Origin of the sequence: Aquamicrobium terrae (genome assembly GCF_040545735.1) — a bacterium.
Lineage (GTDB): Bacteria > Pseudomonadota > Alphaproteobacteria > Rhizobiales > Rhizobiaceae > Mesorhizobium > Mesorhizobium terrae_A.
Genome location: NZ_JBEPML010000008.1, coordinates 1 through 227,996, shown reverse-complemented (window position 1 = coordinate 227,996; position 227,996 = coordinate 1). Strand labels below are relative to the sequence as shown.

Sequence of the window (227,996 nt, the reverse complement as noted above, 5' to 3'; positions counted from 1 at the left end):
GCCGCGCACGGCATCGAACCGTGTGAACCTCATAGCGCCAGAATCTTCGGAAGCCAGCGGTGTGACCATCCCGGACGCCAGCGCCTTGCGCCGCCAGGCAAAAAGCTGCGACGGCGCAAGATCATGCGACCGCGCGATCGCCAACACGTTCGCCCCCGGCGCAAACGTCTCCTCGATGATCCGCGCCTTCAGATCCGGCGACCAGGCACGATGTGTTCGAGGCGGGCTGCGCTCCAGGCGCTCGACATCCGCCCCTATCAAATGAAAGCTACTGGTAGCGGATATAGCTTCGCTCATGGAATTCTCCTGAAAGAAATCATCCAGGAGAACCTGATACTTCAGACCCAACCGCGCTACGTGGGGACGCCTACGCGCTTACCCACGATCGCAACCGCCCGCCTCAATGATGTCGACCCACAGGCTTGGCTCGCTGACGTGCTCGCCCGCATCGCCAACACGCCGCAAAGCCGTTTGGCCGATCTCCTGCCGTGGAACTGGCGACGACCCACCGTCACTGTGAAGGCAGCCTGACTGCGGCCCTCACCGTCTTTCAATTACCCACATCTCCTGCATGCGACTTGCGCCCGTTGAATCGTCTGTGATTCTGTCTTTGACGCCGAATCGCGGGGGCGTCGCAGATGAGCAGGGACACGGAAACCACCGGAGCAGGCTGGCTTGACGATGAAGTCGTTTCGGCGAGGCTTCCGGATAAACGCTTGGCGCGCCGATTGCATCGCCTGCTTGAACAGATGTCGGCGGCGCCCGGCCAGCCGGTTCCGGTAGCGTGTGGCGACTGGGCGGCGACGAAGGCGGCCTATCGGTTCTTTGACAACCCGCGCGTCACCGAGCATGGAGTGCTGGCCGGTCATTTCGCGGCAACCTCTGTGCGCTGCGCGGCGAGTGAGGGACCGATCCTCATTCTGCAGGACACCACCGAATTCATCTACAGCCGGGCGCAGCCGGGCAAGATCGGGTTTACGAAGACCATCAACGCCGGGCGTTACAAGGCGGGGCAGCCCAATGTAGTGACCCTGTGCGGGGTGCTGATGCATTCGAGCCTGGCGGTAACCTTGAAGGGTACGCCGCTCGGACTGACGGCGGCGAAGTTCTGGACGCGCACGAAGTTCAAAGGAACCTGGACGCTCAAGCGGCATGTGAACCCGTGCCGATCGAGACGAAGGAAAGCTATCGCTGGCTGGAGAACCTGCGCCAGTCGATCGCGCTCGTCGGCGCGCCGGAACGCTGCGTGCATGTGGCTGATCGCGAGAGCGACATCTATGAACTGTTCTGCCTTGCGCAGGATCTCGGTACACGCTTTCTGGTGCGGGTGCAGACCAACCGGCTGGCTGCCGCGCCTGCCGACGCTGAGCCGGAACACGGCGCACATCGGGTCTTCGCCCAGCTCTCGGCCGCGCCTTGGGAGGGACGCCATCGCGTCAAGGTCGGCCAGGACGAGACGGCGTTCCTCGCCCTCATTGCGGTGGTCAGTTGGCGAATCTTCTTCCTCATCATGTCCGCTCGAGCTAAGCCCGATGCTGAGCCAGGGACAGTTCTCACCCCAGCCGAAATCGCGGCGCTTGACAACATCGACGCGGCGCGCACCAAGCCGCGCATCTTATGCAAAGCCCTCGCCACCTATCTGCTTCAGATCGCCATGCTTGGCGGCTACCTCGCCCGCAACCACGATCCGCCGCCCGGAAACATTGTTGTCTGGCGAGGGCTGACGCGCCTCATTGACATTGCATTCGGCATCTCAATCGGAACTCGCCGACGATGTGGGTAATTGAAAGCCTCACCGGAGGCTTACGGGAAGTCTGTCAATCTGGAAGTTGCAAGCCGTCCGGCTGCCATGAGTTCATCGAGAGGATACCCAGGTGGGGTCTGTTGGCGCACTTCGCTGTTTCATTGACTTTCGTGCTGCCAGGGTACGAGAATCACCCTTCAACGATGTCATCTATCGACTTGTGATGTACTCGCGCCAAGCTCTCCAGAAAGTGGCGGATCATCGCGATATTGCTATCCTTAGCCCGGAAAACAGCCGCGACCTCGTCTTCGACCAGGGTCGTTTCCGGCATCACCAGGCGGAGGTCGCCCGTCTCTATATGTGGCTGTGCAACATGGTCCGGAATGACGCCGATGTTGCGCCCTGAGAGCACAAGCACAAGGTGGGATTGAGCGCCTAGTCCGATGTCGCCCGTGCGACTGAGCCCCTCAACGCCAAATCCATCGGGCTCGAAATGACCACGGTTCGCATAGGAGAAGTGGGCAATTTCCTCATCGGTGGTCGTTTCGTCGCTTTGGTAGAATATCGGATGCGACTTCGCGCAATACAGATGACGCCGCTCAAGGAACAACGGGAGCCGCAGAAGCCGTGGGACGCGCACTCGTGAAACAGTAATTGCAATATGTGCCTTTCCTTCCGCAACGTGGGTAATGGCTTGGTAGCCGGCCATTAGCTCCACTCGGAAGCGAACTTGCTTGCGACCTGGCATCTCATTGAAATCCCTCATTGCTTCAGCAAGCTCACAGGCCGGGTTGGTAAGAATGTCATCTTCGAGGGCAATGACCAGTTCGCCAGCCATACCGCCCGCGATATGCGACAAGTCGCCCTTGAAATCCTCTATTGCGCCGAAGAGCCGCTTGGCCGCCCTATAAACCTCCCTGCCTTCAGGAAGGACCTTGAAGCCGCCAGGACCTCGCTCACAAAGCTTGACGCCCATCCGAATCTCGAGGGACTTAATATTCTCGCTCAACACGGACTGCGAGATGTTGAGTTGCGCCTGCGCGCCGGCAAAGCTTCCTTGGTCAACGACCTGGACGAACACTCGCAGGAGCCGCAGGTCAAGATCGCTCACCTGTTTCAATTTTGACAATGCCATCCTCCCTTGACTGCTTGTCACCTCGTAGGAGAGCCAGGACACCTAAAAATTCCAAAAATGGTACGAATGTCCGCCGAGGATGACGCTTACCAACTATACCCATTTTGTGTTGGTTTTGCACAATGGGCACGTGATGCCCGACACTTCGCGCATTATAGGGTCGTCATCCTTTCAGCAATATTATTATTGTTATGCGTATTTGCACACATCATACGCATACATACCATAATTTAAAAAATATTATATATCCATCTAAAGCTTATCTGCAATTTCGTAGTCCAAGATACGTTTTAGATTGATTTTCTATGTGGTGTACTTCGTTCCTGTCGATGCATCCATACTTGACAAAAATCTGTTTTCCTTCATTGCCTCCGGCCAGTGTAATAGTACCAGCAATAACAACTGCAGAAATTAGCAAACTTATAGAAATAATAATCCATGGCTGCTTATGATACCAGAGATTTGTCACTATTCGCAATTGGAGCGACCTCATCCCCATTCCACATCCATCTCTATCCAATGACAATCAACCGGTAACTATTCCTGCGGAGATCGCGAGTCGACCAGCTCCTTGATATATTGTGTCAACAAATTTTTCGTGATGGGGCCGGGAAGCCCGTCACCGATCGTGCAGCCGTCAATCTCGACAACTGGCATCACCAGCGTTGTTGCCGATGTCGAAAACGCTTCGTCCGCCGATTTTGCCTCGGCCAGCGAGAAAGCGCGTTCAGCGATCTCGATATTGAAACCAGTCGCGCATTTAAGTACGGCCGCACGCGTTATTCCCCCCAAAATGGACTTGGACAGGGAGCGCGTCACCAAGGTCTTATTCTTGACAATGTACACGTTCTGCGCGGTCCCTTCCGTGACGTAGTCGCCGTCGCAAAGCCAAGCATCGTCTGCGCCGCGTTGCCTTGCTAACATCTTAGCCATTGAGGGGTAAAGCAGCTGTACGGTCTTGATGTCGCGTCGCCCCCAGCGTAGATCTTCGACGGCGATAACACTTAATCCCTTCGCCGAGAGGGATGCGTTCAGGATCGATTTCTGCTGAGTGAATAGAACGAGAGTTGGTCGCGTCTGTGTGGGCGGATATGCAAAATCCCGGTCTGCTTCGCCTCGTGATATTTGCAGATAGATCAGTCCTTCTTGAACGTCGTTAAGGATGATCAATCTTTCATGGATTTGCCGCAGGTATTCAATTCTCCAGAAGTTTGGTATCTGGATTTCTCGTAGGCTACGCTCCAGCCTCTGCATATGGGCGTCAAAATCGATCAGCTTGCCCCCAATCACAGCGGTGACTTCATAAACCGCGTCCGCAAACAAAAAGCCTCGATCGAATATCGATATTCTCGCATCTTTCGCCGACACATATTCATCGTTGACGTAAGCTACTCGGTCATTGAGGCCTGCTGACAATTGATCCATCTTTTTATGATACCAGTTTGCTAACTTGTCCTAGGGGATGAAAACGACCGATCCGGTAAGCTGGCGTTGTTCGACCGCGCGGTGCACCTTCACGACGTCCGACAGAGGAAATTTCGTGATTGTTGGCCATGGGAATGAGGAACGTCGTATTGTTTCGAACAATTCGGCGGCGTTCGCGCGCAGTAACCCGGTGGTCGCGTTGTGTGTGAACACGGAAGGCCTCGTCATAAAAAGGCATCCTTTTACGTTCAATAACTCAGGGTCGATCGCAGGCGAAGGCCCCGAAGCCATACCAAAAACTACCAGCAGACCAAATGGTTTAAGGCAGTCCAGCGACTTCAATACGGTGTTCTTTCCAACAGAGTCATAAACGACTTCTGCCTTCCGACCGCCGGTCTTTTCAAGAATCTCGTCGACCCAGTTCTCATTTGTGTAGTTGACGGCCGCGACACAACCGGCGGCGAGCGCTGCCCCACGCTTGCCGTCCGAGCCGACGGTTCCTATGACGGTGGCGCCCAATGATCGTGCCCAACCCGACACGATTGAACCGACTCCCCCGGCCGCCGCATGGACAACAACAAGATCACCTGCCGCAACCTTGAAAGTTCGCCTGACAAGATATTGGGCGGTGAGGCCCTTGAACAAGAAGGCAGCGACTTGGTCGGTTTCTAACTCGTCTGGCACCCTAATCAATCTGTCCGCTTTGACGATACGTCGGGTTGCGTAAGCTCCTATGCCTGCATTGATGTAGGCTACCCTTTCCCCCACAGAGAAGTCGCGCACTCCCTCGCCGAGGGCGTCGACGATCGCCACTCCTTCATGCCCAAGACCGGAGGGCAAGGTTAAATGCGCGCGACCGTCTCGTTGGGAGATATCGATAAAGTTGAAGCCGACAGCGAGATTCCGAACCAGCACTTCTCCCTTGCCTGGACCATCGACTGATATCGGAACGACGTTCATGACATCTGGGCTGCCCTGACTGCCGATACGGATCGCATAATTAGTTTCGTGCTGCATCGTGCTGGCGCCTTTGGACGTTAATGTCATTTGTCCTTGCTTTCTAGTGCCGCCGAGATCGCCATCGTCAGCACACGCCCGGCCAGCAGAGCGGCATTGGAATCGGAGTCGCGAGCTGGGACAAACTCGACCATTGCGAAGCTCACCAGTTTCGCCTTCCTTGCCACTCCTCGAATGAGCTTAATCAAATGCCAATACAGCAATCCGCCCGGTGCGGGGACAAAGACGGCTGGCATGATGGAGGGATCCAGACCATCCAGGTCCAGGTTGATATGAACGTTCGCGCCGGCCGGGATTCGCTCGAGGATATGGTCAACGCCCCGATCAAATACATCCTCGGCCCCGAAGAACTCGACGCCCCACTTCTTCGCGTCGGCCAACTCATCTGGGCCGGCCGAACCGAGACCGCGTTGCCCGACCTGGACCATTCGATTGACGAAGGGGAGTTCTGAGACTCGGCGCATGACGTTCGACAGGCCGTTACGCTCGCCGTCCACTTCATCGCGCCAGTCAATGTGCGCATCGATCTGCAGGATAGTTAGCGGGCCAATCTCCTCCAGACCAGCAATCAACGGCACAGGGATTGAATCGTCGCCGCCAATCGCAATCGGTACTGCACCAGCTTTGACGATATCCATCACCGTCTGCTTTATCAGGGCACGGTTGGCCTCCGGCCGGTCGGGTTTGACCGGCAAGTCGCCCATATCCCTTACGCGATCCTTTGAAAACAGCGGGACACCCCGATCGAAATCGATGCGGTCGCCCGACCCGGCCCACATTGCGATACCTTCACGAATGCTCTGCGGAGCATTGAGGTTTGCTTCCAGATACTCCGTTGCCGACCTGTAGGGTGTGGCACAAGGAATTCCCAGCACCACAACGTCGCATTCAATCTTCTCCTTGAGACCGATCGGCTTCACGCCCATGAAAGTGGACGCATCGGCAGATCCTAGCATTGGCATGACCAAAGGCTTCTTATCGTGCATTTTCGATCTCCAGATTTCGCGAAATATGTTTGGCGTTTAGCTTGAGGTATGTTGAACGGAGAGGAGTCCCGTTCCAGCGTGTCAATGAATGCGATGATACGGTCCGGGTGATTGGCCCGCTAAACATGTGCCTTATGAGGGCTGGGCTTGGTGCAGCGCATCTCTCGCTGATGTGCCCGGCTTATGTCCTTGTCTCATGGAACTGCTCCAGTTCGCTGGTACGGTTGCGCATCGCAGCCGCGCGGCTGTTCGATCCTGCACATGAAGTTAATCACTACGCTCTGACGTGCGACAGCGCTTGGGCGGCGATATCAAGCCCGATCTCGGCACTCCATGCATCAAGGAGCGAGAGTGTGATCTGTCCGGGCGCGCCGCTCCCGATCTTCTGGCCGTTTATGCGCGTGACGGGCTGCATACAAAAGCTTGTGCCAGTGGTGAAAGCCTCGTCCGCAGCCAGGACATCAAACAGTGGAAGCTTGCAGCGCCTTACGGGTATCTGGAGCTTCTGGGCCAGATCGAAAACTGTAGCACGCGATATTCCATTGAGAACATCACGATCGGGGGCCGTCATGAGCTCGCCATGGCGCACACAAAAGAAGTTCGCACCGGTTGTCTCAGTGGCATTGCCGTCGAGATCGAGCATCAACGGCGCCGCTGATGTGTCCAGCTTCTTGACCTCGGCCTCCGCCAGTCCGTACTGAAGCCTGCTGATAGCCTTTATTCGGGAATCGATGCACTGCGCTGGAATGGCCCGCACTGCAGGCGTCAGTAGCGATGCGCCGGTACGGTAGTTTTCTGCATAGCGGGAAAAGTTAAGGCGCTCGGCGGCAACGACGAGGGTTGCCGGACCATTTGAAAAGGGCGCATCACGGTTAAGCGGACCGCGTGTGACAATTGGGGTGATCCAGATTTCGTCGTTTTCTGCCAAGATATGGCTGTTTGCTTCCGCGACCTGCTGGCAAATGGTGTCGAGTTCGTCCAGGGTTTCGGCAATCTCGATATGCGTCGCTGTTGCCGAATGCATCAGCCGGATCAAATGCTCGCGCGATTTGTATACTCGATGACGAACCGTGCGCGCGCTATCGAACACCGCGTCACCGAATCTAAAACCTCTGTCCAGCACATGGATCTTTGCAGCACTCATCGGCTTCAGCTCGCCGTCGCAGTACCCAATCAAGTCGCTCACACTACACCTCCCCTCCAATATCTCTCGTCCAGTCAAGCTATCGCGAATCTGAGGTATTCGTTATCGTCAGTTGCCTATTCTTGAATCGGCGCCGCAGGAACAAAGCGGCTATGGTGGCGACTGCAACTGTGTCTGGGAGTCGGAGAGCGATTCGGCCCGCACATCAGCAGGCAGTCGCCTCGCGGTTACTTCTATCTTCACGTGAAGACTAGGCAGCAGTGAATGGATCACAGATGCAAACAGCTGCAGTTCGCCCAGCAGTCCGGTCGCAGCGGATCCGAGCAGGCGATCGCGAAAGCCTGTCCCTTGGTTTTGTTCGGGCTATAGTACGGCTACTGTTTCGGCTTGATCTCCGCCCCGGCCAACTACTCAGATCGGCACACACTCCCGAATTCACACAACCGCGAATTTGTTGATGTTGATATAGTGTCTTTCCCGGGAACCCGTTGACATTGTGCGGGGTCTGCCTCACTCGGCAATGCCGGCCGAAAGGAAGATCTACACCACGTATGCATAAGCGCAAAATTTGAAGATCTGTTATCGACCGAAGGCGAACCAAAGATCGTCCCTTTCTGATAGGCGAACAGACGGGGGGTCCATAGACTTTGGGTAATTTTCCAAAGGTGGGCTGAATGGCGCAAAAGATAACATCTGCAAAACCTGTCGACTCGCTGCTGGTGGCGCGTTTCTCTGGCATTTCAACCTTTATGCGGCTCCCGTATGTTCCCGACGGAACGGGTGTCGACATCGGCATCGTCGGCGTCCCGTTTGACTTTCCTACCAACCGAGGCGGGGCGCGTCATGGCCCCTCACAGGTTCGAGACATGTCCAGGTTGATCCGCAGATTCCCCTCGAGCGGAGGCGAATCGCCATTCGACCAATGTGCCATCGCTGACATTGGCGACGCACCTTTCAATCCCCTCGATCCGCAGAGTGCTGTCGAACATACGTCTGCCTTCTTCTCCGAGTTGGAAAGTCGCGGAATTACCCCTGTCGCCTGCGGCGGCGACCATGCGGCCACCTACCTTGTTCTGCGAGGTATCGTACGGGATGAGCCGATTGGCTTCGTGCAATTCGATTCTCATCCAGACACGAGTGAGGAGCTCTACGGAGACCGGTACAATCATGGAACCCTCCTTACGCGCGGCGTGGAGGAGGGTCTAATTGACCCGAAGCGAACAATTTCCGTTGGTCTCCGAGGCACGCGATTCAGCCGGCATGATCGCGACTTTAACATTGCACACGGCATGCGTGTCATTGACTTTGACGAGTTTGAAAAGCTGGGACGCGCCGGCGTCATTGCCGAGATCAGGCGCGTCGTTGGCGATCGCCCCTGCTATGTCACATTCGACATCGATGCACTCGACAGCGCATTTGTCCCCGGGACCGGCGCCCCCGAACCAGGCGGGCTGACGATGCGAGACGCGCAGGTTGTCCTACGGGGCCTCGAAGGGCTGGACATCGTTGGGGCCGACATGTGCGAGGTTTCACCGCCGCTCGATCCACAGGGAATTACGGCATTGAACGGCGCTAACCTTCTGTTTGAACTTCTTTGCATAACCGCGCCTGCAGTCCGTCGTCGTAAAGCAAAGGGAAATGAGGGCAGGTAAAATGGCCGATCAAATAAGTGCCCGTCCAGAGATAGGCGGACCTCAAGACTTGTTCTATTCGGCAAGCAATACCAAAGGTTTACCAACAATCGTTCGTGGCGAAAACATCTATGTCTATGACGATGCCGGCCGACAATATATCGACGTGATCTCGGGTGCCATGACCGCCTCACTCGGACAAGGAAACACCCGTGTACTTCAGGCAATGTACGACCAAGGTGTCAAGCACAGTTTTTCCTATGTCAGGGTCACACGGCATCTTCCCAATCTGGCACTGACCGAGAAGATCGCTTCCCTGACCGGACCTGGTTTTGAGCGCGTCCACTTGTCTTCTGGTGGTTCGGAGGCGGTCGAGCAAGGCATCAAATTCTTGCGGCAGTATTCCTATGCCAAGGGACGCAAGCAGAAGACCAAGGTCATCACCCTAATGCCATCCTATCATGGGGGGACCTTAGCCACGATTGGCTGGACAGGCGATGAGGATGCAGCCGCGGTCTGGGGGCCGATGGCCGTATTCGGCGACAAGATCCCAGCGCCGTTGAGTTACCGTCCGCCGTTCGGAACAACGTCCGAGGAAGGCGCGCGCGGATCGGCGGTGGCGCTCGAGTCGAAGATCCTGGAACTGGGCGCGGAAAATGTGCTGGCCTTTATGATGGAGCCCGTGGGAGGACAGTCGACAGGGGCGAACGTGCCTCATAGGGCATTCTTCACCGAGGTTCGCAAGATTTGCGACAGGTATGGCGTCTTCCTCGTCTTCGACGAGATCGTCAGCGCCTGCCGTACGGGGACGTTTTTGGCTGCACACCATTATCCGGATTGCAAACCGGACCTCGTGATCACGGCTAAAGGTCTCGGGGCGGCATATACGCCCATCGGCGCGGTACTCGCCCCGGCAGCGCTGGTCGACGAGTTGGCCGGGCTCACCGGCTTCAATCTATCCCATACCTACAATGCCAATCCTATCACCTGCGCTGGCGCTCTCGCCGTTCTTTCCGAGATGACCGAGCGGAACCTGATCGCCAATGCAGGTCCCCTGGGCGATCTGCTGAGAACGCGCCTCACGGAGATCATGGACGAGTCGCCGATCGTTGGTGACGTGCGCGGCCATGGTCTGATGATGGCAATAGAGTATGTGCGCGACAAGAAGACGAAGGAGGTCTTCTCCGGCGCTTTATTTACGAGTGACAGAATCCGTCAGATCGGCGTTGACAACGGGTTGATGCTTTACTCCCGTCGCCAGAATGGCGGGCGCTACGGCGAGTGGTCTGTAATCTGCCCACCACTGATCATTACAGCGGAGCAGATAGACGACCTTGCAGGTCGGCTGAAGAAAACGATCACCACGTATGTGGATGAACTCACACGTTCGGGAGAACTCTGATGCGGTATGAGGACTACGAATTCCTTCGCTTTGAGCGCCGCGATAACGGCGTTCTCGCCGTTACCATTAATCGGCCTGAAAAGCTCAATGCGGCAAACAATACTCTGCACAGGGAATTTGCGCAGATCTGGCTTACCGTAAAGAATGACCCCACTGTTCGTGTGGTCGTCATTACCGGCGCTGGCCGAGCCTTTAGCGCAGGCGGCGACCTTAACGAGGAAATTGACAAGCTCGGCAAGATCGAGCCGATTATTTCCATGGGCGAAGGCGCGCTCGATATCGTTTACAACATGATCAACCTTGATAAGCCGGTCATTTCGGCAATCAACGGGCCAGCAGCCGGCGCCGGCCTTGCCGTTGCTCTGACTGCCGACATATCGATCATCGCCGAGGAGGCCCGTATTACGGATGCTCATGTCAACATCGGCGTAACATCCGGTGATCATGCAGTAATGATGTGGCCGCTCTATTGCGGCATACCGAAGTCAAAATTGTATCTCTTGACGGCAGACCTGCTCGACGGACGTGAGGCCGAACGGATTGGCCTTGTATCAATGTGCAAACCCCTTAGTGAGTTGCTGCCTACCGCATTCGAGCTTGCAGACAGAATTGGCAAGAAGCCCCAGCGGGCGGTGCAATGGACGAAACGGTGCCTCAATCACTGGCTCCGTCAGGCCGCTCCGATCTTTGATCTATCGGTGGCATATGAAGGTCTGAATTTTATGGAGCCGGACGCTCGCGAGGGCATGGAGGCCTTCCTGCAGAAACGCCCCGCCCAGTTTCCTTCGAACCGGTAACCGCCATGCACGTCGCTCATTTCGTCCACCGTTCAGCCCAGCGCTATCCTAACCGGCCGTTGTGGCTCAGCCTGGACCAATCAATAAGCTATCGGGAGGGTGCCCTTCGCCTCAACCAGCTCGCGAACGCACTTCTAGGTATCGGTAAACAGGGCGATCGTGTGGCCATACTGTCAGCAAACCGCTTTGAAGCCTACGAGGTATATCTTGCGGCGATGAACGCCGGAATGGCTGCTGTACCGCTCAATCCAAAGAGCCATCCATCCGACCATCTTTTTGCGCTAAATGATTCAGGCGCCCACTTTATTTTCTTCAGCCCGGAATATGCGCAAACCCTTGCTACGATTCGGCCGGAGGTACACGGCGTCGAACATTGGATTGCAATCGGCGGCGAACCGGAGACTGAAAACTCCTATGAAGCATTCCTCTCGGGGGGCTCGACAGAGCTTCCACCGATTACGATTGAACCGGATTCCCTCGCATGGCTCTTCTACACCTCGGGCACCACCGGAAAATCAAAAGGCGCGATGGAAACCCATCGCAATCTGCTGACGATGGTTCAACAATTTCGTCAGACGCTGCTTGCGGATACCAATGAGTTTGATGTCATGCTCCACCTTGCGCCGATCGCACATGGTACAGCCAGTGTCGGTTTGGCGCATTTGGCTGCGGGAGCAGCGCAGACCTTTCCCCTGACCAGCAGCTTCGACGCAGAGAAGGTCTTCGAACTGATCCAGAAACTGAAGGTCAGCGCCAGCTTTCTGGCGCCGACCATGGTGCAGATGCTCCTGCAATCGAAAGCCGCGCACCAGTACGATCTGTCGAGCCTGAAAAACATAATCTACGGCGGTGGACCCATGTATGTTGAGGTCCTGAAGCAGGCGATCGAAACATTCGGCCCGGTATTCAGTCAGATCTACGGTCAAGGCGAAGCTCCCATGACGTGCACCGGGCTTCATAAATCCGAGCATAATCTCAACGATCCGATCGCTTTCTCCCGCCTCGGCTCGGCTGGGCGCGAAATGCCCGGTGTCATGGTACGTGTTGTCGATGAGGACGGAAAGCCGGCACCTGTCGGGACACCGGGTGAAATCATCGTTCGCTCGGATCTTGTCATGCCGGGGTATTGGAACCGACCGGACGCTACGTCCGAGACGCTCAAGAACGGCTGGTTGCATACCGGTGATGTCGGCTACCTTGACGAGGCCGGCTATCTTTTCATTACCGATCGTATCAAGGATATGATCATCTCCGGTGGTGCAAACATCTATCCTCGCGAGATCGAGGAAGTGCTGCTCCAGCATCCTGCGGTCGCAGAGGTCTGTGTATTCGGTGTTCCGGATGAGCAATGGGGCGAATCCGTGAAGGCGGTGGTGGTGCTGGAGGCTGGCAGGACAGCTTCGGCAGATGAACTCATCCTCTTCGCACGCGATCGAATGGCATCTTACAAAAAACCAAAGTCAGTCGAATTCGCCTCATCGCTTCCCAAAAGCGCGTTCGGCAAAGTTCTCAAGCGAGAGTTGCGGCAGCCATATTGGGCTAAGGTGACGCGTGCAGTGTGAAAAAAGAACCCAGAATACCAGCATCACGGGGAAATTCGATGACTGACGCTCCTGCTCTGCCCGAAACGATGAATGCCGTCGTTCTGACGGGTCATGGAGGCATCGACAAGCTGGTTTATACGATGGTTCCGGTTCCGAAGGTCGGTGATGACGAGGTGTTGATCAAGGTTACGGCCTGCGGGGTCAACAATACCGATATTAATACCCGTACGGGCTGGTATTCGCCTGAAGTCAAGTCGGCCCTCACTGCTGAGATTGGCGCCAAGGGCTTCACGAGCGGCGGTCAGGAACTCCGGACATGGAACCGCGAGACGCTGACGTTTCCCCGGATCCAGGGCGCCGATGCAGTTGGTGTTATTGTCGCGGTAGGCAAGAACGTCAATCAAAGCCGGATCGGCGAGCGGATCATGGTGGACCCTTGTATCCGCGATGCATCGCTTCCAAAGTATTCGCAAGGCGTAATATATTTCGGCAGTGAGTCCGACGGGGGATACGCCGAATATACGAAGATAGTTTCTGAGAACGCCTGGGTCGTTAGAACGAACCTCAGTGACATCGAGCTTGCCAGTTTCGCTTGCTCCTATTCGACTGGCGAGGAAATGCTTGTCAGGATCAATCTGGAGGCCGGCGAAACCGTTCTCGTCACCGGTGCGTCTGGCGGTGTCGGGTCCGCGAACGTTCAACTCGCGAAGCGGCGGGGGGCACGGGTCATCGCAGTGGCAGGTCGAAATAAGGAGACTGCCGTTCGAGCTCTTGGCGCTGACGAATTCATCCCACGTGAATGTGAAGATCTAGGCAAGGAGATCGAACATTTGGTCGGCTGGCGCGGTCTCGACGCAGTTGCTGATGTCACAGGAGGCGCGCCGGTGCTTCACATGCTCAGATCGCTTCGTCGAGCCGGTCGCTACGTCTCGGCCGGCGCCATCGCCGGGCCGAACCCTGAAATTGATCTGCGAGATCTGATCTATAAGGACCTTCAGATGTGGGGTGTCGGGAACCCGCAACGCTCAACCTTCGAGTCGCTCGTCGGGTATATAGAACGCGGCGAAATCAAGCCTGTCGTGGCCAAGACGTTTCCTTTGCCAGCTCTCCCGGATGCCCATGCTGAGTTCGTCTCGAAATCACATGTGGGCAAGATTGTAATCACGATATAGCAGCAGAGCACTCGAATGACGGCCTTGAGGATCAATGGCGCACGCCTGCTGGAAAGACACAAGCTCATGGCGGGCTTTGGGGAGACCGGCAATGGCGGTGTCATTCGACCAGCCCTCAGCGATGAAGAAACATCTGCGCGCCTCGCCCTGCTGAACCTTGCACGCGAAAGGGGATTCGCCTGCAGTGTCGATCCAATCGGTAACTTGTTCATCCGGCGGAAAGGTGCCGACGAAGGCCGGGCGCCGCTTCGCATGGGTTCTCATCTCGACAGCCAGATACCAGGCGGCAACTTCGACGGTGTATATGGCGTAATCGCCGGCTTCGAAGTTCTCGAGACGCTGGAGGATCATAAGGTGGCTTCCGACGCCCCGATCGAGGTAGTCGTTTGGAACAATGAGGAGGGTGCTCGTTTCTCACCCACGACCATGGGGTCTGCCGTTCATGCTGGACAATTATCCCTCGATAAGGCGCTAGGTTCCTTCGACCAGGATGGGAACCGGCTCGGTGACGAACTGGCGCGAAGCTTGACACAGCTCGGCCCACTTAAAAGCATCGAGCTCGGTAGCGAAAGTCTTGCCTATGTTGAGGCGCATATTGAACAGGGACCAATTCTAGAACAGAACGAAATCCCAATCGGAGTCGTAACCGGCATTCAAGGGATCGTCCAGTTCGAGGTGCGCATAACGGGAGAGGAAGCTCATGCCGGGACGACGCCCCGATCACGACGCAAGGACGCATTTTGGGCTGCGCTCGACCTTACTGCACAATTGCGTTCGGTCACAGCGGATAAAGACGATGCAATCCGCTTCACCGTTGGTCGCTTGACGGTGTTGCCAGGGTCACCAAATACCGTGCCTGCGAAGGTCGCCTTCACGATCGATTTGCGCCATCCAGACGAGGCACTGCTGGCTTCCGTTCACACGCAAATCTACCAAGCCGCCGAGACGCTGCAGACACCATGTGAGATTTCCGTCATCACTACCCTCAATTCGCCGCCGGTTTGTTTCGCTGCTAAGGTTATATCCTCGATTGAAAGGCAAGCGGCTGAGGTGGGCCTCGATACCGCGAGGATCGCCTCGGGGGCGACACATGATGCGAAGTTCATGGCCCCGCTTTGTCCCACCGGCATGATATTCATTCCCTGCCGCGACGGTATCAGCCACAACGAAAATGAGTGGGCTGATCCCGAGCATATGATTGCTGGCGCTAATACCCTTTTGGGTGTGATTACTGAGCTGACGCGAGCAAAGCCCACATAGTCGACAGCCCGACGGCCGGAGAGACTCCCCCAAGTAGCCGACTTTGTTCCATCGTTCATGCGACCTTCTACACCTCATCGCCGAAGCGACGACGTGGGAGGTGCGCTCCTCCTAGGAGACCTGTGCGCGGGTCGTTGTGGACGGCGCCGGAAGTTCGTGATTCCATCGCTCCGATCAACGGATTGAGGTTTGCGATGTCTCGTCGTCGGATTGGCCAGGAGAGCTTCAAGTTTGGTGATCGCCGCGGCACGCGCGGTTCATCCCTGGACGATTTGGCCACCATCATTGACTGGGCTCCGGTCGAGCACGCTTTGTCGAATATCTCAAACGCAGCCAAGGGGGAGCCGGCATGGCCGCCGCTGGCGCTGTTCAAGGCGATGCTGCTTTCGGTCTGGTACGATCTGTCGGACGTCAAGCTCGCGGAAGCGCTGGATGATCGCGCCTCGTTTCGGCGCTTCTGCGGCTTCTCGGCATCGGAGCCGACGCCGGAGCGCACGGCCTTCGTCCGCTTTCGCAAGGCGCTGGTTGAGCGGGCGCTGGACAAGGTGCTGTTCGACGCGATCACCACCCAGCTCAAGACCAAGGCTATCACGGTCAAGACCGGCACGCTGGTCGATGCGACCATCATCGCCTCGGCCAGTGAGGGCGACGGCGATGCGCGCTGGGTCAAGCACAAGGGCAAGGCGGCCGTGCACGGCTTCAAGGCTCATGTCGGCGCCGATGCCGAGACGGCACTGGTGGAAGAGGTTGCCATCACGCCCGCCAACGTCAATGATGGCAAAGCCGGTCCGGATGCACTGCCGGACAACCCGGGTGAAGTCTTCGCCGACAGCGCTTACCAAGGCAACCATTTCGGCGATGCGGTTCGAGCCAAAGGTGGCACGCCACGCATCGTCGTCACAGGCATGTGGGGACGCGACGAAGCCGAGACGCTCAGACGGCTCGATGCCTGGAACCAGCCGATCCATCGTGTCCGCGGGCGCATCGAGAAGATCTTCGGCACCTGGAAACGCAGCTACGGCCTGCGCCGAATGCGATGGCGAGGCCTTGCCAAAGCCGGCGTGCAGGTTCGTCTCACCGCAATCGCCTACAACTTCAAACGCACCATCAGCATCGTCGCAGCAGCGACATAAAACCTTCAATGCCGTGCCAGAAGCCAATGGCTGACTGAGCAGGAGATAGCTGTGCAGCACTTGCTTAAAATGGCGCTCATCGCCGTCCACAACGACCCGCGCACAGGTCTCCTAAGGCAGCGACAAGCGCTATCTCGCGCGCCTGAAGTATCGTGAGTGGATGGGAGTAGAGCCTCACCGAGATCATGGAACTGATGGTGTGGGCCAATGCGAAGAGCAGCATCAAGCCCACGTCACCAGAGACACGCGCGCACTGGGTTGCGCTCGACCGCACAGTCGCCAGGCTATTCTTCTGGTCCAGCTTGATGGAGGCGGTGCAAGAACCGATGATTTCCTTGCAGTCACATTTGGAAACCTGAGCGTAAGCGACGGAACTGCATCGGCGGCCCTCCATTCGACGATGACATCTGTCGCTATCTGCCATGACTGAATGTCAAATATTGACATTGGTCACTCGATCCGTGAGAATTCGAGGCAATTGATCCAATCAGGAGGGTGTGGACATGACCAGCAGCCTGCATGTGAGTTTGCCCGATGAAATGCGCGCCTTCGTCGATATGCGCGCGAACGGGAAGAACCAGTACACGACGCCGAGCGAATATGTGCGCGCGCTGATCCGCGAGGACATGGCGCGCGAAGAGGACCGGCTTTATGCGGTTCGCTCCCTGCTGCGGGCCGAGCAGGAATTCCGGCGCGGGGAGATGCTTCCCCTTTCCGTTCTGGATGCCGTCGATGCGGAACTGGATGAAGAGCGGCGATAGTGGCGCCTCGCATCCTTATCCTGCCGACAGCAATTGAGAATTACCGTCTAACGGTCCGGGAAACGGCGCGGAAATGGTCGCCGCAACAGGCAAAAGTCTATGGCCGCCGACTTCGGAAAGGCTTCGAGGAGATTCCAGAGGCCTATGCCCGCGTCCGCGCCAAGAAAGACGAGCGGGTCGGCACTTCCTTGTTCCGGCTTCATAAGATCGAGCACCATTACGCCGCCTATATCGTCGTGGACGAAACAACCTTCGTCGTCGCCGCTGTCCTGCACGAGCGGATGGACATTCCCGCGCAGTTGCAGACGGTCGAGCGATTGACCGACCGGGAATATGAAGCACTTATGGGCCACCCTCGCCCGAGACGTCGACCAACACCAGGCTGACCAAGCGCACCGGCTGGTCACCGAAGGGCGAACGCTATCAAGGGTTGACGCCCATCCAAATATTCGCATACTATGCGCATAATTTGGATGGGGTGCAATGTCACTGAAACTGAAAAGGCTGAGGCTTGAGGCCAACCTGACCCAAGCCCGACTGGCCAAAACGGCAGGCGTCACCCAGCCCACATACCAGCGCTGGGAAACGGGCCGAAGCGCAATTCCCACCGAAAAGCTGCAACTCCTGGCAGTTGCGCTGGACACGACAGAAGCAACAATTCTCGGCCAGCACGCTCCGGTTGAGGCGGCGTTTCACGATCCCGACGCTCCGGAGCATTTGCAATATTATGGTGAAGTGGCGATACACTTTGTGGGTGGGGGCGAGCCGATACTTCTCTCCATTTCCGAGAAAAGCCATAGCGATCTTTACAGGGATCTCCAGGGGAATGCCAGGTTCGTCGTCGTAGAATCGCTTTCCAACCAGACAGTCATAGTGCGCGTGGATGCGATTTCCGATCTCTACTTCTCAAGCGAAGCCTATGATTATTTTGGTCCCAAAGGAGAAAAGTATGATTTTTATTCACCTCTCCATCTGCCCGATCCCCGGGACTGGGAAATTATCGAAGCTATAGCCTGCGATGGAGTCGGCCTGGAAGACTTCGACGAGGCCAACATCCAGCATATCGAGGAAATCCTGCGGCTGACCACAGATGAAGAGTTCTCGCAACTGGCTGACAGCAATTCAATTGACAGGGATCAGATACCCGTACTGAAAGAGCAGGAGGAGAAGAAAGCAGAGTTCATCGCCTCTCTGGCAACGAATGTTACATATCAGCTTTCCGACGGAAAAAGGCGGAATGTTTTTGCGGACAGTGATGCGGTCTACGAAGCATTCTGGATGCTGATTGAAAGCAGCGACCTTTATGAGGATGAGATCATACGCTTACCTGTGGAAGGCTATCATCGTACCATCTTCATCAACCCGAACTCCATCGACTACACCTCCATACCGACACACAAGTGGGAAGCAGGATCCGTAAAGGCCGCAATCGAGCCAGCCCCGTCTTCAAACAAACGGCCGCAACGAAAGCTTCGCCACAGAGGAACCTAGCCGGACGCCGATCCTGTGACGAGACAATCTGGCCCGTGGGCGCCCTCTCCTGCTCCGTAATCCATAGCTACACGGGGCGTTTCCAGGAGAAACTCAAATCCACATCCGATGGATGTCCATCCAATGTGGATGTCCGTTGCACCGTTCCCTGAGACTGCGGCTGTGAGCCGCCTCCCCAACCCAACACAGCCATCGATATTTGACGACCGCATGCCTGAACCCTACAGCCACCCTCTCTTCACGCGCAAAATCTCCGACTTCTGCCGCCTTCGTGTTGACCCAGTGCTTCCACCGCGGGAAAGCGCGCGGATCAGGGCTTTTCTGCTCGACCTGATCGCCCGGTCGGCAATACCACCACGAAAGCCCCGTGGCTATGACTGGAAAGAAATCGGCCATCGATGCGGCCTCGATAAAGAGTGCTTGCGGATTGCGAAAGCCACGATTGAACCCGTCCTGGATGCAATCGTACGCAACATGAAAAATCCTGCAACTTCACCCGCCCAGCGAGTTGCTCCGCATGCGGAACCGGAGTTTTGGCCTCGGCGAGGTCGTCCCCCGAAGCTAGCATCGACAAAGGCACCTGCAGGGAGCGGACGCAGCACGCCTGGTCAGTCGGAGCACGTCGCTGTCAAGGAGCGACCGAAGCCAGGCGCCAAGCCACGCGCAGTCGAGGAGTTTCCCGCACCTCTGTTCCAGGAATGGACTGACCCTCCAACTTTTCCAGCGGCGTTGGAACTTCACATGCGCCGACACGGTGACAGCTATTGGCATCTGCATCGCGCCGTTGTTCGCGATGACGAGAACTTCAACCATTCGACAATCCGTCATTGGCTGCAGGAATCAAAGGCGCCACGCAGCGTTGCAAGCCTGGAGGTGCTCGCTCGCATCGAGCGCCGCTATCGTCTTCCGACAGGGTATTTCAAGGGAAAGCTGCCACATCAGACGCGCTCGGCCTCCGGGCACATCCTTGACGATATCGGCTCCGCAGAGCGACGGCGACTTGCATGGCATCTGCCAGACGATTTCAACACGCGCCCGCGCGACGAGCAGGAGGAGATTCTGGAATGGGTTCGACGCGTCATCATCAGCGGCTCAACCGATTACAGGCGATTCCAGGCTGCTGCGATGAAGCAGCGCTACGCCATACGTTTCCCTGGCATCACCTATGGTCAGTCCGAAGTCGCGAATGACAGTTCTCGAGACCGGCGTGGTGGGTATGAAGATGACGGTGCATCTTTCACCGATCCCGACCTGATGTCCGGCGTTATCGATGCTCCGCCTGTCCTGGCGATGGAAATGGCGGAACTAATCCGCTTTAAGACTGCGACGCTCACCGCATTCGGTCTGCAACGCAACGGAGTTTGGGGTGAAGAGACGGCATCGCAGAAGGTCGAGCATCTGGGATTGATGTTCGGTGCACTGGCAGCACATCCGCGTGGGCCGGTACGTGGCTACGGCGTGCCGCCCCAGCATCTGACTTTCGGTCTGCTCATCTTTCCGTCGATCTGGGACTGGTATGTGCAATGGCGTGAAAGACGGCGCGGGTTCTACACCGCATGGGAAGTGGACATGCTGCGCATTTCCCTCGCCCTCACCCGCAAGGAGACGGGCTGGCTGCGGCAGCATCCTCATCTGGCAACCCGCGTGCATCCAATCGAGGGGTTGGTTTCGCAAAGAGACATCGATCGCACCTGTGTCGACTGGGACGATGCCTGCGACATCTATTTCAAGCACGCCGCGTCCCGCGTGAAGGAGATCCAGCGAGTTGCGCGCATCCATCGCGACCCGTTTGAGCCGATCATGCCGGTGCTGGAAGCCGACAGCCCGGTTGGCGAATATCGGAAGATCACCGAGGAGATCCTGCGTCTGATGCCGGATGAGCGCCGTTATCCTCGCTACGCGGCGGAAGCCACGCGATCGTTTCTGATGCTGCGTTTCGGGTTGCATCTCGGATTGCGGCAAAAGAACCTGCGCCAGCTGATGGTTTGTGAACGCGGAAGGCTGCCTCGGTCCGAACGTCAGCTCGCCGACATGAAACGCGGAGAGCTTCGCTGGAGTGAGCGCGACAATGGCTGGGAGGTATTGATCCCTTCCGTCGCGTTCAAGAATGCCAATTCTTCCTATTTCGGAAGCAAGCCGTTTCGGCTGATCCTGCCCAACCTCGGTGGTCTCTATGACTATATCGAGGCCTATATCGACCGGCATCGGCGCGTACTGCTCGGGGGAGCCACCGATCCCGGCACATTCTTCATCAAGACGGTCAAGACGAACAGCAAGGATGCGTCATATGACCAGACCACCTTTTACGAGGCCTGGCGTCTCACCATCCAGCGGTATGGCATCTACAATCCTTATACCGGCCGTGGCGCCATTCCCGGTCTCCTACCACATGGTCCCCACAACGTCCGCGATGTGCTGGCGACGCATATTCTGAAACAGACCGGCTCTTACGAGCAGGCAAGCTATGCAATTCAGGACACGCCAGACATGGTCGCACAGCACTACGGCCGCTTCCTGCCACAGGACAAGGCTGCGCTAGCCGCGAGGATTTTGAACCAGGTGTGGGAGGCGGCGTAGTTACATGGCAACTTAGTGTCCGCTCGGGCGCTCAATGCTTGAAGCAAGGCTCCCTGTGCCAGGCCAGGAAATGCGGATGCGGTTGTGCGAGCTTGCCGCGCAAGGTATGCCTACGGTGAAAATTCACTCGCTCGACTAGGCAAGATTTGACGTGTTCAACGACGTAGTCGGGGCCGAGAGGAGACGGTCCGGTTCTGAGATCAGTTGGCAGATAGCCGACGTTGGGCAAGCGACCTCAAGTAACAGCGTAGGATAGGCAACGAATGATCGGCCTTGACGTTGCGATGAGGTAGGAATTTTCCTGTTAACGGTTTGCGTTTGTCCAAAGCAATTCGCGTAACGATTTTAGCTTTGCTAGGAGTTCGTCAAATGTGATGACGCTCACGCCGAAGAGCGCATTCCTGTAAAGCTCATAGGAGCGCCTATGTGCGTCGCTGGCCGGAATCGTGCCAGCTAGCAGCACACCTCGGATGCCATATGATTCGATGCGCACCGACCGGTTTGCGTGCCGAATGGCGGCGATAGCTGTTTGCAGGTGGTTTATCTGGTCTAAGATCTGGGCAACTCCTCCGGTGAGCTCGGATGACGGACGGAAGACCCCTCCGCGGTACTCGCGTGGATTGAGCAGTGGCGTTGCCGGCGTCTTGATCTCTAACACGGCAACATTGTCGGTAATTTGATTGGCGAACAAGAAGTCGGTGATAGTCTCGCCGGCACCGCTGAGACGTTTGCCGCCGACATGGGCCTGCCCTTGCAGCAGCACCACCGGTACGTTGAACACCAGGTCGAGTATCAAAGGGTTTGCCTCGAACAGCTTTTGCCATTGTGCCTCGGACGCATGGGCCGCCAGCTTCACTTGCATATGGTCGATCAGTTCATCGAGGGCCGCCAGCTCGATCTCATCGTGGAGCTTGATCAATCGCGCACGCTGCGTCGGGAGCGAGGTGCGCACTGTCGCTGCCGCGAGCGAAACCACGGCTTCGCGGTCACGTGTCGACAACTTTGCGTCGACGATCGTCGGGCCGATCGCCTCCGCGATATCGCCTTGGTCTCGATCGAACAATTTAAGCGGAAACCGCTCAGGGTCATGGCGGGTCAGTAGGTTGGTGTAGGCTGATTGCTTCTTGCGCTTGCGTGACGCCACCCGGGCCTTTTCGTCGGACCGATTGGCCTCCAGCCGCAGGTTGTCGAAAAGCGCATAGCCCATCTCGAACGTCTTACCGTCCGCGGTGACCGAGACCTCCAGCTGCTTCTTATCGGTCAGCCTAAGCTGCTCGACACCCTCGATCTGTGCAATGGCCCAGGGGATGAACGATAGAGTGCGGTCGATGCCCAAGCCGAAATTTGGATCCTTGATAAATCCGGACGGCATGCATTCATTGAGGTAAAGCTGCACGTCCTCAAGGGTCTTTGGAATGACGTACTCCACATAGTCGTCAAAGTCGTCAACGATGATGGGCATGCTGCTTTCCAGAGCGAGCTCGATCGAGAGGATCGGATCGTGCTTGGGCTCGAGGAACCGGCTCGAGGTGGGCATGGTGTTGACCGGATAGAGCGTAGTAACTCCCCTGTTGGCGTCGAACCGGAGCAAACGTACCCGGGCGGTCACGTCTTTTTCCCGGCTCACGGCGCGCAGGCGCGCATCCGAAGGTCTGAAATAGACTTCAGTGACACCGGGCTCCTTAGGTTCGATCGCCATAGTACCCTGGTCATCGTCGCCGAACTGCGGGCCGAAGGTCGCCATAGTCGCTTTCACACATCTCGATGTAAGGGATGAACCGAATAGGAGCGAATCAACTGGCCAACACTTGATCGACAGCCTGTTGTGCCTCGTTGTTGTTTAATAGGTCCGCGAAGACTATCCAAGGAGATATTTAACGCGATTCCTGTGGGGCGGGCGATGAGGGTACAGAAAGTTAGGGTGCAGGGATTCCGTCTCCTCCAGGACGTGGAGATCACGCTGGAGCCGAATTCGACGGTCATCGTCGGGCGCAACAACAGCGGCAAGACCTCACTGGCCGATGTCTTCGAACGCTTCGCAGGCGAAAACGGCCCGCGGTTCCGCCTCGAGGATTTCTCCGCAGGCACGCGCGGTAAATTCTCCGAGGCAAGGCAGCTGAGGGAGGCCGGCGCGGATCCGGGTGCCGTGCTTGGGGCGCTCCCGACGATCACGATCAGCCTGACATTCACCTACGATAAAGCGGCGCCGTCGCTTGGACCACTTTCACCCTTTATCATCGATCTGGATGAGGATGCGACGACGGCCGTCGCGAAGATCGAATACGCGCCCACGCTGTCATCGCTACAGGCTCTGCTTGAGGTTGCTGCGCCGCCGGAAGGGCTCGATGCGCTTACTCATTTCATGCGTCACCTGCGCGAAGCGATCCCTACTGCCTACAGCGTGCAGGTCTCGGCGGTCGATCCGACCGATCCGACGAACACCCGCCAGTTCGAAGGCACGGCCGCGCTGTCCTCGCTCCTGCAATGCAATCTCGTCCGGGCGCAGCGGACCTTGGATCACGCCAAACAGGACGAGACCGACGCGATCGGAAGATTGCTGGGTGTCTTGTTCAAGACGGCGTCCACCGCGACGGCCGCCGAGTCCGACCAGCAGCTCAGCCTGCAGCTGAAGGCCTCGGTTGAAAGCATTGAACGCAACGTCCAGTCAGAATTCGACGAGATGTTGAAAGGCCTGCTTCCGGCGATGAGCGTCCTGGGCTTTCCAAGCCTCAATGACACCGAGATACGGCCTGAAACGTCGCTCAACGTCGAGACCTTGCTCAAGGGCCATACCAAGGTCGTCTACACCGGCACCGACGGCGTGCATCTGCCGGAAGGGTACAATGGCCTTGGCACACGCAACCTCATCTACATGCTGCTCCAGCTCGAGAGCTACCATAAATCGTATCGGGCACGCCCGACGCGGCCGGCGACGCACCTGATCTTCATCGAGGAGCCGGAGGCGCATCTGCATCCGCAGATGCAAGAGGTCTTCATCAGCCAGCTCAACGCCGCGGTGGGGAAGCTCTCCGCGAAGTACCCAGAAGAAGAGCCCTGGCAGGTGCAGTTCGTCATCTCCACACACTCCTCGCATGTGGCGAACGCCGCGTCCTTCGAAGCGGTGCGCTACTTCCTGAACGATCAGGCTGCAGCGGGGTCGCAGCGGCGCACCAAGGTCAAGGATTTCAAGAAAGGGATGGCGTCCATCCCCGCGCCCGATCAGGAGTTCTTGCATCAATATATGACGCTGACGAAGTGCGACCTCTATTTCGCCGACAAGGCGATCTTGGTCGAAGGAACAACCGAGCGCATCCTCATGCCGCGCCTGTGTGAAATCGTCGATCGCACGCTGGATGAGGAACACAAGCTTGCGAAACAGTATGTCACCACCGCCGAAGTCGGCGGGGCCTATGCCCACCTGTTCTATCCGCTTCTGGATTTCCTCGAACTGAAGACGCTGGTGATCACCGATATCGATGCGGTGCTGCAGAAAAAGAAGATGAACAAGAAAGGCGCAGAGGTCACGGTCTGGGAGAAATGCCCTGTCGCATCGGGCGAGCGGACATCGAATACCGCGATCAGGGAATGGTTCCGGCCTGCCGAAGCCAAGGTGGCGGAAGGGTGGCAGGATACCCCGGCGCCGCATATCGACCCGAAGGTGCTCCTCGCCAAGACCGATGCCGACAAACTGTCAGGCTATCGGCGTATCGCCTACCAGATTCCGGAAGTTGCCGGCACTGACCTATGTGCGCGCAGTTACGAGGATGCGCTGGTGCTGGCGAACCCTGAACGTTTCGGTCTCACCGACGATGGAGACAAAGCAGAGGAGGCCTGGGACGTCGCGCAGGACCTCTCGAAGTCCGACACGGCGCTGCGTTTCGCGATCCAGGAGAAGGACTGGAACGTTCCCCGCTACATCAGCGAAGGGTTGAAATGGTTGTCCGAGCCGCCGCCACCACCCGCGGCAGATCCGCCGATTGTTCCTGCTCCGCCGCCGAACGAGCCAGCCCAATGACCGTCGGCACCGACAATCCCGCCCTTGTCGCCGCGAAGAAAGCGCAGGAAGAGGTCGATCGCTGCCTGAGCGAGTCCAAGAGCTTTCGTCTCGAGGCCGGAGCGGGAGCGGGTAAGACCTATTCCCTGATCGCGGCGCTCAAGCGGATGATCGCCGAAAGGGAACCCGAGCTGATGCAGCGCGGTCAGAAGATCGCCTGCATCACCTTCACGGAGGTCGCTCGCGATGAGATCGCGCGCGAGATCGGGCGACACCCGGCGATCCTGGTCGAGACCATCCATGCCTTCTCTTGGGCGTTCCTGCGCCAGTTCCAAAAAGCGCTGCGCGAGCTTGTGCTCGAGGCCGAAAACCATAAGGAAAAAGTCGACGAAGCCGGCGGCGTCGGCGCCAAGACCGTCGAATACGAGCTCGGCTTTTTCGGCATCGACGACGCGCGCATCACGCTCGCGCATGACGACGTGCCCCTTTACATGGCGAAGCTCCTCGCCCGGCCGAAATTCCAGCAGCTGCTAACCCAGCAGTTCCCGATCATCTTCATCGATGAATACCAGGATACCGATCGCAACTTCATGGAAGCGATCACGGCGCATTTTTTCGAGCCGAAGAAAGGCCCGCTCATCGGCCTTTTTGGCGATCACTGGCAGACGATCTATAATAGCGAGTATGAGCTCGCCGCCTATCCGATCGAGGGCATCGACAAGGGCTCGAACTTCCGCTCCGTCCCCGCCATCGTCGACGTGCTGAACCGTTTGCGGCCCGAGCTGACGCAGGCGGTCGCGGACCCGGCAGCTTTGGGCGAAGCGCGCTTCTTCCACACCAACAGCTTCACCGGCGCGCGCACGAACACCGCACACTCCAAAGCGGACCTGTTTCCGGAACTCGCCCGCACGGTGCGCCACGGGCTTCTGCAGCGGCTGGAGGGAGAAGGCTGGGATCTCACGAAGACGAAGGTTCTGATGCTGACGCATAACGTGCTCGCCGAGGAACAGGGATATCCGTCGATCGCAGCCATATTCCGACGCCGCAATGACCTGTTCGCACGTAAGGAAGACCCTGCCATCAAGTTCTTTGCCGAGATCCTGGAGCCCCTGTGCGAAGCGTACCAGTCGTCACGCTACGGGGAAGTATTTCGCCTGTTCGGCGCCAAGCCCGGCATTGATGCCCATGCCGACAAGCTCGCATGGCGAAAGGATATGGATGCACTGATCGCCCTGCGCAATGACGGTACGGTCGGAGCGGTCCTCGATCACCTGCTCGCAACGCAGCGGCCTGCTCTGCCGGATCGTGTGCGAAAGCGCGAGGAGGATCTGCAGGCGCTTGGCGAGGCGGCAGTCCCTGAAGAAGCGTCAGGACTACAGCGGCACAAGGAGATGCGGGATGTCGCCTACAGCGAGATCATCGCTCTGGTTCGCTTCGTAGAAAAGCAGACCCCGTTCGCTACGCAGCACAGTGTCAAAGGGGCGGAGTTCGAGAACGTGCTTGTCGTGCTCGGGGGCGGCTGGAACCACTACAACTGGCCGCAGCTGCTCGAGTTGATCGCGACCAAAGCCATCACGCAGGCAAATTCCAAAGGATACTACCGTGCACGCAACCTGTTCTACGTGTCGATCTCGCGGCCGATGAAGCGTTTGGCGGTGCTTGCGACGCAGACGCTGCCGACTAACGCGCTAAGCTCCGCCGTGTCATTGTTTGGCGAGCAGAATGTTGAGGCCTTAGATATCCCGCAGTAGCGCCCGCATGTCAGCTAGCGAGTACCCGATCGAGCAGTTCGAGGATCGCGCGTTCGGGCGTGGAATACGTGAACGGCATGATGCCGATCGAGTCAGCGGAGGAGAGCGAAGTGGGTCTTGGCCGGGCCAGGGAGACGCTGGGGTTGGTCGCTCGGAAATTCTATTGGGAGGAAAAGCTGGCCGAATTGGCGGAGCATGGCTTATCGCCGGAAAACGCCGCTGCCTTCCTGAAGGGACGTGATGACGATCTAAACCGAATGAGCCCCCTGCAGTTCGTGCGCGATGAGCGGAGCTTTCGTAGCGCCTGCACGAAGCTCGCGCAGTGGCAGACTCAGTTCGGCCCTCGGTAACCGTTGCTTGCAGAACGGCGAGAACGCGTGTGCACGCTCAACTCACGGTATGAACATCAGCAGGACAATCGACATGAGGGAAGCTTATGACGCGCGGTTTCCTGATCTAGAGAACATAAAACCGCACACCCCGTCCCGTACCTCTCATGTCCGATAATGTTGCCTTATCGGTCGTTGGCACCGCCCGGGGCCGAAATTGGCGCTGTCGCGGCGCAAAGGGCCGAAATCCCTGCCCGGCACCGGGCTGCACGCCCTCACGGACCACCCGAATGCCCGCCGGTCTGGCCCGCGTCGGCGATCGGCCCTGCGTCCGCCCACCCCCGAGGCCCCTCCCCTTCCAGCCGTTACGGTTCATGCTGCAAGGCAAATCAGCGCCGAGATGGCCAACAAATAACAGCTTCTCAGGGGATTCAGTTCGCGTCAATCTTACCCAAGCGTTCAGCCAACAGCTGCCGAAAGGCTTATCCAGCGGCGTTTCAGCCGCTTGGCGCAATCCGTGTTGATGACGGAAAACACGTCCGGCAGCGCCCGAAATGACGCGGCCGCAGCGGCAGTTGGGCCACCGCCGCATGCACCCTATTTCACGAAGCACTTCGCCATATCGTGCAAATCACGCCTGTGTGCTATCCAGGAAAAGCGATTGAGTTTCAAGCGGATCGGAACCGGACGACGAAACACCATGAATACAGATCCTGAAACGCGGAACGACGATCCATCCGCAGACCTGCCCGACATCGTCGAGGTGGTCATGGAGATGGTTCCGACCAGCCGGGGCGACGATGCGACACGCAAAGATCAAGCGAGCGGGCGCGACGAGGGCAGGCCTCACACGCAGGATCGCACGGACGACGCCAAGGGCCCTGCCCCGCTGGTCGCTCCGGATACGGCAACGGCTCTGCCGGGTCATCTGCAGGGCCTGGCAAGGCGCGCGCGGATCTATGTCGAGGCGGCCAGTGCGCCCAATACGCGCCGCGCCTACAGCGCCGACTGGGCCCATTTTACCGCCTGGTGCGGCCGCCAGGGTCTTACTCCCCTGCCCCCTGATCCGCAGGTTGTTGGCCTCTATATCACCGCGCTTGCCGCCGGAACGACCGAGGCGAGCTCCGATCGCTCCGCCTATCGCGGCGCCCGCGGCAAGAAAACCGGCGCGAAACCCCATGCCGTTTCCACCATCGAACGGCGACTTTCGGCGCTTGTCTGGAACTACGCCCAGCGCGGGCTCGCTCTCGACCGCAAGGATCGTGCCATCGCCACTGTCATGGCTGGTATCCGCAATCGCCATGCGGCCCCGCCGCGCCAAAAGGAAGCGCTGGGCCCTGACGAACTCATCGCCATGCTGGAAACCCTCGAAAGAGGGAGTTTACGCGGCCTGCGCGACCGCGCCATGCTCCTTATCGGCTTTGCCGGGGGGCTGCGCCGCTCCGAGATTACAGGCCTCGACTGCGGTCGTGACCAGACCGAGGACGGTCGCGGTTGGGTTGAAGTCCTTCCAGGCGGTCTGCTCGTCATGTTGCGCGGCAAAACCGGCTGGCGCGAGGTCGAGATCGGGCGCGGCTCTTCCGATGCGACCTGCCCGGTGGTGGCGCTCGAAACCTGGCTGAAATTCGCCCGGATCGCCCATGGACCGCTGTTTCGACGTGTCACGGGCCAAGGGAAGAAGGTCGGGCCCGAACGCCTTGCAGACCGTGAAATCGCGCGTCTGGTCAAGCGGACCGCACTCGCCGCCGGGGTGCGCGCTGACCTGCCCGAAGCCGATCGCGCCGCCCTGTTTTCCGGCCATTCCTTGCGTGCAGGCCTCGCATCTTCGGCCGAGGTCGAGGAACGCCACGTGCAAAAGCAGCTCGGCCATGCTTCTGGCGAGATGACCCGCAAATACCAGCGCCGTCGTGATCGCTTCCGCATCAATCTCACAAAGGCTGCGGGACTTTAGGATCAGGCATATCCCCTCCCCCGTTTCGGCCGCCTGCAGAAGTTTTTTTCAGGGCCGTTACGTTCGCATCTCAGATTACGGTCAAGTCGCTTTCTGCTGGCCAGACAGGCCTTTTTTGGGCTTATCCGGCCATTTTCAACGGTGTGGGGTTGGTTTTCAGCGCCGCCATCAGCATGGGGCCGACGGAGAACGTACCATCCCGTGCTTTTTCAGTCAGGGCGCGCAGATAGCCGCCAGCGGAGTTGATGTGCTGAACACGCTGGAGAATGCAGGCGATGACAATAGCGGTATTCTCTTGGCCCAGCGTTTCGAGGGCTTCGGCATAGGCTGAGGGCGAAATGCCAAGATATCCGCGTATTTGAGCCGCTGTGACCGTGAATTCGCGCCAATCGTCGATGCCGTGAACGGCGTAATCGATGATATCGGGGCAGGCTCTCAACACGAAGGCCAGAGGATAGGCTGTCGGCTGGTTTGGCGGGACAGGTTTTGGTTCAACTGTCGGCCAGTGGTTTTCCTGTGCAGGATCAGATTCAAAATAGAAGTTGGTATGTGTACTAGAGTGGTGCCGATCAATTCGAGAGTCATTGCCGTTCATTGATTGAACATTCATGTGCGTTTCCAACAACTTGTCGATATCCTCCCTGATCGTCATCAACGCCGCTACGATCTGCTCCAATTCAGCTGCCGATGCCCGTCGCGGAATGGTTTCCACAACGATACGGAAGCGCGTCCACAAGCCGTTCCAATCCCCGGGGATGTTTTCTTCGAGCGCGGCCTGGATGAGTTTGTCGATATCCCGACGATGCAGGGTGGCTTGCTCTCGCATCCGCTTCAGTGCACGGCTTTCAGCCCGTACGGTTTCGGCCGCCCTGGCAAACTCGTCGGCGCGGGCCAGCAGTGGGGCGAGCGAAAAGCCGAACGCCTCCTCCAGATGTCCGTGCCTGCCCTTGCGCGCATAGCGCTTGCCGTTGGGGCTGTCGCGGCGAATGATGATGCCGCCTTCGACAAGCGCGGCCAGATGGCGCCTTAAGGTGACTTCCGACATGCCATGGGCCCGGAATGCAAGCTGCCGGTTCGAGGGAAACACGACCAGGCCGTTTTCCGCCGACAGTTGGTCGCTGGGGTAGAACGACAGCAAGGCCGCCAGGATGGCCAGTGCGCGATCCCTGACACCGACGACGGATTTGCCTTCACAAAGGTCCCTGTAGACCTGCCATTTGTCGACGGTCTTGCCTTCCGGAAGCCCGGTTGTTTCTCTTTGCGTTGCCAGCAGGACAAGCGACATCGGCCGCCGCCCGAAAGGCGTCGCTGCAATATGCGTCTGCATTTCCTTCCACCTTCAATCAGGCAAAAGAAATCTGCTCGCCGAATCGGCGCCGTAAACTCTTGACAGTGATTCGCGGAAATGCGACTCTCGGATTGTCCAGATACGAGAAGGGCTTCCGCAACGGTGACGTTCGGGGGCCTTTTTCTTTTGCTGTTTCAGTCTCCTATTCGGTTTTCTCCGATGCCCTGAACGCCTCGTAGAGATCGTTCAGATTGCTCGAAATCCAATGGGCAAAACGTGGTCCATCGGCCGCTCCAAGAGCGAGCGTGGCCGTCCTGCCCGATTGTTTGAGGTTGGCGGTGACCGACTTGTCCCTTGCGGCCCATGACAGCGCCGGTTCCGCGATCGTCTTGCGCACCGTCTTGCCCTTGACGGTCAGTGCCGCCAGCAGCTTCTCGAAGCGCGAATTGCTGTCGAGTTCGCTGAAATCCGCCTCTGCAACGGTTTCGGTGACCAGTTCCGGACGCCGTGGCACCACCAGCGACAATTCCACCCATCTTTCACGGCCGATGGAAGGCGCCGGACCGATTGCCTGCACGATCGCCTCGGGAATCCGGTTGACCACCGAGATCATCTTCGACACCGCCGCTTCGTTCGACGCCAGGGCCGAGCAGATGACATCGCGGCCATAGCCGAGGTTCTCGAGGCGCCCGGCAAAGGCGGCCTTTTCGATGAAGCTCAGATTTGCGCGGGCGGAATTTTCCTGTCCCTGGGCGATGACATGCGCTTTGTCATCGATAGCCTTGACGACCGCCCTCACCTTCCTACCGAGCTCGCGGGCAACCCGTACCCGGCGATGGCCGAATACGATCATGTAGCGGCCGTCCCGCTCGGGATGCGGGCGCACCAGTATGGGCGAATTCTGGCCGTTTTCCCGGACGGCCTCCAGCAGCTCCCGGTAGTGCTCCTGATCATCATCGGCGAGACGGTCGGCCACGAAAGAACCGTCGATAAGACCCGGATCGAGATCCACGACCTGCTCGCCTTCCAGATAGGCATCCGCCTGCCTGGCCAGTTCACCGACCGAACGAATCATGGATTTGGAGGCACCCCGCACGGGGTAGGCTGCATTGCTGGGAACGGCCTGCTCCATATCCCCGGCCTCGACAAGACCGGACAACAGGTTCTTGCGTGCCATCTAATCACTCCTGCTCTCGGCTAATTTGTTGAAAGAACATGCCAAACTTCCGATTTTGTCAGCTGACAAGATCATCGTCCCCAAGCTCCGTGGATAAGGCCGGCGATCTCCCCGTTGACAGCGTCCAGCGCCTCCATCGCCCGTTCATAGGTCGAGCGCGTCATGGTGTTCTTTTCCACCTCGTAGAGCGTCTGCTTGGTGATGCCGGCATCCGACACGGCGGTGGACTTGAGCATCTGGTTCTTGAGGATGAATTCGCCGAACAGCGTCTGGAGAAACGCGACCATCTGGGCCTGGGGCTGATCCGTCGGCTCGTATCGGGTGATCAGGTAACGATACCATTCGAGATTGACGGCAGCGCCGGCGCTGCGGATCGGCTCCAGTATGTTGCCGAGCATGAGCAGGAACTGGCCCATGGACATCACATCCAGCATCTGCGGGTGAATGGTGATGAGCACGGAGGTTGCCGCCGTCAGCGCTGCGATGGTCAGGTAGCCGAGCTGCGGGGGGCAATCGATGATGACGATATCGTAGCGGCTTTCCACCTCGTCGAGCGCTGTGGCGATACGGGTGAAAAAGGCCTTGCCGGCATTGGAACTGCGGTCCGCCATGGCCAGCGGCGTGTCATACTCGAATTCCTGCAGCTCCAGATTGGCCGGTACGATGTCGAGACCGGGAAAATTGGTCGTATGGATGATATCCGACAGCGGCACCTTCTCGTCGTCATAGCGGATGGCATCGTAGAGAGACTTGATCCGGTCCAGCTCAGGCTGGAACCCGTGAAGGGAAGACATCGAGGCCTGCGGGTCGAGGTCGACCGCAAGCACCCGGTGCCCGGTCAGCGCCAGATATTGCGCCAGGTGGGCAGCCGTGGTCGTCTTGCCGGAGCCGCCCTTGAAATTGACTACGGCCAGGACCTGCAGCTTTTCGCCGGGCCGGCGATGCGGCACATACATGCGCGCTTCCGACCGCCCGTATTGGTCGAGATACTGGCGCAGTTCCAGCATCTGTTGCGCCGTATAGGAGCGCCGCCCTGATGAAGAGGTCTCCGGCACCGGGCCTTTGCCTTCAAGGTGCAGCTTCTTCAGGTGGCTTTGCGAGACGCCGAGATAGGTCGCGACCTCGGCCAGGCTGAAAGAGCGCAGGTCCTTCTTGGCAAACGGCGGAAAGCGCTGCAAACTAAGAAGATGCAGCTTCTGCGAGATCTGGTCGCCTTGCTCGAGAATATGCTTCTCGAAATGCAACGGCTCTCTGACGGGTCGAGGCGAACTCACGTTCATTCGGGCTGCATCCCCTAATAACGATTTTTGAAGATGTTTTTCCAATCAACCGTGATTATGCCCGATTCGGACCTTCCAGCAAGATGTTTTAAGTTAACGAAGAACTAACCGCTGCAAGGCGTCGAAAAGGATAAAAACTGCAATAATTTGCCATAACAAATTGAAAAATATGGAGAAAGTACGGATTTTGTCGGCTGACAAGATCTTCCGCTCCCTCTCCTGCCGACTGAGCATTTCAGGATTGAACGGTGGCGCTCTTCGGTGATTCTCGGCGCTAGAATAGTATAAACGCCGACGATTTCGACGTTTCAAATATTCACATACCGAATCGATTTGCGTCGGTAAGCTAAGGCTGCGGGCCTTCTGGCGAAGGCGCCCCGCAGTTGCAGCTTAATTTCTTTGACCACATTCGTGCGGCGTCAGACAATACCGTTTGTTCGCAGCCTGCCGGCTGCTCAGCAGTCCGCGGCGGCCTGCTTGTCGGTGCCGTCGGTGGGCGTGGCATCAGGTTTTGCAGGCCCTTGTGGGCCGGTGGCGGCGGTTTCGCCGCTGATCGGATCGAGCCCTGACGCCACGGCTGGGTGATCCTGCTGTGGCGAGCTGTCCAGTTCCTCGGTCTGGCTGGTGCCGATGTCGGAGCCGCCGGTTCCGCCCGTCCAGCCGCTGGAGCCGGCGCCGCCCGGCTTGGTTCCTGAATCCGCACCCGCGGCGGGCTCGGTCTCGGAGCCAGATTGCGTGGCGCCGTCCTGGCCGGATGCGGCGGTCTTGCCGTCTTGGGTCAATGCCGCATCCATCTCTTCGGTCGAACCTGTGCGTGGTGGCCCATCCGACAGATCGACGCAGTCGCCGCGCGGCGTGCCCGCCTTGCCGGCTTCGGTATCCGATGCCGCCGGTTGGGCGATGGCCAGCGAGGCGGTGAGCAAAACGGCGCCGGCCAATGAAGTGCCTTGAAGAAAGCGGTTCATATGGTCCTCCACATCTGGAATGGAGGACAACACATCAACGGCGATTTCGTTGCTACACCTCGACGACGATCCGGGCGGGGCCTTGTTCCACCGTCCCGATAACGGCCGTGCGCGGATAGCCGGCCATCCTTATCTGCTCGGCGAGCCGCTGGGCTGAGGATGCGTCGACCGCGATGAGGAGTCCGCCCGAGGTCTGGGGATCGGTCAGCAGGTGCCGGCGCCAGTCGGGAAAGATGTCGGGCAGGATCACCTCATGCCCATAGCTCTTCCAGTTCCGGTGCGAGGCGCCGGTAACGAAGCCTTGGCCGGCCAGTCGCTCGGCCTGCGACAGGAAGGGGAGGGCGCCGTGGTCGAGCCTGACGGTGTGGCCGGAGCCGCGTGCCATTTCGAGGCCATGACCCAGTATGCCGAAGCCGGTCACGTCGGTCATCGCGTGCACGGCATCGTCCTTGCCTAGTTCCGCACCGATCCGGTTGAGCAGGGTCGTGGAAGCGACCATCTCCGCATAGGCATCCTGTGGCAGCGCCTGCTTCTTGATGGCGGCGGAATAGATGCCGATGCCGATGCCCTTGGTCAGGATCACGCGGTCGCCGGGACGGGCGGCGGAGTTGCGCCGCACCTGCGCAGTCGGGCAGGTGCCGATCACGGCAAGTCCATAGACCGGTTCCGGGCAGTCGATGGAATGGCCGCCGGCCACCGGAATGCCTGCCTCGGCACAGATCGCGGCGCCGCCGGCCAGAATCTGGCGGATGTCGGCCGGGTCCATCTTGTCGATCGGCATGCCGACGATGGCCAGCGCAAAGATCGGCGTGCCGCCCATGGCATAGATATCGGAGATGGCGTTGGTGGCCGCGATCCGCCCGAACGTGGCGGGGTCATCGACCATGGGCATGAAGAAATCCGTGGTGGCGATCACCGAGGTCTTGCCGTCGAGGTCCCACACTGCCGCATCATCGGCCGTGTCGGTGCCGACCAGCAACGGGGCGTAGGGGCCGGCCTGCGGCATCTCGCTCAGCAGGTCTTGCAGGACCGAGGGAGCGAGCTTGCAACCGCAGCCGCCGCCATGGGCCAGACTGGTTAGCCGCAGTTTTTCGACTGGCAAATCCATGTAAGCCTCCCTTGCCGGATGAATGAACTGCAATAATCATCTAGGGGCCATCTTAGATGAAGACAGTCCTCGAATATATATGACTATAAAACTCCACTTTATGTACTTTGACAGACTGCCGTACCAAGGGTAGCATCCTTTCAGACGGTTGGTCAGGATCGATCGTATCGCCATACAGGAGGTCTCCCATGAACATGGAAATCTCACGGCGCAATTTCCTGAAAGGGGCCGGGGCAGGCGTTGCATTGACGACGCTTGGCGCGTTCGGCTTCGGGGAAGCTGAGGCCGCATTCGTCGAGGGGCTGAGGCCCTACAAGCTCGCCGGTACGACGGAAACCCGCAACACCTGTCCTTACTGCTCCGTCGCCTGCGGCATCATCATCTATTCCAAGGGCGACCTGGCCCAGGGCACCGCCAAGGCCATGCATCTGGAGGGCGATGTCGATCACCCGACCAATCGCGGCACCTTGTGCCCCAAAGGCGCGGCGCTGCTCGATTTCATCAAGGCCGACACGCGGCTGATGACGCCGAAGGTGCGCAGGGCCGGCTCCGACCGGTTCGAGGAAATCTCTTGGGAAGAGGCGCTGGACGGCATCGCGCGGCATATGAAGAAGGACCGCGACGCCAACTTCATCGAGCGCAACAAGGATGGCGTGCCGGTCAATCGCTGGACGACCACGGGCTTCCTCGCGGCCTCGGCGACGACCAACGAGACGGCGTTCCTGACCTACAAGGCGGTGCGCTCGACGGGTATCGTCGCCTTCGACAATCAGGCGAGGGTCTGACACGGCCCCACGGTGTCCAGTCTGGGCCCAACTTTCGGTCGTGGTGCAATGACGAATTCGTGGACGGATATCCGTAACACGGATTTGGTGGTGATCATGGGCGGCAATGCCGCCGAAGCGCATCCTTGCGGCTTCAAATGGGTGACGGAGGCGAAGGCCAACCGCGGCGCCAAGCTGATCGTGGTCGATCCGCGCTACACGCGCTCGGCCTCGGTGTCGGACTTCTACGCACCGATCCGACAGGGCACCGACATCGCCTTCCTGCTCGGCGTCATCAACTACTGCATCCAGAACGACAAGGTGCAGTGGGATTATGTGCGCGCCTTCACCAACGCCTCCTATATCGTGAAGGACGGCTTCGCCTATCAGGACGGGCTGTTCACCGGCTACGACCCAGAAAAGCGCGAATACGACCGCCAGACCTGGGATTATGTGATCGGCGACGACGGCTATGCCGTCACCGACGAGACATTGCAGAACCCGCGCTGCGTGTGGAACCTGTTGAAGGCCCATGTCTCGACCTACACGCCCGAGATGGTGGAGCGCATCTGCGGCACGCCGAAGGAGAAATTCCTCAAGGTCGCCGAGATGATCGCGGAATGCTCATCGCCCACCAAAACGATGACGTCGATGTATGCGCTGGGCTGGACGCAGCATTCCAAGGGTTCGCAGAACATCCGCTCCATGGCGATGCTGCAGCTCATCCTCGGTAATATCGGCGTGCGCGGCGGCGGCATGAATGCGCTGCGCGGGCATTCCAACATCCAGGGGCTCACCGACATCGGCCTGATGTCGAACCTGATCCCCGGCTATCTCAACATTCCCACCGAACGGGAGGTCGACTACCCCACCTATATCAGTTCGAGGGGCTTCAAGCCGCTTCGTCCGAACCAGATCAGCTACTGGCAGAATTATCCGAAGTTCTTCGTCTCCTTCATGAAATCGATGTGGGGGAGGGCGGCCACGCCGGAAAACGACTTCGCCTATGACTATCTGCCGAAGCTCGACCTGCCGGCCTATGACGTGCTGCGCGCCTTCGAGATGATGGATCAGGGGCAGATGTTTGGCTATTTCTGCCAGGGCTTCAACCCGCTGCTCGCCTTTCCGGATCGCGGCAAGATCACGCGGGCCCTGTCCAAGCTCACCTATCTGGTGATCATGGACCCGCTGGAGACCGAGACGGCCCGCTTCTGGGAAAACCACGGCGCTTTCAACGACGTCGACCCTGCTTCGATCCAGACCGAGGTTTATCAGCTCCCGTCGAGCTGCTTCGCCGAGGACGAGGGCGCGCTGGTCAATTCCGGCCGCTGGTTGCAATGGCACTGGCCGGCGCAGAACCTGCCGGGCGAGGCCAAACACGACACCTGGATCATGGCGCAGCTCTGGCTGCGGGTGAAGAAACTCTATGAGGAGGAGGGGGGTCCGTTCCCGGACCCGATCCTGAACCTTCACTGGCCTTATGAGGACCCCGGCAATCCGCATCCGGCCGAACTGGCCAAGGAGATGAACGGCTATGCCATCACCGATCTGGTCGATCCGAACGACCCGACCAAGCTGACGCTGGAAGCCGGCAAGCAGGTGCCGGGCTTCGCCGCCCTGCGCGACGATGGCTCCACGGCCTGCGGCTGCTGGATCTATTCCGGCTGCTTCACCGAGGCCGGCAACATGATGGCGCGGCGGGACAACACCGATCCCGACGAGACCGGCGCCTATTCCAACTGGGCCTTCTCGTGGCCGGCCAACCGGCGCATCCTCTACAACCGCGCCTCGGCCGACCTTGACGGCAAGGCGTGGGACCCCACCCGCAAGCTGATCGAGTGGGACGGGGAGAAGTGGGCCGGATACGACGTGCCGGACATTCCACCGGCCTCCAACCCGCGCGATGTCGGGCCGTTCATCATGAACCCGGAAGGCCAGTCGCGGCTGTTCGCTCGGGGCCTGCTGCGCGACGGGCCGTTCCCGGCGCATTACGAGCCCTTCGAATCGCCGGTGGTCAACGTGGTGGCGCCCGCCGTGCGCGGCAATCCGGTTGCCCGGGTTTTCGCCAGCGACACCGAGACCTTTGGCGATGCGGAGGAGTTTCCCTATGCGGCGACCTCCTACCGGCTCACCGAGCATTTCCACTACTGGACCAAGCATGTGTGGGTGAATGCCGTCCTGCAGCCGGAATTCTTCGTCGAGATCTCGGAGGAGCTTGCGGCGGAGAAGGGCATCACCAAGGGCGGCTGGTGCCGGGTGTGGAACAAGCGCGGCTCCGTTCACGCCAAGGCGGTGGTGACCAAGCGCATCCAGCCGCTGATCTGCGACGGCAAGCCGGTGCACATCGTCGGCATCCCGCTGCATTGGGGCTTCACCGGCAAGGCGCGCAACGGCTTCGGCCCGAATTCGCTGACCCCTTTCGTGGGCGACGCGAATATCGAAACGCCGGAGTTCAAGGCGTTCCTCGTCAACATCGAGCCGTCCGACGGACCGGCCACGGCATAGGGAGGATGATGCAATGACAATCAACGTCAATCCGCCCGTCGCGCCGGATGTCGAGATGCAGATGGGGCCGCAGGACTACATAAGGCGCTCCGCTTCGAGCGTGCCCGAGCCGACGCGCCAGCTCGAGCCGGTCGCCAAGCTCATCGACGTGTCGAAATGCATTGGCTGCAAGGCCTGCCAGTCGGCCTGCCTCGAATGGAACGACCTGCATGAGGAGGTCGGGTTCAACACCGGCGTCTACGACAATCCGCACGACCTGACGCCGGACACCTTCACGCTGATGCGCTTCACCGAATGGGTGAACCCGGAGACCGAGAATCTCGAATGGCTGATCCGCAAGGACGGCTGCATGCATTGCGCAGATCCCGGCTGCCTGAAAGCCTGTCCGGCGCCCGGCGCCATCGTGCAATATTCCAACGGCGTCGTCGATTTCATCCACGAGAACTGCATCGGCTGCGGCTATTGCGTGAAGGGTTGCCCCTTCGACATTCCGCGCATCTCCAAAGTCGACAACCGCGCCTACAAATGCACGCTGTGCTCCGACCGCATCGCGGTGGGGCAGGGGCCGGCCTGTGCCAAGGCTTGCCCCACCAAGGCCATCGTCTTCGGCACCAAGGAGGAGATGAAGGCGCATGCGGCCGAGCGCATCGAGGACCTGAAATCGCGCGGTTACGACAAAGCCGGCCTCTACGATCCGGAAGGCGTCGGCGGCACCCATGTCATGTATGTGCTCCATCATGCCGACAAGCCGTCGATCTATGCCAACCTGCCGGACAATCCGCGCATTTCGCCGGTCGTCGAGGCGTGGAAGGGCGTCACCAGATATGCCGGTTTCGCCGTCATGGGCCTCGCGGCCGTTGCCGGCATGCTGCACATGGCCGTCTCGGGCCGCAACCGGGTGACTGTCGAGGATGACGAGCAGGCTCGCCGGCTGGCGGAAAATGCACCGGGTGCGGAACCGCTCGACCCCGGCAAGGAGCCGCTCTCATGACCGACAGCACCCTGCGTGGCCACAATGCCCCTGCGGTAAGCAAGGATGAGATCGACAGCGGCGACCGCCTCTATGTGGGGCGGGAGGTCGTGGTCGACCGCTATACCAGATGGGCGCGCCTCAACCACTGGGTCACGGCGATCTGCCTGATCCTGCTGGCCCTGTCGGGGTTGGCGCTGTTCCATCCGTCGCTGTTCTGGCTCACCGCCCTGTTCGGTGGCGGACAATGGACCCGCGCCATCCATCCGTGGATCGGCGTCGTCCTGTTCTTCTCCTTCACCGGCCTGTTCATTCGCTTCTTCCGGCTGAACCTGCCGCGGCGCGATGACGCGCAGTGGGCGGCGCATATTGGCGACGTCCTGAAAGGCGACGAGGAGAAGCTGCCCGAGGTCGGCAAATACAATGCCGGCCAGAAATTCGTGTTCTGGGCGATGTCGGTGCTGATCGTCATCCTCATCGCCACCGGGCTGATGATCTGGCAGCGCTATTTCGCGCAATATCTGACGATCCCGCAGGCGCGGGTGGCGGTGCTGGTGCATTCCATGGCCGCCATTGCCATCATCTGCGTGTGGATCATCCATGTCTATGCCGCGTTCTGGGTCGCGGACACCTTGCGGGCCATGACACGCGGCAATGTCAGTGGCGGCTGGGCCTGGCGCCATCACCGCAAATGGCTGCGCGCGCTTGCCGCCTACGGCAAACGCGACGACGAGACGCCTGCCGCAAAAAGACCTGCCGGCAAAAGGCAGGTATGAGCAGCCGCGCCGCCGCCGCAAGGCGGCGGCACTTTAAATGGGGCGATCATTTGCCCTGCAATGATTAGAATGCCGCGTGGCCGGTGCGGTTCGTGGAGGAATGCATGCCTCGCAGAATTCCCGTTTCAGGAGACATGACGGCGATCGGCGAGGTCAAGACGCCGCCCTTTGCCCGCGTGCCGGACCCAGTCCGCCTCTTCGAACGCCGCGCCCGCCGCTTCCATCAGCTTTCCGGCCCTGACGGCATCGGTCCCTATCTCGGCTTCCTGGCCGGCATCGCGGAAGCCCAGCAGGCGCTGGGCGGGCAACTGCCGCCAGCGCTGCCGCTGGACGAGGCAAAGCTGGAATGCGCGCTCGAGCACGCCATGCCGCCGCTCGACCGCAACGCCTTCCGGCCGGATGCCGGCTTCCGCTTGCTGGCCGACAGGCTCTTCGGAGCGCTGGAGGTGGTGGAAAAGCCCGTTGCGGCCGCAAAGGCGCTGGCGGACGTCCGCGCTTCGGACGAGACAGGGCTGGACGCTATGGTCTCTGACCTGATGGCCGATTCCGTGCCGGTCGACTCCATGGCCGGACATGCCTATGTGGCGGCCGCGCTCCAGCTCCATTTCTCCCGCGCCGCCGCCCTTCTGCCGGAACGCCGGCTGCAATCGGTCGGCGACGGGGCGTGTCCCGCCTGCGGCGGGCCGCCGGTCTCTTCGATCATCGTCGGCTGGCCGCAGGCCGGCGGCGCCCGCTTCTGCTCCTGCGCGCTGTGCGGCACGCTGTGGCACCATGTGCGCATCAAATGCGCCATCTGCTCCTCGACCAAGGGTATCCGCTATCAGGAGATCGAGGACGGACCCGGCACCATCAAGGCCGAGACCTGCGACGAATGCGGCTGCTACGTGAAGATTTTCAACCAGCAGAAGGACGTGTCGCTCGACTCCTTCGCCGACGATGTGGGCAGCCTCGGCCTCGACCTCCTGCTGCGTGAAACCAAATATCGGCGCGGCGCGTTCAACCCGTTCCTGCTTGGATATTAGGCACCCCATGAACGAGAGCTTCCGCGCCATTCCCTCCGTCGATGCCGTGCTGCGCTCTCCGGCGGGACAGGCGGCGGTGGAGCGCTTCGGCCATGAGCAGACCACAGCCGGCATCCGCCAGTTGCTGGGCAACGAACGCACGGCTGCCCGGCAGGGCAGTCCGTTGCGCGATGCCGAGGCAATAGCCACGCTCGCGTTTGCCGAACTCGAGGCCGCTTCGGCCAGTTCCCTGCGGCCGGTCTTCAACCTCACCGGTACTGTGCTGCACACCAATCTCGGTCGCGCGCTGCTTGCCGAGACAGTGATCGAAGCCGCGGTCGCAGCCATGCGCGCGCCGGTGGCGCTGGAATACGATCTCGAGGCCGGCAAGCGCGGCGAGCGCGACGACCATCTGCGCGCCCTGATCTGCGAGCTGACGGGCGCCGAGGGCGCCACCGTCGTCAACAACAATGCGGCTGCGGTTCTGCTCACCCTCAACACGCTGGCCGGTCACGGCGGCGGCGCGATCGTGTCGCGCGGCGAACTGGTCGAGATCGGCGGCGCCTTCCGCATGCCCGACATCATGGCGCAGGCAGGCGCGCGCCTGATCGAGGTCGGCACCACCAACCGCACGCACGAGAAGGACTATCGCACCGCGCTGGAAGGGGAGGGGGTGTCCCTCGTGCTGAAGGTTCACACTTCCAACTACCGCATCCAGGGCTTTACCAGCGCGGTCCCGGCAACGGTTCTGGCAAAGCTCGCCGGCGCGGCAGGCGTGCCGCTGGTCAACGACCTCGGCTCCGGCACGCTGGTCGATCTGGCGCGCTGGGACATCAGGCGCGAGCCGACCGTGCGCGAGGCGGTGGCGGAAGGCGCCGATCTGGTCACTTTCTCGGGCGACAAATTGCTGGGCGGTCCGCAGGCCGGCTTCATCGTCGGCCGCAGACACCTGATCGCCGCCATCAACCGCAATCCGATGAAGCGGGCGCTGCGCGTCGACAAGCTGCGCATGGCGGCGCTCGAAGCGACGCTCAAGCTCTACCGCGACCCCGACCGGCTGGCGGAACGATTGCCGACCTTGCGCCTGCTGACCCGCAGCCGCGACGAGATCGCCGCGCTTGCCCGGCGCCTGCAACCGGCCATGGTAGCGGCTCTTGCCCCGGCCTATCGCGTTTCGGCGGCCGACTGCGCCAGCCAGATCGGCTCCGGCACCCTGCCGCTCGACACGCTGATCTCGGCCGGCCTAGCAATCAGCGCCACGAATGGCAGCGGCGCGGCGCTGGAGCGATTGGCCGCGGCCCTGCGTCGCCTGCCGGTTCCCGTCATCGGCCGCATCGCCGACGGCACACTTGTTCTCGACCTGCGCTGCCTTGAGGATGAGGCAGGCTTCATCACCAATCTCGGCAGCCTTGCCGATGAATTGGGCAGGAGGCAGGACGATGGGCTGGTTTGACCGGTTCCGCCGCCAACCATCCGGCCATGACGCCATGGCCACGGCGCTCGCCGCTGCCCGCAGCGGCGACTATGCCACGGCGCTGGCGATCTGGGAGCCGATGGCGCGAGCGGGCAATGCGCGGGCGCAAAACAATATCGCGGCCTGCTTCATGGGCGGCGATGGCGTGGAGGAAAGTGCCGAACTCGCCGCGCGTTGGCTGAAGCTGTCGGCCGCAGCCGGCGACGCGGTCGGCCAACGCAATCTCGCGACGCTGTATTTCCGGGGCGAAGGAGTAGGGCAGGACGACGAGGAGGCGATGCGGCTCTACCGGCTGGCGGCCGGGCAGGGCGATGCACAGGCGCAGGACATGCTGTCCTGGATGCTGGCCGAGCAGGGCGATTATCCGCAGGCGCGCCTGCTTGCCGAACAGGCCGCGGCGCAGGGCGTGGCCGCCTCGATGACGCGGCTCGGCAATCTCCATCACGAGGCGCTCGGTGTTGAGCGCGACAGCACCCGGGCTCTCTTGTGGTGGCGCAAGGCCGCCGCCGCCGGAGATGCGGACGGGCAGGCGATGCTGGGCGCGGCCCTGCTGACCGGCAGCCAGCCAGATGCCGTGGCGGCGCTCGCCTGGCTATTGCGCGCCCGCGCGGGCGGCTCGCATCTGGCTCAGAAATTCATTCCCGCCGCCAGCCGGCAATTGTCGCCCGACCAGCGCCGGCAAGCCGAACGCCGCGCATCCGGACCGCTGGAGCAGGAGCGATGATCGTCGGCACGGCCGGCCATATCGATCACGGCAAGAGTGCGCTGGTGCGGGCATTGACCGGCGTCGACACCGACCGGTTGAAGGAGGAGAAGGCGCGCGGCATTTCCATCGATCTCGGCTTTGCCTATCGCACCTTCCCCAATGGCGCGCGCATCGGTTTCATCGACGTTCCGGGCCACGAGCGCTTTATCCACACCATGCTCGCCGGGGCAGGAGGCATCGATTTCGCGCTGCTGGTGGTCGCTGCCGACGACGGTGTCATGCCACAGACGCGAGAGCATCTGGCAATCCTCCAATTGCTCGGCGTTCGCCGCGGGCTGGTCGCCATCACCAAGGCCGACCTTGCCGATGACGAGCGTCTGCTGGCGGTCGAGATCGAGATCGAAGCCCTGCTTGCCGGCACGGCGCTGGAAGGCGCCGAAGTGCTGCCCGTCTCAAGCCTGACGGGGCAGGGCGTCGATGTGCTGGAGCAAAGGCTGGCGCAGGTTTCGCGGGAGATCGGACGGCGCAGCGCATCCGGCCGGTTCCGGATGACCGTCGACCGATCCTTCATCATTTCCGGCGCCGGCACGGTGGTCACCGGCACGGTTCTGTCGGGTGCGGTCGGCATCGGCGACATGGTGACCGTCAGCCCCGGCGGGCTCCCGGCGCGTGTACGCTCCATCCATGCCCAGAATGAGAAGGCGGAGCGCGGACAGGCCGGCGATCGCTGCGCGCTCAATCTTGTCGGCGAGGGCATCGAGCGCGACGCGATCTCGCGCGGCGACATGGTCCTTGATCCGGCCCTTCATGCGCCGACTGCGCGCATCGATGCCGAACTGGGCGTGCTTGCCACCGAAACGCAGCCCATCGGCCAGTGGTTTCCGGTGCATCTGCACCATGCCGCCAGCGAGGTGCCGGCACGGATCGTTCTGTTGAGCGACGAACCGCTCCAGCCGGGGCAGGGAGGCGTGGTGCAGCTTGTGCTGGAACGACCCATCGCCGCCGTGGGCGGCGACCGCTTCGTCGTGCGCGATACCTCGGCCCAGCGCACCATCGGCGGGGGCCGCTTTCTCGATCTGAGGGCGCCGGCCCGTCGCCGCCGCTCGCCCGAGCGCCGGGCGCAACTGGCGGCACTGGCCGCGCCCGAACCGGCGGCTGCCCTGTCAGCCCTTCTCGAGGCCCCGCCCTTTCTGGTCGATCTCGACCGGTTTGCCCGCGACCATGCGCTTGGGGAAGCCGAAACGGACAAACTTTCGGAAAGCGTCATCCGCATCCCGCCCGGAACGGGAGCCATCGCCATGGCGCCGGTGCGCTGGCTACGGCTGCGACAGCATATTCTTGCCGACCTGCATTCCTATCATGCGGAAAATCCCGACCATCCCGGCATCGGGTTGGAGCGGCTGCGCATGATGGGCGAAATCCGTCCACCGGCCCCGGTCTTTCGCCTCATCCTGCAAGGCTTGCAGCGGCAAGGCGAGATTTCGCTCGACGGCGCCTGGGTGCGGCTGCCGGGCCATGTCGTGCGGTTCGCTGCAACGGATGAGAAAATATGGAATGAGATCCGGCCGCATCTCACCGGCACGGAGCGGTTTCGGCCGCCGCGCACCCGCGACTTCGCCGCCATGACCGGCCTTGGCGAGCAGGACACGCGCGAACTTCTGAAAAAGGCGAGCCGCATGGGGCTGGTGCACGAGGTCGCCCATGACAGCTTCTTCGCCCGATCCGTGCTGGCCGAGATCGTTGAAACCCTGCGCGACATCGCCTCGCACACGCCGAAGGGCGAGTTCACCGCCGCGGACCTGCGCGATCGCCTGGAAAACGGCCGCAAGGTTTCCATTGAAATACTGGAGTTCCTGGACCGTCATGGAGTCACGATCCGGCGCGGCGACCTGCGCCGGCTCAATCCGCACAGGCTCGACTTGTTCGGCACCCGCGCCAGCGAGGACCAGAAACGGGAGCCATCTCCGGCGGAGCGTCCGGACTTCAAACTCGAACGGCAGCATAGCTAGCGCTTACGTTCCCCTGCATATCTGGTCCGGGCGGCTTTTCGTGCGTGGCACGACATGTGCTAGATAGTTTCGAATCTTCTGGACCCTGCTCATGACCCCTGTTTCTTTCCGCCGGGCTGAATTGGCCGACTTGCCTGACATCGTGACCCTGCTGGCGGATGATGAACTGGGCAGAAGCCGGGAGGACGCCGGCAGCCCGTTGAACCCTCGCTATATCGATGCCTTTCGCGCGATCGATCAGGACCCGAACCAGTTTCAGGCCGTGGCGGTATCGGGTGGCAAGATCGTCGGGACGCTCCAGATCACTTTCATCCCGGGTCTTTCCCGAATTGGCTCGTGGCGCGGACAGATAGAGGGCGTGCGGATCGCCGCCGGTCATCGCGGATCGGGGCTCGGACGGCAGATGTTCGAATGGGCAATCAAACATTGCGTGGGGCGTGGCTGCGACCTCGTGCAACTCACCACCGACAAGGCCCGGCCGGATGCCCACAGGTTCTATGAGCGGCTAGGCTTTGTCGGCAGTCACTACGGCTACAAGCTTTCGCTCCCAACGCGGCCGACATGAAGGTGAATCAGATTCGCCCAGTCTAACGGCCGTTGCGGCGGAACAATGCGGCCACGCTATCCGTTCAGCAATTCGCGGGGCGGCCCAGCAGGGAGGAAGCCATGCGACGCGTCACGATCCCTATTCTTTTCCTGATTTTGACGGCGGTAGCCGGCTGCAACACGACGAGTGGAAGCGCACCCCAGACACCGGCACCGACCAGCGATAGTGGCACAGGCGGTGGCATGGGAGGCGGCGGCGGTGGCGGCTACTAGACTTCTATGCGCCTGTCCAGTTCCCCGGCCCCGGCCGGGGTTCTTTTGCCTATTTCTGATCCCACGCCTTCCACGCAGATCCCAGAGCAATCCCAAGCGCCAGGCCGATACCTACGCCCATGCCGACATTGTCCATGGCCACTCCCATCCCCGCGCCGATCGCAATTCCAACTGCAATTCCCATGGCGACTTTCTCGTTGCGCATTCGATATCCCTCGGCGGCTCTTCTTGATTGGTAACCGCTCAAATGAGGTGGGGTTCCGCCGAAGATAGCTAGTCTCTCTTGCCGGGATGCGCGGCGCAGCGACTTTTCATTTAAATTTATGGGGTGACCTTCCAGTCATCGCATACCAGACCGAGCCGGCGCCCCAAGCTGCCGCAATGATCATCTTGCCAATCGTCCAAAGCCCTTGCCGAGTTTCCTTGAGAAGACGACACGTGCCCGCTCCAGTTCGGCCCTAACCCCTGTGCCAATGGTGTCACACTTCTGGTTCTTTTGCGGCAAATTTGTGCCGGTCTGTTGTCCTGATTGCCTGATCATGGCTTTAATCGCGGCGGGGAGAAAGGGGCGCATCGGCTTGTTAGGCAAGCAGCGTTTCTGGAGTAGGCAGTGCAACGTCACACCGAAACTCTTTCCCGCCCAAAGCTTCTTTTGTCTGAAACAGCCCTTGTTTCCGGGGTCCTCCTTTTTTCCTGCAACCTGGCGATGGCCGACTGTTCCTTCGGCTCTCCGGCAGGCGACACATCCTATGTCTGCGACAGCGGAACCTCGGCCGGAGGGCTGAACGATTCGGATGGCGACAATACGCTCACATTGCCAGCGGGCGGCACCGGCGTCATCGACGGGGACGTCTCCTTCGGCGCCGGCATCGACCGGATCGAGATGCATTCCGGGGCGGTCACCGGAACCGTCAATCAGGGCGATGGCGCGGACAGCTTCATCATCTCGGATGGCAATGTCGGCGGGAATGTCCAGCAAGGCAGCGGCATAGACGATTTCCAGATGAGCGGCGGCCAGATCCAGTCGCTCAGCCAAGGCGACAATCTCGACACCTTCTTCATGTCGGGCGGTCGCATTGTCGATCGTTTCGACGACGGCGACCATGCGGTGATGACCGGCGGCCGCATCGGGCGCGTCAACATGAAGCTCGACGACAATACATTCGACATGTCCGGCGGCATCATAGACAGGAATCTGGTCGCCGGTTTCGGCAATGACACCATCATCCTTTCCGGCGGAACGATCGGCGGTAATATCAGCGTCAGCGGAGGAACAGACAGTGTGACGGTGACGGGAGGTTCGGTCGGTGGCGATATCCGGATGAGCTTCGGGACGGACACCTTCATCTGGGATGGCGGCGGCATCATCTATGGCATCGTCAATCTTGGCGAGGATGACGACACGGCTTCACTCACCAATCTGACCAACGCCAATATCGGGGCGACCCCGCAAATCACGGGCGGGCTGGGCGTCGATGCCCTGACCTTCGACAATGTGAAGGCGGGGGAGGTTGCGCGCTTCGACAGTTGGGAAACGATCGAACTGACCAACGACACGCAACTCATCTTCGATGGAACGCTGACGCTCGGCGATTCGGCAACGAACACCGGTTCCTTCACCATCGATTCCACCAGCACCATCTACGGGGGAGAAGCGAACGGGGGCATCGCCGCTTTCACGGCGGGACAATTTGTCGAAGTCGTCAATTCCGGACGCATCGACCTGACCAATGGCGGCGACGGCGCAACCGATAGCTTCACGGTTGGCGGCAACTATACCGGTGACGGCGGCCAGATTTTCCTGAACACGGCCCTTGGCGACGATTCCTCGCAATCCGACAAGTTGCTGGTGGCGGGTGATGCGTCCGGCTCCACCGGCTTGAACATCGTCAATGCCGGAGGTGTTGGCGGCCGCACGGTTGAGGACGGCATCATGGTGGTTGAGGTCGGCGGCGCGAGCGATACCGGCGCCTTTGCCCTTAATGGCCGCGTCGCTGCCGGGGCCTACGAATATTTCCTCTTCAAGGGGGGTGTCTCGGCCAACACCGAAGACAATTGGTATCTCCGTTCCACGCTGGTCACACCTCCCGTCGTTCTCCCGCCGGAGCCGGCTCCGGCTCCCGATCCGGTGGAGCCGCCCGTCGCGGAACCTGTGCCGGAAGAGCCTGAAGTCGCGCCGCCGCCACCGCCATCCGAACTGCCGGACACGCCGCTGCCGTCGGAGGGCGATCCGACGACGGAACCTGTCGACCCCACCCCGCCCGTGGACGTGAGCGATCCCGAACCGGAAGTACCGCCCCCGCCCCCGCCGGCGGAACCGGCCGATCCCCCGCCTCCACCGCCGCCTCCCCCGACGGAGGCCGCGCCCGTGCCCGTACCGGGCAGGACGGTCTTGCCGCCGACACCCGGCGCGACGCCTGTCGAGGCCGAGGTTGTGCCGCTTTACCGCATCGAGGTCCCGACCTATGCGGTTGTCCCGCCGGTTGCGCACCACCTTGCGCTGTCGACGCTTGGCACCTTCCATGAGCGCCGGGGCGAGCAGAGCCTTCTGCGAGGGGGCGGATGGCTGCCGACGAGTTGGGCCCGGGTCTTCGGTCAGAGTGCCGAAATGGGATGGAGCGGCACGGTTACCCCTAGCTTCGACGGCAACCTGATCGGGTTCCAGGCCGGGCAGGATGTGTTCGGCCGGGAAACGGAAACCGGCCATCAGGACCTTTTCGGCCTGTTCATTGCACATGCCGGCACGGATGGCGACGTCAAGGGACAAGCACTTGGCTGGAACGGTCTTTCGGTCGGCGACATCGATATGGGCGCTACGAGTTTCGGCGGCTACTGGACCCATATCGGACCGCAGGGCTGGTATGTCGACGGTATTGTCATGGGCACTTGGTTCAGCGGCGATGCCACGTCGAGGGGCAATGTCGGGATCGACATCGACGGGACGTCAGTCACCGCTTCCCTGGAAGGCGGCTATCCCTTCGCATTGTCACAAAACTGGACACTGGAACCCCAGGCGCAACTCATCTGGAACCACCTGTCGCTTGATACGCAGGCGGACCGCTTCTCATCGGTGTCGTTCGACACGGACGACGTCATCACCGGCCGCCTTGGCCTGCGGTTGCAGGGAAATTTCGAAACCGGAACGGGCGTGCTTCAGCCCTATCTGAAGGCCAATCTCTGGCACAACTTCTCTGCCGAGCAAACGATCGGGTTCGCCGGCGATCCGATCGCAACCGATATCGATGGAACCTCGCTTGAACTCGGTGGCGGTCTGGTGGCCAGGCTCAATCAGAAGCTAAGTGTCTTCGCCACTGCGGATTACACGACCGACCTCGATGGTGGGAAGAAGGAAATCTTCGAAGGCAATATTGGGTTCAACATCAAGTGGTGACGATGAAGCTCAGGGAAACATGAGATTTTGAGAGCCGCAGGTATCGTCACGCTCCCACAATCGCCGCCCAATGCTTTTTGCCAAGAGCCACAGTAAGCCTACCGATCGAGGCAGCCACAAAACTGATTGACATGCCAGCGCCGACACCGCGTTCCCGTCAGCGTGAGAACTCGGCAACCGGCTCTTCGCCCTTATCGAGCCGCTTGTCGATGCTCTCGATCGTCCAATCCGTACCCTCCTTCGATCTAGTCTTGTCGGCCTTCTCCTGATCGGCAACGATCGGGTCGAGCTTGCCTTCGATACATCCGCTGGCTCGATCCTGGCCGGCATCATTCATTGCCTGCACTACACTTCCCTCGCCGCATTTCTTTTTAGATGATTGCCAGATGCCAAATGCGGGCTAGGATGCTCAGGCTGTTCTTCGAGGGGGACGGCACGGGCCGGCGCGCAATCCGGCAGGATCGAGACGGCGCGCCGGCCTACCTTGTCCAACCTACGAAAACAGCTGTTGTGCCGGCGCGGTCATGCCCATGAGTGGCTCACCAAGCTTGGCTCTTGCGCGGGAATATAGGGGTCCACTCCTCTTTTTTGCGTGCGAAAAAGCGGAATGTCGACTGGGCCTTTGCGGCCTGTCAGAACAGTCTGGGGGACTTTCGCAATGCTTCCGCCCAGACAGCATAGCGACCGTGGCCATGTGGATGAGGTCCGGCAGGAAGTAATGCGACGTGGGACGCCCGTTTTCTCCTATTAGGCCTGCTCCTGCCCCGATCCATGTCGTATCGGTTCGCGCGTTGCACCAGCCGGCGCGCAGCCGTTGTACCTATCGACTTCGTCGGCAAAGGGCCACCGCGCCGGGCTGTGCTTGACCGACATTGCAAAGACGTGAACTTCCGGCAGCCACTTGGCGATCTCTTCGCGCAGGGCAAGGAAGTGGGTGAAGGTGCTTGCGGCGGTCAGCCCGTCATTGGCAATGTCGTTTTCGCCGAAATAGAGCACGATCTTCACTGGGTTCAGCGGCAGCAGCAGCCGGTCCATGTGGTACACGGCGGAGAGGAGGGTGCTTCCGCCGAAACCCAGGTTGACCACATCTAGTGAACCGAGGTCCTCGGCCATCGCGCGCCAGAGGCAGAACGAAGACGAGCCGTAGAAGGCGATCGGTCTTTGCGGAATGCCATTGCACTCCAGCCGGGTTAGGGCGGCGTGGATGTCGTTCTCGTGGCGGTTCGTGCCGAGAGGCGGGGGAAAATCATAGATGGTGACCCGGCATATGCCGAGCGGGCGTCGCGACGCTGGCCGAAAGCTGTGCCCCCAATCACGCGGCGGCAGCTTGCAGCACGGCCAGCGCACCCCTTATCGCTTCGTTGCCCGGTCCCTCCGGCGCCTTCAGTTCAAACACGGACGCGGCCACGCCGTAAAGCGCGTTGAGCCCGTCATTGCCGACGATGGCGATGTCGTCGCCGGGCATGAACCAGCCTTCCTCGCGCGCCTGCCGGAATTCTTGCCCGATGATGAGGCCGGAGACATAGGAGCGGACCTCATCCGCCGATAGCTGCTTCGCCAGTACGCCGGTGCGCGCGGAGAACAGCAGCGAGAGCATGGCGCTGGTTCCTTCCGCCTCGCCCAGACCGCGCCGGAATGCGGCCGCGTCCTCCACGGGCGGCTGTGTGGCGCCGCGGGCGATGAAGGAGTGGTTCATCAGGAGGGCGAAGACCTCGCCGGTGACGAAGGTCTGGAACCGGTCGATGCGGCCGTTCCTGACGCGCGCCCATTTGCTGTGGGTGCCGGGCAGAACCACCGTCATGTCGCGGTCGAGCCCATATCCCACGACCTGGGTTTCCTCGCCGCGCATTACATCGGGAAAGGGTCTTCCTGCCGGATCGGTCAGCCCCGGCAGGAAGACGAGTTTCGAGCCGTTCGGCAGAACCCGGCTGACCGTTCCCGCCCCGAGTTCCGCGGGGCCAGCGGGGCAGGGTACATAGTCGACCTCGATCCAGCCGTTGCGGCTGGTGATCATGCCGAGCGCCACCACCGGAAGCGCGCCATGGGTAGCGAACCATGGCCGAAGCGCCCGCACCAGAACATCCTCGTGCTCGCCCTGCTTCAGGGTCGAGATGCCCTGCTGCGTCTCGATCCGGTCCAGCACATCGCCGGCATCGGTGACCAGCGCCGCCCTGAGCGATGTGGTGCCCCAGTCAACGACAATCGAGGATGCGTCCGATGCCATGCTCATGATCCCTCTCAGGGTGATGTGGAAAACCGGGGCTTGTCATAGGAGCTGAATCTTCGTAGTGTCAATTAGTGATTTTTAAGTATCACAATATGATACCTTTTTGGAGAGTGGAATGACTTCTGGTCTGAGGGGCATCCTGCCCGTTTTGCCCACGCCCTTCGCGGCAGGTGGCGGCATTGACGGAGCGGGCATGGCTCGCCTGGTCCGATTTGCGGTGGAGAAGGGCGTTGACGGCGTGGTGTTCCCGGGCTTCGCCAGCGAGGTGGAGACGCTGAAGGGCGAGGAGCGTGCCGCCCTCCTGAAGATCGTGGTGGCCGAGGCGGACGGCAGGGTGCCGGTTGTGGCGGGCGCCAGCGCGGCCGACTGGCGCGAAGTCGTGGAGCATGGCCGTGCCGCCGCCGCTCTTGGCATTCGCCATCTGATGGTGCAGCCCCCCAAATCGGTGGGTGTGGATGCGCCCGCGCTGATCGAGTTTCTCGGCCATGTGCTGGACGCCTTGCCCGGGGTGGAGATCATTCTCCAGAATGCGCCCGCTCCACGCGGCTCCGACCTGTCGCCGGAAGCGATCATCGAGGTCGTGAAGGCTTTGCCGCGCGTTGCCTATGTGAAGGAAGAGACGCTGCCGGCCGGCCCGGCCATCAGCCACATCATCGCCAATGCGCCTTCGACGCTGAAGGGCGTCATCGGCGGCGGCGGCGCCCGTTACATTCTCGATGAGTATGCGCGAGGTGCCACGGCGGCCATGCCCGCACTTGAGATCATCGAGGAGCATGTCGCCATGGACCGCGCCTGGAGCGCCGGACGCCGCGAGGAGGCGCGCGCGATCTATGTGCGCACGCTTCCGTTGCTCGTCCTGCAGGCGGTCTATCGCATGCGCCTTACCAAGCATGTGCTGAAGCGGCGGGGCGTGATCGAGCATACCGGCGTGCGCGCGCCCACGCCTGCTCTGGATACGCCCGCGATCGCCGACATCGACAACAATCTGGCCGAGCTCGGCCTGCTGGTCGCGGAGGCTGCATGAGCAGTCCCGTCGCGTCGGTCGAGGTCTTCACCCTCACCCAGCCCCGCAAGGTGCCCTATCTCGGTGCCCTGCGTGAAGGCGAGGTGGTGAACCCCAACGGCTACATCGTCCGCAAGGGCAACCGCACCGTTTATCCGACCTTCGACCGGAGCGTTCTGGTAAGGATGGTGACCGAGGCCGGCGTGGTCGGCTGGGGTGAGACCTACGGCATCGTCGCTCCCGGCGCGGTGGCGGCCATCATCAACGACCTGCTTGCCGGTTTCGTCATCGGCCGCGAAGCGTCCGACCCGTCCTGCGTCTATGACGATCTCTACGACATGATGCGCGTGCGCGGCTATACGGGCGGCTTCTATGTCGATGCGCTGGCCGCCCTCGACATAGCTCTTTGGGACATAGCGGGGCAGGAGGCAGGCAAGTCCGTGCGCGAAATGCTGGGCGGTGGGCGGGAAGATTTTCCTGCCTATGTGTCCGGCCTGCCGGAAAAGACCCTCAAGGCCCGCGGCGAGCTTGCGAGGCAGTGGCACGATCGCGGGTTCGACGCCTTCAAGTTCGCCACTCCGGTGGCCGATGACGGACCGGCCCGCGAAATGGAAAACCTGCGCGAGGTACTGGGGCCGAGGGCAAAGATCGCAGCCGACATGCACTGGAACCAGACGCCCGAACGCGCTCTGCAACTGATTGGCGAAATGGCGCCCTTCGATCCGTGGTTCGCGGAAGCGCCGGTCTGGACCGAGGACATCGCCGGTCTGGAGACGGTCTCGAAGGGCACCGACATTCCCATCGCGGTCGGAGAGGAATGGCGCACGCACTGGGACATGCTGGCCCGCATCGGGCGCTGCCGTATCGCCATCGTCCAGCCAGAGATGGGGCACAAGGGCATCACCAACTTCATCCGCATCGGAGCGCTGGCAGCCCAAAACGGGATCGATGTGATCCCGCACGCCACGATAGGTGCGGGAATATTCCTGGCCGCCAGCCTTCAGGCTGCGTCGACCCTGCCCACGCTGAAGGGGCACGAGTTCCAGCACTCGATCTTCGAGCCCAACCGCCGGCTTCTTAGCGGTGACATGGATTGCCGCGAGGGTCGCTATCACCTGCCCACGGGGCCGGGACTGGGCGTGAGGTTGTCGGAGGCGGCTCTCTCTCTGCTTGAACGGATATAATCACTGGTTTTGGAGGAGGAAAAGATGAGTAAATTCCTGCGCAGGCTCGCAACGGGCGCGGCCGCCTATGCTCTCGTGGCGTCGGCCGGCCTGGCCCCGGCCATGGCCGATACCGTGCTGAAGTTCATTTCCTGGCAGACGGACGACGGCGGCACCGGCGATTGGTGGCACGCGGTCATTGCCGAGTTCGAGAAGCAGCACCCCGGCGTCAAGGTGGAGTTCACCAAGGCCGAGCGTGGCTCGTATGCCGATACGATGACAACCCTTTTCGCGGCTGGCCAGCCGCCGCACATCGTGCATCTCGCTTCCTTCGAGTTCCAGATGTTCGCGGACAATGGCTGGCTGGAGCCGCTGGACGCATGGATCGAGCAGGAGGGGATCGATCTGACCGGTTGGGCCGGTCAGCAGAAGTGCCAGTGGAACGGGGAAACCGTCTGCATCATGATGAACTATTTCGGGTACGTCATGGCCTACAACAAGAAGCTTCTCGATGAGGCAGGCCTTGCCGTCCCGACCAGTTATGAGGAATTTCTGGAGGCTGCGAAGGCGACGACCAAGGACCTGAACGGCGACGGCATTGTCGACCAGTTCGGCACCGGCCATGAGACGAAGGGCGGTGCAGGGCAGTATCTCACCGAGATGCTGAACTACGTCATCGATGCTGGGGCCTACTGGACCGACGGCGAAGGCAACATCACCATCGACACGCCCGAGATGATCGAGGGCCTGAAGCGGTGGAAGGAGATTAACAAGGCCGGTGTCGGACCTGCCGACATGACCGCGGGCGATATCCGCAAGCTCTTCGCCGACGGCAAGATCGCCCTGCGCCTCGACGGGCCATGGCTCTTCGGCACCACCGAGCAGGGACTGGCCAAGGACGACATCGTCTACGTCGCTCCTGCGTTGCACCCGCCGGTCGGGGGTTCGTCGAACGTGCTGGCGGTACCCGCCGATATTTCCGACGAGGAGAAAGCGCTCGTCCGTGAGTTCATCAAGCTCACCATGAGCCCGGAATATCAGCGTCTCTACGCGACCATGGGGGGCAACACCCCGCCCAGCCCCAAGGCGGATGTGGCCGGTGTCGAGGAGACGATCCCGCATTTCCCCATGCTGATCGAGACGATGAAGGAAGCATCCGAGGCCGGGATCGACCGCATACCGACCGGCCTGGAGTTGAACTACAACGAGTTCAGCAAGATGATCATGGAAGAGACCCAGAGGATGCTGATCGAGGATCTGGATCCGGCGGAAGTGGTCAAGACCATGCAGGCGAAGGCCGAAGACTTCAAAAGCTGACAGCCATCCGGAACATGGCCCGCATCGCGGCGGGCATGTTCCAGCATTTCCGGCCGGAGGACCAGTTGTGACCGATACTCCCGTTGTGGGGCATCGCAAGTTCCTTGATCTTGCGCGTCCCAGCCGCCAGCATCTTCTGGGCTACATCCTTATCGCTCCCGCGGTTCTGATGGTGGCCGCCATCATCGTCTGGCCGTTGTTCGTGGCGCTCGACCTGTCGTTCCAGCAGGTCAAGATTCCGCGTCTGGGCGCTGCCGGCAAACCATTCTCGCTGGCGAACTACAGGTGGCTGTTCAACTCCCGGGAGTTCTGGCTCGCCTGCTGGGTGACGTTGAAGCTGGTTGTGGTGGTGACCGCCGGCAGCGTCCTCGTCGGTCTCGGCACGGCGCTGCTCGTCAACAACAGGTTTCGCGGCCGCACGGTCGCCCGGCTGGGCATGGCACTGCCATGGGCCGTGCCGGAGATCATCGCGGTGGTGATCTTCGCTTGGATGTTCGACAGCTCCTTTGGACTTTTCGGATGGCTGGCCGTGCAGCTTGGGTTAGCCGGGCAGATGATACCGTGGGTCTCGAACGCAGGGGCCGCGTTCTGGGCTGTGGCGATCACCATGATCTGGAAGGGTTTTCCCTTCGTGTCGATCATGTGCCTTGCCGGGCTGCAATCCATCCCGGCCGACTACTATGCGGCTGCGAAGGTGGATGGAGCGGGTGTCTGGCAGCGCTTTCGGTGGATCACCATGCCGCTTCTCATGCCGGTGCTCGGCGTCACCGTCGTCCTGACGCTGCTGTGGGTGTTTCGGGATTTCTCGATCATCAAGGTGCTGACCGGCGGCGGCCCGCTGCGCTCGACCCAGACACTGTCGATCATGACCTACGACCAAGCCTTCCAGTACCACAATTTCGGCCGCGCCGCGGCGGTCGGCGTGCTCACGCTGGTCATCTGCGTGCTTGCCAGCCTGCTCATGCTCGGCAGGCGCTCCCGGTCGATCTATTGAGGAGAGCTGCGCCATGAAACGCACCCTCGCACAAAGCCTTGCCCTTTACGGGGTGGTGACCCTGACCGTCGCCATGATCCTCTTTCCGGTCTACTGGCTGGTGGTCACTGCCGTTACCACGACCGATGAGCTTTACCGCCTGCCGCCGACCTTCTGGCCCGACAACCCGCAATGGGATGTTTTCGTTCGCGTCTGGGAAGCCAGGCCGATTCTGAAATGGCTGGCGAATTCCACGCTTGCGGCACTGGGTTCGGTGGCGCTTTCCATGCTGGTCTCGGTCAGCGCCGGCTATGCCTTGTCCCGCTACTCCATGAAGGGTGGCGCGACCATGGGCCTGTTCGTGCTGACTGCCAAGATGCTGCCGGCGACGCTGCTCGTCATCCCGCTGTTTTCAATCTTCTCCAGAATGGGGCTGGTTGGCAGCTTGTGGACCCTGGTCCTGGCGCACTCGACCATGATCATCCCCTTCGCGACATGGATGCTGAAGGGCTATTTCGACACCATCCCCCGCGAATTGGAGCAGGCTGCCATGGTGGACGGATGCTCGCCGGTCGGCGCGATGCTGCGCGTGGTGCTGCCGATCGCCACGCCCGGCCTGGCGGCGACGGCGCTGTATGCCTTCGTGCTGAGCTGGGCGGATTACGCTTATGCGCGGACCTTCCTGGTCAACTCGCCCGACAACTGGACCGCCAATCTGGGCATCACGACGATGCAGGGCGAATACGTCACCTACTGGAACGAGATAGCCGCGGCATCGGTGTTCGTCGCCTTGCCGATCATCGCGATCTACCTGTTCCTCGAGCGTTACCTGGTCGGCGGCCTGACCGCTGGCGCGGAGAAATAAAGCATGGCCAATATTTCCATTCGCAACGTCAGCAAATCCTACGGTTCGCTGAAAGTCCTGGAACCCTTCTCGCTCGAGATCGAGAACGGCGAGTTCGTCGTTCTCGTCGGTCCATCGGGCTGCGGCAAGTCGACGATGCTCAAGATTCTCGCAGGCCTGGAACCTGCGACGGAGGGGCGGATAATCATCGGCGGGCGCGAGGTGACCGACCTCGCACCGGGCGACCGCGACATTGCCATGGTCTTCCAGAACTATGCGCTTTATCCGCACCTCACGGTACGCCAGAACATCGGCTTCGGCCTGAAGATGCGCGGAACGGCCAGGGCGGAGATCGACCGCCGCGTCGAGGACGCGGCCCGCATCCTCGAAGTCACTCCCTATCTCGACCGTAAGCCCAAAGACCTTTCCGGCGGGCAGCGCCAGCGCGTGGCGCTTGGCCGGGCCATCGTGCGCCAGCCGCAGGCATTCCTCATGGACGAGCCGCTTTCCAATCTGGATGCCAAGCTGCGTGTCCACATGCGCGCGGAGATCGGCGCGCTGCACAAGCGGATCGGCGTCACCACCGTTTATGTGACCCACGATCAGGTCGAGGCCATGACCATGGCCGACCGGGTCGTCATCATGCAGGATGGCATCATCCAGCAGATCGCGACGCCGGACGAGCTGTTCAACTCTCCCGCCAACCTGTTTGTCGCGAGCTTCATCGGCTCGCCGGGGATGAACTTTCTCAACGCGGAGCTGAAGGGCGGCCGGCTTACGCTGTTCGGCCGCGAGGTGACCATGCTCGGAGCGACGGCGCATGAAGGGCGGGTCGTGGTGGGCCTGAGGCCCGAGCATCTGCTGCTCGGCGAGGCTCCCGTCACCTTCCCCGTGCGGCCCACTTTGGTGGAAAGCCTCGGCTCGGAAAAATACGTCTATTTCGATGCCGAGGGTGCGCGGCTGAACGAAGGAGACGAAGGCAGGTCCAAGGGCCTGATCGCGAGGGTTTCGCATTCGGGTTCTCTCTCGAAGGACGAGGACCTGGTCCTCGGCTTCGACCCGGAGCGCCTGTATCTGTTCAATGCTGAGACGGAGCAAAGACTGTGATTCTTGTTACTGGATCTGCCGGGCGGGTTGGCCGTGCGGTTGCGGCTGCGCTGAAAGCACAAGGTCGGGCGATACGCGGTTTCGATTTGCGCGGTTCAGGGCTGGAGGACGAGATCATCGGTTCTCTGGACGATGCCGGAGCCGCCGCGGGAGCGATGGCGGGCATCACCGACGTGCTGCATCTCGGCGCCTTCATGTCATGGGCGCCTGGTGATCGCGAACGCATGTTCGCCGCCAATGTCGACGGCACCCGATTGCTGCTCGACGCGGCTTCGGAAGCCGGCGTGCGCCGCTTCGTGTTTGCCTCCTCGGGCGAGGTTTATCCCGAGAACAACCCGCAGTTCCTGCCGGTCACCGAGGAGCATCCACTGCTTCCCACGACGCCCTACGGGCTGACCAAGCTGCTTGGCGAGGAACTGGTGCGGTTTCACCAGCGCGCGGGCCGGATGGAAACGGTGATCCTGCGGTTTGCCCATACGCAGGATGCGGCGGAACTCCTCGACGAGGACAGTTTCTTCTCTGGTCCGCGCTTCTTTCTGCGCCCGCGCATAAAGCAGCAGGAAAGCTTCGGAAACACGGTCGTGGCCGACATCCTGCGCGCCGCCGACATTGGTGAGCCGGCCCATGTGCTGGCGCGCAATCAGGACGGCAGGCCCTTTCGCATGCATATTACCGACACGCGCGACATGGTGGCGGGCGTGCTTCTGGCGCTCGACCATCCGGCGGCGGCTGGCGGCATCTTCAACGTCGGCTCGGACGCTCCGGTCGATTTCGCCGAGGTCGTACCGCAGATGGCCGAACTGACGGGCATGCCCGTCGTGACGGTCGATCTTCCCGGCCCGGGCGTCTATTACCATACCTCCAACGAGCGTATCAGAAGCACCCTGGGGTTCAGACCGGAATGGACGATGAAGCGAATGCTGGACGAGGCCGCCGCCGCAAGACGCCGGCGTCTCCAAGGGGAGAGCCGGGGATGAAACCCGAGACCCCGGGGGGAACGGCCGCACTCTCCAAGGGGCTGACCCTTCTGGACATGGTGGCCGATGCGCCCGAGCCATTGCGCTTCGCGGAACTTGTGAAGGCCTCGGGCCTGCCCAAGCCGACCTTCGCGCGGATTTTGAGGACCCTGATCGCCTACGGGCTGGTGCGACAGGACGAGGCTTCCGGCACCTATGTTCTGGGCCAGCGCTTTCTCGAGATGTCGCACAGGGTCTGGGACAGTTTCGACCTCGTATCGGCCGCCCTGCCCGAACTTCAGAGGCTGGCGGCCGAGCTTGGCGAGACGGCCGCACTGTGCAGGCTCGACGGCACCATGGTGCAATATCTGGCCGAACGGTCGGATGACGGCCTTGCCGTGCGTGTGGAGGTAGGTCGCCGCGTCCCGATACATTGCACCGCCGGCGGCAAGGCATTGCTGGCCTTTCAGGACCCGGCTATGGGCCGGGCGCTCATGGAGCGGCTGACGCTCGACGGCTTCACGCGCCAGACGCTGACCACACCGGAAACGCTTCAGGCGGATCTGACCCTGACGCGTGCGCGTGGTTATTCGGTGTCCTACGAGGAGCATCTGACCGGCGTGAATTCGGTCGCGGCACCCGTGATGGGGCGCGACAACACGCCCATCGGGGCGCTCGTCGTGCTTGGACCCTCGTCGCGGCTCGACGCTTCCAACATTCATCCTGCTGGCCGCGAGCTTATCGGCGCGGCGCGGCGCATCACCGGCGCGGCGGGCGCCGTGGCGATCACCTCGCGGCCGCGGCCCCGCACCAGGACAGGCATACAGATGGCCGAACTCACCTGCGTCCTGCCATGGGGCGCGCAGCTCGGGGAGAGCCCGGTCTGGCACCCGCAGGAGCGCCTGCTCTACTGGGTCGATATCCTCCATCCGGCCGTCTACCGTTTCGATCCCCGCACCGGCCGGAACGAAAGCTGCGAGACCGGCAAGCTCGTCAGCGCGATCATCCCGGTCGAGGGCGGGCGCCTGCTCGTCGCCTCGCAGGACGGGGTCGAGTGGCTCGATTTTTCCAGTGGCGCGCTGGCTCCTTTCTCCAGTCCCGAGTCCGGCATTCCCGACAACCGGCTCAACGATGCCAAGCGCGGGCCCGACGGCGCTATATGGATCGGCTCCATGCGCATCGACGCATCGAAGCCCACGGGCGCCCTCTATCGTATTGATGCGCAGGGCGCTTTCGAGCGCAAGGAAGGCGGCATCATCGTCTCCAACGGCCTCGGCTGGAGTCCCGACGGGCGCACCCTCTACTTCGTAGACACGGTTCCGGGACTGATCCACGCCTATGACTTCGACCCCGATAGGGGCGCACTGGGCGCGCGGCGTGAGTTTGCCCGTGTCGCTGTGGCCGACGGACGGCCCGATGGCCTTTCCGTCGATGCCGAGGGCGGGGTCTGGTGCGCGATCTGGGATGGCTGGTGCGTGCGCCGCTATCTTCCCGACGGCAATTTGGACCAGGTCATCGAACTGCCGGTTCCCCGTCCGACCAGCGTTTCCTTCGGTGGCGACGATCTGGGGACGCTGTTCATCACCAGCGCGCGCACGCGCCTGCCGGCGTCGACGCTTGCGGATGCCCCGCTTTCAGGCGGGCTATTCGCATGCCGGCCGGGCGTCGCCGGCGCGCCGACAGAGCTTTTTCAGGGATGAGACATGAACCTTGAAACTGTGTTCGGCCTCCATGGTCGCACCGCGCTGGTCACGGGTTCGAGCCGGGGCATCGGTGCGGCAATCGCAGAGGGCCTGGCCGGCGCCGGGGCGCGGGTGATACTGCACGGCACGACCGATGCGGGCACAAAGGCCGTACACGCGCGCATCGAGGTCGCGGGCGGCGTCGCAGACGAGCTGGTGTGTGATCTGGCTGCGCCCGAGGCAGGGCGCAAGCTCATCCTGCAGGCGGAAGCACTGGCCCCGGTGGACATACTGGTGATCAATGCGAGTGCGCAGATTAACGCCGGCCTTGCCGATCTGACGGCTGCCGATCTCTCCTTCCAGCTCGCCGTGAATCTCGGCTCCACGGTGGACATGCTGCAAACCGTACTGCCGCTGATGGCAGCCCGCGGCTGGGGGCGGGTGGTTTCTATCGGATCGGTCAACCAGCTCAGGCCGAAGGGCGTCGTGACCGCCTATGCCGCCACCAAGGCCGCGCAGCACAACCTGATCCAGAGCCAGGCGCGTGACTATGCGCGAAGCAATGTCCTTCTCAACACGCTGGCGCCGGGCCTGATCGATACGGACCGGAACGCGCATCGCCGCGATAACGACCCCGAAGGATGGGCGCAATATACCCGCAGCCTCAACTGGATGGGTCGGGCCGGGCAGCCGGCAGAGATGGTGGGCGCTGCAATCTTCCTTGCTTCCGATGCATGCAGCTTCATGACCGGCGAAGCGATCTTCTTGACGGGTGGATATTGATGGACCTGTTGACCCTGCTTGGCTCGATCCTGCCGCGCGACGGCGTGCTCACCGGCACCGACATGGCCGGGTACGTGCAGGACTGGTGGGGACGGCAGCAGGGCCAGGCGCTCTGCATTGCCCTGCCACGCGACACTGCCGAGGTCTCGGCCATCGTGTCGGCCTGCGCGGCGGCGGGGCATGGCGTAATACCGCAAGGTGGCAACACCGGCCTGACCGGCGCGGCCTCTCCGGCCTCAACGGCGGGAGATCGTCTGCCCGTCATCGTTTCCCTGGCAAGAATGCGGCGCATCCGCGATATTGACGTGGCCAATTTCACGATCAGTGTGGATGCGGGCTGCATTCTGGCCGATGTGCACGCGGCCGCCGAAGCTCACCAGCGCCTCTTTCCGGTCAGCCTCGGTGCCGAGGGATCGTGCCAGATCGGGGGCATCGTCAGCACCAATGCCGGCGGCACCAATGTGCTGCGCTATGGCTCCACGCGCGAGAATGTGCTCGGCCTCGAAGTGGTCCTGCCCGACGGTACGGTCTGGAACGGCATGAAGGGCCTGCGCAAGGACAATACCGGCTACGACCTGCGCCAGCTCTTCATAGGGGCGGAAGGAACGCTCGGCATCGTCACGGGCGCGGTGCTGAAACTGCATCCGCTTTCCAGGGTTCACGCAACCGCATGGCTGGCGCTCGACAGCCCGGCCTCGGCGCTGGCGGTTCTGAACCGGCTTCGGGCGACCTGTGGAGAGCGGCTTACCACATTCGAGCTGCTCAATGCCGCCCAGCTTGCCGCAGTCGTCGCCTGCCAGCCGAAGCTGCGCGTGCCGGTCGAGGCGCCCTGGCATCTCCTGGTCGAACTGGCCGACATGACGGAGGCCGGCTCGCTCGAGGCCTTGCTGTTCGACACGGTGGGCGAGGCCCTTTCCGGGGGCGAGCTTCTGGACGCCATCCCGGCCACGAGCGATAGCCAGCGGGCCGCATACTGGGCGTTGCGCCACGGCACGGCCGAGGCGAACCGCAGCAGCGGCGTGGTGCTTTCGGCGGATATTTCTGTCCCGGTGGCCAGCGTGCCGGCTTTTCTGGAAAATGCTTCGAATGCCGTCCGCAACGTGTTTGCGCGGGCTACGACGATGGTGGTCAGCCATATGGGGGATGGCAACATCCATTTCGGCACGCATTTCGACACTGCCGACTGGCAGGCCATGCGCGATCCGGCGGCGACGACACTTGCTGTGCGGCGCATTGTCAATGATTGCGCAGATGCGCTGGGCGGTAGCTTCAGCGCCGAGCATGGCATTGGCCGCAAGCTTACCGAAGAGCTGGCGAAGCGGGCCGATCCGGCGGAACTCCTGCTCATGCGGCGCATCAAGGCCGCAATCGATCCGGCGGGGATCATGAATCCCGGCTGTCTGCTTTCCTGAAAGGAACCGAAGAATGACGGCAGTGGAATGGCCGCGCATGCAGCGTGATCTGGTGGCTATCCTTCGTGGTGTGCGGCCTGACGAGGTGGAGGCGATCGCGGCGGCGCTGATCGTGGAAGGCCTCGAGGCGATCGAGGTGCCGCTGAACTCGCCTGATCCGCTTGCCTCGATACGCAACCTTGCGCGGGCCTTCGGCGACGAGATACTCGTCGGCGGTGGCACCATGCTCACCGTCCGTGACGTGGAGGAGGTTCATGCCGCTGGCGGCCGCCTGTTCGTCAGCCCGAACATGCGCCCCCGGGTGATCGCGCGCGCCGTGGAACTTGGAATGGTTGCCATGCCGGGCGTGCTGACACCGACCGAGGCGCTGGATGCGCTCGACGCGGGCGCTTCCGGCCTGAAGTTCTTTCCGGCCGACATCCTCGGCCCTTCGGGCATTGCGGGCATCCGGGTCGTTCTGCCGAAGGACACGCTGGTCGCCGCTGTGGGGGGAGTCAGCGCGGCCAACCTAGAGGACTATATGAAGGCAGGCGTGCGTGCTTTCGGAATAGGAAGCACCTTTTACCGCCCCGGCGACGATGCTGCGGCCGTGCGCCTCAAGGCGCGTGCCGTCATCGCCGCCTACGACGCGTCCTGCGAGAAACTGGCGAAGGGCTGACCGCGATGCACGTTCTCGAAAACGGGTTCCTGCGGGTGGAAGTCGCGGAAAAGGGAGCCGAATTGCAATCGGTCAGAACGCGTGCTGATAGCCAGGAATGGCTCTGGAACGGCGACCCCGCATGGTGGGCGGGCAGATCGCCTTTGCTCTTTCCGGTGGTCGGCCAGAATCCGCATGGCGAGGTGACGATCGGGGGCATCTCTTATCCCATGCCTGCGCATGGGTTCGCCCGAAACAGCACGTTTCGCGTGGTCGATGCCGGCACCTCGCTGATCCGGCTTGAGCTTCTGCCGGATGAAACGACGCTGGCATCCTTTCCCTTCCGGTTTAGGCTGGGCGTTACCTATCGTATCGATGCTGACCGTCTGTCCTGCCGGGTGAGCGTCGAAAACAGCGGAACAAGCGATATGCCGTTCCAGTTCGGCTTTCATCCGGGCTTCAGATGGCCGCTGCCAGGTGCCGGGGGTGAGGCGCATCATGTCAGGCTTGCCAATGGTGGTTCGCCACAGATGCTGCGTCACGACGTTGCCGGCCTAATCGATGAGAAGCTGCTTGCATCTCCCTTCGAGGAGGGGATGCTCGCCGTGACCCCGGCTCATTTCGAGGCAGGGGCCATGGTGTTTCCCGAGGGCGCGGGTACGGAAATCACATTTGTGGGTGGGATGTCGCGTGTTGAAATGTCGACGTCGAACCTGCCGGCATTCGCACTTTGGCAGAAGCCGGGAGCCCCGTTCCTCTGCGTTGAGCCATGGTGCGGCATGGCGCCGTTCCTTTCGCAAGGTGCGGCACTGGAGAATCGCAGTGGCAGCGTGATGCTTGCGCCGAATGCGCGGACGATATTCGGAATGAACTTGCGTTTCGTTGCCAGCGCTTAAGGACAAATCAGACTTTTCCAAACTTGACCTATCGATGTGGGGTGCTGCCGCTGACCGCGTAAAAAAGGAAGATAGACGGTCAGCTTGTGAGACCGCTTCGACATCGGGTAAGCGGCTAATTCGACGGCGCGAAGCTAACGGTCTCAGGCGAACCACACCATATTGCCGCCGCAACAATTTCCTCGCAAGAATCCTGCAGGTCAGTCGGTGACCTCACCGATCGAATCTTGCACCCAAGGTGGGACAGTATCTAGTTCTTCACATCTGAAAAATTGAAGACTTTCGGCATTCCATTTTTCTAACCCCTTGACGAATAAGAAAAACAGCCTTGATGGGAGTGCCGACCGATGCCCCCGCGCAAATTGATGATATGATTGGCAGCCGGTTGGAAAGATCGAAGGAAAAGGGTAGCAATTGAAGGGGAGGGGATCTGCGGCACCGTTGAAAGTCAAATAATATCAGTATCGGGGAGGGGAAGCATGCCTGGTGGCATGTCCGGACTTCAAATCCGGGTGGGGCTGCGAGCCGGTCTCAGGTGGGTTCGACTCCCACTCTCCTCCGCCACTTTCATGCAAGGAGGCGTGAGAGGCATTTGGCTCTGCACGCAATCCAGGGGCCGGTGATGTTCAGTTTCCGGCCGGCAGATCGGCAAGGAAGGCGTGCAGCAGCGCTGCCAGCGCCTCGGGCCGTTCGATACAGGGGATATGCCCGGCATCGGCAATGACCTCGAAGCGCGAGCCTGCGATGAGATCGGCCAGGCTGCGGACCAGATCGGGAGGCGTCGAACCGTCCTGATCGCCGGCGACGCATAGCGTGGGCGCGGCAATGGAAGCCGCCACACCCGTATAATCGGCCTCACGCAGGGCGACACAGGTCGCGATGTAGCCATCCACGTTCTGCCGCACCAGCATGTTGCGGCAGCCGGCCAGTTCATTGGTGCGTTGCGCGTGAAAGCCCGGTGTGAACCAGGCCTTCATCACTGCGTCGGCGATGGCCTCGATGCCGTCCTTCTTCACCGTGGCGATGCGGGCATTCCAGCTTTCTTGCGTGCCGATCTTGTGCGCGGTGTCGCACAGCACCAGCCCGCTCACCAGTTCCGGGCGGCGCGCATACAGCCCTTGGGCAACGAGGCCGCCGACCGACAGGCCGCACAGCGCCACATCCTCGATGCCGAGGCGGTCGATCAGCCCGGCAAGGTCGTCGACATGATCCTCGATCGAATAGGGCGTGGTGCCGAGATCGGAGAGGCCGTGCCCGCGCTTGTCATAGACGAGCGTCGAAACATCGTCGCCCAGCACCTCGGTCACGGCATTCCAGATGCGGAAATCCGTGCCCAGCGCATTGATGAAGACCAGATGACGGCGGCCCGCCACGGGCCGATGCGCAAAGTGCAGCGTCACGCCGTCAATATCGGTGAACTGCACTGCCAATCTCCCATAGGCCGGCCGGTACGACATTAACCTCATGCGCGGTCGTATCTGGCCACGGTCTGCTCGATGGCGCCGAAGATCGAGTGGCCGGCCTGATCCTGCATCTCGATGCGCACGCTGTTGCCGAATTTCAGGAACGGCGTTGCGGCCACTCCCTTTGCGATGGTTTCCACCATGCGCATTTCGGCAATGCAGGAATAGCCGGCGCCGCCTTCGGCCACCGGCTTGCCGGGGCCGCCGTCCAGCTTGTTCGACACCGTGCCCGAGCCGATTATGGACCCCGCGACCAGAGGCCGGGTTTTCGCCGCGTGGGCAACGAGCTGGCCGAAATCGAAGGTCATGTCGATGCCGGCATTGGCGCGGCCGAAGGGTTGCCCGTTGAGTGAAACTAGCAGCGGCAGGTGAAGCCGGCCGCCGTCCCAGGCATCGCCCAGCTCGTCGGGCGTGACGGCAACGGGCGAAAACGCCGTGGAGGGCTTGGACTGGAAGAAGCCGAACCCCTTGGCAAGCTCGTCCGGGATGAGGCCGCGCAGCGACACGTCGTTGGCCAGCATGACGAGGCGGATGGCTTCCCGCGCCTCTGCCGCCGAGGCGCCCATCGGCACGTCGTCGACGATTACCGCCACCTCGCCCTCGAAATCGATGCCCCAGGCCTCGTCGGCCATCAGGATCGGATCGCGGGGGGCAAGAAAGCTGTCCGAACCGCCCTGATAGATGAGGGGATCGGTCCAGAAGCTGGCCGGCATTTCCACGCCGCGCGCCTTTCGCACCAGCTCGACATGGTTCACATAGGCCGAGCCATCCGCCCACTGGAAGGCACGTGGCAAAGGCGAGGTCGCCTCATGCTCATGGAAGCGCATGGCGGGCTGCGCCCCGGTTTCGAGGCCTTCGGCAACACCGGCAAGGCGTGGCCCGACATGCCTCCAGTCGTCGAGCGCGACCTGCAATGTGCGGGCGATGTGACCCACCTCCGAACAGCGGGTGAGATCCTTCGAAACGACGACCAGGCGGCCGTCGCGAGTGGAGTCCTTCAGTGTCGCCAGCTTCATGCCTGCCCTTTCGCCTTCATTTGATGCCTGGGGTGCCGTCGAACTTGCGCTCCAGCCCGTCCCAGCATTCGATGTAATTGTCCTGCAGCGTCTCCAGTTCGGCGGCGAAGCGGGTCAATTGCTGGGGAAACCGGGTCTCGAACATGAAGGCCATGGTATGGTCGAGCTTGACCGGCTTCAACTCCACATTTGAAGCCTTTTCAAAACCCATGGCGTCGGGCCCGTGCGGCAGCATCATGTTGTGCAGGCTCATGCCGCCGGGCACGAAGCCTTCTTCCTTGGCGTCGTACTGGCCGTGGATCAGGCCCATGAACTCGCTCATGATGTTGCGGTGATACCAGGGCGGGCGGAAACTGTGCTCCGCCACCAGCCAGCGCGGCGGGAAGATGACGAAATCGACATTGGCCGTGCCTTCCTCGCCCGAAGGCGCCGTCAACACCGTGAAGATCGACGGATCGGGATGGTCGAAGAGAATGGCGCCGACCGGCGAATAGGTGCTGAGGTCGTATTTGAACGGCGCATAATTGCCGTGCCAGGCCACCACATCCAGCGGCGAATGCCCGATTTCGGTGACGTAGAACTTGCCGCACCATTTGACGTGTACGCGACAGGGCGTTTCCTTGTCTTCGAAGGCGGCCACCGGCGTCTTGAAGTCGCGTGGGTTGGCAAGGCAATTGGCGCCGATCGGCCCGCGATCCGGCAGCGTGAACTTGGCGCCGTAGTTCTCGCAGACATAGCCGCGGCAGAAGGCGTCGTCGCCCAGCCGCGACACCTTGAACATCATGCCGCGCGGCACGAGGCAGATTTCCAGCGGCGCGACATCGATGACGCCCATTTCAGTGAAGACGCGGATTGCGCCGACCTGCGGCACGATCAGCAACTCCCCATCGGCATTGAAGAAATAGTCGTCCACCATGTCGTCGTTGAAGAGATAGGCGTGCGCTGCCATGCCGGTCTGGGTCAGCACGTCGCCCGCCGTCGTCATGGTGCGGATGCCGTGCAGGAAATTCAGCTTCTCCTTCGGTTCCGGCAGCGGGTTCCAGCGCAACTGGCCAAGCGGCAGCGAATGGTCGTCCAGGCAGGGCGCGGTCTTCCAGTGCGGATAGGCGGCATTGGAAAAGCGCCGTGTATGGCGAACGCTCGGCCGGATGCGATAGAGCCAGGAGCGCTCGTTGGTGCCGCGCGGCGCGGTGAAGGGCGAGCCCGACAATTGCTCGGCATAGAGGCCGTAATTGCATTTTTGCGGGCTGTTCTGGCCCTGCGGCAAGGCGCCCGGCAGCGCCTCGGTCTCGAAGTCATTGCCGAAGCCCGGCATGTAGCCGGTCGCGTTGGCGAGCGTCGCCTGTTTCGTGGTTTTGTCCAGCATCGGCCTGTACCTCCCTGATGCCGTGAATTCATGATATGGTTGCAAATGTAACCATCTATTTTGTAACTATCAAAGGAAAGCGATGGCCGAGCCGTTCGATCTGGAGAGCTTTCTTCCCTATCGGCTGAACCGGGTGACCGAGGCGGTCAGCCAAAGTTTCGCGCGCGAATACAGGCAGCGGTTCCAGATGACACGACCCGAATGGCGGGCGCTGGCCGCGCTCGGCAGTGTCGGCTGCATGGCGGCGACCGAGATCGGCGCGCATTCCAGCATGCACAAGACCAAGGTCAGCCGCGCGGTGCGGGCGCTGGAGGTAAGGCGCTGGCTGAAGCGACGGCCCAACGAAGCCGATCGCCGGGTCGAGCATCTCGAACTGACACCGCAGGGCTACAAGGCCTATCGCGAGGTCGCGGACCTCGCGCGCGCCTATCAGGCCAATCTCGACCGCCTGCTGGGCGCCGGCGCCATCGAGCGTATCGAGGCTGGACTTTCAGAGGTGGAACGGGCACTGGTGAACAGACAGCAGGCGTAGGACCCTCACGAGACTTACCGGCCGGGAGGGCGGCCACGCTCCGCCATCCTAAAGCGCATCGCGATCTTTCGGATTCGCTCCTTGCGCTGTAAGTTATTGTTTTTACGCATGTCGTTATCCCGAAACCGGTCCCCACTTTCGGGCGACATGCTTTAGCCGATCGGTAAAGGTCCGGCCTGCTTCAGCGTGGTGAGGACGATGGCGGATTTCACATGCTGCACGGCATCATGTGGCAGCAGTACCTCGTTGACAAAGCGCGACAGGTCCGAAAGCCCCCGCACCACCACCTTGAGGTGATAATCCATCTCGCCGGTCAGCGAGTAGGCTTCCAGCACCTCGGGCAGGTCGTTGACCAGACGGGCGAAGCGCTGGGCGTTGTCGCGGTTGTGATTGGCGAGCGTCACCGAAATCACCACCAGCAGGTCCAGCCCCAGCCGCTCTCGGTCGAGCATGGCCTGATAGCCCTTAATGAAGCCTTCCGCTTCCAGCCGCGCCCGACGGCGCGAGCATTGCGAGGCCGACAGGGCGATCCGTTCCGACAACTCGTTGTTGGTCAGCCGACCGTCGCGCTGCAATTCGCGCAGAATCTTGAGATCGAACTGGTCCAGCATGTCGTTCACTGCATGATATTCCTTATCCGTGCATGGTTTACGCATAATTCGGCTGAAATGGGCCCTGATTGCAAGAACATTGCATCGAAACAGGCGCAATATGTGCGCGATTTCAATTCCCTGGGAGGATAGACCATGGGCCCGTTTCCGCACGATGCGCCTCCGGCCAAGATCAGCGCCGATAATCCGGCCGGCACCGACGGTTTCGAGTTCGTCGAATTCGCGCATCCCGAGCCGGAAAAGCTCTCCGAACTGTTCACGCGCATGGGCTACGTGCCCGTAGCCCGCCACAAGGCGAAGAACATCACGGTCTGGCGCCAGGGCGACATCAATTATGTGGTCAATGCCGAACCGGGCTCCCAGGCCATGCGCTTCGTCGAGGAGCACGGCCCTTGCGCGCCGTCGATGGCGTGGCGGGTGGTCGATGCGAAGCATGCCTTCGACCATGCCGTTGCCAGGGGCGCGACGCCTTATGAAGGCGACGACAAGACGCTCGACGTGCCGGCCGTCGTGGGCATCGGTGGCTCGCTACTCTATTTCATCGAGGCATATGGCGCCAAGGGCTCGGCCTATGATGCCGAGTTTGAATGGCTGGGCGAGCGCGATCCGAAGCCCGAAGGCGTCGGTTTCTATTATCTCGACCACCTCACCCATAACGTTTATCGCGGCAATATGGACAAGTGGTGGGACTTCTACCGGGAGCTGTTCGGCTTCCGGCAGATCCATTTCTTCGATATCGACGGGCGCATCACCGGACTCGTCTCGCGGGCGATCACCTCGCCCTGCGGCAAGATCCGCATTCCGCTGAACGAGTCCAAGGACGATACCAGCCAGATCGCCGAGTACCTGAAGAAGTACAAGGGCGAAGGCATCCAGCACATCGCCGTCGGCACGGAAAACATCTATGACGCCACCGACCGTCTGGCAGGCAACGGGCTGAAATTCATGCCGGGCCCGCCCGACACCTATTACGAGATGTCGCACGACCGCGTGAACGGCCATGATGAGCCGATTGAGCGCATGAAGACGCACGGCATCCTCATCGATGGCGAGGGCGTGGTGAACGGCGGCATGACGAAAATCCTGCTGCAGATCTTCTCCAGGACCGTCATCGGGCCGATCTTCTTCGAGTTCATCCAGCGCAAGGGCGACGAGGGGTTTGGCGAGGGCAACTTCCGCGCCCTGTTCGAATCCATCGAGGAAGACCAGATCAGGCGGGGCGTGATCCAGCTATCCGCCTAGTCCGGCCGATGTGGCGTGGCGGCCGGATCCCGATCCAGCCGTCCACTCCCTGAAATCACATCGACTTCGAAGCAGTGCCTCAGTTCACTCTTCTGGCGCCGATGCCTGGTCCGAAAGCCGGTAAGGCTCCGCGGAACGAAGCGCGCGGCCGGCTTTTGTCCAAGCATCGATGCCGGCCGGGAACCAGTGGACCGCCCGATAGCCCAGCCGCAGCGCCCGGTGGACGGCGTTCCAGCTCATCCAGCAATCCGTCTCGCAAAACAGGACGATGGCACGCTCCCGGTCCTGACGGGTGAGTTCGGCCAGCGCGGTTTCGAAATAGGAAAGGAACGCCGGGTCGGGGCGCCCGCGCCCCACCTCCGGCAGCCAGACGGCGTCCGGAATGATCGCGCGGGTCTCGGCTGCCGGCCACAATTCGTGCAGGGGCTCCAGCGGCAGCTTGGCCGGATGCACGTCGATCAGCACCGCGCCCTGCGCGGCCAGCTTCTCGACATCCTCCAGATCGACCGTCTTAGCGCCTTCTATGGCGGCGGGAAGCGGGGCGCGATAATGGTCGATGCGCAGCCCTGTCTCGGCATCGAACAACACCGGCTCATCGGCAAGGCAGGTAATGTGCCCGGCAAGCAGCAGGGCAAGGGCGCCGAGCAGCGCTCTTGCCCAGGGCAGGGTTGTGAATGCGGCCGTCACCTGTCGAATGGGCATTGCCCCTGCACCTCCTCCATGTAGGCTTTCTCCGTGCCACAAGGCGCTGCGAATGTCAGGCCGTTTTCCCGATCATCCATTTTTCACGAATGACGGCTGGAGGGCCAGGGTGCCGGGAAGGCATAGGGGTGCTGCGCAGCCTGGCTTAGCGGCGCTTCAGCGCGGTGACTTCAAGCTCGACCTTCATCGCTTCTTCGGCAAAGCCGCAAACGATGGTGGTATTGGTGGGACGAGGGTCCGAGAACGTCTGGCCCAGCACGCGCGAGACATCCATCACATCGGCGCGATCGGCCACGAAAACCCGCACCCGCACGATGTCGGCCAGTGTCGCGCCGGCCTTTTCCAGCGCCTGCGCGATGGTGCGCAGCGATTGCCGAGTCTGCTCGGCGGCGTCGTCGGAAATGCTGCCATCCTCGAAATTATAGCCGGCCGTACCCGATACGAAGACCCATTCGCCGTCGACCACCGCGCGCGAATAGCCGGCCATTTCCTCGAATTTCGAGCCTGAATTCACGGTCCAGCGTTTTGGCGACGACATAAACTTTAACCTCAAAGCAATATTGACTTGATCATATGATCACACCTATCCTCCATGGTCAATAAACAAGGGGAACGCAGAATGGGCGCAAGTCCGCTGCCGGACCGGAGCGTGTGCGCAGGCACGGCCGGGCGACTGGAAGTCAAGCGTGTGGAGAAGCTCTTCGGCGCCAACCGGGCCGTCGACGGGGTGAGCTTCACGGCGGAACCGGGCCGCATCACCGGCCTGATCGGCCCCAACGGTGCCGGCAAGACGACGCTCTTCAACGCCATTGCCGGTGACATTCCCATCGATGCGGGCGAGGTGCTGCTCGACGGCACCCGCATCGATAGCTTTCCCTCCTACAAGGTCTTCGAGAAGGGCCTGGCGCGCACCTTTCAGATTCCGCGGCCGTTTGCCCGCATGACCGTGCTCGAGAATGTCATGCTTGCGCCTTCCGGTCAGCATGGGGAGCGCTTCTGGAACACGTGGCTGAGGCCCGGTCTCGTCGCGCGCCAGGAGAAGGAAATCTTCGAGCGGGCGCGGGCGATCATCGAATTCTGCGGCCTGTCGCCGGTCGAACGGCAGCTTGCGGGCGCCATATCGGGCGGCCAGCAAAAACTTGTCGAGCTGGCCCGCGTACTGATGGCCGATCCCAGGATCATTCTGCTGGACGAGCCCGGCGCCGGCGTCAATCCAGCCTTGCTGGATACGATCGTGGACCGGATCGTCGAGCTCAACCGGCGGGGCCTGACCTTCCTCATCATCGAGCACAACATGGATTTCGTCATGTCGCTTTGCGACGCGGTCGTCGTCATGGCGACCGGCAAGGTGATTGCGCGCGGCACGCCCGACAGCGTCACCGCCGCCCCGCAGGTGATCGAAGCCTATCTCGGGGGCGCGGTCGAATGAGTGTGCCCTTGCTCCAGGTCGATCGCGTGGTCGCCGGCTATCGTCCGGACCTGCCCATCATCCATGGCATCTCGCTCGATGTGGGCGAAGCCGAGATGGTGACCATCATCGGCCCGAACGGCGCCGGCAAATCGACCCTCATCAAGGCGATAGCGGGCATCGTGCCGGTGTCTTCCGGCCACGTTTCACTGGCCGGCCGCGACATCACGCGGTTTCCCACCCACGCGCTTGCCGGCGCCTCGATCGCCTATGTGCCGCAGACCAGCAATGTGTTCACCACGCTGACGATCAACGAGAACCTGGCGGTCGGCGCATCCTCCCTGCCCAAGGCGCACGCGTTGCGCCGGGTGGAACGCGCCTATGAGAGCTTTCCGGTGCTGAAGGACTATCGTCACAAGAAGGCGCGCGTTCTGTCGGGCGGCCAGCGCCAGATGCTGGCCGTGGCGCGCGCGCTGCTCACCGAGCCGCGGCTGGTCATGCTGGACGAGCCGAGCGCGGGGCTCTCGCCGCTGATGGTGTCGGAAGTGTTCCAGCGCCTGAAACTGCTGGTGGAGACCGGCGTGGCGATTCTCATGGTCGAGCAGAACGCCAAGGCAGCGCTCGCCATTTCGCACCGTACCTATGTCTTTGCCGAAGGTCGCAACCGGATCGACGGGCCTTCGCGGGAGATCGTCGAAAATCCGGAAGTCGCATCCATCTATCTTGGCGCGGGGGGGCGCAAACGCTGATGCTGCAAGCTCTTGCCGACGGAATCCTCAGCGGCTCGATCATCGCGCTCGGTGCGGTGGGCCTGACCCTCACCATGGGAATCCTGCGTTTCGCCAATTTTGCCCATGCCGAACTGGTCACCTGGGGAGCCTATATGGCGCTGGCCGTGCTGGGGCTGACCGGCGCGTTCCTGGGGCCGATCGGGCCGTTCTCGTTCGGCATACCGCTTATACTGGCGACCCTGGTTGCCGCCGGGCTCACCTCGCTGCTGGCGCTGGCCATCGACTGGCTGGTCTACCGCCCCTTGCGCAACCAGACCAACCATCTCACACTCGTCTTCGGTTCCTTCGGCGTATCGCTTCTGGTGCGCATGGTGATCCTCCTGCTGTTCGGCGGTGCCGCGCAATATTACTCGCGCACCTTGCAGATCGCGGTGCCGGTGATGCCTGGCATGCGCATCCTGCCGGACCAGATGTTTACCCTGGTCACTACCGCGGCCATCGTCATCGGCCTTCACCTGTTCCTGCAAAAGACGCGCCTTGGCCTTGCCATGCGCGCCCTGGCCGAGAATCCCGAACTGGCCCGGGTCAATGGCCTGGATACGCGCATGGTGGTGCGCTGGACGTGGGTGATCGGCGCCTCGCTCGCCGCCGTGGCCGGGGTGCTTTATGGGCTCACTGTCCAGCTTCGTCCCGAGATCGGCTTCCATCTCATCCTGCCGCTGTTCGCGGCGGTCATCCTCGGCGGCGTGGGCAATGTCTTCGGGGCGGTGGTCGGCGGGCTCATTGTCGGCCTTGCCGAATCCTTCGCCGTGCTCATCGTGCCCACCGGCTACAAGATGGCCGTGCCTTTCATCATCCTGCTTCTGGTGCTCTACGTGCGCCCCACAGGCATCTTCCCGGGAACCGTAGGAGGCCTGAAATGAGCGGGTTCGCGGCCTACATCGTCTTCTTCCTGATCATCGTGCTCACCTATTCGATCGTCACGATGGGCCTCAACCTGCAATGGGGATATACGGGCCTGTTCAATGCTGGGGTAGTGGGCTTCTTCGCCATCGGCGCCTATGGCACGGCGATCCTGATCGGTCCCGACCGGGCCCAGCTCATCGGCGGCTTCGGCCTGCCGTTCCCGGTCGCCGTGCTGGGCGGCATGGCGTTCGCCGCCCTTGCCGCCCTCATTGTCGGACTGGCGACCTTGCGGCTGCGCGAGGAATATCTTGCCATTGCCACCTTCGGCATCGCCATAAGCATCCAGCTCGTGGCGCTCAACTTCGAGGCATTGACGGGCGGGGCCCAGGGACTGGTCGGCCTTCCAAGGCCCCTGTTCGAAACCTTCGGGTCGCCCGGCAGCTACAACCTCTTCTATCTCTGCGTCGTCGCCGTCATCGCTGCCTCGATTTACTTCGCGCTGGAAGTCGCTGTCCGTTCTCCGTGGGGACGTATGCTCAAGGCCGTGCGCGAGGACGAGGTGGCGGCCCGCTCGCTCGGCAAGAACCCGGCCGCGATCCGTTTGCAGGTCTTTATCCTCGGCTGCACGTTGATGGGGCTAGCCGGCGGGCTCTATGTCGGTTTTATCGGCTACATAAGCCCGCTCGACTTCCTGCCGATCCTCACCTTCCAGATCTGGGCCATGCTGATCGTCGGCGGCAGCGGCAACAATCTGGGCGCGATCGTGGGCGCGGCCGGCGTTTGGGGCCTGTGGACGATGAGCGGGCTGGCCATCAGCCGCCTCCTGCCGGTCGCCTATCAATCGCAGGGCGGCGCCATCCAGGTCATCCTGATCGGACTGCTGATCGTGTTGACCCTGATCTTCCGCCCGCGCGGCCTGATCGGCGAGACGCAGGCCGTCTCGCGGCACACGAGATAGCGATGGAAGCGCGGCCTCCAGACACCTTATGGCGTCGCACCGCGGGAAGCAGGCCCGTCCTTGGCCGGCTCGACCGCAATGCCGAGGCGGAGGTGGTTGTCATTGGCGGCGGCTTTACGGGACTTAGCGCGGCGCTTCATCTGGCCCGGCGCGGCGTCGAGGTCATGCTCGTCGAGGCTCACGAGATCGGCTGGGGTGCCAGCGGCCGCAATGCCGGCTTCGTGGTTCCGAATTTTTCCAAGGCGGATCCTGCCTCGGTCATGGCGCGGCTCGGACCAGACAAGGGCCGGGGGCTGCTCGAACTCGTCGGACGCGGCGGGGAGCGCGTGTTCTCGCTGGCCGAGGAAGCAGGGCTCGGCCGCCAGGCGGAGCAGAACGGCTGGTTGCAGCCCGCACATTCGGCCGCCACGGCAACTGCCCTCCGCCAGAGGGTTCGCGACTGGCAGGCGCTCAGGGATACCGTGCACTGGCTGGATGCCGGGGAAACGGCCGCCCGCACGGGCATGGGCATCTATCATGGCGCGCTGGCGGATTCTTCCGGTGGCATGATCAATCCGCTCGCCTATGCCTGGGGTCTGGCCCGATTGGCGCAGGCAGCCGGCGCGCAGCTCGTCGAGGGAACCCTCGTCACCGAGGTGACGGAGGCCGGCGGAGGCTGGCGCGTCGAAACCGCAAGCGGCCTAATCCGCGCCCGCAAGGTGGTGCTGTGCACCAATGCCGATGACAAGGGCGTGGCGCACCGGCTGGCACGCCAGGTGATCCCGCTCCAGGTCTACCAGATCGCGACGGAGCCGCTTTCCCGCGCTGTCACCGATCGCTTCTCGCCAAACCGGGAGCCGGTGTCGGACACGCGCTCAAACATCTTCACCTTCCGGCTGGACGCCGACAACCGGTTGATTTCCGGCGGCATGGCCATCGTGCCCTGGGGCGCGGAGACGCGCATGGGGCAGCGCATCGCCCGCCGGCTGGCGCGCGAGCTTCATCTCGCATCTGTGCCACGGGTGGAGAATGTGTGGCGCGGCACGGCGGCGGTGACCACGGATTTCCTGCCGCACATATACCGGCTGGGGCCGGGATTTCTCGGCGCCACCGGCTGCAACGGCAGGGGCGTGGCGATGACCACGATGTTCGGCGAGGTCCTCGCCGATGCACTTACCGGAACCGCGCCCGACGATCTGCCGGTGCCGGTCTCGGAACCGGTTCCCGTGCCGATGCGCGCCCTGGCGCGGGCCGCGCCGTCGGCCTTCCTGGTTCAGGGCCTTTGGAACGACTGGCGAACGACAAGAAAGAAGGCCGCAAAGTGCTGAACACTCCAATGTCGAAAGGGGAAATAGCATGAAACATTTCATCGCATCCGCCGCCATAGGCGCGGGCCTGCTCATGGGCTCGGCAGCCGTGGCGAACGCACAGTCCTGCGAGGTCGTCGTAGGATCGGTCCTGTCCATCACCGGCTCCATGGCCTCCATCGGGTCGGCCATCGGCGACGCCGGAAAACTGGCGGTGGACCAGTTCAACGAGGCCGGAGGCGTCAATGGCTGCACCGTCAAATATGTGCTGCGCGACGATCAGGGCTCGCCCAATGTGGGTGTCGACGCGGCCAAGACGCTGGTCGAGATCGAGCGCGTGCCGGTGCTGCTCGGCGCCATTCAATCGGGCGTCTCGCTGCCCATTCTCACGTCGGTGACCGTACCGGCCAACGTCACCCAGATCTCGTGCTGCTCCAGCGCGCCGTCCTTCACCGCCCTGGCCAGGGAAGGCGGCACCAAGGGCTTCTGGTTCCGGACCCTGCCCACCGATCGTCCGCAGGCAGCCGTGCTCGCCAAGATCGCGGCCGATCGCGGTTACAAGAAGCTCGCCATCATCCATGTGAACTCCGACTACGGCGTCAGCCTCGCCGGCAGCTTCAGGAAGGATGCGGAAACGCTGGGCATGACGGTGACCAACATGGTCGCCTACAATCAGGAGCAGGCTTCTTATCGCGCCGAAGTGAACGCTGCCCTCCAGGGCGAGCCGGAAGCGCTGGTTCTGATCGCGTTTCCCGCCGACGGGGCGACGGTGACCCGCGAATGGATTTCCTTCGGCGGCCCGCAGAAATTCGTTTTCAGCAATGCGCTGCGGGCGGATGAATTCGTGGAAGCGGTGGGCGCGGATTACCTGACCGAAGCCTATGGCATCGACAACGCCCAGGTCGAAGGCGAGTCGGTCACCACCTTCAACAGCGACTGGCAGGAAAAATTCGGCAGCGAACCCAACGGCCCCGGCCTGCACACCATGTATGATGCTGCCGCCGTGGCGTTGCTGGCCATGGAACAGGCCGGCGAAGCGACCGGCACGGCGATCCGCGACAACGTCCGCAAGGTGACGAGCGGCGACGGCGAGCAGATCTTCCCCGGCGTGGAAGGCTTCAAGAAGGCCAAGCAGCTTATCTCGGAAGGCAAGGCGATCCGCTATGTCGGCGCCACCGGCCCGCTCGAGTTCGACGAGAACGGCGATGTCGTCGGCCCCTACCTGATCTGGGGCGTGAAGGACGGCAAGCTGGTCACTCTCGACAAGTGGGACAATGAAAGGGTGACGGCAACGATCGGTGAGATCGGCCAGTAAGAAAAGCCGGGGCATCGGCCGTTTGCCGCCGGTGCCCCGAAACGGTCAAAGCATGTCGCCCGAAAGTGGGAACCGATTTCGGGACAACGATATGCGTAAGAACAACAACTCAAAGCGTAAGGAGCGAATCTGAAAGATCGCGACACGCTTTAGAGGCCCATCTGGGTGCGCACGGCGCGGTTCAATTGATGGCCGGGCTCGGCCAGCGCATCGAGGACAATGGTGATATGATTAGTTTGAGGCACAGGCATATGCGAGACGGTCGCGCCGCAGCTTGTCGCATGCTGCGCGAAGGCGGCCGACTGCTTCAGGAATTCCACCGTTTCCTCGCCGCCGACCGTGACGATCAACGGGCCGGCAATATCGAGCTTCCTGTAAAGCGGGCTGAAGGCGCGGATTTCTTCGTCGGTCAGGAGAAGCGCGTCGTTCTGGAAGGAGCGCAGGACCGGGTCCAGATCGAAGATGCCGCTGATCGCGGTTGTACCCTTGATGACGTTGCGCGGCAGTCCGTAGCCGTCGAGCCACGTGCGGTCGGCAAGCTCGGCCACCAGATGGCCGCCGGCCGAATTGCCGGAAATGAAGATGCGGTCGGGATCGCCGCCGAACTGGGCACAGTTCCTGTAAGTCCAGCCGACCGCCATGCGGCAGGCGTCCACCACGTCCGCCATGCGGCATGCGGGCATGAGCGGATAGTCGACAACCACCAGCATCGCGCCGAACGGCACGAAGCCCGGCACGAGGAAGCTGAAGAGATCGGCATCCAGCGAGCGCCAGAAGCCGCCATGGATGAAGATTTGAACCGGTGCCGGATGCCCCTTGCCTGCGTGCGGGAAGATGTTCAGCTTGCGGCCCGGCGCGTCTTCATAGGGGATGCCCTTTTCGGCGTCGAAGGCAGACAGTGCCGCTTCCGCGGCCGCCGAGCGCCGTGCAAAGAGAGCGTCCAGGTTTTCCACGTCGTCCAACGAGAACTGGCGGTCCATCTCTCTGTTCGACATGCCGCCTGCATCTCCTGCGTATCATCTCTGCCCGCGGCAACCCTAGAACCCGGACTATCTGCGGACAAGATGGGTCAGCTCGCCCACAACTTCAAGCATGGTTTCCAACCGATTCCGGCAAGCTCTTAACAGACTGGATCAGCAATGCCCAAATTCGCCCGACGCGTCACGCAGACTTCCAAGAAGAGCTATGGCATGTTCGCCAAGGCCGCCGGTATGGCCAAGGAAGGTCGCGATCTCATTCATCTGGAATTGGGACAGCCGGTGCATGACACGCCCGACCACATCAAGCAGGCCACGATCCGCGCGCTGCAGGCGGGAGAGGTGCACTACAGCGATCTCCAGGGCATTCCGCAATTGCGCGAGGTGCTCGCCGCCAAGGTGCGCGACTACAATCGCATCGACGTCAGCGCTTCTGAAATCCTCGTGACCAATGGCCTGACGCAGGCCTCCTTCGCGGCCTTCATGGCGCTGCTCGACGACGGGGAGGAGGCCATCCTGCTGGAGCCCTACTATCCGCAGCATCTCGGTAAGATCGAAATGGCGGGCGCGAAGCCGGTGATGGCGCCGCTCGACAAGAAGGCCGGATTCCGCATCCGCAAGGACCTGATCACCCCACTGATCACGCCGCGCACGCGCATGATCGTGCTCGTCAACCCGTCCAACCCCACCGGGCGAGTCTATTCCCGCGAGGAGCTTCAGATCGTTGCCGATCTTGCCATTGAGCACGATCTCTGGGTCATTTCGGACGAGGTCTACGAGCAGATCGTGTTCGACGGCGCGGAGCATGTCAGTATCGCATCGCTGCCCGGCATGAAGGAGCGCACGGTCAGCATGTTCGCCTTCACCAAGGCCTATGCGATGGATGGCTGGCGGCTCGGCTATCTCGCCGCGGACAAGTCGATGATCCCGGCGCTGATGAAGATCACCGCCACCGAGGTCACCCACGTCAACACCTTCATCCAGCATGGCGCGATTGCCGCGATAACCGGTCCTGCCGAGGTGCTTCAGGACATGGTGGACGACGACAGACGCAAGCGCGACCTCGTGGTGAGCCGTCTCAACCAGATGCCCGGCGTGATCTGCCCCAGTCCAGAAGGCACGATCTATGCGTTTCCCGATATCAGCGGAACCGGGCTGAAGGCCCAGGAAGCCGCCGATGCCATCCTCGAGAAGACCGATGTCGTCGTCGAGGCGGGCAGCTTCTACGGGCCGCTGGGAGAACATCACCTGCGCATCTGTTTCGGCTCGCAGGACCACGACCGTCTCGAGGAAGCGATGAACCGGCTGAGCGGTTTCTTCAATTCCCTGTAGCCGTGGAAGGGAACCTTGGTGACAAAAGGGGACCATTGATCTTAAACGGACACCGTTGCGGCGATTGGGAGAATGCGAGAGGCCATGCTTGACAATTCACTTGGACCGGTTTCGTCGCGCATCACGATCGGTGACCGGGTCTATCTTCAGTTGCGGGATGCGCTGATCACCGGCCGTTTCGATCCCGGCCAGGCGCTGACCATCGCGGCACTGGCAAAATCCTTCCAGACCAGTCCCATGCCCGTTCGCGAGGCGCTGCGTCGCCTCGGCGCGGAGAACGCGGTGGAAATGGCCTCCAACGGCTCGGCCTGCGTGCCGACGGTTTCGGTCGAGCGCCTTGACGACATCTGCCGGGCGCGGGTGGCCATCGAAGGGTTGGCAACGCAACTCGCCGCCGAAACGGTCCAGCCGCATGAGATGGAAGCCATCGAACAGAGCATGGCCGAGCATGAGGCGGCAAGCACCAAGGCCGATGTCTACGACATGCTGCTGCGGAACCGGGATTTCCACTTCCGGATTTACAGCGCCTCACGCTCGCAGGTGCTGGCCCAGCTCATCGATTCGTTGTGGCTGCGCTACGGGCCCTATATGCGCATGCTTTCATCCTACATAGCGCCGCGCATGGGAACCGGGCTGCACAAGCCCTTCGCCAACCATCACCACGCCATCGTCGCGGCATTGCGCCAGCGCGACGGCGCCGCCGCCCGCGAGCACATGATCGCCGATATCACCGGCACCCAGGCGCTGTTGCAGGATCTGTGCCGCGCAGAGACTGGTCTTTCGCCCGATATCAGCGGGAAATAAGCGTGGAGAGCCGTCCGAGCAGGCGCTCGACACCTTCGGGGGTCGTGACCGGGCCCGGCGACAGGCGCAGGATCCGGCCCCGGCAATCCGTGTAGAGCCCGGCCTCGCGCAGCCCGTTGACGACGGCGGCGGCGTCCGCATCAGCCGGCAACTGGAGCATCACGCTGCCGCCGCGTTGCCGCTCGTCGGGCGGGCTGGCCAGCGTGAGGCCTGTGTCCGAGGTTCCTTCGATAAGCGCCGCACCCAGCCTACGATTGTGGGCCAGCATTTCGGCATGATCCTGTGTCGCATGCCATTCCAGCGCGGGCACCGACCCGACACAAGCGAGCACCGAGGGCGTACCGTGATCGAAGCGGCGGGCATCGGATGCATAGGCGAAGGCATCGAGATCCCAGGAGAAGATGTTCTCCTGGCTGAACCAGCCGCGCAACTCTGGCCGGCATTCCTTGAGCAGCGGCGCCGCGACATGGAGGATGCCGGCGCCGGGCGTGCCGGACAGCCATTTCAGCGTGGTCGAGACGGTGAAGTCGACGTCAGGCTTGTCGACCTTGAAGGGCAGCAGGCCGACGCCTTGCGTGATGTCGACCCCGACCAGGCTGCCCATGCGGCGGCCATGATCGACGAGCCGGTCGAGGTCGCAGCGGTGGGATGCCGTCGAGGTGACGAATGTGAGCAGCGCCAGCCCCACCTCCTCCGTCCAGGCCGCGACCATGTCCTCGTCGCGCACCCAATATTCGCCGGGGCGCACCGGCACCGTTTGCACGGTGAAGCCGAGTCGCGGCGCCAGCCCGGCCAGAAGGAAGTGCAGGCTGGGGAAACAGTCGGCCGCGACCAGTATCTTGCGGCCGGAAAGGTGCCGTTGCGGCAACGCGCCGATCAGGCTGTAGAGCGCGGTGGTAACGTTTTCCGCGCTGGTCAGCGTCCCGCACGGGGCACCGATCACCGCAGACCACAGGTCGATGAACTTCTGACGTCCGCCAAGGGCGCGCATCCACTGGCCGTCGTCGAAGGCGCCCCAGCTTGACGCGAATTCCGAGAAGGCGGCGCCCATGGCCTCCGCCTTGCCCGGATACATGCCGATCGAGTGATAGAGGAAATAGCCGGAGCCGTTATCGGCTGGATTGCGCGTGTTCATTGCCATATCTTCCGAGCTTATGTCTCATCGTGCCGTGAGCTGCCTCTTGCCGCGTTCTTCCAGATGGCTGACGAGACGCACCAGCGGCAGCAGAAAGGCGAGGTAGATGAGCGCGGCGCCGATGAGGGGTGTGGGATTGGCCATGAGCGCCTGCGCATCGGTCGCCTGTTTCAGCAGGTCCGGCATGGCGACGACGGAAGCCAGCGCGGTATCCTTGAAGATCGAGGCGCAATTGCTGGTCAGCGGCGGCACGACGACGCGCAGCGCCTGCGGCAGGATGACCTTGTGCATCGCTCGCCAGAAACCGAGGCCGAGCGCCGAGGCCGCCTCGAACTGCCCCTTGGGAATGCTTTCGATGCCGGCGCGGCAGACTTCGGCGGTGAACGCCGACAGCACCAGCGACAGGGCCAGCGTGGCCGAGGTGAAGGACGAGAACCTGATGCCCACGAATGGCAGGGCATAGTAGATCAGGATCAGCAGCACGAGGATCGGCATGGCGCGCAGCACATCGATATAGGCGATGGCGAGCAGGCGCACCGGCTTCGATCCGTACAATCTCATCAGACAGACCAGAAGACCGGCCGCACCGCCGATGACGATGCTGGCACAGCCCAGCAGGAGGGTGTTGCCGACGCCGCGCAGCAGCATCGGAAAGGACCTGACGAGGATCTCCCAGTTGAAGAAAGTTTCGATCAGTTGCATGGCGGGGTCCGGTCGGGATGCACCTTCCACTCACGGGGGACGGTGCATCGTTTCGTGACAGCAAAGCGCCGGATCGCCTGTCTCTTCGGGAGCGTCAGGCGACCCCTGGGTTTGCGCATCGGATTTGCCGAAGGCGGCGAGCCTCGATCCGATGCGCTTCTTCATGCCTCACTCGGGCTGCGGCACCGGCATGGGCGTCGTGGCGCTCGTGCCCGCTTCGGGATCGACGCCGAACCACTTGTTGTGGATCGCGGCCAGGGTGCCATCGGTCTTCATCGCCGAGATCGCCTCGTTGGCCTCCGCCAGCAGGGGATGCTCCTTGCGCGCCATCATGGCAAAACGCTCTCCGGTCGGGATGCGCACCAGTATCTTGAGGCCCGGCGTCTTGGTCATGGCATACTGGAAGCCGGCGAGTTCGCCGGCGCCGCCTTCGATACGGCCGTTCTGCACGTCGAGCAACAGATCCTGCTGCGCGTTATAGCTGGTGATGTCGGCAATGCCGAGCTTGTCCTTGTTTTCATTGGCCCAGGCTTCGCCGGTGGTTCCGGCCACGACGCCGATCACCTTGCCTTTGAGGTCCTCGAGGGAAGCGACGGTCGAGGCTTCACGTCCGACGACCGAGCCGGCGCTGTCATAGTAAGGCTGCGTGAACGACTGGTTCTGGAGGCGCTCGTTGGTCACCGAGATAGAGGAGACGGCAAAGTCGATCCGTCCGGAACTCGTGGCCGCAAACAGAGCCTGGAACCCCATGTCCTGGAATTCCACTTGCCTGTTCAGCCGCTTGGCGACTTCCGTCGCGACATCGACCTCATAACCCTCGAAGGCGCCGGCCTCGGTCTTGAACTCCCACGGGGGGTTGGCCGGATAGGCGCCGACGACGATCTTTTCCTGGCCGCTCGCCTGTGTGGCCACGGCCAGGGTCATGGCCAGACCTGCCAATAGACTCGAAAACTTCATCTCATGCTCCTCCTGTCCTCACATGGTGCGCCGCCGATCTGCTGCGCAGTCGGCCTTATCGGCACCGTTCTCCTCGGTTCACCCGTGTCACCGGGCTCTTGCAGCTATATTCGTATGCATTTGCAAATTAATTATCGTGCTGGTTGCGCGGTAGGGAGGTGAAAACTCGCCTCGTCCGGCACTAGGGACTTCCTCCGCATCCTCGGCCGCCTCTTCTGCGGCCTTCTATACAAAAGCCAATAGCGGCGCCGCTGGATGCCTCCATGCCATCTGTTTCGGCTTGCCTTGCAGGTCAACCAGCTTCGACGATCTTTGCTTATTCTCCCGCAATGATATTTGCATATGCAATTAAATCCGTCTAGTCTTCAATTGTGGAAGAGGAGGCTGCATGGTCCGCGCGGGAGCGGAACCGTGCCATCGCGCATCGGCGCGTAGCGAAGGGAGGATTTGCAATGACTGCTGTCGCAGCCACGTTGGAGAAACTTGCGGAATTGCTTGTGGGGGGAGGGGTCGAGGTCGTGGACCTGACCGCGACGCTCGGGCCGGACACGCCGCTGTTGAAACTGCCGCCGGAACTGGCGGTGGATACGCCGAGGATCGAGATCCACACGATTTCCGAATATGACAAGAACGGCCCGTTCTGGGCGTGGAACTGGCTGAAGGTGGGCGAACATTCGGGCACCCATTTCGATGCGCCGCACCACTGGATCACCGGCAAGGACTTTGCCGACGGCTACACCGACACGATTGCGGCCGGGAACTTCGTCGCCCCGGTCAACGTGATCGACTGCTCGCAAGAGACGGCCGCCAACCCGGATTTCCTGCTCACGGCCGAAGGGGTAAAGGCCTGGGAGGCGAAGCATGGCGATATCCGGCCGGGCGAATGGGTGGTGATGCGCACCGACTGGGATCAGCGCAACCATTCGGAAGAGCTGTTCCTCAATGCGGATGCCGGCGGGCCGCATTCGCCGGGCCCGTCGGTCGACTGCATCGAATATATTCTCGAACGTGGCGCGATCGGCTGGGGGACCCAGTGCATTGGCACCGATGCCGGTGCAGCGGGGGGCTTCGAGCCGCCGTTCCCGGCGCACAACCTGCTGCACAAGGCCAACAGATACGGCCTCGCCAGTCTCGTGAACCTTGACAGGTTGCCGCCCAAGGGCGCGATCCTCATCGCAGCTCCGCTGAAGATCGCCAGGGGCACCGGCAGCCCGGTACGGGCGCTGGCGCTGGCGCCGAAAGGTTGACGCGTTTCGGCAGGACAGGTTCGGCATTCCCGCGCTGCGAAAGCGGGAATGCCTTGATGCCGGGCCGGAACAGGCGGCCCGGCAAATGGAAGCGACGAATGACGAGGGTGATCAGATGAACGAGCGTGTGCCCGACGATATCGAGATTGACGGCCCACGCCTCGGGGAGATCGGCTTGCAGCAGTTCGCTCCCTATCTGATGAACCGGATCATGGGGCGCTACAACGCCTCGCTGCGCCAAGACCTGGCCAAGCTCGGGCTCACCACGCCGCAGATGCGCAGCCTGGCGGTGCTGTCGGTCATCGACGGCATCGTTATCAGCAGGCTGGCGGTCTATGCGGTCATCGAGCACTCGACGCTGAGCCGCGCGCTCGACGCGCTGGAGACCAACGGGCTGGTCCGGCGCACGCCCGACCCCGACGACAGCCGGGCCACGCGCATCTGGATCACCGACTCCGGCCGCGCCGCCTTCGAGACGATGTGGCCCACCATGCGCGACAGCTATGAGCGCATGTTCGCCGGTATCGAACCCGGGGAACACGCAGCCTTCGTCGCCACCCTGCAGAAGGTACTGGCCAACATCCGCAAGCATGATTTCTGAGGAGATACCCGATGGCTGAGCGGTCTTTCGCGAAGGAGGTCCAGAAACTCAAGCTGGGCGAGGGACAGGAGTTTACCGGAGAGGGCATCCTCGCCATCACCAAGGCCCTGCTCCAGTGCGGGGTCGGCTATGTCGGCGGCTATCAGGGCGCGCCGATCAGCCATCTGATGGATGTTCTGGCCGACGCGCAAGACATCCTCGGAGAACTCGGGGTGCATTTCGAGGCGAGCGCCTCCGAGGCGACCGCCACCGCCATGCTGGCGGCCTCGGTCCATTATCCGATCCGCGGGGCTGCGACCTTCAAGTCGACAGTCGGTACCAACGTCGCCTCGGATGCGCTCGCCAATCTCGCTTCGGGCGGGGTGACGGGCGGCGCGCTGATCATCGTCGGCGAGGATTATGGCGAAGGCTCCTCGATCATGCAGGAGCGCAGCCATGCCTTTGCCATGAAGAGCCAGGTCTGGCTGCTCGATCCGCGGCCTAACCTGCCGTCCATCGTGGCGGCGGTGGAACATGGTTTCGAACTGTCTGAAGCGTCCAACACCCCGGTCATGCTGCAGGTGCGCATCCGCTGCTGCCATGTCCATGGCTCCTTCATTGCCAGGGACAATAAGCGGCCCGCCATGACCGTCGCCGACGCGCTGGAAAACCCGCGCCGCGACACCCAGCGCATCGTGCTGCCGCCTGCCTCCTTCCTGCACGAGAAGGAGAAGATATCGAAGCGCATGCCGGCAGCCATCGACTACATCAGGCGACATGGCCTGAACGAGACCTTCGGCGGTGAGGGCAAGGTTGGCATCATCTGCCAAGGTGGCATGTACAATGGCGTCGTTCGCGCCTTGCAGCGGCTGGGCCTTGCCGACCTCTACGGCGAAACCCGGGTGCCGCTCCATGTTCTCAACGTCACCTATCCGCTGATCGAGGATGAACTGGTCCGGTTCTGCGAGGGCAAGGACGCCGTGCTTGTGGTCGAGGAGGGCCAGCCCGACTATATCGAGCAGGCGCTGGGCACCATGCTCTACAAAGCCGGCGGCTCCGTGAAGCTGGAAGGCAAGGGCATGCTGCCCATGGCCGGCGAATATTCCGGCGACGTGATGCTGGCCGGCATCGGCGGTTTCCTGCGCCAGCATGCGGGCGACCTGCTGGCGCCGGAAATCCGGGCTCCCAACGTACCCGCTCCGCCGATCTGGGACGACCTTGCGAAAGCAGTGCCTGCGCGGCCGCCGGGCTTTTGCGTCGGTTGCCCGGAACGGCCGATCTTCGCCGCAACCAAGCTTGCCGAGGAGGAACTGGGCAAGCACCACATCGCCTCCGACATCGGCTGTCATCTGTTCTCGATCATGCCTCCGTTCGAGCTTGGCGCGACGACGATGGGCTACGGGCTGGGGCCAGCCTCGGCCTCGGCCTTCAATGCGCCGGATGCCGGCCGTCGTTCCATCTCCTTCGTCGGGGATGGCGGTTTCTGGCACAACGGCCTGACCTCCTCGATCGGCAATGCGGTGTTCAACCAGAACGACGGCGTCATCGTGGTGGTCGACAACTACTATTCGGCCGCCACCGGCGGACAGGACATCCTGTCCTCGCGCGCTTCCAATCGCACCAAGTCGACCAATCATCCGATTACCAATGCCATCAGGGGCATGGGCGTGAAATGGGTGCGCCATGTCGAGCGCACTTACGATGTCGGGCTGATGCGCGACACGCTGAAAGAAGCGCTGACAACGCCCGAGAAGGGGCCGAAGGTCATCGTGGCATCCTCGGAATGCATGCTCAACCGCCAGCGGCGCGAGGCGCCGCTGAAGAAGAAGGCGATTGCGGAAGGCAAGCGTGCTGTGCGAACCAAATTCGGCGTCGACGAGGACGTGTGTACCGGCGATCACGCCTGCATGCGCCTTTCCGGCTGCCCGTCGCTGACCGTCAAGCATCTCGACGATCCGCTGCGCGACGATCCGGTGGCCGCGATCGACGAGAACTGCGTCGGCTGCGGCAATTGCGGTGAGGTGGCGGATGCGGCGGTGCTGTGCCCGTCCTTCTATCAGGCCGATGTTGTCAGCAACCCCACCGGATGGGAGCGGTTCTGGTCAACTCTGCGCGGACGCGTGATCGCGAGTTTGCAAACCAGCCGGGAGCGTCGCCGTCTTTCCTTCGAAGTGGCGCAGCCATGAAATACGGTTTGCCGGAAGGCGACGATGCCACAAGGGGCATCGTCAAGATCGCAATACTGGCCGTGGGCGGCCAGGGTGGCGGCGTCCTGTCCGGCTGGGTGACCGATGTCGCCCAGCGCACGGGCTGGCATGTCCAGTCCACGTCCGTCGCCGGCGTCGCCCAGCGCACGGGCGCCACGATCTACTATGTCGAGATGATGCCGCGCGATCCGGCCCGCGGCGATGCCCGGCCGGTGCTGTCGCTCAGTCCTGCGCCGGGCGACGTCGATATATTGATCGCCGCCGAGCTGGTGGAAGCCGGCCGGGCGGTATTGCGCGGCTTCGTCACGCCCGAGCGAACCACGCTGATCGCATCCAGCCATCGCATGCTGGCCGTTTCGGAAAAAATCGTGCCGGGTGACGGCAAGGCCTCGCCGGATACGGTGCTGCGGCGGGCAGGGGAGGCCTCGCGCCGTTTCATTCATTTCGACATGGAGACCATGGCGAAGAAGGCGGGCAGCGTCGTCTCGGCAAGCCTGTTCGGTGCCCTGGCCGGATCGGGCGAACTGCCGTTCCCGCGCGATGCCTTCGAGGAAACCATCAAGGCCGGCGGAAAGGGCGTGGACGCCAGCTTGCGGGCCTTTGCCCTTGCCTATGAGCGCGCGGCCAGTGGTGATGGTGAGCACGAACCGGCTGCCCCGGCCGTGAAGCCGAAGCCTGCAAATACGCCGGCCCGGCTCCGGGATGCGTGGAACGGTCTTCTGGGTCGCGTCGAACGTCTGCCGCCGCCGGTGCGCGAACTGGCCGGGCCCGGTCTGGTCAAGGTCGTGGATTTCCTCGATCCGGCCTATGGCGCCGAATATCTCGGCCGGCTGGAGCGGATCGTCGCCGCCGATGAAGAGGCAAGAAGCTGGGCCTTTTCACGCGAGGCGGCGAAATATGTCGCCAACGCCATGGTCTATGACGACATAATCCGCGTGGCCGATCTCAAGACCAGGCCGGCGCGCGCGGCCCGGGTCCGCACCGAGGTCCGTCTGCGTGAAGGCCAGACACTGCGGACCACCGAATATTTCCATCCACGCATGGAAGAGATCTGCGGCCTGCTGCCGGCGAGGCTGGGAGCGGCGATAGAGCGGCGGCCGGGGCTGATGAAGTCGTTCAACCGGCTTGTCGACAGGGGGCGCCGGATCCGTACGGACGGCATGCTCGGCTTTGGCACTCTCTGGTCGCTTGCCGGTCTGCGCCGCTGGCGCCGCGGCCTGCTGCGCCATCAGGTCGAGAGCCGTCATCTCGAGGAGTGGCTGGCTGTTGCCGAGCGGGAACGCGCATCCGACTATGCCCTCGGCGTCGAAGTGCTGAAGTGCCGCCGGCTGATCAAGGGCTATTCGGATACCCACAAGCGCGGCCAGTCCAAGTTCGACAGGGTGCTGTCCTGCCTGGACCTGCTGCGCGGCCGGCCCGACGCCGCCGACTGGATCAGGCGATTGCGCGAGGCGGCCCTTGCCGATGCCGATGGCGTCGCGCTCGACGGCGCGATCCGCACCGTGCGGTCCTTTGCCGAGCCGTCGAGCGGATAGGCTTATCCGCTCACGAGCGGCCGTCCGCCTGCGCATCATGAACCGCGTCCGGCACGACCACCAGTTTGCCGATAAATGCCTTGGCCATGAAATCCGATTGGGCGCGGTGGAAATCCGACAGCCGATAGACGCCGCCCACCAATGGCCGGATCTTGCCATCCTCGATGTAATGCACCAGACGCCGGAAATCCTTGCGCGTCCCTTGAGAGGACCCGTGAAGCTGGAGCTGCTTCAGATACATGGTGCGCAGGTCGAGCTGCACGACCGGCCCGGCGATGGCGCCGGCGGTGGTGTAGCGTCCTTCGGGACGCAGGATGCGCAACAGGTCGTTGAACATCGGCCCGCCGACCAGATCGGCCACCACGTCGATCGGCCGGCCTCCGGTGGCTTTGGCAACCGCTTCCGGCAGGTCGGCAACGCCCCGCGTGACGACCTTTTCCGCGCCGATATCGAGGATGGCCTGTTCTTTGCCCTTACCGACCACGGCATAGGGAATGGCGCCACGGGCGCGGGCAAGCTGCACGATGCCCGAGCCGACACCGCCGGAGGCGCCGGTGACCAGCACGCGCTCGCCTTCCTTCAGCCCGGCACGCTCCAGCATGTGCTCGCCGGTAAGGTAGGCGCAGCAGAAGGTGGCCAGTTCGACGTCGGTCAGATCGGTATCGACGGCATGGGCGTTTTCGGCCGGCAACGCCTGGTATTCGGCATAGCCGCCGTCGCGGCCATGGCCCATATAGTCGATGTCGGCCAGCGAATCGTCGTCGCGGTTGTAGATGGAGAAGTCCACCATTACCCGCTCGCCGATGCGCCCCGTGGGAACGCCTTCGCCGGTGGCGACGATGGTTCCCACGGTGTCGGCGCCCTGTATGCGCGGGAAGGTCAGCGTGTTGCCCTGTCGGCGCCAGGTGGAGACTGCGGCCGCATCCTCCTCCGTGCCGTAGGCGCCTTCACGCACCCACACGTCGGTGTTGTTCATGCCGCAGGCTGTGACTTTCACCAGCACCTCGCCGGGCGCAGGTTTCGGCACGGCAACATCGGTGCGGTAGACGAGCTTGTCGAGCCCGCCGTGGCCGGTCAGCAGGACGGCCGCCATGGTATCGGGGAGGAGGGGAGGTGTTGTCATTTCAGCCCAGTACGCTCTTCACCGCATCCGCCGTCTTCGCGACGACGGTATCAGCTTCTTTTTTCGTCAGGCAGAGCGGCGGGGCGAAGCCAAGAATGTCGCCCTGCGGCATGGCCCGGCCGAGGACGCCGCGCTCGGCCAGTGCGGCCGCCACCTGCGGGCCGATCTTGTCGGCGGCGTCGAAGAAGGTGCGATCGTCGCGATCCTTGACGAATTCGACCGCCGCCAGCAGGCCTTCGCCGCGCACCTCGCCGACATTCCCGTGGCCGCCGACCGCCTCTTGCAGCGCGTCCCTGAAATAGGGACCGACTTCGCCGGCATTGGTCACCAGATCGAGTTCGTCGATCAATTCCAGATTGGCGACGCCGGCCGCGGCACAGATCGGATGGGCGGAATAGGTCCAGCCATGGCCGATCGGGCCGAGCGCGTCGGAACCCTTGACCAGCCCTTCCCACATCCTTTCGCCGACGATGACGCCGGAGAGCGGTGCATAGGCCGAGGTCAGCCCCTTGGCGATGGTGATGAGGTCCGGCCTCATGCCGTAATGGTCGGAGCCGAACATCGAGCCCAGCCGTCCGAAGCCGGTCACCACCTCGTCCGCGACGAGCAGGATGTCGTATTTGTCGAGAACGGCCTGAATCTTCGGCCAGTAGCCGGCCGGAGGCGGCACGATGCCGCCGGTGCCCAGAACCGGCTCGCCGATGAAGGCGGCGATGGTGTCCGGTCCTTCGGCGAGGATCATCTCTTCCAGTCTGTCGGCGCAATATTGCGAGAACTGTTCTTCCGACAGCGAGCGATCCTCGCGGCGGAAGTAATACGGCGCTTCGGTGTGCAGGATCGGGACGCGCGGCAGGTCGAAGGCGTTGTGGAAGGCGGCGAGACCAGTCAGCGAGCCGGTCATGACGCCCGAGCCGTGATAGCCGCGCCAGCGCGAGATGATCTTCTTCTTCTCGGGCCGGCCGAGCACATTGTTGTAGTACCAGATCAGCTTGATGTTGGTTTCGTTGGCATCCGAGCCCGACAGGCCGAAATAGACGCGGCTCATGCCTTGCGGCGCACGGTCGATGATCATCTTGGCCAGCCGTATCGAGGCGTCGGTGCCGTGGCCGACATAGGCATGATAATAGGCAAGCTCCTTGGCCTGTTCGGCAATGGCGTCGGCGATTTTCTGGCGGCCATAGCCGACATTGACGCAATAGAGTCCAGCAAAGGCATCGATGCTCTTCCTGCCGTCGGTGTCCCAGATCGTCACGCCTTCGCCGCCGGCCATGATGCGGTTCGGCGTCTCGCCGCGCGCATGCATGCCCATATGGGTGGAGGGGTGGAAGAAGTGGTCGCGATCCCAGGCGGCGAGTTCGTTGGACTTGTCGAGCATAGTTGTCTCCTTTGCAGATTCGCCGGCTGGCTCACGCCAGGTCGAGGCAGATATATTTGAGGTCCGTGAAGGCCTCGATCCCGTGGCGGGAGCCTTCGCGGCCGAGCCCGGATTGCTTGACGCCGCCGAAGGGGATCGGCGCGCCGGTGATCTTGACGCGGTTGATGGCGACCATGCCATAGTCCAGCGCATTGGCCATGCGCCGCTGCCGCGCACCGTTCTGCGTCACCACATAGGCGACGAGGCCATATTCGGTGTCATTGGCGCGGGCGACAACCTCGTCCTCGCTGTCGAAGGCGGTGACGGCGGCGACCGGCCCGAAGGTTTCCTCGCGCATGATCAGCGCATCGTCGGGCACGCCGGCCAGCAGCGTCGGCTGGAAGAACAGCGGCCCGGCTTCATGGCGTGCCCCGCCGCAGACAAGCTGTGCCCCGCGCGTCAGTGCGTCGGCGACCTGCTCCTCGACCTTGGCGACGGCCCGCTCATGCATCAGCGGGCCGATGTCGGCGCCAGGGGCAAGCCCCTCCGCCACCTTCAGCGCCTCGATGCGGCGAGCAAAAGCCGTACAGAAGGCATCGTAGAGCGGCCGCTCGACATAGATGCGGTTGGCGGCAAGGCAGTCCTGCCCGGACGTGGCGAATTTGGCGTCGAGCGCGATCTGCGCGGCACGTTCCGGATCGGCGTCGGCGAAGACGATCAGCGGCGCATGGCCGCCCAGTTCCATCACCAACCGCTTCATGGTTGGTGCGCACTGGCTGGCGATCCGCCTTCCGATCTCGGTCGAGCCGGTGAAGCTCAGCGCCCGCACGCGGCTGTTCGCGCACAGCGTATCGACAATCGGTGCTGCCGCGCCGGTGACGATGTTGAACACGCCCGCGGGGAGGCCGGCACGTTCGCCAAGCTCGGCCAGCGCCAGCGCCGACAGCGGCGTTTGCGAGGAGGGATGCGCCACGATGGTGCAGCCGGCGGCCAACGCAGCAGCGGCCTTGCGCGTCAGCATGGCGGACGGGAAGTTCCACGGCGTCACGATGCCGACGACGCCGAGCGGCTCGCGCCGCACCGCCATTTCCGCGCCGGGCAGATGGCTGGTTACGCCCTCTACGTTGAGCCGTTTGGCCTCTTCCGCATACCATTCGACGAAGGAGGTGGCATAGTCGATCTCGCCCCGCGCTTCCTTGAGCGGCTTGCCCTGTTCCAGCGTCATCAGCAGGGCGAGGTCTTCCCTGGCGGCGACGATCAGCTCGTACCAGTTGCGCAGCAGGCGCGAGCGCTCCTGCGGCAGCAGCGCGCGCCAAGCGGGAAACGCTCTCGACGCGGCTGCGATGGCTTCCGTGGTCTGTCCTTCGTCCAGCGCGGCGACGAAGGCGAGGCTCGCGCCGCTGGCCGGGTCGGTGACCTCGAAGCTGCGGGCCGCCGCGCTGGCCGTCCAGTGGCCGTCGACATAGGCGAGTTCGCGGTAAAGCCGCCGGTCGACGAGACGGTCGAGCGCTTCATGGCGCTGCTGGCGGGAAAAATGCGCGGACATGGCGTGGCCTCCCTGTGACGGGACCAGTCTAGGCAGGGATAGGGGAGAGAGGGTCCGTTCCGGCCGGGCGGCATGGAGAAAGTCTCTATTTCGTGCCTGGATGACGCGCGATGTCTCTGCCTGTGCTTAGAGCGGCGGACGCCCGGATAAATCCGGGCTGCCGCTCCATCTGTTTGTCTTGGCCGCATTTATGCGACGTCAGACAATTCCGTCTGACTGCAAAATGCTCTAGCCGGCCGGGCCGGCCAGTTCAGCCACCGGCAGCACGGTGTCGTCCTTCACGGTCTTGGTGACGATGTAGGTGAAATAGCGGTCGATGCCGATTTCGCGTTCGAGCAGCGAATCGATCAGGCGCTGATAGGCGTCGATGTCGCGGGTCATCACCTTGAGCAGATAGTCGACGCCGCCGCCCACCGACCAGCAGGCGACGATCTCGGGCGTGTCGCGCACAACCCGCTCGAACCGCCCGAAGTCCGCCTGCCGGTGGTTGGCGAGCGTGACCTCCACCAGCACGCTGGTGACCGGCGCAATCGCCCGCACCGAGACGCGGGCATGGTAGCCGGTGACGATGCCGGCCTTTTCCAGCCGCGCCAGCCGCATCCAGCACGGTGTTGGCGACAGCCCAACCTGCTCGGCGAGCTTCAGCTTGGTGATGCGCCCGTCGCGCTGGATCGCGTCGAGGATCTTGAGGTCTGTCGCGTCGAGCTTCGTGGCGGCCATGGCGTTCCGGTTTCGTGCTGCGACCGCACCATGAAGGTGAATGATTTCGATTGTCAATTGAACTGATTTCGATCTCTAATGAAGTCATGACACAATGGCGACCCGACCCCGCCCTGATCCGCCGCCCTGCCTATCTGTCGCTGGCCGACCAGTTCGCCCGCGCCATCCATGACGGCCGGCTCGAAAACGGCGAGCGCCTGCCCACCCACAGGGCGCTGGCGGACGAGCTGGCGCTTTCGGTGCAGACGGTAAGCCGCGCCTATGAGGAGTTGATCAGGCGCGACCTCGTCGTCGGGGAGATCGGCCGCGGCAGCTTCGTGCAGACCCAGCGCCGCGAGCCCGACCCGCCCTATTTGCCCGAGCGCCCCGGCGAGGTCATCGACCTGTCGATCCTCAAGCCGGTGTGCGAGCTGATGCATTTGGAGCGGCTGAAGCAGGGCCTGGCCTGGCTGGCGGGGGAGCTGCCGGCCAGTTCGGCGCTGTCGTTCCGCCCCAACATGGTGTTTCCCCGCCACCGCGCTGTGGCCGTGGAATGGCTGCGGGCCTGCGGATTGGAGGTCTCGCCGCAGAACGTCACGCTGACCAACGGCGCCACCGGAGGCATGACGGTGGCCTTGATGAGCGTTGCCCCGCCCGGTTCCACCGTGGCCACCGAAGCCATCGGACACCATACGCTGGTGCCGCTGGCGCGCTATCTCGGCTTCAATCTGGAGGGGCTGCCGATCGACGACGAGGGCATCGTGCCCGAGGCATTCGATGCGGCCTGCCGCCAGAGCGACATCCGCGCCGTGTTTGTGCAGCCCTCGGTCATCAATCCCACGGCCTCGCTGATGGGTTCGGTGCGCCGTTCGCAACTGGCCGAAGTGGCGCGCCGGCACGACATCGCCATCATCGAGAACGATGTGCTCGGCCCGCTGGTCGAGGATTGCGCCCCGCCTGTCGCCCATTTCGCGCCGGAACGCACCCTTTATGTCACCTCGTTCAGCAAGATCACCGTGCCGGGCCTGCGCATCGGCTATCTGGCCGTGCCGGACCGCTACGTCACGGCCGTTGCCAACCGGCATCTGGTGACGAACTGGATGGCGACGCCGATGGTGGCGGAGATCGCCACCAAATGGGTGAGCGACGGCACCGCCATGGAGCTGGTGCGCTGGCAGCGCGAAGCCGTGCGCCGCCGACTCGCCATCGCCGCGGAGGCGCTGGAGGGGATTGCCTTCCGCGCCCATCGCGACGGCCTGCATATCTGGCTGCCGCTGCCGGATGGCCGCGCCGAGGAAGGGTTCGTCGCGCAGGCGCGCCTGCAAAGCGTGGCCATCGCGCCCGGCGCTTCCTTCCGCATTGCGGAGGGGCCATGGCAACCGGCGGTGCGCATTTCGCTCGGCTCGACCACCGAGAGCGAGTTGCGCACCGGGCTGGGCGTCGTCACCCGGCTGCTGCTGGCCGATCCGGAACACCTGCTGCTGGCCATCTAGAGGCGCCTGTTTTTCGCTCGAAATTCGACGACCTCGCAAATATTGTCATGATATTATTTTGGCAATTGACATGATTTGAAGTCGTCCTCATCGTAAAGACCGGAACATCCTCTTGAGCGGGGAAGACATTGGCCGAACCCATTGTCAGGATCGATTCGATCACCAAGAGCTTCGGTGCCTTCAAGGTGCTGGACGGCTTGTCGATGCAGGTCATGCCCGGCGAGAAGCTGGCGCTGATCGGCCCCTCGGGTTCCGGCAAGACCACGATCCTGCGCATCCTCATGACGCTGGAACGCATCGACGGCGGCCATATCGAGGTCGAGGGCGAGCAGCTTTACCATATGGAGCGCGGGGGCAAGCTTGTGCCCGCCGACGAGCGGCATCTGGCCAGGATGCGCCAGAAGATCGGCATGGTGTTCCAGCTCTTCAACCTGTTTCCGCACAAATGCGTGCTCGACAATGTGACCCTGGCACCGATGCTGACCAAGGGCGTGCCGAAGGCGCAGGCACAGAAGCGCGCCATGGAACTGCTCGACATGGTGGGCATGGCCGACAAGGCCAAGGCCATGCCCGCACAGCTTTCCGGCGGCCAGAAGCAGCGCGTGGCGATTGCGCGGGCGCTGGCGCTGTCGCCCAAGATCATGCTGTTCGACGAGGTCACCTCGGCGCTCGATCCGGAACTGGTCGAGGAGGTGCTGAACGTCATGCGCCGGCTGGCCGACGAGACCGACATGACCATGCTTCTGGTCACCCACGAGATGGGTTTCGCCCATGACTTCGCCGACCGCGTGCTGTTCTTCGACCGCGGCCGCATCGTGGAAGAGGGCAGGCCGGAGGAGATCTTCCGCAATCCAAAGCAGGAGCGCACGCAAAGCTTCCTGAAGAAGATCATCGCGGCCGGACATCGGGTCTGACCGCACGGAGCGGCTTGCCGCGCCGAATGCCGCAGAAACCGCAAGACAGAAAACAGAAGAGGAACCGGGAACAATGAGAAAAATGGGAATTCTTGCAGGCGCCGCCGGACTGGCCTTCGCTGCCGTTCTGGCCGTCTCCGCCACCGCAAAAGCCGATGACGCCAAGCTGGAACAGTTGAAGGCGCAGGGCTTTGCCCGCCTCGCCATCGCCAACGAGCCGCCCTATACGGCGGTGGCCGCCGACGGCAAGGTCTCCGGCGCCGCTCCCGATGTGGCGCGCGAGGTGTTCAAGCGTCTCGGGGTGGAAGACGTTGTCGCTTCGATCTCCGAATATGGAGCCATGATCCCCGGCCTTCAGGCGGGCCGCTTCGATGTCGTCACCGCCGGCCTGTTCATGAAGCCGGAGCGCTGCGCGGCGGTCGCCTATTCGGAGCCGGTGCTGTGCGATGCCGAGGCGATGCTGGTGAAGAAAGGCAATCCCAAGGGCTTCAAGAGCTATGAGGACGTCGCCAAGGATCCGTCCGCCAGGATCGGTGCGCCGGGCGGCGGCACCGAGGAGAAACTGGCGCTCAACGCTGGCGTGCCGCGCGACCGCGTGATCGTGGTGCCGGACGGCCAGAGCGGCCTCAAGATGGTGCAGGATGGCCGCATCGACGCCTATTCGCTGCCGGTGCTGTCGATCAACGATCTGGTCCAGAAGGCCAACGATCCGAACCTTGAGGTCATCGCGCCGGTCGAGGGCGCGCCGGTCTATTGCGATGGCGCGGCCTTCAACAAGAAGGATACCGCGCTGCGCGATGCCTTCGACGTCGAACTGGCGAAGATGAAGGAGTCCGGCGAGTTCGCCAAGATCATCGAGCCCTACGGCTTCTCGGCCGCTGCGGCGATCTCGACGACCCGCGAGAAGCAGTGCGCTGCCCAGTAAATCCTGATTCCTCACCCGCCCTCTGTCCGAGCAGGGCGAAGGGCGGGTGAGAGAGAATTCGGAAATCGAACTCGACAGGGCTCCATGATCGACTGGTCCGGATATGTCGGCCTGATGCTGCAGGGCGCGCTCGTCACCATCGAGCTGACGCTGATGGGATCGGTGCTGGCGCTCTTCATGGCTTTTGTGGCGGGGCTCGGCCGGCTGTCGCGCTTCTTCGCCGTCAGGGCACTGGCCACCGCCTATATCGAGTTCTTCCGCGGCACCTCGATCTTCGTGCAGCTGTTCTGGGCCTATTTCGTGCTGCCGTTCCTCGGCATCGAACTGACGCCCTTGCAGGCGGGTGTGCTGGCGCTCGGCCTCAATGTCGGCGCCTATGGGGCGGAGGTGGTGCGTGGTGCGGTGCAATCCATCGGCAAGGAGCAATATGAGGCCTGCGTGGCGCTCAATCTCGGCCGCTGGCAGGGCATGCGCCATGTCATCCTGCCGCAGGCCTTCCTTCTCATGCTGCCGACCTTCGGCAACAACGCCATCGAGCTGTTGAAGGCGACCTCGATCGTGTCGCTGATCTCGCTGGCCGACCTGACCTTCCAGGCACAGGTGGTGCGTGCCCAGACCGGCAACACGCTGGTGCCGTTCAGCGCCATCCTGATCGGCTATTTCGCGCTGGCGCTGGTCATCTCCTGGGGCGTGCGCAGCCTCGAGCGGCGGCTTGCGCGCGGCATCGACGGGGTGCGTGTGTGATGGAGTGGGCCCGCTAATGGAATGGGATTGGAACTTCGTCCGTGAGATCATGCCCACCCTCATCGAGGGGGTGAAGATCACCGTTCTCGCCACCATCCTCGGCTCGGCGCTGGCGGCGGTGGTCGGCCTTGTCATCGCCCTGCTGCGCCGCTCCTCCAACCGGCTGGTGTCGCGGCCGGTCGGCTTCTTCGCCGAGTTCATCCGTGGCACGCCGCTTCTGGTGCAGCTCTACTTCATCTTCTATATCCTGCCCGATTTCGGCATCCTTTTGCCGCCGCTGCTGGCCGGCGTCATCGGGCTCGGCCTGCACTATGGCACCTATACGGCCGAGGTTTACCGGGCCGGTATCGACAATGTGCCGCGCGGGCAGTGGGAGGCGGCCAAGGCCTGCAACCTCGATGCGCGCCAGACATGGATGCATATCATCCTGCCGCAGGCCATCCCGCCGATGATCCCGGCGCTGGCCAACTATTTCATCGCCATGTTCAAGGAAACGCCGCTGCTGTCGGCCATCACCGTGCTGGAACTGATGAACCAGGCCAAGAGCGTCGCCAACACCTACTACCGCTATATCGAACCGATGACGCTGGTGGGCGCCTTCTTCCTCGTTATCAGCCTGTTTTCGGTGGTGTTGCTGCGCTGGCTGGAACGGCGTTTCGGGCGAGTGGAGAGCTAGGCCATGGATGCTCCCGTCGATATCCGCCTTCACGGCAACCGCCCGCCGCTCGATCCGCGTCCGCTGGAAAGGCGCGTCGGCCTCGTCATCCTGGCCACGGACCACACCACGGAGCCGGATTTCCGCCGCATGGTGGCGAGCGACCGCATCGGCGTCTATGTGGCGCGCATTGCCTATGCCAATCCGACCACGCCGGAGAACCTGCGCCGCATGCAGCCGGCGCTGACCGAAGGCGCCTCCCTCATCCTGCCCGGCGAGCCGCTCGATGCCATCTGCTATTCCTGCACCTCGGCCTCGGTGGTGATCGGCGATGGCGAGATCGAGGTGGCGATCCGCGCGGCCAAGCCCGGCGTGCCGGTGGTGACGCCCACCATGGCCGCCATGCGCGGCCTCAAGGCGCTCGGCGCCCGGCGCATCAGCGTGCTTACCCCCTATGTGACGGAGACCGGCCGGCCGATGTCCGACTATTTCCGCCGGCACGGGTTCGATCTGGCAAGCTTCACCTGCCTCGGCCTGGATGACGACCGGGAGATGGCGCGCATAAAGCCCTCCGCGCTGGTCGATCTGGCGCGCGAAGCCATGGCCGATGATGCGGAGGCGCTCTTCATCTCCTGCACGGCGCTGCGTTCGGCCGGCGTCGCCGCCGAAATCGAGGCCGCGATCGGCCGGCCGGTGGTGACCTCCAATCAGGCGACGGCATGGAACTGCCTGCGCCTGTGCGGCGATGCCGAACCACGCCTGCAATGGGGGCGGCTGATGACCCTGCCGCTTGCCCTTGATTGATCGCCATGCAGACAGTCCCTCTCCATGACATCGAAGCCGCGCGCCGACGCATCGCCGATCGCATCGTGGCGACGCCGACGGTTTCCTCCACATCGCTGAGCGAACGGTTCGGCGTGCCGGTGCATCTCAAGCTGGAACAGCGCCAGATCACCGGCAGCTTCAAGCTGCGCGGCGCGTCCAATGCGATCGCCTCATTGAGCCCGCAGGAAAAGGCGCGGGGCGTGGTGGCCGCTTCCACCGGCAATCACGGTCGGGCGCTGGCCCATGCGGCGCGGCTGGAAGGCGTGCGCGCCGTAATCTGCATGTCCAAGCTGGTGCCGGCCAACAAGGTCGATGAAATCCGCCGGCTCGGTGCCGAAATCCGCATCGTCGGCAACAGCCAGGACGACGCCCAGGTCGAAGTCGAGCGTCTGGTGGCGGATGAGGGACTGGCGATGGTGCCGCCCTTCGACGATCCGGCCATTATCGCGGGGCAGGGCACGCTCGGGCTGGAAATCGCGGAAGCCGTGCCGAATGTGGCCACGGTGCTGGTGCCGCTGTCCGGCGGGGGGCTGGCGGCGGGCGTGGCAGCGGCGGTCAAGGGCCTGAAGCCATCGGCAAAAGTCATCGGCATTTCCATGGAGCGCGGGCCGGCGATGAAGGCCAGCCTCGATGCCGGCCGGCCGGTGCAGGTGAAGGAACTGCCGACGCTGGCGGATTCGCTCGGCGGCGGCGTCGGGCTCGACAACCGGCTGACCTTCGCCATGTGCCGCGACCTTCTCGACGATGTGGTGCTGCTTTCCGAGGATGAGATCGCCGCCGGCATCGTCCATGCCTATGAGCAGGAACGCGAGATCGTGGAGGGGGCCGGGGCGGTCGGCATTGCAGCACTGCTGGCCGGAAAGGTGAAGCCGTCCGGGCCGACCGTCCTCATCCTGTCCGGCCGCAACATCGACATGGGCCTGCATCGAAGCATCGTATGTGGGACGGTGGAAGCGGAGCGCGCGGCATGAGGTCGATGACCATCCTCACCGAAGCCGAACTGCGGCAGATCGTGAAGCTCGACCTTGACGCCGTGGCCTGCGTTGAGAACGCATTCCGGGCGCTCGCCACGCAGAAGGTGGCTATGCCGCCGATCCTGCGGCTCGACATTCCCGAACATCGCGGCGAGGTCGACGTCAAGACGGCCTATGTGCCGGGAATCGACGGCTTCGCCATCAAGATCAGCCCCGGCTTCTTCGACAATCCGAAGCTCGGCCTGCCGAGCACCAACGGGCTGATGGTTTTGCTTTCGGCCACGACCGGGCTGACCGAAGCGCTGCTGCTCGACAATGGCTACCTCACCGATGTCCGCACCGCTGCTGCGGGGGCAGTAGCGGCCAAACATCTGGCGCGCGAGGATGCCGCCGTCGCCGCCATTTTCGGCGCCGGTATGCAGGCGAAGCTGCAACTGGAGGCGCTGAAGCTGGTGCGGCCGATAAAGCAGGCGCGCATGTGGGCCCGCGACCCGGCCAGGGCCGAACGCACCGCCGGCGAACTGCGCGAACTTCTGGGCATCGAAGTGCGTGCCGAGCCGGATGCGGCAAAGGCTGCCGCCGATGCCGACGTGATCGTGACCACGACGCCGGCGACCGAGCCGCTCATCCATGCCGGCTTCGTCTCCGCCGGCCAGCATATCACCGCCATGGGTTCGGATGCGGAACACAAGAACGAGATCGCGCTGGCGATCATCCGCATGGCCGATCTTTATGTCGCCGACAGCGCCGCGCAGACGCGCCGGCTGGGCGAGTTGCACCATGCCATCGATGCCGGGCTGGTTACCGCCGATGCCGGAGTCACGGAACTCGGCCAGATCGTCGCCGGTCTCAAGCCCGGCCGCCGTTCCGCCTCCGACATCACGCTGGCCGATCTCACCGGCACCGGCGTGCAGGATACTGCCATCGCCACGCTGGCGCGCGACCGCGCCCGGGCAGTCGGGGCGGGGACCATTCTGGAAAGCTGATGCCGGCCGCAAGGCCCTAACGAGGAACGTCGAGAATGCAGCCCAACCTGAAATTCAGCCGGGAGGAATATGGCGAGCGTCTGGAAAAGACGCGCCGGGCCATGGATGCGGAAGGCATCGATCTCCTGATCTGCTCCGATCCCTCCAACATGGCCTGGCTGACCGGCTATGACGGGTGGTCGTTCTATGTGCATCAGGCCGTGGTCGTGCCGCCGGAGGGCGAACCGATCTGGTTCGGACGCGGACAGGACGCCAACGGGGCAAGGCGCACGGCCTATCTCAGCCCGGAAAACATCATCGGCTATCCCGATCACTATGTGCAGTCCACCGAGCGTCATCCGATGGATTATCTGGCCGGCATCCTCGCCGACAAGGGGTGGGGCGCGAAGCGCATCGGCGTCGAGATGGACAATTACTGGTTCTCGGCCAAGGCTTTTGCCTCGCTGCAACAGCATTTGCCCAATGCGCGCTTCGAGGATGCGACGGCGCTGGTGAACTGGCAGCGCGCCATCAAGAGCCCGACCGAAATCGGCTATATGAGGAAGGCCGCTCGCATCGTGGAGGCCATGCACCAGCGCATCCTCGACAAGGTCGAGGTGGGCATGCGCAAATGCGATCTGGTGGCCGAGATCTATGACGCCGGCACGCGCGGCGTGGACGGGCCCGATGGCCGGTTCGGCGGCGACTATCCGGCCATCGTGCCGCTGCTGCCGTCCGGGGCCGATGCTTCCGCACCGCATCTCACCTGGGACGACAGGCCGATGAAGGCAGGCGAGGGCACCTTCTTCGAGATCGCCGGCTGCTATCACCGCTACCACTGCCCGCTTTCGCGAACGGTGTTCCTCGGCAAGCCGACGCAAGCGTTCCTCGACGCCGAGAAGGCGACGCTGGAGGGCATGGAGGCCGGGCTGGCGGCGGCAAAGCCCGGCAATGCCTGCGAGGACATCGCCAACGCCTTCTTCGCGATGCTGAAGAAGTACGGCATCGTCAAGGACAACCGCACCGGCTATTCGATCGGGCTTTCCTATCCGCCGGACTGGGGCGAGCGCACCATGAGCCTGCGCCCCGGTGACCGCACCGAGCTGAAACCCGGCATGACCTTCCATTTCATGACCGGCCTGTGGCTGGAAGACATGGGGCTGGAGATTACCGAATCCATCCTTATCACCGAGACCGGCGTCGAATGCCTCGCCAATGTGCCGCGCAAGCTGGTGGTGAAGGACTAGGACATGCCGAAGCCTTCCCCCATTTCCCCGACCGTCGATTTCGACCGCGATGGGGTGCAGCACGGTTTCCTGCGCCTCCCCTACAGCCGCGACGATTCTGCCTGGGGCTCGGTGATGATCCCGATGTGCGTGGTCAGGAACGGTGAAGGTCCGACGGCGCTGCTGACCGGGGCCAATCATGGCGACGAATATGAGGGGCCGCTGGCCCTCTACGAACTGGCGCGCACGCTGGATCCGGGCCAGGTTTCCGGCACGGTCATCATCGTGCCGGCCATGAACTATCCGGCCTTCCGTGCGGGCACGCGCACCTCGCCCATCGACAAGGGCAACATGAACCGTTCGTTCCCCGGCAGGCCGGACGGCACGGCGACGGAAAAGATCGCCGACTATTTCCAGCGCGAGCTGCTGCCGCGTGCCGATATCGTCTTCGATTTCCATTCGGGCGGCCGTACGCTCGATTTCCTGCCCTATTGCGCGGCGCATATCCTCCCGGACAAGGCGCAGGAGGCGAAGGCCTTCGCGGCGGTGGAGGCCTTCTCGGCACCGTTCTCGATGAAGATGCGCGAAATCGATGCCGTGGGCATGTACGACACGGCGGCGGAGGAAATGGGCAAGGTCTTCGTCACCACCGAGCTTGGCGGCGGCGGCACGGCCCGTGCCGAAACGGTGCGCATCGCACGGCGCGGCATCGCCAATGTGCTGCGCCATGCCGGCATTCTGGATGGGGCGGTCGAGAAGGCCCAAACCCGCTGGCTGGACATGCCGTCCGACGATTGCTTCGCTTTCGCAGAGGACGACGGCATGTTCGAGACCATGGTGGACCTTGGCGAGGACGTGCGCGAGGGCATGGTCATTGCCCGCATCCACTCCCTCGGCCGCACCGGTATCGCGCCGCAGAAGGTCAGGGCAAAAATGCCCGGCCTTCTCGTCGCCCGGCATTTCCCCGGCCTCGTCAAGGCCGGCGACTGCATGTGTGTCGTGGCGCAATAATTCCAACCGCACCGCCGAACGCTTGCCCGCCGATGCGTCACGCCACCACTTCGGCGGCCTGCCGGAGGCTGGTGGCGAGCAGCCGGGCCCAGTCCTCGACGGCCTTTCTGCCTGTCGTCAGGTCGTTGCGGATCTCGAACTCAACGCAAGGATAGCCGCGTTTCTCGCCATGGACGGGAATGGCATAGTCGGTGTCGTCGCCCACCGCATAGGGCTCGTTCACCCCTACCGCGTAGTCGGTGTTGGCCTGAAGATAATGCACGACCCGCGGTGCGAGCACCGTGTCGCGGTTGAACAGCACGCCGATCTGCCAGGGACGGGCGACGCCCTTGAAGACCGGCGTGAAGGAATGCACCGTGGCCAGGATCGTTCGACGGCCCGCCGTGTCGCGGGCGTCGAGGGCTTCGGTCACCGCGTCGTGGAACGGATGGAAAACCTCCGTGATGCGCGCCTCGATTTCTTCCGATGACAGGTTCGTATTGCCGGGAACAACGGTCGTTTCGCTGATCTCAGGAATGAAGGACGCGACGTCCGGCTGGCGGTTGCAGTCGCAGACCAGACGCGAATAGCGCTGCATGTAGAGCGGCGCGTCCAGCAGCGTGGCAAGTTCCATTGCGATATCGCGGGCGCCGATGTCCCACGCGATATGCCGGGAGCGGTCCACCTCGTCGAGGCCCAAGGTGCCGAGGCTGGCCGGAAGGAGCCGGCCCGCATGCTCGCAGATCAGGAAGAAGTCCGAAGTGCCCTGCGGATTGAACACCTCCAGCGGATGCGGCTCGCCAGCGCCCAGAAGCCGGGACGGCACGACGGCGGAAGGCTGGGGCGACATGATGGTCCTCCGATGTACGAAATTGTACAAAATCGCTATTATCTTTGTACTTGTATCTTTTGGTTGACGCAAACGCCTATTCACGAATACGCTTCATGCAGCAGAAAACGAGGAACGATAGCGAGCGTGTCGGCGCCGGACGTCATCACTGCGGACAGCCTGTCCCGCCGCTTCGGCGGTCTGGTGGCGGTCGAGGGCTATTCGCTGGCATTGCGCCAGGGCGAACTCGTCGGCCTGATCGGCCCCAACGGGGCCGGCAAGACCACGGCGTTCAATCTGTTGACCGGCATTATCCGCCCGACCTCCGGGCGCATCCGTATTGCTGGCGAGGATCTTACGGGGAGGGCGCCCAACGCGCTGGCGCGCCGCGGCGTCGCGCGTACCTTCCAGAACATCCGCCTGTTCAGTGATCTTTCCGTCCTGGAAAACATCATGTGCGGCGCGCATATGCGCCACGGTGCATCCTTTGTCTCCACGCTGCTGCAACTGCCGGCCTTCCGCCGGGCTGAAGGCGTGATCGGGCAGCGGGCGATGGAGATCGCGGAGCTGACCGGTCTGGCCCATATGGCGGCGCGGCGCGCCGGAGACCTTTCCTATGGGGATCAGCGCCGGGTCGAGATCGCGCGCGCTCTCGCCAGCGAGCCGGCCGCCCTTTTGCTCGACGAGCCCGCAGCCGGTCTCAACCCGTCGGAGACCGAAGCGCTCGTTGCCCTCATACGCGGCGTCAACCGGCAACTCGGCATCGCCGTGATGGTGGTCGAGCACGACATGCGCCTGGTCATGGGGCTCTGCCAGCGCATTCAGGTGCTCAATCGCGGGAGGCTGGTGGCGGACGGCACCCCGACGGAGGTGCAGAACGATCCCGGCGTCATCGAAGCCTATCTCGGCACAAGGCGAAGTGGCGGCGCAAATGCTTGAGGTGCGAGACCTGCATGTGTTTCGCGGCGCCACCCATGTGCTCAAGGGCATATCGCTCGATGTGCGCGAGGGCGAGACGGCAGCGCTGATCGGCGCCAACGGAGCCGGCAAGTCGACCACCTTGCAGACGCTTTCCGGGCTGCTGCGGCCCGGTTCGGGAGCCGCCGTCTTCAAGGGAACCTCGGGACCTGTCGATCTCACCCGCGCGACGCCCGAGCGGATCGTCGGCGAGGGGCTGGTCCAGTCGCCGGAGGGGCGGCAGATTTTCCACTCGCTCAGCGTGGCGGAGAACCTCGCCATGGGCGCCTATCTGCGCGGCGACCGCGACGAAGTGCGCAACACGCTGGAGCGTGTCCACGACCTGTTTCCGATCCTTAAGGAGCGCGCGAATTCGGCCGGCGGCACCCTGTCGGGAGGCGAGCAGATGATGCTGGCCATCGGCCGCGCCCTTCTGGCGCAACCCCGCCTGCTGCTGCTCGACGAGCCTTCGCTGGGCTTGGCCCCGCAGATGATCGAGCGCATCTTCGACGTGATCGCGACGTTGAAGGAGCAGGGAACGACGATCCTGCTGGTCGAGCAGAACGCCGCCATGGCGCTCGACATCGCCGACCGCGCCTATGTGCTGGAAAACGGCGTCATCACCCTGTCGGGAACCGGATCGGAGCTTGCCGGCAACGACCGGGTGCGGCAGGCCTATCTGGGGATGGCGCAATGAGCCAGTATGTCTTCCAGCAGATCATCAACGGGCTGGCGCTGGGCAGCCTCTATGCGCTGGTGGCCATCGGCTTTTCGATGATCTACGGCATCGTGCGGCTGATCAATTTCGCCCATGGCGATCTGGTGATGATCGGCGCTTTCACCACGCTCGGCCTCGTCGCCTACGGCGTGCCATGGCCGCTGATCCTGATGTTCGTGCTGCTGGTCGGCGCACTGGCCGGCATGACCATCGAGGCGACTGTGTTCCGCCCGATGCGCGGCGCGCAGCAGGTCACGGGCTTCATCGCCACGCTGGCCGTCTCGATCGTCATCCAGAACACCGGCCTGATGATCCTGTCGGGTCAGCCGCGTAACTTCCTCTTTCCCGCCTTCATGCGCCAGCGCGTGCAGATCGGCACGGTCAGCGCCTCGCTCACCGATCTCACCATCATCGGCCTGACGGTGGTGCTGATCGCGCTGCTGCTCGTCATCGTCTACCGCACGCGGCTGGGCACCGCCATGCGCGCCACCGCCGACAATTTAGCGGCGGCGCGGCTGATGGGCATCGCCGTCAATCGCACGATCCTCACCGCCTTCGCCATCGGCTCGGCGCTGGCCGCCGCGGCGGGGCTGCTGTGGGGCGGCAAGTTCGGCCAGATCGATCCGCTGCTCGGTTTTGCGCCGGGGCTGAAGGCCTTCATCGCCTGCGTGATCGGCGGCGTGGGCTCGATCGGCGGGGCCATGCTGGGCGGCTATCTGCTGGGTCTGGCCGAGGTGCTGTTCGTCGGCCTGCTGCCGCCGGAATTCGCCGGCTATCGCGATGTGTTCGTGTTCACGATGCTCATCCTCATCCTGCTTCTCAAGCCATCGGGACTGTTCGTGCGTCATGTCGAGGAAAGAGCCTGACATGACGGCGGTCCGCAGCTTCACCGGTCCGGTCGCCGGCATCGCCATTCTGGGCGCCTGCGCCGCCTTGGTCTATGGGGCACAGGCAGTGCTCAGCTCCTATCTGGTGACCCTCCTTGCCATCATGCTGATCAACATGGCGCTCGCCGTGTCGCTCAATATCAGCAACGGGCTGGCCGGCCTGTTCTCTCTCGGTCATCCGGCCTTCATGACCATCGGCGCCTATGTCTCGGCCGTGCTGACCTTTCCGCCCGGGCGCAAGGATTTCATGCTGCCGGACCTGCCGTCGTTCCTGATGACGACCCAGCTTCCGCTGCTGCCGGCGCTGCTGGTGGCCGGCATAACCGGCGCGGTCATCGCCTTCCTCGTCGGCCTGCCGGTGCTGCGCCTGAAAGGGCATTACCTGGCCGTGGCAACGCTCGGCCTGATCGTCATCGTGCAGGGACTGGCCACCAACTGGACCGGCCTGACGAGGGGCGGCTCCGGCCTCAACGGCATTCCGAGGCTCACCGGCATCTGGTGGTGCTTCGGCTTTGCCGCCGTGGTCGTCTATACGGCGCTGCGCCTGAAATTTTCCTCGCTGGGCCGGGCGATGATGGCCACGCGCGAGAACGCGCTGGCGGCCGAAAGCTCCGGCGTCAGCACCTATCGCATCCGCATGCTGGCCTTCGTGCTGGGCGCTTTCTTCGCTGCCGTTGCCGGCGGCCTGATGGTGCACCTGATCACCGTGGTGACGCCCAAATCCTACTCCGTTGTGCTGGCATTCAACCTCGTCGCCATGGTGGTGATCGGCGGCACCGGCAGCATCACCGGCTCCATTGTCGCCGCCGTGGCGCTGACCGGATTGTCGGAAGCCGTGCGCCCGCTGGAGGAAAAGCTCGGCCTTTACGGCCTCAGCCAGGTCAGCGTGGCGCTGGGCCTGATCCTCGTCCTGTTCTTCCGCCCGAACGGGCTGCTGGGGTCCGGCGAGCCGCGTTTCGTGCGCCGCATCTTCGGAGGTTTTCTGCCATGAACGCACCGCGCCCGCGCGACATCTACGCCTCGCGCGCCCAGCCGATCGTGCCCGAGCGCACCGGTCTCCTGATCATCGATGCCCAGAACTGGGTGATGGACGAACCCAACCGCCAGCCCCGGCCGACCTTCTACCGGCAGGCGCGCGAAACCGTCATCCCGAACCTGCAAAGGCTGGCGGCAGCCTGCCGCCGGTGCGGCATCGAGGTGATCTATACGGTGATGGAGAATTTCACGCAGGACGGCCGCGACCGCAGCCTCGACTACAAGCTGTCGAACTTCTTCATCGCCAAGGGTTCGCATGACGCCAGGGTGATTGACGAACTCGCCCCGGTCAGTGACGAGATGGTCATTCCCAAGACCTCGTCCAGCCTCTTCAACTCGACCAATTTCGAATATCTGGCGCGCAATATCGGCCTCGACACCATCATCGTCACCGGCTTCCTCACCGACCAGTGCGTCGACCACACCATCCGCGACGGCGCCGATCGAGGTTTCCACATGATCTGCGTCAGTGACGGCTGCGCCACCGATACGCAGGAGCGCCATGTCGCGGCGCTCAACGCCTTCAAGGGCTATTGCCGGACCGAAATCACCGACAGCCTGCTTAAAAAACTCGGGTCCTGACCAGCTTTCAATAGGCAGCGCGGTAGCGGCTGCACTGGTCCTCGTCGGACAGGTCGCGCATCAGGCTGGCCTCGAAGCGCTTGTGGGCAAGATAGGCCTGCTTGAGTTCCGAACCGATCATTTCGTCCATGTCGGCGTCCGCCTCGAACAGGTCGAGCGCCGCGTCCAGCGATTGCGGCAGGCGGGTGATGCCGAGCCGCTCCAGTTCCTGTTGCGGCAGGTTCTGAGGCGCGCCCTCGCACACTTCGGCGATGGGCAGGTCGCGATCCAGCCCGTGGAGCCCGGCGGCCAGGATGGCGCCCAGCACCAGATAGGGACTTGCCGCCGCGTCGGCGGCGCGGAACTCGAAATGATACTGGTGCGATATGTCGGTGCCGGCGCTGGCGAAGACCGGGCAGATGCGCACGCCCGCCTCCCGGTCGCGATAGCCGAGATTGTTGTAGGCCGCGCTCCAGCGATTGGGCGTGAGCCTCAGATAGGAGATGGTCGCGGCGGCGGTCAGCGCGGTGATCGACGGCATCTTGGCCAATATGCCGGAGATGAACGCCCCGGCAGTCGCCGACAGGCCGTCCTTGTGGCCGGGATCGTGGTTGACGGGCCGGCCGGTCGCCGCCTCGAACAGGCTGAAATGGACATGCACGCCGTTGCCCACCGCATCCGGCCGCAGGATCGGCGTGAAGCTGGCGCGCCTGCCGAGCCGGGTGGCGACCGCGCGGGCGATTTCCCGTGCCGCCACGGCCTGGTCCGCCGCCGTGACGCCGACCGTCGGGCCGACCGTCACCTCATATTGCGTCGGCCCGTATTCCGGCATGAAGGTGTCGAGTTCCACGCCGGCCCGCTGCAACGCGCCGAGATAGGCTTCGGCGAACAGGTCCTGCCGGCGGAAGGCATCGAGCGCGTAGCTGGAATTGGGCCGCTCATCGACGCCGTCATAGATGAATTCATGCTCGAAGGCGGCGCGTACGCGCAGGCCGTGGCGCTCTTCCAGCGCGCCCACGACGCGCTTGAGGAAGGAACGCGGGCAGACCGGCCAAGGCGTGCCGTCGAGCAGGCGGATGTCGCCCATGATGAAGTTCTCGGCGGCGTGGTCCGGCCCGAAATCCACCCGGACATGGGTTGCCGGGTCGGGGATAAGCACCGTATCGCCGAACGGTCCCCATGGGCTCGGTGCGATGGGGCCGTGGGCGGTGATCATGCTGTTGGTTGGCGTCCAGCCGATGCCCTTGCTCATCCGCACGTCGTAGTCGGAAGCGGGAAATCCCTTTCCCCGCACCTGCCCGGCAAGGTCGCAGGTGCACAGCATGACGATCTCTTCGCGCTTCATTCAGTCTGCTCCGGTCGACTCGTCCCGCTTCTGCGGCGAGCGGTTGAATTCCGATTCGCGCGGCGCGAAGGGCGTGCGCAGCGCCTCCAGCATCTCCATGCGCTTGCGGCCTGTATCGCCGCGCCGGATGGCCACCGCCCCGACCAGCGCCTCGGCCAGCGCCAGGCCAATGGTCAGCACATCGAAGATCGATGGCGACGACACGGGAAAGCGCAGCACATGGCGGGCCGAGCGCGCGGCTGGCGACTGCCAGTTGTCGGTCAGCAGCACCACGGTCGCCCCGCGCTGGGCGGCGGCGGCGGCGAATTCGATCACGTCCTGCTGGTAGCGGCGCACGTCGATGGCGACGAGCACGCTCGACTTGCCCATGTCGAGCAGGTTCTGCGGCCAAGTCTGCGTCTGGCCCTCGATGACGGTCACGCGGCCGCGCAAGGCCGTCAGCAGGTCGGCGAAATAGCGCACGAGATTGAACGAGTAGCGCCCGCCGACCAGATGGATATCGCGCCGGTCATTGGCCAGCAGCGCCGCCACCTCGTCGAACTCCGACTGGGCGATGCTCTGGCGCAGCGTTTTCAGGTGCCCCTCCATGGTGAGCACGAAGCGGTCGAGGAAGCTGCCTGACGGGCTTTCCTCCGCCGCCGGCTGCGTTTCGAACCGCAGCAGCGGCGATTGCAGGGTCTGCTCGATATGCTGGTGGAGGGCCGCCTGGAAATCGGCATAGACGCCGAAGCCCAGGCGCTTGACCAGCCGCAGCACGGTTGCCGTCGAAACCCCGCTTTCATGGGCGAACTCCGCCACGGTGCGCAGGCCCGCCATAGGGTAGTTGTTCATCAGGTGCCGCGCCGCGCGCGCCTCGCGGGCCCCCAGAGAGGGCAACTCGTCGCGCAGCCGTTTCACCAGATCCGCAGTCTCGGAATATGTCATGCGTCCTCACCCCTCATTTGTATCAAACCAGACAAATTACCGGATAGGAAGAAAAATGTATGATTCAATTGACTCTTCCCGGCACCTCTGTTGATCTAGATGAAAGACAGGGTCCGCGCGCCATGCCGGATCGTGCGTCCAACAAGAAAACAGCAAAGGGGAAGACGGCAATGAAAAGGTTTCTCATCGCGTCCGTCGCGCTGGCGGCAATGGTGGGCAGCGCACTCGCCCAGGAGACCATCAAGATCGGCGCGCTCTACAATGTGACCGGCGGCATGTCCTCGCTGGACGGACCCTCGCTCTATGGCGCCCAGCTCGCGGTCAAGCAGATCAATGCAGGCGGCGGCCTGATCGGCAAGCAGGTGGAGCTGGTCGCGCCCGACGGCAAGACCGACCAACAGGAGACCGCAAAGGCCGCGCAACGCGTGTTGTCGGAAGGCGTCGTGGCGGGCATCGGCCAATCCGACACCACTTTCGTGATGGCCGGCGCGCCGCTGTTCCAGGAAAAGGGCGTGCCTTTCGTGACTTCAGGCGCCACCCATCCCAAACTGCCCGAATGGGTCGGCGACTACATGTTCATGACGCCGTTCGGCGACGACGACCAGTCCTATGCCATCGCCGACTATGCCTATGACAAGCTGGGCGCGCGCAAGGTGGTGGTGTGGACCGACAACTCCATGGATTTCACCAAGGCGCTGAGCGCCTTCTTCACCGAGCGGTTCACCGAAAAGGGTGGTGAAGTGATCGGCACCGATTCCTTCATGATGGGCGACACCGATTTTTCGGCGCAGATCGCGCGGCTGGCCGCCGTCGATCCCAAGCCCGATGCGGTCTTCGTCTCCGCCATTCCCTCCGAGGCCGGCGTGTCGGTGAAGCAGATCCGCGAGCAGGGCATCACCATGCCGATCGTCTCCGGTGACGGTTTCGACACCGAGTTGGTTACGACGGTGCCGGGGCCGGAACTGGCAACCGACGTCTACTTTTCCACCCACACCTATCGCGCCGACGACCGGCCCGAGGTTGCGAAGTTCATCGAGGACTACAAGGCCGAATATGGCCGCGAACCCGAGAACGCCTTCGCGCCGCTCGGGTACGACGCAATGATGCTGGTGGCCGACGCCATCAAGCGCGCCAATTCCGCCGAGCCCGCCGATATCCAGAAGGCGCTCAAGGAAACGCGCGGCTTCAAGGGCGTCACCGGCGAGATCAGCTACACCCGCGCCTCGATGGTGCCGCCGAAGCCGGTCTCGATCATCAGCGTCAAGCAGGGCAACTACAAGGTCGAGGAAATCTGGACCCCCGAGCAGCAGTAGCCTGCGCTTGACGAAAGCGGGTCAGGTGCCGGCACTGCGCGGCACCTGCATGGCGAAAGCCGGCGGGGCCTGAACGGCCCCGTTTTCTTGCCGGGATTTCCTACTGCTGCGGCGTCCTGTGGCGGCGATTGACGCTCGCGGGACGGCCGGGAAGCGAAAGCTGCGTCTCGCGCTTCTCGCGGGCAGCGACGACCTTGCCGCGCGAGACGACGCACAGCCGCTCGGCGCGCAGGCGCAGCGCCTCGACCGGATTGCCGGCGTCCAGAACGACAAGGCTGGCGGCCTTGCCGACCTCCAGCCCCAGATGATCGAGGCCCATGATCTCGGCGTTGGTTTTCGTCACCATGTCGAAGCACTGGCGCATGTCGGCCGGGCTGGTCATCTGCGCCACATGCAGGCCCATGTAGGCAACGTCGAGCATATCGGCGGTGCCGAGCGGATACCACGGGTCGAGCACGCAATCCTGCCCGAAGCCCACCTTGATGCCGGCCTTCAGCATTTCGGGCACGCGCGTCATGCCCCGGCGCTTCGGATAGGTGTCGTGGCGGCCCTGGATGACGATGTTGATCAGCGGGTTGGGACAGGCCGACACACCGGCCTCGGCGATCAGCGGCAGGAGCTTCGAGACGTAGTAATTGTCCATGGAATGCATGGAGGTCAGGTGCGAGCCGTTCACCCGCCCGTGCAGGCCGAGACGCTGGGTCTCGTAGGCAAGCTGCTCGATATGGCGCGAATTCGGATCATCGGTCTCGTCGCAATGGATGTCGACCATCAGGCCACGTTGCGCGGCGATCTCGCACAGTTCGGTGACCGAGCGGCGGCCGTCGGCCATGGTCCGCTCGAAATGCGGGATGCCGCCGACGATCTCGACCCCCATGTCGAGCGCGCGGATGGTGTTCTCGCGGGCGGTCGTCGAGCGATAGAAACCGTCCTGCGGGAAGGCGACGAGCTGCAGGTCGAGATAGGGCGCGACCTCCTTCTTCACCTCCAGAAGCGCTTCCACAGCGAGCAGCCGGTCGTCGCAGGTGTCGACATGGGTGCGGATGGCGAGCAGGCCCATGGACACCGCCCAGTCGCAATAGTCGAGCGCGCGCTGCTTGACCGCTTCATGGGTCAAGAGCGGCTTCAGTTCGCCCCACAGCGCAATGCCTTCCAAGAGCGTGCCCGAAGCGTTGATGCGCGGCAGGCCGTAGGAAAGCGTCGCATCCATGTGGAAATGCGGATCGACGAAGGGCTGGGAGACGAGATTGCCGCCGGCGTCCACAACCTCGCCGGCCTCGGCTTCCAGCCGCGGCTCGATAGCGGCGATGATGCCGTCGCGGATGCCGATATCGGCGACATCGCCATCGGGCAGGATGCCGCCACGAACGATCAGGTCAAAGCTCATCTCTCGCCTTTCTGGTACGGGATCATCAGGGCCTTCGGATAGGTGGCACGCCGCGCCACGAGGATCAGCGCCAGGATCGACAGCGCATAGGGCATCATCAGAAAGAGCTGGTAGGGCACGACACCGCCCGACAATTGCTGGAGGCGCACCTGATAGGCATCGAAAGCCGCGAACAGGATCGCGCCGATGAGCGCCTTGCCCGGCCGCCACGAACCGAACACGACCAGCGCGATGCAGATCCAGCCGCGTCCGTTGATCATCTCGAAGAAGAAGGAGTTGAAGGCGGACATGGTCAGGAAGGCGCCGCCGACGGCCATCAGCGCGCTGCCGACGACCACCGCGCCGATGCGCATGCCGGTGACGCTGATGCCTTGCGCCTCCACGGCCGCCGGACTCTCGCCGACCGCCCGCAGCGCTAGCCCGACCGGCGTGCGGTAGAGCACCCAGGCGACGATCGCCACGCTGGCGAAGGCCAGATAGGTCAGTGCCGTCTGCGAAAACAATGCCTGGCCGAGAACGGGGATGGAGGACAGGCCGGGGATGGGCAGCGGCTGGAACGGCACGATCTTCGGCGGCGTCGTCACCTCCGGCAATGCCAGCCGGTAGGTGAAATAGGTGAGGCTGGTGGCAAACAGCGTGATGCCGATGCCCACGACATGCTGCGAGAGGCCGAGCGGTACGGTCAATGTCGCGTGCAGCAGCCCGAAGCAGGCGCCCGCGAGCGCCGCGACGAGAACGCCGGTCCACAGGTCGCCGCCCGAATAGACGGTAAACCAGCCGGCGAAGGCGCCCACCGTCATGATGCCTTCGATGCCGAGGTTGAGCACGCCGGCGCGCTCGCAGATCAGTTCGCCCATGGTTGCGAAGATCAGCGGCGAGGCGATGCGGATCGCGGCCACCCAGAAGCTGGTCTGGAAGAGGATGTCGAACGCCTGCTCCATCACTTCCACCTTATCCGGTAGCGCGTCAAAAGCAGCGCGGTGACCATGGTGAGCAGCGCTGTGGCCACCATGACCTGGGCGATGTAGCTCGGCACGCCGGCGCTGCGGCTCATGGCGTCGGAGCCGACGAAGATCGCGGCGACGAAAATGGCGGCCGCGATCACGCCAAGCGGGTTGAGCATCGCCAGCATGGCGACCACGATGCCGGTGTAGCCATAGCCGGGCGACAGGTCGAGGGTGAGGTTGCCCTTCAGGCCCGCGACCTCCGAAAAGCCGGCAAGTGCGGCCAGCCCGCCGGAAAGCAGCGCCGTCTTCATCAGCACGCGATTGACGGGAATGCCGGCAAAGCGCGCGGCGCCGATATTGTGGCCGACGGCGCGCATCTCGTAGCCGAGCACGGTCTTCTTCATGACGACCCAGGTGACGAGGGCGGCAACGACGGCGATGGCGAAGCCGAGATGCAGGCGCTTGCCCTGGATGATGCGCGGCAATTGCGCATCGGCGATCACCCTTTGCGATTGCGGCCAGCCGAGGCCCATCGGGTCCTTCAGCACGCCTTCCAGAAGCATGGAGACGAACAGGATGACGATGAAGTTCAAGAGCAGAGTCGTCACCACCTCGTCGACCCCGAAGCGCGTCTTCAGCACGGCAGGGCCGGCCAGAAGCAGCGCGCCCGCGGCCATGCTGGCAAGCATGATCAGCGGTATCAGCACGATCGCGGGCAAGGGCAGCGCGCCGGTGCCGAGAACGACCGTGACCACGCCGCCGATGTAGAGCTGGGCCTCGGCGCCGATGTTCCACAGGCGGGCGCGGAAGGCCACGGCCACCGCCAGCCCGGTGAAGATCAGCGGCGTGGCGCGCGTCAGGGTTTCGAGGATGGCGAATTGCGAGCCGGCCGCGCCCTTGACGATCAGGGGAAACACGGAAAAGGGCGAAGCGCCGGCGGCGAGCACCAGCAGCGCCGCCACGACCAGCGTGGCGGCAATCGCCATGACCGGAAAAAGCAAGGTGACGCCGAGCGATGGCGCGGGCTTCGGTTCAAGCCGCATCGGCGCTATCTCCCTGTCCGGCCATCAGTTCCCCCAGCTCTCGAATACTGCGCTGGCCCCGTTTCGAGGGCGTGGAAAGCCGCCCCTTCGACATCACGATGATCTGGTCCGACAGTGCCAGGATCTCTTCGAGGTCCTCGGAAATCAGCAGGATGGCCGCGCCCCGGTCGCGTGCTTCCAGCAAGCGGCGGTGAACGAAGGAAACCGCGCCGACATCCAGCCCGCGCGTCGGCTGGTTGGCGAGGATGATGGCCGGATCGGGATCGAGCGCCCGGCCGAGGATGAGCTTTTGCATGTTGCCGCCCGACAGAAGCCGGATGCGGGCCTCGGGCGACGGGCATTTGACGTCGTAGTCGCGGACGATCGCCTCGGCGAAGGCGCGCGCCGCCTTCCAGTCGAGGAACCCGTAACGGCTGAAGCGGGGCGTGCGGTAGCGCTCGGAGATCACGTTTTCCGTCACGCTCATGTCGCCGATGGTGCCGAAGGCGTGACGATCCTCGGGAATGCGGCCGATGCCATGGGCAAGTGCGGCGCGCGGCGACCAGTCGGATATCGCCTGCGCCCCGATCGCCATCTCGCCCGAAGCGGGCGACAAGGTTCCGGCCATCAGGGCAGCCAGGGTCGCCTGGCCGTTGCCGGAGACCCCGGCGAGCCCGGTGATCTCGCCGGCCCGCAGCGCCAGCGACACGCCGTCGAGACGCGCCGCATTGCCCTGGCCCTGCGTCGAGACGCCCTTTAATTCGAACACGACCGGTCCGGGCTTCGGTTCGGCAACGGTCGGACTTGCCACTTCCTGCCCGACCATCAGCGCGGCCAGTTCGGAACGGCTGGAACCGGCCGTTTTGCGTTCGGCCACCAGCCGGCCGGCGCGCAGCACCAGAACGCGGTCGCTGACGGCCATCACCTCATGCAGCTTGTGGGAAATGAAGATGATCGACAGGCCCTGGCCGACGAGCAGCTTGAGGGTGCCGAACAGCGCGTCCGTCTCGCTCGGCGTCAGCACCGCGGTGGGTTCGTCGAGGATGAGGATGCGGGCGTCGCGATAGAGCGCCTTGAGGATTTCCACGCGCTGGCGCTCGCCCACCGAAAGCGACGTGATCGGCGCGTCCGGATCCAGCGCGAGGCCGAAATCGGCGGACAGCCGGGCGATGCGCTGGCGGGCGGCGGAACGGTCGAAGCGCGGCTTCCACGCGCTTTGGGTGCCGAGCGCGATGTTCTCGAGCACGGTCATGCTTTCGGCGAGGGTAAAATGCTGATGCACCATGCCGATGCCGGCATCGAGCGCAGCACGCGGATCGCCGGCGGCAAGCGGCTTGCCCATGACCTCGACGCTGCCCTCGTCGGCCACATAGTGACCGAAGAGGATATTCATCAAGGTCGTCTTGCCGGCGCCGTTCTCGCCAAGCAGGGCGATGACCTCGCCCTTGCGCAGTTCGAAGGAGATCGCATCGTTGGCGACCAGCGGTCCGAACCGCTTGGTGATGCTGCTGAGCCGCAGGACCGGCGTTGCCCCGGCATCAGCTTGTGGGCCGGCATCTGGTTCTGGGAGAGCGTTGGTCAAGGGCAAGCCGGCCGGGTGTTCTCAGGTGCTGCGGAAAGGTTCGATCGGTCCATATCCTCTCCCGATTACGAGGGGAAGACGATGAAGGCGAACGAACCGCCACATGACGTTCATGACGATCCGGCCGCCCGGCAGACGATCGACCCGGTTCCTGTTTGAGCATGATCCGGCCCGAAAACCGGCTCCCACTTTTCGGGACATGCTGCTAGTTCGACTTCGGTTCCGAATCGTTGATCTCGACGGTGAGCGTTCCGTCCTTGATCGCCTTCTCGGCTTCGGCAACCTTTTCCATCACCTCGGCGGGCACCTTGCCTTCGAACGTGCCCAGCGGCGCGAGCGAGCAGCCGCCGTTCTTCATGAAGGAATAGACGCCGTAGTCCTCGGCCTTGAAGGTCCCGGCCTTGACCTCGGCCACGGCCTTTTCGAGCGTCGGCTCGAAATGCCACAGCGCCGATGCCACCACCGTATCGGGATAGTCGGACTGGGTGTCGATGACATTGCCGACGGCAAGGACATTCCGCTCCTTGGCCGCATCGGACACGCCGAAGCGCTCGGCATAGAGAAGGTCGGCGCCGGCGTCGATCTGGGCGAAGGCGGTTTCCTTCGCCTTGGGCGGATCGAACCAGGAGCCGATGAAGGCGATCTGGAATTTGGTGTCGGGCGCGGTCTGCTTCACACCGGCCATGAAGGCGTGCATCAGCCGGTTCACCTCCGGAATCGGATAGCCGCCGACCATGCCAATATTCTTGGTCTTGCTCATCGCACCGGCAATGATTCCGGAGAGATAGGAGGCATCCTGAATGTAGTTGTCGAAGGGCGAGAAGTTGGGAACCGACTCGTCCGGCTTGAAGCTGGAGCCCATGAGGAAGGCGACGTCGGGATAGTCCCTGGCGACCGCGCGGGCGGCATCCTCCACGCCGAACACCTCGCCAAGGATCAGCTTGTGGCCGGCCTCGCAATATTCGCGCATGACGCGCTCATAGTCGTTGTTGGAGGTGTTCTCCGAGAAGGTGTATTCGATATCGCCGCGATCCCTGGCTTCGTTGGCGGCCTTGTGGATGCGGCTCACCCATTGCTGCTCCACCGGCACGGTATAGACGGCGGCCACCTTCAGCGGATCGGCGGCCAGCAAACGGGTCGGCAGACCCGACATGGTGGCGAGTGCGGCACCGGCGCCGGCCGCCTTCAGAACGGTGCGGCGCGACAGGCCGGAAACGCTTCCCGGATTCGTGATTTTTGGCATCGTCAACCAGCTCCCCTGTGCGGGCGCGGACTTCAGGGCCGCCCCATTTTTTACCATTTGGTCATTAGTCGATTTTCGGGAGGGAGGCAATTGACCGGCCGGAGGATTCAGCTTGTGCAGTCATGGAAGGATTAAAATTAACAAATTGAAAAAATGATGAATTTTGGAATTCTTATAATGCAGCAGCGCAAGGCGCGCCTGCAACAAATGTTTGTTCCTTCCCGTAAATCCAGCCGGCAGGACCGATAGGGCCACGGCACGGGGTTCCCGTTGACGCTGGAAAAGGAACAGATAATTCTAGCCGCCCGATGAAACGTGGGATTTCATCACTGTATGGGGCAGCACCCTTGCAGGAGAATGCCACCCGTTCCGGCAGATGCCGGACATTGTTTTTTCCTTCTATTAAAGGCTGGTGGAGCAGAAGATGAATCCGATTTCCCATTCCCGGCGCACGTTGCTCAAGGGCTCGGCGCTTCTGCTGGCCTCCACGGCCCTGCCGCCGTTCGGCTTCGCCCAGAGCGGCAGCCGCCTCGTCGTCGCCGCCGATTCCGAGCCGCGCAACCTCAATCCGGCCATCGTCGCCTCGAACGGCGTCTTCTTCATCGCCTCCAAGGTGATCGAACCGCTGGCCGAAGCCTCGTTCGACGGCAAGGACGGGCTGGCGCCGCGCCTTGCCACAGCATGGGAAGGATCGGACGACGGTCTTGCGGCCACCTTCAGGCTGCGTGAGGACGTGAAGTGGCATGACGGAAAGCCCTTCACCTCGGCCGATGTCGCCTTCTCCGCCCTGCAGGTGTGGAAGCCGCTCCAGAATCTCGGCCGGCTGGTGTTCGCCAATCTCGAAGCGGTCGAAACGCCGGACGAACACACCGCCGTCTTCCGCTTTGCCAAGCCGACGCCGTTCCAGCTCATCCGCAACGCGCTGCCAGTGGTGTCGAGCGTCGTCGCCAAGCACATTTTCGAGGGCGTGGCCGACATTGCCTCCAGCGACGCCAACAACAAGCTCGTCGGCACCGGGCCGTTCCGTTTCGCCGAGCACCGTCCGGGTGAATATTACCGGCTGGAGCGCAACCCCGATTATTGGGGCGAGGGCGAACCGAAGCTGGACGAGATCATCTTCCGGGTGCTGCCGGACCGCGCGGCGGCTGCAGGCGCACTGGAGGCCGGCGAGATCCAGCTTGCCGCCTTCAGCCAGGTGCCGCTCACCGATCTTAACCGCATCTCCAAGGTGCCGGGCATCGAGGTCTATTCGAAGGGCTACGAGGCGCTGACCTACCAGCTCGCGGTCGAGATCAACCACCGCCGCGCGGAAATGGCCAACGTCAAGGTGCGGCAAGCCATCGCCCACGCCATCGACCGCGATTTCGTGGTGCGCACCATCTTCCTCGGCTATGCGGAGACGGCGACCGGCATCGTGCCGAAGAATGCGCCCGAGTTCTACAATGGCGACGTTCCGCTCTATCCCTTCGATGTCGAGAAGGCCAACGCCCTGCTCGACGAGGCCGGCTATCCGAGGAAGGACGGCGGCAACCGCTTCAGTCTGCGCCTGCTGCCCGCGCCCTATTTCACCGAAACGCGCCAGTTTGGCGACTATCTGCGGCAGGCGCTGGCCGCCATCGGCATCGATGCGGCCATCGTCAACAACGATTCGGCCGCCCACCAGAAGGCGGTCTACACCGACCACGATTTCGACCTTGCCGTCGCGCCGACCGTGTTCCGTGGCGATCCGGCCATCTCCACCACCATTCTGGTGCGCTCCGGAACGCCCGCCGGTGTGCCCTTCTCCAATCAGGGCGGTTATGAGAACAAGGAGATCGACGCGCTGATCGACAAGGCCGGCGAGACGGTGGACACCGCAGAGCGCACCGAACTCTATAAGCGCCTTCAGGTGCTGGTGGCCGAGGACCTGCCGATCATCAACGTGGCCGACTGGGGCTTCATCACCGTGGCCAGTTCGAAGGTGAAGAACGTCTCCAACAATCCGCGCTGGGCGGTTTCCAACTGGGCCGATACCGAGCTGGAAGCGTGACAGGCCGAAGCAAGTCCCGGTAGGGTCCCTGGCATGAACCGTGCGCTTCGCCTTCTCCGGCGCAGGCTGGTCAGCAGCATCCCGGTGCTGCTGATCGTCATTGTCGGCGCGTTCTTTCTTCTGGAGCTTGCTCCCGGCGACGCCGCCGACGCCTATCTGCTTTCCATCGGCGGCGGCGATCCGGCGCTGGTGCAAGCGCTGCGCCAGAGCTACGGGCTGGAAGGCTCGGCCGGTGCGCGGCTGTGGCTTTACCTCACCTCGCTTGCCCGGCTCGACCTCGGCTGGTCCGTCATTTTCAACCGCCCGATTTCCGACCTCATCCTCGAGCGCCTGCCCAACACGCTGTGGCTGATGGGCAGCGCCGTGGCGCTTTCCTTCACCGTGGGGTCGCTGCTCGGCATTGTCGCCGGCTCGAAACCGGGAAGCTGGGGCGACCGCCTGCTCTCCACCGGCTCGCTGGCGCTCTATGCGGTGCCGAGCTTCTGGCTGGGCCTCGTGCTGATCGTGCTCTTTTCCGTGCAGTTGCGCTGGTTCCCGACCTCCGGCATCGAGACCATCGCCTCGGGCAAGGAAGGGCTGGCGCGGGCGCGCGACATCGCCTGGCATCTGGCCTTGCCGGTGGCGGCATTGGGCTTCATCTATCTGGCGCTGTTCCTGCGCATGATGCGCACCGGCATGGCCGAGGCCTGGCGGCAGGATTATGCGCTGGCCGCCCGTGCGCGCGGGCTCGGCCATCGCCGCATCGCCGTCTTCCACATTGCCCGCAATGCGCTTTTGCCGCTGGTGACCATGCTCGGCCTGCAGGCCGCCTCCATGCTGGGCGGTAGCGTCGTCATCGAAAGCGTCTTTGCCATTCCGGGCTTCGGGCGGCTGGCGCATGAGGCCGTGGCCGGCCGCGACGCGCCGCTGCTCACCGGCATTATTCTGGTCAGCACCGTGCTGGTCATCCTCGTCAATCTCGCCGTTGACATGGCCTATGCGCTGCTCGATCCGCGCGTCGGCGCCAACGAGGTGGCGGCATGAATGTCTTCAAGCGCCTGCTGCGCTCGCCCGCTGGCGCGGCCGGTCTGGCGCTGCTCGCCCTTTTGGCGCTGGCGGCACTGTGCGCGCCGCTGCTCTTTCCCGGCGATCCACTGGCCATTGCCGGTCCGCCGCTGACGCCGCCCTTCACCGATCCCGCCTTTCCGCTCGGCACCGACCGGCTCGGCCGCAACGTGCTGGCCGGCCTGTTTCATGGCGCACAGGCGTCGCTTGCCGTGGGGCTGGCGGCGGCGGCCGTGTCCATCGTGGCTGGCGCGCTGGTCGGCACCGTGGCCGGGTTTGCAGGCGGGCTGGTGGACGAGGCTTTGATGCGCGTGGTGGATGCCTTCCAGACCGTGCCCGGCTTCCTTCTGGCGCTGGCCTTCGTCAGCGTCGCGGGCGCGTCCTTGGCCGTAGTCATCCTCGCCATCGCGCTCGGTGCATGGACCGGTCCGGCGCGGCTGGCGCGCGCCGAGGTGCTGTCCATCCGCGAGCGCGACTATGTGGCGGCGGCGCGCATCATCGGCATGCATCCGGCCGAGATCGCGTTGCGCGAAGTTCTGCCCAACGCGCTGCCGCCGGTGCTGGCGCTGGCGGCGGTGATCGTCGGCAATGCGGTTCTGATCGAATCCGCGCTCTCCTTTCTCGGCCTCGGCGATCCCAATATCGTCACATGGGGCTCGATGATCTCGGAAGGGCGCAACGTGCTGCGCTCGGCGCCGTTCCTGTCCATCGTGCCCGGCATCGGCCTCGTCGTCACCGTTCTCGGCGTTTATCTGCTGGCGGAGGAGTTGGCGGATGCGCTGGCGACGCGAAAGGCGCGGCCATGAGCGAGTTGCTTGCCAGCCTGCGCGACCTCACCGTCACTTACGCCGCCGAACAAGGCACCCATCTGGCGCTGGACGGGCTCGACCTCGACATCGTCAAGGGCGAGCGGCTGGCCGTCATCGGCGAAAGCGGTTCGGGCAAGTCCACGCTGGCACTGGCGCTGGGCGGGTTGTTGCCTCCGGAAACGCATATCGAGGGCAGCATCGGCTGGCCGGGTTTTGCCGCCCAGCCACAGCCCGGCCTCGACATCGGCTTCGTGTTTCAGGATGCGGGCGCGAGCCTCAACCCGGTGATCGCCGTCGGCAGGCAGATTACCGAAATCGCGCGCCTTCATCTCGGCCTGTCGCGCCGCAAGGCGCGTGAACGGGCCCGCGCCCTGCTGGCGCGGGTGCGCATTCCCGATCCCGACACGGCCCTTGCCGCTTTCCCGCACCAGCTTTCCGGCGGCCAACGCCAGCGCGTGGCGATCGCGGCGGCCATCGCGGCAAAACCTTCGCTGCTGATCGCCGACGAGGCGACCAGCGCGCTCGACACCATCGTGCAGGCCGAAATCGTGGCGTTGCTCGACGAGCTGGTACGCGCCGAAGGCATGACGCTGATCTTCATCACCCATGACATCGCGCTCGCTTCCGGCTTCGCCGACCGCATCGTCGTGCTGCGCGATGCGCGTCTGGTGGAAACCGGCCCCACCGCCGCGTTGCTCGGCGCGCCCAAGCAAGCCTACACGGCGAAGCTGCTCGCCAGCCATATCGGGCTCGACACGCCGCCGCTGGTTGCGGGAGAGCCGGCATGAGCACGCCGCTGCTTGCCGTCCGCGGCCTCAGCAAGACCTACCGTTCGGGAGGCCGTGAGGTGAAGGGGCTGGATGACGTGTCGCTGTCGGTCGCGGCCGGCGAAACGCTCGGCCTCGTCGGGCCTTCGGGCAGCGGCAAGTCCACGCTGGCGCGCGTCGTCATGCGGCTGATCGAGCCGGATGAAGGCACAGTGGATTTCACCGGGCAGAACCTCACCGCGCTGAACGGCAAGGCGCTTCGTGCGATCCGCAAGCGCATCCAGATGGTGTTTCAGGATCCGTCCGCCGCCTTCAACCCCCGCGCCACCGTGGCCGATGCGCTCACCGATCCGCTGCGGATACATGGGCTCGCCTCCCGCACGGAACGCCCGCGCCGGGTCGCGGAACTTCTGGAAAGCGTCGGCCTGCCCGAAAACCTCGCCGCGCGGCCGGTCCACGCCATTTCCGGCGGGCAGCGCCAGCGCGTGGCCATTGCCCGCGCGCTCGCCACAGAGCCGGAACTGATCGTGCTGGACGAGGCGGTGTCGGCGCTCGACGTCACCGTACGCGGCCAAATCCTCGACCTGCTGGTTTCCCTGCAGCGCGAACGTGGCCTTGCCTATCTGTTCGTCTCGCACGATCTGGCGGTGGTGCGCGCCGTCTCGCACCGCATCGCCATCATGGATCATGGCCGCATCGTCGAGGCGGGTCCGGCCGCCACGGTCGTGGCCGATCCGCAATCGGAAACCGGCCGCGCGCTGGTGGCCGCCATTCCCCGCCTTTACAGGGAAGCACCCCAAGATGCCTGATCCCGACCGCCGTTTGCTGCTCAACCTGCCGCCCTATCCGGCGACGGGATATGCAAAACTTGCCGACCGCATCGCGGCCCTCATCGGCACGAAGAATGATGTAGTGTTCGTGCAGGCGGAAGCCGTGGTGGCGCTGGAAGCGGCAGCGACCAGCCTTGGTGCCAAGGGCATGACCGCGCTCAACATCGTCACCAGCCCCTATGGAGAATTGTTCGGCTTCTGGCTGCGGCGCGCGGGGGCGGACGTCATCGACCTCAGGGCCGAACCCGGCCTGCCGGTCACGGTCGCGGCGGTGGCAGAAGCGCTGGCGGGCGCGGACAGGATCGATCTGGTGGCGCTCGTCCATGCGGAATCGGCGTCCGGCATCCTCAACCCGCTGCCTCAGATCGCCAAGCTGGCGCGGGAAAAGGGCGCGCTGTTTCTGGTCGATGCCGTGGCCTCCGCTGGAGGGTACGAACTGGACGTGGATGCGCTCGGCATCGACATCGCCATCATCGGCCCGCAAAAGGCGCTGGGCGGTCCGGCCAGCATTTCCGCCGTCTCGATCAGCGCGCGCGCATGGCAGGCCATCGACCGGCCGGACGCCCCGCGGCGTTCGGTGCTGTCACTTGCCGACATCAGGCACAACTGGCTGGATGCGGGGCGGGGCGTGCTGGCCGGCATGCCCTCCGCGCTGGAATTCCAAGCGCTCGAAGCGGCACTCGACCGCGTCGAGGCTGAAGGCATTGCCGGCACCATCGCCCGCCATCTCCGCGCCCAGCGCGCTGCCCGCGCCGGTCTGGTGGCGGTCGGCGCGCGATTGTGGGTCGAGGAGGAGCGCGACGCCTCGCGTCTCGTCACCACCATCCTGCTACCGGATGGGCTCGACGCGCGAAAGCTGGCCGAGGACGACGCAGCCGTCGCGGCAGGCCTGTCGGCCGGTATCGGTTGCGTTGCGTCAAAGCTTCTGCGCCTCGATCACACCGGTCGGCGAGCCAGCCGCGAAGCTGTTCTGGAAGGCGTGCGCGCTGTCGGCCGTATCCTCGACAAGGCAGGTGTCGGAACCGACGCGGCATCGGCCGATGCCGCCGTCGCCGCAGCCTATGCCGGTGAATTCGGTACAGGCAGCGGCGATACGAATTGACGGTCGGACCGGCGCGTACCTTATCCTCGATGGGCGGCTTCAGCCCTTGTTTTGCTCCTCCCTGTTGGTGACAGTCCAGGTTGCGATGTAGTCGGATAGAGCGCTACCCTCCGAAGGCCAAAGAGCAGTTCCGGAGTCGCGCACAGAACGACAAAAATATCAGTAGTTTCAACTACTTGAAGTATCAGACGCAAGTCTGCCTCTGTAGCAGCGAGCGATTGCAACCAAATTGCTACCATAGAGAATCGTGCTTCTGCGGGATGTGTCGCTTCATCGGCGGCGAGGCAGTCGGCAACAGCGGTTATCCGCTAAGCGAAAGCTTCGGACGTTTGGGCACGAACCGACGGCGCATCCAAAGGCCTATTCGTCGCTTCACAATCGCGGAGTTCTCGCGTAAGAACAGTGAGGAAGCACCCGTAGCTCAGCTGGATAGGGCACCAGACCACGAATCTGGGGGTCAGAGGTTCGAATCCTTTCGGGCGCGCCAACTCCCTATAAGTCTGCCTTGGTTGAGAACGCCGAACACCGCCGATTACCGCACAAATCTGAACTATCAGCCACGAGTTTTGGTGTGTCGGCGAAACAGGTAGTCCCCTCACGCTTCCAGATTGCCACATTTGCATTCCCAATTAGCGGCCCGTTGACTCCCAATTAGCCGAGACCGATAATCCCAATCGGCTGGGATTCGGAGCTGGCATGTTTGGACGGTTTGTGGAGCGACGGGCAGAGGAAGCCCTTTCGGATACGCCGGTGGTCTTGATTGTGGGGCCGCGACGGGCCGGCAAGACCACGCTCGTCCGAAAGATGGGCGCCGCGGGTCGAAGCTATATCACGCTAGATGATCAGACAGTCCTCGCGGCCGCCCACTCCGATCCTGCCGGCTTCATCCGGGGTCTGGACCAAGCCATCATCGACGAGATTCAGCGCGCGCCCGACCTACTCTTGGCGATCAAGAAAACGGTCGACGAAGACTATCGGCCGGGACGGTTCCTGCTGACGGGTTCGGCGAACGTGCTGACCCTGCCTCGAATCGCTGACAGCTTGGCCGGAAGGATGGAGACCATCCAGATGTTGCCGCTGGCAAAGGCCGAGGTCGAAGGCCGGACGCCAACCTTTCTAGAGCGTCTCTTCGAAGGAAAGCTTCATAGCCAGCAGAATGCGATCGTCGGCGATGACCTGGTCCAGCTCGTGCTGCTCGGAGGGTTTCCGGAGGCGATCAGCCGCGACAGCGAGCGCCGACGGCAGGACTGGTTGCGATCCTATCTCACATCGATCCTGACGCGCGATCTGCGCGATATCGCCGATGTGGAGAAACTGACCGAGCTCCCGAGATTCGTGCGGCTGCTGGCCGAGCACTCAGGGCAGTTGGTCAACTACTCGCAATTCGCCGCGGGCATCAACGTCACCCATAAGACGGGACAGCGCTATGTAGGGTTACTCGAACAGGTGTTCTTGGTCGTAACGGTGCAGCCCTGGTTTACCAACGCGCTGAAGCGCATCGTCAAGACACCCAAGCTGCACTTCCTCGACTCCGGTTTGCTGGCGACCGTGCGCGGGCTCACCTTCGACAGAGTGAAGGCCGATCGCGGAACATTCGGTGCGCTCTTGGAGAGTTTTGTATTCTCGGAAGTGCTGAAGTTGATGAGTGCTTCGGACCTGCGATTGACACCGCATCATTTCCGGGATCGGGACATGCGCGAGGTGGATATCGTGCTGGAGCGTGACGACGGCATGATTGTCGGGATCGAGGTCAAGGCCAGCGCCACGGTAAAAGCTGGTGATTTCAGCGGTCTTCGTGCCTTGGCTGAAGCGTGCGGAGATCGCTTTGCCTTCGGTATCGTCCTCTACGACAATGCGGACATTGTGCCGTTCGGCGACAGGCTGGCGGCAGCGCCGCTGTCGAGCCTCTGGGATGGAGAACCGCCAACGAAGAATACAAGCAAGGGAGCGTCGCATGGGTCTGTATGAAACGTGGTGCGACGCCACCAAGAACAAGGACAAGCGAAAGCACTACTGGACCTATGTTGAGAAGGACGGCGCGCGCGATGAAATTCGCGATGCCCTCGCTGAGACCATTCGCTCGCACTATGACCGGCTCGAACGCATCGCCGAAGATGTGGAAAGGCTCGGTTACAAGATCGCCGCGAAAATCCTCAGCGAGGCGATGCCGCAGACGCCCAAGGGTCGCTTCGGCGATCTCGGCGAGATTCTCGCAACCGAATTGGTCGAGGAAGAAATTGGCCTGCGCGTCCCCGTTCGTCGCCTCCGTTATAAGGATGGTCGCAACATGGCTATGCGCGGGGACGATTTCATCGGCGCGGGATACGATGCGGCTGGCGAAAAGCTATGGCTTCTGAAAGGCGAAGCCAAAAGCAATAAGGTGCTCGGAAAGGCCACGGTCACTAGCGCCCGAAAAGTGCTCGACCGCGACAACGGCCGCTGTACGCCCGATTCCCTATTATTCGTCGCCAACCGGCTGTTGGAAAGTAATGACCCGGACGACAACGCATTAGGTCGCAGCCTGCGTGACGAGGTGGGCCTAAAATCCCTTCGCGCCGATCGTATCGACCACATGCTTTTCACCATGTCGGGCAACGGCCCGCATGCTTCGCTGAAAGACGACCTCGACGCCACGGGAACCAACCGGGACCACTACGTCGTGAACATCCACGTTGAGGACCACCAGGACTTCATCGCGGCCATGTATCAGGAGGCGGAAGATCTTGGAGACGATTGATGAACTGACCGCCTTCTTGGCTACTGCGACCGTCGACGGTATCCTTGCTCGCCGCAGACTGGAATGCCCGCAATTGCGCAAGACCCGATGGGCCAGCACCGATGACGGCCAATCTTCGCTTCATTCGAACCTCTTATTCCTGCCGGGAAAGATTTTTTTATTTATACTGATGGAGGGGCAGTGGAGAGGTCAATGATGCCATTGGTCATATGTCGCCAAGGCGCGCGGATGGCCGGCTTCGTCATCGATATGAGGCAAAACGCGCCGCACCGAGGAGCAAACGGTGCGGCGCCGCGATCATCATCGTGACCCGTGGCGGCCAGGGTTGCCGGTCAGACCATCTCGACGATGTGCTTGATCCCGGTGAAGGCCGACAGGCCCCATGGCCCCAGTTCGCGGCCGATGCCGCTGGCCTTGAAGCCGCCCCAGCTCGTCTGGGGGAAGATGACCTGTTGCGAGTTGACCCACACCATGCCGGCTTCAAGGGCCGCCGCGACGCGGTCGGTGCGCACCTTGTCGGGGGAGACCAGCGTCGCCACCAGCCCGTAATCGGTGTCGTTGGCCAGCCGCACCGCCTCGTCCTCGTCGGCGAAGCCGCGTATCGCCAGTACCGGTCCGAAAATCTCGCGCCGCCAGATGGCGTGGTCGTCGGGCACGTCGAGATAGATGGTCGGCCCGATGAAGAAGCCGTCGCCGCCGCGCACCTTGCCGCCGGTGAGCGGCTTCAGCCTGTCGGCTTCGGCCTCCTTCAGAACCTGCTTCACGCGCTCGAACTGCGGCTGCGTGGTCAGCGGCCCCATCTCGGTGCCGTCCTCGAAGGGCGAGCCGACCTTCAGCGTTGAAACCCGCGCGGTCAGCTTGTCGACCAGCGCCGGCAGGATCGCCTTGTCGGCCAGCAGCCGCGAGGTGGCCGAGCACATCTGGCCGGCATTGGTGAACATGCCGCCGACAATGAAGTCCACCGCCGCGTCGAGGTCGGCATCGGCGAAGACAAGGATCGGCGACTTGCCGCCGAGTTCCAGCGAAACCGGCGCGGTGCGCTCCGCCAGCGTGCGCATGACCAGCGCGCCGACCCGGTTCGAGCCGGTGAAGGAAATCTTGCGCAACAGCGGGCTGGCGACCAGCGCCTCGCCCGCCTCGGCCGCGCCGGTGACGATGTTGAGTACGCCGGCCGGCAGGCCGCTCTCGGCGGCAATGTCGGCATAGACGAGTTCGGCGAAGGGGATGAATTCGGAGGTTTTGAGCACCACCGTGCAGCCGGCGGCAAGCGCCGGCGCCAGCTTCCAGGCGCTGGTCACCAGCGGGAAGTTCCACGGCACGATGAGGCCCACCGGTCCCACCGGCTCCTGCCGCAGGCGGGCGCGATAACCGGCATCGGGAACCGGCACGTCCGCGCCCTGTCGCTCGTCCAGCGTGGTTGCCAGCTCGGCATAATATTCGAAGGTGGCGATGGCGTCCGAAACATCCAGTTCTGCCTCGAAGCGCGGCTTGCCGTTGTTGGCCATCTGCAGTTCGACAAGCATGTCATGACGCGCGCGCAGCCCGGCCGCGAAGGCCGTGAGATATTTGGCCCGCTTGCCGGAGGCAAGCCGCGACCAGTTCGGGAAGGCGGCGGCGGCGGCTTGCGCTGCGGCTTCCACATGGGCGGCGCGACCGGGCGCGATCTCGCCCAGGGTGCTGCCGGTCGAGGGGTCGGTCACCGGGAACGGGGCGGTGCCGGCGCGCAGCCAGCGGCCTCCGACGAACAGGCTCTCGGGGCGGTAGAGCAGGGGACTTTCCATCGTTTCAATGTCCTCGAATGAAGCTGCGCCTTCCACATGCCGGGGGACATGGGAAGGCGCGAGTTTTTTGCGTTCGGGCGTTCCTGCCGGCCGCTCCGGGTCGATCAGGCGTCCTTGTACTTCACGCCGGGAAGCACGCAGAGCATCTCGTAGAGCAGGTTGGCCGCCGTGATCGCCGTGGTGCCGGTGGTGTCGAAGGGCGGGCTGACCTCGACAAGGTCGCAACCGACGAGGTTGAGACCGCGGCAGCCGCGGATCAGCTCGATGGCCTGCACGATGGTCAGGCCTCCGATCTCCGGCGTCCCGGTGCCGGGCGCATAGGCCGGATCGAGACTGTCGATATCGAAGGACAGGTAGACCTTGTGGTCGCCGATGCGTGCCTTGATGTCGGCGACCAGCGGCGCCAGCGACTTGTGCCAGCACTCCTCGGCCGGCACGACAGTGAAGCCCTTGTCGCGCGACCAGTCGAAATCCTCTGCCGTATAGCCGGTGCCGCGCAGGCCGATCTGGAAGACCAGATCGGGTTTCAGGCAGCCGGCCTCATAGGCGCGGCGGAAAGGCGTGCCATGGGCGATCTTCTCGCCGAACATGGTATCGTTGATGTCGGCATGGGCGTCGACATGGATCAGCGCCACCGGCCCGTGCTTTTCGGCCATGGCCTGGAGCACCGGATAGGTCAGCGTGTGGTCGCCGCCGATGGTGAGCGGGATGCAATCCTGTTCCAGGATGCGCGCGATGCCATCGCGGATCAGGCCGACGGTGGCGGGCAGGTTGAAGGTGTTGATGGCGATGTCGCCGACATCGGCCACCTGAAGGCTTTCGAAGGGTGCGGCGCGGGTGGCCATGTTGTAGGGGCGGATCATCACCGATTCCGCGCGCACCTGGCGTGGCCCGTAGCGCGTGCCGGAGCGGTTGGAGGCGCCGATATCCATCGGAATACCGACGAAGCAGGCGTCCAGCCCCTCGGCCGAGGCAGCTTGCGGCAAGCGCATCATCGTGCCGGGGCCGCCGAAGCGGGGCATCTCGTTGCCACCCATCGGCTGGTTGAATTGCCTGTTGTGCATGTCGTTCTTCTCCCTTCGCGATGCCATCACCAGGCGACAGGATACCGCGTCGCTTCAATTGAAAAATTGAAAATATTTGCAAGCTTACTTTATGCGAGATCAAAGAATGACTCGTCTCAGGCCGGCTCCTCCTGTTCGGCGCTGGCCGCGCTGTCCATCCCCACCTCTTGCAGGCATTCGCGGAACACCGTCATCACAGGCGTGTCCTGTCGCTCCGAGCGCGAGATGATCGAGAACGCCCGGTCCACCGTCAAGGTTTCGGGGGAAAGGCGATACAGGCGCCCGGCAGCTTCGTGAGGTCCGGCATAGTGGCTGGGCAGGAAGCCGATATGGCGGCCGGCCATGATCAGCATGGCGACCGCCTCGATGCTGGCGGCAATGGCGGTGGAACGCACCACGTCGAACCCGTAATGATCGCCGCGCCCGAGGAAATAGCCACGCTGCACCCAGTCGCTTTCCTCGATCTGGCGTTGCGAGATCGCTTCCCGTGGCAGGCCGAACAGTGGATGGCCGACGCCGCAATAGGCGTGCTGGCGCTCCTGATAGAGCGCGACGGCCCGGATCGCCAGGTTCTGGGTGTCGAAGCAGCCAATGGCAAGGTCGAGCCGGTCTTCCAGAATGGCGTCGCGCAGCCGCTGCTGCGTGTCCTGGGTGATCTCGATCTTGGCGTCCGGGGCACGGTTGAGGAACGCCCGCAGCGTATCGACGATGCGGAAGGTCGGCTCGCTCATGACATTATCCAGTATGCCGAGCCGCAGCGTGCCGACCGCATTGGCCCCCAGGTCGTTGAGCCGGTAGCGGAAGCCGTCGATGGAGGTGCGCAACTCCTTGAAGGCGTCGAGCACGGCATGCCCGCGCTCGGTGAGGCGAAAGCCGCCGCGGCCGCGCTCGCACAGCCGATAGCCCAGCCGGGCCTCCAGCGTCGAAAGCTGCACGGAGATGGTGGATTGGCTGATGTTGAGGATTTCCTGCGCCCCGACGAAGCTGCCGGCCTCCGCGACGCAGGCGAACACGTTCAGGGCCCGCATGTCCGAGGCCGAAAGCTGGTTCAGCATGGTGTCCCCCTTACTTTGTTTGAAAAAGCTCAAAGCAAAGTTCGAATGCCCAAGATAGAATTAAAAGTGAACGCATGACAATCTTCTCCGGAACCCGTCATTTTCTGCTGGCGGTCCCTGGGGAGGATTGATCGATGCTCAAGCGTTTTGCGCAAGTTCTGGCTGTGGGCGGCATTCTGGCCGCGGCGCCGGTCGGTGCGGCCGAGACCCTGCACATCTACAATTTCTCGGATTATTTTGCCGAGGACACGATTTCCAACTTCATCGCCAAGTCCGGCATCGACACGCGGCTCGACCTGTTCGATTCGCTGGAGGTGCTGGAAACCCGGCTTCTGACCGGCGGCAGCGGCTTCGACGTGGTCTATCCGAGCGCCACGGTCGGCGAGCGCATGATCCAGGCAGGCGCGTTGCAGCCGATCGATCCCGCGAGCCTGAGCAACTACGGCAACCTCGACAAGGACCTGCTCAAGCTGCTCGCCGAGCAGGATCCCGGCAACAAATATCTCGTGCCCTATATGTGGCTGACGACCGGCATCGCCTACAATCCGGACCTTGTGTCCAAGCGTCTGCCGGATGCGCCGACCGACAGCCTCGATATCTTCTTCAAGCCGGAAATCGCGCAGAAGTTCCAGGATTGCGGTATCGGCGTGGTCGATGCGCCGAACGAGGTGATTCCGATCGCCCTCAACTATCTCGGCCTGGATCCCTATTCGACCAAAGCGGAAGATTTGGAAAAGGCGGAGAAGCTGCTGCTAGGTCTGCGCCCCTATATCCGCCACATGCAGAGCGGCCAGCTCGTCTCCGACATGGCTTCGGGCCAGCTTTGCCTTGCCTTGATGTGGAGCGGCGATGCCGGCATCGCGGCTTCGCGCGCCGACGAGGCGGATGCGGGCGTGGCGGTGGAGTACCGGATCCCCAAGGAAGGCACGATCATTTCCTTCGACACGATGGCTATCCCGGTCGATGCGCCGCATCCCGAACTGGCGCTGAGCTTCATCAACTACATTCTTGAACCGCAGACCGTGGCCGACATCTCCAATTATGTCTACTACGCCAACGCCAATGCCGCGGCGACGGAACTGGTGGAGGAGTCGATCCGCACCAACCCGAACATCTACCCGTCGCAGGACGTGCGCGAGAAGCTGTTCGTCGACAAGTCCCTGCCGCCGCGCCAGACGCGCGAACGCACCCGCGTGTGGACCACCTTCCGGTCCGGCGGAAACTGACAACCGAGCCCCCTTCCAGAGCCCGGACGGCGACGTTCGGGCGCTTTTTGCGGGGTGAGAGCGTGTGCGGCGCCGGTCGGCCGATCCGCGGGGCATGCGCCATCCACTTCGAGGAATCGATCCGTGTCCAGTCCGTCCTTCATTTCGATCGAGAATGTCGTGAAGACCTTTGGGGCCTTCACGGCGATCGATGGCATCTCGCTGGGGATCGGGCAGGGGGAATTCTTTTCGCTGCTGGGTCCGTCCGGCTGCGGAAAGTCGACCCTGCTGCGCATGCTGGCCGGGTTCGAGACGCCGGACAGCGGCCGCATCCTGCTCGACGGCGCCGACGTCACCGAAATCCCGGCGCATCGCCGCCCCACCAACATGATGTTCCAGTCCTATGCCTTGTTCCCGCATCTGACGGTGCGCAAGAACATCGCCTTCGGACTGGTGCAGGATCGCGTCGACCGCGCCGAGATCGGCAAGCGCATCGCCGAGGTGGCCGAAAAGCTGCATCTGGAGCCGATGCTGGAGCGCAAGCCCGCACAGCTTTCCGGTGGCCAGCGCCAGCGTGTGGCGCTCGCCCGCGCACTGGTCAAGCGGCCCAAGGTGCTCCTGCTCGACGAGCCGCTGGGGGCGCTGGACAAGAACCTCAGGCTCCAGACCCAGCATGAGCTGGTGCGCCTGCAAAAGGAGCTTGGCCTCACCTTCATCATCGTCACCCACGACCAGCACGAGGCGATGACCGTATCGTCGCGCATCGCCATCATGAAGCAGGGCAAGGTGTTGCAGATCGGCACGCCGGAAGCGGTCTACGAGACGCCCGCATCGCGCTACGTGGCCAAGTTCCTTGGTGAAACCAACATCTATGAAGGCGTGGCGGGCGAGCGCGACGGCGAGAGCATCGCCCTGGACAGCGACGAGGCCGGCGGACGCCTGCTCGGACAGTGCATCGATGGCGTGCGTCCCGGCGACCGCGTCTGGCTGTCGGTGCGGCCGGAACGCATCGAGCTTAGGCCGTCCGGCGAAGGGCTGCCGGGCACCATCGAGGATGTCAGCTACATCGGCGCCGAGCGCCGCTACTGGCTGCGGCTGGAAAGCGGGGCGATGCTGGAGGCCCTGCGCATCAATCACGGCCTTGGCGACGACTTCGCCGTCGGCGATCCGGTCGTGGCGCGCTGGGATGCCCGCGCCGCGCATCTGCTGACCGAGTGAGGAGGCGGGCATGAAAACGCCAACCCGTTTCGGCCGCGCCCTCCTGATCCTGCCGCCCTATCTGTGGCTGCTGGTATTCTTCCTAGCGCCCTTCGCGCTGGTCATGGCCATCAGCCTGTCCGAAGTGCGCCTCGGCATGCCGCCCTATACGCCGCTGTTCAGCCGCGATGGACTGGTGCTGTCCTTCAGGCTCAACTTCGAGAACTACGCCTTCCTGCTGCGTGACGACATCTATGTGCGCGCCTATCTCTCCAGCGTGAAGATCGCCGTCATCTCCACTTTCATCACGCTTCTGGTCGCCTATCCGCTGGCCTACGGCATCTCGCGGGCCAGCGATCGCTGGCGTCCCATCCTGGTGTTCCTGGTGATCGTGCCGTTCTGGAGTTCGCTGCTGATCCGCGTCTATTCCTGGATCGGCATCCTGCGCAATGACGGGCTGCTCAACTGGCTGCTCCTGAAGCTCGGCGTGATCTCCTCGCCGCTCGCGATCATGAACACCGAGACGGCCATCTATATCGGTATCGTCTACACCTACCTGCCGTTCATGGTGCTGCCGATCTATTCGGCGCTGAGCGGCGCCGACGAGACGCTGGTCGAGGCCGCGCGCGATCTCGGTTGCTCGCCTTTTGCCGCCTTCTGGCGCGTCACCTTCCCGCTCAGCCTGTCGGGTGTGGCGGCGGGCTGCGCGCTGGTGCTGATCCCGGCCATCGGCGAGTTCGTCATCCCCGACCTGCTGGGCGGCGCCGATACGCAGATGATCGGCCGCACCATCTGGCTCGAGTTCTTCAACAACCGCGACTGGCCTATCGCCTCCGCCATCACCGTGATCCTGCTGGCGATCCTGGTCGTTCCCATCATCGCCGTGCAATCGCGCCTCGCGCGCACCCGCATGTAGGAGAGGCAGGCAATGCGCAGGTTCTCCTGGTTCAACACCGTATCCATCGCCGTCGGAATGGCGTTTCTCTACATTCCGATCGTGGTGCTGGTGATCTATTCCTTCAACGCATCGCGGCTGGTCACCGTCTGGGGCGGCTTCTCCACCAAGTGGTACGGCACGGTGCTGGCCAATCAGTCGATCCTCGAAGGCGCCCGTATCTCCTTCACCGTCGCCGCGATCTCCGCCACCATCGCCACGTTCCTTGGCCTGTTGTCGGCGCTGATCCTCGTGCGGCTCGGCTGGTTCCGGGGCCGCAACCTGTTCAGCGGCATGGTCGCGGCGCCCATGGTGATGCCCGAGGTCGTGATGGGCGTGTCCATGCTTTTGATGTTCGTCACCCTCGGCATCAATCGCGGACCCGTCACCATCACCATCGCCCACACCACCTTCACCATGTGCTTTGCCGCCGTGATCCTGCAATCGCGCCTGATGGAGCTGGACCGGTCGCTGGAGGAAGCCGCGCGCGACCTCGGCTGCCCACCGGCGCTGGCCTTCATCAAGGTGGGGCTGCCCAATGTGCTGCCGGCGCTGGTCTCGGCCTGGCTGCTCTCCTTCACTCTGTCGCTGGACGACCTGGTGATCTCGTCCTTCACCACCGGCCCGGGTGCGACGACCCTGCCGATGAAAATCTATTCGCAGGTGAAGTTCGGCGTCACGCCGGAGATCAACGCCATCTCCACCATCGTGCTCGGCATCGTGGTGACGGGGCTGCTGATCGCCTCGCTGCTGACGCGCGGAAAGAAGGACGGCGCGGCCCTCGCAGCCTGACGAGGGTGCTGCCGGTCAGCCGATATTGGCTGATGGGCGCTTGAGATAGCTTTGCAGCGGGTCCTCATAGAGGCTGCCGGCAGCCGATACCGCTTCGATGAACAGCGCGAACAGCGCCGTTTGCGAATTGATGTCGAGCTTGGCGTAGAGATTGCGCCGATGCAGCTTTACGGTGGCGGGCGAGATGCCCAGCCGTTCCGCCGCCCCCTTCAGCGAATAGCCGCGCAGGATAAGGTTCGCCACCTCGCATTCGCGTTCGGTCAGCACGGAGCTGCCGAACCGCGCCAGCGCCTGTCCCAGCGCGTGGTTCAGGTAGGTCGAGGAGGGCTCCAGCGTCTCCGGCCGAAGCTCGCGCCAGTGACGTATCACGGCCGATTGCAGAAGCGGCGCGACGCTTTCCAGCAAAGCCTCGTCGTCGCGGTTGAAGCTGCCCAGCGCCCGGCCGCGTCCCAGCGAGATCGCCACCTTGCGGTCGCTGTCGAGCGAGAACATGAAGTTGAATTCGTCCTGCAGGCCGGAATAGCGGTAGTAGTCGCGATAGTAGGCGCTGTTGTCGAAACGCTTCGGCGCGATTTCACTCAGCCGGTAGAGCCCGTCGGTCGGGTTGTCGGCGGCAAGCTGATAGAAGGGATCGAGCCGGTAGGGTCCGCCCAGATAACGCTGGATGTCGGACAGGCCACGACGGGTCACCCAATCATTGTACAGGATACGCGGCGCGCTGCCCCTGCGGTAAAGCAGGATCAGTCCCGCATCGATGGCCAGAAACTGGCGCAGAGTACGCGCCATCTCGAACTGGAAATCCGTGCGACCGATGCTCGCGATCAGTGAAACCGCGATCGAGTTGAGGGGCGGGGTGCTGGCGGCCGTCATGTCGGCTTGTATTTCCGGTTTGCTGTTTCTTCGGCCGAGCATGGCTGGCCGCAATGCGCCCGTTGTTCACGGCTCGCTATGATCTTCTTTAGCGCATTTTGCCGCCGGGGGAAATCGCCCTCAGCGGGGACGCTGTACCTAGCCCGATGGAGTATTCCGCCTCTGCTATCCCTTACGTCATCATATGAAATCCCGGCGATGCGGCCCGCCGGAGACAGTTGGTCCGGCCGCATGAGGAGGAGGTTTGATGAAGCTGCCAACAGGCATCCGCGCCATGGGCGCGACATCGGTTCTGGCGATCCTGGCGTTCGCTGCGCAACCGGCATGGGCGGCGGCCGACCTGATCGTCGTCAATGGCGACGTGCGCACGGTCGATTCCGCCAAGCCGAAGGTCCAGGCTTTCGCCGTGGAGGACGGCAAGTTCACCGCCATCGGCACCGATGAGGAGATCAGGGCGCTGGCCGACGGCGACACCAAGGTGATCGACGCCGGCGGCAAGACGATCACGCCTGGCTTCATTGACGGCCATACGCATCTGGACTTCGGCGTGAACATGGTCACCGGCGTCGATCTTTCCTACATCCCGGACAAGAAGACCTGGCTGGAGAAGATCAAGGAAGCCGACACACGCCTGCCCAAGGGCGCCTGGCTGCTGGGCGGCGGCTGGGATTATACGCTTGGCGAAGGCACGCTGCCGACCAAGGAAGACATCGACGCCGTCGTGCCGGATCGCGTGGTGATGCTGCGCGACATCGACTTCCACTCCGTCTGGGTCAACTCCAAGGCGCTCGAAGTGGGTGGCGTCACAGCCGAGTCGGAAGTGCCGGAAGGCGGCCAGGTCGTGCTCAATGACAAGGGCGAGCCGAGCGGCATCCTCCTCGAACGCGCGCGCGACCTGATCGACAAGCATATGCCCGAGGTCTCCGAGACCGAGCGCCGGCAGGGCCTGCTCGAGACCATGAAGTTCGCCAACAGCCTCGGCATCACCGGTGTCCACGACATGGGCGACCTCGCCGGCGTGCACGACTATGCCGCGATCGCCGCCGACAAGAAAATGCCGCTACGCGTCTGGTACGGCTTCTTCGAGGGCGACCCGAAGGTTATCGCCGGCGCGGTGAAGGATCGTGACGCGGTCGACAAGGTGATGGCCGAGTCCGGTGAGGTCGAGAAGAAGGGCCCGCTGCTGGAGCTCGGCTACACCAAATCCGTGATCGACGGCGTGCTTTCCACCCGCACCGCCTATCTGCAAGAGGACTATTCGGATCAGCATGGCTGGAAGGGCAAGCCCTTCACGACCAAGGAAGAGCTTGCGGCGGCCATCCGCGCCTCCAACGAGAACGGCTTCCCCACGGCCGTCCATGCCATCGGCGACGGCGGCGTCACCCTGGTTCTGGATGCTTTCGCCGAAGCTGCCGTGCCGCGTGCCCAGCCGAACCGCATTGAGCATATCGAGGTCGTCGAGACCGACGACGTCAAGCGCTTCAAGGATCTCGAGGTCGTTGCCTCGATGCAGCCGAACCATGCCACCGGCACGATCGGCAAGTACATCACCGAGCGCATCGGCGAGGAGCGTGAGCCGCGCGCCTATGTCTGGCACTCCATGCTCGATGCCGGCGTGCCGCTGGTGTTCGGCTCCGACTGGCCGACCTCGCCGCTCAGCCCGCTCACCCAGATCAACGACGCCGTGTTCCGCGAGAGCCCGTTCGGCCTCGGCGACGGTCCGTGGCATGCCGAGCAGGCGGTCAACTTCGACCAGGCGCTCCACGCCTACACCCAGGCCGGTGCCGACATGACGCCCTGGGGCGCCGAGATCGGCTCGATCAGCGTGGGCAAATGGGCGGACTTCGTGGTCATCGACGGCACGCTGGCCGATCCGCTCGACCGTTCGATCCGCGAGCGCAAGGTCGAGGCGACCTACCTTGCCGGCAACGAGGTCTATCGCAAGCCCTGATGCCGGGCAGGCCCTAAGAACTTCGCGGCCGCGGTTGCGATGTGAATACCGGAAGCGGCCGCGCCCTGCGGCCGCTTCCAAAATACAAACCGAACCCTAAAGAACAGGACGAAGACATGACCTCCATCATCCGCATCGGCCGCGACGGCGCAGGCGCCGCGGGCCTCGAAAAATGCTCCGTGGTGCCGCCGGAAGCGGTGATTTCGGGCGCCGCCAACGAGCAGGGCGAAGTGCATTTCGAGACCGCCGACGGCTCGCTGGTCATCGGCACCTGGGAATCGACGCCCTATGCCGAGATCCTGTCCTATCCCGACAGCACCGAATATTGCACGGTGGTTTCCGGCAAGCTGGCCATCACCGGCCCGGACGGCAAGGTCGAAACCTTCGGCCCCGGGGAATCCTATGTGCTGACCGCCGGTTTCGAGGGCCGTTTCGAGGTGCTCGAGACCATGCGCAAGATCTACGTCCTCCATACGCCAAAGGCCTGAGCGAGCGATCCGCCGCGGCGGGAAATCCCGGCCGAAGCACCTTCAGGAGCAAAGTCATGACCCAACAGGCCCGCAAAGCGCTTTCAGGCGTGACGATGAAGCCGTTCTGGCTCGATCGGCCCGATGCGCCCGATACCAGGTTTCCGCTGGAGACCGCGACCCAATGCGACCTGCTGATCGTCGGCGGCGGCTTCACCGGCCTGTGGGCCGGCATTCAGGCCAAGGAGCAGAACCCCGATCTCGACGTGGTGCTGATCGAGGCGGGCCGAGTTGCCCATGGCGCTTCCGGCCGGCCCGGCGGCGTCGTCTCGACCTCGGTCATGCATGGCCTGTCCAACGCCGCGCGCATCTTCCCGAAGGATATCGACGAACTGGAGCGTCTCGGCCACGAGAACATGCACGGTTTCCTCGACACCATTACCCGGCATGGCATCGACTGCCACGCCGAATGGGGCGGGGAACTGACCGTCGCGGTGGATCCGGACCACGTGCCGGCGCTGTCGGACGAGCACCGGCTGCATCTGGAGCATGGCCATGACTCCACCCTGCTCGACACGGATGGCGTGCGCGCACAGATCAACTCGCCGCGCTATTTCGGCGGCATCTGGTCGAAGAACATCAGCGGCACGGTGCATCCGGCCCTTCTGGCCTGGGGCCTGAAGCGTGCGGCGATCGAACTCGGCGTCCGGCTTTACGAGAACACCCGGCTCAAGCGGGTGGTCGACAATGGAGCCACGCTGATCGTCGAGACCTCGATCGGTGCCAGGATCAAGGCATCGAAGGTGCTTCTGGCCACCAACGCCTTCGCCGAGGGCGACCGCCGCATCAAGCGGCGCGTTGTGGCGGTGCGCGACCGCGTGCTGGCCACCGAGCCGCTTTCCGATGCCCAGATGCAGTCGATCGGCTGGCAGAACCGGCAAGGCGTCTACGACACCCGCACGCAGATGAACTACATGCGCCTCACCAAGGACAACCGCATCATCTTCGGCGGGCGGCTCGCCTATGCCTATGGCGGCGAAATCTCGCCGTCCGTGGACCAAGAACTGGACACTTACGAGCCGCTGGCCGGCGCCTTTTTCTCGACCTTCCCGCAGCTCGACGGCCTGCGCTTTTCCCACGCCTGGAGCGGCCCTATCGACCTGACCACGCGCATGGCGGTGCATTTCCAGCGCTATCATGGCGGCAAGGCGGTCTATGCCGGCGGCTATTCAGGCTTCGGCGTTTCGGCCTCGCGCTTCGGCGCGCGCATCGGGCTGGACATACTGAACGGCTCCAGACAGCCGGAAAGCCACCTCGAATTCGCCACCTCCATGCCGACGGTGGTGCCCCCGGAGCCGTTCCGCTGGCTGGGCGCGGAAATCACCATGTACGCGCTGGACACGGCCGACGAGAAGGGCGGCTGGCGCCGGCCCTGGCTGAATATGGTGACCAAGCTGGGCTTCCCGCTGAGCTGATTGGCCCGGCGGGGCCGCTCAACTGTTCCGTGCGAGGGCGCCGTCAAGCTCCGGCACGGCCGGCCGGCATCGCTGCCGCCGGCGCACCCCACGTGGTCGGCGTTTCGGTTTCGACCCTGTTCTTCGTGACAAACGGCACGGGATTTCCCCTTGATTTCCATTTTGCAATAGTTTCAAGACCTTTCCTTAACCGGGGATATGCTTCAAACCGGGCGTGGCACGCCCGTACGGTTGGCCGACTTGACCCGTTCGCACCGGCAACGGGTCCAGGGAGCTTCAGGAAAGATGACCTCGCAGCCGAATACGGTCACCAGAACAGCGGCGCAGGCCGGAACAGTCGATCGAACGGGTTCCGGCTTCGAAGTCGAGAGGTTCGACAGGCCGTCGGATATCGAACGGGAATGGCGCCGGCTCGAATCGGATGGCGTGACGACCGTTTTCCAGCGCTACGACTGGGTCGATTCCTACGTCACGCATGTCCTGCCGCACCTGAAGGCTCGCCCCGCCATCGTTCTGGGCAGGCTTCACGGCCAGCCGGCTTTCATTCTGCCGCTGGCGATTTCGAAGGTTGGTCCGGCGCGCATGGCGACATGGATCGGCGGCGATCATTCCGGCTACAATTTCGGGCTCTGGAGCATGGAAGCGGTCGCGGCCATGGCCTTGCTGGGGCGCGCCGAAATTGAAAGGATGCTCGGCCGGGCGCTCGGCGATGCCGATTGTGCGGTACTTGCCAGAACGCCGAAATCCCATGACGGCGTGGCCCAGCCGCTTGCCGGCCTGCCGAGCCGCCCTTCGTCGACGGAAGGGTATTCGTTCGATCTCGCCGGCGGTTTCGACGCCGTGCTGAAGAAAACCGATGGCTCCAGGCGCAGGAAAAGCATCCGCAAGCAGGAGCGCAAGATGGGGGAGTTCGGCGTCCTGCGCTACGCGACGCTTCGCGACCCCGCCCGTGCCGGTGCGGCGCTCGATTTCTTTTTCGAGCACAAGGGGCAGAGGCTCGCTGAGCAAGGCAAGGCCGACAGCTTTGCCGAACCGGGGGTGCAGGACTTCTTCCACGAACTCCTCGACCGCTCCATGGCCATGGAAGAGCCTATCCTGGAGATGATGGAACTTTCCGTCGATGGCACGATGCGGGCGGTGAAGGGCTCCGGCATCCATCGCGGCCGCGTCAATGCCTACTTCTCCACCTACGCAAGTGACGAACTGGTCTCTTACGGTCCCGGGCGGGCGCTCCTGTTCCGGCATGTCGAGGAATGTTGCGAACGGGGATTGTCCGCCTTCGATCTCGGCGTCGGGTACGAGGAATACAAGACGCACTGGTGCGATATCATCCATGAACTGGATGACATATATGCCGCCTTCACGCCGCTCGGTTCGGCCACGATCGCGGCGATCCGGTCTGCCGAGGCGGTGAAGCACCTGATGCGCCGCAACAAGGTGCTGTGGCAATATCTGAAAAGGGCGCGGGCCTTTCTGTCCCGGCGCTCTTCTCCATGAGGTCTCGATGACAAGCCTGGTCATGAAGGCTGAAGCCGAAGCTTCCGAACGGGTCCCGGCACAGGGACCGCTGGCCGGCGCGCGCATGCTGTTCGTGGCGCCGGATGATTATCCGGCCTTCCGGGTCGATCTCGTCGAATTGTTTTCCAACCATCTCGTCGGCCGCGGGCTGAAGATCGACTGGAGCCTGCGTCCTTTCCAGGATGGACCGGCGCGCGTGGACGAGCGCGGCGCCGAGCGGTTCCATGTGGCGCGCCGCCAGATGTCGGGGAAATTCGGTGCGTTGCGCTACCGCATGGCAGAGAACTGGCTCCGGCTGAAGCTGGCGTGGCGGGCGGCGCGCGGCGACTACGACCTGATCCAGATCAGGGATCAGCCCCTGTGGGCCATTACCTATGCCCTGGCCGGCAGGATCTCCGGAACGCCGTGCCTGTTCTGGATGAGCTATCCGGTGCTGGAGGGACGGCTGCGCGATGCCCTCAAGAACTTGGTTCCGATGAGCTGGCCATCGCGGTTGGTGCGCATTGTCTATGCGACCGTCGCCGACTTCCTGTTCTACAAGGTGGCGCTGCCGCTCAGCAGCCATGTCATCGTGCAGTCGAAGCGCATGCGTGAGCGCGTCGGCTTCCGTGGCATAGCGATGCAGAAGATGACGCCCATCCCCATGGGTGTCTCGACCGAGCGCTACAACATCGCTTCCATCCGGGCGGCGGATGATCCACGCCTGGCCGGCAAAAAGAGCATGGCCTATCTGTGCGCCAATGTCGTGAGCATCCTGACCAATCTGACGGTGGACGCGTTGGCCGAACTGGTCGCCGAAGGCCATGACGCCGTGCTGGTGCTGATCGGTGCGGTGTCCGATTTCGAGCGGAAGCGGCTCGATGACCGGCTGGAAGAACTCGGCGTGTCCGACCGCGTGATCTTTACCGGACGCCTGCCTCTGGCCGAGGCACTCGGCTGGGTGAAGCGCGCCGATGTGTGCCTTTCGCCGTTCATGATGGATGCCGCGCAGCAGGTCGCCACGCCCACGAAGCTGGTCGAATATCTGGCCATGGGCCGCCCCGTCGTGGGCACCGTGCATTATGACCAGAACGAGGTGATCCACGGCAGCGGCACCGGCTTCGTCACCGCATTTTCAGGCAAGGCCATGGCGGAAGGCGTGGCGCGCCTGTTCGCCGACCCGCAAAAGGCCGAGGCCATGGGCGCCCGGGGCCCGGCATGGGTCAAGGCCAATCGCGACTATACGCATCTGGCCGATGTGGTCGAACAGATCTACATGGATCTTCTGGACAGGCAGCGGGCCTCTATGCGGATGCAGCAGCCGAAGCCCGGGGCGGGAAACGCCGGCTCCTGATCGTATCCCTTGCCGCATTTTTCAGCGCGAGGTAGCGGCGCCAGAGCAGGCCGCTGGTGCGGACCATCGGATTGGCGGACGGCCGGACCGCGATCAGGAATTCCGCCATCGGCCGACGGCCGGGCCACAGGTCGTTCATCAGGCTGCGCCCCGATGCGACACAGGAATCGACGCAGGCAATCCCCGGATCGCTGAGGAATGCGCGGCTGCCTTCCACCTCGAGCTGTACGCCCGGCGACAGGCTGGCGAGATCCTCGCGATAGGCCACCTTGTAGGCCCAGACCCATGTGCCGGAGCGGAAGTTGACGGTTATCGCAACCGGCTTGCCGTCCAGTGTCAGGCTGTGAACGATGATGTTCCCGCTGGCAGCACCGTCCCTCGCCATGGCTTCGAAGAAGGCACGCTCGCTTTCGGAACAGCCGATCGCGGTGCGGGTGCCGGACGGCCCCTTCCAGCCCGAAGCCTCCAGTTCGATGAAGTCGTGGCACCATTGCATGGCGTCATGCCGGCCCTGATAGGTCACGAATTCCACCTCGCCCAGTTCGGACAGGCGTTGCCGGCGCCGGCGCAGATCCTTGCGACGCCTTTTGCCGAGACGGTCGAAAAAGCTGTCCGGACCGCTGCCGTCGGCAATCAGGAGCGAGCGCTCGTAGCTCTTCGTCTCCTCATGCGCCAGCCCCTGGCCCTTCAGGAACTCGAGCAGCGCCGCGGCAAAGGCGGTATCCATCGGCAGGCGCCGCCACCTCAATATGTCGATGCCCTCTTCGGCCAGGGAATCGAACAGCGACTTCACATCGTCGCGGGAAGGGTTCTGCGCCAGCGGTGTCGAATCGAAGCAGTGCTTGTGGCCCCATATGTGGGCAATCGTCGGCAACCAGCCCGGTATACGCCGGTCGACCGCCAGCGGAAGGATGATCCGCCGCTCGTCTCCGGCGAGCATGAACCGCTCATGAGGGGCCAGCAGGTGGCGGCGGGCATTGTCCAGTATCCAGGGTTGGAAGAACGGGTTCGGCTCGTTGGACTGCGCCGGCGCCGGCGGCCCGGTACGGACGTCCTCAGGCTTAAGATTCTTCACAGCTTGCATTCCCCGGCGCCCCTGGTGTGCTTCGGCTGCCAGCGACGACAGCATTACACCATAAGAGGGCTAGCCAATGCGTCATAATATATCGTGAACGACAGCAAGCCATGACCCGGCGGATGCTTTGGGAAAGTCCGGCAGACTGCCTGGAAACCACGCTGCCGCCAGCATTGACTGACTGTTCACCGGACGGCACCTGAAACTGCCGGCGGACTTTCCCTAATTGGAAGCATCAGCAAATCGACCGGACCACCGATCCGGCGGCCACCTTCCGCGCGGACTTGCGCGGCAAACGCAAGGGGAAAGAACGATGCAGTTTGGAATCTTCAGTGTCGGCGACGTGACCGTCGATCCCACCACCGGGCGTGCTCCGAGCGAATCCGAGCGCCTGAAGGCGATGATGAAATATGCCCTCAAGGCCGAGGAAGTGGGGCTCGACGTCTTCGCGACCGGCGAGCATCACAACCCGCCCTTCGTGCCGGCCTCGCCCACCACCATGCTCGGCTGGATTGCGGCTCGCACCGAGAGGCTGCAGCTTTCGACCGCGACCACGCTGATCACCACCAACGATCCGGTGAAGATCGCTGAGGACTTCTCCGTCCTGCAGCATCTGGCCGACGGGCGCGTCGACCTGATGCTGGGGCGTGGCAACACCGGGCCGGTCTATCCGTGGTTCGGCAAGGATATCCGCAAGGGTATTCCGCTGGCCATCGAGAACTACCATCTGCTGCGGCGTTTGTGGCGCGAGAAGGTGGTGGACTGGGAAGGCCAGTTCCGCACGCCGCTGCGCGGCTTCACGCTGGCGCCGGCCCCGCTCGACGAGACCCCGCCCTTCGTCTGGCACGGTTCGATCCGCAGCCCGGAAATTGCCGAGCAGGCCGCCTTCTATGGCGACGGCTTCTTCCACAACCACATCTTCTGGAACAAGGAGCATACCCAGCAGATGGTGGAACTGTACCGGTCGCGTTTCGAGCACTACGGCCACGGCAGCGCCGATCAGGCCATCGTCGGCCTCGGCGGCCAGGTGTTCATGCGCAAGAACAGCCAGGATGCGGTGCGCGAGTTCCGGCCCTATTTCGACAATGCCCCGGTCTATGGCCACGGGCCTTCGCTGGAAGAGTTCACGGAGATGACGCCGCTGACGGTCGGTTCGCCCGAACAGGTCATCGAGCGCACGCTGGGCTTCGCCGACTATGTCGGGGATTACCAGCGCCAGCTTTTCCTGGTCGACCACGCCGGCCTGCCGGAAGAGGTCGTGCTGGAGCAGATCGAGATCCTGGGCACCGAGGTGGTGCCGGTGCTGCGCCGCGAGTTCGAGGCGAGGCGTCCGGCCCATGTGCCGAGCGATCCGCCCAGCCATGCCGCCTTGGTGGCGCAGGGACCGGGTTCGAAATACCGGCAGGTCATTTCTGCCACCAACCTCGAAGCCGAAGCTGCTGCCTGAGCCGGCCGAAAGATAGCTTCGCCCCGCACCGGGGCGGAGCTTCCCTCTTTTCCCAGAAATGGATGATGTCATGTCGCGTCGTATCCTCGTTCTCAGTGCAGGCCTGTCCCAACCGTCCTCCACGCGTCTGCTCGCCGACCGCATTGCCCAGGCCGTCGCGGCACAGATCGGCGGACGCGGCGAAAGCGCGGAGATAGAGGTCGTCGAGCTGAAGGACCTCGCCGTCGACCTTGCCACCGCGATGAGCGCCGGCGGCATTTCCACGCCGAAATTGGCCAGGGTGAAGGAAACGATCAGCGCGGCCGACGGCATCATTGCCGTCACGCCCGTGTTTACCGCAAGCTATAGCGGCCTGTTCAAGATGTTCTTCGACGTGCTCGATACGGAAGCGCTCAACGGCATGCCGGTCATCATTGCGGCAACGGCCGGCACGGCACGGCATTCACTGGTCCTCGACCATGCGCTGCGGCCGCTGTTCACCTATCTGCGCGCCGTGGTGGTGCCGACAGGCGTCTTCGCCGCGACCGAGGATTTCGGCGACGGCGAGGCCGGGGCAAGCCTTGCCGGCAGGATCCGGCGGGCGGCATCGGAATTTGCCGCGCTGGCGGTCGCCGAACAGACCGGCGTCGACGGTTTTGTGCAGACGGAGACGCATGCCAGGAAGCGCACCTCGGGTGTGCACATCGATCAGGCCGTCACCCCGTTCATGACCATGCTGCAAGGCCACACCGGCAACGGCAAAGCGCGTTAGCCGTAGCCAGCCCTGCTGTCCTGATCATGTCCAGCCTGGCGGCGGGGCCCGCTGCGTCGGACCGTGGAAACACGATCCATGGCGATGGACCCGGCCGTCGCGCCATCATAGCCTGCCGCTGGTGCCCCACCGGAGAAAGGATCACGGATGATCAAGGGAATTGCACTTTTGCTGCTGTTTCAGTTGCTCGGCGAAAGCGCCGTGTTCCTCTCCGGTATTCCGCTGCCGGGGCCGGTGGTGGGTCTCGTCCTCCTCTTCGCCGCGATGCAGGCGTGCAAGATGCTCGGCCTTGGCCTCTTTGCCGAGGCTGAAACCGCTGCCGACGGCTTTCTGGCCAATCTCGGCCTGCTGTTCGTGCCGGCCGGCGTCGGCATCGTGGCGCTGTGGGGCGCATTGCAGAGCCAGGCCGTCATCCTGCTGGCAATCCTCGTCGCTTCGGCCGTCTTCACGCTCGCCGCCACGGTGTGGACTTTCATCATCGTCCGGCGGCTGGCGGGCAGGGGGCATAGCTCATGAAACACCCTGCGGAACTGTGGGTCTATCTTTCCACCTCGCCGCTTCTGTGGCTGACGCTGACGCTGTTCATCTGGATCGCCGCCACCAGCATCTCGGTGCGGTGCAACCGTCACCCGCTGGCAAATCCGGTCCTCATTTCCATCGTGCTTCTGTCCTGCACCCTGCAGGTCTTCGACGTGCCCTACGAAAGGTTTTTCGAGGGCGCGCAATTCATCCACTTCCTGCTCGGTCCGGCCACGGTGGCGATCGCCGTGCCGCTCTACCGCCAGTGGCGTCAGGTAAAGGAAGCGCTGCTGCCGATGGCGGCGGCCCTTGTCATAGGCTCCCTTTCCGCCGCGCTGTCGATCATGATCCTCGGTAAATGGGCCGGCCTTTCCCAGGACGTGCTTCTGTCCTTCCTGCCCAAATCGGCGACGGCCGGCGTGGCGATGGCGATCTCGGCGTCGATGGGCGGCAACCCTTCGCTGACGGCCGTCCTGGTCGTGTTGACCGGCATCGTCGGCGCGCTGGTGGTCACGCCCTTCATGAATGCCATGCGGATCAAGGACTATGCGGCGCGCGGCTTCGCGGTCGGGCTGACCTCGCATGGCATCGGGACGGCACGTGCCTTCGATGTCGACAATACCGCCGGGCTTTTCGCCGGCATCGCCATGGCGCTCAACGCGATCGCGACCTCGCTGATCATCCCGCTGCTGGTCAGACTGTTCCTGTAGGGAAGGGACAGCCTTGATCGATCCGGTGCGTTTCGCCTTTGCCCCGCGCTAGCGGACGACGAGCACCGGAAGCTTGGTATGGGCCAGCACTTCCGCGGTCTGGCTGCCGAGCAGCAACCGTGCCGCGCCGCGCCGGCCATGCGATGACATGACGATCAGGTCGCAGTCCTTCAGCCTGGCCGTCCTGACGATGGCCTCGGCGGGAAAGTCGTCGATCTCATGGACAAGGTCGACGACGATGCCATGCTCGGTGGCACGCTGCTCGATCGACTGGAAGCGCTTCTTCATGTCGTCGTCGATCTGCTGGTCGTAGCGGGCGACCGGATCGTCGACGCCACCCATCATGGCCGCGCGGGTCGCGGTCGGCCGCAGCGGTTCCGAAACGCTGAGCACCGTCACCTTCGCCTTCAGCGGGCCGGCAAGGGCCAGACCGTGTTCGACGCCCCTGGCCGCTAATTCCGAACCATCGGTCGCAATAAGGATATGCCTGTACATTTCACCCTCGCTTGACGTGTTTCCGGTGCATTTTCCGCGAAATCGGCGCGTTCCCGGTTCAGGGCTTCTCGACCCTCGCGACCTGATAGGTCCGCATGGTCCCGTCCTGCTTTATGGAGACATATTCGCCGGTTACGAAGCTTTCCTCTCCCAGCCGGAAGCCGATCTCGTCATCCACATCGCCTTCCTCATAGTCGAAATACCATTGGCCGCCCGGTTTGCGCCGCAAGCGGCCGATCCGCGCCTCACCTTTCTCGCCGAAACGCCGGACGCGGCAAAAGGCCTGGTGCGTCTTCCAGGTGGCGGTGTCGAGCCGTCCGCTCTCGTCGAGCGGCAGGAGCAGGTCGTAACCTTCGTCCGGCTCGCCCTGCGGATGAGCCGTGCTGCGCGCAAGAAGAAGCCGCACGTGGCGGAAGTTCGGTGTCAGGTCCTTCATTTCCGGCATTGTCGATCTCCTTATCGCCGTACAATGCAGGGCTGCGCGCGCCATGCTTTGATCGGCATCAAAGAAGCAGCACGGTCGGCAGGCAAACAGTGCCGCAGCACATCGAATCGGCAACCCGCCCTTCTTGACGGCCGAACGGTTCCCACTCCAACATCCGCGAAACCGGCCAAACCGGAGACAGCCAGTGACGATAAGAAACCTCGACCATGCCGTCCGTCCCCGATCGCTCGCGATCTTCGGTGCCTCGCAACGCGAGGGCTCCGTGGGCCACATCGTGCTGAAGAACATTCTCGACGGCGGTTTCGAGGGAGAGGTGTGGCCGGTCAATCCGAAATATGGCGAGGTCCAGGGCCTGCGCTGCTATCGCGACACAGCGCAACTTCCGGGCGCGCCGGACCTGGCAATCATCGCCACGCCGCCGGCGACGGTGCCCGGCATCGTCTCCGAACTCGGCGCCAGGGGCTGCCGGGCCGCCGTGATCATCACCGCAGGGCTGAACGACGGCAACGGTCTGAGGCAGGCGATGCTGGATGCGGCGAAACCGCATCTCCTGCGCATCATCGGCCCCAATACCGTGGGGCTGATGGTTCCGCCCGCCAAGCTCAATGCCGGCTTCGCCCATATGGCGGCCGCCGCCGGCAACATCGCGCTGCTGTCCCAATCGGGGGCCATCGCCACCTCGCTGATCGACTGGGCGGCCGAGAACGGCGTCGGCTTCTCGCATATCGTCTCGCTAGGGGACATGGCCGACGTCGATGTCGGCGACTGGCTGGACCTGCTGGCCGGCGATTCCAGGGCACGCGCCATCGTCGTCTATCTGGAGACCGTCACCAATCCGCGCAAGTTCATGTCGGCGGCGCGCGCGGCGGCCCGCATCAAGCCGGTCATCGCGGTCAAGGCCGGGCGCCACGCGGCGGCGGCCAAGGCAGCGGCTACCCATACGGGCGCGCTTTCCGGGGCCGACCGCGTGGTCGACGCCGCCCTTTCGCGAGCCGGCATATTGCGCGTCAACGGGCTGGGGGAACTGTTCGACGCGGCCGAGATCACCGCGCGCTTTCCACCCCTGCGGCAGGCCCGCATCGGCATCGTCACCAATGGCGGTGGGGCGGGCGTGCTGGCGGTCGACCAGATCGCCGAGGGCGGCGGCACGCTCGCCGAGTTGGCACCGGCCACGATTGCGCGGCTGGATGCGGCGCTGCCGTCGACATGGTCGCACGCCAATCCCGTGGACATCATCGGCGATGCGCCGCCCGAGCGCTACCGCGCCGCCGTCGAGGCCGTGGCAGCGGACGAGGGCGTCGATGTGCTCATGGTGCTCAACTGCCCGACCGGCCTTGCCTCGCCGGTCGATGCCGCCGCCGCCGTGGCGGGACTTGCCGAGCACGGACGCATCGCCGGCAAGCCGGTGCTTGCCTGCTGGCTGGGCGAACATACGGCGCGCGCGGCCCGCCACATCTTGCAGGAGGCCGGCATCGCCAGCTTCGAGACGCCTGCCCAGACGGCGCAGGCGGTGTCCTACCTTGCCGATTGGTCGCGGGCGCAGAAGGCGCTGATGCGCGTGCCGTCGAGCCGCAGCGAGGATGTGGCCGGCGACAGCGCCGCCGTGCACGCCGTGTTCCGCGCGGCTGCGGCGGAAGGCCGGCGCATGCTGACCGAGCCGGAAGCGAAGGCGGTTATCGCCGCCTACGGCATCGGCGTGCCGCAGACCATCGTCGCGCCTTCGCCGGCCGAGGCAGGCCAGGCCGCCGCGCAATTGCTGGAGACGTCGGCGAAATTGGTGGTGAAGCTGCTTTCCAAGGCGATCACCCACAAATCCGACGTCGGTGGCGTGGTCCTCGGCATCGAGACCGCAGGGCAGGCCGAGGAGGCCGCAAGCCGGATCGAAAGCCGCGTGCGCGCAAGCGCGCCGGAGGCGGACATCGAAGGCTATGCCGTGCAGCCCATGGTGGTGCGCAAGCACGCGCATGAACTGATCCTCGGCATGAGCCGCGATCCCATCTTTGGCCCGGTCGTCCTGTTCGGGGCAGGGGGCGTCGCCGTCGAGGTCATGGACGACACGGCGGTGGCGCTGCCGCCGCTCGACGACGTGCTCGCCGGCGACCTGATCGAGCGCACCCGAATCGGGCGGCTTCTGGCCGGCTTCCGCGACCGGCCGGCGGCGGACACCAAGGCCATCGCCGCCGCGCTCAACGGGCTGTCGCAGATGATCGTCGATTTCCCCTGCATCGTCTCGGTGGACATCAACCCGCTGCTGGCCGATGCGGAAGGAGCCGTCGCGCTCGATGCCCGCATCGAGATCGATCCGCAGGCGGTGGAGGAAGAGGGGCCCAACCCCGCCCTTGCCATCCGCCCCTATCCGGCCGGCTGGGAGAAGGAATTCACCGGCGGCGACGCGACCTACCATATAAGACCGATCAAGCCGGCAGACATCGAGCTTTACCCGGCCTTCCTCGCCCGGGTGTCGCCCGACGACATCAGGCTGCGCTTCCTCGCGCCGCGCAAGGATTTTCCCGACGAGATGCTCAAGCGTCTCACCCAGCTCGACTATGACCGGGACATGGCCTTTGTAGCGCTGGAAGCACAAAGCGGCGACCTCGCCGGCATCGGCCGCCTTTCCTGCGATCCCGACCGCACCAGAGGCGAATATGCGTTGCTGGTGCGCACCGACCTGCAGGGCCGCGGCATCGGCTGGCAGCTTCTGCGGCAGATCATCAGCTACGCGCAGGCGGAAGGCATCGCGCGCATCGAAGGCTTCGTGCTGTCGGACAATACGGCCATGCTGCAGATGTGCGCCGAGTTCGGTTTCTCGGTGACGCACCACACCGATCAGCCGGGCCTGATGCTGGTGGCGCTCGACCTTGCCTGAATAAGGGCCCGCTTTAGCGGGCCATCAGCACCGGAATGGGCGGATCCTCGATCATCGAGCTGGTGACGCCGCCGAAAATCCGCTGGCGCAATCTGGAATGGCCGTAGGCGCCCATGACCAGGAGCTCGGCGGCGGTATCTATCGCCTGCTGGCGCAGGACGGCGGCGACCGGCCGGTCCTGGCTCGGCAGCCGGTCCACGGTGACCTTGACGCCATGGCGGGCGAGATAGGTGGCGGCATCGGCCCCCGGTTCCGCGCCATGCTCGTCCTCGCTCTCGACCGGATCGACCAGCACCAGATGCACCTCCTCGGTCTTCACCAGCAGCGGCAGCGACGCGGCCAGGGCCTGGGAAGACTCAAGACGCGAATCCCAGGCGACCATGACCTGCCTGGGCTTCAAGGTGGGGGCAGCCCCCTGGGGAACCAACAGGAGCGACTTTCCCGAATGGAACAGCACACCTTCGATCACGTTGGTCTTCAGTTCTTCCGAGGACAGGCCTTCCGGCCCCAGAACCGTGAGGTCGGCATAGCGTGCCCGGCGGCCGATGGCCTCGTCGGCCCAAGCGATTTCCTGATACTCGCTGGAGACGTCCGACGAAACGGTCATCGAGGCAAGCAGGCCGGAGACGGTGTCGGTGCGCGCCTGCAGCCTTTCCAGATCGAGCTGCCTTTCCTGGAACCAGGCTTCCGAAACGACGGCGGCATAGGCGCCGATCGGCGGCGGAGCGGCCAGTCCGACGACGAACACGGCAAGATGCGCCCCGGCTTCTTCGCAAAGCGTTGCGGCGAGCTTCAGGTCGGCATCGCCGAGCCCGGGGGCTGTGACAGCTAGGATGGTCTTGAAGGTCATCGGGGCGTCCCCATGATGCGTTGAATGCTTCCTTGATAGCAGAAGCGAAGGGCCATTCCTTGCTTTGGGTCAAAATGCCTGCGTCGGCGATGATTGTTCCGCCCATTGAGGCAAATCAAAGCTGGCTGGCTGCATATGCGCGAATATGAGCAATGAACAATGTGTCCGCCTCAGCCCGAGAAAGAGAGTTCCGATGCAACTGCAGGCCTTGCTCCCGCTCGTCACCCATCCCGATCCCAACTCGGATATCGTCGCCGCACATGCCGTCGCGGTAGCGAACCTGATCCGCGCCGAGATCCATGCGCTGGCGATCAATGTCGACATACCGCCCGTTTCCAACGCGCTGTCACGCTTCCTCCTCGACGTGCCGGAGATGATCCGCGGTGCGGAGGCGCAAAGCCGCAAGCGCGGCGAGCACCTCCTGGCGCTCATCGAACAGGCGGCGACGCCCGCCGGCATAACCTCCAGAAAGAGTGCGATATCCGCGCCGCTGGCGTTGCTGGCGGAGACTGCGGCTATACAGGCACGCTATTTTGATCTGGCCCTCGTCGGCCTGGAAGCCGGCAACCAGACATCGCGGGCAACCGCCGAGGCCGTCATCTTCGGCTCCGGGCGACCGTCCGTGCTGCTTCCCGAGCTTTGCGACATCGGGGCGATGGATCATGTGGCCATCGCCTGGGACGGCAGCCGCGTCGCGGCCCGCGCGGTGGGTGACGCATTGCCTTTCCTGCAACGCGCCGATCGCGTCTCGGTCCTGACCGTCGTCGATGAAAAGCCGCTGAAGGAGAGGGATGCCGGCGAACGGCTGGTCGAGGGCCTGCGCAGCCGTGGCCTCGATGCCGAGACGGTCGCCCTCCGTTCGGAGGATTGCCCGATCGCGGCAACGCTCCAGCAGCGCGCCATCGAGCGCGGGGCGGGCCTGCTCGTCATGGGCGGCTACGGGCATTCGCGGGTGCGCGACTTCGTGCTCGGCGGCGCGACCAACGGCGTCCTCAACGATCCGCTGATGCCCATCCTGATCTCGCATTGAGTGTTTCAGCCCGTGGCCGGGAGGTACGTAGACCCTGCCGGCCACGACCTTCGGTCGGCTTCGTGGCTCAGACAGCCTCGGCGATGGCCTGTGCGGCTGCATCGAGCCCGCCCGTTCCGTGCGGGATGCCAAGGGAGCGCATGCCCGCTTCCAGCGCGGCAAGGACACCGAGCGTCATGTGCGCATTGACATAGCCCATGTGGGCGATGCGCAGATAGTCGCCATAGGCCGGGTCGGTGGGGGCAGCCATGCCAAGTCCGATGCCCAGCGTGACACCGGCCTTCTTCTCCAGCCATTCGCGCAGGCGAACCGCGCCGCCATTGCCGATGCGCGCACCGGTTACCGAATGCGAACGCAACGACCTGTCCCCGACGTTGAGCGCAATGTCGCCGTTCCGGGACCAGGCTTCGAAGGTGGCCCAGACGCAGGATGCCAGCGCCGCGTGACGCGCCCACGCCGCCTCCAGCCCTTCCTCGTCGAGCAGCATGGCCAGCGCCTCGCGCAGGCCGTAGAGGTGGTGGGTGGGAGCGGTTCCGCCGAAATAGCGATAGAACTCCGTGCTCTGGCTGCGCAGCTTCCAATCCCAGTAGGGCGTCACCAGACCGGACCCTTCGGAAGCCGCCAGCGCCTTGTCCGAGAACCACAGGAAGCTGAGGCCGGGCGATGTCATCAGCCCTTTCTGGCTGGCGCCGATCAGCACGTCGATGCCCCAGTCGTCGAAATGGAGCGGGTCGCAGCCGAGCGACGCGATGGCGTCCACGACCAACAGGGCAGGATGCCCCGCCGCATCCATCGCCTTGCGCACCGCCGCGATGTCGTTGCGGATGGTGGTCGCCGTGTCGGTGTGGGTGACGAACACGGCCTTGATGCGGTGCGCATCGTCGGCCCGCAGGGCTTCCTCGATGCGGGCCGGCTGGAGCGGCTGTGTGCCGAAGTCGATCACCTCGACATCGACTCCCATGTTCTTCGCGCTCAGCGCCCAGGTGTTCCCGAAATGCCCGGTGACGGCGGACAGGATCCTGTCGCCGCGCGAGAACAGGTTGGCATTGGCCGCTTCCCAGGCGCCGTGGCCATTGGCGATGTAGATGGCGACATTCGCCGCCTCGGTTCGCGCAACGCGTCGCAGGTCGCGCACCAGACCCGGCATCATCTCCACCAGCTCGCCCTGATAGATGTTGGGCGCCGCGCGATGCATCGCGCCCAGCACCCTGTCGGGAATGACCGAAGGGCCAGGGATGGCCAGATAGTGACGACCGGATGCGAGGCTCATGGGAATTCCCGAAGCTGGAACAGAGGTAACGGGCGGCGAGGGGGAACCCGTCGTCGCCCGAAGCATATCATTGCCTAGCGCGATGAAATCCCGCCTGGAATACGCCAGCCGGACATCCGCCTCGGGCCAGGATCAGCCCAGGATCCATTCCTCGAACCGCTCGGCCAGTTCGGCCGGCTCGATCCCGAAGTTCTCGATGTCCTGCGAAACCACGAGATCGGCATAGCGCGTGTTGGTGGGCATGCGCTTGGCCTGCGCGGGCTCGATCAGTTTGAGGGCGGCCGGGTTCAGCGGCCCGTCCTGTTGCGCCGTAACAAATCCGGCAAGCGGCCCGGCCGAGGTCGCAAACTTCACGAATTGCCTGGCCGCATCGCCGTTCGGCGTGTTCCTGGCCACCACCCAATAGGCCTTGTCGAGGATACACTCGTTCCAGGTCATGGCGACGGGGGAGCCGGCATCCTGCGCGGCGAAATAGCGGGAATTCCAGATGCCGATCATGTCGACCTCGCCGTCACGCAGGATTTGCGCCGACTGCTCGCCTGCCGTCCACCACACGACGACGTGCTTCTTGATGCGGTCGAGCGAGGCAAAGGCGCGGTCCACGTCCAGCGGATAGAGATCCTTCTTGTCGACGCCATCCGCGAGGAGGGCGATGGGCAGCACGCGGGCCGGATAGCGTTGCAGCGAACGCGAGCCCGGAAAGCGCTCGACATCCCAGAAATCAGCCCAGCTTTTGGGCTCGTTGCCGTATTTGTCAGAGCGCCAGGCCATCAGGGTGCCGAAAGCGTGCGAGCCGACGCCGTTCTGCAGCAGGCCGCCGGGATACGGCTCCTCCAGATCCTCCAGCAGGCCGCTCTGGTTGGCGCGCAGCAGCTCGGCCGCTCCCAGCGTGGTCACGTCGAATTCATAGACACCGGTCTTCACCTGTGCCGCCAGCTTGGCGAAGGAAACGGGCGAAACCGTCTCGATCCCGATGCCGGTCTCGACGGTGAACGGATCGAAGAGATTGGCGCGGGCGGCATCCAGCCATGAGCCGCCCCAGGAATTGACCGAAATGCTCCTGGTCTCGGCGCGGACCATGGCCGGCATGGCAAGCCCGCCGGCGAGCATTGCCGAGCCGATCAGGAAGTGGCGGCGATCGGTTTTGTGTTTCAGGGATTGTTCCAACATGATGTTCCTCCCGGTTGCGAATTGAAGTGCAGTCGCTTGCGCCAACGCCCGTTGCGCGATGGACTGCGGTCGGTTGGTGAAGCTTCGCTGGCCGTTTCCGCGGGTCTGGGAAACGGGTCCGCACCTGGCTGCGGCGATGCGCGCCTAGGAAACGGCGCAGATCATGATCATCTCCACCTTCAGTGCAGGGCTTGCCAGCGCCCCGCTGAAGCAGGCACGGGCAGGCGGCCTGATGTCGCCGACCCAGCCGTCCCACACCGCGTTCATTTCGGCATAGCCGGCCATGTCCGCGAGGATGATCGCGACGAACAGGATCTGGCCCTTGCCGCTGCCGATTTCGGCAAGGCGGGCCTCGGCCTTGGCCAGGAGCTGGGCGGTCTGCTCTGCCACGCTCAATGACGCATCGTAGGGCGCCTGCGGGGTGACGGCGAAATAGCCGGTTCCGTTGTGTACGGTGGCGAGGCTGGCACGCTGGCCGACACCAAAGCGGGTGACGAGATCGGCGAGTGCGGCACTCTCGTTGGGCAAGGTCATGTCGGTCTCCGTGGGCGTCACTTTGCGATCAGATAGACGGAGTCGCGCAGCCAGCTTATGCAGCACTCCTCGTTTTCCTGGATGATCACCACGTCGGCGCCGAGCACCCGTACGCGCATGGCCTGCTCGCCGACCTTGCCGACCACCAATGCATTGTCGCCGTAGTTGACGATGGTCTCGACCTTCATGCGCACATTGTGCCGGCCTTCGACCGGGTTGCGCGAAAGCTTGATGTGCTCGGGCCGGATCATCAGCGTCGCATCAGCTCCGGTCGCGGCGCGGTCGCTCCCGGCATATTCGATCGCGCCGATGGCCGGGGCGTGGGCCTCGCCCTTCGCGGCGTCGGTGATCTTGACGTCGATCAGGTTGCTTTCGCCGATGAATCCGGCAACGAAGCGCGTCTGCGGTCTGTGGTAGAGTTCCAGCGGCGTCGCGACCTGCTGGATATGACCCTTCTCGAACACCACGATGCGATCCGACATCGACATAGCCTCGGTCTGGTCGTGGGTGACGAAGATGGTGGTGACGCCGAGCGCGCGCTGGATGCGCTTGATCTCGATCTGCATCTGCTCGCGCAGGTTCTTATCGAGGGCGCCAAGCGGCTCGTCGAGCAGCAGAAGCGACGGCTTGAAGACCAGCGCGCGCGCCAGCGCCACGCGCTGCTGCTGGCCGCCGGAAAGCTCCCTGGGGTAGCGATGACCGAAACCCTTGAGGCCGACCAGTTCCAGCATCTCCTCGGCCTGGCGCAGGCCCTCGGCCTTGCTCACGCCGCGCATCTGCAAGGGGAAATAGACGTTCTGCGCCGCCGTCTTGTGCGGAAACAGGCCGTAGTTCTGGAACACGATGCCGATGTTGCGCTGGTGCGGCGCAAGGCCGAACAGCGACCTGTTCTCGATCTCCACCTGTCCCAAGGTGGCCGTCTCGAAGCCGGCGATGATCATCAGCGTCGTCGTCTTGCCCGAGCCGCTGGGGCCGAGGAAGGTGACGAACTCGCCCTTGGCGATGTCGAGGTCGACCCCCTGAAGGGCGTTGAACTCGCCATAGGATTTGGAGATGCCGGTCAGTTTCAGATAGCTCATGGAAACTCCTGTGGCAGCGCGGTCAGGCGCGCCGGATTGGTCAGGCGGCGCCGAGGCGTGCCCGTCTGTTGCGGATGCGTGCGACCACCAGCGGTGCGGTCACGCCGACGATCACGGCCACGAACAGAAGCGTCGAAATCACGGCGATGACCGGGTCGGCTTCCTGCCGGATGCTGTCGAACATCTTGCGCGGCAGCGTCTCGGCATCGCGGCCTGATATGAAGATGGCCACCACCGTCTCGTCGAAGGACTGGATGAAGGCGAACAGCGCGCTGATGATCAGGCCGGGCCGCAGGATCGGCAGCGTGACATGGATGAAGGTGCGCGTCGGGCTGGCGCCGAGGCTGAGCGCGGCGCGCTCCAGCGTCCGGTCGAAGCCCTTGAGGTTGGCCGACAGCACGAGAAAGGCGATCGGAACGGACAGGCAGGTGTGGGCGAGGATGACGCCCAGATGCGTGTGCACGATGCCGAAGCTGCCGAAATAGGAATAGTAGCCCACCGCCATGACGATATGCGGCACCGCCAGCGGCATCAGCATCATCAGGTCGGCGATGCCCTTGCCGCGAAACCGGTGGCGCACCAGCGCGAAGGTCGCCGGCACCACCAGCACCATGGTCAACACTGTCGTGGCGCTGGCGATGAGGATGCTGTTCCAGGTCGGCCGCAGCCAGTTCCAGTCGCTGAAATAGGCCTGGTAGTAGCCCAGCCAGTAACCGGGCGGCGGGAATTGCAGCGAGCGCGCATTCGAAAACGACATCGGAATGACGATCACCAGCGGGGCGGCGATGAAGATCACCACCACGATGCCGAGCCAGCGCAGGAAGCGGTTCATGGTCAACCCCAGAGTTTGTCGAGGCCGAAGCGGCGGTGATAGATGGTGAGGATCACCAGCGTCACGACCAGCAGCACCATGGCCATGGCCGAACCCATGCCGAAGGCAAGGAATTCGTCGATCTGGTTGCCGATCAGCCCGGCCACCATCTGCTCGCGTGGTGAGCCGAGCAGCACCGGCGTGACGTAGAAGCCGAGGCAGATCACGAACACCAGCACCGAGCCGTTGGCGATGCCCGGCGCCGTCAGCGGCAGGTAGACGTGGCGAAACAGCGCGAAGCCCTTCGCGCCGAGGCTCTCGGCCGAGCGGATCAGCACCGGGTCGATCTTGCGCATCACCGAATAGATGTTCATCACCATGTAGGGGGCGAGGATGTGCACCATCGCCAGCGTCGACGAAAAGCGCGTGAACAGGAGCTGCGGCGGCTGTTGCACGCCCAGCGTCTGCAACAGCCAGATCACCGGTCCGTTGTTGCCGAGCAGGACCATCCAGGCATAGGTGCGTACCAGAAAGCTGGTCCAGAAGCTCATGGTCACCAGAAGCAGGATCAGTGTCGCGGTGCGCGGCTTGCTGCTGGCCATCAGATAGGCCAGCGGATAGCCGACCAGCAGGCAGGCGAACGTGACGACCGCCGCCGTGGCGAAGGTATTGAGGAACACACGCAGATAGAGCGAGCCCGTCAGCACCCGCTGGTAGTTGGCCAGCGTCGGCCGCGGCTCGGTCACGCTCATGATCGCCACGTCGGCCAGCGGAACGAGGAAGAACACGGCCATGTAGAGGGCCAGCGGCGCCAAAAGCAGCCAGGGCCACAGGTCCTTTCGTTCCATCAGTTTCGCGATGCCATTTTCCATCGCACACCCCTTAGAGATAGGCCGATGCCATGTGCGGCTCCGGCCACGGTCATCTGGCGCGACACGGCCGCGCCGCGTCGGACAAGGTTTAGCTGGCCACCCATTCCTCGAAGCGTTCGGCGACTTCGGCCGTATCGGCGCCGAAGTTCTTCATGTCCTGCTCGAAGGTCTGGGAATAGTTTTCCGGTGCGGTCGGCATGCGCCTGGCGTCTTCTGCCGGCACGAACTCGATCGCGGCGGGATTGAGCGGACCGTAGTCGGCCTGCGCGGCAAAACCGGCCAGCGGTTTGGGCGAGGTGGCGAACTTGACGAAGGCCTTGGCCGCCTCGGCGTTCGGCGTGCCCTTGGCCACGACCCAATAGGCGCGGTCGATCTCGCCCTGGTTCCATGCCATGGCAACAGGCGCGCCGGCCTTCTGCGCCTCGTAGAAGCGGCCGTGCCAGATGCCGATCAGATCGACCTCGCCGTCGCGCAGGATTTGCGTCGACTGTGCGCCGGCTGTCCACCACACCCGGATATGGTCCTTGATGCGGTCGAGCGAGGCGAAGGCGCGGTCGATGTCGAGCGGATAGAGATCCTTCACCGCCACGCCGTCGGCCAGCAGCGCGATCGGCAGCACGCGCGCGGCATAGCGCTGCATCGAGCGCGCGCCGGGAAAGCGCTCGACATCCCAGAACTCGGCCCAGTTCTGCGGACCTTTCTCGAACTTGTCGGTGCGCCATGCCATCACGGTCGCAAAGGCATGCGAGGCAACGCCGTTCTCGAACAGGCCGCCCGGATAGGGTTCCTTCAGCGTCTCGATGATGCCTGCCTGGTTGGCGCGCACGAGCTCTCCGCCGCCGAGGGTAGTGATATCAAACTCATAGGTTCCGGTGTTCACCTGCTGCGCGAGCTTGGCGAAGGAAACCGGCGAGAGCGTTCGTATCTCGGTGCCGGTCTCCTTGGTGAACGGATCGAAGAGGTTGGCACGGGCGGCATCTTCCCAGGGGCCGCCCCAAGTGTTGATGTAGAGCGGTGCCGCCTGGGCCCGTGCGATGTAGGGCATCGCCAGGGCCGCCGCCATCGCGCCGCCGGCGCCCTTGATGAAGCTGCGGCGGTTGGGCTTCAGAATGCTCGTGAATGTGCCGTCGGTCATGCCGATCTCCTCCTCATGAACCTCTTACTGCTTGCGGAAGGTTGCCTCGTAGAGTCGCAGCCAGTTGCCGTGGGTGATCTTGGCGATTTCCCTGTCCGAGAAGCCGACGGCGCGCAGGCCGCCGGGGACGACGTTCAGGTCCTCGACCTTCTGGAACCAGTCCGGGGGCGGGGCCTTGAGCGGCCGTCCGGCGGCGCTGGCGCCGTAGTCGACGCCGCGCGTCCAGCGGCCCTGGCGCATCCAGGCATAGTCGGGCGCGGTGAAGTTGTGGCTGCGGTCGGTGCCGATGGCGACCGAGTCGATGCCGGCGATCTCGACCGTGCGGGCGACCATGGTGCACCAGGCCTCGATGGACCTGCAGTAGTCGTCGCCGGTGATGTTGCGATAGGCCGCACAGCCGATGACGCCGCCAGTCTGGCCGAGCGCCTTCAGCACGTCATCGGACTTGTTACGCTTGTGGTCGAACAGCGAGCGCGCATTGGCATGGGTGACGGCGATGGGCCTGGACGAGGCCTCGATAGCATCGAGCGTGGAGCGGTCGCCGACATGGCTGCAATCGACCAGGATACCGGCCGCGTTCATCTCGCGCACCACTTCCTTGCCGAAGCGGGCGAGGCCGGAATCCTCGGCCTCATAGCAGCTTCCGGCAAGCTCGTTCTGGTTGTTATAGGTGAGCTGGACGACACGCACCCCAAGCTCCGCGAACAACTCGACGAAACGGATGCGGCCTTCGAACAGATTGGCGTTCTGGTAGCCGAGAATGACGGCAACCTTGCCCGAGCGGCCGATGCGGTCGACGGCATCGGCGGTGGTGGCGATCTCGGCCACGTCCGCATTCTCGCGCACCAGATCGCGCCAGCGGCCCAGCGAGTCTAGCGATTCCACCGCGCCTTCCCAGAAGCCGCAGGTGACGACCACGCCGCCGACGCCGGCCTTCTGAAGCGACTGAAAGGCCTCCCGGTCGAAATGACCGCACTGCAAACCGTCGATGATCATGAATTCGTGCCTTCCGTCCGGGATTCGAGCGAGCGCGGCGTCAACAGGAAGCTGACGTCGGTTTCGTCGTCATTGTCCTTGCGCCCGATGACCGTGCCGTCGGGATTGACGATCATGGGGCCGGCATGGCGGCGCGAAACGACGCTGTCGGGCGCCAGCGCCTGCTTGGCCATGCGGTAGATGCGCCACCACAGCCCGGCTTCGATCTGCAAGCCGTTTTCCAGCACGTCCCACAGCAAGGGATCGTCGTTCCTGACATCGCCCGTGAGCGGCCGCGGCCTGGCTCGCAGCGTGACCTCCGTGCCGTTTTCGAAAGTCACGGCAAGGCCGGTGCGATTGCCGAGCCCTGTCGCGACCGCCAGTTCGTCCGGGTCGATGGTGTTGACGATCGCAATCTCGGCTTCGCCGAAGCGCGCGACGAGTTCGCCGAGCAGGTCGATCAGCGCCGGCAGGATGAACCATGCATGCTGGCCGCCACCGTCGAAGCGCAGGGCGCTGCCCTGTTCGGACAGCACCGAGGCTTTTTCCGGCCGGGCGCCGTGTAGGCTGTCGAAACGCTCTTCCAGCAGCGCGAAGCCGCCAAGGCCGAGCTTTTGCGAATACATCACCATGTCCTGTACGGCGAGGAAGAAGCCCTTGGGCTGCCCGGTCATGGAAAAGATGCGCTCGGACATCAGGCGCATTTCCCGGGGCATGACGCGCAGGAATTGCCGGGGGGAAGATGCGTTCATTGAACAGGCTCCGCGGGATAGAACCATGTGGCGGAATAGCCGGAGCGGATGTCGTTCGGGGTCGGCGCGCCGTGATAGAGCACGCCGCGCAGGTTGCGGTTGAGAAAGTCGCGGGTCTTGTCGATGCCGTGGATGCCGCAATTCATCAGCCGCACGAGGTCGATGGGGATGAAGCGCTCCGCATTGATGTTGGCGTGCGGCGTGTGGTAGGCGCGCCCGCGCAAACCCTGGATGCGCGCAACCAGATAGCGATGCTGCGGGTGTTTCAGCAGGAAGCGCGCCACGGTCGTGCCGGGGGCTTCGGCTCCGATATCGGCCATGAGAGACTGCACGCCGCCGCAGATATCGAGACCGAGATCGAGGGCTTCGGGCACTTCGTCACGCGCCCCGCGGCGTGGCTCCTCCGCGGTCTCCGACTTGTACCAGACATATTTGTAGGCGTCCGGCGAGGCCATGTCGGTGGCCAGGGCCCAGTCATAGTCCTTGCGAACAAGCTCGGCGAGGCTGTCAACCGTTTCGGCGGGCGAGACACTGAATTCGTCGGGCGCATCGATCGCCGCGAACAGGGCATCCGCTTCCTCCGGCAGCAATTCGATCAGCAGCGACAGCAGCGTCTCGACGGATTCGGGCTTCAGCGTCTCCTCGCAGCGACGCACCAGCACGTCGAGAGGATAGGCGTGCTTCTCCCCGTCCAATGTTCCGTGCGCGAGCAGTTCGGAAAGCGCATCGGCAACCTGGTTCAGATCGGCGGCCACCTCGTCGCTGGACGTGAAGGTTTCGTAAACCATGCGGTCCTGCTTGCGGAAGGTGATTGCGGTGCGCACGAGGTCGAGCAGGTGCCGGATGCGTGCATCGCCCGCTTCCACCTCAAGGCCACGGATCCTGGCGATGATGGTCTCGCGCGCCTCCAGCCACTGGTCGACAAGGCGCGGATGGCGATGGATGAAGAAGATCAGGCCAAGCGCCGAGCCGTTGCCGACGCCGAGATAGCGCCGGATTGCCGGATCGAGCGACACGGCCTTGCCCGATTTCAGGCGGGCGAGGTGCTCCACCAGGTCGCAGGAATATTCGCGCATCATGTAGGCGGTCAGCAACTGCGCCTGCAGCACGCCGCCGAGCGGATGGTCGGGGCCGAGCGAGGGAAAGGAGCGGGTGCCGAAGGTGCCGTTGCCGTCGAGGCCGGTGTTGCGCATCAGGTAGCAGGCCCGGGAGAGATCGTCGACCGAAGGCTGCCGGCCAGCGGCCAGCGCCTCCAGCGTCTGGTCGAACACGCGCATCGAGCGGTTGGAGCGGCACCAGATCAGCGTATTGGGCGTGGCCCGGCCGGTGTAGAGCTTGGGCAGTTCTTCCTGTGCCGACCGGATATCGGCCTCGGTCGCCGCGCCTTCGATCAGCGCACCCATCATGTCCCAGGCCTGGCCGATGATGCGGCCGGTGCGTGCCGTGCGGCTCGGCGGGCGCGAGAAGCCGATGAAGCTGAACTCCATCGTCGGCGCCTTGATCGAATAGACCACCACGCCTTCGGAATCGGCGTTCACGTCGAAGCGCTGGATGGAAATGTCCCAGCGTTCGCGCAACATCTTGTTCATGAAGGCGCGGGAGCCGCTGAGGCGCGACGGCTGGATGGCGGCGAGGCTTTCCGGCCGCATTACCTGCGCTCCGGGGCGCAGGCCCGGGACGGGCGGCTGGATATGTTGCGGATCGTGCGGCGCGATTGTCATCTCACCGATGGTCCCCCTTGCTGGATGCTGGTGATTTCGGCTGCCGCATCGAGCAGCGGCTGCCTGAATTTCTCGAGCTCGAACCGCGTCTCCGGCATGACGAGCGACAGCGTTGCAAAGCACTTGCCGTGGATGTCGAAGATCGGCGCGGCAATGGCGACGACGCCGCTGTGCGTATAGCCGCTGGAGATGGCATAGCCCTTGGCGCGGGCTTCGAAGAGAACGTCTTCGGACGCCAGTTTCGCGCCGCTTTCATGCAGGCGGGCCAGCGTGCTCTGGTTGGCGAAGGCGGTGAGGATGCGGCCCGAGGCCGACCCTTCCAGCTCGAAGGTGGTGCCGATCTTCTGCTCGGCGCGCAGCAGGCTTTCCGAATCCACGCGCGCCACGACGAAGGGTACGCCCCGGTCGAGCACCGCGACGGAGGCGGTCTCCTTCACCTTGTGGACCAGCGCTTCCAGTACCGGCTGCACGCGCGCGCCGAGATCTGCCTGTTCGAGCGCTGCGGCGGCGAAACGGCAGGCATGCATGGAAAGGCGGTAGCGCATGTCCTCGTCCTGCTCGACCCAGCCGGCCTCGATGAGGGTAAGCAGCCGTTGATAGGCGGTGGGGCGCGACAGGCTCATGGCGGCCGCCACCTCAGGCAGGCGCATGCCGCGCGGGCTGGATGCGAGCGCGTCGAGCACCGCCAATGTCTTGATGACGGTGGAAAGCGGCCGCACGCCACTTTGCTCTTGTATTCTATTAGAATATTTCGTATCCATGATGAATATATTTCTATTCGTTGTTATGTCTGTCAACAGTCACGGCGGCGGTATGGCCGGTTCGCCTATGCCGTTTCGAGGGCATCCGATTGGAATCCCTTGCGATAATTTTTTGCTGGAAGAGCGGATCACAGGCTTCGGCACCCTGAATTTCGGATGGAATAATATCCAGATTGAATATTTTCGGTCTGAGTATTGAACGATCGGCGATCCGGCGGTGTGCCGTCCAGACAGGAGACGACGTCCCGAAATCCCGTTGAAGGCTTGTCCCAGCCATCCAGTTTGCATGGATCGATTGGTCCTGGACCGGAAAGTATCTTGTCCAGATATTGCTCAAAATATTGAGCGATGATAGCCATGTAAGGGATAGACGTTTTCCCGAGGACCCTCATGACCATCGCAGAAAGCTTGCAGGCCCGCCAGAAAGCCGCCGTCGCCCCCGGCGTCGGCACGCGCGCCATCTTCGCCGATCGTGCCGAAAACGCCGAATTGTGGGATGTGGACGGCAAGCGCTACATCGATTTCGCGTCCGGCATCGCTGTCAACAACACCGGCCATCGCCATCCCAAGGTGATGCAGGCCGTTCAGGAGCAGGCGCTGCGCTTTACGCACACCTGTTTCCATGTCGCGCCCTATGAGGGCTATGTGCGCCTTGCCGAACGGCTGAACGCCATTGCCCCTACCGGTGCCGAAAACCGCACCATGCTGGTCAGCACCGGCGCCGAGGCTGTCGAGAACGCGGTGAAGATCGCGCGCGCCTATACGAAGCGCTCCGGCATCATCGCCTTTTCCGGCGCCTTCCACGGCCGCACCATGCTGGGCATGGCGCTGACCGGCAAGGTTGCCCCTTACAAGAAGAATTTCGGCCCGTTCCCGGCCGAGATCTATCATGCGCCGTTCCCGAATGACTATCTCGGCTTGTCGGTGGATCAGGCCATCGAGGGCCTGGAGCGCCTGTTTACCTCCGATGTCGATCCCGAGCGCATCGCCGCCTTCATCATCGAGCCGGTTCAGGGTGAGGGCGGCTTCAACGTCGCGCCGAAGGAATTCCTGGTGCGGCTGCGCGAGATCGCGGACCGCCACGGCATTCTAATGATCGCCGACGAGGTGCAGGCCGGCATGGCGCGCACCGGCAAGATGTTCGGCTTCGAGCACAGCGGCGTGAAGCCGGACCTGGTCACCATGGCCAAGGGCCTTGCCGGCGGCTTCCCGCTGTCGGCCGTCACCGGCCGCGCCGAAGTGATGAGCGCGGCGCATGCGGGCGGTCTCGGCGGCACCTATGGCGGCAATCCGCTGGCCGTCGCGGCGGCCAACGCCGTGCTCGACGTGATCGAGGAGGAGAAGCTTTGCGAACGCGCCGCCAAGGTCGGCGCACGCATGACCGCGCGTCTCACTGCGCTGGCCGAACGCCAGGGCATGGAGCGCATCGGCGATGTGCGCGGCCTCGGCGCCATGGTGGCCTTCGAACTGGTCGAGGACCGGCAGTCGAAAAAGGCCGCGCCGGAAATCACCAGCCGCATCGTGGCGGAGGCCGAGCAGCGCGGACTTATCCTGCTGTCGTGCGGCACGCGCGCCAATGTCGTCCGGCTTCTGGCACCCCTCACGATCGGCGAGGACACGCTGGAGGAAGGTCTCGACATTCTCGAGGCCTCCATAGAGGCGGCATTCTCGGCCGTGGCCTGAAGCCTCGCGGGCTGGTTTCCGGCCCGCTCCTCAACCTTTCCTTCCGGCGGCGGTCCGCGCCGCCGGTTCTTTATTTCTAGCTGCTTTGAAAAGGTATGACATGAACGGCGCCGATATGCTTTGCGACGTGTTGCTGACCAATGGCGTCGATGTCTGTTTTGCCAATCCCGGCACCTCCGAAATGCATTTCGTCGCGGCGCTCGACCGCAAGCCGCAGATGCGCTGCGTGCTGGGATTGTCGGAAGGCGTGGTGACTGGAGCCGCCGACGGCTATGCGCGCATGGCCGACAAGCCGGCGGCCACGCTTCTGCACACCGGGCCTGGCCTGGCCAACGGGCTTGCCAATCTGCACAATGCCCGTCGTGCCCGCACGCCCATGGTCAATGTGGTGGGCGACCATGCCACCTATCATCTGCAACATGATGCGCCGCTGACCAGCGACATCGAAGGCCTCGCCCGGCCCATGTCGCACTGGGTGGGCCGCATCGCCGGTCCGACCGATGTGCGCGCCAAGACGGAAGAAGCCTATGTCGAGGCGCTGATGCGCCGCGGCGTCTCGACCCTGATCCTGCCGGCCGACGCGGCGTGGGGCGAAGTCCGGCCCGAGACGCATTCGCCGGCAGCGCTGCCGGCACGGCCCGCGATTTCCACCGATGCGCTGGCGGCCGCCGCGGCGGCGCTGCGTGGCAGCAGGCGCGCCGTCATCATCCTCGCCGGACGGGCCCTGCGCGCCGATGCGCTGGAAGCTGCCGGCCGCATTTCCGCCGCCACCGGCGCGGCGCTGTTTTCCCAGACCTCCGACCGCACCGAGCGCGGCGCCGGGCGGGTCGCCGCACAACCCGTGCCCTACAATGTCGACCAGGCTGTACAGGCCCTGCGGGAGTTCGAGGTGGCGATCTGCATCGGGGGCCGGCAGCCGGTGGGCTTCTTCGCCTATCCCGGCAAGCCCAGCACCATGTTGCCGCCGGAATGCGAGGTCATCCAACTGGCCGGCCATGAAAACGACCTTGCCGAGGCCCTGCGTGCGCTGGCCGCGGAAATCGGCGTGCGGCAGGATGCGCCCTTCGTGCCCAATCGTTTCACGCAGCGCGAGATCGCGGCGCCCACGGGCCCCCTCAACGCCGACAGCATTTCCGTTGCCGTGGCGCGCGCCCTGCCGGAAGGCGCGATCATCTGCGAAGAGTCGATCACCTCGGGCGGCCGGCTGACGGCGCTGTCGCCGGGCCTTGTCCCGCACGATCACATCCCGCTCACCGGAGGGGCCATCGGCGAGGGCATCCCCCTGGCGGTGGGCGCGGGCATCGCCTGCCCGGACCGCAAGGTGGTGGCCATGCAGGCGGACGGCAGCGGCATGTACACGGTGCAGGGCCTGTGGACGCAGGCGCGCGAAAACCTCGACGTGGTGACCGTCATCCTCGCCAACCGCGCCTATGCCATCCTGCAAGGCGAGATGCGCAATGTCGGGGTCAACGATTTCGGCCGCAACGCCCGGCGCATGCTCGACCTCGATTCACCGGAGCTGGACTGGTGCTCGCTGGCGCGCGGCCTGGGGGTGGACGCCGCCCGTGCCGACACGATGGAGCAGTTCACCGACCTGTTCGAGGCGGCGGTCTCGCGCAAGGGGCCCTTCCTGATCGAGGCGCGTATCTAGAGGTTTCAGGCTCGGCAGGAGCAGGCGTTTCGACTTCTTGGGACGCGTCGTGGATCAGGCCCGGCGCATGATTGCGGAGGGCTCGGCGTGCCGCAATGCCCTCAGCGGCACCGAGGGCTGTCCTTGGGAGAAACGATTGGATTTGCCACGCGCAGCCAGTCCAAGCTCCGCGCATGAACGAAAGCCTGCTGCACCGTGTGCAACCGCGAAGCGTTGCCCCGCCCCAGAAGAGTTCCAACCAGACCCAGGGGCCCGGCTGGGCCATCGCCTCATTCGGCCGTCGTCGGCAGATCATCCTTGTTGCTGCCATGACGGGTGTCGCCGCACCTGTGCTGATCGCGGTCCTACCGACCCCGATGGCCATCGCCGCGACGCTTGGCGTCTTCTGCATCGGGATGTGGTCGACAGGGGCGGTGCCCGAATATTGGCCTGCGCTCGCGTTCTTCGCGGCAGCCATCATCCTGCGGGCCGCACCGACCGAAACCGTTCTTTCAGGGTTCCACTCGTCGACGTTCTGGCTCCTGTTCGGCGGCATGGTGCTGGGACATTCGATCCGCCACACGGGCCTCGGCCAGCGCGCGGCAGGGCTTCTCGCCGGGCTGCTCGGCCGGCGCTATGCCGGCGTGATAGCCGGAACGGTGTTGTTCAGCCTGGCGCTGGCCTTCATCATGCCCTCGTCAATGGGGCGCATCGTGCTTCTGGTACCCATCGTCGCCTCGCTGGCGGATCGCATGGGCTATGGCGAGCGCTCCAACGGCAGAACCGGCATGCTGGTCGCGGCCGCCTTCGCCACATGCCTGCCGGCCTACGCGATCCTGCCCGCCAACACGCCCAACATGATCCTCGCCGGTGCTGCCGAAGGCCTCTATGGCCATCGCATCAGCTACTGGAATTACCTGTTGCTGCATTTCCCGGTCCTCGGCGCGGCCAAGGCGGCGCTACTCGCCGTGCTTGTCCTGTGGATGTTTCCCGACCGCGATCCGGTCCGCAACGCGGCGGCGGAAGGTCCGTCCCCGCCGATCAGCCGTTCGGAACGCCATTTGATCGTCGTTCTGGGGCTGTGCCTGATTCTCTGGCTGACCGACGGGCTTCACCATGTGTCGCCGGGATGGGTGGCGCTTGCCGCGGCGCTCTATTGCCTGTGGCCGCGCTCCGGCCTCGCTGCGGACAACTGCATCAACCAGGAAATCAATTACGCGACATTGTTGTTCGTCGCCGGCATCCTCGGCCTCGGGGCCGTCACCTCCTCGACCGGACTGGGATCGACGATCGTCGACAGCCTGAGCGAACATGCGCGGCTCGAATCCGACAGGCCGGTTCGGAACGTCGCCGCACTGACCATCATCGCCACTGCGGTCGCGCTCGTCACCAATCTGCCCGGCGTGCCGGCCGTCATGACCCCGGGAGCGGAGAGCCTGGCCGTCGCCACAGGTCTGCCGCTGGCCACGGTGCTGATGACCCAGGTGCTTGCCTTTTCGAACATCCTGCTCCCGTATCAGGCGCCGCCCCTGGTCTCGGCGGTGCAGATCGCCAAACTGCCGGTCGGCGCCGTCACCCGGCTTTGCATGATATTGTTCGCGGCAACCGTGCTGATATTGATGCCGCTGGATCTGCTATGGTGGCATTTCCTCGGCCTGATGTAGACGCAGGAGCACCGTGCTCGACCACAGGGGCGGAAATGGAAATCCATCAGTTGAGAACATTCGTCGCCGTGGCCCGGGAAGGCAGCATCACGCGCGCCTCGGAACGGCTCTATCTCAGCCAGCCGGCGGTCAGCGCGCATATCAAGGCGATCGAGGAAACGCTCGGGCTCACGCTTTTCGAGCGCACGGCGCGCGGCATGATCCTGACCGTGGACGGCCAACGGCTTCTGGCCAAGACGGAGCAGACGCTGGGTGCGCACCGGGAACTCATCGAGGAAGCCACCCGTATCAAGGGGCGCCTGACTGGAAAGCTGCGCATCGGCGGAGGAAGCAATTCCAGTTCCGAGCCGGTGGGCCGCCTTCTCATGGGGCTGTCCGAACGCTGCCCCGAGGTGGAAGTCGTGCTTCAGCACGGGACGTCGCTCGACATCCTCGACGGCATTCGCAACGGCAGTCTGGATGCCGGCTTCTACAATGAACCGGGCGCGCCGGATGCGGACCTCAAAACCATCGACGTGGCCAGCTTCGCCATCTACCTTGCCGCTGCCCGCGGGCTTGTCGACATCGCTCAACCGCCGGATTGGCAGGCGCTGGGCGAGTATCCGTGGATCTATCCAACCTGCGGCCAGTCATGCTGCGGGCAGGCGGCGGAAAACCTGTTTCGTCGCTATCAATTCCGTCCGAGAAAGACCATCGGCATCGATCGCGAATCCGTTACGCGGACGCTGATTGCCGGTGGCGTCGGCATCGGGCTTCTGCATGCGAACACGGCAACCCAGGCGCAGGAAGACAACGAGGTGGACATCCTGTGCCAGGCGCATGAATCCATTCGCGTCCTCTTCGCGTTCCTGGCCTCCCGGGAAAACGACCCGCTGCTCGATACGGCGAGCTCGATCCTCACGGGGGAACAGGCATAGAGGCTACACTTTGCGAAGTGCCCTCCGCTCCGTGTTGTGGTTTCAAGGCACGATGCCGACGCCCTCCAGCCTCAGGGAAAGGCGTCGGCATGGCGCTGAGTTCAGAAACGGTAGTTCAATCCGATCTTGATGGTGTGGAAGTCGAGTGCGTTGGAGGCATTGCGGCCGTTGACGGTGCTTGAGCTTCCGGTGTGGTTCGTCGTTGTCGTTTCATAGATCGGCTGCTCATAAGGCTCGCAGAAGCTCGGATCCATGTCGCACAGCCACGCCATGTTGGGGTCCTGCGACGGATCTACCGTTTCGTAGCCGACAATGGCGCTGGTCGTGGTGGTATAGTCCCTGCCTGTGCCGGCGCGGGCGTTCCTGAACTTGAAGTCCTTCTTGCCGAAGCGGCTGTAGGTATAGTCGGCCTTGATCGACCAGTTGTCGTTCAGCGCATATTCCAGACCGCCGCCGATGGTGAAGCCGGCACGCGTGGCCGCGGCCTTCTCCACGGAGAAGACAGTCGTCTCCGTGCCGTTGGGGCGGCCCTCGTCGGCCAGATTGGAGATGTACTGGTCGCGCCACTGGGTTTCGCGCGCAAGGGCAAGGCCTCCGGTGGCATAGGCCATGAAGCGGTCGCTGAAGGCATAGCCGATCTTCGGGCGCAGACTGGCCATCCAGTCGATGTCGTAGCTCGTATAGGCGTCGACATGGCCCTTCGTCGCCAGAATGGGATCGGTGGACAACACCTTCTTCGAGCCGGTAATGTTGTAGGTCTTGCTCCAGTCGCCCTCGAAGCCGAACACGAGCCCGTTGTCGAGCTGCCAGTTGTAGCCGGCCTGCACGCCGAACATGGCGCCATTGAGCTTGAGGTCGGCCGATTCACGCGCCGCGATGGAGCTGTCGGAACCGTCGAGCGTCGTGGTCGAGCCCCATGTGTGCCCGAAGGCGCCACCGGCATGCACACCGGCGTAGAGCCCGCTCCAGTCGATGGCGACAGGTTCGCCATCGCGCCCGCCGCGCCCGCCGATGAGGCCCCCAAGCGGATTTGTGAGCGGCTGGAAGGTCTGTTCGCCGCCGAACGATCCGGTCAGGCTCGCATAGAAGGTGCGGCCCGGTCCCGGCTGCGTGACGAGGCCGAGCGGATCGACATAGAAGCGATCGAACAGGTTCTCGACCCGTACGGCGGTGGTGAGGTCTTCGGTGATCTTGTATTCGGCGAACAGGTCGACCAGCGTGTAGGGCTTCCAGTTCACCATGGAAATGAACTCGGACGCTCCCTGTGCGGTCACATCGCCATGGCCGATGGCGCGCGGGCCGATATGGGAAATGCGGCCGCCGACCGTCATCCTGTCCTCGAGCAGCTTCTGCGACAGCGTCAGGTCGACGGTGTATTCGGGCTGCACATGGTTGGTGGCATAGTCGCCGTAGAGCGACTTGTTCTCGCAGGTGGTCGCGGTGCGGCAATATTCGACGTTGAGGAAATAGTTGGCCGAGAGGTCGGCCGTGAAGCCGCCGATCTCGTAGCGGCCGGAAAGCTCGATGCCTGAGAATCTCGCCCGGTCGATGTTCTCGATGTTCAGGGTGAGCGGCCCCGACCCGGTGCGGACCGAGCGCGCGATGTAGTCCTTCACATCCCAGTTGAAGTAGCCGAGCTTGAGCATGCCGCGGTCGTCGTCCATGAACAGGCCGTCGCGCGTGAGGTTGGTGCCGACTTCCCAGTTGCTGGAGCGCTCGGGCTTCACATTCGCGTTGGCGACCACGCTGTTGAAGGCCGAGACGGATTCGATGACGCTGGGCGCGCGCAGGGTGTTGGAGTAGTTGACATAGAACTGGGACCCGTCGAAAGGCTCCAGCGTGACGCTGACCGAGGGGCTGAATCCGCCATCGTCCGTCCGGAAGCCGAGAACCCTGCTTTCTATATTGTCGCGCTCATAGGGATCGTAACGGTCCTTTGACCAGAAATGCGAATAGCGAAGCCCGGCGTTCAGCGTGGCCCAGTCGACCGGCTTCCACGCCGTCTTGGCATAGACGGCAGCTTCGTGGCGGACGGCGTCACGAGCGGTGTTCCACGCTTCCAGCGCCGCCGTGTGACGGCTGCCGCGCGTATCCTCGCCGCGATAGGACAGGCCGTAGGTCAGGTCGACATCGCCATAGTCTGTCGAGAATTTCGACAGGTTGCTGAGGTCGGCGCCCCACATGTCGGAGTCGGAACCGACCCGGAAACCGGCAGGCAGGCCGATCTGCTCGGGGGTCACGCCCCGCCCGCCCCGGATGGGATTGCGCAGTTCCAGATGCGTCCAGTAGAGATTTCCCTTCAAATCGAAGAGATCGCTGTCCTCTGGGTTCCAGCGATAGCGCGCCGTGACGGTGTCGAGGCTGGTCCCGGCCGTCTGCGCCTGCTGCTCCGACTGCCCGTGCTTGCCGATCAACCGCGAGGCCAGACGGTCGCCGGCCTCGCTGCGATAGCCGGTATAACCGAGTTGCAGGGTATGGTCCTCCGCGAACCGCGCCGTCAGCTTGGCCAGCCAGGACTCCGTCTCGAGCTGCGTGTTCAGCACCTCCTCGCCGGCGCGATAGTTCACGATACCGTCGTTTTCGTAGTAATTTTCCCAATAGGTTGTGCCGTTGGGATTGCAGACGCCGTTGGGGCACCATTGCTGCCGGCCCTTGTTGACCGGATTGGCGGAAGGCCCATGCTTGCCGGCATGGTAGTTGCCCTGCTTGCGGCGCGCATAACCGGCGAGGAAGTCGAAATCCTCACCCTTGTAGGCGCCGATCACGCTGCCGGCGCCACGGGTGGGAGAAAGCAGGGAAGGCCTGTCCATGCCGGTTTGCGAGGCGACCGGAACCTCGCCCGCGGCATCCCACGGCGCATAGGGCCATTGATAGCCTGCCTTGTCGCCGGCATGCGGCTTCGACGTGTTGGTGCCGATCTCGCCCTTGACCCGGACGCCCCAGGTGTTGCCGGGCTTGACGATGTCGTCGGCGCTCACGGTCCGCATGGCGACCGAGCCGGCATTGCCCCAGGAGGCGGTGTCCGCGCCCTTGGTGATGTCCACGCCGGCGATGAAATCCGGATCGACGAAGGTGCGGTTGGAGACGCCCTGATAGCCCTGATAGACGGTGACCGCGTTCTCTGCGCCGTCGATGGTCGTCGCCACACGACCCATGCCCTGCATGCCGCGGATGTTGACGTCCACGGCGCCAGCGCCGTTTCGCGCCTCGCCGGACATGACGCCCGCCGTGCCGCGAAAAATATCGGCAGGGCTGGAACCGCGGAACCGCTCGATGTCGTCGGCCGTGATATGGCTGGTCGGCGCCGGGGTTTCGTACGGCGTGTAGGCGGTGTTTTCCGTGCTGCCCTGGACGTCGATCGTGGCGAGCACCATCGCGCCGTCGGCCGGAACGTCGAAAGCCTGTGCCACACGGTCGACCAGCGTCGCGGTGGTCGGTCCGGTCAGGCTCACGCTGATGCCGGTTCCCGAAAGCATGGTCTGCAGGGCCCGGGCCGGCGGCATCGTTCCGGAAACCGCCACCGAAGTCTTGCCGCGCACGATTTCCGAGCTGTAGCCGATCTGCCAGCCGGAAGCGCGGCTGAAGGCGTGGAGGGCGCTGGCAAGGGGCTGGGCCGGGATCGAGAAGCTGGTCGCCTGGGCAGTCGCCGCCTCCGGCGATTGCGCAAGGGAGACGCCGTGCCCCCAGACGAGCGACGAGGCGAGGATCGTGCTGCCAAGGAGGAGGAGAACCGGAGCCCGCCTGACAGGCGCGGCCGAATTGCCGGAAGGTGCAATTCGCGTTCCCGGGATATTACCGTGCCCCATAAGGAGGTCTCCTTCGCCTGCTGCCGTGAGCCGCCCTTTTTTTCCGGCAGGGCGGCGCTTCGAACACCTGACGAACGAGCCCGATCGATCTCACAAAAAAACTTGAGTGATTAGCGAAGAATTATGATTCCGCCCGGGAGGCGGGTGACCTTCACGCCGGCAGCCTCGGCCAGCGAGCGGATCGCACCCTCCGGATCGGCCAGCCGGTAGTTGCCGCTGACCCTGACGCGGCCGATAGAGCCGTCGAGGGTAAGGATGCGTCCCTCGTAGTAGCGGCCGAGATCGGCCAGCACGTCGGCAAGGGGTTTTTCCTGGAATGTGACCCATCCCGTGCGCCATGCCAGCGCGCTTTCGGCATCGATCCCGGTGACCGGCGACAGGCCTGCCGCCGAAACCTCGACCTTCTCCCCCGGTGACAGCGTCGCATGACCGGCATCGTCGCCTTGCCGGCTGACTTCGACGCGCCCCCGTTCGAGGATCACGGTATCCTCGGCGCCGGTGCGCACGGAAAAGGCGGTGCCCTTGACCTCGACATCGCCGAACGCGCCGGCAACGCGGAACGGCCGTGCCGGATCGGGAACGACGTCGAAGAAAGCCTCGCCCTGAAGCAGGGTGACTGAGCGGTTCTGCCCCTCGAAATCCAGGGCAACCGCGGAGGCGGTGTTGAGCATCAGGCGCGAACCGTCCGGCAACACGAATTCACCCTGCGCGCCCGTAGCGGTCAGATGGTCCGCGTTCCAGCGCAGCATCAGCGCGGGATAGGACCGGATGCCGATCGCGACCATCATCACCGCCGCCAGGGCGGCCAGCCTCTTGGTCCACTTGCCGGTGCGGCGGACTTGCCTGCGGGCAGGTACGACGCGCGCCTTCGGGGTTTCGTCGAGACGGGCGGCCAGGCGCGCGCTGGCGATATCCAGCTCGGGAAGCGTCCACATGGCTTCAAGTTTCGCGAAGGCGGCCGCATGGCGCGGATCGCTGTCCAGCCATATCTGAAACTGTTCCCGCAATTTCCTGTCCTGCGGGGCTTCCTGCAGGTGCACGAACCAGTCGAGCGCCGCATCCGAGACCGGATCGGGATGCTGGAAACCGTTATCTGGCATCGGGCCGCAGGCCCTGTCATCCACCACTCAGGCCATCCGTCTCTTGCTGGATCGGAAGCTCGTAAAGGTAAGACGAATGACCTGGCCGCATCTCACAAAAAAAATCCCTTGGCCCTCGAATACCCGTATCTGATCCAAGGACCGAATCTGCCCACGCGCCCCGCACTGTTCTCATATTACCCAATTCAGAGGCGATCGAGCCGGTCAAGCGCCTGCTGGCAATGCGCGACGGCAAGCTTGACATCATTGAAGACCGTGTTCGGCGAGACGCCGAGATGAGTGGCGATCTTCGGATAAGACCACTTTTCGATGCGGCTGAGCCGCCACACCTGCTGCGCACGTTCCGGCAGCCGCATCAGTGCCTCCTCAAGCGCCTTGAGGCGCTCACGCTGAATGACCACCGTTTCGGGCGACGGCAGGTCGGCAGCGACATTGGCGAGTTCGACCTCCGTCGCCTCCATATGCTCGACGCCGCCGCGCATGCGGTTACGGCGCTGATGATCCAGGGCGAGATTGCGGGCGGTCTGGTAGAGGAACGCCTCGATATGCTCGATCGGTCCCGCTTCGATGGCATGGCGCGCCCTGATATAGGTTTCCTGGGTCAGATCCTCGGCGATCTGCGGGTCGCGCACGATCCGCATCAGGCTCCACATCAGCGAGCGGCGATTGTGCAGGAAAACCGTGGTCAGCGACGTCGCCACGGCTTCCCGCTCCGCTCACCGCTCGGTGCGATACGCTGTTTCATCTGCGCCATCCGGCTCTTGCCCTGGAAGTCCTGCGGGTCATGCATTCGTGAGACCATGCAGGCTCTCTAGCCAGATCGAAAAACGCCATCAATGCCAATGATTTGGAATGAATCCAAAACCCGGTGCGCGGCGCTTCAGTGAAAATCTCAAAACATGTCTTTAATTGTCAAGTTTTTGGCCAATTCCCACGGATTTGCCGTGACCTTGCAAGACTGCCAACCGGCGGCCTGTTCTGAGTTTCGGCTGACAGAAATGTCAGCTACTGTCACATCAGCGCCACAGCTTCATCTGCTGAAACAGGATGCGATGTGATGGCAGCCCTGGAAGCGATTATCCGTGCACGAATTCCTCGTTGAGCACGTCGGCGGCATCGAGCCCCGCTGCAAGCAGTTCACGGCGTGCGGCGGCGACCATGCCGGGCGGGCCGCACAGATAGGCTTCCGTTCCGCGCGCGAGGGGAACCGTCGCGACCTCGCGCAGCGCGGCGACGGGGTTGGCGGTCACGCCCGGCCAGCCTTCGCCTGCGCGGTCGGCGACCAGCACCACCTCCAGCGGCAGCTTTTGCGCCAGAGCGCGCAACGCTTCCAGCGCATAGGCGTCCTCGGCGTCGGCAAAGCCCGCCACGACGGCAAGCGCAGGAGGGGCGCTCGCCGGATCGATGCTGGACAACATGGAGACGATGGGAGCAAGCCCGGTGCCGCCGGCGACGAACAGCTTGGGCCGGGCGGTGGAGCGCAGGTAGAAGACACCGAATGGACCGCGCACGGTAAAGGCGTCCTCGGGCTTTGCCCTGTCGGTGAGATAGGCGGACATGGCGCCGTCCGGCAGGTCGCGCACATGCAGCACCTGTTCCTTCTGCGATGGCGGATTGGCCATGGAAAAGCGGCGTGCGCCGTCTATGCCGGGAAAATGCGCTTCGACATACTGCCCGGGCAGGAAGGGCAGGGGGAATTGCAGCCTGTAGCGGATTTCCCAGACCGAGCGCGAAACGCGCGAGAAGGCGTTGATCTTCGCCCGCCGTAATGTGGGCGGCGCGACGTCGGTGCGCCGATAGGGCAGGGCGAGCGAGATGCCGGGGGAAGCCGGCGTGACGCACAACAAGACCTCGTCTCCGTTTTCGTCCCGCGCCGCGCAGGTGCGGCACGTGCCTTCGCGGCAATTGCTGGCCAGAAGGTTGCCGGCTTTCTCGGCCGAAACGAGGATGGTTTCGCCGTCGACGGGCGGAAAGTGCATGGCCTCCCCGTCGGAGAAGGTCAGGCGGATATGCTGGCGCTCCATCAGAAATCGTCCGATACGTAGCCGGTCGACAGCCCGTCGATGCTCACCACGTTGTTGGCCAGCCGGTAGGCCTCGATCTCGTCCTCGCTCTGTGCATCGGCCCATTTGACCAGTTCGTCGCGCTCCTGCATCTCGCCCACCACCGGGATGCTCCAGCCGCAGGAGGTGGCGGCGCTGTCGACCTTGAGCCGGAAGATCTGGCGCACGCCGGGTAGGTCCGGGAACAGGGGCCGCAAGGTTTCCCATTCGGGATGGCCGGGCCGGATCAACTCTGCCTTGCCGTAGAGGCGCAATGTCATCGCCTGGCCGGAGAAGGCGCAGAACATCATGGTCATGCGTCCGTTTTCGGTGACATGGGCGGCGGTCTCGTTGCCGGAGCCGGTCAGGTCGAGATAGGCGACCGTGCGCTCGTCCAGTATGCGCAGCGTGTCCAGCCCCTTCGGCGAGAGGTTCACCCGGCCGTCCGAGGGCGCGGTCGCCACGAAGAACAGCTTCTGCGCCTCGATGAAGACGCGCATGTCGTCAGGAATGGTTCGCCAGCCGAGTCCCATGGCTTTGTCCTCACCACATCATGAAGGAAGCGACATCCGCATCGCTGACCTTGCCGGCCGCGACGTCGGCCATCGCCCGGTCGACGATGGCGATACCCTCCGCCACCTCGTCCTCGGTCAGGGTCAGCGGCGGCATGAACTCCAGCACGTTGGCCTTGAGGCCGACATAGGTGAAGGCGGCGCCCAGTTCATAGCCGCGATAGATGATCTTGGCGGTGGTCGTGGCCGGCACCGGCGCGCGCGTGGTGCGGTCCTCGACCAGGTCGACGCCGATGGCGAGGCCACGCCCGCGCACGTCGCCGATGATTTCGTGCCTGTCGCCGAGCGCGCGCAGCCCGTCCGCGAACAGCTTGCCGATGCGCGCCGAGCGCTCCACAAGCCCTTCGGTCTCTATTGTGCGCAATGCCGCATTGCCGGCCGCCGCCGCGACCGGATTCCCGGCGGTGGTGAGCAGGGCGAAGGCGGGCGCATGGTCCATGATTTCGCTCGGGCCGACCACCGCGGACAGCGGCAGGCCGCTGCCCAGCGCCTTGCCGAACACGACGAGATCCGGCGTCAGGCCCTCATGCTGGAAGCAGTGCAGCAGGCCGCTGCGGGCCAGGCCGACCTTCACCTCGTCGACGACGATCCTGATGCCGTGCCGGCGGCAGCGCGCCTCCAGCGCCTTGAGGAAGCCCGGCGGCGGCACGATCAGCCCGCCATCCGACATCAGCGGCTCGATGAACACGGCCGCGACCTGATCGGGCGGGCAGGTCGTCTCGAACTGGTAATCGAGCAGGGACAATACCTCCTCGGCGCTGAAGCGCGGCCGGTAGGGGTCGGGATAGGGCAGCAGCAGCACGCCCGGGCGCGGCAGCGTGTGGGTCATGGCCGTGTGGCCGCTGATGCCCATCGAGCCGGACAGGTTGCCGTGATAGGAGCCGATGAAGGAGATGAAGCGAGACCGCCCGGTGGCGGCGGCCAGCACGCGCAGGGCGCAATCGTTGGCGTCGGAGCCGGAATGGCCGAACCAGACGCGTCGCTCGCCGGTGCCGGGGGTGAGCGCCAGCAGGCGCTCGGCCAGCGAGACGGCAGGTTCGTTGGGGTAGAGCAACAGGCTGGCGCCGGCCATGCTGCGGACGGATTGCTCGACCGCCTCCACGATCGCCGGATGGCTGTAGCCGAGCATGGCGGGCCCGGCGGAGCCGGACAGGTCCAGAACCTCGCGTCCGCCTTCCTCGATCAGCCGGTTGCCCCTGCCGCCGACGAGGCTGAGCGGCGAAAATCGCAGGCGGCCGATCTCGGCGATGCAGGCGGCGTCGCGCTGGCGCAGACTGGGATTGCTCATGTCAGCTCCTCGTTCTGGCGTGCGGGCAACGCCGCCGCCAGCCGTTCGGCCCATTCGGCAATGCCGGTTTCGTCGGAGATGAGGTCCTGCCTGATCTCGATCAGGACGGCGGGGATGCCGCGGTCGTCGCCGTGGATCAGTACCGCATAGTCGCTGTCGCGGCTCACCACATAGGGCTGGTTCGGGGCGACGTTGAGGTCGGGATCGACGCGCAGTCCCTCCAGAATGTCTTCGGCGAGACCGACGGCGTTCTGGAACAGCACGCCGGCATGCCATGGGCGCGTCTTGCCGAGAAAGACCGGCGTGAAGCTGTGGATGGTGACGATGCGCGTCGGCCGCCCGGCGGCGGCACGGCTGTCGAGAAAGGCGGTCACCCGGTCGTGGAAGGGGGTGAACATGCGCCCGGCGCGCCGTGCCTTTTCTGCCGCATCGATATCGGCATTGCCGGGAATGTCGGTGTCCTCGGAGCGCACGGGAATGCTGCCCGATGCCCCAAGCGGCCGGTTGAGGTCGATCAGCAGTCGTGAATAGGTGCTGAGGAAGAGCGGCGCGTCGAGCCTCGCCGAAAGCCGCCGCGCCACCTCGGCCGCGCCGATGTCCCAGGCGATGTGCCGTTCGAGATGCCTTTCGTCCAGCCCGAGCCGTTCATATTCGGGGGGCATATGGTTGGAGGCATGCTCGCACAGGAGCACGATGTCGGAGCGGCCGTCCTCGTTGACGGCCTCGACGGCTGCCGGCCAATCCTTGTCGATACCTGCATCCATCAGTAGAGCGTCCGGTAGAGGTTGCACACGCCTTCCGGATCGAGCCCGTTGCACCGTTCGATCTCGTTGCGCTTGACGCCGACGAAGGTTTCGATGAAGGCCGGGTCGAACCAGCCGGAGACGACCGCGTCAGCCGTCAGCGCGTCGAGGGCTGCGGGCAGGGTTTCCGGCAGGCGGATCAGGCCGAGGTCCGCGCGCTCACCCGCGCTGAGTTTTTCCGGGTCGCCGGAAAACAGCGGCGGCGGCGGCAGGTCGTTCTTCAGGCCCTCAAGTCCGGCACGCACGATCGCGGCGAGCGAAAGATAGGGATTGGCGGTGGCGTCCGCCGCCCGGTACTCGACATTGTACTGCCGGGAGGGATCGCGCCCGCCGATGGTGACGGTCGGGCAGATTCGCAGCGAGGCCTCGCGGTCGCGGTCCGCCAGCCAGGTATAGGACGAACTCCAGCTATGCGGCTTGAGCCGGTAATAGGAGGAGACGCTGGAAGCCGTCAGAGCGGTGATGGCCGGCAGGTGGCGCAGCACGCCGGCGCAGAAGCTCGCCGCCCTGGCCGACAGGCCGCCGGGCTGCGCGGCGTCGTAGGTCACCGGCCTTCCCTCGGCATCGATGAAGCTGAAATGGATGTGGACACCGTTGCCCACCGAGTTCGGCGCCGTCTTGGGCGCAAAGCAGGCGCGCCAGCCTGAATTGCGGGCCAGTTCGCGCGTGATCTCGCGGATGGCCACGGCGCGGTCGGCGGCAGTGAGCGCGTCGGCCGGCGCATGGGTGACCTCGAACTGCTCGGCGCCGAACTCGGCGATGATGACCTCGGGCGCTACACCGGCCTCCTCCAGCGCCGCCATCAGCCGGGCCGCGAAGGGGTCGGCACGCCGCAGCGCCGCCAGCGAGAGCGAATGGGCCGGCGCGAAACCGGCGTCCTCAAGCTGGAACTCCTGCTCGAAGGCGCCGACGACCGACAGGCCGGTTTCGGCCTTCAGCTCCGCCAGCGCGTCGATCAGCATGGTGCGCGTGCAGCCGAGCCATGGTGTGCCGTCCAGCTCGACGATGTTGCCGGCCACCATGTCGAAGGCGGTCTGCGAGCCGGTGAGCGTGGTGCGGTAGCGGGCCTTCATGTCGGGGATCAGCCGCAGGTCGCCCGCCGACCCCCAGGGATTGGGATCGACGATGGAGTTGAACGGCGTCAGCGACAGGTTGGCATGCAGCCAGCCGACGCCGGTGGCGGCGATCTTGTCCAGCCGGCTTTCCACCACCGAGCGGCCGCGGGTGATGGCGGCGAGATCGGTGGTGACGACGGCGACCAGCGGTTCCAGCGTGGCGGTCATGCGGATTTCCCCAGGGCCTCGATACGGGCGATGACGGTGTCGGTGTCGGCAACCCAGCAATAGCCGCCGAACGCGTTGAGGGCGGTGTCGTGGCGTTCTTGGGTGGCGGAGGCGCAGGCATCGGAAACGCAGGTGACCAGATAGCCGCGGTCGGCCGCATCTCGCACCGCCATATCCACGCACTGGTCGGTCATGATGCCGACGACGATCAGGTAGCGGATGCCGAGGTTCTTCAGCACGTAGTCGATATTGGTGGAGTTGAAGACGCCTGACGATGTCTTGGGCAGCATGATCTCGTCGCCGGCCGGCGCCAGCGAGGTCACCGGCAGCCCCTCAGGCTGGCTGGGCGGAATGTGGATCGGCGTCAATTTGTGGTCGAGCGAGCGGTCGCGCCCGTCCTCGGTGAGGCTCTGGATGATGGTGTGCAGGACCTCGACGCCATTGGCGCGCGCGGCCTTCAGCAGGCGCTCCTGGTTGGGGATCGTTTCCGCTGCCGTGTGCCGGTAGAAATAATGATCCGGCCCGCGCTCCGGATGCGACGGGTCCGCGCCCGGCTCCAGCCAGATGCGCTGCATGTCGACGAGCAGCAGGGCCGTCTCGCCGGGCCGGAAGGGTTCGTTGCGCTGTGGAAGGGGTTGGTTCATGATCTGACCTGCTTTGATGATTTTCTGGATTTTCTGGCGCCGGGCTCCCTGCGGGCGCTGCCTACGCCGCTTTCCTGGCTGTCGCTGTCGAGCGTCACCGAATTGGCGTGCCGGACTTCCTCCAGGGTCTCGATGCGGGCGCGGGCGTCGTCGCCCAGCGTGGAAAGGATGCGGGCGACCAGCGCCTCCATCTGGGCCAGCGCCGGCACCAGCGTGTCGTAGGGCGAGGCGACCTCGAGCGGGCTGACGATGGTCACCTCCGCGAGGTCGGCGATCGGCGACAGCCATTGGTCGGTGAACAGGAGAATGCGCACGCCGCGCGCCGCGGCCTGCCTGGCATAGGCGACCACATCGAGCTGGTAGCGGCGATAGTCGAAGACTACGAGCACGTCCTTGCGGCCAAGGTCGGCCAGCGTGTCCAGCGTCTGCGCCGAAACCACGCCGAGATCGCGGACATTGGGCCGGAACTGGACCAGATAGCCGGCGAACATGCCCGCCAGATAGCGGCTGAAGCGCCCGCCCAGCATGACGACGTCGCCCCTGGCCTCCATAAGGAGCCGGGTGGCTCGGTCATAGCTCTGCAACGGCGTGATCGAGGCGGACTTGTCCACCACCTCGCCGACTGAATCGAGATAGGCGAGCACGACATTGTCGTTCGACCGGCCGAACCGCTTCGACTCCATCATCAGCAGTGGCGAGTGCAGGCGCGACTCCACTTCGGCCAGCAGTTTCGACTGAAAATCGGGAAATCCCTCGAAGCCGAGCTTCATCATCAGGCGCACCACGGTGGGATCGCTGACGCCGGTCCGCTTGGCCAGGCTGGTCGCGGTGCCGAGGCCCGACGTCGGATATTCGGCAAGCAGCAGGCGGACGATCTTTTCCTCTGACGGTGTCAGGGAAAGGTCCTGTCGCATCAGGATCTCGCGTATCGTCATGATCCTCCCCGGAACTGGTGCAATCCCGTCCTCGTTGTAATTTTTATTTCAGAGAATTTTACAACGGTCAATAATGAAGAGATATTGACAGAATTCCAAGCCTGGTCTTAGCTGGTTGAAAACGACCCAGAACCGGGGAACGGAGGAAATGAGGAGCAATAGCGATATCATTGTCGTGGGCGCCGGCATCGTCGGCTCCAGCACGGCCTATCATCTGGCTGCGGCCGGGGCTTCGGTCACGCTGGTCGACCAGACCCATCCGGCGGGCGGGCCGACCGGCAAGTCGTCGGCGCTGCTGCATGCCTTCTATCTCATGCCGGAGCTGTCGCAGCTTTCGATACGCGGACGCGAGATTCTGGTGTCGCTGCCGGAAATCGCGGGCGAGGGGCCCTTCGTCACCGAGGTCGGAATGATGTGGGTGTGCGGCCATGACAGCGCCGCCGAATGGAGCGCGGCCGCCGAGCGCATTCGCGGCGAAGGGTCACGCATCGAAACCCTGGCCCCGGCCGATTTCGCCGGCATGGCCCCGGGCTTCGCCTCCGACGATGTGGCGCTGGGTCTGTGGGAGCCGGACTACGGCTATGCCGACGCCTTCGGCGCCACCAACGCGCTGGCCCGCGCGGCGAGGAGCAATGGCGCCCATCTCATGCAAAACAGCAGGGTCGAGCGCCTGCTGCGGCAAGGTGACCGGATCACCGGCATTAAATTCGCCGACGGTACGGTGCTGGAAGCCGGAACCGTGGTGCTGGCGGCCGGACCATGGACGCGCCGGCTTCTGGCGACCGCGGTTCTCGACCTGCCGCTTCACATCGAGCGCCATCCCATGGCCGTGCTCGACGCCGGGGGCAAGGCGCGCAAGGTGATGCCCTTTGCCTGGTGCGACGACATTTCCCGCAACTATGCCCGGCCCGACAATGAGGGTGTGGTGCTGGCGGGCACCTGGGCCGGGGGCGGTACCGGCAATCGTCATGAAGAAGCCGTGCGTCCGCGCACCGTCGACAATCCCGATCACTACATGGAAGGTGTCGACGAATCCGAATCCGTGGAGATCCTGGAAACCTTTGCCGCCCGCGTGCCGGCTATGACCGAACTGGGCATCCGCCCCGGTTATGCCGGCCTGTATGACATGAGCCCGGATGACCTGCCGGTCATCGGCGCCATGCCGGGTGTCGAGGGGCTGATCGTGTCGGCGGGCTCCTCCGGCCACGGCTTCAAGACCGGTCCCGCCGTTGGCGAGGCGGTCGCCCGGCTTGCGCTCCATGGCGACCAGCCGATCCTGAAGCCGTTCTCGCCCGCCCGTTTCGGGGCGGGTCAATGACGGCGGTGGCGATGGACGGAAGCCGGGCGCGCTCCTTCCTGCCGGCGGCGCTGCGCAATGCCGGCGCCGATACTGTGGCCATGGTGGCGTTTCTGGTGCTGGCCGCGCTTGCCGCCTATCTGTTCGGCAACGCGGCCATGCAGCGTGTCGTCACCTATGCTGCGATCATGCTGACGGCGGTGCTGGGGTTGCAGGTTTTCTCCGGCAACACCGGCATCGTCTCCTTCGGTCACGCCGCCTTCATCGGGCTCGGCGCCTATGCGACCGGCATCCTCACCATGTCGGCAGCCTTGCAGCGCTCCGCCCTGCGCGACCTGCCGCAATTCCTGGCCGGCTACGAGCTTCCGTTTCTCGCGGCACTTGCCGTGGTGGTGGGGCTGGCAATAGTGGTCGGCCTGATTACCGGGACGCCGCTGGTCAGGCTGGGCGGATCGAGCGCGGCCATCGCCACGCTGGCGCTGCTCATCATCGTCTACACCGTCCTTGTCGCCGGCCGGGAGATCACGCGCGGCAGCCAGCCTTTCTACGGCGTTCCGCGCGAGGTCGGCCTGTGGACCGCCACGGCCGTCGCGGCTGTCGCGCTTGCCGTGGCAAGATTGTTCCGCGAGACGGCGTTCGGCCTTGCCGCGCGCGCGGCCGCTGATGACGAGCGCGGCGCCGCCGCTGTCGGCGTCGATCACCGCACGGCCCGGCTGGCCGCTTGGGTGCTGAGCGCGGTCATGGCCGCCGCCGCAGGCGCGATGATGGCGCAGTTCCTCGGCGCGTTCTCGCCCAAGGACTTCTACTTCCATCTCGGCTTCACGCTGCTGGCCATGCTGATCGTCGGCGGCATGAGCACCTCGCTCGGCGCGTTTGCCGGCGTCATCGTCACCACCGTCCTGATCGAGATCGTCCGGCGTTTCGAGGGCGGCGGCGAGGTGCTCGGCTTCCAGATGCCGGTGTTGTTCGGCCTCACCGAGGGCGTGCTGGCCCTGTCCATGATCCTCGTCATCTGGCGTCGCCCGAGCGGCCTGTTTGGCCAGCGGGAACTGAACCTGCTGCGCGGCCCGCAGAACCTGCCCGAAGCCTCCACGCAGCAGGTGCAGCCGCATCCTGAAGGGGACCGCATTTCGGTCGAGAACCTGTCGCGGCGCTATGCCGGCGTGGTCGCGGTGGACAATGTGACACTGCGGTTCGACGCCGACACCATCACCGGCATCATCGGTCCGAACGGTGCGGGCAAGACGACGCTGCTCAACATGATCGCCGGCGACGTGACGCCGAGCGGCGGCACCATCTCGGTCGGCCAGCCGGCGGGTGGCCGGGGTGCCTTCCGCTTCGCCCGCGCCGGCATTGCCCGCACCTTCCAGAACATCCGCGTCTTTCCCAACATGACGGTGCTGGAGAATGTGGTGGTTGCCGCCCGCGTGGTGGAAGACAGTCTTGCCGCCGCCGAAGCCGCGGCGATGCGTGAACTTTCGCGCATGGGGCTGGAGCGGGCGGCGCACCGTCCGGCTGCCGGCCTTGCCTATGGCCAGCGCCGCCGCCTGGAGATCGCCCGCGCCCTGGCGCTGAAGCCGCGCTTCCTGCTGCTCGACGAGCCGGCGGCCGGCATGAACGCGGTCGAGACGGCGGAGCTCATCGCCATTCTTTCGGCCGTGCGCGACGAGCGGCGCATCGGCGTCATCCTGATCGAGCACGACATGCGGCTGGTGATGACGCTGTGCGAACGCATCGTCGTCGTCGACCGTGGCCGGGTCATCGCCGACGGATTGCCGGCCGACGTGCGCAACGATCCGGCCGTCGTCGCCGCCTATCTCGGCAGTCGCACCGCCCGTGCGGTGACGGCAGCCAAGACCGCCGAGACAGACCAACAACCATAAAGAACCGTCCAGAAGGAGAACCGAAATGTCATTTCCGTCCCGTCTTCGACACACCCTTTTCGGCACCGCCGCCCTCGGCCTGTTGCTTGCCGGCACGCCGGCGGCACTCGCGGAAGACATCATCATCGGCGTCGCCACCGCCCAGACGGGTGGCCTGGCGCCCTATGACCAGCCGGCTCTGGCCGGCCTGCGGATGGCCGTCGACGAGTTGAACGCCAAGGGCGGCCTTGACGGCAAGTACAAGGTCAATCTGATGATCAAGGACACGCGCTCCGACACCGCCCAGACGGCGACCGCCGCGCAGGAACTGATCGACGCCGGCGCCAAGATCCTGATCACGCCCTGCGACGCCGATCCGTCAATCTCCGCCGGACAGCTCACCCAGCCGCTCGGCATCCCGACGCTGACGCTGTGCGGCACCGCGCCGGTGCTCACCGAGGCGGTCGGCGACGTCATGTTCGGCACCTATCCGGCCGACAATGTGCAGGCGACCGCCGTGGCCGAATTCGCCATCTCGGAAGGCAAGCGCACCGTCTACCTGCTGACCTCGCCCGACACCACCTATGTCGCCAACCTGCCGGAATATTTCGGCACGGTGTTCGAGAAGAAGGGCGGCAAGATCGTCGGGCGCGGCACCTTCACTATGAACCAGCCCGACTTCTCGGCCGAGATCACCAACATCAAGGCGCTGCCCGAGCAGCCCGACCTCATCATGACGGCCGCTTACGAGCCGGATTTCCCGGCCTTCATCCAGCAGCTTCGGGCTGCCGGCGTGACCATTCCGGTCTACGGTGCCGATGGCATCGGCACCCCCACCATCAAGGCGCTCGGCAAGCTGGTCGACGGCGTGGTCTATACCGGTGCCGGCTATCCGGAGCCCGGCAGCAAGCTGGAAGCGTTCAACGAGGCCTTCACCAAATATGCGGGCCATGCGCCGGAATCGACCTATGAGGCCAATGGCTATGAGATCGGCCTGATCCTCGACGAGGCGGTGCGCGTGGCCGGTTCCGACGACCCTGCCGCGATCCGCGACGCCATCGCCGGGCTCAAGGATTTCGAGGGCGTCACCGGCAAGATCACCTATGCCGGCACCGGCCGCATGCCGCTGCGCCCCGTCGTGCTGATGCGCTACGAGGATGGCGACGCCAAGTACATCGCGACGGTGATCCCCGACGCGGCCGACGTTCCCGCGCCGTGATGCCATGCTGAACGTCGAGGGCCTCAAGATCCGGTACGGCGAGGTGGAGGCGGTCCGCCGCGTCGATCTCACTGTCGGCGAGGGCGAAATCGTCGCCCTTGTCGGGGCCAATGGCGCCGGCAAGAGCTCGACGCTCGGCGCCATTGCCGGCCTGGTGCCGGCGGCGGCCGGAAAGGTGGTGCTGGACGGCGCCGACGTCACCGGACTGGCGCCGGAGACGATCGCCCGCCGTGGCGTGGCGCTCGTGCCGGAAGGGCGGCGTATTTTCTCCAGCCTCAGTGTGGCGGAGAACCTGAGGCTCGGCGGTGCCATGCACCTGCCGGCCCCGGACATGCAGGCGCGAGAGGAAGAGATGCTTGATCTCTTCCCCATCCTGCGTCGCTATCACCAGATCAAGGGCGGCAATCTGTCGGGCGGCGAGCAGCAGATGCTGGCCATTGCCCGCGCCCTGATGTCGAAGCCGAGGCTGATCCTGCTCGACGAACCGTCGCTGGGGCTGGCGCCGCAGATCATCGATACGGTGTTCGACCTGATCGCCGACCTGCGCCGCAAGGGCCTGACCGTGCTTCTTGTCGAGCAGAACGTGGCGCTGGCGCTGGAAATCGCCGACCGCGCCACGGTGCTTTCCAATGGTGAGGTCGCGCTGGCTGGTACGGCCCGCGAACTCGCCACGTCCGACCTCGTGCGCCAAGCCTATCTCGGAGCCTGAGCCATGATCGCGCAGCAGATCATCAATGCGGTAAGCCTGGGCGGCGTCTATGCGCTTCTGGCGCTGGGTCTCGCCATCGTCTTCTCCATCGTCGGACTCATCAATTTCGCCCATGGCGAGCTGATGACGCTGGCGGGCTATTCGCTGCTGGCCGCGCTCCTGTTCGGCCTGCCGTTTCCGGCCGCCGTCCTCGTCGCCGTCTGTTGCGCGGCGCTGGCGGCCGTGGCGATGGAGCGGATCGCCTTCCGGCCGATGCGGGGGGCCAGCGTCACCAGCCTGTTGCTGACCAGTTTTGCCGTCTCCAGCCTGTTGAAGGTGGTGTTCCAGAACGGTGTCTCGGCGCGCCCGCAGGCTGTCGCCATGCCCGGCTGGATGTCGGGGGCCTTCTCGATCGGCAACTTCACCATCGGCGTGGGGCCGGCTATCTCCATCGTCGTGTCTGTCTTGGCGCTGATTGCGCTGGAATTGTTCCTGCGCCGCTCGGTGACGGGCACGGCGATGCGCGCGGCGGCGGAGGATTTCGATGTCGTGCGCTTGATGGGCATCCCGGCAAACCGCATCATCGCCACCGCCTTTCTGCTCTCCGGGTTGCTGGCCGGTCTGGCGGCGATGCTGTGGGTGGCGAGCCGTGCCTCGGTCGATCCGTTGATGGGGTTCACGCCCGTGCTCAAGGCGTTCATCGCGGCGGTCGTCGGAGGTTTGGGCAGTCTTCCCGGCGCGGTTGCCGGGGGTTTCCTGCTGGGCGTCATCGAGGTGCTGCTTCAGGCGACCCTGCCGCCCGCCCTTGCGCCCTATCGCGACGCCATCGTCCTGTCGGGTGTCATCGCTGTCCTGCTGGTCCGCCCGCAAGGCCTCATCCCGGCGGTGCGCGTCCAGAGGAGTTGAGGAGCAAGTGTACACCAAGCCCGAATTCGCGCCCTTGTCGCAGGACGAGGTGTTCGGCCTGATCGAGGCGGCCGCTTTCGCCACAGTTGTGACCTCGGGACCGCAGGGGCTCGTCGCCTCGCATCTGCCCTTTGTCCTCCACCGCGAGCGTGGGGAAAACGGCACGCTGGTCTCACATCTTGCCGCCGCCAATGCGCACAATACCCTGCTTGCCGAGGGGCGCGAAACGCTCGCCATCTTCCAGGGCCCGCACGGCTACATTTCCTCCTCCTGGTATCCGCGCCAGCCGGAACGCGACAGCGCGCCGACCTGGAATTTCGCGGTCGTGCATTGCCATGGCCGGCCGCTGCTGCTCGACCAGCGCGCGACCGCCCGCCACCTGCTGGAACTGGTCGACATTCTGGAGGCGGACCGCGCCGACCGCTGGCGTATGCGCGAACTGGGTTCCGGCGGCATGGAACGCCGCCTGCCGCACGTCGTTGGTTTCGAAATCCCGATCGCGCGGCTGGAGGCGAAATTCAAGATGGGGCAGGACGAACGGCTCTACGATACCGAAGCAGCCATCAAGGCCGTGCAGCAGGACAATCCGTCCCTGGCCGGTTTGATGAAGAAGCACAACGCCCATCGCAGTTGAGTTTGGCCGTACAGGGCTGCAAATCAGGCGGTTCTTTCTGGATCGACCACGATGCGGTTTCGCCCCGCATTCTTTGCCTGATAGAGGCATGCATCTGCCTTTTCCAACAGGTGCGTGAAGGAATGCGCATTCAGGGAGCCGTGGCTGATGCCAAAGCTGGCGGTGAGCCTGATGTCCTTTCCTTGAAAGAGCATGGGCTCGTCCTCGATTGCCTTCCGAAGCGTTTCAGCAAGCCTGGATGCATGACGGATGTTCTTGCCCGGCAACAGGATGATGAATTCCTCGCCGCCGATACGGGCGATGAGGTCATCCTTTTGAAACACCCTGCGGATCAGTTGCGCGCACCGCTTGATTGCCTGATCTCCGGCGGCGTGCCCATGATTGTCGTTCACCGCCTTGAAATGATCGATGTCCAGCAGCACGAGCGCCGCCTCTTTTGGCGCACCGGCTCTTTTGATGAGCTCGGGCAGGTCCTGAATGCTCCAGCGGTTGTACAGGCCCGTGAGGGGGTCGCGAAGTGCGGTTTCGCGCAGACTGGCGACGCTGCGTTCATAGGCCAGTGACAGCGAGAATGCCCCGCTGGCGCTGATGTGGATCGTGGCAGCGATCAGATTGAGGTCGAGAAAGATGTCGGCCGGCAGCAGGTTGTCCATGCCACGATCCAGAAAGAGGCCCTGGACAACGCGCAACAGCGATGATGCTGCAACCGCTCCATAGGCGAACACCAATCCCCACCGGGAGGGAAGTTGTTCCCGTTCCAGTATGATCGATATAATGATTGCCAGAATCTGGGCCGCTATGACGCCGTTGGTCAATCCAAAGATCAGCCCCCTGCCGAGAAGTGGGGAGAGCAGGAGCGCCAGAGCTACGAAGAGGCCCAACGCCAGAAACCATGCGGAGGATGAGTTATGCCCGAAAAAGGTTCTGACCGCGCGCCATCGCAAGCCCAGGCCGATGACCAGGAGGCAGTTCGGAAGCAGCAGTGCCTCCGGTGTTCCGTTGATGTGGCGGGCAAAGAAGACGAAGGCGGCAGCGAAGATAACGTTCGACGCGACAAGAAAGGTCCAGTAGCGACGGTCATTGTGCCCGAGTCCCGCGAAGGCAAAAGCGACGGCGAACACAATCAGCAACAGTGCATTCACCATGAACATGGTTTGCTGATCGAGACTAGTCAGAGTTCCGGTCTCCGTCGCCAAGTTGCCTGCCGAGGCTCTTCTACATGGCAAGTCTGAACAAATAGGTGCGAGAAAGCGCGCGGGACACTGCCATCGTGGATTACCCGGCTTCCATCAGGCGCAGCCGGTCCGGGCATCAAATCCTGTCATGTCCCTGGGCAACACCTCCTGAAACGAAAACGGCCCGCCGGCGGGGCGGGCCGTTTCCTTTCCATAGCAGCAGCTTATTCGGTGGCGGCGCCGATCGCCTTCAGGCCGGCAACGGCACAGCCGGCGTCGATATCGCCCGAGGGGGCGCCGCCGACGCCGATGCCGCCGACCAACGCGTTGCCGATCTTGACCGGCAGGCCGCCGGCCTGAATGACCATGCGCGCATCCATGTCGCGCAGGCCTTCATTGGCAGGCTTGGAGGAGATGAAGTCGGCGAGGCCGGCGGTATCGCGGCCCATGGCGGCGGAGGTGAAGGCCTTGCCCTGCGCGCTCGTGCCGGTGTGCGGGCCGGCATTGTCGGCTTTCAGCAGCACCTTGGTCGAGCCGTCGCGCGCCACGATGGCGACGCTGACATTGTGGCCTTCAGCGGCGCAGGCCTTCAGCGCGGTATCCGCAGCCTGGCTGGCCAGCTCGAGCGGCAGATAGGGGGCGGTCGGCAGTTCCTGCGCTGCGGCGGCGAGAGGGGAAAGCAGCGTGGCGGCGAGAACGAGGGTGCGGATCATCTTGGTTCCTTTCCAGTTGATGAAAGGAAGCTAATCCACGCGTCGTATCATCGGTATTCGTAGGCCTTGCGGCAATATCCGTAGTTCTACGGAGCCTCGCGCCCCTCAAGCCACAGCCGCGTCATCTCGGCCTGCGAGGTGGTGCCGAGCTTGGCGCCGATGGCGGCGCGATGGCTTTCCACGGTGCGTGGTGAGAGCCCCAGCCCCTCGGCGATCTGGCGGCTGGTGAAGCCCCCGGCGATGCGGCCCAGCACCTCGCTCTCGCGTGGCGTCAGCGCTGCCAGCAGCGCCAGCGTTTCCGCCTTCTCGGCGCGGCGGCTGAGCATGCGCTCCAGCGCCTCCTGGCCTTTCTGGATTGCGTCGATCAGGTCCTGCTCGTCGACCGGCTTCGACAGGAAATCGACTGCGCCGTTGCGGAACGCGCGGCGGCAGGCCTCGATGTCGCCGTGGCCGGACATAACGATGGTCGGCCAGTCGATGCCGTGTTCGACCAGCCGCTCCTGCACCTTCAGGCCGGAGATGGCCGGCATCCTGATGTCGAGTATCAGGCAGCCGGGAGCGAGTTTCGGCACCTGTGCCAGGAATACCTGCGGATCGGCGAAACCCGTGACCTTGATGTCGACCGTGGACAGGAGCAGGGCCAGCGCATGACGCACCGCCTCGTCATCGTCGACCAGATAGACGGGACGGGTCATTGCGCGGCCTCCGCCAGACTTTCGTTGCACGGCAGGACGACCCGGAAGGTGGCGCCGGGCCCGCCCTCGACCAGCGCGATTTCCCCGCCGGAGCGCTCCACCAGGCGCTGGCTCAACGCCAGACCGAGCCCCGTGCCGCCGGTGCGGGTCGTGGTGAACGGCGTGAACAGGCGTGGACGCAGTTCTCTGGATATGCCGGGGCCGTTGTCGGCAATGTCCAGCACCACCTTGTTCTCCGTCTGTTGCAGCGTCACCGCCACCACTGCCGCGCTGCCCTTCCCGGCGGTGGCATCGATGGCATTGCGAACCAGATTGAACACCACCTGTTCCATTTCCACCGGATCGGCGATCACGAGGGCGGCATGCGCCGGCAGGTCGAAGGTCAGTCGCATGCCATGTGTCGCGGCCTGTGGGCCAAGCAGGGCTTCCACGTTCCTCAAGGCGTTGCGGAGGTCGAAGGCCGATGTCGGGGCCTTCTGGGGCCGCGACCAGTTGCGAAACCGTTCCAGAATGGCGGAAGCCCGGCGTGCCTGCGTCACCGTATCGCCGAGAACCGGCGCCAGAGTCGCCATGTCGCCCCGGCCCAACATCCGCTGCCCGGCCTGCGCCTGCGCGAGAATGGCGGTGAGCGGTTGCGTCAGCTCATGCGCGAGGCCGCTGGCCATCTCGCCCAGCGCATTGACGCGCGAGGCATGGGCAAGGCGCGAATCCAGCGCGCTCAGCCGCGCCTGCTCCATCGCCCGACGCGTCCGCGCCCGCTGGCGCAGGATAGCCAGGGCGGCGAGATAGATCAGGCAGACGGCGAGAAGCGCCGAACCGGTTTTCACCGGAGGAAAGAGGTCGGCAAGGCCGATCCGCATCCCGGTTTCCAGAAGAAGCGGCTGGGAGGCGCTGCCGATCGCCTTGGAGAACCGGATCGTCTGCGGCGCCCCGCGATAGCCGACGAGCGCGTGGCCATCCGGCAGGGACAGGCCGAGCGTGACGCCGGGCCGCGCCCAGAACGGACCGCCTTCGCCGAGCAGCTTTTCGGCATCGATGCCGAGCATCAGCCCGTAGCGCGCCGCGTCCGAATTGGGGCTGCGCTTGACCATGATGTAGCGGTGCGGCTTGCCGGGATGCGGCATGAGGGCGATGCGCCCGTCCGACGCCCGCGCGGCCGAGCGGACGAGGTCCGCTGTTGCGGGGGCGAGGGCTTCGGTGCCAACCGTCTCGCCCGGCGGTTCGAGCGGCACGAGCTGCACCTCGTCGATGCGCGGGTAGAAGCGCGAGATCGTCGCGGAGACGTCGAGAAAAAGGTCGTGCCGCGCGCCGTCGGCGGCCACTGCGATCGCCGACAGGGCCGTCATGTGCGCGTCGTGCTGGTCGGCGCGCTGCGAAACCAGCCGGTGCAGGACGCTGCTTTCCTCCTCCAGTTCGGCGATCAGCGCATGGCGCTGGAAGATCGCCAGCGCGGCGGTCGCGACGAGCAGCAGGAGGCAGCCGATGGCGACAAGCCTGGGCGTGCTTTCAAGGATGGAACGGCGGCTGCTTGTCATGAGTGCATTCTTGCAGTTTACGCACGCGACTGAAATCCATCCTGTCGCTTTCGTCGCTGCACCGTTTTCTTCTACCGCATGTGGTGTGGCCCTGGTGACAACCACAGCCTGCACCGAGACACCCGGAGATACAGGATTTGTCTTTCCCCGACACGATTGATTGCAGCGGAGCAGGGGGTGGCGTCATCGTCAGTCCACCGGCACCTGTTGTGCAAATTTGTTCCGAAACCAGCCAACCGTTGCGGCTGCGCCGGCTTTATGGACGATATCGTCACGAGTGATGATAAAAAGTGAGTTCGACGTCCTGACCGATTGCCGGAAGGGGCGCACCAGTTGCCCCTGCTGCAAATAGTGGGCGGAGCTGATGCTGCCGCAGAGTGCCACGCCAAACCCGTATCGGCAGGCTTCGGTGGTATTGAGGGCGTTGCCCAGATAGTGCCGCTGGTCCGAAAGGTCGTCCGTCATGCCTATGCTCCCCAGCCAGGAGTCCCATTCATAGCCGTCGTCGGCGCATAGAATGGGAAACTGGCGCAGGTCGGCCGGTGTTTCGAGGGTCTTGCCCGTTTCCAGCAATTGCGGACTGCAGACGGGAAACAGATAGATGTCGGACAGGAGCTCCACTGTGCGGCCCGGCCATGCGCCATTGCCGTAGCGGATGCAGATGTCGACGTCGCGGGACTGGATTTCCCGATCGTCGTTGGACGGAATGACCCGCAGCCGCAGATCTGGATACTGCTTGTGGAACCCGGCAAGCTGGTGGGTCAGCCAGTGGCCGGCAAAGCCCGGCGGAGCGCTGAGAATGACCTCGCCCTTTATCATGTCGCCCTGGCGCAGGATTTGCGGGATCTCTTCCAGCGATTTAAGCCCGCGCCGTGCGATCTCGTAGATCGCCATGCCCTCCATCGTAAGTTCGATGCGATTGCCGTGGCGAATGAAAAGCATCACCCCGAGACTGGTCTCGAGAATACGAATCTGCTGACTGATCGCGCCATGCGTGACATGCAGTTCCTTGCCCGCGAGCGTGAAGGAGCCGAGGCGGGCCGCGGTCTCGAACGCGCGCAGGGCATTCAGCGGAGGAAGGCGCATGGGTCACTCCTGCGGGACATCGATGGGGAGCGTGCGCTGTACCTGTTAGGATTTCTAACGGAATAAGTAAAGATATTATCGATTGTGTTAATATCCCTCTTTCCGTGATAGTTCGCCGGAACTGGTGGCTGCGCCCGTCGGTGCGCGCAAGGTGGAGGAGCCCATGAAGACCAAGTTGACGTTCGTCGGTGCCGCGTTCGTGCTCGCGGCGACCACAGGCATCGCACAGGCGGATCCGATCCGCATCGGCACCGAGGGTGCATATCGCCCCTGGAATTTCGTCAACGAGAAGGGCGAGCTCGACGGGTTCGAGATCGAGCTTGCCAAGAATCTCTGTCAGCGGCTGAACAGCGAATGCACGTTCATCCAGAACAGCTGGGATGGGCTGCTGCCGGGCCTCGACGCCGGACGCTACGACGTCCTGTTTTCAGGCTTCGCCATGACGGCGAGCCGCACCGAGACCGCCGGCATGGCCGGGCCCTATGCGATACTGGCAATGACTTTCTACACCGTCGCCGACAGCCCGCTGGCGAGCGCCGATGCCGAAGGCGTCGTGTCCTTCGACCGCGACCCCAAGGCCGCCGAGGAGGCCATCCAGAAAATGCGCACCCTTTTGACGGGGCATACGGTCGGCGTCTCCGCATCCGGTCTCAGCGCACGGTTCGTGGAGAGCTATTTCGATGGTTCCGCCGATCTGAAGCGCTATCGCCGGCTGGACGAGATCGACATCGATGTCAGTTCGGGGCGTGTGGCTGCGGGACTGACGCAGCTTTCCTACGCAACCGACATGATCGCGCGCACGAAGGACGTCTCCTACAAATTGATCGGCCCCGCCTTTGAAGGCGGCATGCTCGGCCAGGGCGTGGGCGCCCTGGTCGCGAAAGGCAACAGTGATCTGCAGCAGAAGTTCCAGACCGTGATCGACGAGGCCATCAAGGACGGCACGATCCGCGAACTCAGCGAGAAGTGGTTCAGTTCGGACATGACACCGGTCCGCTAGGGCCCTGATGTCCCGCGGGAGAGGGGCCATCCTCTCCCGTCGCAATCCGGCATCGCCCAATGTGGCGGCTGTGGGAGGCGGCTTCGTCGCCCAGGTGAATAACCCATCCGCGCAAGGTCCGAGGACCTGTGGCGCGAGAGGAACATCATGGATTTCTCGCCTTTATGGGAAGGTGTCTGGGGCGGCCTGATGCTGCGGGCCGCGGCGATGACGCTGATCGTTGCGTTCCTGGCTTTCCTGCTTGGCCAGGTCATCGGCCTCGGCCTGACGCTGGCGCGCCTCTCCGGCGTGGGCCTGCTTGCCCGTGCCGCCGAGACCTACACGATGGTGGTTCGCGGCGTGCCGGAACTGCTGATTATCTACCTGATCTTCTTTGGCGGAAGTTCCACGCTCGGCTGGTTCGCAAGCTGGTTCGGCCATCAGGGCTACATCGAGGTAAGTCCGCTCCTGACCGGGGTGGTCGCGATCGGCATGATCTGCGGCGCCTATTCGAGCGAGGTGATCCGCGGCGCCATCCTGGCGGTGCCGGTCGGTCAGGTGGAGGCCGCGATTTCCTTCGGCATGTCGAGGCTGCTGCGCGCGCGGCGGATCGTTGGACCGCAGGCCCTTCGTTATGCGCTGCCGGGACTCGGCAACATCTGGCTGACGACGATCAAGGAGACCTCCCTGATTTCCGTCGTCGGCCTGGTCGAGATCATGCGCCAGGCAACGGTCGCGGGCGCTTCGCTGCGGCAGCCGTTCACCTTCTACATCGTCGCCGCCGCGATCTATATGGTGCTTACCGGCGGGTCGGTGCTGATAATCGGCAGGGCCGAGCGCCGTTTCGGGCGCGGCAGCATGGCAGCGGGGGCATAACATGGAATTCTATACCTATGTCCTCGTGGAACTGGCCAAGGGATTGCCCCTGACGCTGCAGATCGTGGGATTCAGCCTGGTCTGCAGCTTCGCCCTCGGCCTGTGTCTCGCGCTCGCCCATCACTACGGCCCGGTCTGGGCGCAGATGCTTGTGCGCGGCTATCTGGCGATATTCCGGGGCCTGCCCCTGCTCATCCAGATCTACGTGATCTATTTCGGCCTTGCCCAATTCGCCGTCGTGCGCGGCAGCATCCTGTGGCCGATCCTGCGCGAGCCTTTCTGGTGCGCGGTGATTGCGATCTCGGCATGCGCCGGGGCCTATGCATCGGAGATTTTCAGGGGCGGTCTCCTGTCGGTCTCGTCCAAGGACATCGATGCCGCGCGCGCATTCGGCATGTCGAGACTGCTTATGCTGCGCCGGATCGTACTGCCGCTGACCTTGCACCAGGCATTGCCGGCCTATGGTAACGAGATCATCTACCTTGTGAAGATGAGCGCCGTCGCCTCGATCATCACCTTGCCGGAGGTGACGGCCCGCGCCTTCACCATCGTCACCGAAACCTTCCGCGTGTTCGAGGTCCTCGCTATTGCGGGGGCGATCTATCTCGCGATCAACTTTATTGCCGCGTTTGCGGTGCGCTGTGTGGAGAAGGCACTCGAGCCGTCTCCGCCGCGGAACTGACACCAATCGGGAGTTCCTCATGAGCGGTAGACTTGGGCCCCTGGCGGGGCGGGCGAAGCTCGACCATTGGCAGCGCCTGGCGGGCGCCATGTCCGGTGGGCCGATCGATCGCCTGCCGGTCAGCCTCTGGCGGCATTTTCCCGTAGAGGACGAAACGGCCGCGGGGCTGGCCGAGGCCAATGTCCGCTGGCAGCGCCGCTTCCAGTTCGACCTTGTCAAGTTCATGCCCACCGGCACCTTCAGCGTCGAGGACTGGGGTGTCAGGACAGACTATGTGCCATCGGTTTTCGGCACCCGCAGGGTGCTGGCGCTGGGGGCCGAGAAGATCGCGGACTGGGAAAGGCTCAGGCCGCTCGATCCCGGGGCAGGCTGCCTGGGGGTGCAGGTCGAAGGCCTGGCGCGGACGGTGACGGCGCTGGATGGCGAGGCGCCGGTTCTGCTGACCGCTTTCAGCCCGCTCACCACCGCTCTCAAGCTTGCCGGCAGAGACGGGTTGCACGCCGTCATGCGCGAGGCCCCGGATGTTCTCGAAGCCGCGCTTGAAGTGATAACCGAAACGACGATCCGCTTTATCGAGGCTTCGGTGCAAGGCGGTGCACATGGCCTGTTTCTGGCGACGCAATGCGCCGATGCCGCAATCATGTCGCGTGACGACTACACGCGTTTCGGGATACCGTTCGACCTGAAGATCCTGGGATCGGCCGCCGCGCAACTTCCCTTTCGCATGCTGCACATTCATGGTGAAGCGGCCTATTTCGACATGCTGGCAAGCTATCCGGTCAATATGCTGAACTGGCATGACCGCATGGCGTCACCCCCGCTCGCGGTGGGACGTTCGCTGTTTCCCGGCCTTGTCGCGGGGGGGCTCAACGAGGAAGGGCCTGTCTCCGGCAGCGATGTCGCGGCCTCGCGGCGGCACCTTCGGGAAGCGCTGGGCAGCCGATTGGCCCCGCGCACGATGATCGCGCCCGGTTGCTCGCTGACGATGACGACGACGGACGAGATGATCGATGCGCTGATCGACGAAATCGCGTGTCACGGTATGGCGCAGGAAGGATCGCGGGAGGAGGTTGCCGATGAACAATGAAATGCCTGTGGTCCGGGTCGAGGGGCTGGAGAAGAGCTTTGGCGCGCTTAAGGTTCTGAAGGGAATATCGCTGGAGGCGCGGCAGGGGGACGTGATTTCCATCCTGGGACGCTCGGGATCGGGAAAGAGCACGTTCCTGCGCTGCCTCAACCTTCTGGAGAGGCCTGACACGGGGGCCATATCGATCGCCGGTCATGAGGCCGCATTCCCGGAGAAGCCGGGGAGCGGGAAGCTGTCGCACCGGGCGATGGAGCGGCTGCGTGCCTCGACCGGCATGGTCTTTCAGAGTTTCAACCTCTGGAGCCACAAGACGGCACTGGAGAACATCATCGAGGCGCCGGTCCACGTCCTCGGGCGCCCGAAGGCCGAGTGCGTCGAGGAAGCACGGCGGTTGCTGGCCCGGGTCGGACTGGCGGATCGGGCCGACTACTATCCGATGCATCTTTCCGGCGGGCAACAGCAGCGTGTTGCGATTGCCCGCGCCCTGGCGATGCGTCCGAAGGTGATGCTCTTCGACGAGCCGACATCGGCACTCGATCCGGAACTCGTCGGCGAGGTGCTTCAGGTCATGCGGGGGCTGGCGCAGGAGGGGATGACGATGCTGGTGGTCACGCATGAAATCGCGTTCGCGCGCGATGTTTCCACTCGCATCGTCTTCTTCAGCGAGGGGCAGGTCGAGGTGGATGGCTCGCCGCACGAGGTTTTCTCCGCACCGCCCAGCGAAAGTTTCCGCAAGTTCCTCTCCAACCATGCATGAGAAAAACTGGAAGTCCGATATGACCTGGAATGCCGAAAAGCTCGACGAACTGCGAACGCTCTTTTCCGACAAGGATGGCGGCACGATGCACGATCCGGAGTTTGCCCGGATCGCCGGCCATATCTTTCGTGACGGTGGCCGCAGGCAGTTTCCCTATGCCGGGCATCCGACGCTGCTGGACGCGCCGGCCATGGTGCTGGGTTCGTCCGATGACGATCTGGCGAAGCTTCAGGTGGCGCTCTATGGCATGCCGATGGATCTCGGCGTCACCAATCGCGGCGGGGCGCGGTTCGGCCCAAGGGCCTTGCGTGGCATAGAGCGGACGGGACCCTATAACGATGTGCTGCATTGCGCCCCTGTGCATGAGATGCGCGTGGCCGATATCGGCGATGTTCCCTTCAAGAGCCGCTTCGACCTTGCGACCAGCCATTCCGATATCGAAGCCTTCGTGGGGTGCCTCGTCGAGGCGGGTGTGATGCCGCTTGGCGTCGGCGGCGACCATTCAGTCTCCCATCCGGTCCTGCGCGCTATCGGCGCCCGCCGCGCGGTCGGCATGATCCATATCGATGCCCATTGCGACACCGGTGGCCCGTATGAGGGCGAGAAGTTTCACCACGGCGGCCCTTTTCGCAATGCGGTCCTGGACGGTGTCCTCGATCCGACACGCACCATCCAGATCGGCATACGTGGCTCGGCGGCCTACATCTGGGAGTTCTCCCGCATGTCTGGAATGACGGTGATCGAAGCGCACCGCATTGGCGAACTGGGGATTCCCGCGATCGTGGAAATGGCGCGAAAGGTCGTGGGGGACGGCCCGACCTACCTGTCGTTCGATATCGACAGCCTCGATCCGGCCTTCGCGCCGGGTACAGGCACGCCGGAGGCCGGAGGGTTCACGATGCGTGAAGCCCTGGCGCTGGTGCGGGGGTTCAAGGGCGTGAATTTCGTTGGCGGTGACGTGGTGGAAGTCGCGCCCGCCTACGATCCCACAACCAACACCGCTCAAAACGGGTCGCAAATACTCTTCGAGCTTCTCAGCCTGATGCAGTTCAGCCCTTCCTTGCCCGCCCGATAGCGTGATCCGCCCGGCGCGGGGGAGGGGTGGGGCGGCATCGCGCCGCCCTATCCTCAGGCGGTCCCGTGTTCCAGTTCGATCACCCGGGTGCTCTGCCGCAGGCCCGTCGCAACGACCGATACCCTGAACCTGCCTTCCAGGGCCTGGTCGAATATGGCGCCGACGATGATGTCGGCGTCGGCGTCGACTTCCTCGCGGATGCGGGTTGCCGCCTCGTCGACCTCGAAAAGCGTCATGTCCGGCCCGCCGGAGATCGAGACCAGCACACCCCGGGCACCGCCCATCGACACCTCGTCGAGAAGCGGGTTTGCAATGGCCGCTTCCGCCGCCGCCTTTGCCCGGCCCTGTCCCGAGGCCTCGCCCGTTCCCATCATCGCCCGGCCCATGTCGCGCATCACCGACCGCACGTCGGCGAAGTCGAGATTGATAAGCCCCTCCTTCACGATCAGGTCGGTGATGCAGCCGACGCCCGCATAGAGGACCCGGTCGGCCAGGGAGAAGGCGTCAACGAAGGTCGTCTTGGCATCGGCGATCCTGAAGAGGTTCTGGTTCGGGATGACGATCACCGTATCGGCGCATTCGCGAAGCCGCTCGATTCCCGCCTCCGCCGCTTGCATGCGGCGGCTGCCCTCGAAGGCAAACGGCTTGGTGACGACGGCCACGGTCAGGATGCCTGCCTGTCGGGCGGCCTGTGCGATCACGGGTGAGGCGCCTGTTCCTGTCCCGCCCCCCATGCCGGCGGTCACGAAACACATATGGGTTCCGGCAAGATGATCCATGATCTCGTCGATCGACTCCTGCGCGGCCGCATTGCCCACCTCGGGCACGGAACCGGCTCCCAGCCCTTCCGTGACACCGGCGCCCAACTGGATCAGGCGCGATGCCTTCGACGCGGCAAGAGCCTGGGCATCCGTATTGGCGACGAGGAATTCCGCGCCCTGCAACCCGGCCGTGATCATGTTATTGACGGCATTCCCACCGCCACCGCCCACGCCGATCACGGTGATCCTGGGCTTCATCTCGATAATTTCGGGTTTGGCGTTCATTGCTGTTTTCCTTGCAGGCGCTCTTCATGCCGGTATTCGGCCGGGGCAATGGAGCTACGAATCAGAGCAACACCCGCCTTGGAGAGGGAAGCAGACCGGGACTTCGCTCGCAAGTGTTGCCTTCGATCCGGGCGGGCCGGGCCGGCTAGGGTGCCGCCGAAGGCGATGGGCCGTGGCCGGGTTTTCCGATCCAGGCGTCGAATTCGTTCACCTGGGCGAAGGTTGCCGGACGAAGCTTGCCCCATTTGGAAGTATCGGCGACCAGGAAGCGCCTCTGCGAGCGGGCAATCGCCGCCCGCTTCACCGCCACTTCATGGAAATGGAAACAGGTGACGCCTTCTGTCTCGTGCACGCCCGCGGCCGAGAAAAAGCCCTTGGTGATGTTGATCTCCTGCAGCATCTTCAACGCCGTTTCCGAACTGAAACTGCCGCTTTCGGCATGATAGATGCCGGCGAGCAGGATGAGGTTCACCCCCTCGATGCGCGCCACGATCTCGGCGATGTTGAGCGCCTGCGTCACAACGGTGATATTGGCGTTCTGTGGAATGCGCGAGGCGAGATGCGGCAGGGTGGAGCCGCAATCGATGAAGATCGTGTCTTCGGGCGCGATCAACTCAGCCGCCTGCAACGCCACCTCGATCTTGGCCTGGGTGTTCGTGCCCTGCGCGTGCGAAAGCGAGTAGCGCTCGCCATTGTCGCTGGCGAACATGAGATAGCCGCCAAGGCGCAGAATGCCGCTGTCGTTGTCGCTCAGATCGCGCCGGATGGTGATCTCGGAGGTTTCGAGCTGTTTTGCGGCATCGGCAATGTGGACGATGGCTCCCGATGCGCACATCTTTCGGAGCGCCTGAATGCGTGCTGCCCGTCCGGATGGTCTTGCCACGTTTTTCTCCAAGGCCTGATGGGTTCGTGATGCTTCCTAGCGAAAACCGCTTTTCCCCAAAACCGCTATTTGCAGAGGCTTGCAGGTTTTGATCAAACATGATCATATTGAAGTGAATTGATCAATATGCTCGCGATATTGAGTAGATTCAATCAACATCCAATCTCCCGCCCGCCCGGGGCGGCGCGGCTGTACAGAGGAGGAAAATATCGATGAAAGCTTTGCTGACGGCAGCTTCCGTGGCTCTGTCCCTGTTGGCATCGTCCGCGCTGGCGGACCAGATCGTCGACACGTCCAAGCTCAATCAGGATCTGATAACGACGAAGGACGACAAGAAGTACACCATCGCCACTGTAGTGAAGGTGGACGGCATCGCCTGGTTCGACCGCATGCGCGACGGCGTCGAGCAGTTCAAAAGCGACACCGGACATGATGTTTGGATGGTCGGCCCGAGCCAGGCGGATGCTGCCGCGCAGGTCCAGCTCATCGAAAACCTGATCGCCCAGGGCGTCGACGCGATTACCGTCGTGCCGTTCTCGGTCGAGGCCGTCGAGCCGGTGCTGAAGAAGGCGCGCGACCGCGGCATCGTGGTGATCTCGCATGAAGCCTCGAACCTCACCAACACCGACTACGATCTCGAAGCCTTCGACAACCTCGCTTATGGCGCCAACCTGATGAAGGAACTCGGCAAGTACACCGGCGGCAAGGGTAAGTATGTCACCACCGTCGGCTCCCTGACGTCCAAGAGCCAGATGGAATGGATCGACGGTGCGGTCGCTTATCAGAAGGAGCATTTCCCGGACATGGAAATGGTCGGCGACCGGCTCGAGACCTATGACGATGCCGCCACCGACTACACCAAGCTGAAGGAGGCGATGACCGCCTATCCCGACATCACCGGCATTCTCGGCGCCCCGATGCCCACCTCGGCCGGCGCCGGCCGGCTGATTGCCGAGGGCGGTCTCAAGGACAAGGTGTTCTTCTCGGGCACCGGCCTGCCTTCGGTGGCCGGCGAATATCTCGCCAATGGCGACATCCAGTACATCCAGTTCTGGGACCCGGCCGTGGCCGGCTATGCCATGAACATGCTGGCCGTGGCCGCTCTCGAGGGCAAGGGCGACCAGATCAAGGCTGGCCTCAACCTCGGTCTTGCCGGCTATGAATCGCTGACCGCTCCGGAGGCGGATCGCCCGAACCTGCTGTATGGAGCGGGCTGGGTCGGCGTCACGTCCGAGAACATGGATCAGTACGACTTCTGATCATGTCCTGCATTCCGGCGTCGGCGCCCTGCCGACGCCGGAATGCACATCGCCCCCAAAGGCGAGGGTTCCCTTCCAGACTGCCGGAAAAACCATGTCCGAGTATCTGATCGAGCTGAAGAACATCAGCAAGCGCTTCGGTGGCGTGCGCGCTCTGGATGACGTGTCCATCGCCATCCGGCCAGGCGAGATTCACTGTCTGGCCGGCGAGAACGGCTCGGGCAAGTCCACCATCATCAAGGTGATGTCGGGCATCTACACGCCCGAGGAAGGCGAGATCCTGGTCGACGGCAGCCCGGTCGGCCGGCTGGATCCCATTCAGGCCGTGCACAAGGGCGTGCAGGTCATCTATCAGGACTTTTCCCTGTTCGGGAACCTGACGGTGGCGGAGAACCTCGTCCTCAACACCTATCTGCTGGAAGGCGCCAGGCGGATGGACTGGCCCCGCGCCCGCAAGATGGCGCGCGAGGTTCTGGCCCGTCTCGACGTGAAGATCGATATCGATGCCGATGTCGAAAGCCTGCCCGCATCGGGAAAGCAGATCGTCGCCATCGCCCGCGCGATTCTTGCGGAAGCGCGGCTGATCGTCATGGACGAGCCGACGACGGCGCTCACCCGCCATGAGGTGGATGCACTGTTCGCCATCGTTCGCGACCTGAAGGCGCAGGGCATCGCCATCCTGTTCGTCAGCCACAAGATGCGCGAAATGCTGGAGATTTCCGAGAGGCTGACCGTCTTCCGCAATGGCAGGAAGGTGGCCGAAGGCGCGATGCGCGACTTCGACGAGCCCGCCATTACCCGCGCCATGACCGGACTGGAGCTCGAGGACGAGCTCTATGCGCCCAAAATCGATGCGGCCGCGACCCCTGCGCTGGAAGTCGAGGATTTGCGTGTTCCGGGCATCGTCAACGGCGTCAGCCTCGAATTGCGGCCCGGCGAGATCGTCGGTATTTCCGGCCTGATCGGCTCGGGCCGGACCGAACTGGCGCGCGCGCTGTTCGGTATGGAAAACGCGACCGCGAAGACATTTCGGGTTTCGGGCAAGGATGTCTTCCCGCGCTCTGTTCAGGAGGCGATCGACCTCGGCATCGCCTATGTGCCGGAGGACAGGCTGAGCGAAGGCCTGTTCCTGACGCAAAGCATCGAGCGCAACATGGTGGTCAGCATATTGGAGCGGCTGCGGCGCGGCCTGTTCCTCGACCGGGCGGCGATGCGCGACAAGACCGAGCAGATGTTTCGCGACATGCAGATCGCCGCGCCTTCGCCCGAGACGGCGGTGGGCAATCTTTCCGGCGGCAACGCGCAGCGCGTGATGCTGGGACGCTGGCTGCTGACAGGCGCGAAGATCCTGCTCCTCAACGGCCCCACCGTGGGTGTCGATGTCGGCTCCAAGGCCAAGATCCATCGCATCATCCGCGACCTTGCCGAAAAGGAGGGACTGGCCGTTCTGATGATTTCGGACGATGTGCCGGAGCTGACCGGCAACTGCAACCGCATCCACGTCATGCATGAGGGGCGCTTCGTGGCCGGGTTCCACGGTGCGGACATGACCGAGGACAACATCAACGACAGCCTGAAGGCGCTGAGGTGAGACGGCGAAGATGAGGAGCTTGCAATCGACGGAAGTCGTGATCGCCGCCGTGCTCGTGGCGGTCATGGTGCTGATCGGCCTGATCAATCCCGCCTTCTGGGGGGTCGACAACCTGTTCAGCCTGGCCAAGGCCAATATTGTCATCGGCATCATGGCGCTGGGCGTTCTGCTGATCATGATTTCGGGCGGCATCGACGTGTCGTTCCCGGCCATCTCGGCCGCCGCGCTCTACATCACCGTGCGCGCCATGGTGGCGCTGGACTACGACGGCGTTCTTCTGCCCTTCATCGCGGCCTCGGTCATCGGCGTGCTGCTTGGCGCCTTCAACGCCTTCATCATCGAGCGCTTCAGGATGATCCCGCTGATCGTGACGCTCGGCACGGCCTCGATCGTGCGCGGGCTGGTGCTTGGCCTGCTCGGCACCTCGATCGTCAACATCAACAAGATGCCGAAGGAGCTGATCGCCTTCGGCAAGCAGGATCTCGTCACCGTCACCGCCCAGAACGGGGCGACCGTCGGCCTTACCGCCATGGTGCTGGTCTATCTCGGGGTAGCGGTGGTCATGCACATCGTGCTGCGCCACACCATGATGGGCCGCTCGGTCTACGCCTATGGCGGCGATCCGGAATCGGCGCGCCGTGCCGGCGTGAACACGCGCCGCACCATCTTCTTCGTCTATTGCACGGCGGGCCTTCTGGCGGGTTTTGCCGGGCTGCTGCATTCCTCGATGATCTGGCAGGCCAATCCGCGCGACTTCATCGGACTGGAACTCGACGTGATCGCGGCCGTGGTGCTTGGCGGGGCTTCGATCTTCGGCGGACGCGGATCGGTGCTGGGCACGATGATCGGTGTGTTCACGCTCGTCATGGTCAAGAATTCGCTCATCCTGATGAAGGTCGACACCACATGGCAGCGTGTCGTCGTCGGCGTCATCATCATCGCCGCCACCGCGATCACCGCCTGGCGTGACCGCAAGAAACTGGTTTGAGCGGGGAGGCAATGAACATGGCCGCCAAAGCCGAGCGCAAACCTCTCATCCGCCGCCTTCTCGGCGAGGACGCGGCGATCATACAGCTTGCGGCGATCACGCTGCTGATCTTCGTTGTGATGGCGGGACTGAACCCCGACAAGTTCCTGCGCTACTACAATTTCGAGTCGATCTCCTATGTGATGCCCGAGCTTGGCATCCTGTGCATCGCCATGATGGTGGCGATGCTGACCGGGGGCATCGACCTGTCGATCGTCGCGATCGCCAATCTCGCGGCGATCACGGCCGGTCTCTATTTTCGCCATCCGGCGGTGGCCGAAGCCATCGCCGCCGGCGGGGCAGGGGTGGTGCTGCACACGATCATGGGCGTGCTCATCGCGCTGACGGTGGGGCTGGCGGCGGGCCTGCTGAACGGCGTGCTGATCGCGCGCCTGCGCATCATCCCGATCCTGGCGACGCTCGGTACGGGGCAGGTGTTCGCAGGTCTTGCGCTGGTGCTGACCGGCGGGCCCGCCATCGCCGGCTATCCGCAGGCCTGGACGTGGATCGGCACCGGTAAGCTGCTCGGCATCGCGGCGCCGTTCTGGATCCTGATCGTTGTCGCCACGGTGGTGGCGGTGGTGCTGCGCCGCACCCATCTCGGCGTCAACCTGATGCTGATCGGCACCAATGCGCGCGCCGCCGTTTTTGCCGGCATCCGCTCCTCGCGCATGATCCTCTACAGCTACGCCATGACCGGCCTGATGGCGGCCATCGCCGGCATCCTGCTGTCGGGCCGCACCAATTCCGCCAAGGCCGATTTCGGCTCCTCCTACCTGTTGCAGGCAGTGCTGATCGCGGTGCTCGGCGGTACCAACCCGGCCGGCGGCAAGGGGCGGGTCGCAGGTGTGCTCTTGGCGCTCGTGGCGCTGATGCTCCTGTCTTCGGGCATGCAGATCATGCGCGTGTCGAACTTCATGATCGATGCCGTCTGGGGCGCGTTCCTGGTGCTGGTGATTGCCATCAACTATCTGAGGTCGTCGAGATGAACACCGATACCGTTCTTCATCTCCAGCCGGATGATTTTCCCGTCCATGGCGAGCGCTTGATTGCCGAAAGCGCGGCCTTTGCCGTTACTGCCTTTCGCTACCCTTCGTCGGTGGAGGGCCTGCGCATCGCCAATGCGCGCGGTCACGTCACCGTGCTGCCCTTCCTCGGCCAGATGATCTGGGACGCGGTGTTCGACGGGCGCCGCCTGACCATGGGCAACGTGTTTCCCTATCCGCGCAACGGCGCTTCCATTCTGGAAACCTACGGCGCCTTTGCCTATCACGCCGGCGTCCTGCGCAATGGCACGCCGGGCCCGCAGGACACCCACCCGCTGCACGGCGAAATGCCGGTGACACGCATGGACAGCGCCCATCTGCGCTTCGGCCATGACGCCGAGGGCGGCTTCGTCGAGGTCGGCGGCCATGCGGAATATGTGATGGGCTTCGGGCCGCATTACATGGCCCGCCCGCGCATGCGGCTCTATGCGGACAGCGGGTTGATCGACGTCGAGATGGCGGTCGAGAACCTGTCGGCCCACCAGATGGAGCTGATGTATATGCTCCATGCGAATTTCGACTTCGTGGCGGGCGCGCAGATTCACCAGCCAGCCGACTATTCGCCGCAGAATACGGTGGTGCGCAAGACCATACCCGGCCATGTCACGCCCTCTCCGGCGTTTCTCGAACTGCTGGAGGACCTCGGCCGCAATCCCGCCCGCATGCGCGAGCTCGATGAGCCGGAGCTCTACAGTCCCGAGCAGGTGTTCTACATTCGCGGGCTGGGGCGTGATGCCGAAGGCCGCACCCGGCTGGTGATGGAGCTGCCGGGCCGCGATGCCTTTTCCGTCTCCTATAGGCCGCAGGACCTGCCGCATTGCGTGCGTTGGATACTCAATGACGGCGATGCGCAGGTGGCGGCGTTTGCGCTGCCTTCCACCTGCGAGCCCGAAGGCTACACCGCAGAAAAGGCCAAGGGCCATGTGCGCCTGCTGGCGCCGGGCGAGGTGGCGCGCTTCCCCGTGACGCTCGGCTATCTGAGCGCCGCGGAGGCTCCTGCTGCGATTTCCGAAATCAACAATATGAACAAGGGTTGAACCATGGCGTCATCCAGCGAAATGGGCAGCGGAACGGACAGCAGGGCCGGGCGCATAGCCGTCGTCGGCTCGAACATGGTGGATCTGATCACCTATGTCACCGTCATGCCCGCACCCGGCGAAACGGTGGAGGCGCCGGATTTCGAGATCGGTTGCGGCGGCAAGGGCGCCAATCAGGCGATCGCGGCGGCGAGGCTCGGCTCGCAGGTCAGCATGGTCACCAAAGTGGGCGACGATCTTTTCGGCGACAACACGCTGCGGAACTTTGCCGACAACGGCATCGACACCACCCATGTGAAGAAGGTGGCGGGCAAGTCGTCGGGCGTTGCGCCGATCTTCGTCGAGCCGTCCGGCGAAAACTCCATCCTCATCGTCAAGGGCGCCAATGCGGAGCTTTCCCCCGCCGATGTCGATGCCGCCGCCGATGTTTTGCGCCAGGCCGATCTGATCCTCATGCAGCTTGAAATCCCGCTGGAAACGGTGCGCCACACGCTGGGCCGCGCGGCGGAATGGGGCGTGCGCACCATTCTCAACCCCGCGCCGGCCGCCGCCGACCTCGACGTCGTGGACCTGCGCAGTCTCAGCTTCCTCATTCCCAACGAAAGCGAGCTTGCCCTTCTATCCGGCCTGCCGACCGGCACGGAAGACGAGATCGCGACGGCGGCGCGCAGCCTGATCGCGCAGGGCATCGGCACGGTCATCGTCACGCTCGGCGCGCGGGGCGCGCGCCTCGTCACCGCCGATGCCGTCACCACCATCGAAGCGGTGAAGGTCAAGCCGGTCGACACCACCGGCGCGGGCGATGCCTTTATCGGCTCGTTCGCCCATTTCCTCGCCGCCACCGGCAACACCGAGGAGGCCCTCAACCGCGCGGCGCGCTACGCCGCGCAATCGGTGGGTCGCCGCGGTACCCAGAAATCCTACGCATCCGCCGAAGAATTCCAGACCTTCTGCGAGACGCTTGCCGTCCCCGCTGCATAAGAGCCGATCCATGTCAGAAACCCATGAACGCAATCCCGGCTGCGCGCTCCGGCGCGAGTGGTTCGAGGATGTCCAGGTAAACCGGACGGCGGCCGAGCGCCGCGCCGCGGCCATCACGTCCGGGCGTACCGTGAAGAAGAATTATCAGGCCGCATGGCTGCTGCGCGCCGTCCAGTGCATCGACCTCACCACGCTGGCGGGCGACGATACGCCGGGCCGCGTGCGCCGCCTGTGCGCCAAGGCAAGGCAGCCCGTCCGCCCCGACCTTCTGCAGGCGATGGGGGTTGATGCCGTCACCACCGGGGCGGTGTGCGTCTACCCGACCATGGTGGAGCATGCGGTGAAGGCGCTGGAGGGCTCCGGCATCCCGGTCGCGTCCGTGGCCACGGGCTTTCCCTCGGGGCTCACGCCGCTGCCGCAGCGACTGGCGGAAATCCGCTACGCCGTGGAGCAGGGGGCCCGGGAGATCGATATCGTCATCACCCGCGAGCATGTGCTGCTCGGCGATTGGCAGGCGCTGCACGACGAGGTGTGCGCCATGCGCGAGACCTGCGGCGAGGCCCACATGAAGGCCATTCTGGCCACCGGCGAGCTTGGCACGCTGACCAATGTCTACCGCGCCTCCATGGTGGCGATGCAGGCCGGCGCCGACTTCATCAAGACCTCGACCGGCAAGGAGGCGGAGAACGCCACGCTGCCTGTCTCGCTGACCATGCTGCGCGCCTTGCGCGACTATGGCGAGCTGACCGGCTTCCGCGTCGGCTTCAAGCCGGCGGGCGGTCTGCGCACGGCGAAGGACGCGCTGGCCTGGCTGGCGCTGATGAAGGAGGAGCTGGGCGGCCCCTGGCTGAAGCCCGACCTGTTCCGCATCGGCGCATCCTCCATGCTTGCCGACATCGAGCGCCAGCTCGAACACCACGTCACCGGCCGCTACGCCAGCGACGATCATCACGCACTGAGCTGAGGTCCGGCAGATGAACATCAGGGACATCATGGAAACCATGGATTACGGCCCGGCCCCGGAGGCCGCGACGGACGTGCTGGCGTGGCTTGACGGTCATGGCCGCGTCTTCGGCCACTTTATCGACGGCAGCTTCACCGGCGCCGCCGCTGCCGTCATCGAGGTCGAGAACCCGGCGAACGGCGAAACGCTCGCCCGTATTCCGGCGGCCGGGGAAGCTGAAATCGACGCCGCCGTCGCCGCCGCGGCGAAAGCCTTTCCCCGCTGGTCGAAGCTTCCGGGCTTCGAGCGCAGCCGCTATCTCTACGCCATCGCCCGCCATTTGCAGCAGCGCGAGCGGTTCTTCGCCGTGTTGGAAAGCCTCGACAACGGCAAGCCGATCCGCGAGACGCGCAACGCCGACATTCCTTTGGCGATCCGGCATTTCTACCACCATGCCGGCTGGGCGGCCGCGGCCGAGACCGAGTTCGCCAGGCTGGATCCGCTCGGCGTCTGCGGCCAGATCATTCCGTGGAACTTCCCGCTGCTGATGCTGGCATGGAAGATCGCGCCGGCGCTGGCCGCCGGCAACACGGTGGTGCTCAAGCCCGCCGACCTGACGCCGCTGACGGCGATCGCCTTCGCCGAACTGCTGGTCGAGGTAGGCCTGCCGAAGGGGGTCGTCAACATCGTCCACGGCGGGGCCGCGACCGGAGCGCTGATCGTGCGCCATCCCGACATCGCCAAGATCGCCTTCACCGGCTCGACGGCCGTAGGCCGGGAAATTCGCCGTGCGACCGCCGGTTCCGGTAAAAAGCTGTCGCTGGAACTTGGCGGCAAGTCGCCCTTCATCGTGTGCGCCGATGCCGATCTCGACGCCGCCGTCGAAGGCGTGGTCGATGGCGTGTGGTTCAACCAGGGCGAGGTCTGCTGCGCCGGCTCGCGCCTTTTGGTGCAGGAAGGGGTGGCGGAGCGGTTTCTGGCCAAACTGCGCGGGCGCATGGAACGCCTGCGCGTCGGCGACCCGCTCGACAAGTCGACGGATATGGGCGCCATCGTGTCGGCCGGCCAGAAGGCGCGTATCGAGGGCCTGCTAAAGCAGGCCGGCGCCGAGGGTTACACGCTGGAGCAGTCATCCTGCCCGCTGCCGCCCAAGGGCCATTACATCGCGCCGGGCTTCTTTGCCGATGCCGAACCCTCCGCCACGGTTTCGCAGGTGGAGATTTTCGGGCCGATCGCGGTCACCACCACCTTCCGCACCGTGGACGAGGCCGTGCAGCTTGCCAACAACACGGCCTACGGGCTTTCGGCCTCGATCTGGTCCGAGAACATCAATGCGGCCACCGAACTGGCGGCGCGGGTGAAGGCCGGCGTGGTGTGGATCAACGCCACCAATATGTTCGACGCCAATGCGCCCTTCGGCGGGATGAAGGAAAGCGGCTATGGCCGCGAAGGCGCGCGCGAGGGCATGGCCTTCTATCTGCAACGGGCGAGGGCCGGCCGCCGTGCTCCGTTCAAGCCCGTCGTGGCCGACTTTTCCGCCGTGCCGCAGGCCGATGCCGCCACCGCCTTCATCGATCGCACGATGAAGAACTACATCGGCGGCAAGCAGGCGCGGCCGGATGGCGGCGCAAGCTATGCCATCCGCGACCCGAAGGGTGAAGTCCTTGGCCTTGCTCCGGTTTCCGGCCGCAAGGACATCCGCAACGCGGTCGAGGCCGCGATCAAGGCCAAGGGCTGGGCGGCCAACGCCCATGGCCGGGCCCAGGTGCTGTTCTTCCTTGGCGAAAACCTCTCGGCGCGCTCCACGGAACTGGCCGGACTGGTGCAGCGGCTGACCGGCGCGCCCAAGGCGCAGGCCGAGGCGGAGGTGCGCCAGACGCTCGAGCGCTGCTTCTACTATGCCGGCCTTGCCGACAAGGACGACGGTGCGATCCACGCCACCAAGCCGCGCCATCTGACGCTTTCGCTGAAGGAGCCGGTCGGCGTGGTCGGTGTGCTTGCGCCGGATCAGTCGCCGCTGCTGGCGTTGATGTCGCTCGTCCTGCCGCTGATCGCCACCGGCAACCGGGTGGTCGCCGTGCCGTCGCCCGCCCATGCGCTGATCGCCCAGCCGCTCTACCAGATATTCGACACGTCCGACCTTCCGGGCGGCGTCGTCAATCTGGTTACGGGCGAGCGCGACGTGCTGGCCAAAACCCTGGCCGAGCACGACGCGGTCGATGGCATCTGGTACCACGGGTCCGCGGAAGGAGCTGCCGCCGTCGAGACGCTATCGGCCGGCAATCTCAAGCAGGTCTGGACCAATGACGGCCAGTCGCTCGACTGGTCGCAGGACACGGTGGCGCGCGGTCGTGACTGGATGGACCGGGCCACGCAGGTCAAGACGATCTGGGTGCCTTACGGCGCCTGATCCGGCCCCGGGCCGAACATGATGGAAGGATGCCGGTGATGCCATGCATTTCATAGGTGTGGATGTCGGAACCGCCAGCGCGCGCGCCGGCGTGTTCGACCGGACCGGCGCGCTGCTCGGTGCGGCCAGCCATCCGATCCGGATCTGGCGTGAGCGGCCCGATCATGTCGAGCAGTCGAGCGACGATATCTGGGCGGCAGTCACGGCCAGCGTGCGCGGGGCGTGCGAAAAGGCCGGTATCGCACCGGAGCAGGTCGCGGGCATCGGCTTCGACGCCACCTGTTCGCTGGTGGTGCTTGACGGGGAGGGGCGTCCACTCGCCGTCAATGCGGAAGGCGAGGATGAGCGCAACATCATCGTCTGGATGGACCACCGCGCCACGCCGCAGGCGAAGCGCATCAACGCCACCGGCGCGCGGGTTCTCGACTATGTCGGGGGCCGGATATCGCCTGAGATGCAAACGCCGAAGCTGTTGTGGCTGGCCGAGGAACTGCCCGCGACCTTTGGCAGGGCCGGCCATTTCATGGACCTGACCGACTTCCTGACATGGCGTGCCACCGGCAGCCTTCGGCGTTCCACCTGCACGGTCACATGCAAGTGGACCTATCTCGCCCATGAGCAGCGCTGGGACGAAGCCTATTTCCATGAAATCGGCCTGGGTGCGCTGGCAGACGAGAAGTTCGTCCGCATCGGCGACCAGACAAGCCCGCCCGGCACCGCCATTCCCGGTGGTCTGCGCGCCGCCGCGGCACGGGATTTCGGCCTCGCACCCGGCACGCCGGTGGCCATGGGCCTGATCGACGCGCACGCTGGTGCGCTCGGCACCATCGGTGCCGACGGGCTTGCCGGCAAGCTCGAACAGCGGCTTGCCTATGTGTTCGGCACCTCGGCCTGCACGCTCAACGTGTCCGCCGCGCCGATGTTCGTGCCCGGCGTCTGGGGTCCCTATTACTCCGCGCTGGTTCCGGGCCTGTGGCTCTCGGAAGGCGGCCAGTCGGCAGCGGGCGCGGCCATCGACCATGTCGTGCGCCAGCATGCCTGGGCCGCCGCAGCTTCCGCAAAGGCGGAGGCGGCCGGCAAGAGCCTGACCGGATGGCTGGAGGGCAGGGCGGTCGAGGTTCTGGAAGACATGCCGCTGGCCCAGCTTCTCGGCGGCGTCCATGTGGTCGGTGATTTCCTCGGCAACCGCGCGCCGTTCGCCGACCCCGATGCGCGCGGCATCATCGCCGGGCTCGACATGGCCGAGGACGAAACGAGCCTGATCCGCCTTTATGTGGCGGCGGTGATCTCCATCGGCTACGGGCTCAGGCAGATTGTCGAGATCCTGCGCCGGGAGGGTGCCGATCTTGAAACGGTGGTCGTCAGCGGCGGGGCCGGGCGCAGCGCCCTGGTGCGGCAGCTTCTGGCGGATGCCGGCGGCCTGCCGGTCAGCACATGCGTTTCGCCCGAACCGGTTCTGCTGGGCGCCGCCATGACCGCCGCCGTTGCGGCCGGCGTGGAACCGGACCTGCAAACAGCCATGGAAGCGCTGTCCGCCGTCAGTGAAACGACATTTACTGCCCCGGAAAGCCGGGAGTTGCACACGTGGCGCTACAAGGCGTTCATTGCGCTGCAGGAGGTCGACCGCTCGCTGCGTGAGCACGGTCGGGGATCGTAGAATATCAGCATCGGTTTTGGCTTGAAGGGGCAGGGGTCAGGCCGACGCCGCGTCCAGAATCTCAAGGCTTGCATCGCTCAGCGTCAGCGCCGTCGCGTGCCTGATCTCTTCCAACTGCCCAAGGCTGGTGGCGCTGACGATCGGGGCGGTCAGGGCCGGGCGCGAAATCAGCCAGGCAATGGCGACCGCGCCCGGCGTCGTGTTCTCGTCGCGGGCGACGGCGATCAGCGTGTCGAGGATCGCCAGATTGCGTTCGGTCATGAAGGAGGCGACGCGCGCCTGGCGGCTGCTTCCCTCCAGACTGGCTGCATCGCGATACTTGCCGGTGAGAAAACCGGCCGCGAGGGCGAAGAAGCTGATTGCGCCGATGTGCTCGCGCCTGCACAGGCCGGCCAACTCCTCCTCGAACTCGCGCCTGTGGATCAGATTGTATTGCGGCTGAATGCTCTCGAAGCGGGGGAGGCCCAGGCGGGAGCTGACGCCCAACGCCTCCTGCAAGCGCTGCGGCGTGAAGTTGGAACACCCGATGGCGCGCACCTTGCCGGCCTCGATCAGCCGCGCAAAGGCGCCCAGCGTTTCTTCCAGCGGCACCGTCGCGTCGTCGATATGCGCCTGATAGAGGTCGATATAGTCGGTCTGCAAACGTCTCAGCGAGCTGTCGACGGCGCGGGCGATCCACGAAGCGGACAAGCCCTTTTCCTCTCCCATGGCCATGCCGACCTTCGTTGCGATGGTCAGACGCGCGCGGTTGCCACGCGCCTTCATCCACGCGCCGATGATGGTTTCCGATTCTCCGCCCGCATGGCCCGGAACCCAGGAGGAATAGACATCGGCGGTGTCGATGGCGTTCAAGCCGCTGTCGAGCAGGGCGTCGAGCAATCGAAACGATGCCGTCTCGTCGACGGTCCAGCCGAACACGTTGCCGCCGAAGACGACGGGCGGAACCTCGATCCCCGATCGTCCCAGTTCGCGCATTCTCACGGCGTCGTGCTCCCGGCAAGACAGGCGGCGTTCAGTTCCGCGACGGTGTTGCAGCCGATCATTGCCATGACCAGATCGATCTCCTCGGCGATGATGCGGAGCACCTTTTTCGCGCCGGCCTGTCCGTCGGCCGCGACGCCGTACAGCGTCGGCCTGCCGGCAAAGACGAAATCGGCGCCAAGGCAGAGCGCTATCACCACGTCGGAACCGCGGCGCACGCCGCTGTCGAGCATCAGGGTCATGCGGTTGCCGACGGCTTGCCTGATTGCGGGCAGGGCATCGAGCGAGGCGGGTGCCCGGTCGAGCGCCTTGCCGCCATGATTGGAGACGATCAGGCCATCGCAGCCCATATCCGCCGCGCGCACCGCGTCATCGGGGTGCAGGAAGCCCTTGACGACGAGCTTGCCCTTCCAAAGCCGGCGGTAGGTTTCGAGATCCCGCCAGTCCGGCGTGCCGGCGTCGCCCGGAACGAAGGCCTGATCGAAGAAGAACGCCGCGCTCTGCGCAGCCGACGCGCCCGCCGGCATGTAGGGGGTCCAGTTGGCCATTGGCGGCATGCCACCGCTGGCGAAGAAGCGGGCGAACCATGCCGGGTGCGTCAGCACTTCCCGCGTCATGCGCAGGGCAATGCCGGGCGTCAGCCTGAACGGAACGCTGATACGATTGCGCAGGTGCCGCTCACGCTTGGGCGTCACGGGCGTGTCGACGGTGACGACCAGCACGTCCATGCCCGTATCGGCGGCGCGGCGAATCTGGTCGTGGGAGATGTGCCGGTCGCGCGCCGTGTAGAGCTGGAACCAGCTATGGTCCGGCGCGACGGCGTGGATGTCTTCCAGCGTCGTGCCGGAGGCGCCCGACAGGATAAACGGCACGTTGGCGGCAGCCGCCGCGCGGGCGATCAGCAGGTCCGCGTCGGGGCGGAACAGGGCGGCCGGCCCTGTCGGCGAGATGCCGAAGGGCATGGCATGGCGACGGCCGAACAGCTCGGTTGCCGTGCTGCGGCGCGAGACATCGACCAGATAACGCGGCAGCAGGCTGTGGCGGGCAAACGCCGCCTCGTTGCGTACCAGCCCTTCCTCGCCGTCGACGCCGCCCTCGATGAAGTCGTAGAGAAAGCCCGGCAGATAGCGCCGCGCTGCCAGCCTCACCTCATCGACGTTGACGGCATTTTTCGTGCGCTGCATCGCGTGCCCGTCTCAGCGCTCGGCGACGGTGATCATCATCCCAAGCCCGCGCGCAACGGCTTCGTGCAGGTCGGGCGGCAGGCAGGAACACAGTTCACGCTCGACGGCGGCATGGTCGACCATGGCGGCGTCGGCCGCCGCGATGCCCTTCTCGGTCAGTTCGACAATGACGCCGCGACCGTCGCGTTTGTCGGCCCTGCGTCGGATCAGGCCGTCCTTTTCCATGCGGCGCAGGAGGTTGGACAGGCCGCCCGAGGACAGGAGCAGCGTGGAGAGCAGTTCGCTGGGAGACATGTGATAGGGCGCACCATAGGCGCGGATGGTCGCCAGCACGGCGTAGGTCGGATATTTCAGCCCATGGGGCGCCAGCGCCCGGTCGACGGCACGCAGAATGATGTCGTGCAGGTGCAGGATGCGCCCGACGACGGCCTTGCCGCTGCAGTCGATGTCCGGCCTTTCTCGCCGCCAAGTCGCCATGCCGCGCCCGACGCGGTCCAACTCCCAATACCGGATCTCGGCCTTGTTCACGGATCGGCCTCCCTCGAAGGTGTTCCACCCGGTGTGCCCCGGGCACGCTTTGCGCCACTGCTAACGGCGGTGCCACCGCATCACAACCATGACATGTAAGATAAATTACCTTCAAAATATCTTTCTTGAAAGATAATATCGCAGATGATAGCATTTTTGAACGATGCGCAAGGGAAGAGGCCCGTAACCGCATCCTCAATGGGAGCTTGGCATGAAATCATATTCCGTGCTCGCGGCCGCAACGGCAATCGTCGCTCTTGCCTCCGCATCCAATGTCGCAGCCGCGGACGAACTCGTCCTCGGCTCTTTCGGCGGTTCCTTCGCCGACAATGTGACGGCCTGTTACGTCGAGCCGTTCAAGGCCGCCACCGGCGCCGACGTCGTCATGAAACTCGGCAGCTCGTCGCAGCATGCGGCCTCCGTGCGCGCCACCGCGGGCCAGTCGGACATGGACGTGGTCTTCGCCGATGACGCTTTTGCCGTGCAGATGGCCAATGAAGGCCTGCTCGTGCAGCTCGACCGGGCCAAGCTGAGCAACGCGCCGGACATCATCGACGGCGCATGGGGCGCCAACGACGCCTATGTCGCAGCCATGCTGGGCGCGACCACGATCATCTACAACAAGGACAAGATCACCACGCCGCCGACATCGTGGAACGACTTGTTCGATCCGAAATATGAAGGCCGCGTCACCATTGGCGATATCTCCGGCACCAGCGGTTGGCAGTTCCTCGCCGCGCTGAACCAGATGGAAGGCGGCACGCTCGACGACATCACGCCGGGCATCGAGAAGATCAAGCCGCTCGCCAAGTCGTCCGTGCTGCTCTACGCCCAGGCCGACCAGGTGGTCGCCCTGTTCGAGCGCGGCGAGATCGACCTTGCCGTGTGGTATCCGGATCGCGCCGGCGTCGCCGCCAAGAACGGCCTGCCGCTGGCGGCCGCCTATCCGGCCGAGGGGGCCGTCGGCATCCGCCCGACCATCGCGATCCCCAAGGGCACCAAGCAGGAAGAGCTGGCGCACAAGTTCATCGACACGATCCTCGACGCCAACAACCAGAAGTGCTTCTCGGAGCGCCAGTTCATCGGCTCGGTGAACAAGAAGGTCACGCTGTCGGACGAGGTGTCGGCCATAGTCCCGACCGGCGAGGCGCTTGAAAAAATGCTGTTCCTGAACCCGGCCGACATGGCCGAGCGCCTGCCGGACTGGACCCGCCGCTGGCAGCGCGAGGTCCTGCGTTAGGACAGGCATTGCAAGAGACGCCGGGTCCGTTGCGCCGCCTGAAGGCATCCGAACGGACCGGGCCCTGCGGGGCATCGCATCGTCCGGATGGGCGCCGATACCGTTCCGAGCAATCTGTGAGGTCGAATGAGCAATGTTTCCCTGCGGCATCTCGTGAAGCGCTACGGCAAGGTATCCGTGGTCAGGGATGTGTCGCTGGAGATCGCCGAAGGTGAGTTCGTGTCGCTGCTGGGCCCCTCCGGCTGCGGCAAGACGACGATCCTGCGCATGGTTGCCGGACTGATCGAGCCGAGCGACGGCACCATCACGGTCGGTGGGCGCGACATCACCCGCCTGCCGCCCAACAAGCGCAATGTCGGGCTGGTGTTCCAGTCCTACGCGCTTTTCCCGCATATGACCGTGTTCGAGAACGTCGCCTTCGGCCTGCGCCGCAAGGGCGAAAACGGCCCGGCGTTGCAGGCGCGCGTCGAGGAGGCGTTGGCCCTGGTGCGGCTTGCCGGCTACGGCGAGCGCTATCCGCGCCAGCTTTCCGGCGGCCAGCAGCAGCGTGTCGCCATGGCGCGCGCCATCGCGCCGCGCCCGAGCGTGCTTTTGTTCGATGAGCCGCTGTCCAATCTCGACGCCAAGCTCCGCGACGAGATGCAGATCGAGCTGAAACGACTGCAGCGCGATCTGAAGATCACCACCTTGTTCGTGACCCACGACCAGGCCGAGGCCCTGTCGTTGTCGGACCGCGTCTGCGTCATGAATGACGGCATCATCCAGCAGTTCGCCTCGCCGGAGGAAATCTACCACCGCCCGGCCACCGCCTTCGTCGCCGGCTTCATCGGCAAGCCGAACCGGTTGAGCGCCATGGTCAAGGGCGGTGCGGTCGAACTTGCGGGCGGGCTCGTGCTGCATCCGACGAGCCTGGCCGCGAAGGACGGCGAGGCCGTCGAAGTGTTCATCCGCCAGGAAGCCGTAACCCTGTCGCGGACCGCCGGCACGGAGGGAGAAGCCGTTCCCGGCACCATCGCGCTGCGGTCCTTTTCCGGCGCGCAGGTGCAGTATGTCGTGCGGCTCGGCGCCTCGTCCGAGATCGTCGTCGAAGTCCCGTCCTCCGGCGAGGCGTCGAACCTTTCGCAGGGCGACACGCTGTTCGTGAACATCAGACCGCAGGACATCATCACCCTGCCGGGCGGGCAGGCGGCATGAGCTCGCTGCGCACCGGAGCCCTGCTGCTTTCGCCGCTGCTTTTCGTGCTGCTGGCGGCCTTCTTGGTGCCGTTGCTGCTCCTGGTGCCGACGAGCTTCCAGGAGTACCGGCCGGGTCACGGCATCGTCCCGGATGCGTGGACCATGGTCAACTATGTCCGCATCTTCACCGATGACTTCTATCTCGAGGTCGTGCTGCGCACGATCGGCCTCGGCGTCGTCGTCACGCTGAGCTGCCTGTTGCTCGGCTATCCGGTCGCCTATCTCGTCGTGCGCGGCAATCCGCGCTGGCGGCTGCCGCTGACGCTGCTGGTGATCTTTCCGCTGATGCTCAACCTGGTCGTTCGCTCGTTCGGCTGGATCGTGCTTCTGACCAACCGAGGCGTCGTCAACAACCTGCTGATCGACCTCGGCCTGATCGGGCAACCCCTCAAGCTGATGTTCAACATGACTGGCCTGCTGATCGGCCTCACCCACATCTACCTGCCTTTCATGGTGCTGATGCTGGTGGCGGCGCTGCAGAACGTGCCGCGCGATGTCGAGGCCGCGGCGGCGACGCTCGGATCGAGCCGGCTGCATGTCTTCCGCGCGGTGACGCTGCCGCTGACGGCGCCCGGCATCATCGCCGGCTCCATCCTCGTCTTCGTGCTCACCATCAGCGCGCTGGTGACGCCGCGCATGCTTGGGGGCCCGACCTACCAGGTCATGGCGACGCTGATCTATGACGAGTACATGCAGCTTCTCGACTGGCCGAGCGGCTCGGCGCTGTCCTTCGCCCTGGCGGTTTCCACCATCCTCATCATCTGGATTTCCAGCCGGATGACCAAGCGCTGGGCGGGACTGGCATGAACGAGAACCGACCCGGACCGACCGTTTCCTTCGTCGCGTTGCTGGTGATCCTGTTCCTGCAGGTCCCGGTGATCGTGGTGATGCTCGCCTCGTTCAGCGAGACGTCCTATCTCACCATCCCGCCGCAGGGCTGGACGTTCAAGTGGTTCTCGGCGGTGCTGACCGACCGCGTCTATCTCGACGCCATCAAGAACAGCCTGATCCTCGCCGTCGGCTCGACCGCGATCTCGCTGCTGCTGGGCGTGGCCGCCTCATATGCCATTTTCCGCAAGATGGTGCCGGCCACGGAGGCGCTAACCTCGCTGCTGATGGCGCCGCTGATCATACCCTCGGTGGTGATCGGCGTGGCTCTGCTGCAATATTTCACGCTGATCGGCATGCGCGGCAGCTTCTGGGTGCTGCTGATCGCCCATGTCGTCATCACCGTTCCCTACATCGTGCGTTCCGCGCTCGCCAGCCTCTCGGGCCTCGACCTTTCGGTGGAAGAGGCGGCGCGCGTTCTGGGCGCCAACGGTCTCACCACCTTCAGGCTGGTGACGCTGCCCCTCATCAAGCCCGGCCTCGTCGCCGGCGCGCTGTTTTCCTTCGTCACGTCGATGGAGAACGTGCCGGTGACGATTTTCCTGGCGGGACCGAGGGATACGACCCTCCCCATCCTCATCTTCACCTCGGTGGAGATGGGGGTGAATCCGAGCGTGGCCGCCGTGTCGACGCTCCTCATCATCGCGACGGCGATCGTGCTGCTCGTCGCAGAGCGTTGGACCGGCTTCCACCGCTTCGTTTGACGGATACCGACATGCATCTGACCAGCAAGGGCTTTCCTCTCTTTCTCACCTTCGATCTCGATGCCGAGACGATGTGGACAGCACGCGACCCGGACTACGCCAAGCGACCCATCCTGATGTCGCAGGGCGCCTATGGCTGGAAGGTCGGCACCGACCGCGTGCTCAATCTCCTGGCCCGTTATGGTATCAGGACCACGTTCTTCATTCCCGGCATCATCATCGACCAGCGCCCCGAACTGATGGAGCGCATCCTGGAAGCCGGGCATGAGCTGGCCCACCACAGCTACACCCATTCCTGGATCCTCAACCTGACGCATGAGCAGGAGCGCGAGGAGATGGAAAAGGGTTTCGAGTCGATCAAGCGTGTTTCGGGCCTTGCGCCGCGCGGCTGGCGTTCGCCCGCCGCCGAACTGAGCGACATCTCCATGCAGCTGATGGTCGAATATGGCTTCGACTACTCCTCCAACTTCTTCGACGACGACTCGCCCTACATCCACACCGTCGACGGCAAGCAGACCAGGATCGTCGAGCTGCCGTTCCGCTGGGTGCTCGATGACGCGCCGTTCTTCCAGTATTCGATCGTGCTGCCGGGCCGCACCATGCAGGCGCCGTCGGCGCTGCTCGAAGCCTGGAAGGCCGAGTTCGACGTGCTCTACGCCGAAAAGCGCATGATGATGGTCGGCATGCATCCCGAGATGATCGGCCAGCCGTCGCGCATCGGCGTTCTGGAAGGGCTGATCAAGCACGCGCTCGACCATGGCGATGTCTGGATGGGCCGTTGCGACGAGATGGTCGAGGACATGCGTCCGCGGCTGGCCGGAGCAGTCGCGTGACAGCCGCCTTCGCCGGTCGCCGCATCCTTGTGACGGGCGGCGCGAAAGGCATCGGCAAGGCGGCTGCCCTGCGCTTCCTTGCAGGCGGCGCGAAGGTCGCCTGCCTCGATATGGACGAGGTGGCTCTTGCGGACGTGTCGGCCGCGCACGGTGTCGTCGCGCTCAAGGTCGACGTGACCGACACGCAGGTGACCGACGCCACCGTGGCCGAGGCGGCCGCGCAGATGGGCGGGCTTGACGGTGTCGTCAATTCGGCCGGCGTGGACCTCGAATCCAGCCTTGAAGCCATGACCGATGCGGCGTGGGAGCGGCTGATCGCCGTCAACCTCACCGGACCGATGAAGGTTTGCCGCGCCGCCGCGCCTTTCCTGAAGCAGGCGGGCGGCGGCACCATCGTCAACGTCTCGTCCGGTGCCGGACTGCAACCGTTGAAATTCCGCAGCGCCTATTCGGCGTCGAAGGCCGGCTTGCAGATGTTTTCCAAGGCACTGGCGCTGGAGCTTGCCGAGGCTGGCATCCGCGTCAACGTGGTCTGTCCCGGCGCGGTCGAGACGCCGCTGTTTCGTTCCTCCATCGCCGAGGGTGAGGAGGGCAGGGCACAACTCGACGCCGTGCGCGCCCGCTATGCGCTGGCGCGCATCGCCGATCCCGACGAGATCGCCGCCGGTATCGCCTGGCTGACGAGCGCCGATGCGTCCTATGTTACAGGCGTGGCGCTGGCGGTCGACGGCGGCCGAACCTTCCACTGAGGGCAGGGACCATGGGGCAGACCGACCGCTTCAAGGACAAGGTTGCCATCGTGACCGGAGGCGGCGACGGCATCGGCGCGGGTATCGCCGCGCGCCTGCTCGCCGAAGGGGCGACGGTCGCCGTGCTCGACCTCGATGCCGGCCCGCTGAGGGCAGGGCTTGCGGCGGACACGGCGCCCCGTCTGCTCGCTGTCGAGGGCGACTGCACCGACCTTGCGACGCTGGAACAGTTTCACGCGCGCGTGGTCGGTGAACTCGGTCCCGTCGATGTGCTCGTCAACAATGTCGGCCAGAGCGGGCGAGGGCGCAGCGCCCCGTTTCATGAATCCAGCGAGGAGGTCTGGCGCTTCGTGCTGGAAATCTCGCTGTTCACCGCCATGCGCATGTCACGGCTTATCGCACCCGCGATGCGCGAGCGCGGCGGGCGTATCGTCAACATGTCGAGCGACGCGGCCTTCGTCGGCGATACCGGGCTGGTCGACTACGCCTCGGCCAAGATGGGGCTGATCGGCTTTACCCGCTCGCTGGCGCGCGAACTCGCCCCCTTCGGCGTCACCGTCAATGCGGTCGCGCCCGGCGCAATCCGCACCCGCGCGCACGACACCATGCCCAAGGAAGTCATCGACCGCATCAAGGCCAGTACGCCGGCCGGCATCGTCGGCGAGCCGGAAGACGTCGCCGCCGCCGTCGCTTTCCTCGCCAGCGACGAGGCGCGGTTCATCACCGGCCAGAGCCTGCTGATCGATGGCGGGCGCTGGATGATATAGGAGGAAGGCTTTGTCCGATCTTGCCGACATGACCGCCACACAGATGGCCGCCGCCGTTCGCGCGCGGAAGGTTTCGCCGGTCGAGCTGACCGAGGCGGTGCTTAAGCGCATGGACGAGCGCAAGGATCTCAATGCCTTCATCACCGTCACTGGCGAGGCGGCGCTTGCCGAAGCGCGCGCCGCCGAAGACAGGATGATGAAGGGCAGCGAGCTGCCGCCGCTGCACGGCGTGCCCTATTCGGCCAAGGATCTGCTCAACACCGCCGGCGTGCGCACCACCATGGGCTCACGCCTGCTGGAGACCAATGTGCCGGCCACCGACGCCGTCTCCGTGTCGCGTGCGAAGGCGGCCGGCGCGATCCTCGTCGGCAAGACGACGACGCCGGAATTCGGCCATTTGCAGGCGGCGACATCGCCGTTGTTCGGCCGCACCCTGAACCCGATCGATGCGAAGGTCACGCCCGGCGCGTCCAGTTCCGGTTCGGCCGTGGCGGTGGCCACCGGCATGGGGCCGATCTCGCTCGGCACCGATGGCGGCGGCTCGAGCCGCATCCCCGCCGCCTGCTGCGGCGTGGTCGGCTTCAAGCCCTCGCTCGGCACCATCCCGCACTTGCAACTGCCGGACCTGTTCGGCGCCAACTCCTATGTCGGGCCGATGGCACGCACCGTCTCGGACGTGGCGCTGGTGTTCGACGCGATCAACGGCCCGGATTTCCACGACACCTATGGGCAGGCGGCGAGGCTTTTGCACGAGGGCGGCGCGTCGCTCCGGGGCCTGCGCGTCGGCTTCATCGCCGAGGGCGGCGCGCGCGTCGAGCGCGAGACCGCCGCGATCACTGCCGCCGCGGTGAAGAAGATGGAAGACGCGGGCGCGCTGGTCGAGGAGGCCTTCATCGACTTCAAGTCCTATGAAGCGGTGTTCCTGACCATTCTGCGCGTCGGTCTTGCCGCCCGCACCGGCCCGCTGCTCAAGGGCCACGAGAACCTGGCCGGCCAGACGCTGATCGACACCATCGCGCTCGGCCATGGCTATTCGGCGGTCGATCTTTCCAACGCGATTTCGGAGCGCACGCGGCTGTTCCGCGAGTTCCAGGCGCTGTTCGAACGCTTCGACATTCTGGTGTCGCCGACGCTGACCGCCCCGCCGCTGCCGATCGACGTGGACCCGACAGGCGACATCGAGATCGATGGCGTCAATTGCGGTACAGTGCGCGGGGCATGGTATCCGTTCACCTTCCCGCACAATCTGTCCGGCCATCCGGCCATCACCATACCGTGCGGCAACACGAAGGCCGGCCTGCCCCTCGGCCTGCATCTGTGCGCGCCCTGGTATCGCGACCTCGACCTGCTCCGGGTTGCCGCCGAAGCCGAGTCCCTCTTGACCTGACCTGATGGTCCCCGGGCCAGTCTCACCGAGTTCCGGGCAAATCGAGCACGGCCACGAACCCTTCCGCACTATTGTGCAGTTCCAGCTTGCCGCCCGCTGCCTCCGCGACATCGGCGGCAATGGCGATGCCGAGGCCATCGCCGGGCGTCCGCTCGTCCAGACGCCGCCCGCGCCGGCTGATAAGTTCGAGCTGCTCCTCAGGCACGCCGGGACCATCGTCGACAATGGTGATCCGCACGTAGCCGGCCACTTCCTGTGCCTGGATGGTGACGACGGAGCGGGCATGGCGTGCGGCGTTCTCCGCCAGCGCGCCCAATGCCTCGGCCAGATCGGCCGGATCGACGGCGACGCCAAGATCGGTAGGGACAGCAAAGCGCCAGTCGGCCTTCTGGCCGTCCGGAGTGCGGCTCAGCACGGCATGGACACGTGCAACCGTCGTCGCCACGTCCGCACGTGCGCCGCCCGATGCGGCAACGGTGCGAACGCGTGCAAGCTCGCGATCCACATGGATGCGCATGGCGTCGGCGATTTCCTCGATCGCGTCGGCTGCCGATCTCTCTCCACTCCCTCGCAGGCGCTCGGCCTCGCCGAGCAGCGCCTGGAGTGGCGTTTTCAGTCCATGGGCGAGATCGCCGGCGCGCGCACGGGCGCGGGCTATGTCGGCCTCGCGGGCGCCAAGCAGCGCATCGATCTCGCTGGCGAGGGGGTGTACCTCCGAGGGCCATGCCCCGCCCATGCGCGTTGCCTGCCCGGCGCGCAACGCCGTCACGCGCTCGTGAATGCGCCTGAGCGGCCTCAGGCCATAGGCAAGCTGCGCAACCTGCGCGGCAATGAGGGCAAGTGCGAGCGCCGCCAGATAAGGCACCAGATCCCGGACGAAGGCCGCACGCGCGGCTGAAAGCTCCGCACGGTCCATGGCGACGGCCGCCCGTGCCTCGCCGCCGCCGAGCCTCGCGGGAAGGCGCACGACGCGTTCGATTGCCAGAAGCCTGGTATCATCAGGGCCGGCGACTTCATGAAGGCGGACCTCCTCGCCTGCCGGGCGATCGCGAGGCAGGGCGAGTGTCTGGTCCCACAACGAGCGTGAACGCAGCGTCCGGCCACCCTCGTCGATCTGCCAGTAGAGCCCGCCATAGGGGCGCGAGAAACGCGGATCGACGGGCTGCGTGGCGAGGGCAAGCCCATCCGGACCCATGACCAGGCCGGCAAGCACCTGGTCGAGCTGCAACAGCATCTCGCTTTCCGCGCGCCGCTCGACATGCTCGCCAAAGAGAAAGGACAGCGCGGCGCCCGCCGCGGCGAGTGCAAGAACAACCGCGCCCGCCCCGATCAGCGCCAGCCGCAGGCGCAGCGAGAGACCGCTCACCCGGACGTTCCCTCGAAGAAATAGCCAAACCCGCGCCGCGTGCCGACAACGCCATTGCCGAGCTTGCGCCTGAGGCGGGCAATCACGGCCTCGAGCGCATTGGCTTCACGCGCATCGTCACCGTAAAGATGATCGAGAAGCTCGCTCGGCGAGACGACACGGGCGCGGTTCACAAGAAGGTAGGCGAGGGCGCGCCACTCCAGGGCGGTGAGGTTCACGGGTGCTCCGCTGCGAGTAACGCTCATGCGGTTCAGGTTGACGACGAGTTCGCCGAATTCCTGCACGGCGGCGCCGAGTCCCCCGGCGCGTCTTACGAGTGCGCGGGCGCGCGCCAACAGCTCTTCCATGCGAAAGGGCTTGGGCAGGTAGTCGTCGGCGCCGGCCTCGATGCCTTCGACGCGCTCCTGCCAGGAGCCGCGGGCCGTCAGGACAAGGACCGGCATGTTGCGGCCCGAGGCGCGCCAGCGCTTCAGCACCGACAGGCCGTCCATGCGGGGAAGGCCAAGATCGAGGACGACGAGATCGAAATCTTCCGTATCGCCCGTGAACCAGGCGGTTTCGCCGTCGGCGACGCGCTCCACGCGGAAGCCCGCACCTTCAAGCGCCGCCACGACATCGCGGGCTATTCGATCGTCATCCTCGACGGCAAGGACCCGCATCAGTCGTCCTCGTAGTCGCGTTCGAGCACGGCGCCGCTCGCGGCGTCGATCTTGAGTTCCACCAGCCGCCCGTCGCTCGACACTGCTTCCACATCATAGACATAGCGGCCGTCATCCCGGTCGAAGTCGATCTCGATGACGCGGCCGCCTACTTCGCGTTCAACGACGGCCAGGATTTTGGAAAGCGGCAGGATCTCGCCGCGCGCCAGGGCCTCCCGGGCACGGTCATGATCGTCGTCGGCCAAGGCCGGAACGGCGAGCAAAAGGGTGAGGATTACGAGCAGCTGGCGCATTGTCCGGATTTTATCCTGGCCGACCTGACAGGACGCTGACGGCGCCGGCAGGCGCGATGTCAGGCAAGGTGAGGGATAAGGGCGGCGTCGATGCGGCCGGATCGCGCCGCAGGAAGCAGAAAGCAATGGAGAACATCATGCGCAATATCCTTCCATCCGCGGCCTTTGCCGGTCTCGCCGTCCTTGTCCTCGCCGCAGGGGCCGCCTCCGCCCAGGCCGTGCGAACCGACGATAGCCGAAACGCCTCCCGAACCGGCTGGATGAGCATCAGCGAGATCGTCGCCAAGGTCGAGGGGCAAGGCCACAAGGTTCACGAGATCGAAATCGACGACGGCGTCTATGAAGTCAAGGCGATCGACGCCAACGGTATGCGCGTCGAGGCCGATCTCGACCCGACGACCGGCGAGCCGCTGCGCGGCTGGAAGCAGGACGACTAGACCGCGCCAAGGTTGCGATTGAATTTCGCGGACGCCGCATTTCTTCCAATCGGCGTCCGTGGAAGCCTTGCCCTTAGATTGATAACGTCACCGATTAAGGACAGGACAAGCCGAAACCACCAATCGGACACTTGCTCCAGACTGGATGATCCAAGCGTATCCGGTTGAATGCATTATCAATTCTGTCGGGCCCGCATTGCGGTCAGGATTGATGATACGCTAGTTCCATAAGATAGATTATGCGACTTTGACATATTGCCGCAAAATAGAAATGTCCTGTTTCTGCAAAGTTGGAATGTCGCTCCTGCCCTTGAGGTGCCAGTGTTCACCTC

207 protein-coding genes, 2 tRNA genes and 2 pseudogenes (1 of these 211 running past the window's edge) are annotated in these 227,996 nt (G+C 63.8%); 130 read left to right on the top strand and 81 right to left on the bottom strand.

Annotated elements, in window-relative coordinates; translation table 11 throughout:
* Positions 1-297: the 5' portion of a transposase gene (locus ABID37_RS13610; protein ID WP_354195601.1), read on the bottom strand. The gene continues 102 nt to the left of window position 1, outside the view; the window shows 297 of its 399 coding nt (coding positions 1-297); its start codon is at positions 295-297; its stop codon lies beyond the left edge, outside the window.
* Between the two features lie 87 nt (positions 298-384).
* Here ABID37_RS13610 and ABID37_RS13605 point away from each other — a divergent pair.
* From ABID37_RS13605 to ABID37_RS13595, 3 genes and pseudogenes are all read left to right on the top strand, one after another.
* A pseudogene (locus ABID37_RS13605) lies at positions 385-531 on the top strand (transposase domain-containing protein); the annotation flags it as partial.
* Positions 532-638: 107 nt separating this feature from the next.
* A pseudogene (locus ABID37_RS13600) lies at positions 639-782 on the top strand (IS4/Tn5 family transposase DNA-binding protein); the annotation flags it as partial.
* A 380-nt stretch (positions 783-1,162) separates the two neighbouring features.
* Entirely contained in the window at positions 1,163-1,783 is a 621-nt protein-coding gene (locus tag ABID37_RS13595; RefSeq protein WP_354195620.1) for a hypothetical protein, read from the top strand.
* 151 nt (positions 1,784-1,934) lie between these two features.
* Here ABID37_RS13595 and ABID37_RS13590 read toward each other — a convergent pair whose 3' ends face one another.
* The 5 genes from ABID37_RS13590 to ABID37_RS13570 form a co-directional block, all read right to left on the bottom strand.
* Positions 1,935-2,921, bottom strand: coding sequence for a LysR family transcriptional regulator (locus tag ABID37_RS13590; RefSeq protein ID WP_354195599.1), 987 nt, complete (start codon positions 2,919-2,921; stop codon positions 1,935-1,937).
* A 495-nt stretch (positions 2,922-3,416) separates the two neighbouring features.
* Positions 3,417-4,304, bottom strand: a complete 888-nt coding sequence (locus ABID37_RS13585) for a D-amino-acid transaminase (protein ID WP_354195597.1) — start codon at positions 4,302-4,304, stop codon at positions 3,417-3,419.
* Positions 4,305-4,334: 30 nt separating this feature from the next.
* Positions 4,335-5,351 carry a quinone oxidoreductase family protein gene (locus ABID37_RS13580; RefSeq protein WP_354195595.1) on the bottom strand — a complete coding sequence of 339 codons (1,017 nt, stop codon included), beginning with the start codon at positions 5,349-5,351 and terminating at the stop codon, positions 4,335-4,337.
* Positions 5,348-6,307 carry an arginase family protein gene (locus ABID37_RS13575; protein ID WP_354195593.1) on the bottom strand — a complete coding sequence of 320 codons (960 nt, stop codon included), beginning with the start codon at positions 6,305-6,307 and terminating at the stop codon, positions 5,348-5,350. Before ABID37_RS13575 ends, ABID37_RS13580 begins: the two co-directional genes overlap by 4 nt.
* 274 nt (positions 6,308-6,581) lie before the next feature.
* Positions 6,582-7,493, bottom strand: a complete 912-nt coding sequence (locus ABID37_RS13570) for an aminotransferase class IV (RefSeq protein ID WP_354195591.1) — start codon at positions 7,491-7,493, stop codon at positions 6,582-6,584.
* Positions 7,494-8,125: 632 nt separating this feature from the next.
* On the opposite strand from ABID37_RS13570, the gene ABID37_RS13565 reads away from it, so the two are divergent.
* The 11 genes from ABID37_RS13565 (at position 8,126) to ABID37_RS13515 (ending at position 21,219) form a co-directional block, all read left to right on the top strand.
* Positions 8,126-9,103, top strand: a complete 978-nt coding sequence (locus ABID37_RS13565) for an agmatinase (RefSeq protein WP_354195589.1) — start codon at positions 8,126-8,128, stop codon at positions 9,101-9,103.
* Between the two features lie 49 nt (positions 9,104-9,152).
* On the top strand, positions 9,153-10,484 hold the full coding sequence (locus ABID37_RS13560) for an aminotransferase family protein (RefSeq protein WP_354195587.1): 1,332 nt from the start codon (positions 9,153-9,155) through the stop codon (positions 10,482-10,484).
* Entirely contained in the window at positions 10,484-11,281 is a 798-nt protein-coding gene (locus ABID37_RS13555; RefSeq protein ID WP_354195585.1) for an enoyl-CoA hydratase/isomerase family protein, read from the top strand. The genes ABID37_RS13560 and ABID37_RS13555 overlap by 1 nt, the downstream gene beginning before the upstream one ends.
* A 5-nt stretch (positions 11,282-11,286) precedes the next feature.
* Positions 11,287-12,843 carry a long-chain-fatty-acid--CoA ligase gene (locus ABID37_RS13550; protein ID WP_354195583.1) on the top strand — a complete coding sequence of 519 codons (1,557 nt, stop codon included), beginning with the start codon at positions 11,287-11,289 and terminating at the stop codon, positions 12,841-12,843.
* 38 nt (positions 12,844-12,881) lie between these two features.
* Entirely contained in the window at positions 12,882-13,997 is a 1,116-nt protein-coding gene (locus ABID37_RS13545; protein ID WP_354195581.1) for an alcohol dehydrogenase family protein, read from the top strand.
* Positions 13,998-14,012: 15 nt separating this feature from the next.
* Positions 14,013-15,257, top strand: coding sequence for an allantoate amidohydrolase (locus ABID37_RS13540; protein WP_354195579.1), 1,245 nt, complete (start codon positions 14,013-14,015; stop codon positions 15,255-15,257).
* 122 nt (positions 15,258-15,379) lie between these two features.
* Positions 15,380-16,390, top strand: a complete 1,011-nt coding sequence (locus ABID37_RS13535; RefSeq protein WP_354195577.1) for an IS5 family transposase — start codon at positions 15,380-15,382, stop codon at positions 16,388-16,390.
* A 503-nt stretch (positions 16,391-16,893) separates the two neighbouring features.
* Complete coding sequence (locus tag ABID37_RS13530; RefSeq protein WP_354195575.1) at positions 16,894-17,151, top strand: ribbon-helix-helix domain-containing protein; 258 nt, start codon at positions 16,894-16,896, stop codon at positions 17,149-17,151.
* The gene (locus ABID37_RS13525) at positions 17,151-17,537 is read left to right on the top strand and encodes a type II toxin-antitoxin system RelE/ParE family toxin (RefSeq protein WP_354195573.1); all 387 of its coding nucleotides are present in this window, start codon (positions 17,151-17,153) and stop codon (positions 17,535-17,537) included. The genes ABID37_RS13530 and ABID37_RS13525 overlap by 1 nt, the downstream gene beginning before the upstream one ends.
* Before the next feature lie 97 nt (positions 17,538-17,634).
* Positions 17,635-18,642, top strand: a complete 1,008-nt coding sequence (locus ABID37_RS13520; RefSeq protein ID WP_354195571.1) for a helix-turn-helix domain-containing protein — start codon at positions 17,635-17,637, stop codon at positions 18,640-18,642.
* A 210-nt stretch (positions 18,643-18,852) separates the two neighbouring features.
* Positions 18,853-21,219: a hypothetical protein gene (locus ABID37_RS13515; RefSeq protein ID WP_354195569.1), complete on the top strand. Its 2,367-nt coding sequence runs from the start codon at positions 18,853-18,855 to the stop codon at positions 21,217-21,219.
* A gap of 304 nt (positions 21,220-21,523) precedes the next feature.
* Here the strand turns inward: ABID37_RS13515 and ABID37_RS13510 are convergent, their stop codons facing one another.
* Positions 21,524-22,963 (bottom strand): Shedu immune nuclease family protein, encoded by a 1,440-nt coding sequence (locus ABID37_RS13510; protein WP_354195567.1) that lies wholly within the window; start codon positions 22,961-22,963, stop codon positions 21,524-21,526.
* Positions 22,964-23,119: 156 nt separating this feature from the next.
* Here ABID37_RS13510 and ABID37_RS13505 point away from each other — a divergent pair, with 156 nt between their 5' ends.
* From ABID37_RS13505 to ABID37_RS13490, 4 genes are all read left to right on the top strand, one after another.
* On the top strand, positions 23,120-25,234 hold the full coding sequence (locus tag ABID37_RS13505; RefSeq protein WP_354195565.1) for an ATP-dependent nuclease: 2,115 nt from the start codon (positions 23,120-23,122) through the stop codon (positions 25,232-25,234).
* Positions 25,231-26,964, top strand: coding sequence for a UvrD-helicase domain-containing protein (locus ABID37_RS13500; RefSeq protein ID WP_354195563.1), 1,734 nt, complete (start codon positions 25,231-25,233; stop codon positions 26,962-26,964). The genes ABID37_RS13505 and ABID37_RS13500 overlap by 4 nt, the downstream gene beginning before the upstream one ends.
* A 77-nt stretch (positions 26,965-27,041) precedes the next feature.
* Positions 27,042-27,314 (top strand): hypothetical protein, encoded by a 273-nt coding sequence (locus ABID37_RS13495; RefSeq protein ID WP_354195561.1) that lies wholly within the window; start codon positions 27,042-27,044, stop codon positions 27,312-27,314.
* A gap of 679 nt (positions 27,315-27,993) precedes the next feature.
* Entirely contained in the window at positions 27,994-29,244 is a 1,251-nt protein-coding gene (locus tag ABID37_RS13490) for a site-specific integrase (protein WP_354195559.1), read from the top strand.
* Between the two features lie 121 nt (positions 29,245-29,365).
* On the opposite strand, the gene repC is transcribed toward ABID37_RS13490, so the two are convergent.
* The 5 genes from repC to selD form a co-directional block, all read right to left on the bottom strand.
* On the bottom strand, positions 29,366-30,571 hold the full coding sequence (gene repC / locus ABID37_RS13485) for a plasmid replication protein RepC (protein ID WP_354195557.1): 1,206 nt from the start codon (positions 30,569-30,571) through the stop codon (positions 29,366-29,368).
* Between the two features lie 163 nt (positions 30,572-30,734).
* On the bottom strand, positions 30,735-31,709 hold the full coding sequence (gene repB / locus ABID37_RS13480) for a plasmid partitioning protein RepB (RefSeq protein WP_354195555.1): 975 nt from the start codon (positions 31,707-31,709) through the stop codon (positions 30,735-30,737).
* Between the two features lie 71 nt (positions 31,710-31,780).
* Positions 31,781-32,989: a plasmid partitioning protein RepA gene (repA, locus tag ABID37_RS13475; RefSeq protein WP_354195553.1), complete on the bottom strand. Its 1,209-nt coding sequence runs from the start codon at positions 32,987-32,989 to the stop codon at positions 31,781-31,783.
* 455 nt (positions 32,990-33,444) lie between these two features.
* Positions 33,445-33,954, bottom strand: a complete 510-nt coding sequence (locus ABID37_RS13470) for a hypothetical protein (protein ID WP_354195551.1) — start codon at positions 33,952-33,954, stop codon at positions 33,445-33,447.
* Positions 33,955-34,006: 52 nt separating this feature from the next.
* Complete coding sequence (gene selD, locus ABID37_RS13465; RefSeq protein ID WP_354195549.1) at positions 34,007-35,062, bottom strand: selenide, water dikinase SelD; 1,056 nt, start codon at positions 35,060-35,062, stop codon at positions 34,007-34,009.
* 188 nt (positions 35,063-35,250) lie between these two features.
* Here selD and fdnG point away from each other — a divergent pair, with 188 nt between their 5' ends.
* From fdnG to ABID37_RS13425, 8 genes are all read left to right on the top strand, one after another.
* Complete coding sequence (gene fdnG / locus ABID37_RS13460; RefSeq protein ID WP_354195547.1) at positions 35,251-38,331, top strand: formate dehydrogenase-N subunit alpha; 3,081 nt, start codon at positions 35,251-35,253, stop codon at positions 38,329-38,331.
* A gap of 13 nt (positions 38,332-38,344) precedes the next feature.
* A complete protein-coding gene (gene fdxH / locus ABID37_RS13455) occupies positions 38,345-39,322 on the top strand; it encodes a formate dehydrogenase subunit beta (protein ID WP_354195545.1) in 978 nt (325 codons plus the stop codon).
* Positions 39,319-40,077, top strand: a complete 759-nt coding sequence (locus tag ABID37_RS13450; protein ID WP_354195543.1) for a formate dehydrogenase subunit gamma — start codon at positions 39,319-39,321, stop codon at positions 40,075-40,077. The genes fdxH and ABID37_RS13450 overlap by 4 nt, the downstream gene beginning before the upstream one ends.
* 104 nt (positions 40,078-40,181) lie before the next feature.
* Positions 40,182-41,099, top strand: coding sequence for a formate dehydrogenase accessory protein FdhE (gene fdhE / locus ABID37_RS13445; RefSeq protein ID WP_354195541.1), 918 nt, complete (start codon positions 40,182-40,184; stop codon positions 41,097-41,099).
* 7 nt (positions 41,100-41,106) lie between these two features.
* The gene (selA, locus tag ABID37_RS13440) at positions 41,107-42,531 is read left to right on the top strand and encodes an L-seryl-tRNA(Sec) selenium transferase (protein ID WP_354195539.1); all 1,425 of its coding nucleotides are present in this window, start codon (positions 41,107-41,109) and stop codon (positions 42,529-42,531) included.
* Entirely contained in the window at positions 42,518-43,276 is a 759-nt protein-coding gene (locus ABID37_RS13435; RefSeq protein WP_354195537.1) for a tetratricopeptide repeat protein, read from the top strand. The genes selA and ABID37_RS13435 overlap by 14 nt, the downstream gene beginning before the upstream one ends.
* Positions 43,273-45,267: a selenocysteine-specific translation elongation factor gene (gene selB, locus ABID37_RS13430; RefSeq protein WP_354195535.1), complete on the top strand. Its 1,995-nt coding sequence runs from the start codon at positions 43,273-43,275 to the stop codon at positions 45,265-45,267. The genes ABID37_RS13435 and selB overlap by 4 nt, the downstream gene beginning before the upstream one ends.
* Positions 45,268-45,358: 91 nt before the next feature.
* On the top strand, positions 45,359-45,832 hold the full coding sequence (locus ABID37_RS13425) for a GNAT family N-acetyltransferase (RefSeq protein ID WP_354195533.1): 474 nt from the start codon (positions 45,359-45,361) through the stop codon (positions 45,830-45,832).
* A gap of 303 nt (positions 45,833-46,135) precedes the next feature.
* Here ABID37_RS13425 and ABID37_RS13420 read toward each other — a convergent pair whose 3' ends face one another.
* Positions 46,136-46,291 (bottom strand): glycine zipper domain-containing protein, encoded by a 156-nt coding sequence (locus ABID37_RS13420; protein ID WP_354195531.1) that lies wholly within the window; start codon positions 46,289-46,291, stop codon positions 46,136-46,138.
* 501 nt (positions 46,292-46,792) lie between these two features.
* On the opposite strand from ABID37_RS13420, the gene ABID37_RS13415 reads away from it, so the two are divergent.
* Entirely contained in the window at positions 46,793-49,477 is a 2,685-nt protein-coding gene (locus ABID37_RS13415) for an autotransporter family protein (protein WP_354195529.1), read from the top strand.
* 157 nt (positions 49,478-49,634) lie between these two features.
* On the opposite strand, the gene ABID37_RS13410 is transcribed toward ABID37_RS13415, so the two are convergent.
* From ABID37_RS13410 to ABID37_RS13400, 3 genes are all read right to left on the bottom strand, one after another.
* Positions 49,635-49,823 carry a hypothetical protein gene (locus ABID37_RS13410; RefSeq protein WP_354195527.1) on the bottom strand — a complete coding sequence of 63 codons (189 nt, stop codon included), beginning with the start codon at positions 49,821-49,823 and terminating at the stop codon, positions 49,635-49,637.
* Positions 49,824-50,224: 401 nt separating this feature from the next.
* On the bottom strand, positions 50,225-50,590 hold the full coding sequence (locus tag ABID37_RS13405; protein WP_354195525.1) for an SGNH/GDSL hydrolase family protein: 366 nt from the start codon (positions 50,588-50,590) through the stop codon (positions 50,225-50,227).
* 199 nt (positions 50,591-50,789) lie between these two features.
* Positions 50,790-51,701, bottom strand: coding sequence for a 2-dehydro-3-deoxygalactonokinase (locus tag ABID37_RS13400; protein ID WP_354195616.1), 912 nt, complete (start codon positions 51,699-51,701; stop codon positions 50,790-50,792).
* A 118-nt stretch (positions 51,702-51,819) separates the two neighbouring features.
* Between ABID37_RS13400 and ABID37_RS13395 the strand changes: the two genes are divergently transcribed.
* The 13 genes from ABID37_RS13395 to ABID37_RS13335 all read left to right on the top strand — a co-directional run bounded on the left by ABID37_RS13395 (position 51,820) and on the right by ABID37_RS13335 (position 65,041).
* The gene (locus ABID37_RS13395; protein WP_354195523.1) at positions 51,820-52,728 is read left to right on the top strand and encodes a dihydrodipicolinate synthase family protein; all 909 of its coding nucleotides are present in this window, start codon (positions 51,820-51,822) and stop codon (positions 52,726-52,728) included.
* Positions 52,725-53,891: a mandelate racemase/muconate lactonizing enzyme family protein gene (locus ABID37_RS13390; protein WP_354195521.1), complete on the top strand. Its 1,167-nt coding sequence runs from the start codon at positions 52,725-52,727 to the stop codon at positions 53,889-53,891. The genes ABID37_RS13395 and ABID37_RS13390 overlap by 4 nt, the downstream gene beginning before the upstream one ends.
* Positions 53,892-53,915: 24 nt before the next feature.
* Positions 53,916-55,187 carry an ABC transporter substrate-binding protein gene (locus ABID37_RS13385; protein WP_354195519.1) on the top strand — a complete coding sequence of 424 codons (1,272 nt, stop codon included), beginning with the start codon at positions 53,916-53,918 and terminating at the stop codon, positions 55,185-55,187.
* Positions 55,188-55,254: 67 nt separating this feature from the next.
* The gene (locus ABID37_RS13380) at positions 55,255-56,181 is read left to right on the top strand and encodes a carbohydrate ABC transporter permease (RefSeq protein ID WP_354195517.1); all 927 of its coding nucleotides are present in this window, start codon (positions 55,255-55,257) and stop codon (positions 56,179-56,181) included.
* Positions 56,182-56,194: 13 nt separating this feature from the next.
* Complete coding sequence (locus tag ABID37_RS13375; RefSeq protein ID WP_354195515.1) at positions 56,195-57,025, top strand: carbohydrate ABC transporter permease; 831 nt, start codon at positions 56,195-56,197, stop codon at positions 57,023-57,025.
* Between the two features lie 3 nt (positions 57,026-57,028).
* Positions 57,029-58,111 (top strand): ABC transporter ATP-binding protein, encoded by a 1,083-nt coding sequence (locus tag ABID37_RS13370; RefSeq protein WP_354195513.1) that lies wholly within the window; start codon positions 57,029-57,031, stop codon positions 58,109-58,111.
* Positions 58,108-59,088 carry an NAD-dependent epimerase/dehydratase family protein gene (locus ABID37_RS13365; protein WP_354195511.1) on the top strand — a complete coding sequence of 327 codons (981 nt, stop codon included), beginning with the start codon at positions 58,108-58,110 and terminating at the stop codon, positions 59,086-59,088. Before ABID37_RS13370 ends, ABID37_RS13365 begins: the two co-directional genes overlap by 4 nt.
* On the top strand, positions 59,013-60,767 hold the full coding sequence (locus ABID37_RS13360) for an SMP-30/gluconolactonase/LRE family protein (RefSeq protein ID WP_435521563.1): 1,755 nt from the start codon (positions 59,013-59,015) through the stop codon (positions 60,765-60,767). Before ABID37_RS13365 ends, ABID37_RS13360 begins: the two co-directional genes overlap by 76 nt.
* Positions 60,768-60,770: 3 nt before the next feature.
* The gene (locus ABID37_RS13355) at positions 60,771-61,532 is read left to right on the top strand and encodes an SDR family NAD(P)-dependent oxidoreductase (protein WP_354195507.1); all 762 of its coding nucleotides are present in this window, start codon (positions 60,771-60,773) and stop codon (positions 61,530-61,532) included.
* A complete protein-coding gene (locus tag ABID37_RS13350) occupies positions 61,532-62,944 on the top strand; it encodes an FAD-binding oxidoreductase (protein ID WP_354195505.1) in 1,413 nt (470 codons plus the stop codon). The genes ABID37_RS13355 and ABID37_RS13350 overlap by 1 nt, the downstream gene beginning before the upstream one ends.
* A gap of 13 nt (positions 62,945-62,957) precedes the next feature.
* On the top strand, positions 62,958-63,602 hold the full coding sequence (locus ABID37_RS13345; protein WP_354195503.1) for a 2-dehydro-3-deoxy-6-phosphogalactonate aldolase: 645 nt from the start codon (positions 62,958-62,960) through the stop codon (positions 63,600-63,602).
* A gap of 5 nt (positions 63,603-63,607) precedes the next feature.
* The gene (locus ABID37_RS13340) at positions 63,608-64,477 is read left to right on the top strand and encodes an aldose 1-epimerase family protein (RefSeq protein ID WP_354195501.1); all 870 of its coding nucleotides are present in this window, start codon (positions 63,608-63,610) and stop codon (positions 64,475-64,477) included.
* A 468-nt stretch (positions 64,478-64,945) separates the two neighbouring features.
* A tRNA-Sec gene (locus ABID37_RS13335) sits at positions 64,946-65,041 on the top strand.
* A gap of 62 nt (positions 65,042-65,103) precedes the next feature.
* Here ABID37_RS13335 and pcaD read toward each other — a convergent pair.
* Genes pcaD through hmgA form a run of 3 tightly spaced genes read right to left on the bottom strand, consistent with a single transcriptional unit; the run spans position 65,104 to position 68,322 of the window.
* Positions 65,104-65,901, bottom strand: a complete 798-nt coding sequence (gene pcaD, locus ABID37_RS13330; RefSeq protein ID WP_435521562.1) for a 3-oxoadipate enol-lactonase — start codon at positions 65,899-65,901, stop codon at positions 65,104-65,106.
* Between the two features lie 38 nt (positions 65,902-65,939).
* Positions 65,940-66,956, bottom strand: coding sequence for a fumarylacetoacetate hydrolase family protein (locus ABID37_RS13325; RefSeq protein ID WP_354195499.1), 1,017 nt, complete (start codon positions 66,954-66,956; stop codon positions 65,940-65,942).
* A 16-nt stretch (positions 66,957-66,972) separates the two neighbouring features.
* A complete protein-coding gene (hmgA, locus tag ABID37_RS13320) occupies positions 66,973-68,322 on the bottom strand; it encodes a homogentisate 1,2-dioxygenase (RefSeq protein ID WP_354195497.1) in 1,350 nt (449 codons plus the stop codon).
* Positions 68,323-68,404: 82 nt separating this feature from the next.
* On the opposite strand from hmgA, the gene ABID37_RS13315 reads away from it, so the two are divergent.
* Positions 68,405-68,854: a MarR family winged helix-turn-helix transcriptional regulator gene (locus tag ABID37_RS13315; RefSeq protein WP_354195495.1), complete on the top strand. Its 450-nt coding sequence runs from the start codon at positions 68,405-68,407 to the stop codon at positions 68,852-68,854.
* Between the two features lie 152 nt (positions 68,855-69,006).
* On the opposite strand, the gene ABID37_RS13310 is transcribed toward ABID37_RS13315, so the two are convergent.
* Positions 69,007-69,465, bottom strand: a complete 459-nt coding sequence (locus ABID37_RS13310; RefSeq protein WP_354195612.1) for an Lrp/AsnC family transcriptional regulator — start codon at positions 69,463-69,465, stop codon at positions 69,007-69,009.
* A gap of 135 nt (positions 69,466-69,600) precedes the next feature.
* Here ABID37_RS13310 and hppD point away from each other — a divergent pair, with 135 nt between their 5' ends.
* The gene (gene hppD / locus ABID37_RS13305; RefSeq protein ID WP_354195493.1) at positions 69,601-70,707 is read left to right on the top strand and encodes a 4-hydroxyphenylpyruvate dioxygenase; all 1,107 of its coding nucleotides are present in this window, start codon (positions 69,601-69,603) and stop codon (positions 70,705-70,707) included.
* Positions 70,708-70,791: 84 nt separating this feature from the next.
* Here hppD and ABID37_RS13300 read toward each other — a convergent pair whose 3' ends face one another.
* The gene (locus ABID37_RS13300) at positions 70,792-71,409 is read right to left on the bottom strand and encodes a rhodanese-like domain-containing protein (RefSeq protein ID WP_354195491.1); all 618 of its coding nucleotides are present in this window, start codon (positions 71,407-71,409) and stop codon (positions 70,792-70,794) included.
* A 145-nt stretch (positions 71,410-71,554) separates the two neighbouring features.
* Positions 71,555-71,947 carry a RidA family protein gene (locus tag ABID37_RS13295; RefSeq protein ID WP_354195489.1) on the bottom strand — a complete coding sequence of 131 codons (393 nt, stop codon included), beginning with the start codon at positions 71,945-71,947 and terminating at the stop codon, positions 71,555-71,557.
* Between the two features lie 81 nt (positions 71,948-72,028).
* Between ABID37_RS13295 and ABID37_RS13290 the strand changes: the two genes are divergently transcribed.
* The 6 genes from ABID37_RS13290 to ABID37_RS13265 are packed head-to-tail and all read left to right on the top strand — an operon-like array spanning position 72,029 to position 78,013.
* Positions 72,029-72,838, top strand: a complete 810-nt coding sequence (locus tag ABID37_RS13290) for an ABC transporter ATP-binding protein (RefSeq protein ID WP_354195487.1) — start codon at positions 72,029-72,031, stop codon at positions 72,836-72,838.
* Positions 72,835-73,566 (top strand): ABC transporter ATP-binding protein, encoded by a 732-nt coding sequence (locus ABID37_RS13285; protein ID WP_354195485.1) that lies wholly within the window; start codon positions 72,835-72,837, stop codon positions 73,564-73,566. Before ABID37_RS13290 ends, ABID37_RS13285 begins: the two co-directional genes overlap by 4 nt.
* A complete protein-coding gene (locus tag ABID37_RS13280; protein WP_354195483.1) occupies positions 73,566-74,471 on the top strand; it encodes a branched-chain amino acid ABC transporter permease in 906 nt (301 codons plus the stop codon). The genes ABID37_RS13285 and ABID37_RS13280 overlap by 1 nt, the downstream gene beginning before the upstream one ends.
* Positions 74,468-75,412, top strand: a complete 945-nt coding sequence (locus ABID37_RS13275; RefSeq protein ID WP_354195481.1) for a branched-chain amino acid ABC transporter permease — start codon at positions 74,468-74,470, stop codon at positions 75,410-75,412. The genes ABID37_RS13280 and ABID37_RS13275 overlap by 4 nt, the downstream gene beginning before the upstream one ends.
* Before the next feature lie 2 nt (positions 75,413-75,414).
* A complete protein-coding gene (locus ABID37_RS13270) occupies positions 75,415-76,719 on the top strand; it encodes an NAD(P)/FAD-dependent oxidoreductase (RefSeq protein ID WP_354195479.1) in 1,305 nt (434 codons plus the stop codon).
* A gap of 28 nt (positions 76,720-76,747) precedes the next feature.
* The gene (locus ABID37_RS13265) at positions 76,748-78,013 is read left to right on the top strand and encodes an ABC transporter substrate-binding protein (protein ID WP_354195477.1); all 1,266 of its coding nucleotides are present in this window, start codon (positions 76,748-76,750) and stop codon (positions 78,011-78,013) included.
* A 149-nt stretch (positions 78,014-78,162) separates the two neighbouring features.
* Here the strand turns inward: ABID37_RS13265 and ABID37_RS13260 are convergent, their stop codons facing one another.
* Positions 78,163-79,008, bottom strand: a complete 846-nt coding sequence (locus ABID37_RS13260) for an alpha/beta hydrolase (RefSeq protein ID WP_354195475.1) — start codon at positions 79,006-79,008, stop codon at positions 78,163-78,165.
* 144 nt (positions 79,009-79,152) lie between these two features.
* Here ABID37_RS13260 and ABID37_RS13255 point away from each other — a divergent pair, with 144 nt between their 5' ends.
* Together ABID37_RS13255 and ABID37_RS13250 are read left to right on the top strand one after the other, a co-directional pair.
* A complete protein-coding gene (locus tag ABID37_RS13255; protein WP_354195473.1) occupies positions 79,153-80,322 on the top strand; it encodes a pyridoxal phosphate-dependent aminotransferase in 1,170 nt (389 codons plus the stop codon).
* A gap of 84 nt (positions 80,323-80,406) precedes the next feature.
* Complete coding sequence (locus ABID37_RS13250) at positions 80,407-81,126, top strand: GntR family transcriptional regulator (protein ID WP_354195471.1); 720 nt, start codon at positions 80,407-80,409, stop codon at positions 81,124-81,126.
* Here ABID37_RS13250 and ABID37_RS13245 read toward each other — a convergent pair.
* From ABID37_RS13245 to ABID37_RS13230, 4 genes are read right to left on the bottom strand one after another with little or no spacing between them, the layout of a single operon-like run.
* Entirely contained in the window at positions 81,113-82,261 is a 1,149-nt protein-coding gene (locus ABID37_RS13245; protein WP_354195469.1) for an aminotransferase class V-fold PLP-dependent enzyme, read from the bottom strand. The two genes, ABID37_RS13250 and ABID37_RS13245, sit on opposite strands and share 14 nt — an antisense overlap.
* A 24-nt stretch (positions 82,262-82,285) precedes the next feature.
* Entirely contained in the window at positions 82,286-82,963 is a 678-nt protein-coding gene (locus ABID37_RS13240; protein ID WP_354195468.1) for an amino acid ABC transporter permease, read from the bottom strand.
* 30 nt (positions 82,964-82,993) lie between these two features.
* Entirely contained in the window at positions 82,994-83,128 is a 135-nt protein-coding gene (locus tag ABID37_RS13235) for a hypothetical protein (RefSeq protein ID WP_354195466.1), read from the bottom strand.
* A 3-nt stretch (positions 83,129-83,131) separates the two neighbouring features.
* Positions 83,132-83,920, bottom strand: coding sequence for an ABC transporter substrate-binding protein (locus tag ABID37_RS13230; protein WP_354195464.1), 789 nt, complete (start codon positions 83,918-83,920; stop codon positions 83,132-83,134).
* 452 nt (positions 83,921-84,372) lie between these two features.
* Here ABID37_RS13230 and ABID37_RS13225 point away from each other — a divergent pair, with 452 nt between their 5' ends.
* From ABID37_RS13225 to ABID37_RS13210, 4 genes are all read left to right on the top strand, one after another.
* The gene (locus ABID37_RS13225) at positions 84,373-85,167 is read left to right on the top strand and encodes a cyclase family protein (RefSeq protein ID WP_354195462.1); all 795 of its coding nucleotides are present in this window, start codon (positions 84,373-84,375) and stop codon (positions 85,165-85,167) included.
* 115 nt (positions 85,168-85,282) lie between these two features.
* Entirely contained in the window at positions 85,283-85,768 is a 486-nt protein-coding gene (locus tag ABID37_RS13220; RefSeq protein ID WP_354195610.1) for a MarR family winged helix-turn-helix transcriptional regulator, read from the top strand.
* A gap of 11 nt (positions 85,769-85,779) precedes the next feature.
* Entirely contained in the window at positions 85,780-87,933 is a 2,154-nt protein-coding gene (locus ABID37_RS13215) for a thiamine pyrophosphate-dependent enzyme (RefSeq protein WP_354195460.1), read from the top strand.
* The gene (locus ABID37_RS13210; RefSeq protein ID WP_354195458.1) at positions 87,930-89,489 is read left to right on the top strand and encodes an indolepyruvate oxidoreductase subunit beta family protein; all 1,560 of its coding nucleotides are present in this window, start codon (positions 87,930-87,932) and stop codon (positions 89,487-89,489) included. Before ABID37_RS13215 ends, ABID37_RS13210 begins: the two co-directional genes overlap by 4 nt.
* 10 nt (positions 89,490-89,499) lie before the next feature.
* Here the strand turns inward: ABID37_RS13210 and ABID37_RS13205 are convergent, their stop codons facing one another.
* The 4 genes from ABID37_RS13205 to ABID37_RS13190 all read right to left on the bottom strand — a co-directional run bounded on the left by ABID37_RS13205 (position 89,500) and on the right by ABID37_RS13190 (position 94,232).
* Positions 89,500-90,612, bottom strand: coding sequence for an alcohol dehydrogenase family protein (locus tag ABID37_RS13205; protein WP_354195456.1), 1,113 nt, complete (start codon positions 90,610-90,612; stop codon positions 89,500-89,502).
* A 1-nt stretch (position 90,613) separates the two neighbouring features.
* Entirely contained in the window at positions 90,614-91,987 is a 1,374-nt protein-coding gene (locus ABID37_RS13200; RefSeq protein WP_354195454.1) for an aspartate aminotransferase family protein, read from the bottom strand.
* A 31-nt stretch (positions 91,988-92,018) separates the two neighbouring features.
* Complete coding sequence (locus ABID37_RS13195) at positions 92,019-93,512, bottom strand: NAD-dependent succinate-semialdehyde dehydrogenase (protein WP_354195452.1); 1,494 nt, start codon at positions 93,510-93,512, stop codon at positions 92,019-92,021.
* Between the two features lie 228 nt (positions 93,513-93,740).
* Entirely contained in the window at positions 93,741-94,232 is a 492-nt protein-coding gene (locus ABID37_RS13190; RefSeq protein ID WP_354195450.1) for an Lrp/AsnC family transcriptional regulator, read from the bottom strand.
* Between the two features lie 86 nt (positions 94,233-94,318).
* Here ABID37_RS13190 and ehuR point away from each other — a divergent pair, with 86 nt between their 5' ends.
* The 10 genes from ehuR (at position 94,319) to doeB (ending at position 103,943) form a co-directional block, all read left to right on the top strand.
* On the top strand, positions 94,319-95,704 hold the full coding sequence (ehuR, locus tag ABID37_RS13185; RefSeq protein WP_354195448.1) for a MocR-like ectoine utilization transcription factor EhuR: 1,386 nt from the start codon (positions 94,319-94,321) through the stop codon (positions 95,702-95,704).
* Positions 95,705-95,832: 128 nt separating this feature from the next.
* Positions 95,833-96,618 (top strand): ectoine/hydroxyectoine ABC transporter ATP-binding protein EhuA, encoded by a 786-nt coding sequence (gene ehuA / locus ABID37_RS13180; protein ID WP_354195446.1) that lies wholly within the window; start codon positions 95,833-95,835, stop codon positions 96,616-96,618.
* A 73-nt stretch (positions 96,619-96,691) separates the two neighbouring features.
* Positions 96,692-97,543 (top strand): ectoine/hydroxyectoine ABC transporter substrate-binding protein EhuB, encoded by an 852-nt coding sequence (gene ehuB / locus ABID37_RS13175; RefSeq protein WP_354195444.1) that lies wholly within the window; start codon positions 96,692-96,694, stop codon positions 97,541-97,543.
* Between the two features lie 84 nt (positions 97,544-97,627).
* On the top strand, positions 97,628-98,287 hold the full coding sequence (ehuC, locus tag ABID37_RS13170) for an ectoine/hydroxyectoine ABC transporter permease subunit EhuC (RefSeq protein WP_354195442.1): 660 nt from the start codon (positions 97,628-97,630) through the stop codon (positions 98,285-98,287).
* A gap of 16 nt (positions 98,288-98,303) precedes the next feature.
* A complete protein-coding gene (ehuD, locus tag ABID37_RS13165; RefSeq protein WP_354195440.1) occupies positions 98,304-98,963 on the top strand; it encodes an ectoine/hydroxyectoine ABC transporter permease subunit EhuD in 660 nt (219 codons plus the stop codon).
* A gap of 3 nt (positions 98,964-98,966) precedes the next feature.
* The gene (gene eutA / locus ABID37_RS13160) at positions 98,967-99,746 is read left to right on the top strand and encodes an ectoine utilization protein EutA (RefSeq protein ID WP_354195438.1); all 780 of its coding nucleotides are present in this window, start codon (positions 98,967-98,969) and stop codon (positions 99,744-99,746) included.
* 5 nt (positions 99,747-99,751) lie between these two features.
* A complete protein-coding gene (gene eutB / locus ABID37_RS13155; RefSeq protein WP_354195436.1) occupies positions 99,752-100,738 on the top strand; it encodes a hydroxyectoine utilization dehydratase EutB in 987 nt (328 codons plus the stop codon).
* Entirely contained in the window at positions 100,735-101,727 is a 993-nt protein-coding gene (locus ABID37_RS13150) for an ectoine utilization protein EutC (protein ID WP_354195434.1), read from the top strand. Before eutB ends, ABID37_RS13150 begins: the two co-directional genes overlap by 4 nt.
* Before the next feature lie 35 nt (positions 101,728-101,762).
* Positions 101,763-102,953 (top strand): ectoine hydrolase DoeA, encoded by a 1,191-nt coding sequence (gene doeA, locus ABID37_RS13145; protein WP_354195432.1) that lies wholly within the window; start codon positions 101,763-101,765, stop codon positions 102,951-102,953.
* A 3-nt stretch (positions 102,954-102,956) separates the two neighbouring features.
* A complete protein-coding gene (gene doeB, locus ABID37_RS13140) occupies positions 102,957-103,943 on the top strand; it encodes a N(2)-acetyl-L-2,4-diaminobutanoate deacetylase DoeB (RefSeq protein WP_354195430.1) in 987 nt (328 codons plus the stop codon).
* Positions 103,944-103,980: 37 nt separating this feature from the next.
* Here the strand turns inward: doeB and ABID37_RS13135 are convergent, their stop codons facing one another.
* Positions 103,981-104,772 (bottom strand): N-formylglutamate amidohydrolase, encoded by a 792-nt coding sequence (locus ABID37_RS13135; RefSeq protein ID WP_354195428.1) that lies wholly within the window; start codon positions 104,770-104,772, stop codon positions 103,981-103,983.
* 126 nt (positions 104,773-104,898) lie between these two features.
* Between ABID37_RS13135 and ABID37_RS13130 the strand changes: the two genes are divergently transcribed.
* From ABID37_RS13130 to ABID37_RS13110, 5 genes are read left to right on the top strand one after another with little or no spacing between them, the layout of a single operon-like run.
* Positions 104,899-105,690 (top strand): ABC transporter ATP-binding protein, encoded by a 792-nt coding sequence (locus ABID37_RS13130; RefSeq protein ID WP_354195426.1) that lies wholly within the window; start codon positions 104,899-104,901, stop codon positions 105,688-105,690.
* Positions 105,683-106,405, top strand: a complete 723-nt coding sequence (locus ABID37_RS13125; RefSeq protein WP_354195424.1) for an ABC transporter ATP-binding protein — start codon at positions 105,683-105,685, stop codon at positions 106,403-106,405. The genes ABID37_RS13130 and ABID37_RS13125 overlap by 8 nt, the downstream gene beginning before the upstream one ends.
* Positions 106,402-107,292: a branched-chain amino acid ABC transporter permease gene (locus tag ABID37_RS13120; protein ID WP_354195422.1), complete on the top strand. Its 891-nt coding sequence runs from the start codon at positions 106,402-106,404 to the stop codon at positions 107,290-107,292. The genes ABID37_RS13125 and ABID37_RS13120 overlap by 4 nt, the downstream gene beginning before the upstream one ends.
* Position 107,293: 1 nt before the next feature.
* Positions 107,294-108,304 (top strand): branched-chain amino acid ABC transporter permease, encoded by a 1,011-nt coding sequence (locus ABID37_RS13115; protein WP_354195420.1) that lies wholly within the window; start codon positions 107,294-107,296, stop codon positions 108,302-108,304.
* On the top strand, positions 108,301-108,930 hold the full coding sequence (locus ABID37_RS13110) for a cysteine hydrolase family protein (RefSeq protein ID WP_354195418.1): 630 nt from the start codon (positions 108,301-108,303) through the stop codon (positions 108,928-108,930). Before ABID37_RS13115 ends, ABID37_RS13110 begins: the two co-directional genes overlap by 4 nt.
* A 7-nt stretch (positions 108,931-108,937) precedes the next feature.
* Here ABID37_RS13110 and ABID37_RS13105 read toward each other — a convergent pair whose 3' ends face one another.
* Entirely contained in the window at positions 108,938-110,254 is a 1,317-nt protein-coding gene (locus tag ABID37_RS13105; protein WP_354195416.1) for a type I glutamate--ammonia ligase, read from the bottom strand.
* Complete coding sequence (locus ABID37_RS13100) at positions 110,255-111,178, bottom strand: MurR/RpiR family transcriptional regulator (protein WP_354195414.1); 924 nt, start codon at positions 111,176-111,178, stop codon at positions 110,255-110,257.
* Positions 111,179-111,348: 170 nt separating this feature from the next.
* Between ABID37_RS13100 and ABID37_RS13095 the strand changes: the two genes are divergently transcribed.
* Positions 111,349-112,491 (top strand): ABC transporter substrate-binding protein, encoded by a 1,143-nt coding sequence (locus ABID37_RS13095; protein WP_354195412.1) that lies wholly within the window; start codon positions 111,349-111,351, stop codon positions 112,489-112,491.
* Between the two features lie 100 nt (positions 112,492-112,591).
* Here the strand turns inward: ABID37_RS13095 and ABID37_RS13090 are convergent, their stop codons facing one another.
* From ABID37_RS13090 to ABID37_RS13070, 5 genes are all read right to left on the bottom strand, one after another.
* On the bottom strand, positions 112,592-113,878 hold the full coding sequence (locus ABID37_RS13090; RefSeq protein WP_354195410.1) for an amidohydrolase family protein: 1,287 nt from the start codon (positions 113,876-113,878) through the stop codon (positions 112,592-112,594).
* A complete protein-coding gene (locus ABID37_RS13085) occupies positions 113,875-114,819 on the bottom strand; it encodes an ABC transporter permease (protein ID WP_354195408.1) in 945 nt (314 codons plus the stop codon). The genes ABID37_RS13090 and ABID37_RS13085 overlap by 4 nt, the downstream gene beginning before the upstream one ends.
* Positions 114,819-115,868, bottom strand: coding sequence for an ABC transporter permease (locus tag ABID37_RS13080; protein ID WP_354195406.1), 1,050 nt, complete (start codon positions 115,866-115,868; stop codon positions 114,819-114,821). Before ABID37_RS13080 ends, ABID37_RS13085 begins: the two co-directional genes overlap by 1 nt.
* Positions 115,858-117,429 (bottom strand): ABC transporter ATP-binding protein, encoded by a 1,572-nt coding sequence (locus ABID37_RS13075; RefSeq protein WP_354195404.1) that lies wholly within the window; start codon positions 117,427-117,429, stop codon positions 115,858-115,860. The genes ABID37_RS13080 and ABID37_RS13075 overlap by 11 nt, the downstream gene beginning before the upstream one ends.
* Positions 117,430-117,634: 205 nt before the next feature.
* Positions 117,635-118,672, bottom strand: coding sequence for a BMP family protein (locus ABID37_RS13070; RefSeq protein ID WP_354195402.1), 1,038 nt, complete (start codon positions 118,670-118,672; stop codon positions 117,635-117,637).
* Between the two features lie 424 nt (positions 118,673-119,096).
* Here ABID37_RS13070 and ABID37_RS13065 point away from each other — a divergent pair, with 424 nt between their 5' ends.
* The 10 genes from ABID37_RS13065 to ABID37_RS13020 all read left to right on the top strand — a co-directional run bounded on the left by ABID37_RS13065 (position 119,097) and on the right by ABID37_RS13020 (position 128,186).
* Positions 119,097-120,701, top strand: a complete 1,605-nt coding sequence (locus ABID37_RS13065; RefSeq protein WP_354195400.1) for an ABC transporter substrate-binding protein — start codon at positions 119,097-119,099, stop codon at positions 120,699-120,701.
* Between the two features lie 33 nt (positions 120,702-120,734).
* Positions 120,735-121,724, top strand: coding sequence for an ABC transporter permease (locus ABID37_RS13060; RefSeq protein WP_354195398.1), 990 nt, complete (start codon positions 120,735-120,737; stop codon positions 121,722-121,724).
* Positions 121,721-122,551, top strand: coding sequence for an ABC transporter permease (locus ABID37_RS13055; protein WP_354195396.1), 831 nt, complete (start codon positions 121,721-121,723; stop codon positions 122,549-122,551). Before ABID37_RS13060 ends, ABID37_RS13055 begins: the two co-directional genes overlap by 4 nt.
* A complete protein-coding gene (locus tag ABID37_RS13050; RefSeq protein ID WP_354195394.1) occupies positions 122,548-123,342 on the top strand; it encodes an ATP-binding cassette domain-containing protein in 795 nt (264 codons plus the stop codon). The genes ABID37_RS13055 and ABID37_RS13050 overlap by 4 nt, the downstream gene beginning before the upstream one ends.
* Complete coding sequence (locus tag ABID37_RS13045) at positions 123,339-124,130, top strand: ABC transporter ATP-binding protein (RefSeq protein WP_354195392.1); 792 nt, start codon at positions 123,339-123,341, stop codon at positions 124,128-124,130. The genes ABID37_RS13050 and ABID37_RS13045 overlap by 4 nt, the downstream gene beginning before the upstream one ends.
* Positions 124,123-125,253 carry an aminotransferase class V-fold PLP-dependent enzyme gene (locus tag ABID37_RS13040; RefSeq protein ID WP_354195390.1) on the top strand — a complete coding sequence of 377 codons (1,131 nt, stop codon included), beginning with the start codon at positions 124,123-124,125 and terminating at the stop codon, positions 125,251-125,253. Before ABID37_RS13045 ends, ABID37_RS13040 begins: the two co-directional genes overlap by 8 nt.
* 410 nt (positions 125,254-125,663) lie before the next feature.
* Positions 125,664-125,740 (top strand) — tRNA-Arg (locus tag ABID37_RS13035).
* Between the two features lie 209 nt (positions 125,741-125,949).
* Positions 125,950-127,221, top strand: a complete 1,272-nt coding sequence (locus tag ABID37_RS13030; protein WP_354195388.1) for an ATP-binding protein — start codon at positions 125,950-125,952, stop codon at positions 127,219-127,221.
* Positions 127,208-127,990, top strand: a complete 783-nt coding sequence (locus ABID37_RS13025) for a HamA C-terminal domain-containing protein (protein WP_354195386.1) — start codon at positions 127,208-127,210, stop codon at positions 127,988-127,990. The genes ABID37_RS13030 and ABID37_RS13025 overlap by 14 nt, the downstream gene beginning before the upstream one ends.
* Positions 127,977-128,186 (top strand): hypothetical protein, encoded by a 210-nt coding sequence (locus tag ABID37_RS13020; protein ID WP_354195618.1) that lies wholly within the window; start codon positions 127,977-127,979, stop codon positions 128,184-128,186. Before ABID37_RS13025 ends, ABID37_RS13020 begins: the two co-directional genes overlap by 14 nt.
* Before the next feature lie 136 nt (positions 128,187-128,322).
* On the opposite strand, the gene ABID37_RS13015 is transcribed toward ABID37_RS13020, so the two are convergent.
* The 3 genes from ABID37_RS13015 to ABID37_RS13005 form a co-directional block, all read right to left on the bottom strand.
* Entirely contained in the window at positions 128,323-129,771 is a 1,449-nt protein-coding gene (locus ABID37_RS13015) for an aldehyde dehydrogenase family protein (protein WP_354195384.1), read from the bottom strand.
* A 104-nt stretch (positions 129,772-129,875) separates the two neighbouring features.
* On the bottom strand, positions 129,876-130,835 hold the full coding sequence (gene speB, locus ABID37_RS13010; RefSeq protein WP_354195382.1) for an agmatinase: 960 nt from the start codon (positions 130,833-130,835) through the stop codon (positions 129,876-129,878).
* Positions 130,836-130,951: 116 nt separating this feature from the next.
* Positions 130,952-131,890: a LysR family transcriptional regulator gene (locus tag ABID37_RS13005; protein WP_354195380.1), complete on the bottom strand. Its 939-nt coding sequence runs from the start codon at positions 131,888-131,890 to the stop codon at positions 130,952-130,954.
* Between the two features lie 134 nt (positions 131,891-132,024).
* On the opposite strand from ABID37_RS13005, the gene ABID37_RS13000 reads away from it, so the two are divergent.
* From ABID37_RS13000 to ABID37_RS12985, 4 genes are all read left to right on the top strand, one after another.
* Positions 132,025-133,116 carry an extracellular solute-binding protein gene (locus ABID37_RS13000; protein ID WP_354195378.1) on the top strand — a complete coding sequence of 364 codons (1,092 nt, stop codon included), beginning with the start codon at positions 132,025-132,027 and terminating at the stop codon, positions 133,114-133,116.
* A gap of 123 nt (positions 133,117-133,239) precedes the next feature.
* Positions 133,240-134,313 (top strand): ABC transporter ATP-binding protein, encoded by a 1,074-nt coding sequence (locus ABID37_RS12995; RefSeq protein ID WP_354195376.1) that lies wholly within the window; start codon positions 133,240-133,242, stop codon positions 134,311-134,313.
* A 10-nt stretch (positions 134,314-134,323) separates the two neighbouring features.
* The gene (locus ABID37_RS12990) at positions 134,324-135,208 is read left to right on the top strand and encodes an ABC transporter permease subunit (protein WP_354195374.1); all 885 of its coding nucleotides are present in this window, start codon (positions 134,324-134,326) and stop codon (positions 135,206-135,208) included.
* Positions 135,209-135,220: 12 nt separating this feature from the next.
* Positions 135,221-136,018, top strand: coding sequence for an ABC transporter permease (locus ABID37_RS12985; protein WP_354195372.1), 798 nt, complete (start codon positions 135,221-135,223; stop codon positions 136,016-136,018).
* A gap of 15 nt (positions 136,019-136,033) precedes the next feature.
* Here the strand turns inward: ABID37_RS12985 and ABID37_RS12980 are convergent, their stop codons facing one another.
* A complete protein-coding gene (locus tag ABID37_RS12980; RefSeq protein ID WP_354195370.1) occupies positions 136,034-136,888 on the bottom strand; it encodes a LuxR C-terminal-related transcriptional regulator in 855 nt (284 codons plus the stop codon).
* Between the two features lie 247 nt (positions 136,889-137,135).
* Here ABID37_RS12980 and ABID37_RS12975 point away from each other — a divergent pair, with 247 nt between their 5' ends.
* The 5 genes from ABID37_RS12975 (at position 137,136) to ABID37_RS12955 (ending at position 143,632) form a co-directional block, all read left to right on the top strand.
* On the top strand, positions 137,136-138,839 hold the full coding sequence (locus ABID37_RS12975) for an amidohydrolase (protein WP_354195368.1): 1,704 nt from the start codon (positions 137,136-137,138) through the stop codon (positions 138,837-138,839).
* 116 nt (positions 138,840-138,955) lie between these two features.
* The gene (locus tag ABID37_RS12970; protein WP_354195366.1) at positions 138,956-139,327 is read left to right on the top strand and encodes a cupin domain-containing protein; all 372 of its coding nucleotides are present in this window, start codon (positions 138,956-138,958) and stop codon (positions 139,325-139,327) included.
* A 56-nt stretch (positions 139,328-139,383) separates the two neighbouring features.
* Positions 139,384-140,781 carry an NAD(P)/FAD-dependent oxidoreductase gene (locus ABID37_RS12965; RefSeq protein WP_354195364.1) on the top strand — a complete coding sequence of 466 codons (1,398 nt, stop codon included), beginning with the start codon at positions 139,384-139,386 and terminating at the stop codon, positions 140,779-140,781.
* Between the two features lie 285 nt (positions 140,782-141,066).
* On the top strand, positions 141,067-142,278 hold the full coding sequence (locus tag ABID37_RS12960) for a GNAT family N-acetyltransferase (protein WP_354195362.1): 1,212 nt from the start codon (positions 141,067-141,069) through the stop codon (positions 142,276-142,278).
* A gap of 7 nt (positions 142,279-142,285) precedes the next feature.
* The gene (locus ABID37_RS12955; RefSeq protein WP_354195360.1) at positions 142,286-143,632 is read left to right on the top strand and encodes a glycosyltransferase; all 1,347 of its coding nucleotides are present in this window, start codon (positions 142,286-142,288) and stop codon (positions 143,630-143,632) included.
* Here the strand turns inward: ABID37_RS12955 and ABID37_RS12950 are convergent.
* The gene (locus tag ABID37_RS12950) at positions 143,583-144,707 is read right to left on the bottom strand and encodes a GNAT family N-acetyltransferase (protein WP_354195358.1); all 1,125 of its coding nucleotides are present in this window, start codon (positions 144,705-144,707) and stop codon (positions 143,583-143,585) included. The genes ABID37_RS12955 and ABID37_RS12950 overlap by 50 nt on opposite strands.
* A gap of 313 nt (positions 144,708-145,020) precedes the next feature.
* Between ABID37_RS12950 and ABID37_RS12945 the strand changes: the two genes are divergently transcribed.
* The 4 genes from ABID37_RS12945 to ABID37_RS12930 all read left to right on the top strand — a co-directional run bounded on the left by ABID37_RS12945 (position 145,021) and on the right by ABID37_RS12930 (position 148,134).
* Positions 145,021-146,154 carry an LLM class flavin-dependent oxidoreductase gene (locus tag ABID37_RS12945; RefSeq protein ID WP_354195356.1) on the top strand — a complete coding sequence of 378 codons (1,134 nt, stop codon included), beginning with the start codon at positions 145,021-145,023 and terminating at the stop codon, positions 146,152-146,154.
* Positions 146,155-146,224: 70 nt separating this feature from the next.
* Entirely contained in the window at positions 146,225-146,905 is a 681-nt protein-coding gene (locus tag ABID37_RS12940; RefSeq protein ID WP_354195354.1) for an FMN reductase, read from the top strand.
* A gap of 147 nt (positions 146,906-147,052) precedes the next feature.
* Positions 147,053-147,421, top strand: a complete 369-nt coding sequence (locus ABID37_RS12935; protein WP_354195352.1) for a CidA/LrgA family protein — start codon at positions 147,053-147,055, stop codon at positions 147,419-147,421.
* On the top strand, positions 147,418-148,134 hold the full coding sequence (locus ABID37_RS12930) for an LrgB family protein (RefSeq protein WP_354195350.1): 717 nt from the start codon (positions 147,418-147,420) through the stop codon (positions 148,132-148,134). Before ABID37_RS12935 ends, ABID37_RS12930 begins: the two co-directional genes overlap by 4 nt.
* Positions 148,135-148,182: 48 nt before the next feature.
* Here the strand turns inward: ABID37_RS12930 and ABID37_RS12925 are convergent, their stop codons facing one another.
* Together ABID37_RS12925 and ABID37_RS12920 are read right to left on the bottom strand one after the other, a co-directional pair.
* Complete coding sequence (locus ABID37_RS12925; protein WP_354195348.1) at positions 148,183-148,629, bottom strand: universal stress protein; 447 nt, start codon at positions 148,627-148,629, stop codon at positions 148,183-148,185.
* 58 nt (positions 148,630-148,687) lie between these two features.
* A complete protein-coding gene (locus ABID37_RS12920; RefSeq protein WP_354195346.1) occupies positions 148,688-149,074 on the bottom strand; it encodes a hypothetical protein in 387 nt (128 codons plus the stop codon).
* A gap of 184 nt (positions 149,075-149,258) precedes the next feature.
* Here ABID37_RS12920 and ABID37_RS12915 point away from each other — a divergent pair, with 184 nt between their 5' ends.
* Positions 149,259-151,940, top strand: coding sequence for a bifunctional acetate--CoA ligase family protein/GNAT family N-acetyltransferase (locus ABID37_RS12915; protein WP_354195344.1), 2,682 nt, complete (start codon positions 149,259-149,261; stop codon positions 151,938-151,940).
* A gap of 13 nt (positions 151,941-151,953) precedes the next feature.
* On the opposite strand, the gene ABID37_RS12910 is transcribed toward ABID37_RS12915, so the two are convergent.
* Positions 151,954-152,790, bottom strand: coding sequence for a universal stress protein (locus ABID37_RS12910; protein ID WP_354195342.1), 837 nt, complete (start codon positions 152,788-152,790; stop codon positions 151,954-151,956).
* A 193-nt stretch (positions 152,791-152,983) separates the two neighbouring features.
* Here ABID37_RS12910 and ABID37_RS12905 point away from each other — a divergent pair, with 193 nt between their 5' ends.
* Positions 152,984-153,820 (top strand): universal stress protein, encoded by an 837-nt coding sequence (locus tag ABID37_RS12905; protein WP_354195340.1) that lies wholly within the window; start codon positions 152,984-152,986, stop codon positions 153,818-153,820.
* 67 nt (positions 153,821-153,887) lie between these two features.
* On the opposite strand, the gene ABID37_RS12900 is transcribed toward ABID37_RS12905, so the two are convergent.
* The 11 genes from ABID37_RS12900 to ABID37_RS12850 all read right to left on the bottom strand — a co-directional run bounded on the left by ABID37_RS12900 (position 153,888) and on the right by ABID37_RS12850 (position 164,858).
* Complete coding sequence (locus ABID37_RS12900; protein WP_354195338.1) at positions 153,888-155,090, bottom strand: pyridoxal-phosphate-dependent aminotransferase family protein; 1,203 nt, start codon at positions 155,088-155,090, stop codon at positions 153,888-153,890.
* Between the two features lie 132 nt (positions 155,091-155,222).
* Positions 155,223-156,260, bottom strand: a complete 1,038-nt coding sequence (locus ABID37_RS12895; protein WP_354195336.1) for an ABC transporter substrate-binding protein — start codon at positions 156,258-156,260, stop codon at positions 155,223-155,225.
* Between the two features lie 144 nt (positions 156,261-156,404).
* A complete protein-coding gene (locus ABID37_RS12890) occupies positions 156,405-156,794 on the bottom strand; it encodes a RidA family protein (RefSeq protein WP_354195334.1) in 390 nt (129 codons plus the stop codon).
* 17 nt (positions 156,795-156,811) lie between these two features.
* Positions 156,812-157,873 carry an ABC transporter ATP-binding protein gene (locus ABID37_RS12885; RefSeq protein WP_354195332.1) on the bottom strand — a complete coding sequence of 354 codons (1,062 nt, stop codon included), beginning with the start codon at positions 157,871-157,873 and terminating at the stop codon, positions 156,812-156,814.
* 40 nt (positions 157,874-157,913) lie between these two features.
* Positions 157,914-158,705, bottom strand: coding sequence for an ABC transporter permease (locus ABID37_RS12880; protein ID WP_354195330.1), 792 nt, complete (start codon positions 158,703-158,705; stop codon positions 157,914-157,916).
* 2 nt (positions 158,706-158,707) lie between these two features.
* On the bottom strand, positions 158,708-159,556 hold the full coding sequence (locus ABID37_RS12875; RefSeq protein ID WP_354195328.1) for an ABC transporter permease: 849 nt from the start codon (positions 159,554-159,556) through the stop codon (positions 158,708-158,710).
* An 88-nt stretch (positions 159,557-159,644) separates the two neighbouring features.
* Positions 159,645-160,691: an extracellular solute-binding protein gene (locus ABID37_RS12870; RefSeq protein ID WP_354195326.1), complete on the bottom strand. Its 1,047-nt coding sequence runs from the start codon at positions 160,689-160,691 to the stop codon at positions 159,645-159,647.
* A gap of 24 nt (positions 160,692-160,715) precedes the next feature.
* A complete protein-coding gene (locus ABID37_RS12865) occupies positions 160,716-161,687 on the bottom strand; it encodes a dipeptidase (protein WP_354195324.1) in 972 nt (323 codons plus the stop codon).
* Positions 161,684-162,418: a hypothetical protein gene (locus ABID37_RS12860; protein WP_354195322.1), complete on the bottom strand. Its 735-nt coding sequence runs from the start codon at positions 162,416-162,418 to the stop codon at positions 161,684-161,686. Before ABID37_RS12860 ends, ABID37_RS12865 begins: the two co-directional genes overlap by 4 nt.
* Complete coding sequence (locus ABID37_RS12855; protein ID WP_354195320.1) at positions 162,415-164,067, bottom strand: hypothetical protein; 1,653 nt, start codon at positions 164,065-164,067, stop codon at positions 162,415-162,417. The genes ABID37_RS12860 and ABID37_RS12855 overlap by 4 nt, the downstream gene beginning before the upstream one ends.
* A 68-nt stretch (positions 164,068-164,135) precedes the next feature.
* Positions 164,136-164,858 carry an IclR family transcriptional regulator gene (locus ABID37_RS12850; RefSeq protein ID WP_354195318.1) on the bottom strand — a complete coding sequence of 241 codons (723 nt, stop codon included), beginning with the start codon at positions 164,856-164,858 and terminating at the stop codon, positions 164,136-164,138.
* A gap of 40 nt (positions 164,859-164,898) precedes the next feature.
* Here ABID37_RS12850 and ABID37_RS12845 point away from each other — a divergent pair, with 40 nt between their 5' ends.
* The 5 genes from ABID37_RS12845 to ABID37_RS12825 all read left to right on the top strand — a co-directional run bounded on the left by ABID37_RS12845 (position 164,899) and on the right by ABID37_RS12825 (position 170,794).
* Positions 164,899-165,099 (top strand): hypothetical protein, encoded by a 201-nt coding sequence (locus ABID37_RS12845; RefSeq protein WP_354195316.1) that lies wholly within the window; start codon positions 164,899-164,901, stop codon positions 165,097-165,099.
* A 191-nt stretch (positions 165,100-165,290) separates the two neighbouring features.
* Entirely contained in the window at positions 165,291-166,583 is a 1,293-nt protein-coding gene (gene gabT, locus ABID37_RS12840) for a 4-aminobutyrate--2-oxoglutarate transaminase (protein WP_354195314.1), read from the top strand.
* A 100-nt stretch (positions 166,584-166,683) separates the two neighbouring features.
* Positions 166,684-168,234: an acetolactate synthase large subunit gene (locus ABID37_RS12835; RefSeq protein ID WP_354195312.1), complete on the top strand. Its 1,551-nt coding sequence runs from the start codon at positions 166,684-166,686 to the stop codon at positions 168,232-168,234.
* A 173-nt stretch (positions 168,235-168,407) separates the two neighbouring features.
* Positions 168,408-169,877 carry an SLC13 family permease gene (locus tag ABID37_RS12830; RefSeq protein WP_354195310.1) on the top strand — a complete coding sequence of 490 codons (1,470 nt, stop codon included), beginning with the start codon at positions 168,408-168,410 and terminating at the stop codon, positions 169,875-169,877.
* Positions 169,796-170,794: a LysR family transcriptional regulator gene (locus ABID37_RS12825; protein ID WP_354195309.1), complete on the top strand. Its 999-nt coding sequence runs from the start codon at positions 169,796-169,798 to the stop codon at positions 170,792-170,794. The genes ABID37_RS12830 and ABID37_RS12825 overlap by 82 nt, the downstream gene beginning before the upstream one ends.
* 101 nt (positions 170,795-170,895) lie before the next feature.
* Here the strand turns inward: ABID37_RS12825 and ABID37_RS12820 are convergent, their stop codons facing one another.
* From ABID37_RS12820 to ABID37_RS12775, 10 genes are all read right to left on the bottom strand, one after another.
* On the bottom strand, positions 170,896-174,600 hold the full coding sequence (locus ABID37_RS12820; RefSeq protein WP_354195307.1) for a TonB-dependent receptor domain-containing protein: 3,705 nt from the start codon (positions 174,598-174,600) through the stop codon (positions 170,896-170,898).
* A gap of 110 nt (positions 174,601-174,710) precedes the next feature.
* A complete protein-coding gene (locus ABID37_RS12815) occupies positions 174,711-175,727 on the bottom strand; it encodes a FecR family protein (RefSeq protein ID WP_354195305.1) in 1,017 nt (338 codons plus the stop codon).
* Between the two features lie 158 nt (positions 175,728-175,885).
* Complete coding sequence (locus ABID37_RS12810) at positions 175,886-176,401, bottom strand: RNA polymerase sigma factor (RefSeq protein ID WP_354195303.1); 516 nt, start codon at positions 176,399-176,401, stop codon at positions 175,886-175,888.
* A gap of 375 nt (positions 176,402-176,776) precedes the next feature.
* Positions 176,777-177,724: a 2Fe-2S iron-sulfur cluster binding domain-containing protein gene (locus tag ABID37_RS12805; RefSeq protein WP_354195301.1), complete on the bottom strand. Its 948-nt coding sequence runs from the start codon at positions 177,722-177,724 to the stop codon at positions 176,777-176,779.
* Complete coding sequence (locus ABID37_RS12800) at positions 177,724-178,275, bottom strand: pyridoxamine 5'-phosphate oxidase family protein (protein ID WP_354195299.1); 552 nt, start codon at positions 178,273-178,275, stop codon at positions 177,724-177,726. The genes ABID37_RS12805 and ABID37_RS12800 overlap by 1 nt, the downstream gene beginning before the upstream one ends.
* A 10-nt stretch (positions 178,276-178,285) precedes the next feature.
* The gene (locus tag ABID37_RS12795; RefSeq protein ID WP_354195297.1) at positions 178,286-179,602 is read right to left on the bottom strand and encodes an aspartate aminotransferase family protein; all 1,317 of its coding nucleotides are present in this window, start codon (positions 179,600-179,602) and stop codon (positions 178,286-178,288) included.
* Positions 179,599-180,366, bottom strand: coding sequence for an N-formylglutamate amidohydrolase (locus tag ABID37_RS12790; RefSeq protein ID WP_354195295.1), 768 nt, complete (start codon positions 180,364-180,366; stop codon positions 179,599-179,601). The genes ABID37_RS12795 and ABID37_RS12790 overlap by 4 nt, the downstream gene beginning before the upstream one ends.
* Complete coding sequence (locus ABID37_RS12785) at positions 180,366-181,688, bottom strand: type I glutamate--ammonia ligase (protein WP_354195293.1); 1,323 nt, start codon at positions 181,686-181,688, stop codon at positions 180,366-180,368. The genes ABID37_RS12790 and ABID37_RS12785 overlap by 1 nt, the downstream gene beginning before the upstream one ends.
* Positions 181,685-182,332 carry a cysteine hydrolase family protein gene (locus ABID37_RS12780; protein WP_354195291.1) on the bottom strand — a complete coding sequence of 216 codons (648 nt, stop codon included), beginning with the start codon at positions 182,330-182,332 and terminating at the stop codon, positions 181,685-181,687. Before ABID37_RS12780 ends, ABID37_RS12785 begins: the two co-directional genes overlap by 4 nt.
* Complete coding sequence (locus tag ABID37_RS12775; RefSeq protein WP_354195289.1) at positions 182,329-183,267, bottom strand: MurR/RpiR family transcriptional regulator; 939 nt, start codon at positions 183,265-183,267, stop codon at positions 182,329-182,331. The genes ABID37_RS12780 and ABID37_RS12775 overlap by 4 nt, the downstream gene beginning before the upstream one ends.
* Positions 183,268-183,415: 148 nt before the next feature.
* On the opposite strand from ABID37_RS12775, the gene ABID37_RS12770 reads away from it, so the two are divergent.
* The 6 genes from ABID37_RS12770 to ABID37_RS12745 are packed head-to-tail and all read left to right on the top strand — an operon-like array spanning position 183,416 to position 189,873.
* Positions 183,416-184,585: an NAD(P)/FAD-dependent oxidoreductase gene (locus tag ABID37_RS12770; protein ID WP_354195287.1), complete on the top strand. Its 1,170-nt coding sequence runs from the start codon at positions 183,416-183,418 to the stop codon at positions 184,583-184,585.
* A complete protein-coding gene (locus tag ABID37_RS12765) occupies positions 184,582-186,447 on the top strand; it encodes a branched-chain amino acid ABC transporter ATP-binding protein/permease (RefSeq protein ID WP_354195285.1) in 1,866 nt (621 codons plus the stop codon). The genes ABID37_RS12770 and ABID37_RS12765 overlap by 4 nt, the downstream gene beginning before the upstream one ends.
* A 25-nt stretch (positions 186,448-186,472) precedes the next feature.
* Positions 186,473-187,645, top strand: a complete 1,173-nt coding sequence (locus ABID37_RS12760; RefSeq protein WP_354195283.1) for an ABC transporter substrate-binding protein — start codon at positions 186,473-186,475, stop codon at positions 187,643-187,645.
* A gap of 4 nt (positions 187,646-187,649) precedes the next feature.
* A complete protein-coding gene (locus ABID37_RS12755) occupies positions 187,650-188,354 on the top strand; it encodes an ABC transporter ATP-binding protein (protein ID WP_354195281.1) in 705 nt (234 codons plus the stop codon).
* Between the two features lie 3 nt (positions 188,355-188,357).
* Entirely contained in the window at positions 188,358-189,239 is an 882-nt protein-coding gene (locus tag ABID37_RS12750) for a branched-chain amino acid ABC transporter permease (RefSeq protein ID WP_354195279.1), read from the top strand.
* Positions 189,240-189,246: 7 nt separating this feature from the next.
* A complete protein-coding gene (locus tag ABID37_RS12745) occupies positions 189,247-189,873 on the top strand; it encodes an FMN-binding negative transcriptional regulator (RefSeq protein WP_354195277.1) in 627 nt (208 codons plus the stop codon).
* 23 nt (positions 189,874-189,896) lie between these two features.
* On the opposite strand, the gene ABID37_RS12740 is transcribed toward ABID37_RS12745, so the two are convergent.
* The 5 genes from ABID37_RS12740 to ABID37_RS12720 all read right to left on the bottom strand — a co-directional run bounded on the left by ABID37_RS12740 (position 189,897) and on the right by ABID37_RS12720 (position 195,077).
* Positions 189,897-191,018, bottom strand: a complete 1,122-nt coding sequence (locus ABID37_RS12740) for a GGDEF domain-containing protein (RefSeq protein ID WP_354195275.1) — start codon at positions 191,016-191,018, stop codon at positions 189,897-189,899.
* Between the two features lie 254 nt (positions 191,019-191,272).
* Complete coding sequence (locus ABID37_RS12735; RefSeq protein WP_354195273.1) at positions 191,273-191,761, bottom strand: GlcG/HbpS family heme-binding protein; 489 nt, start codon at positions 191,759-191,761, stop codon at positions 191,273-191,275.
* Positions 191,762-191,847: 86 nt separating this feature from the next.
* A complete protein-coding gene (locus ABID37_RS12730; protein WP_354195271.1) occupies positions 191,848-192,456 on the bottom strand; it encodes a response regulator transcription factor in 609 nt (202 codons plus the stop codon).
* Positions 192,453-193,991 (bottom strand): sensor histidine kinase, encoded by a 1,539-nt coding sequence (locus tag ABID37_RS12725; RefSeq protein WP_354195269.1) that lies wholly within the window; start codon positions 193,989-193,991, stop codon positions 192,453-192,455. Before ABID37_RS12725 ends, ABID37_RS12730 begins: the two co-directional genes overlap by 4 nt.
* A 189-nt stretch (positions 193,992-194,180) precedes the next feature.
* Positions 194,181-195,077, bottom strand: a complete 897-nt coding sequence (locus ABID37_RS12720; RefSeq protein WP_354195267.1) for a LysR substrate-binding domain-containing protein — start codon at positions 195,075-195,077, stop codon at positions 194,181-194,183.
* A gap of 163 nt (positions 195,078-195,240) precedes the next feature.
* On the opposite strand from ABID37_RS12720, the gene ABID37_RS12715 reads away from it, so the two are divergent.
* The 6 genes from ABID37_RS12715 (at position 195,241) to speB (ABID37_RS12690) (ending at position 200,533) form a co-directional block, all read left to right on the top strand.
* Positions 195,241-196,077: a transporter substrate-binding domain-containing protein gene (locus ABID37_RS12715; protein ID WP_354195265.1), complete on the top strand. Its 837-nt coding sequence runs from the start codon at positions 195,241-195,243 to the stop codon at positions 196,075-196,077.
* A gap of 147 nt (positions 196,078-196,224) precedes the next feature.
* Positions 196,225-196,932 carry an ABC transporter permease gene (locus ABID37_RS12710; RefSeq protein ID WP_354195263.1) on the top strand — a complete coding sequence of 236 codons (708 nt, stop codon included), beginning with the start codon at positions 196,225-196,227 and terminating at the stop codon, positions 196,930-196,932.
* Between the two features lies 1 nt (position 196,933).
* Complete coding sequence (locus ABID37_RS12705; protein WP_354195261.1) at positions 196,934-197,614, top strand: ABC transporter permease; 681 nt, start codon at positions 196,934-196,936, stop codon at positions 197,612-197,614.
* Positions 197,615-197,633: 19 nt separating this feature from the next.
* Positions 197,634-198,701 carry a uroporphyrinogen decarboxylase family protein gene (locus ABID37_RS12700; protein ID WP_354195260.1) on the top strand — a complete coding sequence of 356 codons (1,068 nt, stop codon included), beginning with the start codon at positions 197,634-197,636 and terminating at the stop codon, positions 198,699-198,701.
* Entirely contained in the window at positions 198,691-199,458 is a 768-nt protein-coding gene (locus ABID37_RS12695; protein WP_354195258.1) for an ABC transporter ATP-binding protein, read from the top strand. Before ABID37_RS12700 ends, ABID37_RS12695 begins: the two co-directional genes overlap by 11 nt.
* A 19-nt stretch (positions 199,459-199,477) precedes the next feature.
* The gene (speB, locus tag ABID37_RS12690) at positions 199,478-200,533 is read left to right on the top strand and encodes an agmatinase (RefSeq protein WP_354195256.1); all 1,056 of its coding nucleotides are present in this window, start codon (positions 199,478-199,480) and stop codon (positions 200,531-200,533) included.
* Between the two features lie 53 nt (positions 200,534-200,586).
* On the opposite strand, the gene ftsZ is transcribed toward speB (ABID37_RS12690), so the two are convergent.
* Positions 200,587-201,579, bottom strand: coding sequence for a cell division protein FtsZ (gene ftsZ, locus ABID37_RS12685; protein ID WP_354195254.1), 993 nt, complete (start codon positions 201,577-201,579; stop codon positions 200,587-200,589).
* A 145-nt stretch (positions 201,580-201,724) separates the two neighbouring features.
* Positions 201,725-202,462 (bottom strand): DeoR/GlpR family DNA-binding transcription regulator, encoded by a 738-nt coding sequence (locus tag ABID37_RS12680; protein ID WP_354195252.1) that lies wholly within the window; start codon positions 202,460-202,462, stop codon positions 201,725-201,727.
* Between the two features lie 212 nt (positions 202,463-202,674).
* Here ABID37_RS12680 and ABID37_RS12675 point away from each other — a divergent pair, with 212 nt between their 5' ends.
* The 9 genes from ABID37_RS12675 (at position 202,675) to ABID37_RS12635 (ending at position 214,413) form a co-directional block, all read left to right on the top strand.
* On the top strand, positions 202,675-203,721 hold the full coding sequence (locus ABID37_RS12675) for an autoinducer 2 ABC transporter substrate-binding protein (RefSeq protein ID WP_354195250.1): 1,047 nt from the start codon (positions 202,675-202,677) through the stop codon (positions 203,719-203,721).
* 94 nt (positions 203,722-203,815) lie between these two features.
* Positions 203,816-205,312 (top strand): sugar ABC transporter ATP-binding protein, encoded by a 1,497-nt coding sequence (locus ABID37_RS12670; RefSeq protein WP_354195248.1) that lies wholly within the window; start codon positions 203,816-203,818, stop codon positions 205,310-205,312.
* A gap of 10 nt (positions 205,313-205,322) precedes the next feature.
* Complete coding sequence (locus tag ABID37_RS12665) at positions 205,323-206,300, top strand: ABC transporter permease (protein ID WP_354195246.1); 978 nt, start codon at positions 205,323-205,325, stop codon at positions 206,298-206,300.
* Positions 206,301-206,317: 17 nt separating this feature from the next.
* The gene (locus ABID37_RS12660) at positions 206,318-207,328 is read left to right on the top strand and encodes an ABC transporter permease (RefSeq protein WP_354195244.1); all 1,011 of its coding nucleotides are present in this window, start codon (positions 206,318-206,320) and stop codon (positions 207,326-207,328) included.
* Positions 207,325-208,422 (top strand): aldose 1-epimerase family protein, encoded by a 1,098-nt coding sequence (locus tag ABID37_RS12655; RefSeq protein ID WP_354195242.1) that lies wholly within the window; start codon positions 207,325-207,327, stop codon positions 208,420-208,422. Before ABID37_RS12660 ends, ABID37_RS12655 begins: the two co-directional genes overlap by 4 nt.
* A 3-nt stretch (positions 208,423-208,425) precedes the next feature.
* Positions 208,426-209,403, top strand: coding sequence for a ribokinase (gene rbsK, locus ABID37_RS12650; RefSeq protein ID WP_354195240.1), 978 nt, complete (start codon positions 208,426-208,428; stop codon positions 209,401-209,403).
* Positions 209,404-209,413: 10 nt separating this feature from the next.
* Positions 209,414-210,367, top strand: a complete 954-nt coding sequence (gene deoC, locus ABID37_RS12645; RefSeq protein WP_354195238.1) for a deoxyribose-phosphate aldolase — start codon at positions 209,414-209,416, stop codon at positions 210,365-210,367.
* A gap of 10 nt (positions 210,368-210,377) precedes the next feature.
* The gene (locus ABID37_RS12640; protein ID WP_354195236.1) at positions 210,378-212,756 is read left to right on the top strand and encodes an aldehyde dehydrogenase family protein; all 2,379 of its coding nucleotides are present in this window, start codon (positions 210,378-210,380) and stop codon (positions 212,754-212,756) included.
* A 43-nt stretch (positions 212,757-212,799) separates the two neighbouring features.
* A complete protein-coding gene (locus tag ABID37_RS12635) occupies positions 212,800-214,413 on the top strand; it encodes an FGGY-family carbohydrate kinase (protein ID WP_354195234.1) in 1,614 nt (537 codons plus the stop codon).
* Positions 214,414-214,449: 36 nt separating this feature from the next.
* Here ABID37_RS12635 and ABID37_RS12630 read toward each other — a convergent pair whose 3' ends face one another.
* The 3 genes from ABID37_RS12630 to ABID37_RS12620 are packed head-to-tail and all read right to left on the bottom strand — an operon-like array spanning position 214,450 to position 217,106.
* On the bottom strand, positions 214,450-215,394 hold the full coding sequence (locus ABID37_RS12630; protein ID WP_354195232.1) for an aldo/keto reductase: 945 nt from the start codon (positions 215,392-215,394) through the stop codon (positions 214,450-214,452).
* Positions 215,391-216,578 carry an alpha-hydroxy acid oxidase gene (locus tag ABID37_RS12625; protein WP_354195230.1) on the bottom strand — a complete coding sequence of 396 codons (1,188 nt, stop codon included), beginning with the start codon at positions 216,576-216,578 and terminating at the stop codon, positions 215,391-215,393. The genes ABID37_RS12630 and ABID37_RS12625 overlap by 4 nt, the downstream gene beginning before the upstream one ends.
* A gap of 12 nt (positions 216,579-216,590) precedes the next feature.
* On the bottom strand, positions 216,591-217,106 hold the full coding sequence (locus tag ABID37_RS12620; RefSeq protein ID WP_354195228.1) for a MarR family winged helix-turn-helix transcriptional regulator: 516 nt from the start codon (positions 217,104-217,106) through the stop codon (positions 216,591-216,593).
* Between the two features lie 211 nt (positions 217,107-217,317).
* Between ABID37_RS12620 and ABID37_RS12615 the strand changes: the two genes are divergently transcribed.
* From ABID37_RS12615 to ABID37_RS12580, 8 genes are all read left to right on the top strand, one after another.
* Positions 217,318-218,346 carry an ABC transporter substrate-binding protein gene (locus ABID37_RS12615; protein ID WP_354195226.1) on the top strand — a complete coding sequence of 343 codons (1,029 nt, stop codon included), beginning with the start codon at positions 217,318-217,320 and terminating at the stop codon, positions 218,344-218,346.
* Between the two features lie 126 nt (positions 218,347-218,472).
* On the top strand, positions 218,473-219,540 hold the full coding sequence (locus ABID37_RS12610; protein ID WP_354195224.1) for an ABC transporter ATP-binding protein: 1,068 nt from the start codon (positions 218,473-218,475) through the stop codon (positions 219,538-219,540).
* Positions 219,537-220,388, top strand: a complete 852-nt coding sequence (locus ABID37_RS12605; protein WP_354195222.1) for an ABC transporter permease — start codon at positions 219,537-219,539, stop codon at positions 220,386-220,388. The genes ABID37_RS12610 and ABID37_RS12605 overlap by 4 nt, the downstream gene beginning before the upstream one ends.
* Positions 220,385-221,173, top strand: a complete 789-nt coding sequence (locus tag ABID37_RS12600) for an ABC transporter permease (protein WP_354195220.1) — start codon at positions 220,385-220,387, stop codon at positions 221,171-221,173. Before ABID37_RS12605 ends, ABID37_RS12600 begins: the two co-directional genes overlap by 4 nt.
* An 11-nt stretch (positions 221,174-221,184) precedes the next feature.
* Positions 221,185-222,006 carry a polysaccharide deacetylase family protein gene (locus tag ABID37_RS12595; protein ID WP_354195218.1) on the top strand — a complete coding sequence of 274 codons (822 nt, stop codon included), beginning with the start codon at positions 221,185-221,187 and terminating at the stop codon, positions 222,004-222,006.
* Positions 222,003-222,755, top strand: coding sequence for an SDR family NAD(P)-dependent oxidoreductase (locus ABID37_RS12590; RefSeq protein WP_354195216.1), 753 nt, complete (start codon positions 222,003-222,005; stop codon positions 222,753-222,755). The genes ABID37_RS12595 and ABID37_RS12590 overlap by 4 nt, the downstream gene beginning before the upstream one ends.
* An 11-nt stretch (positions 222,756-222,766) precedes the next feature.
* Positions 222,767-223,522, top strand: a complete 756-nt coding sequence (locus tag ABID37_RS12585) for an SDR family NAD(P)-dependent oxidoreductase (protein ID WP_354195214.1) — start codon at positions 222,767-222,769, stop codon at positions 223,520-223,522.
* 10 nt (positions 223,523-223,532) lie between these two features.
* Complete coding sequence (locus ABID37_RS12580; protein ID WP_354195212.1) at positions 223,533-224,909, top strand: amidase; 1,377 nt, start codon at positions 223,533-223,535, stop codon at positions 224,907-224,909.
* Positions 224,910-224,931: 22 nt separating this feature from the next.
* Here the strand turns inward: ABID37_RS12580 and ABID37_RS12575 are convergent, their stop codons facing one another.
* Genes ABID37_RS12575 through ABID37_RS12565 form a run of 3 tightly spaced genes read right to left on the bottom strand, consistent with a single transcriptional unit; the run spans position 224,932 to position 227,227 of the window.
* Complete coding sequence (locus tag ABID37_RS12575) at positions 224,932-226,275, bottom strand: sensor histidine kinase (protein WP_354195210.1); 1,344 nt, start codon at positions 226,273-226,275, stop codon at positions 224,932-224,934.
* Complete coding sequence (locus tag ABID37_RS12570) at positions 226,272-226,934, bottom strand: response regulator transcription factor (RefSeq protein ID WP_354195208.1); 663 nt, start codon at positions 226,932-226,934, stop codon at positions 226,272-226,274. Before ABID37_RS12570 ends, ABID37_RS12575 begins: the two co-directional genes overlap by 4 nt.
* Positions 226,934-227,227 carry a PepSY domain-containing protein gene (locus tag ABID37_RS12565; protein ID WP_354195206.1) on the bottom strand — a complete coding sequence of 98 codons (294 nt, stop codon included), beginning with the start codon at positions 227,225-227,227 and terminating at the stop codon, positions 226,934-226,936. The genes ABID37_RS12570 and ABID37_RS12565 overlap by 1 nt, the downstream gene beginning before the upstream one ends.
* 137 nt (positions 227,228-227,364) lie before the next feature.
* Here ABID37_RS12565 and ABID37_RS12560 point away from each other — a divergent pair, with 137 nt between their 5' ends.
* Positions 227,365-227,664 carry a PepSY domain-containing protein gene (locus ABID37_RS12560; protein WP_354195204.1) on the top strand — a complete coding sequence of 100 codons (300 nt, stop codon included), beginning with the start codon at positions 227,365-227,367 and terminating at the stop codon, positions 227,662-227,664.
* Positions 227,665-227,996: the final 332 nt, after the last annotated feature.

What these genes read in the sequence shown, in the direction of transcription:
- ABID37_RS13585 (WP_354195597.1), bottom strand. Translation starts at nt 4,304, where the DNA reads ATGGATCAATTGTCAGCAGGCCTCAATGACCGAGTAGCTTACGTCAAC.
- ABID37_RS13580 (WP_354195595.1), bottom strand. Translation starts at nt 5,351, where the DNA reads ATGACATTAACGTCCAAAGGCGCCAGCACGATGCAGCACGAAACTAAT.
- ABID37_RS13575 (WP_354195593.1), bottom strand. Translation starts at nt 6,307, where the DNA reads ATGCACGATAAGAAGCCTTTGGTCATGCCAATGCTAGGATCTGCCGAT.
- ABID37_RS13565 (WP_354195589.1), top strand. Translation starts at nt 8,126, where the DNA reads ATGGCGCAAAAGATAACATCTGCAAAACCTGTCGACTCGCTGCTGGTG.
- ABID37_RS13555 (WP_354195585.1), top strand. Translation starts at nt 10,484, where the DNA reads ATGCGGTATGAGGACTACGAATTCCTTCGCTTTGAGCGCCGCGATAAC.
- ABID37_RS13550 (WP_354195583.1), top strand. Translation starts at nt 11,287, where the DNA reads ATGCACGTCGCTCATTTCGTCCACCGTTCAGCCCAGCGCTATCCTAAC.
- ABID37_RS13545 (WP_354195581.1), top strand. Translation starts at nt 12,882, where the DNA reads ATGACTGACGCTCCTGCTCTGCCCGAAACGATGAATGCCGTCGTTCTG.
- ABID37_RS13540 (WP_354195579.1), top strand. Translation starts at nt 14,013, where the DNA reads ATGACGGCCTTGAGGATCAATGGCGCACGCCTGCTGGAAAGACACAAG.
- ABID37_RS13530 (WP_354195575.1), top strand. Translation starts at nt 16,894, where the DNA reads ATGACCAGCAGCCTGCATGTGAGTTTGCCCGATGAAATGCGCGCCTTC.
- ABID37_RS13520 (WP_354195571.1), top strand. Translation starts at nt 17,635, where the DNA reads ATGTCACTGAAACTGAAAAGGCTGAGGCTTGAGGCCAACCTGACCCAA.
- ABID37_RS13515 (WP_354195569.1), top strand. Translation starts at nt 18,853, where the DNA reads ATGCCTGAACCCTACAGCCACCCTCTCTTCACGCGCAAAATCTCCGAC.
- ABID37_RS13510 (WP_354195567.1), bottom strand. Translation starts at nt 22,963, where the DNA reads ATGGCGACCTTCGGCCCGCAGTTCGGCGACGATGACCAGGGTACTATG.
- ABID37_RS13505 (WP_354195565.1), top strand. Translation starts at nt 23,120, where the DNA reads ATGAGGGTACAGAAAGTTAGGGTGCAGGGATTCCGTCTCCTCCAGGAC.
- ABID37_RS13500 (WP_354195563.1), top strand. Translation starts at nt 25,231, where the DNA reads ATGACCGTCGGCACCGACAATCCCGCCCTTGTCGCCGCGAAGAAAGCG.
- ABID37_RS13495 (WP_354195561.1), top strand. Translation starts at nt 27,042, where the DNA reads ATGATGCCGATCGAGTCAGCGGAGGAGAGCGAAGTGGGTCTTGGCCGG.
- ABID37_RS13490 (WP_354195559.1), top strand. Translation starts at nt 27,994, where the DNA reads ATGAATACAGATCCTGAAACGCGGAACGACGATCCATCCGCAGACCTG.
- repC (WP_354195557.1), bottom strand. Translation starts at nt 30,571, where the DNA reads ATGCAGACGCATATTGCAGCGACGCCTTTCGGGCGGCGGCCGATGTCG.
- repB (WP_354195555.1), bottom strand. Translation starts at nt 31,709, where the DNA reads ATGGCACGCAAGAACCTGTTGTCCGGTCTTGTCGAGGCCGGGGATATG.
- repA (WP_354195553.1), bottom strand. Translation starts at nt 32,989, where the DNA reads ATGAACGTGAGTTCGCCTCGACCCGTCAGAGAGCCGTTGCATTTCGAG.
- ABID37_RS13470 (WP_354195551.1), bottom strand. Translation starts at nt 33,954, where the DNA reads ATGAACCGCTTTCTTCAAGGCACTTCATTGGCCGGCGCCGTTTTGCTC.
- selD (WP_354195549.1), bottom strand. Translation starts at nt 35,062, where the DNA reads ATGGATTTGCCAGTCGAAAAACTGCGGCTAACCAGTCTGGCCCATGGC.
- fdxH (WP_354195545.1), top strand. Translation starts at nt 38,345, where the DNA reads ATGACAATCAACGTCAATCCGCCCGTCGCGCCGGATGTCGAGATGCAG.
- ABID37_RS13450 (WP_354195543.1), top strand. Translation starts at nt 39,319, where the DNA reads ATGACCGACAGCACCCTGCGTGGCCACAATGCCCCTGCGGTAAGCAAG.
- fdhE (WP_354195541.1), top strand. Translation starts at nt 40,182, where the DNA reads ATGCCTCGCAGAATTCCCGTTTCAGGAGACATGACGGCGATCGGCGAG.
- selA (WP_354195539.1), top strand. Translation starts at nt 41,107, where the DNA reads ATGAACGAGAGCTTCCGCGCCATTCCCTCCGTCGATGCCGTGCTGCGC.
- ABID37_RS13435 (WP_354195537.1), top strand. Translation starts at nt 42,518, where the DNA reads ATGGGCTGGTTTGACCGGTTCCGCCGCCAACCATCCGGCCATGACGCC.
- selB (WP_354195535.1), top strand. Translation starts at nt 43,273, where the DNA reads ATGATCGTCGGCACGGCCGGCCATATCGATCACGGCAAGAGTGCGCTG.
- ABID37_RS13425 (WP_354195533.1), top strand. Translation starts at nt 45,359, where the DNA reads ATGACCCCTGTTTCTTTCCGCCGGGCTGAATTGGCCGACTTGCCTGAC.
- ABID37_RS13420 (WP_354195531.1), bottom strand. Translation starts at nt 46,291, where the DNA reads ATGCGCAACGAGAAAGTCGCCATGGGAATTGCAGTTGGAATTGCGATC.
- ABID37_RS13415 (WP_354195529.1), top strand. Translation starts at nt 46,793, where the DNA reads ATGGCCGACTGTTCCTTCGGCTCTCCGGCAGGCGACACATCCTATGTC.
- ABID37_RS13405 (WP_354195525.1), bottom strand. Translation starts at nt 50,590, where the DNA reads ATGGCCGAGGACCTCGGTTCACTAGATGTGGTCAACCTGGGTTTCGGC.
- ABID37_RS13400 (WP_354195616.1), bottom strand. Translation starts at nt 51,701, where the DNA reads ATGGCATCGGACGCATCCTCGATTGTCGTTGACTGGGGCACCACATCG.
- ABID37_RS13395 (WP_354195523.1), top strand. Translation starts at nt 51,820, where the DNA reads ATGACTTCTGGTCTGAGGGGCATCCTGCCCGTTTTGCCCACGCCCTTC.
- ABID37_RS13390 (WP_354195521.1), top strand. Translation starts at nt 52,725, where the DNA reads ATGAGCAGTCCCGTCGCGTCGGTCGAGGTCTTCACCCTCACCCAGCCC.
- ABID37_RS13385 (WP_354195519.1), top strand. Translation starts at nt 53,916, where the DNA reads ATGAGTAAATTCCTGCGCAGGCTCGCAACGGGCGCGGCCGCCTATGCT.
- ABID37_RS13375 (WP_354195515.1), top strand. Translation starts at nt 56,195, where the DNA reads ATGAAACGCACCCTCGCACAAAGCCTTGCCCTTTACGGGGTGGTGACC.
- ABID37_RS13370 (WP_354195513.1), top strand. Translation starts at nt 57,029, where the DNA reads ATGGCCAATATTTCCATTCGCAACGTCAGCAAATCCTACGGTTCGCTG.
- ABID37_RS13360 (WP_435521563.1), top strand. Translation starts at nt 59,013, where the DNA reads ATGGACGATGAAGCGAATGCTGGACGAGGCCGCCGCCGCAAGACGCCG.
- ABID37_RS13355 (WP_354195507.1), top strand. Translation starts at nt 60,771, where the DNA reads ATGAACCTTGAAACTGTGTTCGGCCTCCATGGTCGCACCGCGCTGGTC.
- ABID37_RS13350 (WP_354195505.1), top strand. Translation starts at nt 61,532, where the DNA reads ATGGACCTGTTGACCCTGCTTGGCTCGATCCTGCCGCGCGACGGCGTG.
- ABID37_RS13345 (WP_354195503.1), top strand. Translation starts at nt 62,958, where the DNA reads ATGACGGCAGTGGAATGGCCGCGCATGCAGCGTGATCTGGTGGCTATC.
- ABID37_RS13340 (WP_354195501.1), top strand. Translation starts at nt 63,608, where the DNA reads ATGCACGTTCTCGAAAACGGGTTCCTGCGGGTGGAAGTCGCGGAAAAG.
- ABID37_RS13325 (WP_354195499.1), bottom strand. Translation starts at nt 66,956, where the DNA reads ATGAAGCTGGCGACACTGAAGGACTCCACTCGCGACGGCCGCCTGGTC.
- hmgA (WP_354195497.1), bottom strand. Translation starts at nt 68,322, where the DNA reads ATGCTGGACAAAACCACGAAACAGGCGACGCTCGCCAACGCGACCGGC.
- ABID37_RS13315 (WP_354195495.1), top strand. Translation starts at nt 68,405, where the DNA reads ATGGCCGAGCCGTTCGATCTGGAGAGCTTTCTTCCCTATCGGCTGAAC.
- ABID37_RS13310 (WP_354195612.1), bottom strand. Translation starts at nt 69,465, where the DNA reads ATGCTGGACCAGTTCGATCTCAAGATTCTGCGCGAATTGCAGCGCGAC.
- hppD (WP_354195493.1), top strand. Translation starts at nt 69,601, where the DNA reads ATGGGCCCGTTTCCGCACGATGCGCCTCCGGCCAAGATCAGCGCCGAT.
- ABID37_RS13300 (WP_354195491.1), bottom strand. Translation starts at nt 71,409, where the DNA reads ATGCCCATTCGACAGGTGACGGCCGCATTCACAACCCTGCCCTGGGCA.
- ABID37_RS13295 (WP_354195489.1), bottom strand. Translation starts at nt 71,947, where the DNA reads ATGTCGTCGCCAAAACGCTGGACCGTGAATTCAGGCTCGAAATTCGAG.
- ABID37_RS13290 (WP_354195487.1), top strand. Translation starts at nt 72,029, where the DNA reads ATGGGCGCAAGTCCGCTGCCGGACCGGAGCGTGTGCGCAGGCACGGCC.
- ABID37_RS13285 (WP_354195485.1), top strand. Translation starts at nt 72,835, where the DNA reads ATGAGTGTGCCCTTGCTCCAGGTCGATCGCGTGGTCGCCGGCTATCGT.
- ABID37_RS13280 (WP_354195483.1), top strand. Translation starts at nt 73,566, where the DNA reads ATGCTGCAAGCTCTTGCCGACGGAATCCTCAGCGGCTCGATCATCGCG.
- ABID37_RS13275 (WP_354195481.1), top strand. Translation starts at nt 74,468, where the DNA reads ATGAGCGGGTTCGCGGCCTACATCGTCTTCTTCCTGATCATCGTGCTC.
- ABID37_RS13270 (WP_354195479.1), top strand. Translation starts at nt 75,415, where the DNA reads ATGGAAGCGCGGCCTCCAGACACCTTATGGCGTCGCACCGCGGGAAGC.
- ABID37_RS13265 (WP_354195477.1), top strand. Translation starts at nt 76,748, where the DNA reads ATGAAACATTTCATCGCATCCGCCGCCATAGGCGCGGGCCTGCTCATG.
- ABID37_RS13260 (WP_354195475.1), bottom strand. Translation starts at nt 79,008, where the DNA reads ATGTCGAACAGAGAGATGGACCGCCAGTTCTCGTTGGACGACGTGGAA.
- ABID37_RS13255 (WP_354195473.1), top strand. Translation starts at nt 79,153, where the DNA reads ATGCCCAAATTCGCCCGACGCGTCACGCAGACTTCCAAGAAGAGCTAT.
- ABID37_RS13250 (WP_354195471.1), top strand. Translation starts at nt 80,407, where the DNA reads ATGCTTGACAATTCACTTGGACCGGTTTCGTCGCGCATCACGATCGGT.
- ABID37_RS13245 (WP_354195469.1), bottom strand. Translation starts at nt 82,261, where the DNA reads ATGAACACGCGCAATCCAGCCGATAACGGCTCCGGCTATTTCCTCTAT.
- ABID37_RS13240 (WP_354195468.1), bottom strand. Translation starts at nt 82,963, where the DNA reads ATGCAACTGATCGAAACTTTCTTCAACTGGGAGATCCTCGTCAGGTCC.
- ABID37_RS13235 (WP_354195466.1), bottom strand. Translation starts at nt 83,128, where the DNA reads ATGAAGAAGCGCATCGGATCGAGGCTCGCCGCCTTCGGCAAATCCGAT.
- ABID37_RS13230 (WP_354195464.1), bottom strand. Translation starts at nt 83,920, where the DNA reads ATGAAGTTTTCGAGTCTATTGGCAGGTCTGGCCATGACCCTGGCCGTG.
- ABID37_RS13225 (WP_354195462.1), top strand. Translation starts at nt 84,373, where the DNA reads ATGACTGCTGTCGCAGCCACGTTGGAGAAACTTGCGGAATTGCTTGTG.
- ABID37_RS13220 (WP_354195610.1), top strand. Translation starts at nt 85,283, where the DNA reads ATGAACGAGCGTGTGCCCGACGATATCGAGATTGACGGCCCACGCCTC.
- ABID37_RS13215 (WP_354195460.1), top strand. Translation starts at nt 85,780, where the DNA reads ATGGCTGAGCGGTCTTTCGCGAAGGAGGTCCAGAAACTCAAGCTGGGC.
- ABID37_RS13210 (WP_354195458.1), top strand. Translation starts at nt 87,930, where the DNA reads ATGAAATACGGTTTGCCGGAAGGCGACGATGCCACAAGGGGCATCGTC.
- ABID37_RS13205 (WP_354195456.1), bottom strand. Translation starts at nt 90,612, where the DNA reads ATGACAACACCTCCCCTCCTCCCCGATACCATGGCGGCCGTCCTGCTG.
- ABID37_RS13200 (WP_354195454.1), bottom strand. Translation starts at nt 91,987, where the DNA reads ATGCTCGACAAGTCCAACGAACTCGCCGCCTGGGATCGCGACCACTTC.
- ABID37_RS13195 (WP_354195452.1), bottom strand. Translation starts at nt 93,512, where the DNA reads ATGTCCGCGCATTTTTCCCGCCAGCAGCGCCATGAAGCGCTCGACCGT.
- ABID37_RS13190 (WP_354195450.1), bottom strand. Translation starts at nt 94,232, where the DNA reads ATGGCCGCCACGAAGCTCGACGCGACAGACCTCAAGATCCTCGACGCG.
- ehuR (WP_354195448.1), top strand. Translation starts at nt 94,319, where the DNA reads ATGACACAATGGCGACCCGACCCCGCCCTGATCCGCCGCCCTGCCTAT.
- ehuB (WP_354195444.1), top strand. Translation starts at nt 96,692, where the DNA reads ATGAGAAAAATGGGAATTCTTGCAGGCGCCGCCGGACTGGCCTTCGCT.
- ehuC (WP_354195442.1), top strand. Translation starts at nt 97,628, where the DNA reads ATGATCGACTGGTCCGGATATGTCGGCCTGATGCTGCAGGGCGCGCTC.
- ehuD (WP_354195440.1), top strand. Translation starts at nt 98,304, where the DNA reads ATGGAATGGGATTGGAACTTCGTCCGTGAGATCATGCCCACCCTCATC.
- eutA (WP_354195438.1), top strand. Translation starts at nt 98,967, where the DNA reads ATGGATGCTCCCGTCGATATCCGCCTTCACGGCAACCGCCCGCCGCTC.
- eutB (WP_354195436.1), top strand. Translation starts at nt 99,752, where the DNA reads ATGCAGACAGTCCCTCTCCATGACATCGAAGCCGCGCGCCGACGCATC.
- ABID37_RS13150 (WP_354195434.1), top strand. Translation starts at nt 100,735, where the DNA reads ATGAGGTCGATGACCATCCTCACCGAAGCCGAACTGCGGCAGATCGTG.
- doeA (WP_354195432.1), top strand. Translation starts at nt 101,763, where the DNA reads ATGCAGCCCAACCTGAAATTCAGCCGGGAGGAATATGGCGAGCGTCTG.
- doeB (WP_354195430.1), top strand. Translation starts at nt 102,957, where the DNA reads ATGCCGAAGCCTTCCCCCATTTCCCCGACCGTCGATTTCGACCGCGAT.
- ABID37_RS13135 (WP_354195428.1), bottom strand. Translation starts at nt 104,772, where the DNA reads ATGTCGCCCCAGCCTTCCGCCGTCGTGCCGTCCCGGCTTCTGGGCGCT.
- ABID37_RS13125 (WP_354195424.1), top strand. Translation starts at nt 105,683, where the DNA reads ATGCTTGAGGTGCGAGACCTGCATGTGTTTCGCGGCGCCACCCATGTG.
- ABID37_RS13120 (WP_354195422.1), top strand. Translation starts at nt 106,402, where the DNA reads ATGAGCCAGTATGTCTTCCAGCAGATCATCAACGGGCTGGCGCTGGGC.
- ABID37_RS13115 (WP_354195420.1), top strand. Translation starts at nt 107,294, where the DNA reads ATGACGGCGGTCCGCAGCTTCACCGGTCCGGTCGCCGGCATCGCCATT.
- ABID37_RS13110 (WP_354195418.1), top strand. Translation starts at nt 108,301, where the DNA reads ATGAACGCACCGCGCCCGCGCGACATCTACGCCTCGCGCGCCCAGCCG.
- ABID37_RS13105 (WP_354195416.1), bottom strand. Translation starts at nt 110,254, where the DNA reads ATGAAGCGCGAAGAGATCGTCATGCTGTGCACCTGCGACCTTGCCGGG.
- ABID37_RS13100 (WP_354195414.1), bottom strand. Translation starts at nt 111,178, where the DNA reads ATGACATATTCCGAGACTGCGGATCTGGTGAAACGGCTGCGCGACGAG.
- ABID37_RS13095 (WP_354195412.1), top strand. Translation starts at nt 111,349, where the DNA reads ATGAAAAGGTTTCTCATCGCGTCCGTCGCGCTGGCGGCAATGGTGGGC.
- ABID37_RS13090 (WP_354195410.1), bottom strand. Translation starts at nt 113,878, where the DNA reads ATGAGCTTTGACCTGATCGTTCGTGGCGGCATCCTGCCCGATGGCGAT.
- ABID37_RS13085 (WP_354195408.1), bottom strand. Translation starts at nt 114,819, where the DNA reads ATGGAGCAGGCGTTCGACATCCTCTTCCAGACCAGCTTCTGGGTGGCC.
- ABID37_RS13080 (WP_354195406.1), bottom strand. Translation starts at nt 115,868, where the DNA reads ATGCGGCTTGAACCGAAGCCCGCGCCATCGCTCGGCGTCACCTTGCTT.
- ABID37_RS13070 (WP_354195402.1), bottom strand. Translation starts at nt 118,672, where the DNA reads ATGCCAAAAATCACGAATCCGGGAAGCGTTTCCGGCCTGTCGCGCCGC.
- ABID37_RS13065 (WP_354195400.1), top strand. Translation starts at nt 119,097, where the DNA reads ATGAATCCGATTTCCCATTCCCGGCGCACGTTGCTCAAGGGCTCGGCG.
- ABID37_RS13060 (WP_354195398.1), top strand. Translation starts at nt 120,735, where the DNA reads ATGAACCGTGCGCTTCGCCTTCTCCGGCGCAGGCTGGTCAGCAGCATC.
- ABID37_RS13055 (WP_354195396.1), top strand. Translation starts at nt 121,721, where the DNA reads ATGAATGTCTTCAAGCGCCTGCTGCGCTCGCCCGCTGGCGCGGCCGGT.
- ABID37_RS13050 (WP_354195394.1), top strand. Translation starts at nt 122,548, where the DNA reads ATGAGCGAGTTGCTTGCCAGCCTGCGCGACCTCACCGTCACTTACGCC.
- ABID37_RS13045 (WP_354195392.1), top strand. Translation starts at nt 123,339, where the DNA reads ATGAGCACGCCGCTGCTTGCCGTCCGCGGCCTCAGCAAGACCTACCGT.
- ABID37_RS13040 (WP_354195390.1), top strand. Translation starts at nt 124,123, where the DNA reads ATGCCTGATCCCGACCGCCGTTTGCTGCTCAACCTGCCGCCCTATCCG.
- ABID37_RS13030 (WP_354195388.1), top strand. Translation starts at nt 125,950, where the DNA reads ATGTTTGGACGGTTTGTGGAGCGACGGGCAGAGGAAGCCCTTTCGGAT.
- ABID37_RS13025 (WP_354195386.1), top strand. Translation starts at nt 127,208, where the DNA reads ATGGGTCTGTATGAAACGTGGTGCGACGCCACCAAGAACAAGGACAAG.
- ABID37_RS13015 (WP_354195384.1), bottom strand. Translation starts at nt 129,771, where the DNA reads ATGGAAAGTCCCCTGCTCTACCGCCCCGAGAGCCTGTTCGTCGGAGGC.
- speB (WP_354195382.1), bottom strand. Translation starts at nt 130,835, where the DNA reads ATGCACAACAGGCAATTCAACCAGCCGATGGGTGGCAACGAGATGCCC.
- ABID37_RS13005 (WP_354195380.1), bottom strand. Translation starts at nt 131,890, where the DNA reads ATGCTGAACCAGCTTTCGGCCTCGGACATGCGGGCCCTGAACGTGTTC.
- ABID37_RS13000 (WP_354195378.1), top strand. Translation starts at nt 132,025, where the DNA reads ATGCTCAAGCGTTTTGCGCAAGTTCTGGCTGTGGGCGGCATTCTGGCC.
- ABID37_RS12990 (WP_354195374.1), top strand. Translation starts at nt 134,324, where the DNA reads ATGAAAACGCCAACCCGTTTCGGCCGCGCCCTCCTGATCCTGCCGCCC.
- ABID37_RS12985 (WP_354195372.1), top strand. Translation starts at nt 135,221, where the DNA reads ATGCGCAGGTTCTCCTGGTTCAACACCGTATCCATCGCCGTCGGAATG.
- ABID37_RS12980 (WP_354195370.1), bottom strand. Translation starts at nt 136,888, where the DNA reads ATGACGGCCGCCAGCACCCCGCCCCTCAACTCGATCGCGGTTTCACTG.
- ABID37_RS12975 (WP_354195368.1), top strand. Translation starts at nt 137,136, where the DNA reads ATGAAGCTGCCAACAGGCATCCGCGCCATGGGCGCGACATCGGTTCTG.
- ABID37_RS12970 (WP_354195366.1), top strand. Translation starts at nt 138,956, where the DNA reads ATGACCTCCATCATCCGCATCGGCCGCGACGGCGCAGGCGCCGCGGGC.
- ABID37_RS12965 (WP_354195364.1), top strand. Translation starts at nt 139,384, where the DNA reads ATGACCCAACAGGCCCGCAAAGCGCTTTCAGGCGTGACGATGAAGCCG.
- ABID37_RS12960 (WP_354195362.1), top strand. Translation starts at nt 141,067, where the DNA reads ATGACCTCGCAGCCGAATACGGTCACCAGAACAGCGGCGCAGGCCGGA.
- ABID37_RS12955 (WP_354195360.1), top strand. Translation starts at nt 142,286, where the DNA reads ATGACAAGCCTGGTCATGAAGGCTGAAGCCGAAGCTTCCGAACGGGTC.
- ABID37_RS12945 (WP_354195356.1), top strand. Translation starts at nt 145,021, where the DNA reads ATGCAGTTTGGAATCTTCAGTGTCGGCGACGTGACCGTCGATCCCACC.
- ABID37_RS12940 (WP_354195354.1), top strand. Translation starts at nt 146,225, where the DNA reads ATGTCGCGTCGTATCCTCGTTCTCAGTGCAGGCCTGTCCCAACCGTCC.
- ABID37_RS12935 (WP_354195352.1), top strand. Translation starts at nt 147,053, where the DNA reads ATGATCAAGGGAATTGCACTTTTGCTGCTGTTTCAGTTGCTCGGCGAA.
- ABID37_RS12930 (WP_354195350.1), top strand. Translation starts at nt 147,418, where the DNA reads ATGAAACACCCTGCGGAACTGTGGGTCTATCTTTCCACCTCGCCGCTT.
- ABID37_RS12925 (WP_354195348.1), bottom strand. Translation starts at nt 148,629, where the DNA reads ATGTACAGGCATATCCTTATTGCGACCGATGGTTCGGAATTAGCGGCC.
- ABID37_RS12920 (WP_354195346.1), bottom strand. Translation starts at nt 149,074, where the DNA reads ATGCCGGAAATGAAGGACCTGACACCGAACTTCCGCCACGTGCGGCTT.
- ABID37_RS12910 (WP_354195342.1), bottom strand. Translation starts at nt 152,790, where the DNA reads ATGACCTTCAAGACCATCCTAGCTGTCACAGCCCCCGGGCTCGGCGAT.
- ABID37_RS12905 (WP_354195340.1), top strand. Translation starts at nt 152,984, where the DNA reads ATGCAACTGCAGGCCTTGCTCCCGCTCGTCACCCATCCCGATCCCAAC.
- ABID37_RS12900 (WP_354195338.1), bottom strand. Translation starts at nt 155,090, where the DNA reads ATGAGCCTCGCATCCGGTCGTCACTATCTGGCCATCCCTGGCCCTTCG.
- ABID37_RS12895 (WP_354195336.1), bottom strand. Translation starts at nt 156,260, where the DNA reads ATGTTGGAACAATCCCTGAAACACAAAACCGATCGCCGCCACTTCCTG.
- ABID37_RS12890 (WP_354195334.1), bottom strand. Translation starts at nt 156,794, where the DNA reads ATGACCTTGCCCAACGAGAGTGCCGCACTCGCCGATCTCGTCACCCGC.
- ABID37_RS12885 (WP_354195332.1), bottom strand. Translation starts at nt 157,873, where the DNA reads ATGAGCTATCTGAAACTGACCGGCATCTCCAAATCCTATGGCGAGTTC.
- ABID37_RS12880 (WP_354195330.1), bottom strand. Translation starts at nt 158,705, where the DNA reads ATGAACCGCTTCCTGCGCTGGCTCGGCATCGTGGTGGTGATCTTCATC.
- ABID37_RS12875 (WP_354195328.1), bottom strand. Translation starts at nt 159,556, where the DNA reads ATGGAAAATGGCATCGCGAAACTGATGGAACGAAAGGACCTGTGGCCC.
- ABID37_RS12870 (WP_354195326.1), bottom strand. Translation starts at nt 160,691, where the DNA reads ATGACCGACGGCACATTCACGAGCATTCTGAAGCCCAACCGCCGCAGC.
- ABID37_RS12865 (WP_354195324.1), bottom strand. Translation starts at nt 161,687, where the DNA reads ATGATCATCGACGGTTTGCAGTGCGGTCATTTCGACCGGGAGGCCTTT.
- ABID37_RS12860 (WP_354195322.1), bottom strand. Translation starts at nt 162,418, where the DNA reads ATGAACGCATCTTCCCCCCGGCAATTCCTGCGCGTCATGCCCCGGGAA.
- ABID37_RS12855 (WP_354195320.1), bottom strand. Translation starts at nt 164,067, where the DNA reads ATGCGGCCGGAAAGCCTCGCCGCCATCCAGCCGTCGCGCCTCAGCGGC.
- ABID37_RS12845 (WP_354195316.1), top strand. Translation starts at nt 164,899, where the DNA reads ATGATGAATATATTTCTATTCGTTGTTATGTCTGTCAACAGTCACGGC.
- gabT (WP_354195314.1), top strand. Translation starts at nt 165,291, where the DNA reads ATGACCATCGCAGAAAGCTTGCAGGCCCGCCAGAAAGCCGCCGTCGCC.
- ABID37_RS12835 (WP_354195312.1), top strand. Translation starts at nt 166,684, where the DNA reads ATGAACGGCGCCGATATGCTTTGCGACGTGTTGCTGACCAATGGCGTC.
- ABID37_RS12830 (WP_354195310.1), top strand. Translation starts at nt 168,408, where the DNA reads ATGAACGAAAGCCTGCTGCACCGTGTGCAACCGCGAAGCGTTGCCCCG.
- ABID37_RS12820 (WP_354195307.1), bottom strand. Translation starts at nt 174,600, where the DNA reads ATGGGGCACGGTAATATCCCGGGAACGCGAATTGCACCTTCCGGCAAT.
- ABID37_RS12805 (WP_354195301.1), bottom strand. Translation starts at nt 177,724, where the DNA reads ATGGAGCGCCAGCATATCCGCCTGACCTTCTCCGACGGGGAGGCCATG.
- ABID37_RS12800 (WP_354195299.1), bottom strand. Translation starts at nt 178,275, where the DNA reads ATGGGACTCGGCTGGCGAACCATTCCTGACGACATGCGCGTCTTCATC.
- ABID37_RS12795 (WP_354195297.1), bottom strand. Translation starts at nt 179,602, where the DNA reads ATGAGCAATCCCAGTCTGCGCCAGCGCGACGCCGCCTGCATCGCCGAG.
- ABID37_RS12790 (WP_354195295.1), bottom strand. Translation starts at nt 180,366, where the DNA reads ATGGATGCAGGTATCGACAAGGATTGGCCGGCAGCCGTCGAGGCCGTC.
- ABID37_RS12785 (WP_354195293.1), bottom strand. Translation starts at nt 181,688, where the DNA reads ATGACCGCCACGCTGGAACCGCTGGTCGCCGTCGTCACCACCGATCTC.
- ABID37_RS12780 (WP_354195291.1), bottom strand. Translation starts at nt 182,332, where the DNA reads ATGAACCAACCCCTTCCACAGCGCAACGAACCCTTCCGGCCCGGCGAG.
- ABID37_RS12775 (WP_354195289.1), bottom strand. Translation starts at nt 183,267, where the DNA reads ATGACGATACGCGAGATCCTGATGCGACAGGACCTTTCCCTGACACCG.
- ABID37_RS12770 (WP_354195287.1), top strand. Translation starts at nt 183,416, where the DNA reads ATGAGGAGCAATAGCGATATCATTGTCGTGGGCGCCGGCATCGTCGGC.
- ABID37_RS12765 (WP_354195285.1), top strand. Translation starts at nt 184,582, where the DNA reads ATGACGGCGGTGGCGATGGACGGAAGCCGGGCGCGCTCCTTCCTGCCG.
- ABID37_RS12760 (WP_354195283.1), top strand. Translation starts at nt 186,473, where the DNA reads ATGTCATTTCCGTCCCGTCTTCGACACACCCTTTTCGGCACCGCCGCC.
- ABID37_RS12755 (WP_354195281.1), top strand. Translation starts at nt 187,650, where the DNA reads ATGCTGAACGTCGAGGGCCTCAAGATCCGGTACGGCGAGGTGGAGGCG.
- ABID37_RS12750 (WP_354195279.1), top strand. Translation starts at nt 188,358, where the DNA reads ATGATCGCGCAGCAGATCATCAATGCGGTAAGCCTGGGCGGCGTCTAT.
- ABID37_RS12740 (WP_354195275.1), bottom strand. Translation starts at nt 191,018, where the DNA reads ATGGTGAATGCACTGTTGCTGATTGTGTTCGCCGTCGCTTTTGCCTTC.
- ABID37_RS12735 (WP_354195273.1), bottom strand. Translation starts at nt 191,761, where the DNA reads ATGATCCGCACCCTCGTTCTCGCCGCCACGCTGCTTTCCCCTCTCGCC.
- ABID37_RS12730 (WP_354195271.1), bottom strand. Translation starts at nt 192,456, where the DNA reads ATGACCCGTCCCGTCTATCTGGTCGACGATGACGAGGCGGTGCGTCAT.
- ABID37_RS12725 (WP_354195269.1), bottom strand. Translation starts at nt 193,991, where the DNA reads ATGACAAGCAGCCGCCGTTCCATCCTTGAAAGCACGCCCAGGCTTGTC.
- ABID37_RS12720 (WP_354195267.1), bottom strand. Translation starts at nt 195,077, where the DNA reads ATGCGCCTTCCTCCGCTGAATGCCCTGCGCGCGTTCGAGACCGCGGCC.
- ABID37_RS12715 (WP_354195265.1), top strand. Translation starts at nt 195,241, where the DNA reads ATGAAGACCAAGTTGACGTTCGTCGGTGCCGCGTTCGTGCTCGCGGCG.
- ABID37_RS12710 (WP_354195263.1), top strand. Translation starts at nt 196,225, where the DNA reads ATGGATTTCTCGCCTTTATGGGAAGGTGTCTGGGGCGGCCTGATGCTG.
- ABID37_RS12705 (WP_354195261.1), top strand. Translation starts at nt 196,934, where the DNA reads ATGGAATTCTATACCTATGTCCTCGTGGAACTGGCCAAGGGATTGCCC.
- ABID37_RS12700 (WP_354195260.1), top strand. Translation starts at nt 197,634, where the DNA reads ATGAGCGGTAGACTTGGGCCCCTGGCGGGGCGGGCGAAGCTCGACCAT.
- ABID37_RS12695 (WP_354195258.1), top strand. Translation starts at nt 198,691, where the DNA reads ATGAACAATGAAATGCCTGTGGTCCGGGTCGAGGGGCTGGAGAAGAGC.
- speB (WP_354195256.1), top strand. Translation starts at nt 199,478, where the DNA reads ATGACCTGGAATGCCGAAAAGCTCGACGAACTGCGAACGCTCTTTTCC.
- ftsZ (WP_354195254.1), bottom strand. Translation starts at nt 201,579, where the DNA reads ATGAACGCCAAACCCGAAATTATCGAGATGAAGCCCAGGATCACCGTG.
- ABID37_RS12675 (WP_354195250.1), top strand. Translation starts at nt 202,675, where the DNA reads ATGAAAGCTTTGCTGACGGCAGCTTCCGTGGCTCTGTCCCTGTTGGCA.
- ABID37_RS12670 (WP_354195248.1), top strand. Translation starts at nt 203,816, where the DNA reads ATGTCCGAGTATCTGATCGAGCTGAAGAACATCAGCAAGCGCTTCGGT.
- ABID37_RS12665 (WP_354195246.1), top strand. Translation starts at nt 205,323, where the DNA reads ATGAGGAGCTTGCAATCGACGGAAGTCGTGATCGCCGCCGTGCTCGTG.
- ABID37_RS12660 (WP_354195244.1), top strand. Translation starts at nt 206,318, where the DNA reads ATGGCCGCCAAAGCCGAGCGCAAACCTCTCATCCGCCGCCTTCTCGGC.
- ABID37_RS12655 (WP_354195242.1), top strand. Translation starts at nt 207,325, where the DNA reads ATGAACACCGATACCGTTCTTCATCTCCAGCCGGATGATTTTCCCGTC.
- rbsK (WP_354195240.1), top strand. Translation starts at nt 208,426, where the DNA reads ATGGCGTCATCCAGCGAAATGGGCAGCGGAACGGACAGCAGGGCCGGG.
- deoC (WP_354195238.1), top strand. Translation starts at nt 209,414, where the DNA reads ATGTCAGAAACCCATGAACGCAATCCCGGCTGCGCGCTCCGGCGCGAG.
- ABID37_RS12640 (WP_354195236.1), top strand. Translation starts at nt 210,378, where the DNA reads ATGAACATCAGGGACATCATGGAAACCATGGATTACGGCCCGGCCCCG.
- ABID37_RS12635 (WP_354195234.1), top strand. Translation starts at nt 212,800, where the DNA reads ATGCATTTCATAGGTGTGGATGTCGGAACCGCCAGCGCGCGCGCCGGC.
- ABID37_RS12625 (WP_354195230.1), bottom strand. Translation starts at nt 216,578, where the DNA reads ATGCAGCGCACGAAAAATGCCGTCAACGTCGATGAGGTGAGGCTGGCA.
- ABID37_RS12615 (WP_354195226.1), top strand. Translation starts at nt 217,318, where the DNA reads ATGAAATCATATTCCGTGCTCGCGGCCGCAACGGCAATCGTCGCTCTT.
- ABID37_RS12610 (WP_354195224.1), top strand. Translation starts at nt 218,473, where the DNA reads ATGAGCAATGTTTCCCTGCGGCATCTCGTGAAGCGCTACGGCAAGGTA.
- ABID37_RS12605 (WP_354195222.1), top strand. Translation starts at nt 219,537, where the DNA reads ATGAGCTCGCTGCGCACCGGAGCCCTGCTGCTTTCGCCGCTGCTTTTC.
- ABID37_RS12600 (WP_354195220.1), top strand. Translation starts at nt 220,385, where the DNA reads ATGAACGAGAACCGACCCGGACCGACCGTTTCCTTCGTCGCGTTGCTG.
- ABID37_RS12595 (WP_354195218.1), top strand. Translation starts at nt 221,185, where the DNA reads ATGCATCTGACCAGCAAGGGCTTTCCTCTCTTTCTCACCTTCGATCTC.
- ABID37_RS12585 (WP_354195214.1), top strand. Translation starts at nt 222,767, where the DNA reads ATGGGGCAGACCGACCGCTTCAAGGACAAGGTTGCCATCGTGACCGGA.
- ABID37_RS12570 (WP_354195208.1), bottom strand. Translation starts at nt 226,934, where the DNA reads ATGCGGGTCCTTGCCGTCGAGGATGACGATCGAATAGCCCGCGATGTC.
- ABID37_RS12565 (WP_354195206.1), bottom strand. Translation starts at nt 227,227, where the DNA reads ATGCGCCAGCTGCTCGTAATCCTCACCCTTTTGCTCGCCGTTCCGGCC.
- ABID37_RS12560 (WP_354195204.1), top strand. Translation starts at nt 227,365, where the DNA reads ATGCGCAATATCCTTCCATCCGCGGCCTTTGCCGGTCTCGCCGTCCTT.